Below are 230,686 nucleotides of genomic sequence, written 5' to 3'. Positions count from 1 at the left end.
TGGGGATGGGGATCCGCGAGCCCGGGGAGCCGGCCGTCTCGCTGTTCAAACGGGTGGATCAGGCGCTTTATGGCGCCAAGGAGGCGGGTAGAAACTGCGCGGTATGGGCGACGCCGACTAATAAAGAGGCGTGAAGAGCTGCCGGTTGATTGCCGGTCACTGCGGAACATTGCTGCTGAAACAGGGGCCCAGGGGCCCCTGTTTTATGGGGGGAAATCCCCCCACCTAAAAGCGGAAGGTAAGACCGATATTGGCCTGCCACTGAGTTACCAGCTCCCCGCGTACCTTGAACACGCACTGCTCCGGGTTGCAGAGAAACTGGTTGTTGTCGTTAACCAGCGAGCCATAACCGCGCACCTCGGCCCGCAGCGCCAGATGCTCGGCGAGGCGCGGTTGCACCCCGAGCGCCAGCGACATGGAAGGGGTCACCTCGCTGTCGTAAGCGGCAAAGCGGGTCACCCCGATCCCGGCGCCGATATAGGGCGCCATCAGGTTGTCAGAGAGGGTCAGAGCACCGGCAAAGTGCAGGATGTCCACCGTCAGGCGATCCGGCTGGTCGGGAGAGAGGGTGGTGGACTGATGGCTGTAGAGCAGCTCGATCATGCCCGGATCATCCACCTCCTTGCTGATAAAGAGACCCCAACTGCCGGAGCCCTGCCCCTGCAGTGAATCGAGCGAGGCCGAGCGCGAGACCGGCTGCACCACCTCGTCACTCTTCTCGAAGTCGATGGCTGAGCTGTAGCCGAAAAACGGCGTCACCTGCCAACCGGATGTGGTTGCTGCCTCACTACTCCAGACCTGCCCGAGTGGCAGCAACAGCCCCATCATCGCTATCACGGCTCTCTTCATCATCCCCTGCTCCCTGTGTGATTGTGCAGAAAGCATACCAGAGGCATCCTGCGCTCATCCTAAATGGCAGCTGTACCGGTTCACTTTCATGGGGGGGATCACACTCATCGATGGCGCGGCAAAGCAGTACCATTGTGGCCTTGCCGTACTCCCCGCCACCATTCATCGACGGTTAACCTCTGCCACGTATGCTGGCGCCAAAGCGGGTCACAAGGACCTGTCATCACCACTCAGAAGGACATCAGGGAATGGTTGCCGCGCAACTTCACGACCCCCAGACCACCCTCGCGGATACCCTGCGGGCCACCGCGCACGCCATCGACGAAAGCCACATCAGCCTGCGCCAGATGCTGGAGCTGGTGGGCGAACAGGGCATGCTGCTGTTTTGCGTGCTGCTCACCGTCCCCTTTCTGTTGCCGGTCTCCATTCCCGGGGTCAGCACCCCGTTTGGTCTGCTGATCCTCTTTATCGGCATCGGCATCACCCTCAACCGGGTGCCCTGGCTGCCCGCCATCCTGATGGAACGCCGCTTCGCCGCCGACCAGCTCAAGCCGACCCTGCACAAGGGTGCGGATCTGCTGGCCCGTGTCGATCGCGTTATCCGCCCGCGCCTGCTGGTGCTGACCGGCAGCAGCACGGTCAACCGCTGCAACGGTCTGCTGATCATGCTGGCCGCCCTGCTGCTGATGCTACCCCTGGGCGCCATCCCCTTCACCAATGCCATGCCTGCTTGGGCCATCCTGTTGCTCTGCACCGGCATGTTGCAGCGGGACGGTCTGTTCGTTGCCAGCGGCTATCTGCTGGTAAGTGCGACCCTGGTCTGGTTCAGCGTGCTGGCCATCGGCTTGCTGATGGCGGGCCAGAGCGCCACCGGCCTGCTCGGCTAACCCCGATGCACAGAAAAAGGGCGACCAGATGGTCGCCCTTTTGGATTTGTGCGGGATACTGCCCGGTCAAAGCAGATCGTAGATAAGGGCCGAGATGGCAAGCAGCCCCATCACCAACACAAAAAGGGTACTCGGCCCGCGATAACGCTTGAGTGCGGGTAAGCGATAGATGGAGCAGGCCGGCAGCAGAAACAGGATCACCGCGATCAGCGGGCCACTGACGCGCTCGATGATGTCGAGCACATTGGGGTTCAGATAGGTGATGAGGGCGGTCACCATAAACAGGATCACCGACGACACCCGGGCGATGGTCGACTCCTTGAGAGAGAGCCCCAGCCCCTGACAGGCACCGCTCACCATGCTCACCGTCCCCTCGCTAACCCCCATGGAGGTGCCGAGGAAGGATTTGGACATGGCCAGAATGGCGATAAGCGGCCCCACATAGGCGATCAGCGGATTGGAAAACTTGTTCGCCAGCGCCGACAGCACGGAGATATTGTCGGTGCGGGCCAGCGCCATCTCGGCCTGACTCAGGCTCATCACGCAGCTCACCACGAAGAAGAGCACGCTGCCGCAAATCAGCATGCTGCTGTACTTGATGATCCGCTTGGCACGCAGGTCGGCACTCTCCTGACAGCGCTTTTTCTGCGCCGCGCTGAAGGAGGAGATAATGGGCGCATGACTGAAGGAGAAGACCATCACCGGCACGATCAGCCAGAGGGATTTCCAGAACGCCGGGTCACGCCACTCCACTGCCTGACTCTCTGTGAAATAGGAGAGGCTCCACTGGGGCAGCAGATAGATCGAGAGGCCAATCAGAAAGGCGACCATGGGCAGCGCCAGCACGCTGATGGCCGACACCACGATCTGTTTGCCGGCCAGCAGCACCAGATGCAGGCCCAGCATCACCCCCAGCACCAGCAAGCCGCGGGGAAGCTCGGCATCCCCCAGCTGATGTACCACGAAGCTCTGGATCGCATTGGTGATGGAGATGCTGTAGACCAGAATGATGGGGTAGAAGGCCATCAGATAGACCAGCATCAGCAGCTTGCCCGCCCTGGCACCGAAGTGCTCCTCCACCACATGGGTGATATCCCCTTCCTTATGGGAGCTGGAGAGCACAAAGCGGCTCAATGCCCGGTGGGAATAATAAGAGAGCGGAAAAGCCAGCAATAAAATAAACAGCAAAATAACCGGGGAATTACTGCCGACAGTAATAGGAAGAAATAACGTACCGGCACCGACAGCAGTGGCATATAGGCCCATGGTCCATACCGAATCGCTTTTCTCCCATTTCAATTTTGAAACAGAGTTACTCTTTTCAGCAATAGAAACACTCATTGCAATATATACCTTATTAGTCTGTCATCATTATTTTTATTGGCCCGAATAACAGGCTGGAGATATGTCGTTGCATATCGCCCTGCACATGAAAAAACAACGCCGCCAGCGGCCAACAGAGCCACCGGAGAGAAACGGAGCTGCCACGCTACCATCGTTGAAATCGCCAACCTGGTCAAGGTTAATAATTCATGACCGTTTGAATCGGATTGTTTCAAAAGACAATGAAATGTGTCACATTCGTCATCCAGAACCAGATCCAAACCCTTTTGATAACATACCGATAAAACCTCATGCTGTTGCCCAACAACACAAATAAGACCAGCGATCAGGCCGATAATATTAACACCTTAAGCTGTGGAATATCAGTGAAATAATACGGCCAACTTTTCTACTAATTGACAGTGATGTCAGCCAATTTATTTATGGCAAAAGGAAAGGTGATGTCTGCCAATAACAGGACCAATCAGCTCAGCGTGCCGGGCAGTGTGCCACCCGGTTGCGCCCTGCCCGCTTGGCCTGATAGAGCCACTCGTCGGCCCGGGCCAGCGCCTGATTGATCTCCTCCTCCGGCTGCACCAGGGTTGTGCCCAGACTGACCGTGATGGCGACCGGATCGGCAGGCAATGCTTCGACAGCGGCACGGATCTGCTCCGCCATCTGTAGCAAACCGGCCTCATCGATCCGTGGCAACAGGATCAAAAACTCCTCGCCGCCGCTGCGCACAAAGAGATCGTCCGCCCGCAACAGGGCATCGATGCAGCCACTGAATCGCTGCAAGGCCCGATCTCCCTGCTGATGGCCGTAGTGATCGTTGATCTGCTTGAAGTGATCGATGTCGAGCATGATAAGGCCACAGGGCGCCTCCCCTGTCCGCAGCGGCTGGCAGTGCTCGAAGAAGAAGCGGCGGTTGTAGAGACCGGTCAGCTGATCGGTCTCGCTCTGGCGCTGCAGTCGCTGCTGCAACTCGTACTGGCGGGTAATATTGCGAGTCACCCAGGCCACCGCCCGCTTGCCGTCATAGAGGGAGGGCAGCGGGGCAATCTTGCCCTCGAAGCGTTGTACCCCCTGCGGCCCGACGGCGGCATTGATCCCCCCCACCTCGGCTGCTGATAGCTCATACTCCACCACCCGCACCTGACCGCTCGCCAGTGACTCGGCAACCTGTGCCTTGACCCACATGGCCATCTCGGGTGGCAGCACATCGGCCAGTTGCTTGCCCGCCAGCGGATTGCCATCGTGATAGGATTGCTGCTCCATGCCGCCGATATATTCCACGTAATAACCATCTTCACTGAGGATGAAGATGGGATCTGGCAGTTGGGCCATCACTTCATAAAGCTGGGTTACCGAAAGCGCCACGGAGACTCCTGTACGTTAGGGTCAAACAGGGGGGAGATATTCTGCCTTAAAAGGACTCACTCGCCCTCATCGGCAACGGAGAAAAATCTGCCGTCATAGCCAACAATCCTTTACATCTAGCAGCATGCAGACGTCTCGGCCAGCAAGGATTGCCTGCGCCCACCGCCGCTCTGACTTGCGACCGTTCGCAGTGGCGGATGGCCCCTCCCTCGCTCAATGATATCTCATTGTTTCAACTCACAAGTTCATTTACGCTGGCCGTCACGAGTCCAGTTTTCACCTCATCAGCCATCAGGAACGCCAGCCCCCAGCAACCGCAGGGGCTGTACCACGGAAAAGGAATCGCCAGATGAAAAACGCCATCGTTACCGCCCGCTTCGACGCTATCAGTACCGAAGGGGAACAGCTCACCCTCAAGATCGCCATCAAGGCCCCCGAGCCGGATCCCAAGTCCGCCAGCGGTGACTGGCGCTGCAAGGTGAAGCTGGCGGGGCTGAGCGACAAAACCTTTATCTACGGCATCGACAGCCTGCAGGCCCTGAGCCTCGCCATCAAGTTTGTCGAAACTGAACTGCGCGCCTTCTCCGATGCGGGCTGGCAATTCTATCTGCCAGGCTGCCCCGATCACCCTATCGACATGAGCGCCTGCTACTTCCCGGCGCTCTAGCCCGGCCAACCCTAGGAGCCCGGATGCACGGACCCGACCCCGCCAATCCCCACCCCATGAATGGCTTCCCCCAGGTGTGTTTTATCAAGAACACCATCAAGGGGCCCAATATCGAGGTGGGTGACTACACCTATTACGACGACCCGGAGGATTCGGCGGGCTTCGAGCGCAACGTCCTCTACCACTTCCCCTTCATCGGCGACAAGCTCATCATCGGCAAGTTCTGCGCCATCGCCCGCGGGGTGAAGTTCATCATGAACGGCGCCAACCACCAGACCTCCGGCTTCTCCACCTACCCCTTCTTTATCTTCGGCAACGGTTGGGAGAGCGCCGCCCCCGCCCCGGGCAGCCTCCCCTACAAGGGGGATACCGTCATCGGCAACGATGTCTGGATTGGCTATGAGGCTCTGATCATGCCGGGGGTAAAGGTCGGCAACGGCGCCATTATCGCCGCCCGCTCCGTGGTCACCGGTGACGTGCCCGCCTACGCCGTGGTCGGCGGCAATCCCGCCAGGATGATCCGCTACCGCTTCGACGACGACACCATAGCCCGTCTCAACGCCATCGCCTGGTGGGACTGGCCGGTGGAGCAGATCAGCCGTAACCTGCCGCTTATCAGCGGCGGCGAGATAGCCGCGCTGGAAGCGGCAATCCGCTAGAGACAAGCCCCATCAGGCATAGGGCCAGAAATGAGAAGAGGGTTGAGCGCACAGGCACTCAACCCTCTTTTTGATTGGTCGCAGACCGCTCAGTGGCTGGCGGAGCGACTACCGCTCCAGATCAGCTCGCCGCTGCGCAGCTCCATCAGGGTCATCGACAACCGATAACGGCTCCCCTCTGTCACCAGATCCCCGTAGAGCATGTAGCCGGCGCCGGTCTGACGGCCAAGCCGCACAAGGGAGGCCGGGTTCATCCTGCCCTGCTGATACTCAAGCTGGCCGGTGATGGCTGCCACCTGCCCTTGGTCGACAAAGTGAAAACCGCTCTTGCTCTGGATGAGCTTGCTCATGGCCGCCGCCATGGCGCGGGTGTCCACCGGCTCGCCGGTGCCGTTCTGGGGCGGGGTGAGCAGCAGCACCGGCTGACCGGTTTGCGCCAGCTCCCGCACCTCGGGGGCCTGCACAAAGAGATCGGCCATGGCCTGCGCCAGTCCGGTCGGCGCCACCGGCTTGGGCTGAACGTCCCCGCTATCCGGTTTGGTCACCGGCTTGTCCGGCTGGCTCACTGGCTGATCGGGTTCACTGACAGGAGCCTGAGTACCACCGTAGGGATTGACCGCACAACCGCCCAGCAGCAGGGCCCCCACCATCAACAAGGAACGCAGCTTCATCTTTTCTCTCCGCCAGAAATCCGTAAACGGGCATCAACACATGCCCGCATGGCGGAGCCCCTGCCCCGCATCCTCCTTATGCTAGGGACAAACCCCGGCGGGGTCGATACGCCCACCACCACAGGGCGACAGAGACTGGCGAACCTGGGCCCATAAAAAGCTGGCACGGCTCCACCCGATTCCGTTAGGGTAGTGTCGGTAAAACATCAACAGTAACGCAGCGGTAAGCCCGGCGCACAACACGCCGGAACCCGACAGAGATCATCACACTCAAGCAGGAAGCACTATGCAACTCACCCCACCCCAACCGCCTCAGGACGATGAGATCGAAGCCCTGCGCATTGGTCTCTCGGGCTACAACAAGGATCACGCCGGTACCCATCTGCGCGAGCGGATCGCCAGCTTTATCAAGGATAAAGAGGGCAAGGTACACGGCGGCATCATCGCCGACATCAAGTGGGGCTGGCTGCACGTCGACTGGCTCTGGATCGACGAAAGCATCCGCCGCGATGGCTGGGGCGGCCGCCTGCTGGGCGCCATGGAGCAGTACGCCCAAAGCAAAGGCATCAGCAACTACCATCTGGAAACCACCAGTTTTCAGGCTCTCCCCTTCTACCAGAAGCAGGGTTACGAGGTCTTTGGCCAGCTGCCCGATATGCCGCCGGGGCATATCAGTTACTTCCTGAAAAAGCAGGATAAGTGATGACACTCCCGCGCCTTGCCAACGCTCAGCTCGTGATCCGCCCGTTCGAAGCGGGCGATGCCGACAAGTTTGCCCGCGCGGCAGGACGAGCCTACGATATGGGCCTCTTCTACGCAGCCACCGGTCAGCTCTTGGGTAGCGCCGGTATCAACCTGCTGTCGCCAACTAGCTACGGCAATATAAAGTAAACGGGCAATGACCATCGTAATCTTTGGACTGTACTCATCAAACCAAGCAGCCAACTGGTTTCTATCAAATAGGTTGGTGTCCTAGAATTCAGCACTTGACCAAACCATGACACATCACATTATCTAGGTAAAACGCTTCAGCCCCCCTCTTGGCCGCTGTAAACTATCTAACAGGTTATGATTTTTCTTGATTGTGTTGCATATGGAACGCAATATCTTCCCCAAATACGTTAATGTAATGGTGGGTTTACTGTGAAAAGTATTGGTTTTTTCAATAACAAAGGCGGCGTTGGTAAAACGACCCTTTTGTGTAACGTTGCAGCGTCTTTAGCCATTCAGTTTAAGAAAAAAGTCCTAGTTATCGATGCAGATCCTCAATGTAATGCGTCAGCTTATCTTCTTGGAGAGGATCACCTTGAACAAATTTTCCTAGATAATAATTTTTATAGTATTGATTCATTCTTCGACCCAGTACGAAGGGGTCAGGGTTATCCTCAACAAATGCCAGAGATAGTACATAGCGAACGGTTTAAAGTTGATCTAATTGTTGGAAACCCTAAGCTGTCCATTCGAGAAGATCTGTTAGCTACAGACTGGGCAGCGACACGAAATGGAGAGCATCGTGGTTTTCAGACAACATATGTATTCAAAGAGCTTATTTCCAGGTTGGACACATATGACATAATAATGATTGACATGGGGCCATCCCTTGGGGCATTGAATAGAGCTGTTCTCCTTGGCGTTGATAGCTTTTTGATGCCGCTGTCTGTAGATATCTTTAGCATGATGGCTGTCGAAAATATAATGAAATCATTCAAAACTTGGCAGTCAGCCCTATCAGATGCGATAAAAAAGTATATCCTTGAAGAAGGGAATAGTTTTAATATCGCAGATAAACCAGTCGAATGGAATCTTAACTTTGCCGGCTATGTAATGCAACAATACAAGGCAAAGAGCAAAGCTGGAATACGTGAACCAGTTGCCGCCTTTGAAAGGATAATTACAAAGCAAAAAGATGAACTAGTCGAACTTTGCTCTTTTTTTGATTCGGATATTGATGACCTAAATTTAGGTGAAATACCAACATTGAGTAGCGTCGTCCCTTTATCTCAACAAGCCCACGCACCTATTTTTGAGTTATCTGCAAGAGATGGCATTGTTGGTTCACAATATACACGTGTATCTGAAGCAGCAGAATTTTTCCATAAAATAGCTGCTAATCTCTTGGAGCGTGTTGAGAAATGATAGCCTGGCCAGAACCTTTAATTGATTCTCTAGCCCGCCGCCGAAGTGTTATTATGATTGGCGCTGGTGTATCAAAAAATGCAGTCAACAGTGTTGGAAAGAGACCTTCTACATGGGAGGAATTTCTAAAAGCTTGTTTAGATGAAATAGAAGATAAAACATGTATAAACACATTGCTAGCTCAAAAAGATTACTTGAGTGCATGCGAAGTAATTAAAGAAAAACTAACATTTGATGTTTTTATCGATAGAGTTCAAAACGAGTACCAACGTGCAGGATACAGGCATGCAAAAATTCATGAACACATATACAATCTCGATGCTTCAATCGTTGCAAGCCCCAACTTTGATACAATCTACGACTCCTATGCCCTCGGCGTTTCGGCTGGAACGATAATAACAAAAAACCATACTAGCAATGATATTGCAAATTATTTAAATGGTGGAGGAACTAGACTTTTACTTAAAACTCACGGTTCAGCCAATGACCCACAAAATATAATTTTTACTCGTAGGGACTATGCTGAAGCCAGAACTAAATATGTATTATTCTATGAGATTTTGAAATCTCTGGCATTGACACACACTTTTTTATTTCTTGGTTGTGGAACAGATGATCCAGATATAAGAATGTTATTTGAAGACATTCAATTTGCACATGGCCGGATGCCTTATCATTACATGACTTTGCCACAAGGTGAGGTTCATGAAGATTTATTAAACATCTCATCTAAAGCAATGCGTGTAAAATTTCTACATTACTCACCTGAAAATGGCCATGCAGAACTCACTGACTCACTTGAACAGCTAGTAGAAAAAGTTGAACAATATAGAGTGGAGAATTTAAAAGAGACGTTAAGGTGGTGATCAAGTACCGTAGGGTGCAATGAACGAAGTGAATTGCACCTCTATATTCGAGGTGAAAATAAGCGGTGCAATGCGCTCCGCGTATTTCACCTACGATTCCCCTGAGTTATGGCGGACACGGTTTTGGTTCCCCCTCTTATTCGCTGAGGCGAGCCCACTTGTCCAGGCCGCGAGACAGGATGTCGAGCGAGCGGCGCCGGGCCATGGATGGCCCGTCGGCGCGTGCCGTCGGACAAGCAGGTGAGCCGAAGGAACCCGACGAAGTCGGGCGAATAAGCGGGGGAGAAGACCTTTGGTGACTTTGGGTCTTTCCAAAGTCACTCGCCCCGGCCCGAGGGGCGGGCGAAACCCCTTCGAGGCCAGCGGCCTCGCGTCCTGCACGGCGAAGCCGTGCCACCACACAACGGCTCCTGCCGCCAACGCCATACTTCGGAACGGACGATTACGCCTACCGGCTAATCGACCCTACGATTGCACGGTAAGGCCGTGCCTGCTCGCCACAGGCACGGAGTCTGGCTGAACGCCGTGATGCCACCGGCAAAGGGGGGCGTGGCCGCCCCTATCGGCCCAAGAATGGCTCCCAGTCCTTGAACACCGGCTGCAACCCCGCCTGTCGCACGGCAGCCGCCACTTCCCCCACCGGGCGGTCGTCGTGGATGGCGAACTGCTCCAGCTCCTCTTTATCCCCCTCGGCATAGCCCCCCGGCTGGGTGCGCGACTCGGCGGACATCTGGGTGATGCCAAGGCGCACCGCGCCGTTGCGAAAGGTGGCCGACTCGCGGGTCGAGAGGGACAAGTCCAGCGTGGGCGAGAAGAGGCGCCAGGCGCAGATAAGCTGGGCCAGCTGGCGATCCGACATGACCACGGCAGGCTCCAGAGCGCCGGTGCAGGGGCGCAGGCGCGGGAAGGAGAGCGAGTAGCGGCTCTGCCAGTGGTGGCGCTCAAGCCAGCTCAGATGCTCGGCAACAAAGTAGCTGTCGGCGCGCCAGTCCGAGGAGAGGCCGATCAGTGCCCCCAACCCTATCTTGTCGATACCGGCGCGGCCCAGCCGATCCGGCGTCGCGAGGCGCCACACGATATCCCGCTTGTTGCCGCGCAGGTGATGGCGGGCGTAGGTGGGGGCGTGGTAGGTCTCCTGATAGACCATGACGGCGTCGAGGCCGAGGCTCTTCAGCTCGGCATAGTCGGCCTGCGAGAGGGGCTGCACCTCCATCCCCACCGTGCTGAAGTGGCGGCGGATGATGGGCATCACCTCGCGAAAATAGGCGAGCCCCACCTTGTGCTCGTGCTCGCCGGTCACCAGCAGCACGCTGTCGAAACCGCGCGCCTTGATGGCCAGACACTCGCGCTCTATCTCCTCTGCATTCAAGGTCTTGCGCTTGAGGCGGTTGCTCATGGAGAAGCCGCAGTAGGTGCAGTCGTTGGCGCACAGATTCGACAGATAGAGCGGCACATAAAAGCCGATGGTGTTGCCAAAACGCTGGCGGGTCAGCCGCTCGGCCTCGGCAGCCATCTGCGGTAAAAACGCCTCGGCGGCTGGGGAGATCAGCGCCATAAAATCGGCCAAGGTACGGCGGGGTGAACCCAGCGCCGGCTCTACATCGGCGGCGGTCTTGGCGCGGATCTGCATGCCGATATCGTCCCACTCCAGCTCCTGCCAACGGTCGAGAAAGGTTGGCTCCTTAGCCCTCCCCCCCGGCGCCCTCACCCCCAGCCCCTCTCCCAGAGGGAGAGGGGGGCAAACCTCTGGCTGCCCTTGAGGCAAGGGGGAGATGTTCATGGTCGCCCCTGTTTCATGACTCATAACGCCCCCAGAAAATCGGTGAGCGGGCTGGAGGCTTGGGCCTGCAGGGCGCGGGCGCCAAGGCCAGCTTCATAAGCGCTGCGACCGGCGGTGCAGGCCAGCGCAAAGGCGCGGCCCATGGCGACCGGGTCGCCGCTCACCGCAATGGCGGTGTTGACCAGCACGGCGTCGGCACCCAGCTCAAAGGCGGCGGCGGCGTGGCTCGGCGCACCGATCCCCGCATCCACCACCACAGGCACATTGGCCTGCTCGACGATGATGGAGAGAAACTCCCGGGTTACCAGCCCCTGATTCGAACCAATCGGCGCGCCGAGCGGCATCACGGCGGCGCAGCCCACCTCTTCCAGCCGCTTGCAGAGCACGGGGTCGGCGCCGCAGTAGGGCAGCACCACAAAGCCCTCTTTCACCAATTGCTCGGCGGCTTTCAGTGTCTCGATGGGATCGGGCAACAGATAGCGCGGATCGGGGTGGATCTCCAGCTTCAACCAGTTCGTCCCCAGCGCCTCGCGAGCGAGGTGGGCGGCAAACACCGCCTCGGCGGCAGTCTTGGCGCCGGAGGTGTTGGGCAAGAGCTTGACCCCGAGTTGCAGCAAGGGGCTCAGGATATCGTCGTGGGCCTTGCCCGGTTCGAGCCGCTTGATGGCCATGGTGACCAGCTGGGAGCCACTCGCCTCGATGGCGGCGGCCATCAGATCCGGACGGGCAAACTTGCCGGTGCCGGTAAAGAGACGCGATGAGAAGGTGTGATCGGCAATTTTCAGCATGTCAGCCTCCCGCAATGGCGGTAAAGAGGTGAATTTCATCCCCGTCATTAAGACGGGTCTCGGCCCAGCGGCCACGGGGCAGCACGGCGCCGTTAAGGGCCACAGCCACCCCTTGGGGATTAACCCCCTGTGCAGCCAGCAGGTCGGCCACGCTCTGCCCTGCCGCCAGCGGTTGGGCTTTATCGTTGAGTCGGATGGTGAGGGTCATGGGGTGATCTCCTTATCGTGTGTCGGGCATCGGCGCTGTCCGCAGACCGGGCAATCGGGATCGGGAGCCAGAGTGAGGGTCTGCCACTGATGGGTCAAAGCATCGAAGCGGCGCAATGTGCCAGCGACCGGGCTCGGCATCCCGAGCAGCAGTTTCAATGCCTCTAGCGCCTGCAAAGAGCCCATCACTCCGACCAGCGGGCCGGTGACGCCGCTGGTCTCGCAGCTCTGGGCGAGCTTGGTATCCCGCGGATAGAGGCAGGCGTAGCAGGCGTGATCGCTGCTGGTGCGCGCCATCAGCTGCCCCTGCCAGCCCACTGCGGCGGCGGAGAGCCAGGGCTTGCCCTGAGCCACGCAGGCGACGTTGATGGCCTGGCGGGTGGCGAGGTTGTCACAGCAGTCGATCACCAGATCAACCTCGGCCACAAACTCCGGCAGGCTGGCGGCATCGAGCCGCTGGTTGATGGCAATCAGCTCCACCAGCGGGTTGTGGGCGGCCAAGCGCTCGCGGGCCAGCTCCGCCTTGGAGTGGTTGACCGCCTCGCTATCGAACAGGATCTGGCGCGGCAAGTTGCTGGAATCCACCGTATCACCATCGGCCAACCACAAGGTACCCACCCCGGCCCCCGCCAGATAGAGGGCGAGCGGTGAGCCAAGCCCGCCCAAGCCCACGATCAGCACGGATTTATCCTTGAGCCGTGCCTGCCCTTCTTCACCCACTTCCGCCAGCATCAGCTGGCGGCCATATCTGAGGTATTCCGCATCAGAGAGCATGTTCCACCTCCTGCATGTCGGTCATGAGCTGCGCCGAGCGCGGCTCATCCCCTGCCCCCACGGCAGCAAGCAGCCGCTCGGTCGCCCCCTGCCAGTCGTCACTGGCGGTGATGGCCGAGACCAGCGCGATACTGCCGACTCCGCTTGCCTTGACCGCCGCCACCCGCTCCTCGCTGATGCCGCCGATGGCCACCGTCGGCCACTCCGCCATCAGGGCGCGGTAGCGATGCAGCCGCACCAGCCCCTGCGGGCGTGAGGGCATCGCCTTGGTGTTGGTCGGGAAGATATGGCCCAGCGCGATATAGGAGGGGGCCAGCTCGCGGGCCCGCATCAACTCGAAGTAGCCGTGGGTGGAGATGCCAAGGCGCAGCCCGGCCGCCTGAATGGCGGCGAGATCGGCGGTTTCCATATCCTCCTGCCCCAGATGCACGCCCCAGGCGCCCGCCTCGATGGCCTGCTGCCAGTAGTCGTTGATAAAGAGCCGCGCCCCATGGCGGCGACCAAGCTCAACCGCATCGCGAATGGCCGGTGCTACCTGAGCGGCGGGCAGATTCTTGATCCGCAGCTGGATGGTCTTGACCCCCTGCCCCAGCAGGCGGCGCAGCCACTTGACCGAATCGACCACCGGATAGAGACCGAGGTTGTGTTCGGTCGGCGCGAAGGGGCCCTGCGGCAGGCGGGCACTGCTTGTCTCATAAAGTCCGAAGCGGCGATCGAGGGTTGACCCCGCCAATACGGCGCGGGGGAAGTGAGCCAGATCGGCGGGCCAACCGAGATGGGCGATGGGGCCGGGGCCCGCGCCCACTCCTTGCGCCGCCGCCAAGCCCTGTTGCAGGTAGGCACGAGCGAGGGTGATGGCATCCTCTACCGGATAATCCTGCGCCACCACGGCGGCGATGGCGCTGGCGTAGCAGCAGCCGGTGCCGTGGCCGTGGCGGGTATCGAGGCGCGGCGCTGCCAGCCAGAATTCGCGGGTCTCATCCTGGTAGTAGTCCAGACACAGCTCGCCGCTCCACTCAAGATGACCCCCCTTGACCAGCACGGCGCGAGCGCCGAGTTCACGCAGGCGGCGGGCGGCAAGGCGCTCCAGTTCGGGGCTGCTGACCGGCAGTCCGGTCAGGGCTTCCAGCTCGGGGCCGTTGGGGGTAATAAGCGACAGACGTGGCAGCAGCTGTTCGCGCACCGCCTCCAGCATATTGGGCTCCGCCATCGGGGTGCCGGTGCTGGCGATGGCCACCGGGTCGTAGACCACGAAGGGTGCCTCGATAGTTGCCAGTCGGCGAGCCAACACCTCGACGTGGAGCCGGGTCGGCAGCAGACCGATCTTGATGGCGGCGGGCGGCAGATCGACGCCGAGGGCATCGATCTGGGCGGTGAAGGTCTGCATCAGCACGGGGTCAACCATCTTCACCGCCACCGAGTTCTGGGCGGTGATGGCGGAGATAACCGAGCAACCGTGCACGCCAAGGTCGTGCAATGTGTGCAAGTCGGCCTGAATACCTGCACCGCCGCCGGAGTCTGAACCGGCGATGGTCCAGACAACTGGGCGAGAGTCCGTCACGGGCGACAGATCGGCGGGGCTGACAGCCCCGCTTGCGCTGCTCACGCCTCCTCCCCTGCGGCCTGTTTCAGCGCCGCTGCCTGATGATAGATCTCGCCGCCGGTCTCCTTGAAAGTCTCAGCCATGCGGGCCATGCCGCTCTCCACCTGAGCCACTACCTGCTCCTGCTGGCCATCCATGCCGACCAGCTTGATCTCAACGGCTTCAAGCTTCGCCGCATAGTCACGCACGTCCTGGGTGATCTTCATGGAGCAGAACTTGGGCCCGCACATGGAGCAGAAGTGGGCCACCTTGCCGGACTCCTGCGGCAGGGTCTCGTCGTGGTAGGCACGGGCGGTGTCGGGATCCAGCGCCAAGTTGAACTGATCCTCCCAGCGGAACTCGAAACGCGCCTTGGACATGGCGTTGTCGCGGATCTGGGCACCCGGATGCCCCTTGGCCAGATCGGCGGCGTGGGCGGCGATCTTGTAGGTAATCAGCCCCTGCTTCACATCCTCCTTGTTGGGCAGCCCCAGATGCTCCTTGGGGGTGACGTAGCAGAGCATGGCGCAGCCGTACCAGCCGATCAGCGCGGCGCCAATGCCGGAGGTGAAGTGATCGTAACCCGGTGCGATATCGGTGGTGAGCGGGCCGAGCGTATAGAAAGGCGCCTCGTGGCAGTGCTCCAGTTGCTCGGTCATGTTGCGCTCGATCATGTGCATCGGCACATGACCCGGCCCCTCGATCATCACTTGCACGTCGTATTCCCACGCGATCTTGGTCAGCTCGCCCAGAGTGCGCAGCTCGGCGAACTGGGCCTCATCGTTGGCGTCATAGACGGAGCCCGGGCGCAGACCGTCACCAAGGGACAGGGCCACGTCATAGGCGGCGCAGATCTCGCAGATTTCGCGGAAGTGCTGGTAGAGGAAGTTCTCCTTGTGGTGGGAGAGGCACCACTTGGCCATGATGCTGCCGCCGCGCGACACGATGCCGGTGAGGCGCTTGGCGGTCATCGGCACGAAGCGCAGCAAGACGCCGGCGTGGATGGTGAAGTAGTCCACCCCCTGCTCGGCCTGCTCCAGCAGGGTGTCGCGGAACAGCTCCCAGGTGAGCTCTTCGGCGATGCCGTTGGTCTTCTCCAGCGCCTGATAGATGGGCACGGTGCCGATGGGCACCGGGCTGTTGCGCAGGATCCACTCGCGGGTCTCGTGGATATAGCGACCGGTGGAGAGATCCATCACTGTGTCGGCGCCCCAGCGGGTGGACCAGACCAGCTTCTCTACCTCCTCTTCGATGCTGGAGGTGACCGCCGAGTTGCCGATGTTGGCGTTGATCTTCACCAGAAAATTGCGGCCGATGATCATCGGCTCCGCTTCCGGGTGGTTGATGTTGCTGGGGATGATGGCGCGGCCGGCGGCCACCTCATCGCGCACGAATTCAGGGGTGATGTTCTGGGGCAGACGGGCACCGAAATCGCGGCCCGGATGCTGGGTGCGCAGGAGCTCGGAGCGCACCCGCTCGCGCCCCATGTTCTCGCGAATGGCGATAAATTCCATCTCGGGGGTGACGATGCCGGCACGGGCGTAGTGGAGCTGGGTGACCCGGCGGCCCGGCTTGGCGCGGCGCGGTTTCGGCAGATGCTCGAAGCGCAGATGATCCAGCCCCTCGTCGGCCAGCCGCTCCTGAGTGAAGGTGGAGCTGAGCCCCGGCAGTTCGTCGGTGTCATCGCGCTCCAGCACCCAGTTTTCCCGCAGGCGCGGCAGGCCGCGGCGCACGTCGATGGCGACCCCCTCCTCCCCGTAACGGCCCGAGGTGTCATAGACCGGCACCGGCTCGTTGGGCTCGAACCGGGGGTCTTCTTTGGTGCCGCCGACGAAGGTGTCGGCCAGCTGGATCTCCCGCAGCGGGACACGAATATCGGGGCGGGAGCCTTCGATAAAGATGCGACGGGAGTTGGGATGAGCCATCCCTTTGAGGCTGTCGATAAAGGCCTGAGCGCTGGAGCGCTGCTCGCGGCGGCTGGATTTGGCGGTATCAGATACAGAAGTAGACATAGCAAAACTCACATTAACTGGTTGAAGTTATGGGTGTTTGCTTGTCTGGAGTTCGAGGAGAAGATGAACTTGCGGCGGGGTGTTTATCTCGGGAGGGAGTGCGCGCGGGATAGATCTCCGCGCTGCTGTTCTGCCCCTTCCCGCTCTCTGCACGCTGTGGGCAAGGCGCCCCACGTGCTGGACAACCGGACGGGACAGACTCCCTCCTGTGCGCCCTGACCCATCAGGGTTACCCCTTCGATGAGCGGAAGAGGCTTGTTCCTCCTCCGGCGCGGTAACCCGCAAGTTACCCTTGTTCCCTTCGCAGGTTTTAACCTGATCAGGTTCCACGGATCCCGAATTAACGGTCTCAGCTTCGCGTCGTTCGACGGTCAGCACTCCGACAAGATGGCGCCAGTATAAGGGGGAAAATTTAAAGCACAAGCCGTTAACAATCTGGCCAACACGCCTCTTTCAACAAATGAGTGAACGATGCCTCGCTCACGGGGCCACCCCAAACAGAGGTCAAACCTGCGTTGGCATCCCCTTGGCAAGCCATAGCTTCCCGCTGTGATCATTCAGGTACAGGAGGACAAAAAGAGGGAAAATCGAGGGGCGCAGGGCAAGTACAGCGTCTTGCGCAGAACAGAAACAGGCCCCTATGAAAGGGGCCTGAGAGGGAGGTTATTGAACCGGCACTATGGTCAGGGATACATTGCCAAACCCTTCGTTGGCAAGGGCCTCGCTGTCCAGATCCACACCGGTAAGCGCCACCTCATCGGCAGAGGCACTGCGCAGCTGGGCAGCCTTCGCGGAACGGGTCTGGGGCTGACCGATTTCGATATCGCCGGCAAACTGGCTCTCGGCATAGAAGTCACCGGTCACTGCCGAACGGATCGGGCGCAGCACACGACCCAGGTTATTCTGCATGGTCGACAAACCATACTCGCTGATGGTCCAGTTCCAGTCCCACCACTTCACTTCACCCGGGATATAACGCTTGTCCCACTGATAGCGGATGCTGCTCGCCTTGTCGCGGAACGGGCCGACGGCAAAGGTGTGCTCCCAGGTCGGACGATTCTCCGGATGGGTATACCAGGCATTGCCGCCCCAACGCAGGAAGCCCTTCATGGTCAGGTCATAATTGACCTCGGCCTTGAACTCGTAGGGGTAGGAGATGTTGGACTTGTAGAGGGCAACCCGCACCGGCAGGCTGGAGTGAGGCGGCACCGTGGGGCGCGCTTCAACCGAGACGGTCTCGGTGGTCGAGCCCCCGTGTTGGGAAGCCCAGCTCTGGCTCGCCGCAATCTCGATGGCAAGCTCGGTCTCACCCACCAGCGGCCACTGGAACTTGTTCTTGGTGGTCACCTTCTCGCTCAGACTGTAGGTGTCGGTCTTCGACCAGTTGGTGGCCTTGTCGTACTTCAGGGTCACCACCACCTGCTGGGGCAGGTCGGTGTAGTTGGTCGCATTGGCCGTGATGGTCTTGACCAGCTGCTTGCCGCTCTCGGTGACCTGACCATGGCTGAAGGAGTCGGGTTCCAGGGTATATGAGAAGTTGCTTACCTTGATGGAACTCTTCTCCCCGCAACGATATCCGGAGCAGCCGCCGTCATTATTTCCCTTTATCAACCAGCCATCACCAACCCGGGTAACATCCATATCTTCCCCGACATAAGGGCTATGATTCCCACCCACCCAGGCGTATCCCAAATAATGGGCGAGATAACTGACTGGCTTGATAAAATAATCATTATCATGGACAAGCCGCCATTGCACATCGACCTCATCACCCGCTGGAATATTCCAGTCAGAGAGTGTCGGTATTTCTCCGGAAACCGGTGAGTTGGGATAACACCAGGTTTCTCCGGCAGTGCCCTGTTTGATTTCGCCATTATATCCCGGCCCCATAATCACCCAGCGATCCGCCAGCCCGGTGATCTGCCACTGCCCCATGCGGCTGACCAGATTACCCTTGATACTCATGGCTTCATCGCGGGTCAGAGGACGGTAACCACTGGCACAGACGCCCGTGCCAAGACCCGCCCACTTGACCTGATCAGGGTAGACAGGTTCAGCCGCCTGCACCTGAGCGAGCATCAATGAAGACGCAAAAAACGCCAGATTGGCGGTAATTATTCTATTCATCATTTATCCCTCTTTCAGACATGCGATAATTGTTATTGTGTAGAAATATCCTTTTTCATTTGACAGGGATGGACTCCGACAAAACCTGACACAAATAAAATAAACCACCAAAAAACATCCATGACAAACAAAATAATGGTGATACAGGAAAATAATTAGAGCGATGACTTTATTGAGGAATAAATCATAAATATTGTGACAGTCATTATTTAATGGCTGCCACAATATGGTGAAACCATATTAAATAAGAAGATGCTGAATTACTCTTCCGGATTGATCACTTCAATTCCCTGCAATATTCCATCCGCCGAACGGATCAATACCAGCTCGCTCCCGGCATGCAGATCGGCGGCCGAGCCGTTGACCCAGCGCACCTGCGGATTGAGTCGCACAGTGCCCAGGGTGGCCAGCGTGAGCTGCCGGTCATCGAAGGATTGCAGGCGATCTTGCGCCCGCAGCCAGGGCTGATTGGCCAGCGGGGCTCTGGCGGCCAACAGCTCAATCCGGGTGGCAACGCCATTAGCCACCAGCAGGGCGAGCTGGTCGCCGGGTTTGAGTGGCTGCGGCCAAATATCCCCCTGCCGCCAGACGGCGGCACTGCCCTGCTCCACCTCGGCCCCCTGAAATTGCAGGCGGATGCCGTCGCTGTGCTCCAGCTCCACCAGCCACAATTCGTTGGCTCCCGCCTGCGCCGCCCAGAGCGGTACACCCAGCATCCATGCACACCACTTTCTCGATTGTTCCATCTTCGTTCGTCCCTGAACAAAAAGCCCATGCTGGACAAGCATGGGCTTCATTCGGGAGCATTTCTAATCGGAACGCAGAGATCGGATCAGTCATCCTCACGGCAGCGGCTCAGGCGCATGCCATCAAACTTGCACTCCAGCTCCAGCCAGCGCCCTTCGAACGGCGCCAGACTGTTATCCGAGGTGGTGTAGCCCCAGATCCGCCCCCCTTCGACCGGCCCCTCCAGATCCATCTCGTCCTTGTCATCTTCGTCGAGGGCTTCGACCTTGCGCACATAGCGCACGCCGTTCTCCACCACCCCCTTCATCTCGACCCAGGTACCGCCGAGATCATCCTCGTTGAGCCAATCCTTGAAGCGGGTCTGGTCGTCGATCACGAACGGCATGCCGTTGACCATCAACTGGCCAAGCTGCCAGGTGGTGCGGCCGGTCAGTTTGAATTCGGTCGCCTGTACGGTGCCAAGTGGCAACAAGATCAGCAATAGGAAGGCGCAGAGAGACTTCTTCATCAGGGATCCTCGGGGTTACACTGGCAAACAGGATGCCGAATCCGGTGTGAAAAGAGCGTGAAACGCTCGCCAACCAGGAGAGCAAAGCATGAAGATTTTGGTAGTGGAAGACAATCCTCAGGTGGCGGAAACCATCATGGATTATCTGGAGCTGGCCGGTCACCGCCTCGATTGTGCCTATCACGGTCAGGCGGCGCTGCAACTGCTGGAGGATCAGCGTTTCGACGTCATCATCATGGATGTGATGATGCCGCGCCTCGATGGCCTCAGCACAGTGGCGCGCCTGCGCGAGCAGGGGATTGCCACTCCCGTGCTGTTTCTCACCGCCCGCGACAGCCTGGAAGACAAGCTGGCGGGCTTCAAGGCGGGAGGGGATGACTATCTGGTCAAGCCGTTCGCCATGGAGGAGCTGGAGGTACGGCTGCAAGCTCTGAGTCTGCGTGGCCCGCGCGGCGATGTGGGGGCCATCAGCTTTGGCGATCTGACGGTCGATACCGCCAGCGGTCAGGCGACTCGTGCCGGCGTTCCCCTCAAGCTCGGCAAGATCCCGTTCCGGATCCTCGCCCTGCTGGCCCGCCGCGCCCCCGCCATCGTCAGCCGTCAGGAGGTGCTCGACACCGTCTGGGGGGATGAGGAGCCCGACTCCGATGCCCTGCGCAGCCATATCTACGCCCTGCGCAACGCGCTCGACAAACCCTTCCCCACTCCCATGCTGGAGACCCTGCACGGCCAGGGCTACCGACTGGTGAGCGCATGAGCCTGCCGAGCCTGCGCCGCCGCCTGATCATGGCGCTCGGCGGCGCCGGGGTGGTGCTGCTGATCCTGCTCTCTGGCCTGATGCTGGTGGCCGAGGACAAGATGGAGGAGCTGAGCCTGCGCCACTGGCTGGAAGCCGAAGTGACCCGCTACAGCGATGACTGGCTGCGACTCGGCCCGGCTGCGGCGGCTCCGAGCCCCAGACAGTTCTCCAGCTACTGGACCGAGGCGGGCCGCTTGCCGAAATGGCTGAAGCCCTACCAGACTCCCGGCTTTTTCGAGCATCAGCTGGGCAAGGAGGACAAACACTTTCTGGTGGCCCGTCACCCCTCCGGTGAGGGACTGCTCTATCTGGTGTTCAATGACGACGCCGATGACTACCTCGACCCCTACGAGGACAAGCTGCATCTGGCCACCCGACTGATCGGGGTGACCCTGCTGCTCGCCTGCCTCGGCTTCGGCATCTGGCTGGTACGCCATATCACAGGGCCGCTGCAACGGCTGCAACAGAGGGTCGCCCACCTCACCCCGGATCAGGCGGATTTCGAACCCGACGCCCCCTGGCAGGAGCTGCGGGATATCGAGCTGGCACTGTTGGCCGGTAAACAGGAGGTGAGCGCGGTATTCGCCCGCGAGCAGGAGTTCAGTCGCTTCGCCAGCCACGAGCTGCGCACCCCCAACATGGTGATCCAGGGCTCGGCCGCCCTGCTCGGCAAGGTGACGGATCTGCCCGCGCCAGCTGCCCGCGCCACCACCCGCATCCGCGCCGCCGCCGACGAGATGGCGCTGCTCACCGAGACCTTCCTGCTGCTGGGCCGCAAGGAGGCAGTGGAGCGACCGCTGCAGCAGGTGACCCCGCTGATCCGTCAGGAGCTGGCCCGCCTCGCTCCGCTGTTGCAGCGGGAGGCCCTCGATATCCGGCTTAATCTGGATGAGAGCAGCGAAGTAAACGCCCCCCTCTCCCTGCTCGCCATCGCCCTCGGCAACCTGCTGAAAAATGCCCTGAGCTATGCCGAGGGACATATCGACATCGAGCTGTGTGGCCCGGTGCTCACCATCAGCAACCCGACGGCGGCGGCGCCGGATCAGATCCTCGGCTACGGCTGCGGCCTCACCATCATCCAGCGCATCTGCGAGAAGCTGGGCTGGCAAATCGACACCCGGCTGGAGGATGGTGTATTTAGCGCCCGATTGGCGATGATCACTGCCGAACAGTTCCCTCTCCCTTTGGGAGAGGGTTAGGGTGAGGGCGCAGTGGCACCGCCAACCCACCAGCCAGATAGCAACAAGGCGCCCGAGGGCGCCCTGTTGCTATCTGACAGATGCAAGCCTGAGGCTCACTCCGCCGGTTTGTTCTTGCGGCTCGCCTTGAGTTCGAGGAACTCGATGATCTTGCCAGCCACATCCTTGCCGGAGGCGGCTTCCACCCCTTGCAGGCCGGGGGAGGAGTTCACCTCCAGCACCAGCGGGCCGCGGGCGCTACGCAGAATATCCACCCCGGCCACGTCCAGCCCCATGATCTTGGCGGCCTGCACGGCAGTGGCACGCTCTTCCGGCGTGATCTTGATGGCTTCGGCGGTGCCGCCCCGGTGCAGGTTGGAGCGAAACTCCCCCGGCTGGGCCTGACGGCGCATGGCGGCAACCACCTTGCCGTTGACCACCAGACAGCGGATATCGGCGCCATTGGCCTCGCGGATATACTCCTGCACCAGAATGTTGTTGTTGGTCTGGATAAAGGCTTCGATCACGCTCTCGGCGGCTTTCTGGGTCTCGCACAGCACCACGCCAATCCCCTGGGTTCCCTCCAGCAGTTTCACCACCAGCGGTGCCCCGCCCACCATGGTGATGAGGTCGGGCACATCGTGGGTGCTGTGGGCATAGCCGGTGATGGGCAGGCCGATACCGTGGCGGGAGAGCAGTTGCATCGCCCGCAGCTTGTCGCGGGAACGGCTGATGGCCACCGAGCTGTTTAGGGCCATGGTGTTCATCATCTCGAACTGGCGCAGCACGGCGGTGCCGTAGGCAGTAATGCTGGCCCCGATCCGCGGGATCACGGCGTCATAGCTTCCCAGCTCCCCACCCTCGTAGTGAATGGAGGGGTTGTGGGAAGCGATATTCATATAGCAGCGCAGGGTGTCGAGCACCTCTACCTGATGACCGCGCGCCTGTGCCACCTCGACCAGACGGCGGGTGGAGTAGTTTTTCGGCTCACGGGATAAAATGGCGATCTTCATGACAATTCCGCTAGAAGGCTGTGCCTGGGCAGGATGGGGCGGGAGAGTATAAGGTGCCACAGCGCCAAGACAACGCCAATTGTTTATCCTGACAACAAGACAAACCACACCAAACCGCACGCTACCACATCACTGTGACCAACAGGTTAAACGGCGGCTCTGCGCAGGTTGTTCAACCCGTGCAAGGATGCCGCCGTTTCTCGTTAAAGATCAACCGGTGTCACGCGGGAGTCAGTTCAGGTTTGGCCCCAACCAGCGTTCGGCCTCGGCCAGCGTCATCCCCTTGCGAACGGCGTAATCCTCCGCCTGATCTTGCTGGATCTGCGCCACCGCGAAGTATTTGCTCTCGGGATGAGAGAAGTACCAGCCCGACACCGCAGCCCCCGGCCACATGGCGTAGGATTCGGTCAGCTGCATGCCGATAGCCTGCTCCACCTCCAGCAGCTCCCAGATGCTCCCCTTCTCGGTATGCTCCGGGCAGGCCGGATAACCGGGGGCCGGGCGGATGCCCTGATAGTTCTCGCGGATCAGCTCCTCGTTGCTGAGGGCCTCGTCCGGAGCATAACCCCAGTGCACCTTGCGCACCTGTTCGTGCAGGTACTCGGCAAAGGCCTCGGCCAGACGGTCGCACACCGCCTGAATCAGGATGGCGTTGTAGTCGTCATGCTGCGCCTTGTAGGCCTTGGCGATAGCCTCCTCACCGATGCCGCCGGTCACCGCGAAGGCGCCGATCCAGTCGGGCTTGCCGCTCTCTTTCGGCGCCACATAGTCCGCCAGACAGTAGTTGGGGAAGCCCTGCTTCTCGCTCTGCTGGCGCAGGTGGTGCAGCACCTTGATGACCTCGGTGCGCGACTCGTCGCTGTAGACCTCGATGCTGTCTCCTACCGCGTTGGCCGGGAACAGGCCGATCACCCCGGCGCAGCGCACGCTCTGATCCTTTTCCAGCTGATCCAGCATGGCGTTGGCGTCGGCAAACAGCCTGGTCGCCTCCTCGCCGATGATCTCGTCCTCAAGGATGCGCGGATACTTGCCCGCCAGCTCCCAGCTGAGGAAGAACGGCGTCCAGTCGATGTAGGGGCGCAGCACCGAAATGGCCACATCTTCGAACTTCTGCACCCCGAGCTCGCGGGGCTTGGGCGGCTGGTAGCCAACCCAATCCAGCTGGTGCCGGTTGGCGCGGGCATGGGCCAGACTGACCGGGCGGGAGCGCGGCTGCTTGCGGGCATGCTGATCCCGGGCGATCTCGTACTCCTTGTCGATGCGGGCGACAAACGCCTCCTTCAGATCCGGGCTGAGCAGGCTCTGGGCCACCCCCACCGCGCGGGAGGCGTTGGAGACATAGACCACAGGCTCCGAGTAGTTCTGCTCGATCTTCACCGCAGTGTGGGCCTTGGAGGTGGTGGCACCGCCGATCAGCAGCGGCAGCTTGAAGCCCTGACGCTCCATCTCTTTGGCCACGTGCACCATCTCGTCCAGCGACGGGGTGATGAGACCCGACAACCCGATGATATCGGCGCCGACCTCACGCGCAGTCTTGAGAATCGTCTCGCAGGAGACCATGACCCCGAGGTCGACAATCTCGAAGTTGTTGCACTGCAGCACCACCCCGACGATGTTCTTGCCGATGTCGTGCACGTCCCCCTTCACGGTCGCCAGCACGATTTTGCCGTTGCTGGAGCCACCCGACTTTTCCGCCTCGATATAGGGCTGCAGATAGGCCACCGCCCGCTTCATCACCCGGGCCGATTTCACCACCTGCGGCAGGAACATCTTGCCCGCCCCGAACAGGTCGCCGACCACGTTCATGCCATCCATCAGCGGCCCTTCGATGACATGCAGCGGCTTCTCGGCGCCAGCGCGTGCCTCTTCGGTATCCTCTTCGATAAAGTCGGTGATCCCCTTGACCAGTGCATGCTCCAGCCGCTTGCCCACCGGCCAGCTGCGCCACTCCTGATCCCGCGGATCCTCGGCCTGGGCGCCGGCACCGCGATACTTCTCGGCGATGGCCAGCAGCTCCTCGGTGGCGTTGTCATTGAGGTTGAGCACCACCGCCTCGACCTTCTCTTTCAGCTCCGCCGGAATGTCTTCATAGATGGCGAGTTGGCCGGCGTTGACGATCCCCATGTCCATGCCGTTCTTGATGGCGTGGTAGAGAAAGACCGCGTGAATGGCTTCGCGCACCGGCTCGTTGCCACGAAACGAAAACGAGACGTTGGAGACGCCGCCGGAGATCATGGCGTGAGGCAGGTGCGTCTTGATGTCCTTCACCGCCTCGATAAAGTCCACCGCGTAGTTGTTGTGCTCGTCGATGCCGGTCGCCACCGCGAAGATGTTGGGGTCGAAGATGATGTCTTCCGGCGGGAAACCGACCTGATCCACCAGGATCCGGTAAGCCCGCTGGCAGATCTCGAACTTGCGGGCGCGGGTATCGGCCTGGCCCACCTCATCGAATGCCATCACGATGACGGCGGCGCCGTAGCGGCGCAGCAGTTTCGCCTGCTCGATGAATTTATCCTCCCCCTCTTTCATGGAGATGGAGTTGACCACCGGCTTGCCCTGCACGCACTTGAGGCCCGCTTCCAGCACCTCCCACTTGGAGGAGTCGATCATCACAGGTACCCGGGCGATGTCCGGCTCCCCGGCGATAAGGTTGAGGAAGCGCACCATGGCCGCTTCGGCGTCCAGCATCCCCTCGTCCATATTGATGTCGATGATCTGGGCGCCGTTCTCCACCTGCTGTTTGGCAACATCGAGGGCCTCGTCGTAGAGCCCTTCTTTTATCAAGCGCTTGAACTTGGCCGAACCGGTAACGTTGGTCCGCTCCCCTACGTTCACGAACATGGACTCGGGAGTGATGATAAGGGGCTCGAGGCCCGACAGCCGGCAGGCCACCGGCAGTTCGGGTAGCACGCGCGGCTTGATGCCCGCCACGGCGTCGGCCATGGCGCGAATATGGGTCGGGGTGGTGCCGCAGCAGCCACCGACCAGGTTGAGGAAGCCGCTTTGGGCCCACTCGCGGATATGCTCTGCCATCTCGACGGCATCGAGGTCGTACTCGCCGAAAGCATTGGGCAGACCGGCGTTGGGGTGGGCGCTGACGCAGGATTCGCTGATGCGAGACAGCTCCTCCACATACTGGCGAAGCTCATCGGGCCCCAACGCACAGTTGAGGCCGAACGAGACCGGTTTGACGTGGCGCAGCGAGTGGTAGAAGGCTTCGGTGGTCTGGCCGGAGAGGGTACGGCCGGAGGCATCGGTAATGGTGCCGGAGATCATCACCGGCAGGCTGTAGCCCAGCGCCTCGAACACCCCTTCCACCGCGAAAGCGGCCGCCTTGGCGTTGAGGGTATCGAAGATGGTTTCGATCAGGATGATGTCAGCGCCGCCCTCGATCAGGGCATGGGTCGATTCGGTGTAGGCGGCCACCAGCTGGTCATAGGTGACGTTACGCTTGCCGGGATCGTTCACATCCGGCGAGATGGAGGCGGTACGGTTGGTGGGGCCCAACACCCCTGCCACGAAACGCGGCTTGGCGGGATCTTTTGCCGTCCACTCGTCTGCCACGGCGCGGGCCAGACGGGCGGCTTCACGGTTGATCTCGGCCGAGAACTCTTCCATCTCGTAATCGGCCATGGCGATGCGAGTGGCGTTGAAGGTGTTGGTCTCGAGAATGTCGGCCCCGGCAGCGCAATACTGCTCGTGGATCTCGCGGATCACCGCCGGACGGGTCAGCACCAGCAGATCGTTGTTGCCCTTGATGTCGGTATGCCAGTCGGCAAACCGCTCACCCCGATAATCCGCCTCACCGAGTTTGTAGCCCTGGATCATGGTGCCCATGGCCCCGTCGATGATCAGGATCCGCTCCCTGAGGCAGGCTTCCAGCTTCTTTGTTACGTCCGACTGCTTGCTCAGCTCTCTGCTCGACATTACGTTCGACACCGCGTGTTCCTCTTACATCCATGCAACTGCGTAAACAGCATCCTAACAGCAAACAAATAAAATGGAAATCTAGCCGTCTATCAGTCCAAATGCGCCACCATATACTCATTTATGGGTAATGAGTAACATAGGGCCCGAGAGTAACCTATGCCCGTCCTGCATAGGGATACGTGCTTGCTGTCTACCAACGAGAAAAAAATAACTATGAGCGTCTACTACACACTCTGTTTTCTGGCAGCGTTGGCGATTTTTATCGCCTTTGCCAACCAGTATGTTGTGAAGATCCAGACCACCATCGCCATTACTGCGGGCTCCATGCTGATCTCCGCACTGCTGGTGCTGTTTGGCAAACTGGGCTGGTTCAACCTGGAACCTCTTGCCGTCAAGACCATGGAGAGCATCGACTTCCAGAACTTCCTGCTGAAGGGGATTCTGGGCTTCCTGCTGTTCGCCGGTGGCCTCGGCATCAACCTCAAGGCGCTGCGTAGCCAGAAGTGGGAGATCACCATTCTGGCCATCATTGCCACCCTGCTCTCCACCTTCCTCATCGGCTACGGCTTCTGGTTTATCGCCAAGCTGCTGGGCTGGGAGTTGCCGCTGGTCTACTGCATGCTGTTCGGCGCGCTGATCTCCCCCACTGACCCGATTGCCGTACTGGCCATCGTCAAGAAGATGAAAGCGCCACCCCAGATCGCCATCCAGATCGAAGGGGAATCCCTGTTCAACGACGGTGTTGGCCTCGTCATCTTCGCTACCGTGTTTGCCGTCGCCTTTGGCGGTGTCGAACCCACCTTCGGTAGCGTGGCCGGTCTGTTTCTGCACGAAGCCCTCGGCGGCATCCTGTTCGGTGCCGTGCTGGGCCTCATCGCCCACGTGATGATCAGCGCCACCGATGACGGTTCATTGGAGCTGCTGCTGACCCTCTGCATCCCGACCGCCGGTTTTGCCTTTGCCAACATGATCGGCGTCTCCGGCGCACTGGCCATGGTGGTCACCGGCATCATGATCGGCAACTGGACCCGTCACTCCGGCTTCTCCGAGCAGAGCAGCCATCACCTGGATCACTTCTGGGAGTTGATGGACCAGTTCCTCAACGCCCTGCTGTTCCTGCTGATCGGTCTGGCGCTGGTACTGCTGGATCTCGCCTGGCGTGACTGGATCCTGCTGGTCATTGCGGTGCCGCTCTGCCTGGGCGCCCGCTTTATCAGCGTGTCGCTACCCTATGTGGCTTTCCGCCGATTCCGCAATTACAACACCTTCTCGGTGCGGATCCTCACTTGGGGTGGCCTGCGCGGTGGTCTGGCCATGGCGATGGCGCTGGCACTCCCCTCCGGCGTCATGATGATCCCGGAACATGGCGTCGATCTGCGGGAGGTCATCCTGGTGATGACCTACTCGGTGGTGATGTTCTCCATCGTGGTGCAAGGCATGACCATCACCCCGATGATCACGGCCGCCAAGAAGGCCTGTGGCGACTACTGAGTCGGCCCACTGTGCTGATTGCAGAATGAGAGAGGGCTCCCGTCGGGAGCCCTCTTTTTATGGCGGATAGTTGCGAATATTTGCTGCTGATAGCGCCTTGATTACACAGAGGAAAAGCGTACTGACTTCAACATCGGCAAATTATTGTTTGCTTTTTATTCATTTCGAGGAGAGAATGCTCGTCGGCTAGTTAATCAGCCCTGTTTATGTTTATCCTGCAATGCTTCACCTCACGATGAATCCTGCCAGTACCCGCATAACCTTCTTCTGATTTACTCGCCTTGAGAACCGTCAGGCTGTCTGCCTGCGTTGCCCGGCTCTCACGGTGCAGACCCGAGCTGCCCACCCAATTTGATTTATGCATCAGCATATTCCTTGAAAGTGCAGACGCCCTTTAACCGGGCTGGGTATTCCTGCGCGCTTGTCGTTCACCCAATCGATCGCGCCCATTGACCTGACATTTGCCAATACAAGGAGCAAACACCTAATTTATATAGAGAAATACCATGATGAAAGCAGTACAAACACACAAGCCCCTGCGTCGCAGCAAACCCATCAACCTGCCTGTGCAAGAGCACGACAATGATGCGTTTCTGATCCAGTTCAGCACCCGCTTCAGCGGCGGTTTCGCCATCTCCTGTGATGGTATCGCTGGCGAGTTCTCCATCGAAGAACTCAACTGACGTTTCGTTACGTCCAATTAAAACCCGCCTTGCCTACAAAAGCCCCATGATATATAAGGCCCACTGAGAATTCATGTCCCATCAGGTGATGGGAGGTGATACCAGTTAGGGATACATATGTGGGGTTTTTTATGGGGTTTTGTGGGGGTATAAAATGGCATTAGTGGTCACTGCACTCAGGAAAATGCTTGGCACCCCCCACGGCGGCAAGAAGCCCATCCGTAAAGTGGATCGCGGCGATGGACTGAATGCCTTCTGGCATCCAAGCGGGTCAGTCAGCTTTGTTTTCCGCTATCGCTTTAATGGGAAAAATCTGGAAGTGACCTTGGGGAAGTTCACCAACAACAGCGCAGGGATCGATATTGAAGAAGCCCGCAGGAAAACCGAGCAATGTAAAGGATGGCTAGCGGCCGGCCACAATCCAGCGTTGATGCTCAAACTGGCCAAAGAAGAACGACTGAAACCAGTCACGGTAGAAGATGCGATTTGTTATTGGCTGGATAACTACGCAGCTAAAAACAGAAAGAATGCCCCAAAGATCCGGCAACAATTCCAAAAATGGATCTTTCCCAAGATAGGCTATCTCCCACTCATCGATTGTGAGACCAGACACTGGCTGGTGGCTTTTGATGAATGCAACAAGCAGGTACCTGTTACCGCTGGCATGCTCTTCCAGATCTCCAAACAGGCGCTGAAGTATTGCCGTGTTCGATGCTATGCCGTCTCGAATGTACTCAATGACCTGACTATTGCAGATGTAGGTAAACGGGGTGGAAAAAGGGATCGCGTTCTGAGTCTTGCAGAAATCCACGCTCTGATGGAATGGATCCAAAGCCCCTCCTCCAACACCTACTATCGTGCACTATCTCTCTTGCTACTATCTTTCGGAGCAAGAACACGTGAAGTGCGGGAATCCCATATAACAGAGTGGGATCTAGCCGCAGGGATATGGACCGTTCCTATCGAACATTCAAAAACGGACCACAAAATTGTCCGCGCCATACCTGAGCGACTCAAACCGATGCTCGCCGAACTTATCGCAACCGCAAAAAAGAACAAAACGTCCTATCTTCTCGGCCAGCTAAAGAAAGTGAGCACGGTGGCGACCTACGGCCACAAGTTGTCAGTAAGACTTGGACATAGCCCTTTCTGGACCTTCCACGATTTACGACGCTCTCTTGCAACCCATCTCACAACTGCTGGGATCGCCCCACATGTGATCGAAATCATTGCCGGCCATAGTCTAAAGGGAGTCATGAGTCATTATATTCACGACCACCGGCTATCAGAACAAAAAGCCACCCTCGAGTTATGGCAGTCAATAATCTGGGACTCCACGGCCAGCAGCAATATCATCCACTTAAATAAGGCTGCATGGCGACATCAATAACTATGAAGAGATGCAATTTACCGGACACCGACTACCTCAAGATTACCAAGGCAGCCAGCGAACTGGGTTGCAAGGTAGAAGACATAATCCATTGGGCAGCCAATCAGAAGACCACGCTCTATTTGATGCTAGAAGAGTCAGAATGTGCCGTCATCGTACGCAACCTGGACCCAGCACAGCCAAATGATGCCTTCGACAAGCAGATGGGAGCTCAGGACCGGTTGGTCAATGCGACGCTGAAGATCACTCAGGGTGAATTTGGGCTGGCACGACTCCACTTTAATGATGTGCGTCCAAGCAAACTGTTTGGTGGCGTCCCCATGTTCTACCGCTTCAGTTACGGCGGGGTTACCTATCCATTAACCTTGATGGCCAAGGCTTCCGGACTCTGGACTGTGGGCCACAGCTTTGCCAAGCAGTTGGAAACTCACGGGATGGTGGAGTTCCGCTCCTTCTTTGTAACACACGGTTATCTGCTCACCCTCAACAATCCCATTGATGGCTTTCAGGTCTCCATTGTGCCAGTTACCTCTGCCAAAAACCCCGAGGTGCCAGATTGCCGTGTATTTCCCGAGCACTTGTGGTTGACTCATGAGAGCGTGAAGCAACTATTCAGCAACACGGCCCGGCATTCATCTCGTTCGGGGATTACAGCCCTCAACAAACACCCCAGATATTCCCCCAAAAAACATGCAATGCTCATCTTCCTGACGGAATTGCTGGTGGAGCATGATGACGTGCTGGCAACCATCGCCGTTGATCGGGATACCTTCACATCCTCTCACTATCACCAACTGGTCATCGAGCTGCGTCACGCTCTACAGTGTCCTGATAAGGAGTTGGTCAAGCAGCTTATCAAACGGTGTGCGCACACCTCGGCAGGCTTTCTCTTTCTGGCTAACAGGCCGTTTGAAGAGTGGTCGAATACCGCGATTGCAGAAGCGATTCAAACGCTGATGTGCTCAAGGCCACGAGATCAAATACAGAGCCAGTTGGCCAATGTCGACAAAAACACCATCCGAGATTGGTTAAATTAACGACCATCACGGTGAGTTAACCTAACTCACCGTGATTTAGCCTTTACTCACCTCACATCTCAAAATAATTCCGAGAAGATGCACTCATCAAATCCAATGAGACGAGGTGAACCATGAATTCTCAAAAAATACTCTCCATTACAACAGTTTGTGACCTTGTCGGACGCAATCGCCGCACTCTGTGGGCATGGGTTCGTGACGGGGTTTTTCCCGAACCCATCAAGATCCATGGCAAAACAGTCGGCTGGCCAGAGTCGGTATACCAACAATGGCTCGCAGAATTGATGGAGAGCAAGTGATGGCCAAATCACCCTTCAGCTATCGTTCGTTGGCGGCGGCAGACAGCGGAACGCTGCAACCCATTCTCAAACACAAAGACCTGCAGCGAGTGCTGGGGTGCTCCAGAACGACGATCTACCGGTGGCTCGCTTTGGCCAAGCTCCCGGCACCGCTCAAACATAACAACGGACGGATCATGGGGTGGACAAGGCAGCAAATTGAAGCGCTGTTAACAGTGGATTGAAGAATAAATGGGGGCAGCAGCCTCCTTTATTTGGCACCGAATGTAACAAACTGGCACATCATCCCCGATTTTCTCCAAGGCCTAGTCTCTGCTTGCAAAGCACCCCGTCCACGATCGGCGGGGGGTTAACTGCACCCAGCCGCCATCACTGCTTCAGGATATTGATAATATATGCTCGGTATTCATCACGATTCTTCTTTGACTCTTCCCCTGAACTATGAGTATCAAGGCCATGCTTGGGCGGTCATGAACAACATACGTATCAGGCGGGACATCATGGATGGCATCTTCCGATTACTGGAAAGATTCTTTAGCAAGACCAGCAAGTTACTTGCCATCCGCCTGGAGCTTAAAATGCAACAGGGCACAGACAACAATCAACCCATCAGTCGTTTCTGCAGACAGTTCAAATCAACACTGATCCAGCACTACGGCCCCTGTTATCACGGTTACATCTGGGTCAGAGAGAAAGCCAAATCCGCAGCCCAACACTACCACTTGGCCCTGTTTTTGGACGGACAAAAGGTCAAGCACTCTGACAATGTCTACCGGTTAGCCAAAGCAGAATGGACATATGGCTACCTAGCCCTACCGATGAATCCCTTTTACTTCGTCCACCGTGATCGCCTGGATGAACATAGATTGCTTGTCTACCGCTTAAGCTATTTGGCCAAAACCAAAGACAAGGGAAAGCGGCCACCAGCGGTCAAGGACTACCAAATCAGTCGCAGTATCAGGAAGCAATGAACGATGAAAAGCCGAATTTATGCTCCGAGAATCCCAACCCGCATTAGGAAACCGAGCGAAATGGGGTTCTATGAACGCAAGGTGTTCTGGCGTAATCATCAGGAGAACTTTGCCAATCTGGTGCTGCTTCAAGGTATCAGCATCAAGTTCTACGCAGAGCTATACAAACTTGATTTGAGACTCGTCTATGTAAAGTTTCGGGATCTGGGCAGTGCGGAGCTAAGGCGACGCTTCTGGGAACGTCATCGTCAACAATACCAATCTGAGCAGGCTGAAAACGGCCTGTCGGTAGAGGCCTATATAAAAACGCATAAGCTGCATCATAAGACAGCAAGACTGGAACTGAAGCGACGGTCCATGAGTGAAAAGTGGGAGACCCACTGTAGACGCTACGCTCTGCAGTCGAAACATCGAGATATCACCATTGCCCAGTATGCGAGGGAAAACAATCTGAATCCCTCGACAGCACGGCGTTACATACGAAAAGCCATCACATCTAATAGATAAAAAGCACCATAGGTATTTGGTCCCCCCCCTAGGATGCCCATCAATGGCAGGGATCGTTTACCAGAAACGCAAAGTCTAAATACACATGTAAAAAATTACCAAAAACAATAAACTTAAATAAAATCAGTAATATATTAATATTGAAAGTGATCATCGCAACTTACTGAACATGCAGACCAGAGGTAAAGTGATCCTCCGTCATCAGTGCGTAAACCTTAGACTTGCTGGTGGCTGGGTACTGACAGGGCTCGCTTGGCGTTTACAATCATCGCTGCAGCCATTGCAGGCAGCAACACAGACATCAGGTACACGGAGGCCTGTGCGTTGTGCGCTGGTGACTGAGTCGATATATTTGGGAGAGTCAAGAGAGGCGCTTGACCTTTCTGTTGCTTGGCATGGTGGATCGAGCGGCACTAGTTTGTGAGCATGAGTCCTGCAATCCCTCTTAATTCCACGAATTATCAGACCTTATCCCTTCAACGGCCTAAATCCTGGGCATGGTGGCAAGACGCGACCTGGACCGAATGTGTGCTTCGACGGCCTATGCTGGCACCACCTCGGAGGTCTCACCCCAACTGATGGGCCACCAACACGATTCAGAGGTTCAACATGACATTTCAACCCTCAGAACTGAATAAAAAACGCTCCCGCCGCTTGCGCAAAAAACTGCATCTCGATGAATTTCAGGAGTTGGGTTTACACCTGACCTTTACCATAGATCGAGCGCAAGTCGACTTCGAAGAGGCACTGGATCGATGGCTGGACTATATCGAACTGCAAGGTTGGAGCTTTGGCGGGGTTGGTGCTTTGGCGGGGGGGAGCCGACGCTGAGCTCAGCGGTTACCTGTGCCAAGCAGCTAACGACTCATTGACCTCTCAAGATCGGGAAGCAATTGCCAACTGGTTGACCGTACAGCCATGGGTGACTGGCCATCGGCTAGCACCACTGAGCGATGCCTGGTATGGCCCCTAGGAGGGGTGAGCGGGCAGCCCAATTGGGCAGCCCGCTCAGGATCATGACTTACTGATAGCTCATGACAAAGTCTGCCGCGGCATCGAACTCACCCGGGACGGGTGGGTTGCTACCATCTGCAGCCACCGTGCTCACGACCTTGGCGCCAAATTTGAGGTGGTTATCACCATTGACCAGACTGGACACCTTGGTTGGCGTACCCAACACAATCTCTTCCCCTGACTGCTTGTTGACCAGAGCAATCGCACCACCAGACCCCCCACCGTTCAATGCCAGCGCATGCTTGGTATCGTCGGATGGAATCCCGGAGAAGGTCACTGTCGCACTGGCTGCGGTGGCAAAATCACAGGCTTCCAGGTGAATTTCGAAAGGCCGCAGCGGAGTTGAACCCTGCTTTTTCAGTAGCGAGTTGGCGATCTCCCCCATCTGTACTGTCTGATCCACACTCTCGGGCGCAATGGAGCAGGGGGCATCGATAATGGCACCCACAAACTTGATGGTGCCATGACCCTGATCCTGAGGAGAAGACGCAGCTGGACTGGATGGACCCAAATCACTCCAACCGCCATCATCGTCTGCACAGGCAAGTGCAGCATACCCTCCAGATACCATTGCCACAGTCAAGGCAGTGACCAAACGCAAGCCTGATATTTTTTTCATACAATCAACCTCTATTTGTCCAATGATCGAGCGTTGATCATATAAAGAATGAAAGACACTCTCCAATTATGAAAAATTACCTTTAAACTCAGCCATTAACCATGATTTATCGAACCGGAACGGCCATCACCCTGTCGTTATTTAGAAATAACAAATATTAATTTTAAATAATTTGACTCCTCCACCTCACAGGCTACTGTTTCACCCCGCGATTATCAAATCTGCACCGTCCTGATTCAATGTGAATTATGAGCGCTGCGTTGATCGTCGGCATTTGCTTGCAACAAAGCAATAAAACGAGAAATTAAAATATGAGGATGTCATCTATGTTATTTGGACAAAAGAAGCTTGCCCTTGTCGTGAGCTGTCTGATGCTGGGTCTTGGTACCGGTTCTGCCAATGCCACCGAAAACGGTGACTCGGCTGATCTCTATTTCGGTGCCGGTGCCGGCTTCACCCACTTTCAGGGTCTGAACAAGATTGGCGGTGTCGAAAACGGCACCGAAGATGCCGCCGCTACCAACGCCTTTGCGGGTTACAACCTTAACGACTATCTGGGGGCCGAACTGGGCTACATCTACGCCGGGCGTGGCAACACCGATGGCAACCGCTTCGAAAATCAGGGGGGAACCCTCTCCCTGATCGGCCGTGTTCCCCTGGCTGGTGACCTTAGTCTGTTCGGTGAGGCAGGTGGTTACTGGGCCCACACCGACGGGCTGGGCACCAAGGATACCAAGGTCTCCTCCCTGTTTGGCGCCGGCCTGACCTATCAACTGACCGATGCGCTGGATCTGCAGGCCCGCTGGCGTTACATCACTGATGTGGCAGACCTGCACAGCAGTGACTACCACACCAGCACCAAACCCAACCAGAACATGACCACGCTGGAGCTGGTCTACCACCCCTTCCGCTCCAGCTATGTTGAGCCGGTCGCGGTAGAGCGCCCCATTCCGGCGCCGGAACCCGTCATGGTCGACAAGACCTTCGAACTGAGCTCTGACGTGCTGTTTGCCTTTGGCAAGGCAGACCTGAAGGAAGAGGGCTTGCAGACCCTGGACAAGCTATACCAGGACCTGGCCAACGCCCGCCCCAAAGAAGGTGAAGCCATCGTGATCGGCTATACCGACCGCATCGGCTCGGCCAAGGTGAACCAGCGCCTCTCCGAGGCCCGCGCCCGGGCAGTGGCTGATTTCCTGGTCTCCCAGGGGCTGCCGGCCGGCAAAATCCGGGTTGAGGGACGTGGTGCGGATGACTCGCTCACCGGCACTCAGTGCGATGGCATCAAATCCAAAGCAAAACGCATTCAATGCCTGGCACCGGACCGTCGGGTAGAAGTACGACTGACCGGGATCAAGTCAGTACAAGCGTGATGATATCAAGGAAGCTATATCGGGCAGGGATGCCCACCTATTTCCAATATCAGCCCTGCTATATCTCCCCATGATATTTCAGTGTCGCTTATCGTTAATCACTCATGGTCTATCAGCGCGATCTGCTCACTCCCAATAATCCCTCCGCCCTTTTTCCGGCGATATCAACCCGGGCTCCCCACCCATTATCTGCGTCACGCTTTGCCTGACTGTTCTAAAAACCACCAGCAATGGCCTGCCAGACCCGATTTCAGGCGACCCAAGACCTGATGAAAGTAAAGCTCAACACATTGATTATTAACGGATAAAACCGGAATTATCTGTAACTGGTCAAAGAGGGTTCCAGCTCGATACCATGTGCTGGCCAATCGGGGGAATCATTGTGCCGGGCGATATTTGCGGCCAGGAAACCAGGTGGTGCCAGTTTCTCATTTCATCCCTCTGAATATAAAAAATCGCGCCTGACCCGGCGTCAGCGCAGTTTTTTTTAGACAGGTTGTCGATCATCACAACCATGTGGCAGGCAGTTCAGCCCAGGCCCCTTACAGACAGTGACGATATTGATATGAAACAACGCATTGCAATATTGATAATCAACTTGCTTGGTGCCTTTGCCATTCAGGCCGCCCCTGCCGGCGGCATCGATTTCAATACCGATTTGCTGGATGTAGCCGATCGCGAAAATATCGACTTCGAACAATTCACTCACGTCGGCTATATCGTTCCCGGCAAATATAGCATGCAGGTAAATATCAACGATCGTTCACTGGGCGAGCGCGAAATCACGGTGAAAAGTGATGCGGATGGCGCGTCCATAAGTTGTATTCCGAAAACACTGCTGGAAGAGTTCGGCCTCAAGGAGAGCGCCCTGCAAAAAGTATTGCAGGCAAATACCGACATGCAGTGCATCAATCTCGATGTGCTGGAAGGGAGCACGCTGCGTCCGGATATCAGCAGTTACACCCTCACCATCTCAATTCCGCAAACCAACCTGGAATATATCGACGACAACTGGGAACCCATCAGCCGCTGGGATAACGGCATCAACGGTTTTATGCTCGATTACGGCATCAACCTGCAACATGCGACCAGCTCCGAGCAGTGGGAGAATAATACCAACGCCAGTGCCTACGGCGTGCTGGGGGCCAACTATGGTGCCTGGCGCGTGCGGGCCGACTGGCAGGCGCAATATCAGAGCAATCGTGGCTGGCATACCCAGAAACCGCCTCAGGATGAGGACCAGCAGGATCAGGATGAACCGCAGGATCCCACCCATCCGAAACAGGTGAAAGAGACCCACCAGCAACACTCTGCCGACGTGACCCGGGTCTACGCCTATCGCCCGCTCCCCTCCCGCGAGGAGAAGCTGATGGTGGGAGAGCTGGATCTTGGCAACTCCATCTTCGACTCGTTCCGCTTCACCGGGCTCACGCTAGCCTCGGATGACAACATGCTCCCCCCCAACCTGCGTGGCTATGCCCCCGAAGTAGTCGGTATCGCCAAAACCAACGCCAAGGTGGTCATCAGCCAGGGGGGACGCGTTCTCTACGAGACCCAGGTCGCGGCCGGCCCATTCCGAATCCAGGATCTCAACTCGGCCACCAGCGGCGAGCTGGACGTGCGGGTAGAGGAACAGGATGGCTCCTTGCAAACCTTCAAGGTCAATACCGCTGCCATCCCCTATCTGTCGCGCCCGGGCTCGGTACGCTACAAGTTTGCCAGCGGCAAGCCCTCCAACCTCGACCACAGCCTGGAAGGGCCGCTGTTTGTCAGCGGTGAAGCCTCCTGGGGAGTCAACAATGGCTGGTCCCTCTTCGGCGGCGCCCTGGTGAGCGACGGCTATGCCGCGCTAACTGTGGGTACGGGCCGGGACCTGCTGCAATTTGGAGCCATCTCGTTCGACATGACGGAGTCGCGGGCCGAATTGCCCGAGAAGGGCATCAAGCACGGCGGCTCCTATCGGGTCAACTACTCCAAGAGCTTCGACAAATACGACAGCCAGGTGGCGTTTGCCGGTTACCGCTTCTCGGAGCGCGACTTCATGACCATGAGCGACTACCTGAGCGCCAAAGACGAGAGCCAGGCCTACTACCAGGGGGGCTCGAAAGAGATGTACTCGGTCATTCTGAGCAAGCAGTTTCGCAACCAGAATATCGGCGCCTACTTCGACTACACCCACCAGTCCTACTGGCTGAAGCCGGACAGTGAACGCATCAGCCTGGCCCTCTCCCACCAGTTCGATGTGAAGGATTGGCGCGGCCTGGGGCTGACGGTGAACGCCTACCGCCAAACCCAGTGGGAGAACGCCGATACCGGTATGTACCTCTCCCTCTCGGTGCCGCTCGGCGGGGGCAGTCACCTCGGTTACAGCCTCTCGTCGCAAAACGACACCCTGACCCACAGCGCCAACTACTACAACACCCTGGACGAGCGCAACAACTACTCCCTCTCGGCCAGCACCTCGCCCCGTGGGGAGAGCCTGAGCGGCTTCTACTCCCATACCGCCGACAAGGCGCAGCTGTCGGTCAATGCCAGCGAGCAGAACGGCGGCAAAAACCTGAGTGCGGGCCTCTCCGTGCAGGGGGGCATCACCGCCACCGCGCAGGGCACCGCCCTGCACCGGGTAGGCATGATGGGGGGCAGTCGCCTGCTGGTGGATGCCGATGGCGCCGAAGGGGTGCCGATCCATGCCGGCGGCCCCGTCACCACCACGGATCGCCACGGCAAGGCAGTGGTGGCCGATCTCACCAGCTACTACCGGCAGCGCACCAGCATAGATGTGGATCGGCTCGGCGACGAGGTCGAACCCATCGGCTCCCCCGTGGCCAGCCGCACCCTCACCGAAGGGGCCATCGGCTACCAGCACTTCGATGTGCTGGCGGGGGGCAAGCGGCTGCTCGCCTTCCGGCTCCAGAACGGCAAGACGCCCCCCTTCGCCGCGGTGGTGGAGAACCAGCAACAACTGCGACTGGGGATGCTGAGCGACGACGGCATGGCCTATCTGGCGGGGCTGCACGCCGGCGAGCCGATCTTCATCCGCTGGGGCGACCATGCCCACTGCCAGGCAGTGCTGCCAAACCCGCTGCCGGCGGAGGACGAGCTGCCCACCCTGAGCTGTCACTGAGACCCGTTTTACTGACCAACACGAGATCCGACGATGAAACTGATGCAACACGCCCTGCTGGCCTTCGCCCTGGTGGCCGCCCTGCCCACTCAGGCCGCCGTGGCCCTGGATCGCACCCGGGTGATCTACACCGGCGATAGCAAGTCCCAGAGCCTCAACATCCGCAACCACAACAAGGAGCTGCCCTATCTGGCCCAGGCCTGGATGGAAGATGCCATGGGCCGCAAGATTTCAAGCCCCTTCGTGGTGCTGCCCCCGGTGCAGCGGCTGGAGCCGGGCGCCGACAGCATGCTGAAGGTGCAGGCCACCCAGGCGAGCCACCTGCTGCCCCAGGATCGGGAGAGCCTGTTCTACTTCAACCTGCGGGAGATCCCGCCGCGCAGCGACAAACCCAACTCCCTGCAGCTGGCGCTGCAGACCCGCATCAAGTTCTTCTACCGGCCGCAGTCGCTGGTGGTGGAGCCGGAGGCCCATGTCGCCCCCTGGCAGCAGCAGCTCAAGCTGACCCCGACCCAGGGGCACTACCGGGTGGAGAACCCCACCCCCTACTTCATCACCCTGGTCGATGCCGCCGGCAAGGCCGATGACGAAGGGCAGGCCGACTTCACCCCCCTGATGCTGGCCCCGTTTGGCCAGGGTGAGCTCAATCTCGGGGTCGCCCGGCTCGGCAACACGCCGACCCTCACCTATGTCGATGACTTCGGCGGGCGCCGCCCGCTCCACTTTCGCTGCACCGATCAGCACTGCAGCCTGACCAGCGCCGACAAAGCGGCCTGAAGGAGGTAACGATGAACCCCATGATCCACAAGGCCCGCGGCCTGCCGGCCCTGATCTGCCTCGCCTGGCTGGGGCTGCTGCCGGCCCGCGCCTGGGCTGACGGCTATGACTCGGTGCAGCTGACCATCACCGGCACCCTGGTCTCGGTGCCCTGCACCATCCCCCCGGCGGATGCGAACATCAGCCTGGATCTGGGTACCGTGGTCAACAAGGATCTGCTGCGGGACAAACGCTCCAAACCCAAGGGGTTTGTGCTGCACTTGGAAGAGTGCGATCCCTCGGTGGCCAAGGGGGTCAAGGTCACCTTCAGCGGCACCGCCTCCAGCGAGGACAAGAACCTGCTGAGCCTGGCCAAGGGCAGCGCCGCCGCCGGCATCGCCCTCGGCATAGTCCAGGGCAAGGATAGCCCCAAGGATCTGCCGCTGGGTCAGGCCAGCAGCAAGCAGACCCTGCAAACCGGCAAGAACCAGCTCGATTTCGGGGTCTACGTCGCGCTGCTGAAATCGGGGGAGAAAAAGCTCACCCCCGGCACCTTCAGCGCCCAGTCGACCCTCAAGCTGACCTATGAATAACCGCTATCCCGAACTCGCACCGGCGCAGGCCTGGCAACTGGCCTATCAGTGGCTCTGCCAGCGGCGGCGCCACTACCCGGCCAACGCCGATATCTGGCACCTGCGCTTTCACTGGCCAGCGCGCTCGGCCACCCTGTTTGCCCGGGTGATGGCGGGGCACTATCGGCTCAGCCCCATGCAGCTGCTGGGGGGCCATGCCATCTGGTCGGCAGAAGATGCGCTGGTGCTGAAATGGGTGGCGCTGCGGGTCGCCCCACGGCTCCCCTGGCACCCGGCCTGCGAACATGGTCGCGGCATGGGGGTCGTGGCCTCCCGTCGCCGGCTGCACGACTTTTTGCAAGGGGCCGGGGGCAGCCACCCCTATGTGCTGCGCACCGATATTCGCGGCTACTACCAGCATATCGACCGGGCACGGGTGCTCAGCCGGCTGGTGGCGCCGCTGCCCTGCCCCGTCTGCCGCGAGCTGATGCGCCAATACCTCTATTACAGCGTCGAGTGCGGCGGCGAGTTTCATACCCCTAGCAGTGGGATCAGCCGTGGCTGCGCGCTAAGCCCGCTGATCGGCGCCAGCCTGCTGTGGCATATCGATGCGGACTTTGCCGCCAGGGGGGAGCTCTATTACGCCCGCTATATGGACGACTTTATCGTGCTGGCCCGCACCCGCTGGCGCCTGCGCGATGCCGTGCGCCGTCTCAATGGCTATCTGGCCGCCGACGGCTTTAGCCAGCACCCCGCCAAGACCTGGATTGGCCGCCTGGATCGCGGCATCGACTGGCTGGGTGGCTGGTATACCACTGCGGGACGGGTCGGCATCGCCCCCAACGCCCTGCAACGCTATCGAACCAAATCCCTGCGGCTTTATGAGCAGACCCTGCGTGCCGGCAACCCGGAAGCCGAGTGCCAACGCAGGGTGCGGGGGTATCTAAAACGCTGGCGAGGATCTGTGGCATTCCGCCTCGCCCCCGCGGGATGCACCACGGAACCTGGGATGCACCAGGATTGCAGCGGAGCGTCCCGAACAGGGCAGCAGAAACCCTTGGTTCTACGCGGCATGGACAACACGTGCCTCGGGAAGAACACTGGGGCAAAGTTAAAAGGTGGACAGATGAACTCCAACAGACCATTAGCAAGCAGGATCCGAGCAACCCTATGTGCATGCATCGCCGCAAGCCAGATCATGGGGCCAAACCAAAGCCTGGCTATCAACGGACCCGTGCCCAAGAGCTTCGAAGTGGTAAGCAACACGTGCAACCAGTGGGAGGTGAAGGTGACGTACGTGGCAGCCCCCCTGTCGGATGCCGACAAGCAGCTCGGAAGCTACCATAACTGGACCGAACGGAACCATGCCCACTACAGTAAAGGGGATGATCACGCATCAGCATATCTCTACTGGGAATTTCACCGCAGCGACAACGACGGGAAGGTTGCCGAAATCAACCAGATGCTGTTTGGAACAGAGCAGCCACCGGTAGGTGCGGTAATGGCGCGGTCATTCTCTCACGCTGGTGGGTGCGCAAACGACATAGGTCTGCAGGAGTGCGTGGGAATATTGGTGGGTCCGACCCCTTACGCGGACTATTACCCGCACCAAGAGGTGCCTGTGTTCCCAACAACGTCAACGTGTTTCCGCGTCCCACCAGCAAATGGGTCGTGTTATTTCGAAGTCCCCAGCGCATCCCAGGAGCTTGGTGTTGTGGGTGCAGCAGGTGCTGCAACCGACATACCTTTAACCTATACGTGCTCGGGTTCGCCTCCACCATACCGGGTTAGCATGGTCGGCGGAAATTCGGGCATGGCGGTGAACCCAAGCGTCGGGCGCGTCGCGTTGACTGTGGGGGGGAAGCCACTGCCTTTGGGGGTCGATGCGTCGCGCGGTGCTCACCAGATCAACCTGCATGCCGTTTTCGAGCCATCAAGCGGTAAAACCGGGGCTTTTACCGCTGTCGGAACTATTAAGTTAGAACTGCAGTGACCAACGGGGGGGGGCTGAGGATCGGCTACTGGGGTGACCTCATACGGCGAACCCGTTCGGCAATGGTACGAGCCAGAGAAGGGAGCAACCGACGCACATAACGCCGGGCCGCGGGCGACCCGTTGGTGAGGGCAGCCTGACGATGGACAGATGGGATGGCTCCGGGGAGGACCAGCCCTGTGTTCGCGTAGATACGAGCCGGGTTGAGAGCGCTCCTTCCGCGGTCACAATACCCTGACGAGAATGGGGTGGGGCTAATGTTTACGGCATAAGCTATACAAATGCGGATACCACACACGCAGCCCCGCTCCACTGGCTACCCGGCTACCCGGCTACCCGGCTACCCAGCTCCCGCACCAGAATTCCAACCCCGCCTATCGTTAGCCACAGGGGGCAGTGGTCTAATTATCCTGGACACCAATGTAGGTGGTTCAGTCGCCACCATGACCTGAGGTGTTCAATGACAAGATAACGTCGCTATTTACTACCTAATTCCATCTTGAAGCTGCCTCCAAGGCTCGACCGGGGTATTCAACCCCGAAGCCAGCCGTTCACAGGACGTTGGTGAAACCGTACTTCGTGGCTGGGATCAGCAGCTTCAATTCGAACGCAGTGGCACAACCCTTATCAGCTAAGCGCCGACCCCGAGCTGACAGCCGGAACGGGAGCGAGCCCTTACCGCTTTGGTCTGCTGCCCTATAGATGTTCACCCTGTATTTTTACGGCTATGTAGTCGTGAACGACACGATAATCGTGGTCCGATGAAACTGCGGAGCGAGTTGCACCGAACGTTCGAAGCCGGCCGGGACCCGGCGGCAGCGCTGCGCCTTGATTTTGATGATGCGGAAGTTGGGGTATCGGTAAGGCCGCTCAAAAGTCCGAAACAGATGAAGGAATCCGGTCGGGTATTCCCACAACAGGGTGCTCCGATGACAACCGGTCGCCCGCCTGGGCGTCGGGATATTCCCAATCGGCGGGCCCGTAACATCCATATACATACCACCCGAGCGGGTGTGGTGTGGCGATGTCACCTATGTCTGGGCCGCGGGACATCGAAATTACGACTCCGACCCATCGCTGAAACCCAGCCAACGCGCGGCGAAAAACTGGCAAACCATCCGAGCCCCGGGAAAACCCAAGATACTAAGGCGGTGACCCAGTCGCGTCAGTCAGGTGAATGGGGATGGGGCTAGGGCCCCCAGTCCTGCACGGCCTAGACCTGTCGCCCCCGCACGGCGTACGGACTCAGGGGACTGTGGCCAAGGAAGGGGGAGCGGGAACAGATTTCTCCTTGGTATGTCTTGCATCCCCCCGCCTACCAGGACGCAACCGCCCAGCGCCCGCCCCTGCGCACCAAAATGCAAAATCAACACATTGAAATAAAAAGGATTTCAAAGAAATTTTCCATAACTGGGAGCGGGCGACTACCGGGGGTAACATGCCTTGGCAGACAGCATCAGGTGAGTCGGTTTGCGCCAGTATCCAGTATGGGCTCCCTTTCTCCCGACTGACCGGCCCGCTGTCGTTATGCATACTCTCAACGAAACGAAACAAGGTAAGCGATATGAAACCAATGAATTCTGCCCGCTGGGGGCTGTCGGTGATAGCCCTCTCCCTCGCCCTGACCGCCGCTGGTACCGCCTTTGCCGAAGAGACCCCACCAACCGAAAAACCGCCGGTGGATCAGGGTCACGGCACCATCAAGTTTATCGGCGCCATTATCGACGCCCCCTGCTCCATCGCCCCGGAGAGCGTGGACCAGACCATCCAGATGGGGGAGATCGCCAACTCGCTGCTGAACAAGCAGGGCTCCACTCCGCTGCGCCCGTTCGAGATCCACCTGGAAGCCTGTGACTTCGCCACCGCCAGCGACGCCACCGTCACCTTCAACGGCATCCCGGCCGACACCGCCAAGAAGAGCCTGGCCCTTAACGGCGGCGGCTCCGGTGGCGCCATCTCCCTGGTCAACAAGCAAAATGGGGAAGAGATCGTGCTCGGCACTCCGACCAAGGTGGCCAGCCTGGTCAATGGCGACAACCACCTGAAGTTTGGTGCCAAGGTGATCAGTACCGTGGCTCAAGGTGGCAAGGCGGTGCCGGGTGAATTCGATGCCTCCGCCGACTTTATCATGACCTACCAGTAATCCTTCGCAGATAACCTGACTCCGCATCCAAGGCAAACGGAATTGCCTTGCCATTGGGCCTTATTAACCGGGCTCTGACCCGGAACGCCCTCCAACTCCACCCGCTGGCTGTGGCCCCCCTCCCTGTTCTGCCGGCGCCGTTCGCCTGTTCCCCTCTGCGCCATTAGCCGCTATCCCATGCCGCACGCATAGGCCCCGTCACCCCACTGGCCCGGTATGCGCACACCCGCGACATCGAGTCGGGAACCGTCACCCTACCGCCACCCGGATGGCCTACCTCTGCCGACCGGGGTGCTCCGCCGAAGGGGTCCATCCATTCGCGCTCGGCGTCAACCCCCCTATCCGGGGAGTCCGGTATCTTCAGCGGCGGCGGAGTGCGGCTCCTGACTGCCGCGTGAATCCCCGGTTCGCACCGCTAAGCTGAGGCTATCCATCCGCAAGGCACCCTCCGGCCCCCTTACACCCGCATTATCCGCAGAGCCTGAGGCCCATCCCTGTTTGACCCTTCATCCCGCTCCCGCTCCCCTCCCTACCGCCAGGCCACGCCCGGCCTCAGGGCTATTGTGTTGCAGCATAGGGTCCAGCAACAAGCGCGAGCCGGCCGGCACTTCACTTAACCAGGGGGTTCAGGGCGGTGGCGAGGAGAGGGGGCATCAAGGCAAAAGCTGGTGGCACGGCAAGTGCTGAAGAAAGAAAAGGCTGGCACAAGCCAGCCTTGGTGGGATAAGTAACAGCGCAGCCCTTGCCGAGAGCCCGCCGGGGCATCCGGGCAGAGCGCTTATTCTGGCGCCCGGCGCGACAGCATCAGAAAACCGCCATGCACGGTGGAGGCATGCAGCACTTTTTGCGCCTCCAGGGTGTAACGCAAGTGCTCCTCTTCGCTGGTCATAATGCTCATGACAGCCGCCCGATAGGGGGTCAGCAGCTCCGACTCCAGCGCCTTGACGTGCACACTCTGCAGATGGGCTTTCATGACGTAATCGGGATAGCGGCCGTTGATCTCCGTCAGCCTGCCATCACGGGTTTTGAGGAGCGTCAGCTCTGCCATCTCCTCACCGGCTGGCGTCACCAACGAGACCTCCTGCACGAATTCGTGGATCGGCGCACCATACCCCTTGTGTCTGACCTGCATCGCCAATACGGGATGTTCTGTCCCATCACAAGGCGCATAGAAATTGACGTTGTTGTAATACCCCTCCCCCATGGGTGCCGGAAAATCACGGAAGGGGGGCACAGAGAGATGCTGTGCGATGCACCTTAGCTGAGGCTCCAGCGACGCATCATGCTGAACGAAATAGACCTTCTCCCACAGGGGCCGATCGCCTTCATAAGAGACCAGCGATATCAGGTGGTCGGCAATCATCATCCGGTATTCGCTCTCCGCCGACTGCGCAGAAGCCTTGTCAATCATCTCCAGAGTGGCGCTGGAAATCGGCGGATTGGCCCCATCCACGCGATAGATGATGCCGTGCCGGGTGGTTATCTTTTTGGTCAGATAGGGCAGGCTCTCTTCTTCCGCCAGCAGAAACCAGCCAGCCAGAACAAGCAGACCAAGCAGCAACGAGACCATGATGCCACGCTTGCGGATAACCCTGCTGCGGTGCCATGCGGGTTGCAGCAAGGGGGGCTCGTCAAACAGATCGCGGCCTGTGTCCGTTTCATCAACCAGCTCTCCGACCAGCGCATCATGGGTGACAGTGTCGGGGGCGTCGTCAATGATCAGCTCCTCTTTCAGGATGGTCAGATCCATCATGTAACCCACTCTGGGCACGGTACGGATAGAGTCCATCACCCCCAGGGACTCCAGCTTGCGCCGGATCATCAGGATATTTTTATTCAGACCCGCGTCGCTGCTTTCACTGTTGTTCCACAATGCAGAGATAAACTCCTCTCTGGACATCACCTGCTGGGGGTGTTCACAGAAAAACTCCAGCAGTTGGCACTCTTTCTGGCTTAAATGTACTTCGCGGGTAGCATCTCCCCTTTCTTTGACCAGACAATAACGCGATGGAATAAAGGTGATGTCATCACCAATGTGATAATTTATTTCCAGCATGATGCTCATCAATCAGCAAACTTGAATGTGACTACCACCCCAAAAAGCAGGATTCATTAGCCACCCCTTTACATACCAGCCAACCGCTATATTCGAAATAGATCTCAAAAGCAAAATATATGTCCAATACAGCAACTATGACTACCAGTATATACACCAGCGTTTTTATGTACTTTATAGGTATATTTATGTAGTCCAGCTCATAGTTTTTCTTCGGCTTCCATCCCGATGATTCAGTTGGCTTAGGGAAAAGAACATCCACATCAGCCCTTTTACGAAACATTTCGCTACCTTTTGGCAATTAAATGGAGCGAAAATGTTAGCACTGAAAGCCCATGCGGTTAAATTACGATTAATTTCATAAAAATACCCTTAAAAACATAGAGATAAGAGCATCCATAACAACAAAGCCCCCATCCAGAGGGGGGCTCGCGACCGTGATTTTATCTGATCAAGATGCAAATCTGAATGAACATTAAAGATGAATCATATCTGCTTGATTCACGTCAATTTTGTTTTCCATACCCTGTCCGGGATGGTCTCTCTCTTCCTCATTTAGTTAAAAAAAATGGCACTACCTGCCGGGAGTCATGGAGGTAGTGCCATAAAAGCCAGCCGCATATTAAGGCTGGAATACCTGCTGCACAACGCTACCGCTGGCAATCACCTTCTTGTTGCTGCTCTCGTAGGACCATGTCAGTGAATTCTGGCCTGCCCCTTCCCATACCAGCAGGTTGTTCGTCTCGTCATAGCTGCCGGGCGTCGCCCAGACAATCTCTGGTACCTCGTCTTGCGGAGTGCGCAAAACGATCTTGAGCCATTTCCCCTGCACCGTATCCGCCATCACCACATGTTGATTCTTCAATGACACACTGGTGTTGTCGTGCAGATAGGCCAGCGGCCGAGTGTTGCTGATGTAGTTGTCATCGGCAGTCAGCTTCGCCAGATAGCGCGGCCCATGCACTATCTTCTCGAGGTCATCCAGGCGACACCCCGACACATCCAGCTTCTGCAAAGCAGACAGGTTGGCCATGCCGGACCAATCCGCCATCTTGTTATTCGAAATATTCAGACCAACCAGGGTCGCAGGCATAAACTCCAGGGTGGAGATCTTGGCTGATGCCACCTCAAGCTGCTTGAGCTTGCTCATCTTTCCCAGCGGGGATAGGTCATCTATCGGGTTATCGCTGACGGACAAGGTGGTCAGATTCATCAGATCCGCAATCGGGCTCAGTGAATCAATCCCATTTCCCGAGATATCCAGCATGGTCAGCGTAGATATTCTGCCAAGTTGATGGATATCAGCGAGACGGTTGGCCGCTATTTTCAGCGTGGAGAGCGGCAGTTCACTGATTGCGGAAATATCACTGATATCGTTGTCCGTCACATCCAGTGAAACAAGATTGGTGGCAAACTGTAACCCGGTCAGGTTCTCGATATGTTTACCGACAGCATTGAGACTATCCAGCGCCAGCATATCCTGAGTCGTCACAGGATCTGCCTCAGCAATACCCAACGCAGATTTGACCGCGGCTTCCATATTCTTGTCAGGAAAATTGATAATCTCTGCATTGACTGCATCTGTCAGGAGTTGTTCATTATTTTCGGAAGGCTGCAACTGGATATATCCATTGCGATTATCGGCTTCATGTTCTGACACTGTGCCGGCAATGGCGGGGACAGACAGCGCCATTGAAATGGCAATTGCCAAGGTCGTGTTTTTCATTATTTACGTCTCTCGGTTTGTTGATTGCTATAAAACCCTACCGAAAATAGATTTCATGAAAAATAAAAAAATCGAGACATATTCATTATTGTGATCACCAACTGCTTATATTTTTAAATTACAAATAATTATAAATAATTTCGGCCAATACCATCCGTACATTTGCCAGATATTGGGTGAGCAAGGTTTATCACAGACCACAGGTTTCAGGTTGGTGTACATGAGCATATGTAATGACTCCTGGCGTAGCGCTCTACATCATTGGCAGCCAATAGCTCAATGAGCATAAGGGAGCCGCACAGATCGTCATGAGGCACGCTTTTTCCACCTATGCGAGATGAGGCCTCGCAACATCGCTGATTGGAAGGCTGCCAGAGCAACCTTGACAGACAACCTGCTGCAGCGGCTAACGGGATCTCGACCCAACCGAACTGATAGATGAAATAATCCCTGCCACCTCACGTCCATGACGCAGTGAAAACGACAACACAGCCCATTCCGCTGGCTGAGTTATCACCACCAGAGGAGAGGAAACGGCTCACTGGCCAAACGCTCTATGCCGGCCACCAGCAGAGAGAATTTTGACTGAGCGGGGTTTAGCGTGGGGTAAAAAAATAAAAAACACTTAACCAAAACAATTAAAAATATAATAATCAAACACTTAGATGAATGCGGCGAGTCTTCCATCGAAGACCTCAACTGATCCTGCCTGCCCTCCGGCAGCGCCCGATGCAGACAGGCCGCAACTCACGGCGGCCTCTTTGCTTATCCCCCTCCGCCATCATCTGGTGATAGTACACCCCGCATCGTCTCTGCTCCTTCCCTTAGCCTCTTTATCTCATTCGCCTTGCAAACCACCAATGTGCCACTCCGATCACAAATCGCAGTAAAGCGAACCGCAAGAGGTAGCTGACATACCGAGTTGTCGTTATAAGAGAGCCCCTTATCTCCGGAGTATGAACAAGGCAATCAGATGGCCACCATCAGACAGGTCGCAACCCTCGCCAAGGTCTCGACGGCAACCGTCTCAAGAGTGATCAATAACTCTGCCCATGTTGAACCGGCGACCAGGGAACGGGTAGAGAAAGCAATGCGTGCGCTCGACTATCGACGCGACATGGCGGCAGTGGCTCTGGCAAAACGCAGCGGCAATATGCTCGGCCTGTTGACCGGCAATCTGGCCGATCCCTTCTTTGCCAGACTGGCCCGCGGAGTAGAAGCCATCAGCCGGCAGCACGGCTTTCGGTTGATGGTCTGTAGCGGGTCCCATCAAAGCGAGCAGGAGCAGTATGGGCTCGAGTTTCTGATCAATCAGGGCTGCGAAGCCATCGTTGCCCATACCACTCGCCTCTCTGACGAACTGCTGCTCCGTTACGCCTCACACATGCCAGCACTCATTCCCATCAATCGCTATCTGCCCGAGCTGGCTCACCGCAGTGTCTGGCTGGACAACCGGGCAGGCACCCGAGCCGCCGTCGACCATCTGGTGGCTCAAGGTCATCGCCGGATCGGCTTCATCACCTGTGATTTGCCCATCGCCGATCGGCAGCTCCGCCTGGAGGGATATGAGCAAGGAATGGCTCACTATCATCTGGCACTCAAACCACAGTGGGTTATCAGCCAGCCCTTTACCGAGGAGGGGGGCGAACAGGCGGCGGCGCGCTTGCTTGCTGAGTGCCCCGAGGTAACCGCCGTGCTCACTTTCAACGATGTGATGGCGGCAGGCATGATGTCGCACCTGAGAAAATGCGGGCGACGGATCCCTGAAGACCTGTCGATTATCGGGTTCGATGACATCATGCTGGCCCGCTACCTCTACCCGACACTGACCACTCTGCACTACCCCATTGAGACCATGGCCAAACGGGCTGCCGAGCTGGCCATCACCCGACTGCAACAGCAGGACCCGGGCCCGGAGATCCATGAGTTCACCCCTGCACTGGTCATTCGCGAGTCGGTTATGCCCCTGACGCAACCTCCCCTTCTGCGACCATGATCACGTTCCAGAACACCATGTAACCGGTTACATGGCTGGCGTGCAAGGCTCACATTTCCACCAGGCTGCTCGCCCCACAATGGCGCCATGTTCTGAAGCGATGGATCAACTGTGATGAAACAAGAGAGAAAGACCCTGACCCTGGGGCTTGCCACATTACCCATTCTGGTGATGCTGGGGCTCCTGATCGTTGGCTATGTTCTGATGGGATTGCGCATTGAGCCACTGCTCCTGCTGTCCGCCATCTTCACAGCACTGCTCGCCTGCTGGCAGGGATATAGCTGGGACGAGATCATCCAGTCCATCGTCCAGAAGCTGGCCAAGGCGATGCCGGTCATTCTGATCCTGGTCTGTGTGGGTGGATTGATTGGCAGCTGGATGTTCAGCGGCACCATCCCTTACATGGTCTATTGGGGGCTCAAGCTGATCAGCCCGCAATACATTCTCATTGCGGCCTTCTTCATCACCAGCCTGGTCTCGGTCTGTACCGGTACCTCCTGGGGATCAGCGGGCACCGTCGGGGTAGCCCTGATGGGGGTTGCGCACGGTCTGGATGTTTCGCTGGCAGCGGCAGCCGGGGCGGTGGTGTCAGGCGCCTATTTCGGCGACAAGATCTCTCCTCTCTCCGATTCGACCAACTTCGCCGCCATTGTGGCCGATACCACCCTCTACGCCCATATCCAGCACCTGCTCTGGACCACGCTGCCCAGCTTCCTGCTGGCTGCCGGCGTTTTCTTCGTCGCCGGTTTTTCAGTCATCGGTGAAGAGGTGGCCACACCGGAGAAGGTCATCACCATCCTGTCCACACTGGAGCAGCTCTACCACTTCAATCCTCTCCTGCTGCTGCCCCCGCTGATTGTGCTGTGGGGGGCGATCGCCAAGAAGCCCACTATTCCCTTGATGCTGCTGGCCAGCGCCATCGCCATTATCCTCGGGATTACGTTGCAGGGATTGCCGCTACAGTCCGGTTTCAATGCCCTGATCGACGGCTTCAACCTCACCATGTTCACCCCACTGGGTCATGACGTCAGCCAGCTGCTCCCCGATATCCCCCGCCTACTCAATCGCGGTGGCATGTTCTCGATGATGAGCACCATTCTGCTGGTCTTCTGCGCCTTCTCCTTTGCCGGTGTACTGACCCTGACGGGGGCACTCAACCTCATCATCAATCGCCTGCTGACCCTTATTCACTCCACTGGCCAGTTGATCGCCTCGACCATTGCCACCACCCTGCTGGTCACCGGTGCCACCAGTGACGGCAAGCTGGCCCTGCTCATCCCGGGCGAGCTGTTTCAGGACGCCTACCGTCGCATGGGGCTGGATACCAAGAACCTCTCCCGCACCATAGAGGATGCGGGCACCGTGATTGAGCCCCTGATCCCCTGGACGGCTGCTGGTGTCTATATGGCGGGCACCCTTGGCATCCCGACGCTCGATTACCTCCCCTGGGCCATCCAGTGCTATGCCGCCCTTTTCTTTGCCCTGGGCTACGGCTTTACCGGTATTGGCATCGCCCATGCAGACCGGAAAGAGGTGACAGAGGAGCCGCGGACCATGACAGTGGCGGAGGAGCGATAAGATGCCAGAGCACAACTTTGACCAAGTGATTGATCGCCACAATACCAACTCCATCAAATGGGACTGTATGCCCCAGTACCTTGGCATCGACGGCAGCGATCTGCTACCCATGTGGGTATCCGATTTCGACTTTGCCTGTCCACCAACCGTGCAGCAGGCACTGCAACGGCGGGTCGCCCACGGCGTATTCGGATACAGCGAGCGACGGGATGACTACTTCAGCGCCATACAACAGTGGTTTGCCCGGCGCCATCAGATCACCATAGAACGGGAGTGGATCCACTCCGTCGAGGGGGTGATCCCCGGCATCTCGCTGCTACTGCAAATGCTGACACAACCCGGAGAAGGGATTGTTGTCCAGGGCCCCTGTTATGGTTCCTTTGCCAAGATCATCGCGCTGAACGAGCGACGACTGCTAGATAACCCGTTGCTGCGAAAAGGGAATCGCTACGAGATGGATCTGCCGCAGCTGGCACGTCTCTTCATGGTGGAGCGCCCCGCCATGATGATCCTCTGCAATCCCCACAACCCGACCGGCAGGAGCTGGACGTTCACCGAGCTCTATGAACTGGCGACCCTGTGCCAGCAGCACGGCGTGACGCTGGTATCAGACGAGATCTGGGCCGATCTGCAACTGGCTGGCCATCGGCACACCTCGGTGCTCTCCCTGCCGCCCCATTTGCTGCCCAACATGGTGGTGGCGACCTCTGCCAGCAAGAGCTTCGGTCTCTCCTCGCTGCGCATCTCCAACTTCATCATCCCGGATCCTGCGCTGCGCCAGCGCTTCAAACAGCGTCTCGATGCCCATGGTCTGGATGTATTCAATGCGCTCTCCATGGAGGCTGCCACTGCGGCCTATCAGCACGGCGAGGCATGGCTAAACGGGCTGCTCGCCTATCTGACAGATAATCGCCACTGGTTTGCCGAGCAACTGGCAACCCGGTTGCCCCGTCTGCAACTGATGGAGGCCGATGCCACCTATCTGGCCTGGATCGATTGCCGCCAGCTGGAGCTGGATGACGATGAGCTGAAACAGCGGCTTATCGAAGAGGCGAGAGTTGTCCCGTCGATGGGGATCGGCTTTGGCAAAGGGGGGCAGGGCTTTATTCGCCTCAATCTGGGCTGCCCGCGCAGCTATCTGGAACAAGCACTCACCGGACTGGAGCGGCTGGTGTCCAGATAAAATCGCAGAGCAGGGGACAACAGGGGTAGAGCATGCCGCCCCGCTGTCTCCTGCATCCCCCAACTGTGAGTTCACCGGCAGTTTCCCGCTCTGGTGCACCACAAGATGCAATAACGGAACGACCGCCACAGGCAGAGACTCGGAATGGTGATACAAACAGGGTCTCTTCAATCCACCTGATAACGATGCCTGCATGATGACGAAGCTTGAACGCCCCTACTTTTCCAGCGTGCACGAGACCGATGAGGGGCTAAGCAGCCCCCTCTCGCTCTACTCCGTTTATGAGGCGATCGATGTGGAACTGCGGGCTCCCCACGAGATGGCCGGTTACCACTGGCATGGCCAGGTGGAAGTCAACATCCCGTTCGACGGTGATGTGGAGTACACCATGAATGGCCAATCCTTTACCCTGGCGGCAGGGCATGCAGGGTTGTTCTGGGCGGCCATCCCCCATCAGCTGACCCGTATCGGCCACTGCTCGCAGATGGGCCTCATCAATATACCGATCCATCTGTTTCTCTCCTGGCCCATCAATCGGGAGCTGCTGAATCAGGTCACCCATGGCGGCGTACTGCAGTCGCGATCAGCCATGCTGGTGAGCGAGTTTGAACTGACCCGCTGGGTCACGGAGAGCCGGATGGATGACCCTGGCCGTCAGCAACTGGTTGCCGACGAGATCTGCCTGATGTTGCGGCGCCTAGGGCTGGATGGCTGGAGCCGCCTGCTCGCCAACCACAGCAATCAGGGGACGACGACGGGTGCCTCAAAACACTCCCAGTTCCATGTGCAGCAGATGCTCGAATACATTGCCGCCCACCATGATGCCCCGCTCACCACCAGGGAGCTGGCCGATCATGTTGGGTTGCACCCCAACTACGCCATGGGGCTGTTTCAGAAGGTGATGCAGATGAGCATCAAGCAGTACGTCACCGCGATGCGGATCAACCATGCCAGAGCCCTGCTCAGCGATACCGACCGCACCATCCTCGATGTCGCACTGACGGCAGGTTTCAACTCCAGCAGCCGCTTCTATGAGACCTTCCAGCGTTATCTGGGGCTGACACCGAGTCGCTACCGCCAACTGAGTCGGGAACGGGCCAACTCTTCGCAGTAAATTCCCAAATAAAAAAGGGGCTCACGCCCCCCTGACTCAATCTCTCACCGCTTAGCGGGACGGTACCGATACATTCACTCGTCCACCCGGCGGCACAGTCACCTCGACCGCACTCACAGTGACTCCGTTGAGGCGCTGCATACGCGCCTTGCGCAGCTTGCCATCCACCAGCAGGAATCCGTGGTTGCCCGGGAAGCGGGCCTCCCAGAACAGCGCGCGCGGCCCCGTGTTGCCCAACTTGCTGGCGGTAACGCCCTCATGGCGCAGTGACAACCGGTGGGCCCCGACCGGCAGTTGCTCGATGGCTACCCAGTCGATGAAAGCGGGCAATCGGGACAGGGTTGCCACCCGGTGCGCGGCCGCATCCGGCTCAACCCCCATCATCCCCTCCACGGTCTGCGACACCAGCGTAAAGGAGATCTCCGGATAGTCACCATTGGTGCCCTGACTAGGCCGCTCATGGGGGAAATTTCGCTTGGCCAGAATGTAGCGCATCCAGCGCCACGCCTCCTCGTTGCGCTGATAGGGGAAATAGGTATCCGGCAGATAGGTGTAGGCCTCGATGTTGGCGGGTGCCTGTGGTGTCGAGCCGATCCCCTCGCCCACCATCTCGCTGATAAAGTCGAGATAGCGGTCATTGCGCGGCCCCGGCTCAGATAGCCGCTTCATCGGAATAAACCAGCTGTTCTCCTTGCCAAAATCGTTGCGCTTGCTGAGATTGCTGTCGAGTATGCGGGCATAGTGGCCCTGCTCATCCCCGGCAACCCGGCTCCACTCCTCGTTGAAGTAGCGCTTCAGCAGCACCGCCTTGCGCTGCCAGACTTGCGCCGCCCGCTTTTCACCGCGAGCCTGCAGCATGGCGGCATAAGCCAGCGTCGCCTGATACTGGGAGCCAATGGCATCGGCTGCCTCTATCGGGTGCTCGCCCCGCTCGTTGTAGGTGCAGGATCCCTGGAAAATACCTCCCTTGCCCTCGGCGATCCCGTTGGGGTGCTGCTCATCATGCAGCGCGATGAAGTCGGTCAGCACCTTGCCGTAAAAGGACCACAGCTCGGGATCCTCGATATAGCGGCGATCGCCGCTCCAGAGGTAGGCGTGGTAAGCCTTCTCCACCAACTCGAACTGGGCGGGCACCTCGCGCACGAACCAGCTCTCGTCCTTGTAGTCGATGGTGTGGGGAGAGCCATCAAAGTTGAAGGCCCAGAGGGTATACCACTTGCGCGCGTCGGTGGCATTGCGAGCAAACACCTTGAACATCGAAAAGTTCTCGGCGCGCCAGCCAGCAATCTCGGCACCGGCAACCTGATGGGCAAAGTCGCGTCCGTAAAAGGCCGTGCGATCGTAATAGCCGGCCCAGTAGGAGGGGATGTAGTCATGCAGGCCGGTGCCATCCCCCTCCGGGTGGTACTCGTCCTTGTTGGTGACGCCACGCTGGCCGGTCATGATGAACTGCGCCGTTTTGGCGGCCGCCCAGTTGAATCCTTCCGCCAGTTCGGTGCTGGAAGAGCTGAGATGCACGGCCGGTTGCGATGCTGCCTCCACTCCGGCGGCGACCGCCGGCTGCGCACAGAGGGTAGCGATGCCTGCCGCCATCATGGCGCATGAGAGACGGGCCCGGCGACTCATTGGATATCCCATGTTCAACTCCTTTGATGATGAACGCCGACCCCAAGGTCGGCGTTATAGGTGAAAGAGATCAGCTGGCCGCCGCCTGCGCCTGCTTGGCCTCGATACTTTCGGATTCATATTTGCACATCAGATGATCTACCACCTTGCTCTGGTAGTGGCCGTTGAGCTTGTAGAAGCGGAAGTAAACAAACAGGGTCAGGGCAAAGAAGATGGCCGGCAGCACCACCATGATGGCCTGCATGCCGAAGAGGGTTTCGGCACTCTGCACCGCATTGGGGACATAACCGACCAGAGTCAACATGACACCGATGAAGAAGCCGGCGAAGGCCGAGCCAGCCTTGACCACCATGGTCTGCACCGAGTAAGCGATGCTCTCGTTGCGGGTGCCAAGCTTGTACTCGCCATAGTCGACCGTGTCGGCGACCATGATCACCTGTAGCACCCAGAACAGGGCGGTACCTATGTGGAGCAGGATGCCGGAGAGGATGATCAGCGCGACATTCTGGGGAGCAATGAAACCGATATACATCAGCATCAGGCAGCTCGTTATGGGGCAGAGTGAGGCCAACGCCCAGAGCACCCGCCGCGAGATGAAGCGGGCCAGCCGCGGGAAGATCATCAGGGTGATCAGGTTGGCGATGCCCCCGTACATCATGAAGCTGGGAAAGAGGGACTCCTGACCAATCACATAGGTAAAGTAGTAGATGGCGAAGGCGGTGATGGTGTTGTTCGCCACGTTGTAGCAGAGCGCCATAAACAGCACGCTGGTGAGCTGATCGTTGCGGAAAATAAGCTTGACCGAATCCATGATGGTGGTGCGCTGCTGACTGACAGTGGGGGTCGCGGCCGAGCTGTAGCGCTCCTTCACATTGCGCAGGGTGACCAGGGTCGAGACAAGAAAGAAGGCGACCAGGATGAAGGTGAACATCAGAAAACCGTGGGCCTTGTCCCCCTGGCCAAAATAGTCCACTACCTTGAGGCCGATGGCACCGGTAATAAGCCAGGAGAGACTGGCAAAGAAGCGGGGATAGGGAACCAGTGCCTCGCGCTCGTGCTTGTCGATGGTCAACGTTGGCACCAGCGACCAGAAGGGGATATCCATCAGGGTATAGGTCATGCCCCACAGGATGTAGGTGATGGCCACATAGACGAGCAGGGCCGTCCCTTCGAAATAGTGGGCACTGAACACCATCACCAGGGCGATGGAGTTGACCACTGTACCTATCAGTATCCAGGGTTTGAACTTGCCCCAACGGCTGCGGGTATTGTCGACAATCCACCCCATGATGGGGTCATTGACCGCATCCCAAATCCTGGCAATCAGAAAGATGGTGCCGACGAAGGCAGCCGACACCCCCACCACATCCGTGTAATAGAACATCAGGTACATGTAGACGATGCCGATGGCAAAATCCTTGCCGAAGGCCCCGAAGCCATAGCTCAACTTGGTTTTCAGCGAGACGCTCATGGTTTATCTCCTTGGGGGTTAAGCCCCCCGCAGGGGGCTCTTGCTCAGCCGTGAATCCACTCCGGCAACCAGCCGCGGTGGGCTTCAATCAGTTCGTCGATCAGGGCGTAGATCTCGTCCATGCCAAGCACTGCCGCCGTGTGGGGATCGAGCAGGGCTGCATGGTAGATGCTTTCCCGCTTGCGCTCGGTGATCGCTTCGGTGACTAGCGCCTGCACGTTGATGTTGGTGCTCATCAGGGCGGCCAGATGGGTTGGCAGCCGACCGATGGCGGTGGGCTGAATGCCGTTGGCATCCACCAGACAGGGCACCTCCACGCAGCAGCCATCCGGCAGGTTGGTAATGAGGCCGTCGTTTCTGACGTTGCCATAAATGACGCTGGGCTCACCGCTCCAGAGGGAGTTGATGATGACGCTCGCATACTCGTTCGATTCGGGCACCTCGACCCGTTCGGCCTGACGATAGGCAGTGAGGTCATCCTGCCAGCGGGCAATCTGCTCGACGCAGCGCTTGGGATACTCGTCGAGCGGCACCTTGTAGCGCTCGATGAGATCGGGGCGTCCCGGCTTGATGAAGTAGGGGGTGTACTCGGCAAAGTGCTCGGAAGATTCGGTAACAAAGTAGCCAAACTTCTTGAACAGCTCGTAGCGCACCAGATTCTGGCAACGCTGGTTGTGGTGCAGGCCGGGTTTGGGGGCAGTCCCCGCTTCATAGGCAGCCAGCAGCTCGGGATAGAGATTGACGAATTCGCCGCTCTCCAGCTGATGCTCAAGGGTCAAATAGAAGGCCATGTGGTTGATACCGGCACAGCGATAACGCAAGGTCGCCGGATCGATGCCGAGATCACGGGCCAACTCGTGCGCCGTTCCCTGCACCGAGTGGCACAGTCCCACCTGCTTGATATGAGGGAACTGTTGATACATGGCCCAGGTGTTCATCGCCATCGGGTTGACGTAGTTGAGCATGGTGGCGTCGGGGCACACCTCGCTCATTACCTCGCACACCCGCCAAAGATGAGGGATGGTGCGCAGTGCCCGCATGATGCCGCCGGGCCCAAGCGTATCGGCAATGGTCTGTTCGAGACCGTGGCGTTTGCACACCTCGAAATCGGTCACGGTACAGGGCTCGTAACCGCCGATCTGGAAAGCAACGATGACAAAGTTGGCCCCTGCCAGCGCAGGTTTCAGCTCGGTATGGCAACTGAGCAGCCCCTTGGCACCGCTGGAATCCATCAGCTTGCGCACCACAATCTGGGACTCTTCCAGCCGCTGTGGATCTATGTCCATCAGGGAGATGTTGGCATTTTTCAGGGCCGGTTTGTGAAACACATCCCCCAGGATGTTCTTCACAAAGATGGTAGAGCCTGCGCCGATAAAGGTGATATTGGGAGTTCTCATGTCCATTGCTCCAATGACGGTGAAACCAGTGTGCCTACTATGCAGGGCTGGTCCCGTCAGGTGCGTCTCGCTTACGGAACAGAGACTCCCAAAAACTCATTTTTGATGGGCTGGCTGACAAGATCTTAGAAAACGGGACACTTGTTCCCGAAAGTGGGACTCCCCTCTCCTGGCATCGACCGGCTCGCAGACAGCCGGAACGTTACTCCGTTACCCCGGATTCGAGCAGCAGGCACTCATCGGCATCTTCGCTCAATTTGACCAGTCGACTGTGCACCAGCCCCAGCTTGGCCAGCAGGCCGATGGATCGCTCGTTGCCCGGAGTGACGATGGCAACTACCTGCCCGATCCCCAACCGGCTTTTGCCATCGGCAAGGGCGGCCTGCGCCGCTTCAATGGCGTAGCCCTGGCCACGATATTGCGGCAGGAAGGCGTAACCGATATCGACCTGCTCCAGGGTATCGCGCTTGATCAGACCGCAGATACCGAGGCTGGCACCGTCATCCTTGCGCTCCACCAGATAGAGCCCGTGACCATAGCGGGCATAGCTGACTGCCGGCCCCTGCTGGATATACTCCTGCGCCTGTTCGAGGGTGCGAATGCCCCGATCACCGATGTAGCGATAGAAGTCACCGTCATTGAGCAGCTCAAGGATGAAGGGGGCGTCGCTGGCGATCATTTCGCGCAGGATCAGGCGGGAGGAGGCAATCATGGCAAGGGCTCTCAAACGGAAAGTGAAGGGCAAAGAGTGCCCCGTCACTCCCGGGCTGGCAAGCCTGTGGCACCATCACTCATACAAAAGGGGCCGCAGTGCGACCCCTGACGAGATGGGAGAAACGGGCTCAGGCGGCCAGCAGTCCGGCATAGCCGTTGCCCTGCTCGCGCAGCGCAGTGAACTGGGCAGCGCAATCGGCCCAGCTCAGCCCCAACGCATCTGCCACCTTGTGGGGCCACTCAGGGGGCGCCTCTTCCCCCACATCGGACTGGGCCGCCAGCACAATGGCCAGATGGATCAACCCGGCCTCGGCGGAAAATACCTTGGCCAGCATGGGATTGTAGTGATACTCCACCGCATTGCTGATGGTATCGGGAAACTTCCAGTAACGAGCCATGGCCGCCCCGACCTGGGCATAGTTGAAGCCAACCACCAGCTCTTCTGCCTTGGCCCGCCCCTTGTGCAGCTCCAGATCGTGAATGTGGTGGACAGTGTTTTCAGGCAGCCCCACGTGCATCACCAGCCGGCCAAGATCGTGCAGCAGAGCGCAGGTAAAAACCTCATCTCCCTTCATCCCTTTCTTCACCGCCAGACGGCGGGCCAGTTCAGCCACGTTGAAGACGCAGCCCCAGAAATGTTTGAGATCAATGCCGGGCACGGCCTTGACCGATTCGGTGAGCCCGCAGGCCAGCACCATGTTGCGCACCATCGCCAACCCCAGCCGCACCGCGGCTTCATTGACGGTGCCGATCTGACGACTGCTGCCGAATTTGGCCGAGTTGGCCAGCCGCAGCAACTTGGCGGAGATGACAGGGTCCTTGTTGATCAACTTGCTGATCTTCAGCAGATCCGGATCCTTTTCATTGAAGGTCTGGATCAAATCGCGCATCACTTCCGGGATCTGGGGCAGTAGCTTGGGCTCAGCCAGCAGGGAATCTATCGTGGGCATAGGCGTGTCCATCCATGTTATCTGTGTTCCAACCTGTTTGCCTTGGCAAACTCTTCCTAATTATGGGTAACAAATGGCCTCCTCATCGGATTGTTTATTCGCTGGCCATTCAAGGTGTTAGTCACATTCAGGCTATACTGGCCGCCACATTCACTGTTGCGGATATCCCATGAACGACACTCAGGAATTTTTTGACGAAGAGACGCTGCTGGAGATGGTGGAGAACCAGCTCAACGATGGTCACCCTCCCCATGTGAAGGCGACCCTGATGCGGCTGGTGATGAAGGGCACCCCGCGGGAAGAGGCGTTGCAATATATCGCCTGCGCCCTAGGGGCCGAGCTGATGGCGATGGAGGCCGATCAGGGCCCCTTCAATCTGACCCGCTACGGCGAATTCCTCGACAGCCTGCCCGAGATGCCGTGGGCTGACTGATAACCGGAGCTGACCAAGGCGCTACGCCTTTGCATGACTCCTTAAAAACAGAAGGGCGGGCGCCAATGGCCCCGCCCTTGTTGTATGGATCCGCTCCGGATCAGAACTGGGAGTTGATGACCACCTCTTCCCCCAGCGCCCCTGCCAACGGCAGTGGTCGATAGCTGGAGTTGGCGGCCCGCAGCAGCCGAATGCCGCGAATGCCGACCTCCTGCGCCGCCTTGATATCACCGTAGAAGAGCGTCATCTGCTTATCCTTGAGCCACTGCACCTTGGTGTTCTGCCCCGCTGGCCACCGGCGAAGATCACCGGATTGAGCTGGTCGGCCGGAATATTCATGGTCTGCTGCAGGATCTGGCTCACGGTCTCGGTCTTGGTGGCTAGCCCCCCATTTTATCCGCCCGGGATAAGCCTCCACCAACCAGGATATGACAAGCCTCTTTTGACCCTAGATATCGGCTGGAAGAGCCAGAGTGGGCTATAACTGCTTAACACCCGCTATTGATATCAAAATCAACGACTCTCTCTGGAGATGCCATGGACGCGCACACTTCCTCTTCCAATACCACAGGTTCGGCCCCTTCCACTCATCATGCCGGGATAGACACCCTCGATCAGGTGCTGGTACGGCTCGAACTCTCGCCAGAGGGGCAGATCCTTGATGCCAACCCGCGATTTCTGAGCCTCATGGGCTACACGCTAGATGAGCTCTCCGGCAAGCACTACGGCATGCTGCTCTCCCCGGACCAGGTGCAATCCGCCACACATGACACCTTTCAGGCCGCACTGCGCAGCGGCTCCTCGCAGGAGGACGAGCTTCACCTGCTGGACAAGCCGGGGCGGGATGTCTGGATCCGTGGAGCCTGCAGCCCGGTTCTGGATGACAATGGACAACTATCTCGTATGACTCTGTACGCCATGGATCTGACCGGGCAGAAGCAGCTCACGGCCAGCTTCGAGGGCCAGCTCAATGCGCTGAGCCGGGTCATGGGCAAGGTCGAGTTTTCGCTGGAGGGCACCATACTGGATGCCAATCCACGCTTTCTCGACATAGTGGGTTACCAGCTGGAAGAGCTGAAAGGGCAACACCACAGGCTGCTGGTTGACCCAGACTACGCCCAGTCGGCGGATTACCTCGCCTTCTGGGACACGCTGCGCCGGGGCGAGTTTCTGGCTGGCGAATTCTGCCGCCTGAACAAGCAGGGACAGGAGGTATGGATCCAGGGCTCCTACAACCCCGTGCTGGATCTGAACGGCAAGCCCAGTAAAATCGTCAAGTTTGCCACCGACATCACGGCACAGGTGGAGCAGCACCGCCAGCTCAAACAGGCGATGGTGGAAGCGGAAGAGGCCGCCAGAGTGCGCGAGGAGCTGCACAAGTCTCTGCAAGAGATGTCGACCCCTGTCACCCCTATCTGGGACGGGATCCTGCTGCTGCCACTGGTTGGGATCATCGACTCCATGCGCACTGCCGACGTGATGAACAAGTCGCTCACCAAGATTGCCGAAACCCGCGCCCGGGTCTTTGTGCTGGATATTGCCGGAGTCGCCACCGTGGACACTGGCGTCGCCAACCAGCTGATCAAGATCACCAAGGCGACCCAGTTTATGGGCTGTGAAGCCATCATCTCGGGAGTCTCCCCCGCCATTGCCCGTACCATGGTGGAGCTGGGGGTGTCGGTCGGTGACGTCCGTACCACGGCGACCCTGAGAGACGCCTTCGAAATAGCGCTCAAACGGGTTGGCTCAGCCCTCTAGGTCGCGGCAATGACCATGCAGCTCAACAACGATCTTGGCATCGCCGATATGGCCGACTGCATAGTAGTCAGCATGCGCCCCGATCTCGGAGACGACGGCATGCAGATGCTGATGCAGGCCCTCTCCCAGCGACTGGTACACGGGCGTCACCATGCAGTCTTGCTCGACTTCTCCGGCGTCATGCTACTGGATCACCATGAATTCAGACAGGTTTGCAAACTTGCCGAGGTGTGCCGTCTGTTGGGTGCCACCTGCCTGCTGGTAGGGCTCAATGCCGGGATCGCCGCATTTCTGGCGCTAGCCGAGGCACAGCCCGGGCCACTGCGCTGCTTCATCGACATGGACGACGCTTTTGCCCATGTCAGCCGCCTCCAGGGCGAGGAGTAAACCGCCATGATACAAGAGCATGCGACCCGGGAGGCCAGCTATCCGCTACGCCACGATATCGATCTGCACCTGGCTGTGATGTCGGTTCGTCGGCTCCCATTTATCGCCAACCTATCCGACGTGGATCGCGCCATGCTCTCCACCGTGGTCTCCGAACTTGGCAGCAATATCCTGAAATACGCCGGGCAGGGGGAGATCACCCTGATGATCCATCACCCGAAGGGGAGATCCTGCATCGACATCATCGCCCGTGACAAAGGGCCCGGCATATCGGATGTCTATCAGGCCCTGCAGGATCACTACAGCACTTCCGGCACCCTGGGACTGGGACTGCCCGGCGTGCGGCGCATGATGTCAGAGCTCACCATCAGCACACCGCCGGAAGGGGGCACCCTGGTGCAGGCGCGCAAATGGCTGGGTTCTGTACCCTCGGTCCCACGTCTCATCACGCCCACCCAACAATGGGGGCAGGCAGGTCTGACACTGGTCTGGGCTAGCGAAAACAGACCCTGTTATCCGGAAAAGGTCTCCGGCGATCTGGTCTTTATCCGGCCCACATCCGACGGCGTCTTGCTGGTACTGATCGATGTCAGCGGCCACGGCTCCTCGGCCAACAAGCTGGCACTGATACTGCAAGAGGCGCTGCAAAACACCCCTGAACAGGAGCCGGCACCTCTGCTGCAGCTGTTGCACCAACACTGCATCGGTACCCGGGGAGCGGCCGCTGGCATAGCCCTGGTCAACAGTGAACGGGGTGAACTGAGCTACGCCGGCATCGGCAACACCCGCATCTGTCTGCGCGGCCATGACCTCTGGCGCGGTATCTCCCGTGATGGGGTGCTGGGGGAGCGCTTCCCCACCCCCTTGCTGCAACGGCAGCCCATCAAGCCGGGGGATGTGCTGATGCTCTATTCGGATGGCATCAGCGAGTCACTCAACCTGCGTGACGGCGCACTGGATCTGGGGGCTGATCCCGTCATTCTGGCCCGTCAAGTCATAGACCATAGTGGGCGCAGCACCGACGATGCGAGCTGTATTGTGCTGCGGGTACAACCAGAGAAGGAGCGCTAGATGCGGCAGCTGATCGGTGATATCAGGCTCTCTGGCCCGACGGCAGCCCTCACCGCCAGACGCAAGGTGATCCAGGTGCTCACCTGCATCGACAAGAACCCCACCTTCGTGGCGCCGCTGGCGGGTACCACCTCGGAGCTGGTGCGCCAGCTGACGGCAACCATCGACTCACTGCAACTCCAGCTTTGGCTGGAGAGCAATACGCGGGAGCTGTGGGTCTCCCTCTCGGCCGACGAGCCACTGCAGCACAACGCACCCGGTGCAACCCATGGCAGCATCCGGCTGGTTCCTCATGCTGACACTGCCATCGCTCTGGTATGCCACCTGCCACACTGGCCCGATGACGCTCTGCTGTTGCAGATGCAGCAGCAGTTCGCTGAACCGACCCGGGATGAGCTGTTCGCCGTGATGCAGACCAAGAATCAGGAGCTGGAGCAGGCCTATGAGCTGGCAGAAAGCGCAACCCGGGCCAAAAGCGATTTTCTCGCCAACATGAGCCATGAAATCCGCACCCCGATGAACGCCATTCTGGGTATGGCCCACCTCGCCCTGCAAACACGCCTCGACTCGCAGCAGGCTGATTATCTGGGCAAGATCCAGCGCTCGGCCCATCACCTGCTCGGCATCATCAACGATATCCTCGACTTCTCCAAGATCGAGGCGGGCAAGCTGGATCTGGAGCAGATCGAGTTCGATCTCGACCATGTGCTGGAAAATCTGGCAACCCTGGTGGGCGAGAAGGCCGAAGCCAAAGGCATAGAACTGCTGTTCGAGGTCGATCACCAGCTAGACACCCTGCTCTATGGCGATCCCCTGCGGCTCGGCCAGATCCTGATCAACTACGCCAACAACGCAGTCAAATTCACCGAGCAGGGGGAGATACTGGTCAAGGTCACTTGTCTGGAGAAACGACCGCAAGAGGTGCTGTTGCACTGCTCGGTGCAGGACACGGGGATCGGCATGAGCCAGGAACAGCAGCAACGGCTGTTCCAGTCTTTCCAGCAGGCGGACAGCTCCACCACCCGCAAATACGGCGGCACCGGCCTCGGGCTCGCCATCTCCCGCGAACTGGCGGCACTGATGGGAGGGGAGGTCGGCGTGCAGAGCGAACCGGGCAAGGGAAGCACTTTCTGGTTTACTGCCCGACTCGGCCGCGGCAGATACCGCTCACGCTATCTGCCAAGTCTGGATCTGCGTGGCCGCCGCATACTGGTGGTCGACGACAGTGCCAGCGCCCGCACCATACTGGCTGCCCTGCTGCGCAGCATGAGTTTCGTGGTCGACACCGCCGAATCGGGTCAGCAAGGGCTGCAGATGATCGCCTGTGCCGAGCAGGAAGGTAACGCCTATGAGGTGGTGCTGCTGGATTGGCACATGCCCGGGCTGGATGGCATAGAGACGGGGCGCCGCCTCATCGCCCGCGGCCTTGGCAAGCGGCTTTATCGGGTCATGGTGACAGGTTATGGGCGGGAAGAGATTTTTCGCGAAGCAGAGGCCGCCGGCTTTGATAGGGTGCTGGTCAAACCAGTCTGTGCCTCTGTGTTGTTTGATACCATCATTGGGCTGTTCGGCCAGCAAACCACGGCGACTGCCTTGAAGCCCACCCAGCCTACCCACAACTATCGCTTCGAGGGACTCCGTATACTGCTGGCAGAAGACAACGAGCTGAATCAGCAGGTGGCCATGGAACTGCTGCGAGCGGCGGGCATCGACGTCAGCATTGCTGCCAATGGTGCCATTGCTCTGGAAATGGCTGCGCAACAACCATACGACCTGATCCTGATGGACATGCAGATGCCGGTGATGGATGGACTGACTGCCACCCGTCAGTTGCGCCAGCAAGAGAGCGAAGGGCACCACACTCCGATCCTCGCCATGACGGCCAATGTCATGGCCGGTGACCGGGAACGCTGTCTGGCGGCCGGTATGGATGACCACATCGCCAAGCCCATCGACCCCGACAAGCTTTATGCCGCACTGCAGTGCTGGGCCCCTGCCTTCAGCGTTGAAACCGATGCAATACCCAAGAGCGCACCTTCACCACAGCACCAGCCATTGCAGCCTCAGTTAAGAGCGCTCGGACTCAATGCCGAAGCCGCCCTGCAACGGCTGATGTACAACTGGGGGTGGTATCAGGATCTGCTGCAACGATTTGCCCAACAGGGCACCCGGCCCATGCAGAGCCTGATCGCCGCCCTGCAGAAGAACGACCGGGAGGAGGCCCATCGTCAGGCCCATACCCTCAAGGGGATTACCGCCACTCTGGGCGCCGAACCACTGCGGGGTATCTCGGCCAAGCTGGAGAGTGCACTCTCCCGGGGGGATGACACCACCAGCCTGCTTCCACTGGCGGAGCAGGGGCTGCAGATGCAGCAGCAACTGAGCGATGGCCTACAGGCCCTGCTACCCACCCAGACCACAGCCGACCTGCCGGAGCAAGAACAAGTCGACCTGGCGCCCCTGCTGGCGCAGCTGATCCGGCTGCTGGCGGAAGATGATGCCGGAGCTCTGACCCTGTTCCAGCAGCATCAGCAGCAGCTGACGAGAGTGCTGGGAGAGACGGCATCCAGGATAGCTGACGCCATTACCGGCTTCCGTTTTACGGATGCACTTGCACATCTGCAACGAGTCCGGGCCCTCAGGCCCGATCTGTTCAACCAAGAGTGAGGGCACCACCATGCTCAACCTGCTGGATCCCGATACCAAGCCCACCCTGCTGGTGGTCGATGACACCCCTGAAAACCTCTCATTGCTCAGCGCCTTGCTCAGCCCACAACACCGGGTCAAGGTCGCCATCAGTGGCCAGCGGGCACTGGAGATACTGTCATCAGACTCCCGGGTAGATTTGATCCTGCTTGATGTCGTGATGCCCGGGATGGATGGTTATCAGGTGATGCAGGCACTGCAGGAGATGCCGCAGGCACGGCATATTCCGGTGATTTTTCTGACTGCCAAGGTAGAGGAGAGCGCCGAGGCACATGGACTGGCTCTCGGCGCCGTGGACTATATTCACAAGCCGATCTCCCCCGCCATCGTGCTGGCCCGCGTCAGAAACCACCTTGAGCTGAAGGCGGCACGGGATCTGCTACATGACCAAAATGCCTATCTGGAGCAGGAGGTGGAACGACGCACCCGAGAAAACGAGCTGATCCAGAACATCACCATCCACTCCCTCGCCTCTCTGGCCGAAACCCGGGACAACGAGACCGGCAACCACATTCTGCGCACCCAGCATTATGTGAAGCTATTGGCGGAAACTCTCTGCGAGCACCCTCGCTTTCGTGCCGAGCTGACCCCCAAGACCATAGAGCTGCTGTTCAAGTCGGCCCCCCTGCACGATATCGGCAAAGTCGGCGTACCGGACCGGATCCTGCTCAAACCCGGCAAACTCGATGAAGATGAGTTCGCCCAGATGAAACACCACTCCACCCTTGGCAAGGAGGCCATAGTCCACGCCGAGGAAGCGCTGGGGGTAGAGGTGGAATTTCTGAGACTGGCCAAGGAGATCGCCTGCTACCACCACGAGAAGTGGGATGGCACCGGCTACCCCTACGGTCTGATAGGAGATGAAATTCCCCTCTCGGCCCGACTGATGGCGCTGGCAGATGTGTACGATGCCTTGATCAGCAAGCGGTGTTACAAGGCAGCCATGACCCATGCAGAGGTGGTGCCCATTATTTTGGCGGGAAGGGGCAACCATTTTGATCCCGACATCACGGATGCCTTCGCTCACATCCACGTGCAGTTTCACGAGATCGCGCTGCGCTACAACGACGACAAGAGCGATCAGGAGGCCAAACTCGACTAGGTGCTGGAATCAGCAGGCAACAAGTCAGTGAAGATGAAACCATCGCGCTCCACCGTCTCCCCCGTGCAGATCGCCAGCGGGCGCAGAAACATGGGACCATCCCAGGCCAGAGTGTGAAACTCGCCGTTCTCGCCGCACGGATCGACCCCCGCCGGCAGCACCGCCAGCAGTGCCTCGTCAAAATCGTGGCCACCCAGGCTGGCATCCAGCTTGTTCGGGTCGAGAGCACTGATCCGCGCCTTCAACCCAGCGGCCACCATCTGCGACGCCAGTTCACGGGTATTGCTGCCCCACAGCGGGAACAGTGGTTCGATGCCGGAGCCTGCCAGCTGCTTTTCACGGTAGGCGCGCACATCCTCAAGGAACAAGTCGCCAAAGGCCATATGGCGGATCCCCTGTGCCACCACATCGGCGATAAAGCCGGTCATGATGCGGGCGTAATCCTCGTTGCTGCAGGGCCAGGGCAGATCGATGGTGATGAGGGGCAGCCCGACGCAGGCGGCCTGTTCGGTCAACAGCTGCTTGCGCACCCCGTGCATCGCCACCCGCTCGAATGCCTGATTGAGGGTGGTAAACAGCCCCACCACCTCGATGGCGGGATCCTGCCGCAACTGATGCAGAGCCCATGCGCAATCCTTGCCGCTGCTCCAGGAGAGCAGTACCCGTTTCTTTTCCATCATTCCTCCGCCAGCGGGGCACTCGGATTGCCCCAAAAAGATGCAAGACAGTGTTGCGAATTGCGCGATTTACACACAAGAGGCAGGCAGCATACTCTCGATCACCTGTATATACCCCTTGTCCGGGGTGACAATAACTAAAAAAACCGATGGGAAACATACGGATATGACCACGACCACACAACAACACGATCACGCCCGCCCCCTCAATCGACAGGATTACAAAACTCTGAGTCTGGCTGCCCTCGGCGGTGCGTTGGAGTTTTACGACTTCATCATCTTCGTCTTCTTCGCCGTGGTCATCGGCGAGCTGTTCTTCCCGGCCGACATTCCCGAGTGGCTGCGCCAGTTCCAGACCTTCGGCATCTTCGCCGCCGGTTATCTGGCCCGCCCGCTCGGCGGCATCATCATGGCCCACTTTGGCGATCTCATCGGTCGCAAGCGGATGTTCACCCTCAGCATCATCATGATGGCGCTGCCGACCCTGTTGATCGGTCTGCTGCCCACCTATGCGGTGCTCGGCATCGGCGCCCCCATCGCCCTGCTGGGATTGCGGATCCTGCAAGGCGCCGCCATCGGCGGTGAAGTGCCGGGCGCCTGGGTATTTGTCGCCGAGCACGTTCCTGCCCGTCGGGTCGGGGTCGCCTGCGGTACGCTCACGGCGGGATTGACGGCCGGCATCCTGCTCGGCTCCCTCATCGCCACTGCGGTCAACAAGAGCCTGACCCCGGCCGAAGTGAGTGACTGGGGCTGGCGAGTGCCCTTCCTGCTGGGCGGTATCTTCGGCATCGTCGCCATGTACCTGCGTCGCTGGTTGCACGAGACCCCGGTTTTCGCCGAGATGAAGGCCAACAAGACCCTGGCTGACGAGCTGCCCCTCAAGTCGGTGCTGCGCAACCACAAGAGCAGCGTGGTGGTCTCCATGCTGCTCACCTGGCTGCTCTCCGCCGGTATCGTGGTGGTGATCCTGATGACCCCGACCTATCTGCAGAAGGTCTATGGCATCAGCCCGGCGGACGCCCTGACCGCCAACTCGCTGGCGATCGTGGCCCTGACCCTCGGCTGCATCGTTTATGGTCGACTGATCGACCTGCTGGGCAGCGGTCTCACCTTCATGTTCGGCTCCCTGCTGCTGGCGGGCTCCAGCTACGCCTTCTATCACGGTCTGGCGGCCGGTACGAGCCAGCTGGTGCCGCTCTACATGCTGGCAGGCTTTGCGGTCGGGATTGTCGGCGCCGTGCCTTACGTGATGGTCAACGCCTTCCCGCCGGTGGTGCGTTTCTCCGGTCTGTCATTCTCCTACAACGTGGCCTACGCCATCTTCGGCGGCCTCACCCCGATGGCGGTGACCCTATGGATGAAGAGCGACATGCTGGCCCCCTCCCACTATGTGGTGAGCCTGTCGGTGCTGGGTTTCGCCATCGGTCTTTGGCTCTGGTTCCAGCAACGGGCCATCCGGCAGCAGCAAGCACCGCAAGCGGCCTGACCCGAACAACAAGCCCCGGTATCTGCCGGGGCTTTTTTGTACTGCTTATGTTCAGTTTCGCCAGCATAAGATAGCCTCCCTCTTGAGTCAGGTGACCACCTGGATCAAGGTATTCCCATTCATCCCTGCTATCCGAGGCTCAACATGTTCTTTCAGGTCGTATTTCTCGCTTTGCTGGCGTTGCTGCCCATGGTCAATCCGCCTACCACGGCCACCCTGCTGCTGGGGCTGAGCAAGGGGATGTCGCGCGAACATGTGCGACGTCAGGTCAATATGGCGGCCATCTATCTGTTCTGCACCCTCTGCATCACTTTCTTTATCGGATCCTCGATTCTGGATCTGTTCGGTATCTCCATTCCGGGTTTGCGCCTGGCCGGGGGGCTCATCATCGGCTTTATCGGCTTTCGCATGCTGTTCCCCGCCCCCAGCCAGCAGAGCGGGGTCGATATCAACCAGAGCATTGCCTTCGTACCACTCACCATGCCCAGCATGTGCGGGCCGGGCACCATGGCGCTGGTGATAAGCGGGGCAGCCCAGATTGCCGAGCTGCCTGACGAGTACAACCGCCTCACCATCTATGGCGCCATGGTCACTGCGTTTGCCCTGATGAGCCTGATCAGCTGGGGAGTATTGAAGCTGGCGGATCCGGTCTGCAAGATCCTTGGCGCCACCGGCATCGATGCCATGACACGCATCATGGGCTTCCTGCTGGTCTGCATGGGTATGCAGTTTTGCATCAACGGCATCAAGGAAGTGGCACAGGATCCGGTCTTCCACGGTGGCCAGGCCGTGCAAACCGCACCGGCGCTACCGCAGGCTTCCGGCACGTTTGATCAGTTGCCGCAAAAGCCCGTCAGCCCTGATTGAAAACGGTATCAAAAAGTCCCTGACGATCTGCACTGATCTTGTTCCTGATCATGTTATTGACACAAAAATGGGTTAGTTTGTTTTTTATACAGACTTTATTCAGACGGACGCTGATAGGTTTGTTGATGAATACCCACTCAACTTCAGGAGAGTATGCAGATGGAGAAGATACTGACCGAAATAGGGAGCCATAGCCTGTTTCACGAGTACCTGAACGTGGTTGGGATTGCGAGCCCATCCCTCGCCAAGATTGAGCAACACTGGGAATATAAAAAGCGGGAGCAGCTGGTCGCCAAAATCCAGATCGACAAACAGGGCAATGCCCGTTACTTCATCGATGCTCGCGCAATATCCATCAACTGATACCGAATAACCAGCCAGCCCCGCTCCACCGAACGGGGCTTTTTGTTGTCTGCGATCCCGCACTCGCTGACCCGCATTATCTCTGCTGTTGCCAGAAGCCCTGTTTGTTTTTTGTACAGCACTCATTCAGCTCGACATGGCTATCTTGTATCTGCCCCCCTTGTTCCAGAAGAGTGCCCATATGACCAAGATGCTGACCGAAATCGGCAGTCATAGCCTGTTTCACGAATACCTGAATGTGCTCGGCATAGCCAATCCAGCTCTTGCCAACATAGAACAACTGTGGGAACACAGGCAGCAAGAGAGGCTGCTCGCCAAAATCCAGATCGACAAACAGGGTAAAGCCCGTTACTTCATCGACGCCCGCGCCATCTCGGTCAATTAACACCGATGATTCTGCAAGCCCCGGCCTACTGACCGGGGCTTTTTGTTGCATGTCCATCAAGCAGGCTAGCCAATCCCCCTGTCACTCCCTCTTCTCTCTATGCTCCTCTGATGGAATTTTACCTCCTTTAAAAAGAAAATAATTGGAATAATTTATTATGCGACATCAGTCTCATAATAAAAATCAAAAATCGAGCATGATGACCCGCATCGAGAAGAATGATTTACGCCGGGAATGGCGACGACCTGAAGTAGAGGAAGCGATGACCATTGACCTATCAAGCATGATTACTGAAACCCGCAATCCAGCCAGCATCGAGATCGATCAGCTCCCGACGCTGGATATGCTGCGGATCATCAATCAAGAAGATCAACACGTAGCAGTGGCTGTAGGCCAACTGCTGCCCGAGATCGCCAAGGCGGTCGATGCTATTGCTGCGGCATTTGGCAAAGGCGGCCGCTTGATCTACATCGGGGCAGGCACCTCCGGGCGCCTCGGCATTCTGGACGCCAGCGAATGCCCACCCACCTACGGTGTCTCTGCCGAACGGGTCATCGGCCTGATTGCCGGGGGCCACAAGGCCATACTGCAGGCGGTGGAGAATGCCGAAGACGATGCAGAACTCGGTGCCAACGATCTTAAAAACATCCACTTCAGTACCAACGATGTACTGGTGGGTATCGCAGCCAGTGGACGAACCCCCTATGTACTGGGCGCCATGCAGTATGCCAGGAGCCTGGGTGCCACAGTGTGCAGCATCAGCTGCAACCCGGGCAGCCCGCTCGCCAAAGCGGCCGACATCAGCATGGTCGCCGTGGTCGGACCCGAGATAGTGACCGGCTCCTCCCGCATGAAAGCGGGCACAGCCCAGAAGCTGATCCTCAATATGCTCTCGACCGGTGCCATGATCCGCACCGGCAAGGTCTACGGCAATCTGATGGTGGATGTGGAGGCGACCAACGCCAAACTGGTGGAACGCCAGAAGCGCATCGTCATGGAAGCAACCGAATGTGACCGTGGCACGGCCGAGCAGGCTCTTGCCGCCGCAGATAGCCACTGCAAGACCGCCATCGTAATGATCCTGGCCAATATCTCTGCCAGCGAAGCACGAGAGCGGCTGAAAAACAGCGGCGGCTTTATCAGCAAATGCACTGATTAATCGGCCGACCGCACATTGGCCGCGCCAGCAATGGCGACAGGATAACCACATCAGCGGGGGCATCCACCCCCTCACATCAGACTGACCGGGTTCTTTATGGCAAAAATAACTGATTCCATGATTGGCCAGATCATCCAGGCCATCGGCGGCCGGGATAACATCACCAACTGTGGCCACTGCATGACCCGCTTGCGGCTGAGCCTGGCGGACAGCCTGCATGCCGATCGCGATACTATCAAACGGATCGCCGGGGTGATGGGGGTGATTGAAAGCGACAACCAGTTCCAGATCGTGCTTGGTCCGGGCAAAGCCCAGACCGCCTGCGAAATGATGAACGGTATGCTGAGTACGGATGCTGGCATCCTCACCGCCCCCCGCCCGCAACCTGCGGATCTTGGCGACATCGCCGCCGCCAACAAGCAGGCGCTGAAGCAGAAGCAGAGCAGTGCGGCGCACCGCTTCCTGGCCAAGTTTGCCACCATTTTCACTCCGCTGATCCCCGGTTTTATCGCTGCGGGTCTGCTGCTCGGCTGTGCCACCCTGATCGAACAGACCCTGTTGCTGGAAGGACAGCAGACAGGGGGCATGCTGGCCGAATTCGTCGGCTACATGAAGCTCTTCAGCAAGGGACTGTTCAGCTTCCTCAGCATCCTGATCGGCTACAACGCCCAGAAGGCGTTTGGTGGCTCCGGCGTCAACGGTGCAATCATCGCCTCTCTGTTTGTCATGGGTTATGACCCTCAGGCCAGCAGCGGCATCTACTCCGGTATCACCGACTTCTTCGGCCATCAGATCGATCCCCGCGGCAACATCATCGGCGTGCTGATCGCCTGCATCATAGGCGCCTCGGTTGAGCGCCAGGTTCGCCGCTACATGCCGGACAGTCTGGATATGATCCTCACTTCCTGCATCACCCTGCTGATCATGGGAGCTGTCACCTTTATCCTGATCATGCCCCTCGGCGTGCAGCTCTATAACGGCATGTCCTGGCTCTTCATCAACCTCAATGGCAACCCGTTCGGTACCGCTATTCTGGCTGGCCTGTTCCTCATCTCGGTGATGTTTGGCATCCACCAGGGGTTCGTTCCCGTCTACTTTGCGCTGATGGATGCCCAGGGCTTCAACTCCCTGTTTCCTATCCTGGCGCTGGCCGGTGCCGGACAGGTAGGGGCTGCGCTGGCGCTCTACAGCCGGGCAGGCAAGGATTCCCTACTGCGCACTCAGGTGAAGGGCACCATCATTCCGGGCATTCTGGGGGTCGGTGAGCCGCTCATCTACGGCGTCACCCTGCCGCGGGTCAAACCCTTTATCACGGCCTGCTGCGGTGGTTCGCTGGGGGGCTTCGTGGTTGGCCTGATCTCCTGGCTGGGTCTGCCGGTCGGCCTCAACACCGTCTTTGGCCCCTCCGGTATCGTCGCCCTGCCGCTGATGACCTCCGCCCAGGGGATCTTCCCCGGCATGATGGTCTATGCGGTCGGCCTCGCCGTCGCCTACCTCGGCGGCTATCTCTTCACCCTGATGTTCGGCTGCAAGAACGTCGATCTGAGTTAATCCCTCCTCCGGATTTCTAGCCAAGGTCTGGCCCCGAGCAATCGGGGTCATGGCCAAACTCATCCCGGCTCTGGCACAGAGCCCGTACAGGAACGATAAAAAATGAAAAAATCCATGCTTGCTCTGGTTCTTCCCGCACTGCTCGGCACAGGTTCCGCTCATGCGGCCGTCATCTATCAGGCTGACGATGGCTCCAACGTCGACCTCTACGGCCGTCTTGGCTTCAATATTTCCGACAAGAAGAGCGGCAATGATCAGGGTGACTTCGATGGCCGTATCGGCTTTACCGCCCGTCAGACCGTCAATGACGATGTCGCAGTGATCGGCATGGCGCAATATCAGGTCAATGCAGCCGAATACGCCAACAACGTGCAGAAGAACAGCAGCGACCTCACTGCCCGTTACGTCTGGGCAGGGATCGATGGTGGTCAGTGGGGCAAGGTGACCGGCGGGCGCGTCTCTTCCGGCCTCATCATGTTCACCGATATTGGCGATGTGTTTGCCGCCTCTGATGTCTCCATGGCTCGTCAGGCCAGCAAGGTGGACTCCACCGCCGTGCAGGTGTTCCGTCAGGATGGCACCCTGCAGTACCAGAACACCCTCGGCAATCTGGATCTCTCGCTCGCCTACATCCTTGGTAACGGCACCTCGGATCTTGATTACGGTTACAACGGCGCCCTGCGCTACACCTTCGATCTGGGCAATGCAGGCAAACTGGCTCCGGTCGTGGCGTATCAGCAGACCAAAGCAGCCCAGAGCAGTGGCAGCAAGGTCGATCCCAATGCCGATGAGTATCGCTTCGCAGGGATCGGTACCCGCTACTATCTCGGCCCTCTGATGTTGGGTGCCCTCTATAGCAAGGATCAGGTGACCTATCGCGATGGCCGTGCCGACAGTGAAGACAAGGTGTGGGAACTGACCGCGGTGTATGACATCAACCAGAAGTGGGCGGCCCGCGCAGGCTATCGTCACCTCGTCAACGAGGGTGGCGACCAGATGGCACTGCGCGATACTACGCTGGAGCTGCAATACAAGCTCACCCCGCGATCTTCCCTCTACAGCGCCTATGTGATCCGCAATGGTGAAGATGGTCTGGCTGGTAGCACCATCACCAGCTTTGGTGGCAGCAGCAACAGCGAGAGCTTCTACCACCTCGGCCTGCGCTACGAATTCTGATCTGGTTGCCGGCCTGCGGGCCGGCTCCTTCATGGAGTCTTATGATGGCACGATCCTCCCTGCTCTCTCCCCTACTATTATCCCCCCTGTTTGCCCTGCTGCTCAGCGTACCGGCCACGGCCGCCCGACTGGAGCTGGCCGATACCCTCACCCTGCTCGCCTCGCCACAGGGCAAACCCTCGGCCTTCACCCGGATCATTGAGCTCCCGGCGGGAGAGTCCCGACTGCTGGTCCGCTTTGACAGCCCAAGTGACCCTCGCTCCACCAACGAGAGCCAGGGACGCGTGACCTCGGCTCCTCTGCTGGTTACCCTTACAGCACCATCACAAGGGACGCTGCAACTGACCACCCCGGTGCTGACCAGCTCCTCGGCTATCCGCCAGTTTGCCGCCAGCCCGGCCCTGCTGCTGAGTGACGACAAGGGCACCTCACAACCGCTGGCACTACAAGCCCTGCCACGCAACCAGGATAGTCTGGGCACCGATTACCAGGCCCTGCTGGCAAGCCATACGCCAACAGTGAGTCCGGCCCCCATTTTCGCAACACAAGCCGCAACTACCGCTCATACAGCTTCGGCACTTACGCCGGAGCAGGCGGATGCCACCCTGCGGGAACTCTATCTGGCGGCCGATGCCAAGCGGCGTAAAGCCTTTATCCGCTGGGCCCTTGACCTCTAGCAGACAACAAAAAACCACCTGTTCAGGTGGTTTTTTGTTGTACGGATGATGCTGCGGGAGAGCAGTCATCACTCCTTGTTGAGTCGGTCGATGGCATCCCGGGTACCGTCAATCAGGGCCCAGGCTCGCTCGTCTCTGCGCTGCACCAGGCCGAGGAACAGGATGTCGGTAATGGTGTTCTGGGCGGTACGGGAGGAGATGGAAGAGATACGCAGTTCGTTCTCCTCCGCCACCGTATCCAGCACCATGTCGGCCATCTGGCGCAACTGGGTTTGCCGGAACGAAGTCACGGCAATCAGGGTGGCACCATTGCGCTTGGCCAGCTCGGCCGCCGCCAGCACATCACGGCTGGCGCCAGAATAGGAGATGACCAGCTGCACATCACCCGGTCCCAGGGTCTGGGCGATGGAGATCTGCACATGGCTATCCTGGGCAAACAGGGTAGTTACACCGATCTTGAGCAACTTGTACCAGAGATCCTTGGCGGTCAGTGCCGAACCGCCAATCCCCACCAGCTGTACCCGCCCAGCGCCATCTATGGTGTCGAGTACCTGCTTCAGCAGAGCACTGTCGAGAGCCTGAGTGGTCTCGATGATAGAATTTATCTTCTCCTGCGCCAGCTTCTTGGCCATGGTCTCCAGATCATCGTCTCGCCCGATGCCATTGTAGAGATCACCGACATTGTCGGTCTTGATGGCATGCTTGCGCCCCAGATCCTCGCTGACCGCCAGCTTGAAGGCGGTGAAGCCCTTGAACCCGATCTTCTGGGTGAACTTCACTATGCTCGACTGGCTCACCTCCGCCTGCTGGGCCAGCTCCTGAGAGGAGAAGTGGGTCACCTGTTCCGGACAGGAGAGGATGTAATCGGCAATCTTGAGCTCGCTGGGGGAGAGCTGGCTCCTGATATTGGATATTTTCGACAGGGTAAGCATGGTTTCTCTCTGTTCTTGTTCTGCGTCGAGGCTTACTGGGTGCCACCCACGGTGAGTTGATCCAGTTTGAGGGTGGGCTGGCCGACACCGACCGGCACGCTCTGCCCCTCCTTGCCGCAGATGCCGACCCCGCGATCCAGCGCAAGATCGCTGCCCACCATGGAGACCTGGCTCATCGCCTCGGGGCCGTTGCCGATCAGGGTCGCCCCCTTGATGGGGGCGGTGATCTTGCCATCTTCGATGAGGTAAGCCTCGGAGGCGGAGAAGACAAACTTGCCGGAGGTGATGTCCACCTGACCGCCGCCGAAGTTGGGGGCATAAATGCCCTTCTTCACCGAGGCGATGATCTCAGCCGGATCATGCTGGCCCGCCAGCATGTAGGTGTTGGTCATGCGCGGCATCGGCATGGCGGCGTAAGATTCGCGGCGCCCGTTGCCGGTGAGCGGTACCCCCATCAGACGGGCGTTCTGCTTGTCTTGCAGATAGCCCTTGAGGATGCCGTTCTCGATCAGCACGTTGTAGCCACCCGGCGTCCCCTCGTCATCGATGGAGACGGAGCCGCGCCGACCCGGCAGGGTGCCGTCGTCGACTATAGTGCAGTGCTTGGAGGCCACCTGCTCGCCGATGCGGCCAGCAAACGCGGAAGATCCCTTGCGGTTGAAATCCCCCTCCAGACCGTGACCTACCGCCTCGTGCAGCAGCACGCCGGGCCAACCGGAGCCCAGCACCACCGGCATGGTGCCGGCTGGCGCGTCGATGGCTTCCAGATTGACCAGCGCCTGACGCACCGCTTCACGCACATAGCCAAAAGCGCGGCTCTCCAGCCCGTCCAGTTCGAGGAACCAGTCGTAACCAAAGCGGCCACCGCCACCGGCACTGCCACGCTCGCGGCGATCCCCCTTCTCGGCGATCACGGTCACCGACAGCCGCACCAGCGGACGCACATCAGCGGCCAGGGTGCCGTCGGTGGCGGCCACCAGCACCTCTTCGTAGACGCCGCTGATGGAGGCCATCACCTGATTGATGGCGGGGTCCAGACTTCTGGCGAACTTGTCCATCTGCTCCAGTAGGGCGATCTTCTGGTGCTTGTCGAGGGTCTGCAGCGGATCCATGGCCGGATAGAGCAGGTTCGCTTCGGTGCGAGTCCACGCCTTCACCTTGCCGTGAGCACCTGCTGCGGCGATGCCGCGAGCGGCAGTCACCGACTGTTGCAACGCCAGCAGGCTCAGCTCGTCCGAGTAGGCGAAACCGGTCTTCTCGCCGCTGACGGCGCGCACCCCGACCCCCTGATCGATGTTGTAGCTGCCATCCTTGACGATGCCATCTTCCAGCATCCAGGACTCGTGCCAGCTGCGCTGGAAATAGAGATCGCCGAACTCCACCTGATGGCTCATCAGGCTGCAGAGCAGCTGCTGCAGGCGCCCTTCGTCGAGGTCGTTCGGGGCCAACAGGGAGGCACTAACCTGGCTCAATAGACTCAATCTTCTTCTCCACTCTCGTAACGAGCTGTTTTAAATCGTCTTGCCGACGGGTTGGCAACAAGCCACACCATCACAACAAACGGGCATGCTCCAGCACGGGCAAACGGCTGCGTTTCAATTTTTCACCACACCATCAGAGCAAACGGGCGTGTTGCAGCACTGGCATGGTGCGTTTCAATTCGTCGATAAGCCCGGGCTCCATCTTCGCCAGCACTGTGCCGCGCCCGGACTCTTTGCTGGCCAGCACCCGGCCCCAGGGGTCGATCACCATGCTGTGGCCCCAGGTCTGGCGCCCCGTTTCGTGAGTGCCGCCCTGATTGGCCGCGACTACGTAGCACTGGTTTTCGATGGCGCGAGCCCGCAGCAGCGGCTCCCAGTGCGCCTCGCCTGTCACGGCGGTAAAGGCGGCAGGCACCAGCAGCACGCGGGCACCGGCACGGGCCAACTGGCGGTAGAGCTCGGGAAAGCGCAAATCATAACAGATCGAGAGGCCGAGGGGACCAAAGGGGGAGTCCACCAGCACGCAGTCCTGACCAGCACTGAAAGTTTCCGACTCCCGATAGCGACCGTGATTGTCCGCCACATCCACGTCGAACAGGTGGATCTTGTGGTAGTGGCCCCTAAGCTCACCACTTGGGTCAAACACCAGCGAGCTGGTGTGGATATGGTCAGAACCTGCGATGGTGGTCGGCATAGCCCCAGCCACCAGCCAGATGCCATAATCGCGGGCCCATTCGGCCAGTTGTTGTTGAATGGGCGTTGCTCCGCTCAGAGTGGCGCTGGGATCGGAGACGATTGCCTCGGCACCATCCAGATAGCCCTGTCGTTCGCCAAACAGGGCAAAGTTCTCCGGCAGCAGCACCAGCAGCGGCCGCTCTTTTGGCAAGGCTGCCAGCTCGGCGGCGATCTGCTCCCGGTTATCCTGCCAGTGACGGCCAGATACCAGCTGTATTGCGGCTAACCACATGACGTTCTCCTTGTCGCTTGGGCCATCAGACGGTGACAGCATCCCCCGCCTGCAGGGTGTAATCCAGCACTATGATGCGCTCCAGCACCGGGCGGAAGATGGCCTTGAGGGCATCGTGATCCGGATGGGGCAGATAGCGCTGGCGGGCTGCTTCGTCGGCGAAGGTCATCAGCACGCTGTGGGTAAAGCCATCATCCCTCCCCTCCGGGCTGTCATTCTCCCCCCACTCCATGGCGGTCACGCCGCTGACCTGATGGGGAATGGCGAGAAAGGCGGTACGCACCGCATCTATCTGGGCAGGCTGGGTGCCCGGCTTGAAGGCGATCAGCAGGATATGTCGGATCATGGCTCACTCCTTGTGATGGTGCCGGGCCGCTCGTTCAGCGCTGAGCGGGCCCCGCGTGTTTAGGGCTCAGCAGGAAAGGGGTCACCTCTTGGGTCGGCAGGCCGGGGGCAACGGCGTCAACCGCCTCTTTCTGCTGCTGGTTGAGCTTGATGCGCGCGCGATCTCGTCCCGCCTCGATCAGCTTGGGTGCGTCGAGCGGGCCCGAGATGCGAAAATCGATGCGGGTCACCACATCCACCACCGGCTCCAGCAGTTTGGAGAGGGCCAGCACATAGAGACCCGTGATCGGCGTGATGGAAAAGGCCGCCACCACCGGCAGGGTGCCACCCAGATTCGGGGAAAAGCTCAGCTCGTAGTCGAGCCGCCAGCGCACCAAATCGGCGATCCCCTCGCCGCGCAGATTGCCTGCCGCCCCCTTCATATAGAAATCATTGTTGCTGACCTGCCCCTGCTTGATGGTGGCAGAAGCAGACATGGATTCGAAGTAGAAACCCTTGTCGAACACATCGCGAAAATCGAGGCGCAGCTTGCGCAGCAGGGAGTCGAGACTGAGCAGGGAGAGCAGCCGTGCTCCCTTGTCGTTGACCTCGCGCAGGGTGCCGCCCTCCAGCTGATAGTTGGCACTGCCCCCCAGAGTCGGCAGGCTCGGGCGATAGGGCACATCCTGCCAGTTCAGATCAAAAGCGAGGGAGCCGGGGGCATCGCCGATGGGGGAGGTGTAGCCGAGCCGCTTGAGCAGCAGCTCGCTGTTGTTGCTAGTCAGCTTGCCACGGGCGCGGGTCTCCATCCGATTGCCATCGGCCAGCCAGTCGACGCTGCCGGTGAGCTGACTACCTGCCAGCCGCATATCCAGTCCCTTGAGGGTCACCTTGTTGGCGCCGGGCACCAGCTCCCCTTTCACTTCGCCGAGCGGCAATGCGCCAAAGCGGCAATCGACGCAGCTGAATGTCAGCCAGGGGATGGAGGCCATGATGGCGTTATCCTGCCTGGCATCGGGATCCGGACTGAGATCCGAACTCTTGCCGGACCAGAAGATGCGGGCAAACTTGGCGTCTACCGGGCGATTGGCTACTGCGGGCTGGCGGATCACCCCCATCACGTCGGGGCTGTCGATCATCACCTCGGTCGCCTGATTGGTCGGCCCCACGGTGAAACGTACCGCCTTGAGGGTGGCACTGCCGATATAGGCGCGAGCCAGCTGCCCATCCACCCACCACTCCTGCGGCAAGAAGGCCGGTCCAACCACCGCATTGCCGGTCTGGTTCTGCGCTGGCAGCCACTGCTTGAGTCGTGCCAGCCAGCTGCCAACGTCAGCCTCCTGCTGGTTGATGGCAAGCAGCATGGGGGCATCGCGCAGCACCCGGGCACCCGGCTGTCCCACATCGACCCGCACCCGGCTGAGATAAGGCACCCCTTCGCCGTAAACCAGTCGGGTCTGCATATCCACATCAGCCCCAAGCACGGCGCGAATGTCGGCGCTGCCATCCCGGCCACGGGCGATCACCTTGAGCGGCAGCCGGCTGGCTCTGCTCTTGGCCAGAGGCAGCGGCAGATCCAGCCCCATCCCCTGCAGGTTGGAGTCGAGCGCCAGCTGGAAGCTGAATGGCTTGCTCTCGGGCAAGGTCAACCCGAGCTTGCCGCCCCAGTTGCTGCGGCCGTTGAGGATACCGTACGAGGAGATGGCGGCGGGTTGGCGGCGGCTATCCCACTGCCCCTTGAAATCGAGGTCGACCTGATAGTGATCCGGATGCTGGCGCCCCTGATAGTCGAGGGTCAGCGGCTGGTTCCACAAACTCGCCTTGAGGTTACTGAAACGGGTCTGTTCGTTGTCATATTCGAGGCGCCCCTCGACCTTCTCCAGCGGCAGATCCAGACTGGCGACCCGCACCTTGTTGTTGCTGAAGGTGGCATCGCCACTCGCCTTCACCTCGCTCTCGCCATCGAGAGGAATATCGAGCTTGACCGATCCTGCCATCGGGCCGCGGATCTCGATCTCCCGCAGCGCCTGACCTACCGAACTGCCCAGCGGGGAGTCCTGCAGGTAGTCGCTGATGGCCTTGCCCTCCCCCTGCACCTTGGCATCCACATAGAGGTGGGCGCCGGGGGAGAGATCCGGGATCCAGGCATGCACCGAGTCGGAGCTCGCCTTGCCGAGTTTGGTGGATCGGCTGCGCATATCGAGACCGGCATTCTGGAACAAGAGATCGATCTGCAGATCGGTAAGCGGTTGCCAACCGGGGAAGAACTCGTAGGTGGCCTGCTCCAGCGGCACCGCCACCTGGAAGATGCCCTTGCCATTGTCGTAGGGGAAATCCCGAAACTCCCCATACCAGAGCAGGTCGGCCCCCTTGGCCTTGCCTCCCTTGATGGCGCCACTCAGGTAATCCACCAGCCCCTTGTCCATCGCCTGCAGCGGGAAGTAGCGATCCGCATGGCCCGCATTCTTCACATCGATGCGGCCGGTCAGGGCGAGGAAAGGGTGCTCGAACAGATCGAGGCGGAAACGGCTGGCCAGGGTCAGATCCGGGTTATCCAGCGCGATATCCTGCCCGTAGAGCACCCAGCCCTGTTCCTCGCGCCACCAGTCGAGGCGGGCCGAGAAGTTGTCGACCGGGATCGGCATCTTGAAGTGACGGGCGGGATCCACCTTGTCATTCGCCAGCGCCAATCTGGCGCTACCGCCGGTCGGGGTAAGCCAGAACTCGCCGTTGAGATCCTGCATTCCGGGTATATCTTGCCAGGCCTTGAGGCGCACCTTGCTGAAGCGGCCACTGAAGGAGAGATCCTGCCAGTCGGCATTGGCCAGCAGCGTCAGATCCTGCACCGCCCCCTGCGGATTGGTCTGGCGCAGGGTCTCGCAGAGTGTGGGGTAGAGCGCCGAGACCAGCTGACTGATCTGGGTGATCTTGTCGAACTCAATACTGGGCAGATAGCCCTGCACCCGATCCCCGATCCGTTCCAGTTGCAAGCGGCTCTGCAACCAGGGTTTGCCATCCAGCTTGAAGGTGACGTTGTGGCTAGCCAGTTGCCAGTCAGTGCCGTCACGGCGCAGCTGGATCTTGCCACCATCGAGACCGAAGCGGTGCATCTCCCCTTTCTTGGGATCCTTCCAGATCAGGTAGTTGTTGCCAAACGCCAGCAGGGTATTGCCCAGCTTGCCACTGTCAAACTCGCTCCAGAGCTGGAAGTCGAGCTGACCGGCAACCTTGGGTTCGCCCGCATGGATCCTGGCGAGGGTCGGGGTAATATCGAGCTGGCGGGCACCCAGATAGAGCTGCCCCTTGAGGCGATCGAGCCGATCTTGTGGCGTATCTACATCGAGTATCAGGTCCAGGGTGCTCTCGCCTACCCCGTTGATGAGATAGGCCTTACCGACCCCCTGATGGCGCTTGCCACGATTCTGCCAGCGCAGTTGGGCAATATCGAGTGCTCGCATGTCGCCCAGTGCGGTGGTGACATTGAGCCGGGTGTTATGGATGTCAAAGGTGGAGAGCTGGGTCAGCAGAAAGCGCAGCAGGGCGCCCTGCTGGGGATCGCCGGAAGGGCTGTCGTCAGCCGGTTGGCGCAAGTCGAGGGTGATATCGCCATCGCTGAGGATCAGCTCGCCAAACACCGGCTTTAGCTCGTTAATAGTGCGCCAGAAGTCGAGATGCACCCAGGCCTTGCCGAGCTTGACGGTATAGCGTTTGGAGTCGGGGGCAACGGCGAGCTGTTGCAGTTCGAGGGCCGGGCCTGACTGTGTCCAGCTCAGTCCAATTTGATCGACGCTGACCTTGATTTGCGAATCGCCGAGCAGAGTGTGGATAAGGCTCTCTCGATACTGATTCAGCAAAGGGCCCCCGACCCGCACCAGGGTGACCAGCATGGCCAGCAGTACGAACAGGACCCCCAGGGCTAACCAGCCCCGACTCAGCCAGCGATAGACCAATTACATCATCACCACGTCGAACTGCTCCTGGCCGCAGAGAGGCTCGCTCACCACCCGCACCTGCTTGCCGATAAACACTTCCAGCTCCGCAAGACTGTGGGACTCCTCGCCATGGAGATAGTCGGCTACGGCAGGGGCTGCGTAGACGGTGAACTGATCTGCATCGTAGGCACGGTTGACCCGGATGATCTCCCGCAGGATCTCGAAGCAGACCGACTCCACCGTCTTGACCCGGCCGCGTCCCTTGCACTCGGGGCACTCGGAGCAGAGCACATGCTCCAGACTCTCTCGGGTGCGCTTGCGGGTCATCTCCACCAGGCCCAGCTGGGAGAAACCGTTGACGTTGGTCTTGGCGCGATCCTTGGACAGCGCCTGCTCCAGACTGTGCAGCACCCGGCGGCGGTGATCTTCCGACTGCATGTCGATGAAGTCGATGATGATGATGCCACCGAGGTTGCGCAGGCGCAGATGACGAGCGATGGCTGCCGTCGCCTCGACGTTGGTATTGAAGATGGTCTCTTCCAGATTACGATGGCCGACAAAGGCGCCGGTGTTGATATCCACCGTGGTCATGGCTTCGGTCTGGTCGATGATGAGGTAGCCACCGGATTTCAGCTCCACCTTGCGCTCCAGCGCCCGCTGGATCTCGTTCTCCACGTCGTAGAGATCGAAGATGGGCGACTCGCCGGGGTAGTACTCCAGTTTGCTGGCCAGCTCCGGCACGTACTCTTCGGTGAAGCGCTTGAGCTGATCGAAGCTCTGGCGGGAGTCGACGCGGATCTTGTCGAGTTCTGCGCCGACGAAATCGCGCACCACCCGGAATGCCAGACTGGGATCCTCGTAGAGGATCTTGCAGGGGGGATACTTCTGCTTGCGCTCGAGGATCTTGCGCCACAGCCGCTTGAGGAAGGCGGCATCCTGCTCCAGCTCCTGCTCCCCCACCCCTTCGGCGGCGGTGCGGATGATGTAGCCGCCTAGTTCATCCACATAACCTGCCACGGTGCGCTTGAGGCGCTCCCGCTCCGCTTCGGACTCGATTCGCTGGGAGACGCCGACGTGAGCGCTGCCCGGCATAAAGACCAGATAGCGGGAAGGCAAGGTGATATCGGTGGTGAGACGGGCACCCTTGGTACCCAGCGGGTCTTTCACCACCTGCACCATGATGTCCTGCCCCTGACGCACCAGCTCGGCGATATTGCCGACCTGGAACTGCTCCTTCTCCTTCACAGCCACACACTCGGTATGGGGCACAATATCGGAGGCGTGTAAAAAGGCCGCCTTGTCCATACCGATATCGACGAAAGCCGCCTGCATGCCCGGGAGCACCCGGCTGATCTTGCCTTTGTAGATGTTGCCGACAATGCCGCGTTTGGCCTGACGCTCTACATGCACTTCCTGCAGCAGACCGTTTTCGACCAGAGCGACCCGGGTTTCGGAGGGGGTAACGTTAACCAGCAGTTCTACCGACATAAGTAACCTTGCCTGTTCCAGTTTTGAATTCTTATACAGCCAATCCGGTACAACGCGCGCAAGGAAGAACGCAGCAGAGCACAGCTGACGGAAAATTACTTGTGTTGTTCCAGATGCTGCTTGATCAATAGATCCGTCTCCAGCAGCGGCAGGCCGACCACGGCGCTATAGCTGCCTTCGATGCGGCTGACAAACTTGCCGGCAATCCCCTGAATGCCGTAGGCCCCGGCCTTGTCACAGGGCTCTCCGGTTTGCCAGTAGGCCTCAATCTCGGCCTCGTCCAGCTTGCGAAACGCCACGTTGGTGGTGACCAGTCGCACATCGCAGCGCTCGGGGGTGGCCAGCGCCACCGCGGTCATCACCTGATGTACCTTGCCGGAGAGTGCCTCCAGCATATCCTTGGCATCGAGCAGATCGGACGGTTTCTCCAGCACCCGATCCCCCAGCACCACTATGGTGTCGGCACCCAACACCGGCAACGCCGTCGGCGCACACGCCACACCAGCCATCGCCTTGTCGCGGGCGAGACGGCAGACATAATCCTGCGGTTTCTCCCCCTCTTCCCGTTGCTCCGGCACATCCAGTTTCAGCACATCAAAACGATAGCCAAGCTGGGCCAACAGTTCGCGACGACGGGGGGAACCCGATGCAAGATAGAGTTGCAGTTCGTTGTTTTTGCTCATATTTACCTGATATTGAAGCGGCGCCGCACTTTGCGCAACACCAGAAACACCCAGGGCCATATTAGCATCGTCGTCAACGTCGACCAAAAGTAGGCGAAGTTGAGGCTGGCCCGGCTAAACAGGTGTTCGGCCCAGAACACCGTCAGCTTGCCTACCAGCGACAGCCCACCGATGATCAGGGCCTGCTGCCAGAGGGAGAAGTTGCGGATCTTCTGGAACTGGAATGCTGCCAGATAGGTGGTGATGGCCATCGCCATGGCCCGCACGCCGAGGGTGCTGCCAAGCAGCACATCCAGCAGCAGGCCGGCCACCCAGGCGGTGCCGACGTTGGTCCGGTGCGGCAACGCCAGTGCCCAGTAAATGAGCACCATGGCCAGCCAGTCCGGACGAAATGGATCAAATTCGAAAGGAAGCGGCAGGATCGACAGGCTCAAAGCCAGCAGGATCGAAATCCAGATCCAGATCCTGCCGCTGGCAGGTTGCAGCATCAGCGAGTGGCTCCTGCGGCGGAGGCAGCCGTTGCCACCCGTTCGCCATTCTCATCATCATGTACTTCGGGTTTCTTGTCGGTCCACAGCAGCAGCAGATAACGCAGCCGATCCAGCTCTACCAGCGGCTTGGCCTCGACCTGGGCGAAGGGCTTGCCCTCCACATATTCGGATCGGGTCACGGTCGCCACCGGATAACCTTCCGGGAAACGGCCACCCAGACCCGAGGTGACCAGCAGATCCCCCACCTGAATATCGGTGTTGCGCGGCAGGTTGCGCAGCTCCAGCTTGTCGAGCTCGCCACTGCCGGAGGCGATGGCGCGCAAGTCGTTGCGCAGCACCCGCACCGGAATACCGTGGCTGGAGTCGGTGATCAGCAGCACGCGACTGGTGGTGGAGCCCACGTGGAGCACCTGACCAATCACCCCCTGATCGTTGATCACCGCCTGACCGTTATAGACGCCATCCAGCGCCCCCTTGTTGATCAGCACCTGATGGCTGAAGGGGTCGGAATCCACCGACAGCAGCTCAGCCACCATCTTGCGGGACTCTTTGTGCACCGGTGAACCCAGCAGCTCGCGCAGACGCTGGTTCTCGTGCTCCAGATGATCCATCTTGAGCAGGCGAGAGCGCAGGGTAAACAGCTGTTGCTCCTGCTGCTTGGTCTGCTCGATGAGATCGGCACGGGTCTGCACCTGGGTCGACATGGTGTCGAGCAGGGTACCGGGCGCATTGGCCATGTATTGCAGGGGACTGACTAACGAACTGAGGTAGACGCGGACATGGGTAAACACACCGAAGCGGGAATCCGCGACGATGGCAGCGATGGAGATGATGACGGCGAGAAACAACCGTAACTGAAGCGAAGGGCCTCTACCAAAAATGGGTTTCATGGGTCGTCAAAAAAGAGCCGGCACGCTGGCCGGCTTTGGGTCTTATTCGTAGTGGAACAGATCGCCACCGTGCATATCGATCAGCTCCAGCGCCTTGCCGCCGCCACGGGCCACACAGGTGAGGGGATCTTCGGCCACGACGACAGGAATGCCGGTCTCTTCCATCAGCAGACGGTCGATATCTTTCAGCAGAGCGCCACCACCGGTCAGCACCATGCCGCGCTCGGAGATGTCGGAAGCCAGTTCCGGCGGAGACTGCTCCAGCGCCACCATGACGGCGGCCACGATACCGGACAGCGGCTCTTGCAGCGCTTCCAGGATTTCGTTGGAGTTGAGGGTGAAACTGCGCGGTACACCTTCAGCCAGGTTGCGACCACGGACTTCGATCTCGCGCACCTCTTCGCCCGGATAGGCGGAGCCGATCTCGTGCTTGATACGCTCGGCAGTCGCTTCACCGATCAGGCTGCCGTAGTTGCGACGGACGTAGCTGATGATCGCTTCGTCAAACTTGTCGCCACCGATACGGACTGACTGGGAGTAGACCACACCGTTCAGGGAGATGATGGCCACTTCAGTGGTACCACCACCGATATCAACCACCATGGAACCGGTCGCTTCGGATACCGGCAGGCCGGCACCGATGGCAGCAGCCATAGGCTCATCGATCAGGTAGACCTCGCGGGCACCGGCGCCCAGTGCGGACTCCTTGATGGCGCGACGCTCAACCTGGGTTGAACCGCACGGTACACACACCAGCACACGCGGGCTGGGGCGGAAATAGTTGTTGTCGTGAACCTGCTTGATGAAGTGCTGCAGCATCTTCTCGGTCACGTAGAAATCGGCGATCACGCCATCTTTCATCGGGCGGATTGCGGAAATGTTGCCCGGGGTACGGCCCAGCATCTGCTTGGCGGCATGACCGACAGCAGCGACCGATTTGGCGTTCCCGCGCTCTTGGCGAATGGCGACAACTGAGGGTTCGTTAAGGACGATCCCTTGATCTTTTACATAGATCAGGGTGTTGGCAGTTCCCAAATCGATCGACAGATCGTTGGAAAAGACGCCTCTGAGCTTTTTGAACATGGCTACGGGAAATCCTAAGAATTTGGAGGTGCAGAAAACCGGCTAACTTTACCAATGCCCACCCCAATGGGCAAGCGCTCAAACTGTCGCCAATCAATCAGGCGCGACAAAAATGCGAGTCATCACTCACTCGCACACGCTTGCAAACACTAATAAACAAGGATTTAGGGGGATGCTGTTGAGCCAACCCCCCTTACACATCAATTACTGCAATACTTCGCGCCGATAAATAATTCTGTCATTACCCCGGCTGGAGCCGAAAATGGCCTCACCTTGCAGGTTGCCGTCATTGGCACTCGTTGGGTCAGACAACCAGAGTGGCGATGATGGCTGTTTTGCCAATTCGACCTTGTAGGGGATGCGCACCGAGATGTCCGGCTTGGCAAAGTGGAACAGGATCTCCCCGTCTTTCGCCAGTGCAGCATCCCCACCCGGTGCCGAACTGCCCAATCCCAGCTTGATCTTGCGACCTGCCCCCAGATTCAGCTCGCGAGTCGCCGCATCAAAGGTGTGACTCGGATTGAGGAAAGTGAACCCCTGATTGGCCAAAGAGAACTGGGTACATTGATCTTCCTTGTTTTGCAGCCAGTTGCCCCCTTCGTAATATTGCATCTGCAGTGGAATGGCCAGCGGTGCCGAGGCCAGACCCGCCGCCGTGCCCGCCTGCAGGCGGCCAAAATAGGCTTTCATAGGCACACTGTCTATCTGACGGGCATTACAGCCGCTGCCACTGCAGTTACCTACCACGGCATCATTGAAATTCGGGCTGGCAATCAGCGTTCTGTCGCCATCGTTATCCCTCATATACAGACCAAACAACAAAGAGTTGTAGGGACCATCCGGTTGCGTGCCAGAGAGGCGCACAAACTCGCTGCTACCGGTAGTCAAGGCCGCACGGCCATCGAGCCATGGCAGCGGCTGCAGACTGCGCAAGCGGCTCGACAGGGATTTACCATCCTTATCATTGGCAACCGAGAGATAGGCTTCGCCCTTGGCAAAGGGCCCCGTATAGTTTCGGGTCTGTACGCCCATCGTATTACGAGCCAGCACATCCAGCATGACGCCAAAGGGCTGCCCCATATAGGAGAACGCATTGCAGGCTGGCACTATGTCGCCGCTCACCAGATTGAAGTCGGCAGGAATAAAACGCCCCACCGGCTGGCTCTGGGTTGATGGGATGGTGTAATTGAAGTAGCCATTGACTGGCGGCGTCGCCGTCATCCGGAATACTCCCACCTCGCTCACAGTCTGGCTAAGGCTATTGACACTGTTGGTCGCTGCCACGTGGTTGTAAGTAGAAGTACCCAATACGGCATTGGAGCCGGGGCTTGGTGCCACCAAGGTGCTACCCAAGCCAATGCCACTCAGCACAAAGTTGGGCGTAGTCTGATTCCCTACGCAGATATCCCCATCATTGGCGGATTCCCAGGCCATCGCCTTGATATCTACCTGGAACGTTTCCCCCGCTTTTTTGAATACCGGACAGCTGCTGTCACCTGCCGCGCAGACCCCTTGCGGGGGCGTGATGCACAGACCGACCGGGCGAGCCACAAACTGATCCGCGCCTAGCATCACCAGACCGGCTTCACTGCCAGTACCATCATAACGAGCATCCAGTTGCACCTTGCCCGCATCCGGGTACTTAACCGTTATGCTCGACTGCCCCTGCGCATCGAATACGAGGGAGAGCGGCGTTGCAGCCCCCTGACTGGCACCAATCGTACTGCTGTTGACGCTCATCTGGCTGTTATAGGGGTTACTGGTGGGGGTGATATAGCTGCTCCAGAACTTGACGCTCTTGCTCTGGCTGGCAAACCCCGGCACACACTGCTTGGTCACATCGCTCTTTTTGACCGCCTTGATGGTCACCGTCTGCGGCTGGTTCGAGTAGGTGTCGGGCACGTCGAAGATAAATCCGCTGTCGGCAAAGGTGAGCGTACAGGCAGCCGCACTCTTGGCGCCACCGCCAACCCGGCACAGGGTGGTACTCAACGGTTTGGTCGAGGGCGTCGAGCCGCTGACCCCGACGGTCACCGTACCGGCGGTATTCTGTCGCAGCGCCAGCGTGGTGGTTCCTCCGCTGAAGCTCACTTGATTGCCTCCCACCCAACCACCGCTGCTACTCGTTGCGGGTTGCAGGGTGGCAGTCACGGGTTCGGTCACCAACAGGCTGCAGTCGGCATTGGCACAGGCCCGAATGGTCAGGGTTTCAGGGTTGCAGGTCAGCGCATTGCCGCTGTGATCGAATTCGAAATGATCGATCTGGGTGCCCACTGGACTGGAACGCAGCGCACAGATCCGCACGTTATCGATCTCGTGGAAGTTGGTCACCGACCCGGTGGACCCAGTCAATGACAGCAGGAAGTTGCCCGGTACTGTCGCTTGGCCGGTCTGGCTCGTCATGTTGATTGGACCAACGAGCGTACGAAACCCGTCACCGCTATCCCGTTCGACGGTGGCCACCGAGTTGCCCGCCGTGCGAGAGTCGACCGTAATGCGATAGCGGTGGGGGCGATTGCTGTTGGTACCGCTGTCGACGGTCGGGTTGAGATTGCTGGCGGTTCCGGCCAGGTAGCGGTAACCGGAGGTACCGGAGCCGGATCCGCGAATAGAGACGGCCTGCGGTCGGGAGCCGATATTATAAGACCCCCCCTCATTGGCGTAGTTGCCGTATTCGTCGATCCCGACACCAAGCCAGCCGCCCGCAAAACCACTGATCCCGGTCTTGAAACCGTATCCCAGGGGGCCACCAAATGCACCAGGTTGTGGCGTCAGGGTGGCATCCGAGAGCACCACCGCCATGCCATCCGCCCCGCTTGTGCCGGAAGTCTTGTAGGCGTATTGATCGAACTCGACCGTCACCAGGTTACCTGCACCGGGGAAGAGGCGCTGGAAAGTGGCCGACGTGGCCTGGTTGGTGACGTTCTGGGTGAGACGCAGGCGACCATTCTGCACCGATGGCAATGTGCTGTTGTTGCGCTGAGCCACGACCCAACTGTCGGGGTTGATCTGGCTGCTTTCGAAACCGTCGACAAAACAGGTCAGCATCGGCGGAAGTACCGCTTCATTGATGCTGGACTGGGCATCCATGGCCAGATAGCGGGCCGTCACCCTGCCATAGACGGTGGCATTATTGTTCATGGTGAGCTTCCCATCGGCATAGAGATAACCATAAAACGTGGTGCGGTTGTCGATCACCATGTCGTTATAGTTAACCCAGATGAGACTGCCCTGATTATTGGCATTGATATTGACCGTATTGACCAGCTTGACATCCTGATTGACGAAAATCCGGGTGGTGCCACTGCCTGAGAGACGGATGGTACCGCTGTCCAGAATCAGCTTGTCGATGAAGTAATCCCCCTCCCCCAGCACCAGGATCGCGTTGTTGCGCACTGTCAGCGTCTTGATCAGGTAGGTGCTGCGGCTGGGGAACGTCATAGTGCAGTTTTCTACCGTCATCGCACCATAAGAGGTACTGGAAGCCGTTTGCGCACCGAACGAACAGAGCTGGGTCGAATTGGAGGTGATGGCGGGAAAAGCATTATTCCCGCTCAGGGACAGCCCGCGGATATCTTTGCCAGTAACGCTACAAACCATGTAGCCGCCAGTACCATCATCGCAGCGCGGCGTATTGTTCTGATCCGGCTGGATGGAGCAGAAGTTGAGAGGCAAACCGCCGGAACCGTTGATCTTGGCGTTGTTGAGTTGGCTAAGCTGGTAGCCGCTAATCTGATGGCAAACGTTATTGTTGTTGCCATGATGCCCTTGCACCACATCCGGAAAGAGCGTGCCTGTGTCGATAGGGTCGAAGGCCCAGACATGGCCAGTAAAGAGGGCAAGCGCCCATACCCATTTCATTGTCCGCCTCCGTCATACGCTTCAAGCATCAGAGTTCTGCTCACGGCAAAATCGGGACTCGCACTATCCAGTTCAGAGGAACCACAGGTTCCGACACTCTCGAGACGATAGCCATTAGTCACGGCACCGTTATAGGTCACCGGAACCTGAGTGCAACGCACAGCAACTTGGCACTGCACCAGACCGGTAACGCCGGTGAACGAGGGGGTCGGGCTGATCCAGTCACAACGATCCTGGGGAGATGGCGCAGCAGGCCGGTTCGGAAACAGCTGATACAGAGCAATCTCCAGCCCGCTCTGGGCGGCCAGCAGAGCCCGCACGCTGCGCACCTCCACGGTATTTTTCTCGCCGCTATCGACCAGAAAACGGCCCATTGCAGCCGCCAGCAGCGCCATCACCACAATCACAAACAGGGCGATCATCAAGGCACTGCCTCGCATCCGTCCGAAAGCCTGTGGATCAGGGCACATTGAACACCTCTATCTTGTGGTTGAAGGTGACCGACTCCCCCTTGCGTTCGAACAAGAACCGCATGCCAAACTCCCCTTCCGCGTTGAATGCCGATGTTTCCCGATAGAAACCGCCAGCGCGGAGCGACTCTGCCATCAGCACGCCTTGCGCAGGTAAAGGAGCACCGATTGCGGCACTGGCACGAGTGAGGGTGCCCCCATCAACGCAATAACGTACCTGTTGATTGGCAAAGTAGACACGGCTACCGGGAGAGAGGCCAGCCAGACTCTCGCTATTGGTATAGCGGATCGTTTGTGCGCCGGAGACGGGCGCCAGCACATCAGCAACCCTGGCCACACAGCGGCCATATTCACAATTGCTCAGCAGCGACCCTGCACTTGGGTCAGGTACCGGGAAAACGATCATCCAGTCACCTTTGCCGACGGCTAACGGATCTGCACTCGACGGGCTGGCAGCAGAAGCCGGGGTCGCCATCACCAGCTCAAGGGTGGCCGTGCTCCCCGACATGGCACGGTTAAGCGCCAGATAGCGGCTGGAGGTGCTGATAGGCCAGAACCGCAGGCAAGCCCCCGAGTCAACCCAGGTACCATCAAGCGTCTCGATCCGCTCCGATCCTGGCACCGCATCGCGCAGTTCGCGGTTAAGCCGCTCCATGGCGAAACGGGCATCGCTCATCAACTGTTCACGACTGCTGGCATCACCATAGATCTGGCTGCCGATGCCGATAAACTGGCTGGTAAATGTCGCCATGATGCCCAGCAGCAGGATCACCATCACCAGCTCGACCAGGGTAAAGCCACTGTTACCCCCAGGTTTACGGTAAGCTCGACTAGCCGCCAGACATAATCGGAAGCCGGAAGTGGTTACAGGAGCGGACTTTCGGACAGGCAGGCAACCCCCGACAGCGGAACGATTCATCAGTAGTTCCCCCGGTAGAAGGAGAAGTCGAGTACGCTCTCATCCGGCAGCTTGATCTGCAGATCAATCCGCTTGCCCACAGAACAGGGTGCGGTACAACTCTTGAAGGTGCCATCGCTAAAATCGACGGCGCTGACCGCAATCCTGACCTGATAGTTGCGATACTCCTCGCCGCTGATCCCCGCCGCCGTCTGGGTAAACCAGCTGGCATCCCGCCAGTTTCCCGCAGTATCGAAGTCATCCACATCGTTATAGGCGTAGGGAGCCGGCTCACCATCGGGGCCATAACTGCCGGAGCAGGGAGCTATGTTCACCCCCGCCACCTGCTCGCCACAACGATAACGGCCACCATTATGATCCGAATGTTCATCAAACGACTTTTGCAGGATCTCGCCGGAGAGGCGCTGGGCCAGCTGGGCGGCGCGTACCTGCTGCACCGGGTCTACCGCCTGCGGCGCCTGATTGATGAGTAACCCCAATATGCCGGTCAAGGCCACCGCCAGCAGCACTATGCCAACGATCAGCTCAATCAGGGTAAAGCCGCGCTTAAGGGATCTCATGGATATACCCCTCAGACTCAATCTGGATGCGGCTGGTTTCGCGACCATCACTCACCAGCAAGGTACAACCGTTGGCACAGTTGCCTAGCGGTCTGCCCATCTGATCGAAGCGGAGTACGAAGCTTCTGTTGCTGTTCAGGGAAAGCGTGATTCCGTCAGAGGCGGTCACCAGCCGACCACGGGTGCGCAGGTTATCGGTCCAACCACTGCCCAGATCATCGCTGGCGGGACACGCCGCATAAGTACGGTGGGCAAAACGGGGAGAGGCGACCACCAGCAGGGTACAGCGGTTGGCAGGCTCATGCATATTGACGGTCTGTACCAACCGTAGACGGGTCAGCAGTTCATCACGCACAGTTTGAGTTTCAACGCCGCCTTTGCCCAGCCATTTGGGCACGACAAAGGCGGCGAGAATCCCGAGTAACAGGATCACCACAACCAGTTCAATCAGGGTAAAGCCCTTGGTTGCAGGCATGGTTTTTCTCATAGGGGGAAAGAAGAAAGCGAGGCCAAAGCCTCGCTTGATAATTCAATCAGTTGCTACAACCTGTCACATCAACACTGAATGCAGCGGCTGAAGTGGCCTCATTGTATTTAACTTGGCAATTAGCGTTATTGCCAGCCGCCTTGGGCTTGAAGGTCCCTTTGGATGCAGATACTTCATCCCACCCATCTAAAGTAACGGCGTTTGCAATGGTACCTACTGTCGGATAGCCATACTTGGCATCGACGGTAGTGCCAGCAACAGAGACTGCCGCAGAAGAGTTTTCAATACCTTGGATAGCCGCCTTACTGTAAATCATCTGAGCCGCACTCTGTAGTGATGCTTTGACCCCATCAGCAGCTGCTTTACGCGCATCATCCTGCAGATTCAGGAACTTGGGTGCAGCGGTGACCGCCAGAATACCCAGAATAATGATCACGATAACCAGTTCGATCAGGGTAAAACCCGCCTGTTTTTTCATTTCACTTTCCTCTGTCAATTGATGTTGGTAGTCACCTGACCGGACGCCGGACGGTAACTGAAACTCATGAATGCATCAGTACTGCCTTGCGGATCCTGATACTTGCCATCGCTGCCCTTACTCAAACTATTGACCAGATAGTAACGACAGACCGAATCCAGTCCATTACTGCTCACAGTGGCATAGTATTTCAGGTCATTGCCGCTACCGCGTACTTCATTGAAGTTGGCCGTAGCCTTGGGCGGGTTTTGCAGCAACCCCTCCCAAATCTTGAGACAACGCTCTGCGCTCAGATTGGCCGGATCCACATCCGGATTGCCGCTGGCCGCAGTATCCATGGGATAGCCGGGAGACAACTCGCCGTTGCTGATCTGGGCATCGGTCGGCGTGGTCAGATAGAAGCGGCTGCCGTCATAGAGCACGGTATTGAGGCTATCCTGTTTGGCGCGCCCTTCCGCTTCCCACTGGGCCCGCACTAGCGACACTCCTGTTGCAAAACCACCCGAGACGCCCTCGACGCTGGCCTTTTTCGCCTCGTCGGTTACATCCAGAAAACGGGGCAACGCTGTTACCGCCAGGATCCCCAGGATCACGATAACGATCACCAGCTCAATCAGGGAGAAGCCGGCGGTCACTCTTGTCATCCCGTTATTTGGCATTGATGGTGCCATTGGTTTCATTTTCATGCTCCCTTGGTAATGGCCGATATTATTTCATGCAGACCTAAAAAAATCATGTAGTTGGGTCATATGATTAGCCTCATTCAAGGCTTTTTAATCACTCGCCCGTCGGAAAACAGATAAACCAGCCAATAACCATCCCACCCCATCTCGCACCCGCTGCCATCGGGGCGGGCCAGAAACTGCAAGGGTGGCATGCCCCCCTCCGTCTCTCCCACCAACGCCAGCCACAACTGACGACAATTTTCTGATGGTGATTGCAGGGGCAACAGTCCGAGTGGCCAGCCACGCTCATCAAATTGCCAACCATGACCCGCGCTATGCAGGGTGTCGGGGCGCCGCTCATTCAGCCAGATCCCGTGCAAACGCTGTGCCCGCTCCGCAAATTGCTCCCCCAGCAGGGTGAGCGAAAGCTGTTGCGCCTCCTCCCGGTTGATCTGATAGCTGCGCACCAGGGTCGTGACGATCACCATCAACAGCATTATCACGGCGATCCGCCGATATCCGGCCAGCCAGCGATCATCCTGTTGTGTCTGTCTGTTCATCCACTCCTCGACTCCCTCGCCCTATTGCCTCTTACGACGCTCATCATGCCCAGCCACTCAGGTGTGAAGATGCCGAGTTACTTGCTACGAACCACTCACATCCCGCTCGCATCATGTCCCACCATTCTGGCGTGAAGATACGGGGTTACTTGCCTCTTACGGCCCTCATCATGTCCCACATAGGCGTGAAGATACCCAGCGCCAGGATCAACACCATTACTGCCACGATCCCGATCAGGATCGGCTCGATGCGAGCGGTGAGACTCTTGAGGTCATAATCCACCTCGCGCTCGTAATACTCGGCCGCTTCGTGCAGCAGGTCATCGACCTGACCGGTCTCCTCACCCACGGCGATCATCTGCATCACCAGCGGGGTGAACAGGCCGCTGCTGCTGGCGGTGCGAAGCAGGCTCTCGCCCCGCTCGATACCGGCGCGCATATCCCGTACCCGCCCCGCCATATAGGCGTTATCCACCGCATCGGCCACCAGGGTCAGCGCGGTGTTCAGCGGCACCCCTGCCTTGAGCATCATGGAAAAACTGCGGGCAAAACGGGCCAGCAGGGAGCGCTCTATGATGGTGCCGACGATCGGCAACTTGAGCTGCCAGCGGTGCCAGGTCAGCTTGCCCTTGGTGGTGGCGACCCAGCGGCGCCAACCGAACACCATCCCCGCCAGAATAGCGAGCAGCAGCCACCAGTAGTTGACAAAAAAGTGCGAGGTGGCGAGCAGAATGCGGGTCGCCAGCGGCAACTCCACCCCGAATTTGGCGAACATGCCGGCAAACACCGGGATCACCATGATATTGAGGATCACCATGGCGATACCGATGGCGATCATCACGAAGCTGGGGTAGCGCATCGCGGTCTTGATCCGCTTGCGAGTCTCCAGCTCCAGCTCGAAATAGTTGGCGAGCTGCAAAAAGGACTCTTCCAGCTGACCTGTGTTCTCACCCACATGGATGATGGCGACGAACAGGCTGCTGAATACCTTGGGGTGCGCCTGCATCGAGCTGGAGAGCGGGCGACCGTTGCCAAGATCTTCCCCCAGCGAGTGAAGCGCCCGCTTGAGCGGCTTGCTGTGGGTACTCTCCTCCAACCCGGCGATGGCACGCAGGATCGGGATCCCGGCCCGGGTCAGGGCATACATCTGGCGGCTGAAGATCACCAGCTCATCCAGCTTGACGCCCCCTTCCAGCAACAGTGACCAGTCGATGGCGGCGGACTTGGCCTTGCCCGGTTTGAGCTCGGTGGGCATCACACCACGGCGCATCAGCTGCTCGGCGGCCGCCATCTCGTTGGCCGCTTCGACCACGCCACTGGTGGCGTTGCCCTGGCTGTCACGCCCCTTGTAAGCAAAGTTAGCCATCGCTTACCCCAAATCCTCGGCCAGTCGCAACACCTCATCCACCGAGGTGATCCCCTGACGGGCATAATCGAGGGCAGTGAGGGCCAGCGGCCGGTAGTGTTCGTGTTGACGGGCCGCCTTGGCGAACCCTTCCGCATCGTTGCGGCGCAGGGCATCCATCATCGGCTGATCCAGCTCCAGTAGCTCGTAGACCCCGATCCGGCCGGAATAACCGGTAAAGTTGCAGCTCTGGCAACCCCGGCCCTTGTGATAGGTATGCTGGCCAGGCGCCTCGCCGGAGAGCACGGTGAGCCAGGTGGCCTGCCCTTCGTCGGGCGCCTTCTCCTCGACGCAGTGCTCACATACCCGCCGCACCAGCCGCTGGGCGACCACAGCCCGCAGGGCACTCGCCACCAGATAGCCGGGCGCCCCCATGTCGATAAGGCGCAAGGCACTGGTCACCGCATCGTTGGTGTGCAGGGTGGTCAGCACCAGGTGACCGGTGATGGCGCCACGCAGGCCGATCTCCACCGTCTCGTTGTCACGCATCTCACCCACCAGCAGGATGTCCGGATCCTGACGCAGGGTAGAACGCAACACGTGGGAAAAGGTGAGACCGATCTTGGGATTGACCTGCACCTGGCTGATACGGGGCAAACGATACTCCACCGGATCTTCGACCGTGATGATCTTGTTGCTGGACTGGTTGAGCTCGGAGAGAGCGCCATAGAGGGTGGTGGTCTTGCCGCTACCGGTGGGGCCGGTCACCAGGATCATGCCGTGCGGGCGTTTGAGCTGACGACGGAAACGGGTCAGGATCTCCGGCGGCATGCCGGTCTCGGTCAGCGACAGGATGCCGGAGGATTGATCCAGCAGACGCATCACCACAGACTCGCCATACTGCACCGGCATGGTGGACATCCGCACATCCACATCACGGCCGCGCACCTTCATATTGAAACGGCCATCCTGCGGCAAGCGCTTCTCGGAGATATCGAGCCCGGCCACCAGCTTGAGACGCAGCACCAGCGCCTGGGCGATGCGCACCTCGTTGAGGATATTCTCGTGGAGGATGCCGTCGATCCGCTGGCGAATGCGCAGCACCTTCTCGTCCGGCTCGATGTGGATATCCGACGCTCCCACCTGCACCGCATCCTCGAACAGGGAGCGCAGCAGCTTGGCCACCGTCGCCTCCCCCTCGTCATTGGCCCCCAGATTACCTGAACCCAACTCGAAGCCGGAGTCCTGATACTCCTCCTGCAGCTGTTCGGCGAAGCTCTCAATCTCGCGGGTGCGGCGATAGAGGCGGTCAAAATAGTCCAGCAACTGCCCTTCCCGCGCGACCGCCAGCACCATCTCCCGCGGGCTCAGCAAGGCAGCGATGGCATCCAGCGCACTCAAGTCCGCCGGATCCGACATGGCTACCGTCACCTTGTCGTCGGTAAGATTGACCGCCAGCGCCCGATAACGGCGCGCCTGCACTTCGGGCAGCAGCGGCACCGCGGCGGCATCGATGGTGAGGTTATTGAGATCGAAGAATGGTACATCCAGCTGGCGAGCGAGGAACTGCAGCAGCTGTACCTCGCTGATAAAGCCGAGGTCAATCAGAGTGGTACCCAGTTTGCGTCCGGTCTGACGCTGCTGCTGCAGGGCAAGCTGCAACTGATCATCAGAGATGATCTGCTCCTGAACCAGCAGGTCGCCGAGGCGCATTTTCAGTCTGGGTTGTGCCATGTTTGCTCCGATATCTGTTACTTCACACCCGTTGCCGCATCCGATGAGGCTTCGCTCATCGAATCTGCGTTTATCAAGGGGTTAGTTGGCCAATTCGTTGTTCCAGCCAGTTGGTCGACGCCTCGCCGAGATTGCCGTGCAGCAGGGCGTTGCGATAGGCATCGAGTGCCCGCTGGCTGTGCCCCTGACCATCCTCGGCGACACCGAGACCAAGCCACCAGCGGCCCTGATCCGGCTGCTGGCGCAGCAGCTTCACATAGAGCGCCGCCGCATCGGCATTTTGACCCAGCTCTTGGGTCAGACCCGCCCAAGTGGCGTAATAGTCCAAGTTGCTGGCAAGATCAGGTTGATAACCGGACAACCAGCCAAGCGCCTGCTGTTGCTGCCCCTCGTTGATGGCAAGACGGGCCAGCAGCAGACGAAAATCGGCCTGTTGGGGATCGAGCCGGATCCCCTCCTCCAGCAGCTGGCGCGCCTCGGTCAGGCGCCCCTCGCCGTAGAGCAACCCCGCCAGTTGCTCGCGCGCCCCCTGGTTATAGGGATCGTGGGCCAGCACCTGATAGTAGTTGTCCTGCGCATCCCGCAGGCTTCCCTTGGCCATGGCGGTCGTCGCCTTGCGCTCCGCCAGTGCCGCCAGCTCCTTGGCCGACAGCTCGACCGTCTCGATCTTCAATACGCTGGGTTTGCGCGGCGCGCTGGCGACAGCCTGCTGCTCTGCCGCCAGTTCGGCGTAGAGCTCGGGCTGCAGCTCTTCATCGGTCGGCTCCGAATCGTCAACATCGCTGGAGGCATCAAAGGGGGCACCATCGGCCATTTCTCCCTCTACCTGCCCGCCAGCGGTATCAGCCACTCTCTCATCCCCACCCGGCAACGGCAGCGCAGCCGCCACCTCGACCGGCTCGGGCGGATTGACTGGCTCGGCGGCCCGTGTCACCACATCGGGGGCCACCACTTCACTGGCGGCGACGACAGGGTGTGTCTGCTGCCAGTAGATCCAGGTGCGCCAACCGAGGATCCCCAATGCCAGACCACAGATCAGGGTCAGCAGCAACATCCACCACCCCTGCTGGCGCGCAGGGGCAATATAGACGGCAGTTCCCTCGGCGCCTTGCTGGCGCCGATCCAGATCTTTCAGCATCTGGTTGATAACGCTCATGGCCAGACTCCATAAGCCAGGGCGCACCCCAGCAACAGTAACAGTAACAGGGGCCACCAGCGCAAGGGCGCAAAGCGGCTGGCATCGTCGGTATCGCGAATGGCGAGCCTCACCAGACGGCTATCGATCCGGCGCCTCCCCTGACCGTAGGCCAGCATCAGGCACTTGTGCGCCAGGATGTTGATAAGTCTCGGGATCCCTCGCGAGGCCCGCCACAGCATCCGCATGGCACGGCCGGCAAACAGTGGTGCCCCGCGGTAGCCGGAGACCTGCAATCTGTGCTCCAGATAGGCGCGGGTCTCGTCAAAGCGCAGCGGGCGCAGGCAGTATGAAAAGCCGATCCGCTGGCGCAGTTGGCGCAGGTGGGGCCTGGCCAGTCTGATATCCAGCTCCGGCTGGCCGAACAGCACAATCTGCAGCAGCTTGCTCGATTCGGTCTCGAGATTGCCAAACAGGCGAATCGCCTCCAGAGTCTCGTCAGGCAGCGCCTGGGCCTCATCGATCAGCACCACCACCCGACTGCCCTGCTGGTGCAGGCTGATCAGGTGACGATGGATGCGATCGGTAAGATCCAGCTCACTCTGCTCCCGCACCGACAACCCCAGTTCCAGCGCCAGCGCTGTGCGCAGCTCGGCCGGGCTGAGGTGGGGATTGGGCAACCAGGCGAGCCGCACCGGGCACTCTTCCGAGCCCAGCTCGCTCAGCAGTTTTCGGCAGAGCAGGGTCTTGCCGGTACCCACCTCGCCGGTCACCTTGATAAATCCCTCCCCTTGCGCCAGCGCCCAGTTAAGCACCTGTTGCGCCTCCTCGTGAGGGGGCAGGCCGTAGTAGAAGCCGGTATTGGGGGTGAGGCCGAACGGCGCCTCCTGCAGGCCGAAGTGGCTCAGGTACATGGGCGCTCACCAGCCAGTACGGGGAACCTGCGACCGCGAGCCTCGGCCCGCAGTACGGCGGAATGGAAAGATGCCAATCGCCAGCTCATGGCTTACCCCTTCGCCGGATACCACTTGTCGAGCAGATCTGCGGAACGCTGCAGCTCGTTTTGCCAGGTATCTTTCTCCACCACGGTCGGTTTGAGCATGATCACCAGCTCCACCTTCTTGGTGCTCTCGCGACGATTGGTAAAGGCTTCGCCCACCCAGGGAATATCTCCCAGCAGCGGCACCTTGCTGACGATCTCCTGCTTGTCGGTCTTCATCAGACCACCGATGACGATAATGTCGCCGTTATTGGCCTGCACCACGGTATCGGACTCGCGGATCGAGCTCTTGGCGAGCGGCAGCTCCAGCGGTTTGGCGGTACCGACGTTGATGGTCTTCTTCTGCTCTTCTGTGTCGATAACGGAAGGGTGGATATGGAGCAGCACCTTGCCCTCTTCATCGATTTGCGGCGTTACGTCCAGCGCAATACCGGAGAAGAAGGGGGTCAGCTCCACATTGGGGGTCACGATAGGTTCGGCCGTGCCGGTCGAGGTCACCGTAGTGGTCGAGGCATTGGTGACGAAATATTCGTCCGTCCCCACCTTGATCACCGCCTTCTGGTTGTTGGTCGCAGTGACCCTCGGGCTGGAGAGGGTATTCACATCGCCCTGGGTCTTGAGCAGGTTGACCGCCACCTCGAAGTTGCCATCAGAGATCGTGAAACCGGCGCCGCCGCCCAGCGCACTGAAGATCTGGTTGGGGGTGGTGGGCAGCTGGGTCTTGGCAAGTGACTGGCCGCCGGTAATACCCTTGCCGCCATCCCAACTGGCGGAGAGACCGCTCCAGTCAACCCCCTGCTCATACCCTTCGTTGAGGGCGACTTCGATGATCCGCGCCTCCAGCACCACCTGGCGCTTGAGGTGACTCTCGGATTGATTGAGGAATTCACGTACCGCCTTGAGCTCCTTCGGATAGGCGCGAATAGTGACCAGACCCGCCTGCGGGCTGGTAATCACGGCGCGACCATCACCCGTGCCAATCAGGGTCTGCAGGGAGTCGCGCAGATCGGTCCAGTAGTCGCTGTTGGTGTCAGTCTCGATCCGGGTACCGTTGCTGTTGTCACCGCTCGAGTTGTTGCTGGAGGAGCTGTTGCTGCCGCTGTTGTTGGACGCGCTGTCGAAACTGCTGTTATTGCTGCCATTGTTGTTGTCATTGGCAGTCACCCCGCCGGTGCTGACCGAGGTGCGGGATAGGCCACGGCGGGACATCATCAGATAGTTGACCGGAATGGTTTCGGTGCGCAGACCCGCCGGATAGATGTGGAAGACATTGCCCTTGCGCTGCACGTCGAAGCCATACATGTCACCTACCACCGCCAGCACCTCCGGCAGGGTCACATCCTTGAGCTCGACCGAGACCAGCCCGGCCACCCCGGGATGAACCGCCACGCTGTAGCGGGAGCCCTTGAACAGGGAACCGAAAAACTCCACCGCCTCCACGTCGTGAGCCGCGATGCGCAGCCGCTTCTCCGGCATGCCGACCGGCATCTGCGGCCGGTTCAGCTGCAGCAATTCACTCTGCACCGATTTGGGCAAGGCGGTCAGCGGGGCAGCCTGCTTCTGCTGTTCGTTCATGGCCTGTTTGAGAGCATCCTTGGCCTGGGTCGGCTCGGGGTGCTGATACGTGGTACAGCCTGCGGCCATCATGGCCATGGTGATCAGACAGAGACGGTGTTTTTTCATGTAATTAGAGCACCCTGACTTGCAATTAAACTCGATAAAGCCGCTCCACCTCTCGAAAGGCAAGCACGACTCAAACCCGGATCTTGCTGGCAAAGAGTGTGACCGCGTGGCGTTTGCCCGCCTTTTCCAGCACCACGGCATCTGCCGTGATGGCCACCAGCGTATAGCCATCCACCTGTTGCCCGACCCGATAACTCTTGCCATTGAGCACCGCCAGCGCCGGGCCATTGCCCAGCACCACACTCTGCAGCTTCGGTAAACCGGTGTTGCTCTCGCCGGTCGCACGGGCGCCAATCGCCACATCCGCCAGCGGTGCGGTGGGATCCTGCAATACCTCGACCTGCTCCGCCTTTACCAGCACGCTGAACAGGCAACAGCACAACGCAAACACTCTAGCCACGGATAAACTCCTTGCTGGTACTCAGGGTGTAGATCTCCATCTCCACCACCGCGCCGGGATAGGATTTGACCCGGTAGTCGAACTGCTTCCAGTAAAAGTGGCGCGGCAAGGCTTCCAGCGCTTTAAGATATTGATAAACATCGAAATAGCCACCTTCAAGCTGAAGCCGGATACCATGTTTGTAGAGATTGACCTTCTGTTCTCCCGCCATCAGCGGGGTCGGCTCCAGCGAACTGAGCGCCAGCATGTGAAGGTTGGCGGAGCGGGAGAGCAGCGCCTCCAGCACCTGCGGCATCTCGTGCGCCGGGATCAGATCGACGGTCTGGGCCTTCAGCTCATCGTCGATCCGGGCCAGATCCGCTTCGACCTGCGCCAGCTGGTCGCGAACGCCCTGATTGGGATCCCGCTTGAGCCGAGCCTGTTTGCCGAGGTTCTCCAGCTCCATGATTTCGAGGTCGCGCTCGGCGGCGCTCAGGGCCATGCGATCCTGCTGCAGGCGGGTATCGGCGCCATCGAGCCAACCGTAGATGCTACCAGCGCCCAGCAGCACCAGACCGGTAAGCAGGATCAACACCCGCTCCCGCTGGCTCAACAGGGCGATACGCTGGCCCCACGCCTGCCATTGTGCTTTCAGGTTCATCAGGGTTTCTCCCGCGCGATGCCGCTCAACTGGAATGTCAGACGACCCTCCTCGTCACGGCCGAGGGTCAGTTCACCAAACTCCTTGCCTACCAGACTCGGGGTCTGCTTGAAGCGGTTGACCCAGGCCGGCACATCCTGACTGCGTCCGGCAAAACCGGAGAGGTTGATCCGCCCTTCGTTGATCTCGATGCGCTGCAACGAGAGGTTGCTGCTGCGAATGCGGGAGAGATCCGCCATCACGCTGGCATAGCCCTGGGATTTTTGCAGAGACAGGCTACCGAGCTGACGCATCAGCCCCTGCTTGGCGGTCAGCTCATCCCGTTTATTGACCAGTTGCTGTTGCAGCCGGGGATCCGCCTGATGGCGCGCCAGCTCGGCATCGAGGCGTCTGGCCTCGCTGCGCTTGAGCTCCAGCTCGGCGGTGCGTTGCGCTAGCGCCCGGCTGACCTGTTGCTGCTGCCAGCTGTAACCGATAGCCGTTAGCAGGATCAGCAACAGCGCAACACCCCATACCAACGCCATCTGATTGAGGCTGGCCCACTGCCGCTTGGGACGAAACTCGGCACCATAGAGGTTTATCTGACGTTTCATCACGCATCCTCCCCGATGGCGGCTGCGTAGGCAGAAAGGTATTCGACGCCAGCCAGCAACATTGTCTTGTTGACCATGGCAGCAAGGGGGAATAACACTCTCATTGATCATCCCCCAATGCGGCAGCATAAGCCGAGAGGTATTCGACGCCGGCCAGCACCGCCTTGTTGGCCATGGCGGAGACGGCAAAGCCGAAGGTCTGCTCCATGTGACGCACCAGGGTACCGATAAAGGGCGAAGCGACGGCAAACTGCATCTGCCCCAGCTCGGGCAATTTGAGCTGGCCCGCCAGATAGTCGAGGGAGCGCTGGATCTCCAGCGCCAGTGAATCGAGCAGCATGGCGTCAGGCTCATGTTCGCCGGTCAGGCTGGTGAAACCGCGCAGCTGGCGGGAGAAGCAGAGCCCCCCCTGATGGAAGACCAGCAGTTGCAGATCCTGCCCCTTGGGCTGCCACAGCAGCATGCGCACAGTGTCATCCGCTTCATAGAGAGAGGTGAGCGCCAGCTCGTCGCTGATGATGGATTGCAGGGTGGCGATGCCGTTGATGGCATCGGCCAGCTGTTGCACCCGGCTCTTGGGCAGGCAGATCACATTGATGCGCGGACGACCGGCAGGCGGGGTGGGCAAGTCCACATAATCCATCGCCAGTTGCAGCACGGGTTCGCTGACATAGTCCTTGATGGCCCAGGGGAGCGCCCCCGCCATCTCGGCGTCAGGCACGGCAGGCTTGTCGATCTGGATCTGTTGATAAAGGCTGGCGGCGAGGGCTACCCGCACTTTAGACTTGGCCAGCCCATAACGGCTGAACAGCTCGTTCATGGCCACAGCCCACTCCTGTGGGCCGTTGATGGTGCGCGTCGCGAAGACGGGGGGATTGCCCACTGCAGCCAGCATGATCCTGTCATTGGCCAACAAGAGCCCGACCTGGCGGCTTGGCGTCGACCGTCTGAACAGTTTTTTCATGTAAGCCCGCCCATCAATAGTGATTAAATGTATGAAATATTAACATAAACAGCAGATTAGCCTCTATATAAAAGACGGACTCACCATTGCAAGCCAGCCTTCCAGCCGAGCCAGAGGGGTCAGCTATCCTGCCCTCCCCCCTGCACCCCCTCCACCACCCGTTGCTAACCCGCTACGGCGTCGAACTCTGGTGCAAGCGGGATGATCTGATCCATCCGACCATCTCCGGCAACAAGTGGCGCAAGCTCAAATACCACCTGCTTCATGCCAGAGAGCACGGCAAACGGCATCTACTCTCGTTTGGCGGCGCCTACTCCAATCACATCCATGCACTGGCAGCAGCAGGGTGCCAATCTGGCCTTCGAACTACCGGTATCATACGGGGCGAATCTGATGCCGTCAGCAATACCACCCTGAGGGATGCCAGACGCTGGGGTATGGATCTCGTTTTCGTCGACCGCCAGAGTTACCGCCGTCGCCAGGATCCCGACTGGCTGGCCCAATTCGATGCACCCGATACCCTGATCGTGCCGGAAGGGGGCAGCAGCCCGCTGGCTATCCCCGGGGTTGCCGAACTGGTCGGCGAGGTACCCTTCTCGCCGGATCTCTGGGTACTGCCCTGTGCCAGCGGCGGCACCCTGGCGGGCCTAATCGCTGGCAAACAGGACCGGGAGCAGATCCTCGCCATTGCGGTACTGAAAGGAGGCGGCTTTATCGCTGACGAGGTGTGTCGCCTCCATCCCGCTGCCGCCAGCATCCCCGGCTGGCGGGTCGCACTCGATCACCACGATGGTGGCTACGCCAAATTCAGCCCGGCCCTCTGGCAGTGGGTTCAAGATTTCAGCGCCGAAACAGGTCTGCCTTTGGAGCCCATCTACAGCGGCAAGGCGATGTGGGGGCTGTTTCGCGAGCTGGCTGCGGGCCGTATCGCCCCCGGCAGCAAGATTGTCTTTATCCATACCGGCGGCATGCAGGGATTGGCCGGACTGCGGGAGCAGGGGCGACTGTGAGCCCCGCCTGACGGCAACCGAAAACGAGAGAGGGTCGCCCCACGACGACCCTCTCTTGTTTATCTCAATCACCAGCCGGCTCCTGCACCAACCGGCGTGGCTCGGCAAACCAGGGCCCCTGCCCGGCATGCACCCCGAGGTGGCGCAGCATCTTCCACTCATCGCCACTCTCTACCCCCACCGCCAGCACCCGGGTACGGGTATTGGCGCAGCCCCCCACCAGACTGCGGACCGCCATCTGGTTCACCTGTCGGGCGTGAATCTCCCGCACCAGGCTGGGGTGCAGCTTGAGGAAGTTGATCTCGAACTCCTTGATGTACTGGGTGCTCACCACATCCTGGCCAGCATGATCGATGGCCAGCTGGCAGCCCAGCATCCGCAGGGAGCGCAGCGGCCGCTTGAGTGCTTCGAAGTGGCGTGTGACCTGAGCCTCCGAGAGCTGCAGGATCAACCGCTCGTTGGTGCTGCGCGGCAGCTGGAACAGGGCGAAGAAGAGCCAGCGCTGGAACTCGCGGTTGAGCAGACTCTGGGCACTCAGGGTCAGAGTGATGGAACAGCTCTGCTCGGAACGCTGGCGCAGCAACACCAGCGTTTGCTCCGCCACCAGCCGATCCAGTTGCAGCAGCAGGCCCACCTTCTCCGCCATTGGCATGAAGATCCCTGCTTGCAGTTCCCTCCCCTGCTCATCGTGGATATAGGTGAGCAGATCCTGCTGCAGTACCACCTGATCCCGATCCTGCTGGACCGGTTGGGTATAAAAATCGATCCCCTGCTCTTCAAGACGGCGACTGATGAGGGTGCGCCAGCGCACCGTCCCCTTGCTGCTCTGCTCCTCGTCCAGCTGCTTCTCGTAGAGGAACCAGCCGTTGTGCCCCTGCAGACGTGCACTCTTGAGGGCCAGCTCGGCCTCCTCCTGCACCTTGAGCAGAGTGTCTTGCGCCTGGTAGCAGACAGCCCCGATATAGATGGCCGTCTCCGGATTGACCTGCTGCGGCCAGTGTAGCCGTTGCAGACTCTTGAGCAGCTGGCTGGCACTGTCCACCATCTCGCTCTCCGACATGTTGGGCAACAATACCGCAAAGACATGTCCGGCATAACGAGCCTGCAAGGCACCGTTATGCTTGCGCACAAAAGCACTGATCACGGCGCTCGCCTCCAGCAGCAGATCATGCCCCTGCAGCTCGAACTGCTCCGCTTCCAGCTCTTCCAGACAGGCGAGTTCAATCAGCAAGACACCGCCACTCATCACGCTCGCCTCCATGATAGCGCTCTCGAGCCGGTTATCGAAGAAGAGGCGGTTGCCGATGCCGGTCATCTTGTCGACGAAGGCGTTGCTGCGAATGAAGTTGTCGAAGCGGCTGCGCTCCTTGCGGGCATCCGCCAGCTCGGCGAGCAGATGATCGAGGGCCTGACTGGCGGCCACCGGCCACTCTTCGACGGGGTCATGGCTCAGTTTGGAGAGCTTGTCATCGAGGATCAGCTGGGCGCGAATGCCCAGCAGCTCGGCGCCGCGCAACTGCTGACGCAACCAGCGGATGGAGTACCAGAGACCGAACACCACGATGAAGATCCCGAACGAGATGCCCGACATCGCCTTGATGGAGTATTCCGCCTCCTTGAAGGGGCGCTCCAGCTTGAAGCTGGCCTGCATGCCAGCCTGATGGGGCAGCGGATGGCTGTATGGCACCAGCAGCGGTTCATCAACCGGACGCTGTACGTCACGGAACCAGTAGACCCGCTGGTCATTCTGGCGCACCTCCAGCTCCACCACATGAGCCGCCCGCAGCAAGGTGGGCAACCAGCGGCTCATATCCTCCATACCGTGAGCAACGTCGAGTTGCTTGTCGATCACCTCGACCAGCGCATCGACCTTCTTTTGCTGCAACTCCATGCCCAGCTCGCGAAAGCTGAACACCCCGCCAATCAGCACGGTCGCCATGGCAGCGATCACGCACAAGGTAATAAACGAGACAAGATGTGTTGTGAGTTTCATGTGCCTTTCCGTGTGCCCGGCATCATCCATTGGAGTTCATGGTAGCAGTGGCGCTGTGGCCATCACTATGGACGGGGATCCCGCTTCTGTAATTTAAGCGGGGCAGCATACCCAAAGCAGCGGGAGAATACCAAGGAAGGTACACAGGTGGAGCAGGGGAAGATAGCAGACAGAAAAATGGTCCCTCAAAAGGGACCAAAAGGAACACTCATATCAAAACTAACACTCTGTGCTACTGACAAAAAACAGATACAGGAGTATTGAACACACGGTGAGTCAAACCGCAGGGGTACTCTAAAGCAGTTCGGATAAGTTGAGCAATTGTCATTTATGACAGGTCAGCGATTGAATCTTTTCAAGGTTAATAATAAAAACATTTAAAATCATACATTTAAAAAATCATCCAATAAGTGTGACAAGTAGATCTCAAATTGATTGTACTAATGCACTATGATGGCTTGACCCATTTGTGTCTCGTGAAACTGGCAGGCGCCCTTGTTACGCATCCCCCCCCTCTGGATCACTGTACTGCTACTGCTCTTGCCCATCCTGGCAAGCCAGTCCGTCGGTCTGTGGCTAACAAAACCGATGGCCAACCACCTGCTTGAGCAGAAGGTGGCCGAGATAAAGCGAGCCATGGCGATACGCCATCACACGCTGGACAAGGCCATGAGCGAGCAGCTGACGCTGTTTGATTTCGATTGTGGTGCCAACGACATGGCACTGCTGCGGGATCCCCGCTTTTACAACACCCATATTCGTCTGCAGGGGCTGGAACTGGCATCAGGGAAAAGCTGCTCAAGCCTGGGTGTGGGTATTTCGCTCATCAAAAACGCCAACCAGGATGGCGCCCTCCCCGACAAACTGGGGCTGACTGCTACAACGGCCAGTTTCAATACGGAACAGGAGATGGTTGCCTACTACAAAAACGGCGGCAACATTGCCTACTGGGTGCTCGATAACAGCTGGAGCCACGATCTGCTACAGCTCCCCTGCAGTGACTGTTTCTATCTGGAGTTCAGCCAGCGGGATCCCGCAGCGATGACCCCCCGCTTCCCGCGCGGTGACCGGACCATCAAGCTGGAAGAGGGCAGCCGCAGCCTGAGCTTCTTTGATCAGGACAAACTGACCCGACAAACCATCTGGGCCGGTTCTGCACTGGACCTGTATGCTCGCGAGCAAGTCAGACGAATCGCACTCTGGAGCGGCACTATCCTGGGCCTGCTGCTGGTGACCGCTTACTGGTCGCTGCGAAACTATCGCCGCTCGCTCAAGGGGCTATTGCAGGCCGGATTGGTGCGCCAGGAGTTCATCCCCTTCTATCAACCCGTGGTGGATCTTCGAACCTGGCAGGTTGCCGGTTTTGAGGCGCTGCTACGCTGGCAACGTGGACACGAGCTGATCCCCCCGAGCGCTTTCATCGAATATGCTGAAGATCAGGGACTTATCCTGCCTATCACCAGGCAGTTGCTGGAGCAGGTGATCACGGATCTGCCGCTGTTGCCACCAGAGCAGTGGATCAGTGTCAATCTGATGGCCACCCATATCGAACAACCCTTGCTGCGCAACATGTTGAGTGAACACCATAACCCTTCGCCCGAGCGCCTTACCTTCGAGCTGACAGAACGCAAGCCGATCCTCGACATCAAAGCCGCTACCGAGGAGATCACCCTGTTGCAGCAGATGGGATATCACTTCAAACTGGATGATTTCGGTACCGGCTACGGTGGTTTTGCCTACCTGCAGAGCCTCGGGATCCGCCAGATCAAGATCGACAAGATGTTCGTCGATACCATAGGCACCAACGACCTCAAACGCAGCGTGCTGGATGCCATCATCACGTTTGGCCTGGAATCAGGCATGGAGATGATTGCGGAAGGGGTTGAGACGCGGGAACAGGTTGATTACTTGCGGCAACACGGCGTCTATCTGATCCAGGGTTACGTCTTTGGCAGGCCCATGGCGCTGGCAGATCTTGCCATCTGGCAGCAGACATGGCCTCCACAATATTCGCAAGAGAGCTGACACCGATATTGCACAGGCCAGCGCTGGCAGGGCTCCCCCCACCGGGAGCACACGCACCCTTTTGCACAGAGGCTGACACTCCCAAAGCCTCTGCCACGACCTGGCTCATCGCCCTTGAACCACCATTTACATTCAGCAACAAAATGATCTGCCCCTGAGAGGATGGAACCCTTATCATAAGCATTCGGCTACCGTGAGCACCTTCACGCACGCCTCCCATCAATCCCTGTCGGCCAGCGCCGTCCCGAGATGAGAACCATTGCCTATGAAGACATTTATCCGGCAAGAGATTGCCCTGCCCGTCGGCCTGCTGACCCTGCTCTTTTTCAAGACGATCGGGAGCGACCTGCTGACAGAGACAACTCCGCTCGGGATCTATCTTCCGGTTTCGGCGGCACTACTGGCCATCGTAACCTGGGCCATCTTCTCGGTAGTGCGCCACTCCGATGCCCTCGCCATCAAGCTGGGCGAGCCCTTCGGCACCCTGATCCTCACCCTCTCGGTCATCTCGCTGGAGGTGGTGATGATCTCCTCGGTGATGCTGACCGGCGAGCCCAACCCCACCATGGCCCGCGATACCATGTTTGCGGTAGTGATGCTGGTGAGTACCGGTCTGGTGGGCTTCACCCTGCTGTTTGGCGGCTGGCGCTACCACACCCAGAGCTTTAATCTGGACGGGGTCAAATCCTATCTGGTGGCCATCATCCCGCTGGCCCTGCTCTGTCTGGTGCTGCCCAACTTCACCGAAGGTGGTGCAATCGGCAGTATGTCGCGCGCCATGTCGTGGATGCTGATCATCATCTCGATCCTGCTCTACGGGGTCTTTCTGCTGATCCAGACCCGCAGCCACAGCCACTTCTTCGTCGACAGCGATCACGAGGATTACGAGGAGCACCACGGCCCGCTGCAGAGCAACGTCTATCACACCATCCTGCTGCTCGCCTACCTGCTGGTAGTGATCCTGCTGGCCAAGACCCTGGCCATCCCCATCAACTACGGGGTGCATGTGATGGACGCGCCCGCGGCACTGGGCGGCTTTATCGTCGCATGTATCGTGCTAGCTCCCGAAGCAGTCGGCGCCATCAAGGCCGCCTTCAACAACCAGCTGCAGCGGGCAATGAACCTCTACTTCGGCTCGGTGCTGGCCACCATCGCCCTCACCGTGCCTGCCGTGCTCTTTATCGGCTCCATGCTGGGTCAGGAGGTACGCCTCGGCCTCTCCCCCGCCGATATGGTGCTGCTGGTCACGACCTTGATGGTCTGTAAAGTGACCTTCAGCAGCGGCCGCACCAATGTGCTCCATGGTGCGACCCATCTGGTGTTGTTCGTGGTTTATCTGTTCCTGATGTTCGAACACGAATAACCGCGTTCAACCAACGTCAGAAACGCAAAGACCGCCCGATTGGGCGGTCTTTTGTCATCTGCTCCCGGCTCTCACCGGTGCCAGTGAAGCGGCTTCCCCCTCATCCCCCACCCTTCTCCCGCCAGGGGAGAAGGGTGATCAAGGCTTACAGGCTGGGCAGCACCCCGGCCGGGATCAGGTCGTTGTAGCTGGCACGGCCCAGCAGGGCGGCGGCCGCTTCGATATCCGGCGCGAAGTACCTGTCCTTGTCGTAGAAGCTCACCTCTGCCCGCAGTCGTCCCTTGGCCAGCTCGATCAGCTCGGTACTGCGCAGCGGCGCGCGGAAATCGAGCCCCTGTGCCGCCGCCAGCAGTTCGACTGCCAGAATGCCGCGGGTATTCTCCGCCATGTCAGCCAATCGACGACCGGCGAAGGTCGCCATGGAGACGTGATCCTCCTGATTGGCGGAAGTGGGCAAACTATCCACCGAGGCGGGATGGGCCAGGGTCTTGTTCTCGGAGGCCAGCGCCGCCGAGGTGACCTGAGCGATCATAAAGCCCGAATTCACCCCGCCGTTGTTGACCAGAAACGCCGGCAGACCGGACATCCGAGAGTCAATCAGCAGCGCCATCCGCCGCTCGGAGAGGGAACCTATCTCGGCGATGGCCAGCGCCAGATTATCGGCCGCAAAGGCCACCGGCTCGGCGTGGAAGTTGCCGCCGGAGATTATCTCCTCATCATCGGCAAACACCAGCGGGTTGTCGGAGACCGCGTTGGCCTCGCACACCAGCACCTCGGCGGCCTGACGGATCTGGGTCAGGCAGGCCCCCATCACCTGCGGCTGGCAGCGCAATGAGTAGGGATCCTGCACCTTCTCGCAGTTGTGATGGGACATGCCGATCTCGCTGCCATCCACCAGCAGGTGGCGATAGCAGGCGGCCGCGTCGATCTGGCCACGCTGACCGCGCACCGCGTGGATGCGAGCATCGAACGGCCTGCGGCTGCCGAGCGCAGCCTCCACACTCATGGCGCCGATGGTGATGGCACCAGCGAACAGATCCTCGGCATGGAACAGCCCTTCCAGCGCAAAGGCGGTGCTGGCCTGAGTGCCGTTGAGCAGCGCCAATCCTTCTTTGGGCGCCAGCGCGATGGGCTCGAGCCCGGCAATTTTCAGGGCAGTAGCGGCGTCGATCAGCTCGCCCTTGTGGCGAGCCTTGCCCTCCCCGATCAGCAGGCAGCTCATATGAGCCAGCGGCGCCAGATCGCCGGAGGCGCCGACGGATCCCTTCTTCGGCACCACCGGATAGACTTCGGCGTTGATGAGGGTCATCAAGGCCTCAAGCACCGTCAGCCGGATCCCGGAGAAGCCCCGCGCCAGCGAGTTGAGTTTGAGCACCATCATCAGCCGCACGGTGGCGTCATCCATGTACTCGCCAATCCCTGCCGCATGGGAGAGCACGATGGATCGCTGCAGCTCGTCCAGCAGCTCCACCGGAATGCGGGTGTTGGCCAACAGGCCAAAGCCGGTGTTGATGCCATACACCACCCGGTTCTGCTCGATCACCTTGGTAACCACAGCAGCTGAGGCGTGGATCCCCGGCAGCGCGGCCGGATCCAGTGAAACATGTACCGGCTCGCGGCTGACGCGGCGCAGGGTGGCAAGATCCAGCTCGCCCGGAGTAATAGTCAATTCAAACATGGTGTTACACCTTTCCTTTGACACCGTTGGCGCCGTCAATCATCGGCAGATCCAGTTTCGCCTCATGGGCACAGTTGATGGCAATCTCGTAGCCGGCATCCGCGTGGCGCATCACCCCGGTGGCCGGATCGTTGCGCAGCACCCGACCGACGCGCTTGGCAGCGTCATCGGAACCATCGCAGACGATCACCACGCCGGAGTGCTGGGAGAAGCCCATTCCGACCCCGCCGCCGTGGTGCAGCGACACCCAGGTCGCGCCGCCAGCGGTGTTGAGCAGGGCGTTGAGCAGCGGCCAGTCGGAGACGGTATCGGAGCCATCCATCATCGACTCGGTCTCGCGGTTCGGGCTCGCCACCGAGCCGGAATCCAGATGGTCGCGGCCGATGACGATGGGGGCTTTCAGCTCGCCGTTTTTCACCATCTCGTTGAAGGCCAGACCGAGGCGTACCCGATCCTTGACCCCGACCCAGCAGATCCGAGCCGGTAGCCCCTGAAACGCGATGCGCTCGCGGGCCATGTCGAGCCAGTTGTGCAGGTGAGGATCGTCGGGGATCAGCTCTTTCACCTTCTGATCGGTCTTGTAGATATCTTCCGGATCGCCGGAAAGGGCCACCCAGCGGAACGGTCCAATCCCCTCGCAGAACAGCGGGCGGATATAGGCGGGGACGAAGCCGGGGAAGTCGAAGGCGTTCGCCACCCCCTCCTCCAGCGCCATCTGGCGGATGTTGTTACCGTAATCCAGAGTCGCCGCGCCGCGCTCCTGCAGGGTCAGCATCGCCTCCACCTGGCGGGCCATGGAGCGACGAGCGGCCAGATTAACCTCCTGCGGGGCACTCTGCTGCAGCTCGCGCCACTTGGCCACGCTCCAGCCCTGCGGCAGGTAGCCGTGCACCGGGTCGTGGGCGGAGGTCTGGTCGGTCACCACGTCCGGGGTGATGCCACGGGCCACCAGTTCGGCGAACACGTCGGCGGCGTTGCCGAGCAGACCGACGGAGATGGCGGTACCGCTCTGCTTGGCCTCCTCGACCATGGCCAGCGCCTCATCCAGGCTGTGAGCCTTCTTGTCCACATAACGGGTGCGCAGACGAAAATCGATGCGGGTCTCGTCGCACTCCACGGCGATCATCGAGAAGCCGGCCATGGTGGCGGCCAGCGGCTGGGCGCCGCCCATGCCGCCGAGACCACCGGTCAGGATCCAGCGCCCCTTGGGTTCGCCGTTGAAGTGCTGATTGGCCACCGCAAAGAAGGTCTCGTAGGTGCCCTGCACGATCCCCTGGGTACCGATGTAGATCCAGGAGCCCGCGGTCATCTGGCCGTACATCATCAAGCCCTTCTTATCGAGCTCGTTGAAGTGCTCCCAGTTGGCCCAGTGCGGCACCAGATTGGAGTTGGCGATCAGAACCCGCGGCGCATCCTTGTGGGTCTGGAACACCCCGACCGGCTTGCCGGATTGCACCAGCAGGGTCTGATCCTCCTCGAGCCGGGTCAGCACCTCGACGATCTTGTCAAAGCAGGCCCAGTTGCGGGCGGCGCGACCGATGCCGCCATAGACCACCAGCGACTGGGGATGCTCGGCCACCTCGGGGTCCAGGTTGTTCATCAGCATCCGCAGCGGCGCTTCGGTGAGCCAGCTCTTGGCGGTCAGTTCGGTGCCGCGCGGGGCACGGATCACGCGGTTAGGATCATGACGGGGATCCTGCTGTTGCACAGACATACACACTCCTTGTTGTATCAATAGGGTGCCTTCGGCGACGGGCGGCCAAAAGGGTTAACGGGTCAACAGATGAACCAGTCGCGCGGCCACGCGGGCACTGCGGTTGTCCTGATCCAGCGTCGGGTTGTACTCGGCCAGATCGGCGAGCCTGAGCTTGCCGCTGGCCCGGATATGGGCGATCAGCGGTTCGATCACCGCCAGCTCCACGCCGCGAGCGGCGGGAGCGCTCACTCCCGGCATAACGGCGCCGGGCAGCACGTCGAGATCGATGGTCAGATAGAGGTGATCACAATCGGCGATAAAGGCGTCCAGCCCGCTTAGCAAGGCTGGCAGCTCGGTCTGGGTCATCGCCTCGTCCAGCACATGCCACACACCCAGCGCCTTGGCACGGGCAAACAGGGCTTGGGTATTGGCGGTCTCGGCCACCCCAAGGCAGGCGTAGTGAAACGGTGTGCCCTGAGCGGCGCACTGCTCGGCAATCTGGAAAAAGGGGGTGCCAGAGCTGGCCTGCTCCTGCTTCATGCGCAGGTCGAAGTGGGCGTCAAAATTGATAATGCCGACTCGCCCCTGACCCGCCAGATGCAAGTTGAGGCCGCTCCAGCTGCCGAAGGCCACCTCGTGACCGCCCCCCAGCACCAGCGGGAAGTGGCCCAAATCGAGCGCGGCAGCGACCCGCTCGGCCAGATGGCCGTGGGCGGCGTCGAGATTGCCATCGGTACAGCTCACATCTCCGCCATCGTAGACGGGACGGTTCAGGTGCCAGGCAGTGTTGGCCAGCAGCTTGCGCACCGCCAGCGGCGCCCCGGCAGCACCAATGCGCCCCTTGTTGCGGCGCACCCCTTCATCGCAGGCAAAACCAAGCAGTACTACACCGGCAGAGTCTTGTGCTCCGGCGGTCCAGGGCAGCACCTTGTCGTGCCAGCGCAGGGCCAGTTCGCCATCTTCCGGATCCTGCCGCCCCTGCCAGAGCGACATGTCGATCGGGTTGAACTTATCCATAGAGGGTCTCCTCGCCGTTGAAGATGCGGCCTGCCAGCTGATCGACGCCGACCATGTAGCTCAGCTCGGCCGGATGGGCGCAGTGCCAGATCAGGAAATCGGCCGCCATGCCGACCCTGAGCTGACCAAGACGATCCTGCTCGCCAAGTGCTTTGGCGGCGTGACGGGTCACCCCGACCATGGCCTCCAGCGGGGTCAGGCCAAACAGGGTGCAGGCCATGTTCATCGCCATCCGCAGCGAGACGATAGGGGCCGTACCCGGGTTGATATCGGAGGAGACCGCCATCGCTACCCCCGCCTTGCGCAGCGCGGCGACCGGCGGCAGCTTGGTCTCTTTGAGGAAGTAGAAGGCGGTGGGCAGCAGGGTGGCGACCACGCCACGGTGGGCCAGCGCCAGGATCCCTTCCGGATCCAGATACTCCAGATGGTCCACCGAGAGGGCGCCAAAGTTGGCAGCGAGTGTGCTGCCACCGAGATTGGAGAGCTGATCCATATGCCCCTTCACCGGCAGGCCGTATTGATCCGCCGCCAGATAGACCTGCTCGGTCTGGGCCAACGAGAAGCCGATGTGCTCGCAGAAGACATCCACCGCATCGGCCAAGCCTGCCTCGGCGGCGGCCGGGATGATCTCCTGACAGATGGTCTCGACCCAACTATCGGGATCGTCGCGATACTCCGGCGGCACCGCATGGGCCGCCAGCAGAGTGGTCTTGACCCGGATCGGCAGCGCCCCTCCCAGTCGGCGGGCCACCCTCAGCATCTTGAGTTCATCAGCCAGAGTGAGGCCATAGCCGGACTTGATCTCCACCGTGGTGACCCCTTCGCGGATCAGGGATGCCACCCTCGGCAACGCCAGCTCGAACAGTTGCTCTTCGCTGGCGGCACGGGTGGCACGCACCGTGCTGATGATGCCACCGCCCCGACGGGCGATCTCGGCATAGGGCACTCCCTGCTGACGCAGCTCGAACTCTTCGGCACGGCTGCCGGCGAAGACCAGATGGGTGTGACAATCGATAAGGCCGGGGGTGACCAGCTTGCCCCGCATATCCTGCCAGTGAGCGGGATACGACCCCTTCAGTTCGGCCATCGGCACCAGCGCGTGGATCTTGCCATCCTTCACGCCGATGGCGTGGAGCGGCAGCAGGCCGTAGTCGGCCAGCTCATCATTCAGGGTAGCGGGCGTCACGTTGAGCCAGACCCGCTCGCAGTTCAACAGTTCCTTGTTCATAGCGACCTCAAATGTATATACATATTCTTATAGTCGATCTCTATGACGAAAGAAAGAGCGAAATTCACATCCTGATAACAGCATCAAACTTAGAGTTTAAGCACAAAAAAGCCCACCAGGAGGTGGGCTTTGCAAAATCAAGTTGTATAGACGTTTACTCCAGCTGAGTCTTGGAGCTTAGCTTGTAACGGGAACCGGGGGAGAGCAAACGGGCGTAGGAGACCAGATGCCCCTCCGACCAGGTGCGTCTGTGCAACAACAGGCAGGGGGAATCTACGCGGATCTGCAACAATCCCGCCTCACCGGCGCTCGGCAACACGGCTTCCACCACGTGCTCCATCTCGGAGAGGGGGCAGACATCCATCAGATAGCGGTTGGGGGTCTGTTGGGTAAAATCCTGCTCGCCATAGCCCGGCAAGCGCCCGGCATCGACGAAGCGCTCCTCCAGCTGCAACGGCTCACCATCAGCCTGATGGACGATCAGGCTGTGAAAGATAGGGGCACCTACCCGCAGCCCCAGTTGTACCGCCACCTTCTCGTCGGCGGCCAGCCGCTGCAGCCGGATCACCCGGGCACTGTACTCGCCGCCACGCTCGGCGATCTCGTCAGCGATGTTGCGAATGGCCAGCAACGGCGATTCGGTTCGCCTGTCCGCCACGAAGCTGCCGGAACCGGCGGTACGCACCAGCCACCCCTCAGCCACCAGTTCCCGCAACGCCCGGTTGACCGTCATCCGGCTCACGGTGAACTGCTCGCACAGGGCCGCTTCGGTCGGGATCCTGTCCCCCGCCTGATAGTGGCGTTCGCGGATTCCGTCCAGAATGTGCTGCTTGATCTGCAGATAGAGGGCTGGCGCCACCATGAAGCTCCCTAGCGCCGACGGTGGGGCGGACGCATATCCGGCCAGGCGCGGTAGACGTCGGGGATCTGATCCGGGCCGCTGATGCAGAGATCGAGATCGTGCAGCAGACCATCCTTGATCCCGTAGATCCAGCCATGCACCGCCAGCTCCTGCCCCTTGCGCCAGGCGTTCTGGATGATGGTGGTGTGGCAGACGTTGGCGACCTGTTCGGCCACGTTCAGCTCGCACAGGTAGTCGAAGCGCTCGTGCTCATCCTCGATGGCCTCGAGCTCTTCACCATATTTGAAGTAGACATCCTTGATGTTGCGCAGCCAGTTGTCGATGAGACCCAGCTCCTGATTCTGCATCGCGGCCTTGACGCCGCCGCAGCCATAGTGACCGCAGACGATGATGTGCTTCACCTTGAGCACTTCTACCGCGTATTGCAGCACGGAGAGGCAGTTGAAATCGGTATGTACAACCAGATTGGCGACGTTGCGGTGGACGAAGACATCCCCCGGCAGCAACCCCATCAGCTGGTTGGCGGGGACCCGGCTGTCGGAACAACCGATCCAGAGGTATTCGGGGGCCTGCTGGGCAGAAAGGGTGGCAAAGAAAGCGGGATCTTCGGCTTTGATCCGTTCGGCCCACTCACGGTTGTTGGTAAACAGGTCGTTCAACAGTTTCACTTCTGCTCTCCCTAATGTGGCAGTGGCGGCAACATAACACACTCAAGGGTAACCAAAGCAAGGCCGACCAGATCCTTGCGAAACAAAAACAGGGCCATCAGGCCCTGTTTTTATGAGAGGAAGCATCAGGCTTCCATGGCATCTTTCAGCTTCTTGAGTGCGTTTTTCTCAAGCTGACGCACACGCTCGGCAGAGACGCCGTAGGTATCGGCCAGCTCCTGCAGAGTGGTCTTGCTGTCATCATCGAGCCAGCGGGCGCGGATGATGTGTTGGCTGCGCTCATCCAGGGTGGCGAGGGCAGAGCTCAGACGACGGGTGGCATGATCGTCCCAGTTGTCATTCTCGATGGTCGCGGCCAGATCGGAGGATTTATCCTCCAGATAGTGAACCGGAGCGAAACCGCCCTCTTCTTCATCATCACCAACCAGATCGAACGCCTGATCGTAGTTGGCCATCCGCGCTTCCATCTCGGTCACGTCAGCGGCAGAGACGCCGAGATCGGCCGCCACGGCCTGAACCTCTTCGTGGTTCAGCCAGCCCAGACGTTTTTTGGATTTGCGCAGGTTGAAGAAGAGCTTGCGCTGGGCCTTGGTGGTCGCCACCTTGACCATGCGCCAGTTGCGCAGGACATATTCGTGGATTTCGGCCTTGATCCAGTGCACTGCAAAGGAGACCAGACGCACGCCGACCGTCGGGTCGAAGCGCTTGACCGCCTTCATCAGGCCGATGTTGCCTTCCTGAACCAGATCGGCCTGAGGCAGGCCGTAACCGGCATAACTCTTGGCGACATGAACGACAAAGCGCAGGTGCGACATAACCAGCTGACGAGCAGCCTCGAGATCGCCATCCTGCTGCAAACGCTCAGCCAGTTCACGCTCTTCCTCTGCGCTCAGCACAGGAATAGAGTTTACTGCCTGGATATAGCCTTCCAGACTACCTTGCGGAATCAGAGCCATAGTGCGCTGCAATGAAGTTCCCATCTGTTACCTCTTACTTTTCAATCGAATCAGTCTAACACCCTGAGAGGGTCTGTCTACTGACCGGATGCCATTCTGCGGCGTGTATCAAAGAACATGCCCAGTTTTAGACCGGCTTATCTTAAGCCTGCAGGATGAATCATGAATGAACAGTCAAAAAAAGGGGGTCACAATGAAGGACCCCCGAAAAGTAGCATGCTAAGTCCATTGTTGCGGAGCTCGCAACCTTCACATGCTTGCCAAGTCTGACGAGCAAGGCAGAGGGGCCACACCCGTATAAATGCTTCAGCTTTAATAGACTGCTTATAAATCAGAAGGTTCACTGGATCTAGCGAAGATCCGGAAGATCATTGTTATTCAGAATACTCTGACTATGGGGGCCAAGCCAGAAACGGAGCCTCTTTTACTTGATCCACCTCTCAAAATCCAGCGATTTACTTTGATAATAAATTAATCAGGATGGCTCTATATCTCGAATGTGACGATGAACCGAAAACCAGGAAGCAATCAGCCCCAGCAAGGCCCCCAGCAGGATCAGGTTCACCCCATCTACCAGACCCATGCCAACCAGCCGGAAGTTACTGTTATACAAGCCCGCAAGCTCCTTCACCACCCCTTCGCTCCAGATCACCATCACCTCGGTCAGCCACCATGCCAGCATGCCGCCGATCACCCCGAACCAGATGCCGGTATAGAGGAAAGGGCGATGGATGAAGGCATCGGTTGCCCCCACCAGCTTGAGCACCTCGATCTCTGAACGCTGGTTGAGGATGTTGAGACGCAGGGTGTTGCCGACGATCAGCAGCACGGCGGAGAGCAGCAGCACGGCGATACCGGTAATGGTGTGACGCAGCAGGTTCATGATCCCCTGCAGGCGGGTCAGCCACTGCAGATCCAGCTTGCCCTGCTCGACCCCATCCTCATTGTTTAGCTTGCCGAGCAACTCGGCGGCCCCTTCCGGATTCTGCCAGCGCGGATCCGGAATGACGCTCAGCACCGGCGGTAGCGGGTTGCTGTCCAGATAATCGAGGGCATCGCCGAAACCGGAGATCTCGCGAAACTCCCGCAACGCATCGTCACGGCTCAGGTAGGTGACCGAATCCACCTCGGGATAGAGCAGGATCCTGTGCTGCAGATCGAGAATGCTCTGCTCCGGCAGATCCTTGCGCAGATAGAGGGAGATCTGGGAGCTGTTCTGCCAGCTCCCCTCCACCACCTCGGCGTTTTTCAACAATACGTGGAAGCAGGAGGGCAACGCCAGACTGACACCGAGCACCGCCAGCGTCATCAGGGAGGCGAGCGGATTTCGCCACAGCTCCCCGAGACTGGCAAACGCCTGCCGCACATGGTCAACCCCGTACATCATCAGACGACGCAGCGGCGGCTGCTTGTGACGAACGATAGCCATCAGAGCTCCTCCCCGGCCGAATACATGCGACCCGCCTTGAGGGTCAGGGTGCGATAGCGCATGCGGGCGATCAGCCCCAGATCGTGAGTAGCAATCAGTACAGAGACCCCAAAATTGTTGAACTCCTGAAATAGCCGCATGATATCCATGGAGAGCTGGGGATCCAGGTTGCCGGTCGGTTCATCCGCCAGCAGCAGCGGCGGCTTGTTGACGATGGCACGGGCGATGCCGACCCGCTGCTGTTCACCCCCGGAGAGCATCCGCGGCTGGTAACGCTCCTTGCCGAGCAACCCTACCTTGTCCAATGCCGCCGCCACCCGCTTGTTGATGTCCGCATGGCTGTAACCATCGATCACCAGCGGCAGCGCTACGTTGTCGAACACGGTGCGGTCCATCAGCAGGCGGTGATCCTGAAAGATCATCCCGATCTGGCGGCGAACATAGGGGATCTGGCTGCGCTGGATATGGCTGACATCATCACCATGAAAGAAGACGCGACCATCGGTCGGACGCTCCATCACGCTGATCAGTTTGAGGAGGGTACTCTTGCCCGCCCCCGAGTGCCCGGTCAGAAAGGCCATCTCTCCCTTGCGCAGGTGAAAGCTGACCTTTTGCAGCGCCTGATGGCCGCCGCTGTATACCTTGCTGACCTTGTCAAAACGAATCATAACGGTTCCCTGACATTGACAAACCCCGACCGAAGTCGGGGTATGGAACACTTAATCATCACGGCTGAGCTGACTCATCGCGGCTGAAGAGCGCCTCGATGAAATCGTTGGCAACGAAGGGACGCAGATCGTCGATCCCCTCGCCCACCCCGATATAGCGGATCGGGATCTGGAACTTGTCGGCCACCGCGAAGATGACGCCGCCCTTGGCGGTGCCATCCAGCTTGGTGAGGGTGATGCCGGTCAGGCCAACCGCCTCGCTGAACAGCTTGGCCTGGCTCAGGGCGTTCTGGCCGGTGCCGGCATCCAGCGTCAGCATGATCTCGTGGGGGGCCTCTTCATCCAGCTTCTTCATCACCCGTACTACCTTCTTGAGCTCTTCCATCAGGTTGCTCTTGTTCTGCAGGCGACCGGCTGTGTCGGCGATCAGCACGTCAGCCCCGCGGGAGCGGGCGGCCTCGATGGCGTCATAAATAACGGAGGCGGAGTCGGCACCGGTATGCTGGGCAATCACTGGAATGTTGTTGCGCTGGCCCCATACCTGCAGCTGCTCGACCGCAGCGGCACGGAAGGTGTCACCCGCTGCCAGCATCACGCTCTTGCCTTCAGCCTGGAACTGCTTGGCCAGCTTGCCGATGGTGGTAGTCTTGCCGACGCCATTCACGCCGACCATCAGGATCACGTAAGGCTTCTTGCTGGTGTCGATCATCAGCGGCTGCTCGACCTTGGCCAGCATCTCGCCCATATCCTGTTTGAGCAAACCGTAGAGCGCCTCGGCATCCTTGAGCTGCTTGCGATCCGCGTGCTGCACCAGCCCCTCGATGATACGAGTGGTGGTATCCACACCGAGATCGGCGGTCAGCAGCTGGGTTTCCAGCTCTTCAAACAGCTCATCGTCGATCTTCTTGCCACGGAACAGGCCGAAGAAACCGGAACCGATATTCTCCTTGGTGCGAACCAGACTGCGTTTGAGGCGAGCAAAGAAGCCCTCCCGCTGCGGTTTGTCCTGGGTGTCGTCGTCCACCTTGGCGGCCAACGGCAGGGCAGCCAGTGCGGCAGCCTCAGCCTCCATCGCGGCGACCAGGCGCATATCTTCCGCTCGCTGGGCCTCTTTGGCGATACGGGCTTCTTCCGCAGCCTGAGCTTCAGCGGCAATGCGAGCTTCTTCCGCGGCGCGAGCTTCAGCAGCAATGCGAGCTTCTTCCGCAGCACGGGCTTCGGCAGCAATACGAGCCTCTTCCGCAGCGCGAGCTTCAGCAGCAATACGAGCCTCTTCAGCCGCACGGGCTTCAGCGGCAATACGAGCCTCTTCCGCAGCACGGGCTTCGGCGGCAATACGAGCCTCCTCTGCAGCGCGAGCCTCGGCGGCAATGCGAGATTCTTCCGCGACGCGAGCCTCGGCGGCAATGCGAGATTCTTCTGCGGCGCGAGCTTCGGCGGCAGAGCGAGCGGCTTCAGCGGCACGCTCCTCTTCGGCGATCAGCGCTTCGTTGACGATCACCGGCTCCAAATCGGAAGCGCACTCCTCCACCACCAGTGGGCCGTGGTCGTCCAGCTCGGTCGGCAGGCAGCAATCATCTTGCAAAACGGAATTCTGTGCGCTGGCAGGCACTTCGGGGGCAACGGCCGGCGTACTATCGGAAACAGTGGTATCGGAAACGGGAGCGGGGGTAGCAGTGACCTCGGGCTCAACGGTAACGGGGGTGGCTTGGGGTGTCTGTGGTTGGACAGCCTCAGCCTCTTCTTTCTTGCGGCCGAAACCCAGCCAGGAAAACAAACCTTTTGCCATCTAAAAATACTCACATCAAAGGCTGACTGCTAAGATAGCCGTCCCTTGGCGGGTCGGCATAAAAATGAACCGCCTTATACTACCACTTTATTTTCTGACGATGAAACGCGATGCCCAGAGTGAAATCCAGCCGTAGCAACCCGAGCAAGAGTCCTGCCCCGCAAGGAAAATCGGGCTTTGTAAGAATCATCAGCGGCCAGTGGCGAGGCCGCAAATTGCCGGTCAAGGATGTGGAGGGGCTCAGACCCACCACGGATCGCGTCAAGGAAACCATCTTCAACTGGCTGGCCCCCCATATTCGCGGCACCCGCTGCCTGGATCTGTTTGCCGGCAGCGGCGGACTCGGACTGGAGGCGCTGTCGCGCTATGCCGAGCAGGTGACCCTGATCGAAATGGACAAAGGGGCCGCCGACCAGATCAAGAAGAACCTGACCGCTCTCGGCAGCAGTCAGGGTCAGGTGATCCAGTCAGATGCAGTGAGCTGGCTGCAAGGCCCGGCCACGCCGTTTGATCTGGTGTTCCTCGATCCGCCGTTTCGCCGCGAGCTGCTGCCGCAAGTGTGCGAACTGCTGGAGCAGCGCGGCTGGCTGGCAGCGGACGCCCTCATCTATCTGGAGCGGGAGAAGGAGATGGCCGATCTGGCGCTGCCCGCCAGCTGGCAACTACTCAAGGACAAACAAGCCGGTCAGGTCTGCTATCAACTCTATCTAAGGGAGGTAAACAATGAAGCGAGTCTTTAATCTGTTGGCGATGGGGCTGATATTGTTCTTCTGGTTTGGTGTGCTGATGAGCCTGATTGCCCCGCTGCCCGGCAAACTCAACGGCTTTCTGCCGGTCTGCGGCGTGATCGTCGCCCTGCTGCACTGGCTGCAGGCCAGCATGATCAAGGCAGCTTGCAAACGCTACTTCGCTGTCACCAAGGCCGAGTTTGTCACTGTGCTGATATTTGGCGTGTTTGGCATGGTCGACATTCGTCAGCGCCTGCAAGAGATCGTCAACGCCGCCCAGCGCGGCAATCTCTCGGACAAACCATAAAGAAAAGGGGACGGCGGTAGCCGTCCCCTAGAGTCGTGTCGTCCTGTCCGTAGAACTGCAATGCTCCCTGCAATCCCTGACGTTATCCTAATCCTTTGGAATATCCCCTTTCCAATCCGTTGGCGTGTCCTGCGGCGTTCCTGGCCTGGCAATTCATCCTGAACTGCTTCCCTGTCTCCATCCTGGAGGTGTCCATTACCACGTCCTGTGGGGTTCCTTGCGTCTTCCTGACAGATAACCATCCGGGTTATCTCACTTCATCCTGAAGTATTCCTCTCGCATCCGGCGAGGTCCTGTTCATCCTGAAGAACGAGGTTCCGTTCGTTCTACTCCCATCCCGAGAGTGTCCTGCCGCATCCCGCGGTGTTCCTTTATTCATCCGTAACGATAATCATCCTGATTATCGAGCTCATCCTGAGGTGTTCCTTGTCCACATCCTGCGGACTATTCCATCTTTATGCGCTGCCCTGCATCCTGCCGGACCAGCTCCGTCCTTGTGAGACCAATACTAAGGAAATGCGCCCCCCGAACAAGGGCCATCCGATGATAAAGATCCGATGCAGCTCTCATCCCAAAAAACAAACTTAAAAACTAACCCTTTAATATCAGTTATTTATTTAGTTTCACGGGAAAGTTCGATCATTCTGGCATGGCTTCGCGTACGGCTCAAAGCGCCAGCCTCTTACAGTCGCTATGGCAGATCTCTTACACGGGTTTCGCCCCCAAAAACGGGGCAGGAAAACGGTTCAATCCTGACGTTAAGACTTAAAAATTAGTTGAATAAATATGCTTAAAAAAACCGCAAAAAAAGAGCCGAGACCAGGCTCGACTCTTCAACATTCCAATTTTTTAATCAGCTCAAGCGGTTGGCCGGATTGAGATAGGCCTTGCGCAACGATTCCGGTGCCAGCACCTCCAGTTCACCGCCGATGTTGTTCAACCAGCTGCGAAACTCCGGGGTGTCCTGCACTTCGGTCTCCACCACCACGCTGCGCTTGTCATAGCGGGTCATGCGCGGATTGTTGCCGGGGATCTGGTTATCCACCAGCGACTGGCTGTTGGCATCGATCCGGCCGACGAAGCGGATCGGGCCGCTCACATCCTGATAGCCCTGATCGCGGATCAGCTTCTGGATATTGAAATCCTTCGGCTGGGTGGCGCTGAAGTTGGTCAGCTCCACGTTCTTGATATGGTCAAACGGGATGCCGTAAACCTTGGGATCCAGCTCGGATAGTGTGCAGAGCAGGATCGGCCCGTCCGGCTGATTGAGAATGCCGAGCGGGTTGATACGGTCGTAGCAGAGCCACACGGTGCGCTCTTTGATCACGCGCTGGATCTCGGCACTGAACTTGCGACCACGCCAGAGCGCATCGCGGATCAGGGTGCTGCGACGGATCTCCGGGTTGCCGGCAAACGGGCGCGGTGACTGGTGGACACTCTCCAGCCAGCGTTCGGCCAGTTCACTCTGGCTGTCGCGGATCACCTGGCTCGCCTTGTCGACCAGCGGATTCAATTCAGTCAGTACACTCGCCGGCAACAGTTGGCTCGCCTGATCACTCCAGGTTTTCAGGGCCACCGCCAGCGAGAGCGGCATGATATTGGCAAAGTCGTTGAGGCCGTGGCGCTCGAAGCACCAGCCATGGGGTTTGCTGCGCTCGTCCGAGGTGAGGTCGAACAGTCCCATGCCGGACATCTCCTCCAGGTCCCGTTGCACGGTACGCAGACTGACATGGATGCCTTCCTCTTCCAGTTTTACCTGAAGTTGGCTGGCGGTCAGCTTGTAAGGGCGGTGCGGGATGCAACGCGCCAAGGTCAGTTGTCGTAACAGCTTCTTACTCATGGTGCATGCCTTCACTGGTTTAGCGTTGACTGTATGCTAGTCGCAACTTGCGACAGTCTATGTCGTAAGTTTTGTAGCGACAACTGTCGCCATTTTCATACAAAACTACGTATATATATGATTGATAAGAAAAAATATGGATAAACACAGCTAACTTGACGTTTTCAGACAAGCTAAGCGTATCGAAGAAAACTAAGTGGAGAGGCAGGCTAACATAGAGGGGCGTAGGATTTTTCTGAATCTATTCTTTTGAGATAGCCGGAGGGAGGCAATCCTCCCTCCCAGCCAAATCACGTCAGCCACGACCAGGCTGACTTGGTGATGGCCGCACCGACCATGTAGCCAAACACCGCCAGCGCCGCCACACCGGCCATCAGCTTCTGACCGCGGGCCGGCCGCTTGAGCGCCATGACACCCAGACCGATATAGAGCACCAGTGCAATCAGCTTGGCCATCAGCCAGGGTTGTTGACCCGGGCTCAACTGCAAGGCCACCGCCAGCAACACACCAAACAGCAGCAGGAAGGTGTCGTTGATATGGGGCAGGATCTTCAGCCACTTCTGCTGCAACCGATCGCTGCCGGCCAGCGCCAGACTCCAGCGATAGATAAAGAGCAGCAGACTGACCAGCGCCAGCGTCATATGCAGGTGTTTGAACATGGGGTAATAGGCAATCATTTTGCTTCCTTGTCGTCGTCGGGTAGCCCGCTATTCCAGTTGTGGGCATGGATACGCTCCTGCCCCTCCTCGTCGTCTTGCAACAGATCGGAGAGTATCTCCCGGTATTGCAGGCTCTTGTTGATATAAGTGTGTTCGTCGTCCAGATAGTTGACCTGCTCACGCAACAGCCAGTTATCGTGCTGCTTGAAGGTCTGCCCCGCCCGCCAGGCCTGGTTGGCCCTAAACCCAAGCTGGGTCAGGGCTTCCACCCCCAGATCGACTGCCGAGCCCAGGGTTTCCCGGTGCACGCTCTCGACCCCGTGGCGCAGGATCTCGTGGGCATGGGGTCGATCCAGCGCTCGCGCCAGGATCTTCAGGTGCGGGAAGTGCTTCTGCACCATCTCGATCACCGCCAGCGAGGTGGCCGGATCATTGATGGAGAGCACCAGCAGCTTCGCCTTGTGCGCCCCTGCGGCATGGAGCAGATCGATCCGGCTGGCATCGCCATAGAAGACCTGATAGCCATACTTGCGAAGGGTCTCTATCTGGCTGGCATCCTGCTCGAGGATGGTGGTGCCGATGCCGTGACCATGAAGCAGACGCCCCACGATCTGACCGAAGCGGCCGAAGCCTGCGATAATCACCGGATGCTCCACCAGCTCAGGTTGCTCATGCTGCGGTGCGTCGCTCTGGTTACGGTAATCGAACCAGGGCTGGATCACCCGATCGTTGAGGATCAGCAGCAGCGGGGTCAGCGCCATGGAGAGCGCCACCACCAGCGTCAGCAGCGAGATGGTCTCACCGGGCAGCACCCGGTTTTGCGCGGCAAACGAAAAGAGCACGAAGGCAAACTCGCCCCCCTGCGCCAACGCCAGTGCGAAGGTCCAGCGTTGACTCGGCGAGATGCGGATGATGAAGCCGAGCGCCATCAACACCAGCCATTTGAGCACCATCAGGCCAACCACCAGAGTGGGTATCAGGAAGGGGTGCTCGGCAAACAGCCCGAAGTCGATCCCCGCCCCCACCGACATAAAGAACAGGCCGAGCAGCAAGCCCTTGAACGGCTCTATGTCGGCCTCCAGCTCGTGGCGATATTCGCTGTCGGCCAGCACCACACCGGCGAGAAAAGAGCCAAGAGCGGGCGAGAGCCCCACCGACTCCATCAGCACAGCGATGGCGATCACTAGCAGCAGAGCGGCGGCGACGAAGATCTCCCGCATATGGGACTGGGCGATGGCACGAAATACCGGCCGCATAAGGTAATGACCGCCCAGAACGATACCAGAGATGGCCGCGACCACCAGCAGACCATGTTGCCACCCCGCCAGCTCGGAGCCGCCATTGCTGGCGACCGGCGCCATGGCCAGCAGCGGCAGCAGCGCCAGGATCGGAATGACCGCAATATCCTGAAACAGCAGCACCGCAAAGGCGGAGCGACCGCTCTCGCTCTGCATCAGCTTGCGCTCCTGCAGGCTCTGCAACACGATGGCGGTGGAGGAGAGCGCCAGAATGAGGCCGATGGCCAGCCCCTGTTGCAGCGGCAGACCGATCAGGTGCGCCACGCCGGTCAGCACCGCCGTGGTGAGCAGCACCTGCAGGCCACCGGTGCCGAGGATCGGCCCTTTCAGCTGCCACAAGAGGGCCGGACGCAATTCAAGACCGACCAGAAACAGCATCAGTACCACGCCAAACTCGGCGAAGTGCATCACATCCTTCTGTTCCCCCACCAGCCCCAGCAGAAAGGGGCCTATGATGATCCCCGCCAGCAGGTAGCCGAGCACCGAGCCCAGCCCCCAGCGTTTGGCCAGCGGTACCGCGATAACGGCGGCGGAGAGATAGATAAAGGCATCAAACAGGATACCGTGGCCCATCAGTCGGCCCTCCGTGTGAACATCAGATCCGGCTCATAAGCTCGGCCAACAAGCTGCCCGTGTTTCATCAGAGCACCTCCAGCAAGTCGCGCAGATAAGGTTGCCCGGCCAATTGCTCCGGGGTCAGCTGATCGTCACGCAGGGCGCAAAGCAGCTGACGATAATCCTGACCGCAGCGGCGCAGGGCGGCGGGATCCTTGATCTTGTGAAAGGAGTGCAGCACGAAAGGGGGCAGCCAGTTCATGCCGCACAAGGTGGCCGCCTGCTGAAATGGCAGCAGAAAATCGAGCAGCGGTCGGCTGTTGTAACCCTCGCTGCAGTAGGACTCCGGCGCCCCGCCGGTGGTGATGGCGCTCAGCCACTGCTTGCCCTTGAGGGCGTGGGCTTCGGGGCCGTAGGCGTAGCCATACTCCAATACCAGATCCATCCACTCTTTCATGATGGCCGGGCAGGAGTACCAGTAAAACGGGTGCTGAAAGACGATGATGTCGTGCTCACAGAGCAGCGCCTGCTCCCGCTTCACATCGATGAACATGTCGGGATAGTGCTGATAGAGGTCGTGAACCGTGACCCCCTCCAGCCCCTCAATCGCCTGCAACAGCTGCTTGTTGGCCCGCGAGCTCTGCAGCGCGGGATGGGAAAAAATAACCAGAATGCGTTTCATGACCACATCACCCGAACAAAGCCTTGCGGTGCAAGGCGAGGTAAACAGAAAAGGGGAGTCTGGGGAGCTGCATCGTAAAGGTGCACAGGAGAGCGACCTTATCAGGAAGCGCCATAGCCTGCCAACTCGGGGATCAGCTCCCGCAGCGCCGGATTGAGGGTCTGGTGGGCGGGATAGCAGAGCCCGATCCGGCGAAACATCCGCGGCCCGCTCACCGGCAGGGTACAGAGCCCCGCCTCATCCTCGACCAGCCCGTCCGGCAGAAAACTGATGCCGACCCCCGCCAGCACCAGCGCCATCACCAGCCCCTTGCTCTCGGCCTTGGCCACCAGATTGAGGGTAAGCCGGTCACAGGCCAGCAGGCCGATAGTCTGCTGATGGGCTTCGCAGGGCGGGCACTCAATAAAATCATAATGTTGCAGCTCGGCCAGCTCGATCCTTTCGCGACTGGCAAGGGGATGGTCGACCGGCACGCAGAGCACGTAATCCTCCTCCCAGAGCGGCAGAAAGATCTCGTCCTCCCGGCGCAAGGCATCCAGCGTCAAGCGGCAGTCGGCGGGCGTAGTGTAGTCGGAGAGGGTGAGATCCAGCTGCGGCAGCACACTCTGTACTTGCTGCAACAGCCCGGCCACCCGACGGCGACTCAAGTCCGGCATGATGGCGATATTGAGCCTCGCACGCGTCGCTTTCTGGCGAAACAGCTCCGGCAGACGGCGCGCCTCCTCCACCAGCTTGACCGCGTGGGGATAGAGATAGTGGGCCGGATCTTTCGCCACCACCCCCTTCTTGCCCCGGACAAACAGGCTGTCACCGAGCGCCTCTTCCAGCTGGCGCAGTCCCGCCGAGAGGGAGGGCTGGCTGACGTGGCAACGCTCGGCCGCCGCCGTGATGTTCTTCTCTTCATAAATGGCGATGAAGAAACGCAGCAATCTCAAGTCCAGCATAAACCAACCATAGTTTTTTCAGATGATAACCAGCGGAAAACAATATTTATCACTTATAGATGCAGTGACTATAGTGATTGGGTTCCGTGCTGGCCAGCCACCTGTTTGCTCAAACCGACTCTTGAATCAGAAGGAAAGACCCATGTCCAAATCTCTCGTCGTGATCACCGGTGCCTCCGCCGGGATCGGTGCCGCCATCGCCCGTGCCTTCTCTGCCGCCGGTCATCCGCTGCTGCTGCTGGCCCGCCGGGTCGAGCCGATGCAGGCACTGAACCTGCCCGATACCCTCTGCATCGGGGTCGATGTGACCGACACCGCCGCCATGAAGGCCGCCGTCCAGCAGGCAGAAGCCAAATTTGGCCCGGTCGGCTGCATGGTCAACAACGCCGGTGTCATGCTGCTTGGTCAGGCCGATGTGCAGAATCCCGCCGAATGGCAGCAGATGCTCAACATCAACGTGATGGGGGTGCTGAACGGCGTCCACGCAGTGCTGGCAGGCATGAAGGAGCGCCGCAGCGGCACCATCATCAACATCAGCTCCATCGCCGGTCGCAAGACCTTCCCGAACCATGCTGCCTACTGTGCCACCAAGTTCGCCGTGCACGCCCTGACCGAAAACATCCGGGAAGAGGTGGCCGATGTCGGCGTGCGGATGGTGACCATCGCCCCGGGTGCGGTCGAGACCGAGCTGCTCAGCCATACCACTGACGAGAGCATCAAGGCCGGTTACCACGACTGGAAAGATCAGATGGGTGGCGTCATTGCGCCAGAAGTGATCGCCGATGCCGTGCTCTACGCCTGGAACCAGCCTGCCAACGTCTGCGTGCGCGAGATCGTGCTGGCGGCGACCCGTCAGCAACCTTAATCCTGGCTGACTGACACCATGGGGAGGGCTTGACCCTCCCCCGGGGCACAGGGTTACCATGTGCCCCTTGTTATTTTCGAGTCATTCCATGGTTCTCACCCGTCGCCAACTCGCTCACGCCCGTCGCTGGCTCCCCCTGTGGAGTCTGGTGCTGGTGTTGATGTCGTTTGGCAGCCGGGCCGCAACCGACCTCTGTACCCTGACTACCCACTGCAGCCAGAGCGAGCGCACCCTGGAAAAAGCGATGCCCTGCGGCAGCTTTACCACCGCCCTCTCGATGACGCTGGTAGGCAGCGACAGCCTGACGGTCGCCGTGCTGGAACCGGATACCCCCGACTTCGCCTCCCCCTCTCTCTTTATGCCGGACGCCCCGTGCGAGCGGCTCGAACGTCCCCCACGCATCCAGATCTGAAACGCATCCCGTATCGGGCATCTTTTCTTTCAATCTGAGGTGAGTGATGTACAAACCCCTGTTACTGGCCATGCTGGCCGGTACCGTTAGCTTTTCGGCTCTCGCGGCCGAGAAGATGACCGTCTACAAATCCAAATATTGTGGTTGCTGCCAAAGCTGGAACGAGCACATGGAGCAGAATGGCTTCGAACTGGACGTTATCGAAACCGAACAGCTCGGCGCAGTGAAGCAGCAATACGGTATCGCGCCGGAACTGGCCTCTTGCCATACCGGTATCGTAAATGGCTATGTGATCGAGGGGCATGTCCCGGCCGCCGATGTACAAAAGCTGCTCAGGGAAAAACCGGCGATCCGTGGCCTGACCATTCCGGGCATGCCCCAGAGTGCACCGGGCATGGATATTCCGGGCCATCCCTATGAGGTACTGAGTATCAGCAACGAGGGCGCGACCAACCGCTGGTCGAGCTACCCCGGCTGACGACAACTGGCCATGAACCGGCACTCCCATATCATGTGAGGCACACCTGAGCGGACTCTTGCCGCTCATGGCCAGAAAGAGGGCCGCTATCGCGAGATAGCGGCTTTTTTTGATTACATTTCCTGCAATAACAAGGGATTGCTTGCAACCACCGGCAACAAGGGGCAGATTTAACGCCAATTCATGGAGCCGATGCTCAGGTCTACCAACCCTTTCCAGCGCCAAGGATGCGACATGTTTACCTTTTCCCGAGGAGTTCTGCTGCTAGCCTTTCTGACAGTTCTCCCCCCCACTTATGCCAATGAAGAGCCCGCCATGCTGACAAGCGAACATCCAATCCAGCCGCCCGTGGCCGCCAAACATCCCCGCACTCTGAAAAAACACGGGGATACCCGCATCGACAACTACTACTGGCTGCGTGACGACGAGCGGCAGAAGCCCGAGGTGTTGGACTATCTCAAGGCCGAGAACGCCTATACCGAGGCCATGCTCAAGCCGACCCAGCCCCTGCGCGAACAGCTTTACAAAGAGATGGTCGCCCGCATCCCCCAGCAGGATGAGTCGGTACCCTATGTGAAGAATGGCTACCGCTACCAGACCCGCTATGAGCCGGGCAAGGAGTACGGGATCTACTCGCGCACCAAGCTCGGTGAAGAGCAGGCGAGTCTGTTGCTCGACAGCAACCAGCGGGCAGAAGGGCACGAGTTCTATGCCCTCGGCGCCCTTGAGGTGAGCCGCAACAACCGCTGGCTGGCGGTGGCGGAAGATTTCCTCTCCCGTCGTCAGTACCAAATCCAGTTCCTCGATCTGGAGAGCGGCCAGTGGGCCACCGACAAACTGGAAAATACCTCCGGCAATCTGGTGTGGGCCAACGACAACAAGACCGTCTTCTATGTGCGCAAGCACCCGCAGACCCTGCTTCCCTATCAGGTCTATCGCCATACGCTCGGGACGGATCCGGCCACGGACAAGCTGGTCTACGAGGAGAAGGATGACTCCTTCTACATCAGCCTCTACGCCACCACCTCGGAAGATTTCATCGTTATCGCCCTCTCCAGCACCACCACCGGCGAAGCGCGGCTGATCGATGCCAACCAGCCGGAGCACGCCCCCCGCCTGTTCCTGCCCCGTCAGGTGGATCACGAATACAGCCTGGATCACTACCGCGGCCGCTTCTATGTGCGTTCCAACAAGGATGGCAAGAACTTCGGCCTCTACGAGACCAAGGAGAGCCCGGTCGATCGCTGGAAGGCGGTGATTGCCCCCAATCCGGAGGTACTGCTGGAGAGCTACGCCCTGTTCAAGGATTGGCTGGTACTGGAAGAGCGCAACAAGGGGCTGACCCGACTGCGCCAGATCAACTGGCAGAGCGGTGACGAGAAGGAGATCGCCTTCGATGATCCCGCCTATGTCACCTGGCTCGCCTACAACCCGGAGCCGGATACCAGCGCCCTGCGTTATGGCTACTCCTCCATGACCACCCCCGCCTCCACCTATGAGCTGGATATGGCGAGCGGCAAGCGCACCCTGCTCAAGCAGCAGCCGGTGGCCGGCTTCAAGGCCGACCAGTACGCCAGCGAGCGGCTCTGGGTGACCGCCCGCGACGGTGTATCGGTGCCGGTGTCGCTGGTCTATCGCAAGGACAAGTTCAAGAAAGAGCAGGCCGATGCGCCCAAGAATCCGCTGCTGGTCTATGGCTATGGATCCTACGGCGCCAGTATGGATCCCGATTTCAGCAGCTCGCGCCTGAGCCTGCTGGACAGAGGCTTCGTCTACGCCATCGCCCATATCCGGGGTGGCGAAGAGCTGGGCCGTCACTGGTACGAAGATGGCAAGTTGCTGAAAAAGCAGAACACATTCAATGACTTCATCGATGTCACCAAGGCGCTGGTGGAGCAAGGCTACGGTGCCAGGGATCAGGTCTACGCCATGGGCGGCAGCGCCGGTGGTCTGCTGATGGGGGCCGTCATCAATCAGGCGCCCGAACTCTATCGCGGCGTGGTGGCGCAGGTGCCGTTCGTCGATGTGGTCACCACCATGCTGGACGAGTCGATCCCCCTCACCACCGGGGAGTATGACGAGTGGGGCAACCCGAACCAGAAGCGCTACTACGACTACATGAAGAGCTACAGCCCCTACGATCAGGTCAAGGCGCAAGCCTACCCCAACCTGCTGGTCACTACCGGGCTGCACGACTCCCAAGTGCAGTATTGGGAGCCCGCCAAGTGGGTTGCCAAGCTGCGTGAGCTGAAGACGGATGATAACAAGTTGTTACTGAATACCGACATGGATGCCGGCCACGGTGGCAAGTCGGGCCGCTTCAAAGCCTACGAGGATATCGCGCTGGAATACGCCTTTATCCTGGATCTGGCCACCCCGGCCAACTGATCTCTCATGACTCCGGCCCTTGTCATTCAAGGGCCGCATAAGAATCCTCTCGTAGTTTTTCCCTCTTCCATTTCCCTCCATATCAAATTAATCTTCGGCAAGAAAATGAATGATCGAGGTCATGTTTCTCAAGATTTAACTCCGCTGTTTTGCCATTTCGTTTGATTTATGTTGGGTGAATGTGCTTAATCGGAGTGCTTGCAACTTTTTATTTGGCCCCTCAGGGGCCAATTTATCTTCGACCGACAGGAGGTCGGTAGCCTCACCACAGGATGAGGGTGACTGCCGGAAAGGGGGTGATCAACTCCCCCGCTTTCGCGCAACGAGAAGAGCGGGCAAGCCCGGCGCAGAACGGGATTGCCATCAATTTATCCGGGGATCGGATAAACAAAATCAAAGAAAAGGGAGAAAAAATGAAAGGATTAACTTTGGCATGCGCCCTGTCGGCGGCTCTGGTCGGTGTCTCATTCGGTGGTCCGGTACAAGCGCAGGAGCGCTTCGTGACCATAGGCACCGGCGGTCAGACCGGCGTCTACTATGTCGCTGGCCAGTCCATCTGCCGCTTCCTCAATCGCGGCGCCGCCGATCACCAGATCAAGTGCAACGCCCCGGCCAGTGGCGGTGGTGTTGCCAACGTCAACGGCATCCGCAGCGGTGAATTCAACTTCGGCATCATGCAATCCGACCACCAGTTCAAGGCGATGAAGGGGCTGCCACCGTTCCAGGCCGAAGGGGCCATGGACGATATGCGCGCCGTCTTCTCCCTGCAGAGCGAGGTGTTCACCATCCTGGCTCGCCGCGATGCCAAGATCGCCAGCTTCGACGACCTGAAAGGCAAGCGCGTCAACATCGGCAACCCGGGCTCCGGCCAACGTGACACCATGGAAGAGATCATGGCGGTCAAAGGCTGGAAGAAGGGTGACTTCGGTCTGGTCTCCGAGCTGAAGCCGGCCGAACAGGCCTCCGCCCTCGGTGACAACAACATCGACGCCATGAGCTACTTCGTCGGTCACCCGAACGGCGCCATTCAGGAAGCCTCCACCACCACAGATGCAGTACTGGTACCTGTGACCGGCGCCGACATCGACAAGCTGCTGGCCGAGAAGAGCTACTACAGCAAGGCCGAGATCCCGGGCGGCATCTACAAGGGCAGCGACAAGCCGACCCCCTCCATCGGTGGAAAAGCGGTGCTCTCCACCAGCGCCAAAACCGATCCGGAAGTGGTCTATCAGCTGGTCAAGTCGGTGTTCGACAACCTAGATCGCTTCAAGCGCCTGCACCCTGCCTTTGCCGACCTGAAAGAGGCCGACATGATCAAGGTGGGTCTCTCTGCACCGCTGCATGAAGGGGCTGCCCGCTACTACAAAGAGCGCGGCTGGCTCTGATTAAAGGCCCCGGGGCCTTTGTCACTCTCTTCGACACCCGTCTGCCGCCTGATTGCGGGGGCGGGTGTCGCTCTTGTTGTACTCGTTGGCACAAGTTAACCCTATGCAAGATAAACAACTCTCTACCGAGGAACTGATCGCCCAAGATGTGGGCGCTCGCCTGCCGCTGGGCATCATGGGCTGGCTCATCACAGCACTGGCGCTGGCCTGGTCCCTGTTCCAGCTCTGGATCGCCTCGCCACTCCCCTTCATGGTGGGGTTTGGCGTACTCAATGACACCGAAACCCGCTCCATTCACCTCACCTTTGCCCTGTTGCTGGCTTTTCTGGTGTTCCCGGCATTTCGCTCCTCGCCGCGGGATCGGGTTCCCCTCGGCGATATCGCCCTCGGCCTGATCGCTGCTGGCGCCGCGTCTTACCTGTTTGTGATGTATGAAGCACTGGCGCTGCGTCCCGGCACCCTCACCACCGCCGATCTGGTGACCGCCTGCATCGGCATTCCGCTGCTGCTGGAAGCGGCGCGCCGCGCCCTGGGGCCGGCACTGGCGGTCATCGCCATCGTCTTTCTGGTCTACAGCCTGGCGGGCCCCTGGATGCCGGGCCTGCTGGCACACCGCGGAGTAGGCTTTACCGCGCTGGCCAACCACCAGTGGATTACTACCGAAGGGGTGTTCGGCATCGCCCTTGGCGTCTCCACCAGCTTCGTGTTCCTGTTCGTGCTGTTCGGCGCCCTGCTGGAGCGGGCCGGTGCCGGTCACTACTTTATCCAGCTCGCCTTCAGCCTGCTCGGTCACCTTCGTGGCGGCCCGGCCAAGGCGGCAGTGGTCGCCTCCGGCCTCACCGGTCTGATTTCCGGCTCGTCGATTGCCAACGTGGTGACCACCGGCACCTTCACCATCCCGATGATGAAGAAGGTGGGCTTCAGTTCAGAGAAAGCGGGGGCGGTGGAAGTGGCCTCCTCGGTCAACGGCCAGATCATGCCGCCGGTGATGGGGGCTGCGGCTTTCCTGATGGTCGAATACGTGGGCATCCCCTATGTGGAGATCATCAAGCACGCATTCCTGCCTGCCGCCATCTCCTACATAGCGCTGCTCTACATCGTCCATCTGGAGGCACTGAAACTGGGCATGCAGCCCATCGGCAACCATCAACCCAAACCCTGGCTGCGTCGCCTGACCGGTTTTGCCTTTGGCGCGGCCCTCATCAGCGGCCTGTCACTGGCGGTCTACTATGGCCTCGGCTGGCTCAAACCTGCACTGGGTGACTACGCCCTGCCGGGGATCTCGGTACTGCTGGCTGCCACCTATGTGGCTCTGTTGAAGATCGCCGCCAGCAATGAACCACTGCCTGCCGAAGATCCCGACAAGCCGCTCACCGAGTTGCCCAACACCCGCGCCGTGCTGCTCTCCGGCCTGCACTTCCTGCTGCCGGTGGTAGTACTGGTATGGTGCCTGATGGTGGAACGCCTCTCGCCGGGGCTATCGGCCTTCTGGGGGACCGTGATGCTGGTGATCATCCTGCTGACCCAGCGCCCGCTGCTCAACTGGCTGCGCAAGGACGGCAAGCACGACTACGGCACGGTCGCTGATGGCGTGGTGGATCTGCGGGAAGGGCTGGTTGCCGGTGCCCGCAACATGATCGGTATCGGCATTGCCACCGCCACCGCGGGGATTATCGTGGGTGCGGTCTCCCAGACCGGGGTCGGTCTGGTGCTGGCGGATCTGGTGGAGTTCCTCTCCATGGGCAACCTGCTGCTGATGCTGCTGCTCACCGCCCTGTTGAGCCTGATCCTCGGCATGGGGCTGCCGACCACTGCCAACTACATCGTGGTGTCCAGCCTGCTGGCGCCGGTGGTGGTGACGCTGGGGCAGCAAAACGGGCTGATCGTGCCGCTGATCGCGGTGCACCTGTTCGTCTTCTACTTCGGCATCATGGCGGATGTGACGCCACCGGTGGGGCTGGCCTCCTTCGCGGCAGCCGCTGTCTCCAAGGGCGATCCCATCAAGACCGGGATCACCGCCTTCTACTACAGCCTGCGTACCGCAGCGCTGCCGTTCCTGTTTATCTTCAACACCGATCTGCTGCTGATCGACGTGGACTTCGCCCACGGCGTGCTGATCTTCATCGTGGCGACCATCGCCATGCTGATCTTCGCCGCCGCCACTCAGGGGTGGTTCCTGGTGAAGAGCCGCTGGTACGAGAGCGTGCTGCTGTTGCTGGTCGCCTTTACCCTGTTCCGCCCGGGTTTCTGGATGGACATGGTGCACGACCCCTATCGCGAGACCCCGCCTGCACAGCTGGCCCAAACCATGGGTGAAGTGGAAGCAGAGAGCACCCTGCGGCTGCGGATCCTCGGTGAAGATGCAGTGGGCAAGCCACGCAAGTTCACCCTGCTGGTCGCCGTACCGGATGGGGCGAATGGCGAAGAGCGGCTGGCCAATCTGGGGCTCAGCCTCTATGAGCAGGACGGCAAGACGCTGATCGACAACGTCGCCTTTGGTAGCCCGGCCGCCACCATGGGGCTGGAGTTCGATCAGGAGATCCTCACCGTCAAGGCGCCGACCGAGCGCTGGACCAAGGAGTGGATGTGGATCCCGGGCTTCCTGCTGTTCGGGGTGATCGTCTGGCTGCAGCGTCGCCGCAGCGTCAAGGCCGGTTAATCCGCCAGGCAAATAAGACAGAGGGCCACGATTGCGGCCCTCTTTTTATGGATATCGATCTCGCTGCAGCGGCGATCAGTGACCCGCCAGCTTCATATTCTCTACCAGCACCGAGCCGGTCTTGAGACTGGAGCGCTCATCCTCGTCACGGCCCACCGCCACGATGTGGCTGAACATCTCGGCCAGATTGCCGGCGATGGTGATCTCCTCGACCGGATAGGCTATCTCGCCATTCTCGACCCAGAAACCGGCGGCGCCGCGGGAGTAGTCGCCATTGACGATATTGACCCCCTGTCCCATCAGCTCGGTCACCAGCAGGCCGGTGCCCATCTCTTTGAGCATGCCTTGAAAATCCTGGCCGGTATTGGAAACCTGCCAGTTGTGGATACCTCCAGCATGCCCCGTGGTGGTCAACCCCAGCTTGCGCGCAGAGTAGGAGGTGAGCAGCCAGCTCATCAGCTCGCCGTTACGGATGATATCCATATCGCGGGTACGCACCCCTTCCCCATCAAACGGGGTACTGGCGAGCCCGCCCAGCAGGTGGGGGAACTCCTGAATGGTGAGCCACTCGGGCAGGATCTGCTTGCCCAATTTGTCGAGCAGGAAGCTCGACTTGCGATAGAGGTTGCCCCCGCTGATGGCCATCACCAAATGGCCCCACAGGCCGGAGGCAGTGTCCGGGTGGAACAGCACAGGCGCATGGCGGGTGGAGATCTTGCGGGCGCCGAGGCGGGAGACGGTACGCTCAACGGCTTCGTCCGCAATGCGCTGCGGGCTCCAGAGCCCGTCGAGAGTACGGCTGGAGGAGTAGCCGTAATCACGCTGCATGTCGCCATCCTGCTCGCCGATCAGCACACAGCTCAGGGAGTTGCGCGACGCCGCGTAGCCTTTGACGAAGCCGTGGCTGTTGCCATAGACCTTGATGCCGAGATGGCTGGAGAAACCGGCACCGTCGGAGTGCTTGATGCGGGCATCGCGACCAAGCGCCAGCCGCTCGCACTCGATGGCCAGCTCGATGCCGCGCCGGGGATCCAGCTCGATTTGGTGACACAGTTGCAGATCGGGGGCATCCCAGGCCAGCAGCTCGGCGTCCGCCAGACCGGCGCAATCATCGGCCGAGGTGTGGCGGGCAATCTCGATGGCCGCTTCAACTGCGGCACGAATGGCGGGTTTGCTCAGATCGGTGGTCGAAGAAGAGCCCTTGCAACCATCGCGATAGACGGCGATGCCGAGGGCGCCATCCTTATTGAATTCAATGCTTTCCAGTTCACAACCCCGGGTGTTCACCGACAACCCGGTCTGCTTGCTGATGGAGACTTCGGCCAGCGAGGCGCCCAGTCCTTTGGCTATCTCCAGGGCTTCGGCAACCACGGCCTCGAGATGGGCTTGATCCTGGCGGATTTGGTCTTGCTGATCCATAACTCACATCTGTATGAAAGAAGGAAAGGGGGGTAAGCATATCAGACCCCTGCGCCCAGCGGGAGAAGCTGGTAACATATCCACCAAACGTGAATGACAGGAATCAAGAGACCGATGAGTCAATATCAAGACGACAACGAGTTCGAAGACTGGGGCCCCAGTAAGAGCCAGCTCAAGCGCGATGCCGAAGCATTGCAGAAAATGGGGGAAGAGATCGTCTCCCTCAGCCACAGCGAGCTGGAAAAAATCCCGTTGGATGAAGAGCTTGCAGAAGCTGTCGAGCTGGGTCGCAAGCTCAAGCCGAAGAAGGATGAGTCCTTCCGTCGCCATCTGCAGTTCATCGGCCGCCTGATGCGCAGCCGCGATATCGAGCCGATTGCCGAAGCGCTCTCCATCATCAAGAACCGTCACTCCACCGTGAATGCCCGTCTGCACCGCCTGGAGCAGTGGCGCGAACGCCTGATCACCGAAGGTGACAGCGCCCTCAACGAGCTGATGTCCCAGTTCCACGAACTGGATCGCCAGAAGCTGCGCCAGCTGATCCGCAACGCCAACAAGGAGCGGGAGCTAAACAAGCCGCCGGTTGCCTATCGCGAGATGTACCAGTATCTGCGCGGCGAGATCGAAGACCTGTTGTGATCCCCGAAGCACGCCTCCCCTCGCGGAGGCGTGTTTATCTTGATGCATTTACGCCTTCCCACCTCCACCACCCTGCGCGTTTAATATATCCACCACCATGGTGCTCCTGCTGTACATCTCTATCCAGTTTCTCCAGTAAAATCGCCACTCAAGAATCATCACAAACAAAATCGTTAACAATTCAGCATCATTTTGTTTGACATATTGAACGGCCTTGGCAGACTGGGGAGAGGATCCAGGCTGTCGCTGCCCAAGATGACTGACGATTCTGCCACCCGGTACGACGCGGGATCCCATGACCATGCCTTGAGGCATGCCCTTGCCCAGCCGATGTGCAAGGGTCTGCCCAAGGTGCAGGATGAGACTTTAACGCCAGGGATAATCAGGGTGTCCTATGCCAAATTCCGTACTCGCCACCAGCCGTAAACCCGTCGTGCTGATGACCATGGGGGCCCAGCCCCGTAACGGCCACGCCTATCAGGTAATGACCCACAAATACATCATGCCGCTGGTAGAGATCAGCGGCTGCGTCCCGCTGCTGGTACCCACCTGCTGCGGCACCGCCGATCTGGAGCAATATCTGGATCTGGCTGACGGCATCTATCTGAGCGGCGCCGGCTCCAACATCGATCCGGCGCTTTACGGGCAGGAGAACCTCACCCCGGAGAAACAGCAGGACAGGGATCGCGACCTGTTCGATCTGCCCCTCATCAAGGGAGCGCTCGCCCGTGGCTTGCCGATCCTCGGGATCTGTCGCGGCATGCAGGAGATCAACGTGGCACTGGGCGGCGATATCCACCAGAAGGTCTACACCGAACCGGGTTATGACGATCATCGGGAAGATGCCGACGACCCGGTCGACGAACAGTATGGGCCAAGCCATCAGATTGAGCTGCTGCCAGGCAGCTGGTTTGCCGAACTGATGGGGGCTGAACAGATACCGGTCAACTCCCTGCATGGACAGGGGCTAAACCGTCTTGGTGCTGGCCTGGAGCCGCTGGCACATGCCGAAGATGGGCTGGTCGAGGCCATCCATGCCCCGACCCTCTCCCCTTTCCTGCTGGCAGTACAGTGGCACCCGGAGTGGAAAGCCAGCGAAAATCCTCACTCCATCAAGATCTTCCAGGCCTTTGGTGACGCCTGCCGACGCCGTCAGAGAGATAGCCATTAACGCTTATTCACCAAATCCTCGCGCCTTGAGCTTGGGTAATCCGCCCCGCTCGGGGCGCAGGGTACGGCAGATATCCATCCCCTTCAGTCCACGCTGGATATGGTCAGGCGAGTGACCAAACACCATGCCGTTGCTGCGGTAGAGGTTGTTGTCATCCAGTTCGAACTTCTCGCCTCCGATCAGCAACTGCTCCCGGCCATTGATCTTGTCACCCCGTTTGATGGGTACCTTCATATCGCTCAGCACCTCACCGGTGGCACACCCCTCGCGCCAGTGCGCCTCACTGGAGAAGGGGGTGATGACGATCTCGCGCCAGGACCCATCCCGGAATTCGACCCGGTACTTGTCGACCAGCAGATCGCAGCCCGCCAATGGCAACATAACCATCAAACAGATGATTTTCTTTGAAAATTTCACTTAATCGCACTCCTTTGCCCGGTTCTGCACAGGATAAATAAATTGCAGCCCCAACGCACCATTTCCCCGTGCCGGAACGGCTATGCTGGAAATAAAACCATCACAAGGGGCCGCCATGTTCAGCGACAACCTCACTGCGCTACCCACACTGATATGGATCCGCGAACACCCGTTCTGGACCCTGCTCACCCTCTCTCTGATGCTGCTTCACTTCTGGCGCCGCCCCGGGCAACGACGAGAGCTGCTCTCCGAGCTCAGCTTCGTGATGATAAGCACTGTCGTGATCCTGCTGATCCAGTTGGAAGGGGGCTGGTTCAAACTACCTCTGCCCCATCAATTGCTGATCGAGATCTCCACCCTGCTGGCCGGCCTGATATTGGTAAAAGTGTGGGGGATACTGCTGTTCGAATTTCTTCTGCCCCTCTGCCAGATCCGCATCCCGCGGATCATCGCCGACATCGTCATCACCATCGGCTATATCGGCTGGGGTCTGTTTCGCCTCTACGCCTCCGGCATGGCGCTCGGGGAGATAGTCACCACCTCGGCGGTGATCACCGCGGTCATCGCCTTCGCCATGCAGGATACTTTGGGCAATCTGCTGGCCGGGGTCTCCATTCAGCTCGACAACTCCATCGCCATCGGGGACTGGCTGCAAGTGGACACCACCCAGGGCCGGGTAGTGGAGATCAACTGGCGTGCCACCACCATCGAGACCCGCAACTGGGAAACTGTGGTCATCCCCAACAGTCATCTGCTCAAACAGCGCTTCACCGTGCTCGGGCGTCGCCGTGGCGAGCCGCTGCAGTGGCGACGCTGGGTCTGGTTCGATCTGACCCTGGATACCCTGCCGACCCAGATCATCGCCCTGATCGAGAAATCCCTGCGAGAGACCAAGCTCCCCTGCGTCGCCAAGCATCCGCAACCGGATTGCCTGCTGATGAATGTCGAGGGGGGGATTGCCCGTTATGCGGTGCGCTACTGGCTGACCGATCTGGCTCGCGACGATCCGACCGACTCCATGGTACGCAGCCTGATCGATGCCGCCCTGCGTCGCAACGATCGCCGTCTTACCCCACCGATCTTCAATGTCTTTATGGCCAAGGAGAAGCAACACCTGGATGCCCGCCACAAGCGCCACACCGCCGAACGAACCGATACCCTGCGCAAGCTGCCGCTGTTTGCCATGTTGCAGGAGGATGAGCTGATCAGACTGGCGGACCAGGTGAAGTTTGCCCCCTTTGTCAGCGGTGACATCATGCTGGAGCAGGGTGAGGTCTCCAGCTGGCTGTTCGTACTGGTCAAAGGTGAAGCCGAGATGCTGATTAATCTGGAAGGGAAAGAGTTGAAACTGGGCACTCTCGGCGCAGGTGACTTCTTCGGGGAACTGAGCCTGCTCACCGGCGAACCCAGTACCTTCACCGTGCGGGCGGTGGCCACCGTCGAAACCTATCGCATCAATCAGAGCATGTTCCAGGAGCTGGTCGCCCAGCGCGAGTCACTGGTCGAGCCCCTCTATCGAGTACTGAGTGACCGTCAGCAGGAGCAACAGGCACTGCTGGAACGAGAGGCAGAGTCAATGAAACGGCCACCACAACAGCTTGATCTGCTTGATAAACTGATGAAGCTGTTCGGGGGCAGATGACGTAGCATGGCATCTTGTTGAGGACGTGAAGAGAAAACAGCAGCCATGTTACTGACAACCCTGGCCCTTGCCGCCAGCCTGCAATTTGATTGTCCTGCCACCATCGAGGCTCGCCAGCAGCTGCTGACCCCGCAGCAGGGCTGGCAGGCCGTGACCCGCAACGACAACGGCAAACCTGGCGAGCGCCTCACCCATCGGCTGGATCGTCTCTCCCTGTTTGACGGAAATCCCGATGAGCGGGTCCAGCTCAAACCGGATAACGGCGACAGCGACGAGATCCACTACTGGAGCCAGCTCGATAGCAGCCTGCGCCCCCTCTATCTGGTCTGCCGCTATCAGAACAGCGCCATCACCCTGCAGCAGGCGCTGCCCGTCGGCATCAGTTACTGCCGCGTCAACCAGCGCGATCGCTACACCCTGCTCGGGTTGGTTTGTCGCAAATAGCGGGCGTAACCCCTTGCCATATATCGCTATTCGCTGACAGCCATTACCGCCTGAGCCGGGCACCCGCCAGCGCCATCAGAGGATCAGCTCAGCCAGCTCCTCCAGTGCCGTCAGCTCCACGTCCGGCAACAGTTGCAGCTGTTGCCACGGTTGCTGCCGCTCGTTGAGCCAGGCGGCGCGAAAACCGTGGAGGCGAGCTCCCAGCACATCGGTCTCGGGATGATCCCCCACATGGAGGATCCGCCCCGCTGGCAACTTGAGGGTGCTGCGGGTCTGCTCAAACATATCCGGTGCCGGTTTCATTCTGGCGCCCGCCCCCGCCTTGCAGACCAGCGTGAAGTAGCAATCCAGCCCTGCCTGCGCCAGATCCAGATTGCCGTTGGTGATCACCACCAGCGGATAGCGTTCAGCCAGTCTGGCCAGCAGCTGATGAGTGGACTCGCTCACCTCTATCTTCGAGCGCTCTGCCAGAAACGCAGCAAAGACCTGCTCCGCCTCGCGGCTGGCCTGCTGGTCGGCCATCCCCCCCTCGACCATGGCGGCGCGGATGGTCTGCTGGCGCGCCAGACTGACATCGTGGCGCAGCTCGGGCCTGGCCATCAGCACCGCGCGTTTGAGATCCAGCCAGCGTGGCTTGTCGAGCATGGCTGTCGCCAGATATTCGCTGCGCAGATGGCTCAGCATCCACTGCTCGGCGCGCACGATGGCGGGGCCGTTGTCATAGAGGGTGTCATCGAGGTCAAACGAGATGGCAGCAACCGGCTGCCAGCGGCGATAGAAGTGCATGGACTCTCCTCTGCAACGGGGCTCAGGGCCCGTTATTCATCATCCTGCGCATCCGGGTCACGCTTGGCCCTGGGGTGGGCGCTGTCGTAAACCTTGGCCAGATGCTGGAAGTCGAGGTGGGTATAGATCTGGGTGGTGGATAGGTCGGCATGTCCCAGCAGCTCCTGCACCGCCCGCAGATCGCCGGAAGACTCCAGCATATGGGTGGCGAAGCTGTGGCGCAGCTTGTGGGGATGGACGTGGGCGTTGAGCGCCTGCTTGTTGCCCCAGCCATCAAGGCGGGCCTGCACCGAGCGGGCCGACAGCCGCTGCTTGCGACTGGAGACAAACAGCGCCTCGCTCTCATCCCCAGCCAGCAGCGGGCGCACCTTGAGCCACTTCTGCAGCCACTCGACCGCCATCCGGCCGATGGGCAGCACCCGCTCCCGCGAGCCCTTGCCGGTCACCTTGAGCTGGCGGTCGTCGAGCTTCAGATCCACCAGATTGATCCCCACCAGCTCGGCCAGACGCAGCCCTGAAGAGTACATCAGCTCCATGATGGCGCGATCCCGCACCGCCAGCGGATCCTGCTCGTCGGTGATGTTGAGCAACTGGTGCATCTCGTCCACATCGAGGTTTTTCGGCAGCGGCCGCCCCTGTTTGGGGGTGACGATGCCACGGGCCGGATTGGCGGTCAGCCGACCCTGCCGCACCTGCCAGTCGCAAAAGCTGCGCAGGGCAGAGACCTTGGTGGAAAGGGAACGAGGAGCAAGGCCCGCCTTGTGCATCCGGGTCACCAGAGTGCGCACCTGACTCGCCTCAAGCCGACCCCAGTCAGTGAGCCCGAGGGCCACCAGCTCGGCGGTCATCGCCTCCAGATGGGCTTGATAGTTATTGCGAGTATGAGGGCTGAGCTGACGCTCGACCCTCAGGTATTCGATAAAGGCCGCCAGTTCGTCCGCCAGTACCGCAGGCAGTGGCGGTGCGACGACGGGAGCTTTGGCGGGTGTTCTAGCCATGAGTCAACTCGGGCAGACGCAGTTGCAGCAGGCGCCCCAGTTGGCCCAGCAGCAGGGTGTCGTTATGGGGAGTAAAGTGGCCCGGATCCGAGCTGGCGAAGGCCAGCACACCGAGATCACCGAGCCGCATCAGAGCCACCGAGTTGACCAGCACATCATGGCCAAACAGTGCCTGCTTCTCGCTCTGGCTCAGGCGGCCAAAGTAGTAATCCTGCCCCGGCAGACGCTGACCCAGCAGGGATTCGAGCTGCTTGCCCTGCGCCAGAAAGCGCTGCTCGGGCCCGCTCAGGGCAAACTTCTTGGGATTGAGCCAGAGCCGCAGCCCGGTCAGGCGCAGCCGCTGGACAAAGGCCTTGCCCATCACGGCACTTACCTCGAACAGGGTCTGGCAGCCGTACAGCTCGCCGTAGAGATCGGCATAGACCCGGAAGATCCGCTCGTTTTCGCTGGCGATCCCCATCAATTCGGTGATCTCCTGCTCCAGCTGTTCGATCCGCTCGCGCTGACGCTCCAGCTGGCGCTCGACCAGCGAGACCGACCCTTTGCGTTCATGGGGAATGCGGATCCGGTCCAGCACGGCGGCATGGCGTTGGAAAAACTCGGGATAACGGGCCAGGTACTCCAGCACAGTGGCTTCATCCACCGATTGCTCCTGCCGTTTGAGTTCGCTCATAAATTGGTTGATCCATCAGAGAAATGGGGCTCGCTGCCCCGACATCATGGGCAAAGGGGGCCAACGCCCCCCGTACCTGAACCTTTATCGGCTAAACCTCTATCTGGCCGTCAAACACATGCTCGGCGGGACCTGTCATATAGACCGGCTGGCCCGGCCCCTTCCAGGCGATGGTCAGCTTGCCGCCCGGCAGACTGACGGTGACCCGCTCCTTGAGCTTGCCCTGACTGATGCCAATCACCGCCGCCGCACAGGCACCGGTGCCACAGGCCAGGGTCTCGCCACAGCCCCTTTCGAATACACGCAGCTTGATCTCGGTGGCGTTGACCATCTCCATGAAGCCGACGTTGACCCGCTCAGGGAAACGCTCGTGGCGCTCCATGATGGCACCGAGCGTCTCGACGGGCGCATCGGCGACCGAAGGCACCTCGATGACGCAGTGGGGATTACCCATGGAGACCACGCCACACATCACGGTATGCTCCTGCGCCCGCAACAGATAGGTTTTCTCTGCCTTCTGGGCCCGGAACGGGATCTTGCCCGGCTCAAACTGGGGAACACCCATGTTGACCGTGACCTGATTCTCCCCCTCCAGCTGCAACACGATGCGACCCCGGGCGGTACTGACCGCGATGCGATCCCGGTTGATCAGCCCCTTGAGACGCACGAAACGGGCAAAACAGCGGGCGCCGTTGCCGCACTGCTCCACCTCGCTGCCATCGGCATTGAAAATGCGATAGTGAAAGTCGAGTTCAGGGTCATAGGGCGGCTCCACCAGCAGCAGCTGGTCAAAGCCGATCCCGAAGTGGCGATCTGCCAGCTTCTTGATGACGTCATTGCTGAAAAATACCTTCTGGGTGACGCCATCCACCACCATGAAGTCGTTGCCCAAGCCATGCATCTTGGAAAAATCTATCAACATCGTGCATTCCTGTGCTGTTAGGGCTGTAAAAATTCACCGAACCAAGGGTCGCTAAACGCCATGAAGTCGTTGTCCAAAGCCCCATGCATCCTGGAACAATCTGTCAACATCGTGCATTCCTGTGCTGTTAGGGCTGTAAAAACTCACCGTCAACCGTTATGAAATCATTGTCCCAGCCTGCGCCATCAGGGCAGCAGGTGCTCACCACGCCAGAGATCGGCCAACTGCTCACGCTCGCGGATCAGATGTGCTTCGGCACCATCCACCAGCACTTCGGCTGCGCGCGGACGGGTGTTGTAGTTGGATGACATGGTAAAGCCGTAGGCTCCGGCCGAACGCACCACCAGCAGGGAGCCTTCGGCAATGGCCAGGGTGCGCTCCTTGCCGAGGAAGTCGCCGGTCTCGCACACCGGGCCCACCACGTCATAGAGCGCGGGAGCATGACCGGCGCGGCTATCCACCTCGATGATGTTCATCCAGGCGCCGTAGAGCGAGGGGCGCAGCATGTCGTTCATGCCGGCATCGATCAGCGCAAAGTTGCGGGTTTCGCCCGGTTTCAGGTACTCGACCCGGGTCAGCAGCACGCCGGCATTGGCGACGATGGCACGGCCCGGCTCGAACAGCAGGGTCAGATCCCGGCCCGCCAGCTTCTGCTTCAGCGCTTCGGCATACTCGGTCGGATGGGGTGGCTGCTCGGAACCGTAGTTGACCCCAAGGCCGCCCCCCACGTCCAGATGATGGATATGAATGCCTTCTGCAGCCAGACCGTCGATCAGCCGCAGCAGCTTGTCAGCCGCTTCCATAAAGGGATTCAATTCAGTGAGTTGCGAGCCGATATGGCAATCCACCCCGACGATCTCGATGTTCGCCATCGCGGCCGCCTTGCGATAGATGGCTGGCGCCAGCTCGATGGGAATGCCGAACTTGTTCTGCTTGAGGCCAGTGGAGATATAGGGGTGAGTACCGGCATCGATATCCGGATTGACCCGAACCGAGACGCGAGCCTTCTTGCCCATGCTGCCCGCCACCCGATTGAGGCGCTCCAGCTCTGCTTCCGACTCCAGATTGAAACAGAGGATCTCTTTTTCCAGCGCGAGGCGCATCTCGGCCTCGCTCTTGGCCACCCCGGAGAAGACCACCTTGGCCGGATCCCCCCCCGCCGCCAGTACCCGCGACAGCTCGCCACCGGAGACGATGTCAAACCCCGAGCCCAGTCGGGCCAGCAGGTTGAGCAGCGCCAGGTTGGAGTTGGCCTTCACCGCATAGCAGATCAGATGGGGAATATCGCCAGCGGCCTTGTCGAAGGCGTGCCAGTGGCGCTCGAGGGTCGCACGGGAGTAGACGTAAAGCGGGGTACCGTACTGCTCGGCAAGCTGTTGCAGCGAGGTTTGCTCGGCCTGAAGCTGGCCGTCGGCGTCGTAGTTAAAGTGATCCAAGGGGGCGGTTCCTTCCTAGAATGGGTGCGGCATTAGTGCGGCGCGGCCTCGGTGGCAGCCTCGGAGGTCGCAGGCGGTGCTGCTTGCGGTGTACTCTGGCTCTGTGGCTGCTCGGGGGGCGGCATATAGAGCGGCCCCTTCAGACCGCACGCGGCCAACCCGAGGGACAGAAGAGTGGCAAGCAGACACTTGGTGAACTGGGTGATCATAATGGTTCGCTGCGAAAAAATTTTTGGCCCTCTATAATCGCACTCACATTGTTAAAAGCAACAGGATAAACCGATGAAGGATCACGAGTATCACGCCCTGACCGACGCCTTTTTCCAATATGTGGAAGACACCCTCGACGAGGGGTATCCGGATATCGACTGCGAACGCAGCGGCGGCGTATTGACCCTCTCTTTCGAGAACAAGACCAAGGTCATCATCAACAAGCAGGAGCCACTGCACCAGATTTGGGTCGCCACCCGCGAGAACGGCTTCCACTTCGAACTGCAGGGTGACACCTGGATCGACAACCGCTTCGGCCACGAGCTCAAGGCGCTGCTGAGCCAATCCTGCTCCGCCCAGGCGGGCGAAGAGGTGGTGTTCCCATGATTGACCTGCACCCGCAGGGCGCCCGTCATGCGGTGATCTGGCTACACGGGCTGGGTGATTCCGGCGCCGGTCTCGCCCCGCTGGTGGACGCGCTGGATCTGCCCGCCGAGCTACCGGTGCGTCACCTGCTGCCGGATGCCCCCGAGCGCCCCATCACCATCAACATGGGCTACAAGATGCGCGGCTGGTACGACATCAGGAGCTTCGAGGATCCCGCCGAGCGGGCCGTGGAGTCCCATGTCCGTGAATCAGCCAACCAGATTGCCGCATTGCTCGATCAGCTGGTGGCCGACGGGTTTGCCCCCGAGCGCATCGTGCTGGCGGGCTTCTCTCAGGGCGGGGTGATTGCCTCCTTCACCGCGCTGCGCTATCAGACAACGCTGGCGGGCCTGCTCTGCATGTCCACCTATCTGGCAGCCCCCGACAAGCTGCTCGGCGAGATGAGCGAGGCTGCTCGCACCCTGCCCATCTGCTACATGCACGGCATCTACGACGATGTGGTGAGCCTGTCGCTCGGTTGGGATGCCAAGAACCGGCTGGAAAGCGCCGGGCTCGACCCCGAGTGGCACGAGTACCCGATGCGTCACGAGATCTGCCGTCCGCAGCTCGGCGACATTCGCAGCTGGCTGCTGGCCCGCCTCGGCGCCTGAGCAACCGCAAAAGCAAACGGCCTGCATCTGCAGGCCGTTTTTATGGCGACTTACCCTCGCGGGTCACCCGACATCACGAGTGGGTGACACCTGCTCACGCGGAGCTCCCTGGCTGCGATAGGGGATCACTGCCAGCTCGCTCCCCTGCTGCACTATCTCGTAGTACTGGGGCAGGTTGAAGTTGATGAACTGACCATCATCGCTGAACCGCTCGTGGTTGGAGGTGTAGAAGCGGTTGACCCCCGCCACCAGCTCATCCTTGTTGCCGGCAAAGTGCTGGTAGATCTCCACCCGGTTCGCCTCATCGAGGATGTAGATGTTGGTGCCCGCATCCCGGGTATCGAAGAAGAACTGCACCAACCCTTCGCTGGCGTAGGCATCAACGATGCTCGGCAGATGCTGGCTGTGGGTCTTGTCGAGCCGCAGCGGCAGGTGATCCAGCTTGTTGTGGGAGATGTGACGGTAAAAATCGATGGCGTTCTCCAGCTTCTTCACCGACACCCCGCGCCGCTCGAAGAAGATGCCGTACTTCTCGCGGCCAAGGGCCATGGTCTTGACCAGCTGCTGCTTGTCGCGGGCAAGGCGCAGATCGATACACTCCGCCACCAGCTTCTGGAAACGGGAGCGCACCAGAGATCGGAAGTGCTGGCTATAGCAGAACACCTCGATCATCTCGGGGGCGGCGGCATCCTGATGCATCTTGCCGAGGATGGTGGTGAGGGCATCGACCACAGCTTCATCCCCCTGGAAGTGCAGAGTACGGATCTCGCTCCAGGAGTTGCGATAGACCAGATCCACCGAACCGACCAGACACTCCTGATTGCGACCGAACGAGAAGACATCCACTGTATTGGCGTCAAATTCGATCACCTGACCGACCCAGTGGCTGGTCGGGTCCATCTCCAGGTTGAGGAAGATGGAGAGCTGACGGATCTCGCACGGCCGACTGAGCGCCAGGTTGGTGGCCAGCGGGTACTTCTCGGGGAAGCAGCCGGAGAGATCGCGGCAGAACTGGTGCAGATTGTCGATGTGCAGATCCGAGCCCTGATTGAACAGGTGCACCCGCGACTGGGGGGTCAGCAGATCGTTGAAGTAGGCCCAGGAGACCAGCTTGCTGATGTAGCCGTTGAACTCGAGCGGCGCGCGACCAATGATGTCCACCGGCTCCAGCGAATGTTTGTAGAGATACCAGCCGGCGCGGTTGAGGCGACCGTGGGGCACCTGCACGAAGCTAAGGTCGGGCTCGCTCAGATCCGGCGCGATCTTGAGGTTCACCCGCTGCACCTTGCCCGGCAGGCTCTCGAACGCGGCGTATAGTTTACGCGACAGGATGCCGATATCTTCCGGGTTGATCGACTCGCTGATGTTGTTGCGACGGGCGAACTGGATCAGGTTGCGGTAGCTCTGCATCAGGGCCTCCAGCAACTCGGCATGGGCGATCTTCACCTCCTCGACCTTCCACTCGTGGCGATGATCGAGGTGGTACAGTTTATCCTGGCTCCAACCCCAGTAGGAGACCAGTTGGCTCATCTGCTCGCGGCGCCACTCGGGAGAGTGATCATCCTTGGGATGACTGAGGCCATCGCACACCTTGAGGTAGAAGCAGCGGCGCACCAGATCGAGTCGCGCCATGTCGCCGATGGACTTGAGGTAATTGGTCACCTTGTCCAGCATCAGACAATAGTTGTCGAGCCGGTAGTGCATCCCCTCGTTGTGCTGAAACCAGTCGCGGCTGATCATCGATAGCAACCGGGTGTTGGGGTACTCGTGGGAATAAGCCTCCATCAGCACCGACTTGAGCACCGCCTTATAGGGGGAATCGATCCCCTTGTAGAGCTGCCACAGGGCAGAGCCGAAATACTCCTCCGCCGGAATCCGGTCAAAACTGCCGAGATCGAGCCAGTCATCCTGCCTGAGCTTGCCACTCTCGAACAACCCGTTCACATAGTCGTCGTAGTGATCATCACACTCGACAGGAACCAGATACCAGATGAGTCGCTTACCGGCGATGCGCATGGCGCTGCGGTAGAACTCGTCAAGCAGCAGCAGGTGCTGGGCGCTGCCACAGCTCTCTCCCTGCATCTCGGCATCGTTGGTCTGGCGGAACTTGTCTTCGGGGATCAGGAAGAAGTTGAGGTCGACCCCGCGCTGCTCCGCCCACTTGGAGAGCAACCGGCACTTCTGCTCCAGCAGGGCGAGCCGCTCCTGCGACAAGCCAGCCACGTGGCAAACCCAGATATCGAGATCGGAGTGACAGCACTGGCCGATGGAGGAGGTGCTGCCCATGGAGTAGAGCCCCTGAATGGCTCGATCATGGGTTGCCAGGCCGCTCTGACAGTTGGCGTTGCGACAGAGGTCATCGATAAAGGCTTGCTGCTCGGCGCTGGCGCTGAAGCTCCAGATGCCATGAGGAACATCACCGGAGACATAACCGGGGAGCAGGGGGTGATTGAAGTGCAGCATGACGGGCAGCAGTTGGAATACCTGCTGCCCGTAGCGACTCATGAGACCTAACGCTCGTTGCGTCTTGAGACGGGTAATGTCGTCATAACGCGCAACCAGCGTATCGATGTGTTCCTGCAATGCCCTGCCTATCACCTAAGTGAAAATGACGCACCAAAAGAGGGATACGTCAAAAAAGTGTGATCATGTTAACAATGCAAACAGCGGTGGTAAACAAGCCTTCAGCTAAACGTCAGATTATTTCTGGTATGACCACATCAAGTATCAGGGGAAATCATTAAATTCCAATGCATTCAATGAATTAATCAAGGCCGCTTGCTTAATGAAAATCATTTTCAGCATGCATTTTTGAGCTTGGCCCCGCTTTTGCCGGCTCCGCCATGAAAGCCCGGGCAAAGGGTGGTAATATCGATTTCCTTCTAAAAATGAAACAACTGATTGATATGGCAGCCCGAACCCTGAAAATTGCCACTCGCAAGAGCCCGCTGGCCCTGTGGCAGGCCAACTTTGTCAAAGACCGGCTCGAAGCCCTGCACCCGCAGTTGCAGGTCGAACTGGTGCCCATGAGCACTCAGGGTGACAAGATCCTCGATACCCCGCTGGCCAAGGTCGGTGGCAAGGGGTTGTTCGTCAAGGAGCTGGAGACCGCCATGCTGGAAGGACGGGCCGATATCGCCGTTCACTCCATGAAAGACGTTCCGGTAGAGTTCCCCGAGGGGCTCGGTCTGCACACCATCTGCGAGCGGGAAGATCCCCGCGACGCCTTCGTCTCCAATAGTTTCACAGCCATTGCCGAACTGCCGCAAGGGGCCGTGGTCGGCACCTCCAGCCTGCGCCGCCAGTGCCAGCTGCGCGCTGCGCGCCCGGATCTGGTGATCCGCGACCTGCGTGGCAACGTCAACACCCGCCTCGCCAAGCTGGATGCCGGTGAGTACGACGCCATCATCCTCGCCGCCGCCGGTCTGAAACGACTGGAGATGGCGCACCGCATTACCGCCTTGATCGAGCCGGAGCAGAGTCTGCCCGCCAACGGTCAGGGGGCTGTCGGCATCGAATGCCGCCTCGACGACGTTGAGCTGCACGCTCTGCTGGCGCCGTTGGAGCACGCCGAGACCCGCGCCCGGGTGCTGACCGAGCGCGCCATGAACCGCGCCCTGCAAGGGGGATGTCAGGTCCCCATCGGTGCCTACGCACTGGTCGACGGCGAGCAGATCTGGCTGCGCGGTCTGGTGGGTAGCCCGGATGGCAGTCAGGTTATCCGTGACGAGATCCGCGGCCCGCTGGCCGATGGTGAGGCGCTCGGCGAGCAACTGGCCCAGCGTCTGCTGGCCGCCGGTGCCGACGAGATCCTGGCCGAGGTCTACCGCGCATGACACCGCTGGTGGTGCGTCCGGCCGCCCAAGCCGCCGAGCTGGTGCAGTTGCTGCGCCAGCACGGTCATGCACCACTCTGCTGCCCGCTGCTGGAAACCGTGGCGGGCAGTGAACTCCCCCGCTTGCCCAACCTGTTGCACAGCGCCGATATCGTTATCGCGGTCAGCATCCATGCCGTTCATTTTGCACACGATTTTCTGTTGCAAACTGGTCAGACCTGGCCACATATTGAGTACTTTGCGGTGGGTCAGGCCAGCGCAGATGCGTTTGCCGCTATCGGCATCACAGCAAGCTGCCCGGATGACCCGCGCAGCGAAGGGCTGCTGGCCCTGCCCGCCCTGCAGCAGGTAGCAGGCAAACGGGTACTGATCTTGCGCGGTAATGGCGGGCGGGATCTCATCGCCAGCACGCTGGCCTCACGCGGTGCTCTGGTGCACTATTGTGCGGCCTATGAACGCCACTACCCCGAGCTAGACGGGGAGACATTGACCCGCCACTGGCAGGCAGCGGGGCTGGACAGCCTGCTCATTACCAGTGGTGAACTGCTGCAACGGCTGCTGGAGCTGGTTCCCGACCACCAGCGGCCCTGGCTTTTTGACCGCCTGCTGGTGGTCCCCAGCCCGCGAGTGGCCGAGATGGCCCACTCCGCGGGCTTTATCCATATCACGATTGCCCAAGGTGCATCCAACCAGGCCCTGACGGCCGCACTGGAACTGAGGAAGATGGAATGACAGAACAACAAGAATCCCAGGTAAAACCCCAGCCGACCGCTGCGGTCAATGGCAGCAAGAGCCGCTCCGGTGCCGTACTGGGAGGGGTCGCCATCCTGCTGGCCCTTGGCCTGACCGGCGGTCTCTATCTGCACGGTCACAAGAATGCCGTGGCCCAGCAAGCCGAACTGGCCCAGCTCAAGCAGCAGCTGGCGAGCGCCCTGAGCAAGATCGACCAGACCAGCAGCAAGGATGCCGAGCAGCTGGCCGCGCTGGATCAAACCCAGCAGCGGCTGCAAGGGGAGATGCAGGGTCTGCAGAACCGGGTACTGGATCTCAACGATAAACGCCCCAACGACTGGATGCTGGCCGAATCCGAGTATCTGGTTCGGATGGCGGGTCGCAAACTGTGGCTGGAGCATGACCTCGTCTCCGCCATCACATTGCTCGGCAATGCCGACGAGCGGATCGCCGCCCTCAACGACCCCAGCCTGATGCCGATCCGCAAGGCGCTGGCCGAGGATATCGCCAAGCTCAAGGGGATGCCGCGCATCGACCGCGAGGGGCTGACCCTCAAGCTGGCCGCGCTCTCAGATCAGATCGAGCTGCTGCCCCTCTCCACCGTCAGCATGCCGGAAGCCAAGGCCGAGCCGGATCAGGCGGTCAGCGCCAATCCCGACGAGTGGGAGAGCAACCTGAAGAAGAACTGGGTCAAGTTCACCGAGAACTTCGTCACCATCCGTCGCCGCGATGGCGCGGTCGAGGCGCTGCTCTCGCCGCAGCAGGAGATCTTCCTGCGTGAAAACCTCAAAACCAAGCTGTTGCAGGCCCAGCTCTCCGTCTATCGCGAGCAGCAGGCGCTCTACGAAGACAGCCTGGACAAGGCCCAGCGCTGGCTGACCCAGTATTTCGACACCGACAACAGCGCCACCCGCTACATGCAGGGCGAGATCGACAAGCTCAAGGGTGAGCAGATCCAGATCGACTATCCGGCCCAGTTCAAGACCCAGGCGATGCTGGAGCAGGTGCTGACCGAACGCCTGCAACGCATTCTGGCCAGCAGCTGAGGAGGGCACCATGATCCGTATAATCATTCTGGTTGCCGTGATGGTCGCAGGGCTGATCTTTGGCCCGCAAGCCTCCGGTAACAAGGGCTATGTGCTGATTGCCCTTGGCAATTACACCATCGAATCCTCCGTCACCAGCGCGGTGATCCTGGCCGTGCTGTTCTACGGAGCCCTGCTGATCGTCGAATGGCTGCTGGGTCGGGTATTCGGCCTGCGCCGCAAGACCCTCGGCTGGTACGGCTCGCGCCGCCGCCGCAAGGCCAATCAACAGACCGTCGCCGCCACCCTGGCGATGGCCGAAGGGCACTACAGTCAGGCTGAAAAACTGATGATCAAGGGGGCCAGCAACAGCGATACCCCGCTGCTCAACTACCTGAGCGCCGCCAAGGCGGCACAGGCCCGTGGTGACGACGCCCGCCGGGATCAATACCTGCAAAAAGCGCAGGAAGAGAATCCCAAAGCCGAGCTGGCGCTCACCCTGACCCAAACCCAATTGCAAATCGAGCAGGGCCAGTACGATACCGCGCTGGCGATGCTGGAGTCGGTCTACGCCCTCAACCCGCGCCACCCCATGGTGCTGGATCAGCTGCGTCAGGTGCATCTGGCCCGTCAGGACTGGAGCGCCCTGTGCGACCTGATCCCGGCGCTGCACAAGGTGGGCAAGCTGACCCCGAAACAGGAAGAAGATCTGCTGCAACAAGCCTGGTGTGGTCGCCTGCAACAGGCTGCCGGCAGCCTCGAGACCCTCAAGGCGGTGTGGCAGGATCTGCCGCGCAAACTGCGCCTCGAGCCAGAACTGCTGGCCTGCTACGGCGATCTGCTGCGCCAGCTGGGCGCCGATGGCGAGGCCGCCACCCTGTGGCAGGAGGCGCTGCGCAAACAGCCGATGCCGCAGCTGCTGGCTCGCCTGCCCAAGCTGAAACTCGACAGCTACCAGCCGCTGTTGGCACTGCTGCAAAAACAGCAGGGGCAACCGGAGGTGGACACCGCACTGGCCCAGCTCTATCTACTGGCCGGTCAGCTGGACGATGCCCAGAAGCTGCTGGAGCAGGAGGTGGAGCGGGCGCCGAGCGCCGCCGCCTACCATGCTCTCGGCCAGCTGATGGACAAGCGCCGCCTTACCAACAAGGCCAACGAGTACTATCGTCAGGCACTGGAGCTGGCGGGGATCTGATCCCCGGCGAATAGAAACGCGAGAGGCCGCATGATGCGGCCTCTTTTTTTATATCTTCGCCCTGCTCTCGTCAGGTGGTGAGCCGCTCCAGCTCGCCGATCAGCCAGATGGCCTCGGCGCGATGGCTGCCGCACACATCCATCATGGGGCGAAAACCGCCACACACCGCCGGCCGCTCCGGTTGACCGAAAATCTTGCAGCCAAGGGCGCTATCGAGCTGGATACAGGGGACGCCAGCCGGTTTGCCATCTGGCATACCGGGAATGGCACTGCTGATACTGGGGGCGATGCAACAGGCAGCGCAGCCGCTACGACACTCCATAGACTCCACTCCTTTGGGATGGTCTGAGCCACCATAGCCGAAGCGGCGGCACAAACGTAGCTGGCGCACAACAAAAAGCCCGACCGCACGGGCGATCGGGCTTCAAACAACACAGCCGGTTCAGCGAGCCATCATCACAGGATGATGTCACGTACCACGCTGTCTTTGCGCTCCAGGTAATGGATCGACTTGATACGACGAATGGTACGGGATTTACCACGGATCAACAGAGTCTCGGTGGTCGCCATCACGCCATCGCTGGTGATGCCATCCAGCAGATCACCCTTGGTGATGCCGGTGGCGGAGAAGATGACGTTGTCATTCTTCGCCATATCTTCCAGCTTGAGCACCTTGTTGACGTCGATGCCCAGCGCTTCGCAGCGGGCAATTTCCTGCTCGCCCAGCGCACGCACTTCCGGGCTGTCGCCCTTGACCCGGTGACGCGGCACCAGACGGGCCTGCATGTCGCCATCCAGCGCGCGGATCACCGCCGCGGAGATCACCCCTTCCGGTGCGCCGCCGATGCCATAAAGCATGTCGACTTCACTGTCCGGCAGACAGGTGAGGATGGAGGCGGCAACGTCACCATCAGGAATGGCGAACACCCGCACGCCCAGACCCTGCATCTCCTTGATTGCCTTGTCATGACGCGGCTTGGCCAGGGTAATGACAGTCAAACGGGAGAGCGGCTTGCCCAGCGCCTTGGCCACGGACTTCAGGTTCAGCTCGAGAGCCTGATCCAGGTCGATGGCGCCTTTGGCCTTGGGCCCGACGATCAGCTTTTCCATGTACATGTCAGGTGCTTTCAGGAAAGAACCCTTGTCGCCCACCGCCAGCACGGCCAGCGCGTTGGCCTGACCCATGGCGGTCATGCGGGTACCCTCGATGGGATCGACCGCGATATCCACCGCGTCGCCGTGTCCGGTACCGACCTTCTCGCCGATATAGAGCATCGGCGCTTCATCAATTTCACCTTCGCCGATCACAATCTCACCATCGATCTCGATCTGGTTGAGAATGTGGCGCATGGCCGCTACGGCCGCCCCATCAGCGATATTCTTGTCACCACGTCCGAGCCACTTGTAGCCAGCCAGTGCAGCCGCTTCCGTCACTCGGGAAAACTCGATTGCCAGTTCACGTCTCATCGCATATCCAACCTATGGAGCTCGAAAACGGGCGGCATTCTACCACAAGGGCAAACCTTTGCGCACAAAAGTAGCTGCCAGGTGCATAAATGTAGCCAATTCATCCAATTGCAACCCAATTGCCATCGACTCTTCATCCAGTTGTCACCCCGCTGTCATGCATCTTCCCTAGGATGGCCCCGTCTTCAAAACAAAAGCTTGCAACACAAGGGATTAAGATGAAAAAGCTGACTGTAGTGGCACTGGCTCTGACCGCCGCCTTCCAGGCGCAAGCCGTTGAGGTGTATAAAAATGATACCGCCATGCTGGACCTGTATGGCCGCATCTACGCCGGTCAATTCTTCGGCGACAAGAAAGAAAACGTCGATACCGCCAACCCGAATGGCACCAAGGATTACAGCGCCAAGCAAGGGGCTAACCAGTTTGTCCGCTTCGGTGCCAAGGCTGAAACCCAGATCCAGAGCGGTCTGAAGGCGCTGGCCCAGTACGAAGTTCAGATGTACATCAACGACAGCGAGAAGACCATCAGCGAGAGCTCCGACAACCTGCGTACCCGTCTGGCCTTTGCCGGTGTGGGCGCTGACTGGGGTACAGTGACCTTCGGTCGCCAGAAAGGTGCCCCGGGTTTCCTGGCGGACTGGACTGATGTCTCCCTCTCCGACGGCTACGGTAACGAAGCGCTGGGTGCAAAGACCGACACCTTCGCCACCAACCGCGCCGGTTCCGTACTGAAATACTCTGGCCTGTTCAATGGCTTCCAGCTCGACACCAGCTACAAGTTCGACGGTGGTGACACCGAAGAGACTACCAGCAAGGATAGCGACGCGGCCTACGGAGCAGCCGTGGCCTATACCTTCCCTTTCAACCTGTCGCTGGGTACTGCCTATAACGTCGGCCTGCGCGACAAGAGCGGTGAAGAAGATGCAAAACTGTGGCTGATCTCCGCCAAGTTTGACAACAAGGCCGCCTACGCCGCCCTCAGTTATGCCGATGGCAGCGACTTCCTGGCGACCGGCACCGATCACACCGGTTGGGAAGCCGCGCTGGGCTACAACTTCGAGAATGGCTTCGGTCTGATGGCGCTGTGGAACAAACAGGAGCAGGACAAGGCTGGCACCAAGAAAGACAATGTGGATTACTACACCCTGGGAGCCCAGTACAAGTTCAACAAGAACCTGCGGGTGATCGGCGAGTACCGCATCAACAATCTGGACAGCGTTGCCGGCAAAGCGACCGCCAACAAGGATGACTTCCAGCTGGCTGCTCGCTACGACTTCTAATCGAGGTTTTCTGATACCCAAAGCGCGATGGCTTGCCATCGCGCTTTTTCGTCGCTGTTGCTCAGAAAACCACAAACTGGCCTAGGCTCAACAGTAGATGTATCGCCGGAGAGATGATCATGGTCAGGCTGCTTTTCGTCCTGCTCTTGCTGCTGGCTCTTCCCGCTCACGCCCTCAATATCGCCATGGTACTGTGGCGTGGCGAAACCGCCGCCGAGGCGGGCTTTCGGGCCGAACTGACCCGACTTGGCTATCAGACCACCATCACCGTCTACAATGCCAATCAGGATCGCACGGCGCTGGCGACCATGCTACGTCAGCAGATGCTGCCGAAACTGGCCGAATACGACTACATCTACACCTTCGGTACCACAGCCACCACCATGACAAAGAGTTTGGTCGCCAATCGCAAGCCCATGATATTCAATGTGGTTTCAGATCCTGTCGGGGCAGGTTTTCTCTCGGAAGACAAAGCCCAGAACAGCATGGTGGCCGGGGTAAGCAATATGGTGCCGATGGCGCTGCAACTGGCCAATGCCAGCAAGTACCTCCCATCGGATAAGCGGCTGCTGCTACCCTTCAACCCGCGGGAGCAAAACACCCTGCTGGTGGCCGACATGCTGATCAACGCGGCCAAAGGTTACCAATGGCAAGTCGCAACCTGGCGTATAGCACCGGATCCAAAGCGACTGGAGAACGAGTTGAAGCGGCTGCAACAGGATGCCAAAAACGACATCGTCTTTCTGGCCGCAGACAGCTATCTGCTCTCCATCGCCCCCCGTTTGCTGAATGCACTCAACGCAGCTGCCATCCCTACCATCTGCAGTGCAGAGCTGTTCGTCGAGCACGGCTGCAGCGTTGGCACCATCAGCAGCTACGAGGCGCTGGGCAAGATGGCCGCAGTAATCATCCATCGCCACCAGCAGGGAACGCAGTTGCAGGATATTCCGCTGCAGACAGATCCCCACCCCAAACTGGTGCTGGGGCAACTGGGCAGCACCACCAAGCAGGAGAAGAACCCCGAGAAACCGAAGCTTTGATAAAGATCTCGGCCAATCAGGCTCCAGGCGGGTATGCTGTTGGCCCCCATCGCCCGAGAGCCTTTTCCCATGAGCACCACCGTCTTTTTTGCCGTTCTGCTGGCAGCCCTGCTTCACGCCAGCTGGAATGCGCTGGTCAAAATTGGCGAAGAGCGGCTGGTGGGGGTGTCACTGGTGGCGATCTTTTCAGGGCTTATCGCCGCCGTGGCGCTGCTGCCCATGGGGCTTCCCTCTGCTGCCGAGCTGCCCTGGCTCGGCCTCTCAGTCCTGCTCCATATCGGTTACTGCCTGTTTCTCAGCCATGCCTACAATCAGGGCGATTTTGGCCAGATCTATCCGCTGGCCCGTGGCAGTGCCCCGCTGCTCGCCATGGCGTTAAGTGCCCTGCTGCTGGGGGACTACCCCGGTTACGGCGGCATCATCGGCGCCTGCGTGCTGATCATGGGGGTCTTGCTGATGGCCTGGCGAGGTGGGCAGCAGCGCCTTGACAGCAAAGCGGTTCGGGCAGCACTGATCACGGCCATGTTCACGGCGACCTATACCCTCTCGGATGGAGCCGGCGCCCGCGCAGGGGGTGAACCGGTACGCTACACCCTCTGGCTCTTTGCCTGCACCGGGCTGGCGATGCTGCTGGTGCTGATCGTCCACCAGAAACGCAACGCATGGCGCCAGATCCGTCGCCATGCGATGGCGGGAATGGCAGGAGGTGCCATGTCACTGCTCGCCTACGGGATTGTTATCTGGGCCATGACCCAAGCACCCATTGGCGTGGTCGCGGCTCTGCGCGAAAGCAGTGTGCTGTTTGCCATGCTGCTCTCGGTCTGGCTGCTGAAAGAGCCGCTCGGGCGCATGCGGCTGACGGCGGCGGCCATTATTACCGGCGGCGTGCTGCTGACCCGGCTGGGAGGATAAACGCTGTCGCCATTGGGGCGGATTTATCAGGCAGGATGGCGCAATTCACTCCGCCAAATATGCCGAATACCAATAATGGAAATAAGTGTCGGCCTGGGCGTAAATGTTTACATCCGCAACGTATCAATTAACTGGCAGGTCTGTTTATTTCAACCACAGCTTCATTCGGGAAACTTACCTGCCCAGCAGCATTAATGATAAAATCGTTCACAGTTAATTTTCGGCAACGCTGACCAATACCGCGCATGGCACAGACCATGCAGCTCCGCCCATACATTCATTGACCGCCTGACGGGTAAGCCAGCCCGGTCAGAGATGACCCGATCGCGCCCGCCACAGCAAGATGGCATGGCGCTACCGCGTTATTAATGGGTCTGGTTTCGTCCGTTTAATTTTTGATTATTTTAAATCCAGCACCATCAGGGAGTTTTTAATATGTCAGCAAAAAAGCTGAAATTGGGCGCCTTTATATTGATGATATTAACATCGGTATTTGGCGTCACTAATATCGGGATCGGTTTTTACCGAATGGGATATGCCGCCATTCCGATGTTCGTGATCGGCGGTCTGTTCTTCTTCATCCCGTTCATTTTGATGATGATCGAATTCGGCACCGGCTTTCGCAAAGAGGCAGGCGGCATCTTTACCTGGATGCGCCACTCGGTCTCGACCCGATTCGCCTTTATCGGTCTGACCATGTGGTTCGCCTCCTACGTCATCTGGATGTTTGGCAAGGCGCTCTCCATGTGGGTGCCCCTCTCCTTCATGCTGTTTGGCCGCGACATCACCGTCATCCCGGTCACCCTGGGCACCGGCATCGACTTTGGCCCCTTTATTCTGGGCGTAGTCGCCATCGCACTGGTTGCCACCGTCACCAAGCTCATCACCCTGGGCAGCGCCCGCTTCGCCAAAGTGGCGGCTATCGGCGGTCTCTCCGTGGTGGCACTCAACGTGTTGCTGCTGGTCGGTGGCGTCTTCACCTTCGCGGTGAGCGGCATGACTCTGCAGGAGCCCTTCACCCAGGCATCGCTGACGGCGTCTCCCAATGCCGCGTTCAACGACATCATCCCCTTCCTCGGCTTTATGGTGTTCGCCATCTTCGCCTACGGCGGGGTCGAGGCGATGGCCGGGGTGGCTGACGAGCTGGAAGATCCCGAGCGTGACCTCAAGCGCGGCATCTTCCTCTCCGGCGCCTTCATCGTACTCTGCTACATCATCGGCTTTCTGGCGGTCGGCTCAATCATGCGCTGGAGCGACTTCCCGGCCGAGGGGATCACCTCTCTCTCCGCCCTCTTCATCATCATGTTGGAGCTGGGGCGCCATCTCGGTGGCGAGTGGCTGGGACAGGTGTTCATGCGCTTTGCTGGCCTTGGCATGTTCCTGAGCTATCTGGGCGCCTTTATCGCCCTCTCATACGCGCCACTGCGCCAGTTCATCACCGGCACCCCGAGCTACTTCTGGCCGGAGCGTTTCCAGCGCGAGAACGAGAATGGCGTGCGCATTGAAGCCCTCAAGGTGCAAGCCTGGGTGGTCTGTCTGTTCATTGCCGCCAAGTCCATCTTTACCCTGATCAACCCGGAAGGGGCCGCCGCCCTCTACGAGCTGATCATCACCATGACCAACGTCGGCATGACCCTGCCCTACATGTTCCTCATCTACGCCTGGTATCGCTATCGCAACAACCCGGCGCTGGGCAAGGACCTGATCTTCTTCAAGAGCGCGGGCTCGGTACTGCTTGCCACCATCATCAGCCTGATCCTGGTCGCCTTCGGCAACGTCTTTACCGTGGTCGCCCCCTTTATCTCCGGCGATATCTCCACCGGCGTCTGGACCATCATTGGCCCGCTGCTGTTCGTTGTGATCGCCATGCGCTTCAAGATCAAGCAGGAAGATGCCCACTAACCGGCAGGCAATGCTCCATGCCAATCGGGACCGTTCTGGTCCCGATTTTTTTAGCGCCGGCTTCCGCTCGCCATCACGGCCAGTCCATAGTTTCAATGCAAAAAAGACTCTATGGAGACCTCTTTTACGCTCTCCTCGCCGTCAGAGCACGCTCAACGCCGTAAATTATCAATATCAAGGTGAGAATGATTGTGAAGCGCCAGTTCACGACATATAACTTAGCGAGATATCCCTGTATTTCGTCCGGTAGAGCTGATCATGATGATGCGTTCCCTCCTTCCCCTGTTGCTTGGCGCAGTAATGCTGCCGGCCACTATGGACAGTGCCCATGCCAACCCCTTTTCCGCCAGCAGCAAGAGCAGCAGCGGCTTTCTCGAGCGACGGGATGTGCCCAACCTCAGCTCGGCTGCCTTCGTGGTGGCCAACCACAGAACCGGCGAGGTGATCTCCGAGCGCAACGGCAACCGGGTAATGCCCATCGCCTCACTCACCAAGCTGATGACGGCGCTGGTAGTGCTGGATGCCAACCTGCGCCTCAACGAAATGCTCACCGTGACCAATGCCGACATCGACCGCATCAAGGGAACCGGCTCGCGCCTGGCCATAGGTTCCAGGCTCAGCCGCGCCGAAATGCTCCATATCGCCCTGATGTCCTCTGAAAACCGTGCCGCCTCGGCACTGGCCCGCCACTATCCCGGCGGTCAGCGCGCCTTTGTCGAGGCGATGAACGCCAAAGCCCGCATGCTGGGGATGTGGAATACCCACTATGCAGACAGCACCGGGCTCAACCCGCGCAATGTCTCCACCGCGCAGGATCTCGCCAAGCTCGCCGCCGCAGCGGCCTCCTATCCGCTGATCCGCCAGTACTCCACCGACGAGCAGAGTTATGTGCGCACCAACAAGCGTCAGCTGCACTACCTCAACTCCAACCGGCTGATCCGCGAAGGGCAATGGGAGTTCACCCTCTCCAAGACCGGCTATATCCGTGAAGCGGGCCGCTGTCTGGTGCTGGGCACCAAGGTCAATCGTGAGCCGGTGATCATGGTGTTGCTCAATGCCGAGACCACCAACGATCGGGTCGCCGACGCCAAGCGGATCAAAACCTGGCTGGAGAGCTCGGGCAGAACCACCCTGGCCGCCAACCAGAGCAGCATGCTGACTCACCAGTAAGCTCGAGATCCCCAACCAAGCGAGGCGCCCGCCTCGCTTTTTTATCTGCATGAGCGCGCCCAAAAAACGGGAGCCCGCTCCCGTTACAGGTAACACCTTCCACCATCCCGTTACAAAATGTAACTACTCAACAGCGTAATTCACACTAATAGAATCAATTGGTTGTAACCTAGCAGCGAGAATTTTAGCGTGCCATCACAACCCCTGTAACGACGAGCCACCATGCGTATTTCCAGTATCGAGTGCGGGCGGGTACTGGCCATTCTGGCCGTGATGACCATTCACGTATCCCCCTTCGCCAATCCGTTCAATCCCGCCCTGTGGGGAAGTGGATCCTGGCTCTGGCTGAGCGGCACCATCAACCAGTTATGCCGCTTTGCCGTGCCGCTGTTTTTCCTCTGTGCCGGTTACTTTCTGCAGCCGAGACTGAGCCGCGAAGCGCCGCTGACCGTGGCCTGGCGCTACTGCCACCCCTTGCTGCTGCTCTGGCTGGTATGGAGTCTGGTCTACCTGCTGGTGCCGTTCAATCCGCTGGATGCCGTACAGCAAGGCTATCTGGCCTCCCTGCGCGGGCAGTGGCAATTCCAGCTCGGCGACCCCCTCAATGGCTGGCTGGTGGGCGGCATGATCCACCTCTGGTTCCTGCCAGCCCTGGTCATGGCGGTAGCCCTGCTGGCACTCTGTTACCGGCTTGGCAGACCATCGCTCGCCATCTGGCTGGGTCTTGGCCTCTACCTGCTGGCGCTGCTGGGGGGCTCCTATGCCAAGCCGCTGCTGGGCGCCGAGTGGCCACTGCTCACCCGTAACGGCCCCTTCTTCTCCCTGCTGTTTGTGGCGCTCGGGGCCCTGTTGCGCCAGCGTCAGTGGCAGCCCGATGCCCGCACCGGCTGGCAACTGCTGCTGGCGGGCGTGACGCTCTATGGCTGTGAAGCCTGGGCGCTGCAGCACTTTGCCGCAGTGCCGCTCACCCGCCACGACTTCCTGCTCGGCTCCCTTCCCTGGGCTCTCGGCCTGTTTGGACTGCTGCTGGCCAACCCCGAGTGGGGCAAGGGCAGCTGGCTTGAACGTCAGGCCCCCAAAGTGCTCGGGATCTACTGCCTGCACATGATGCTGGTGGTCTGGCTCTTCGTGTTTGGCCCGCAGGCCGCATCCATCCTGTGGGAGATCGCCAAGGTGCCGCTGCTGCTGGGATCGTCTCTGCTGGTCTATCGCCTGCTGGCGACTATCCCCCTCACCCGCCGACTGCTGAGCACTCGCTGAGTCCGATATCCGGCCCGTCCTATCGGGCTGGATATCGCTTCACATTTCGCACCTTTTTCTTCCGCTACGCCCTTTTCCCTCGCTTCGTTCTCGCGGTTTGCTGTAATGGCTCTGCTTTTCAGCCGAGCTCTGCCGACCACACAACACGCACCCAAAGCCCCCTCCATTTTCACCTTGCCAGACAAATGAAAATCAATATCATTGGCATCCCGCTTAAGCGGGTCAGGCTAATTATAATTAAATCAATATGTTCGAGCCGTCAGGTCGACATCCAAAGAGTCAATATTGAATATGCAGCACCCTCACTTTCGCAGAACGCTGGTCTCGCTGGCACTGCTGGGCACCGGCTTCACTGCCCAGGCCACCGATGAAACCATGACTGTGGTTGGCAAACGCTCCCAGCATCAGGAAGTTGCCACCGCAACCCGTACCAATACGCCAGCCAAGCTGGTTCCCCAGACCATCGACAGCGTCAAGGTCAGCGAGCTGACCGCCTTCGGCCAACCTACGCTGAGTGAAGCCCTGAGCGGCATTCCCGGGGTCAACGCAAGCGGTGATACCCGCTTCGACGGGGTCAATATCCGCGGCTTCAGCGCCAGCAACGACTTCTATCTCGACGGATTCCGCGACGACATGCAGTACACCCGGGATCTCGGCAACATCGAGCGGGTGGAAGTGCTCAAGGGCCCGGCTGCCGTGCTCTACGGCCGCGGTAGCACGGGGGGCATCGTCAACCGGGTCAGCAAGAAGCCGCAAAAAGGGCAGGAGTCCAGCGTCACCGCCCGGGTCGGCAGCTTTGACAGTCAGCGACTGGCCGCCGACCTCAATGGCGAGGCGAGTGAGCAGGTGCAACTGCGCCTCAACATGGCGCAAGAGGACAAAGATAGCTTCCGCAACGGCGTGAAGAGCAAGCGCACCCTGCTGGCCCCCTCCGCCAACTGGGAGATCAGCGACAACCTCAACTGGCTGGTGCAGTACGAGCGCAACGAACATGACCGCACCCCGGATCGCGGCATTCCCGGGGTCAATGGCCGTCCGGCCGATGTGCCGCGAGAGTATGTCTACAGCGATACCAGCCGCGACTTCATCGATGACGTGGCACAATCCACCCGCTCACGCCTCTCCTGGGATATCAACGATCAGTGGCAGTTGCGCCAGCAGCTCGGTTACTCCACCCTCGACAGCCAGTTTGACAACACCTATGTCACCAGCGTCAAAGGGGATCAGGTGACCCGCTCCCGCTGGCAGCAGGATCTGAAAGCGAAGAACCTGATCAGCAACACCGAGGCAGAAGGTCTGTTCCAGACCGGCCCGGTGGAACATCGCCTGCTGGCCGGCTTCGAGCAGAACTGGCAGGAGCGCACACCCAAGCTCTACCAGAACGCCACCGCCATCCCGTCCGGCAACCTCTACGACCCGGGCTCACTGCCTACCTACAATGGCGCCATGAAGCTCTCCAGCGACGCCAAACACAAGGTGCGCGGCAATGGCCTCTATCTGCAGGATCAGCTCAGCCTGGGTGACTGGCATCTGGTGGGCGGGCTGCGCCGTGACGACTTCACCGTCACCAGTCGCCGCTACGACCTCAACAAGGAGGAGAGCGTCTCGGTCAACAGCCTGAGCCCGCGCCTCGGTCTGGTGTGGAATCCCCTCGAGGATCACGCCTTCTACACCTCCTACAGCAAGACCTTCACTCCGGTGGGCGGCGAGCTGATCGGCATCACCCCGGGCGACAAAAACAACGGGCTGGAACCCCAGCACACCCGCCTCTACGAAGGTGGGGTGAAGAGTGACTGGCTGAACGGCAAGCTGGCGACCACTCTCTCCCTCTATCGACTGGAGATGTACAACAAGCGCACCAAGGATCCGCTGGATCCCACCAAGGTGATCCTCACCGGCCTGCAGCGTACCGAAGGGGTCGAACTGAGCGCCCGCGCCGAGCTGACCGACGAGATCTATCTGCGTGGCGGCTTCGCCATTCAGGATGCGGAGCAGGTCAAGGCGGATGCGGATCTGCAGGGCAAGCGCCCGATGAACGTCTCCCGCCAGAATGGCCAGTTCTATCTCGGCTACAAGAGTGGTGAGCAGGGCTGGTTCGGTGAAACCGGCGTGACGGCGGTGGGCGATCGCTTTGCCGACAACGCCAACACCACCACACTGCCCGGTTACGCCCGCTTCGATGCGCGCGCCGGTTATCGCTGGCAACAGTGGGAAGCCGAGCTGAGCGCCGAGAACCTGACCGACCACGAGTACTTCGTCAGCGCCACCAGTGCCAACCAGATCATGCCGGGTACACCCCGTCAGCTGAGCCTGACCGGTACCTACCGTTTCTGAACTTTGTGACAACCACCCCGACTGGCCAGCTCTTGCTGGCCAGTTTTTTATGAAGCAACCACGATGAAACGCAGAAGAGTTCCCCTTCACAACAACAAATGGGTACGCCGCCTCCATGCCTGGGCCGGCTTTTTTACCCTCGCCCTGATGCTGATGTACGGCATCACCGGTCTCTGGCTGCAACACCGTGCCGTGTTGCCCATTCCCGGCCCCCACACCGACAAATCGAGTGAAGAGATAGTGCTCAAGGCGCCGCTCGCCAGCCCGGAGCAGCTGAAAAGCCTGCTGCAACAGCGCTATCCCGATACCTTTGCCGACGGGCGAACCATGATCACCCCGGCCCAGACACTGCCCACCCCGAACGGCCAGCTCACCCTACCCGCCAAGTGGGAGATGCGCGGCGTCACCCTCAGCCAGAGCGTGGCCGCCAGCTATGTCGAGGGCACTCTGCTGGTACATACCGACCTGCAGCAAGCCAACTTTGCCGCCAGCCTCAACCGGCTGCACCGCGGCATGGGTACCGGCCTCGGCTGGCAGCTGTTTGGCGATATCGCCGCCCTGGCCCTGCTGCTGCTGGCCCTCACCAGCCTGTTTATGTGGACCAAGCTGCACGGCACACCTAGAGCCATCATAGCACTGACGCTCGCAGGTGCCCTCGGTACCCTGCTGTTTGCCCTGCTGGGATAGCACGGCAACCATGTTCTGATGCAGCAAGGTTTGGAAAAAAAAACGCAATAGAAACAGACCGCTGGCGGTGATGCTGTCAGCGGCTATATCAAGGAAAGGAAATAACGGAGAGCGGGAAAAGAGAAGGGATACCAAGAGGTAACGGGAAGTACTGCCTGCTCAGCAGCAACGCTGCCAATGCGCAGAAACGCCAAAAAAACAAAAGGCCATCATTGCTGATGGCCTTTTGTCATGAATTTGATGGTGCCCGGGGTCGGACTCGAACCGACACGGTTATTCACCGGCGGATTTTGAATCCGCTGCGTCTACCGATTTCGCCACCCGGGCAACTGCGATGGATTATACGAATGGCGCGATGCCATGCAAGGTGTTTTTCGATTGAACACTCCCGTTTGTTCATTTATTCAACGCCTTGCCGATGCGGGGCCAGTTACATAGAATGCCGCCATCATCTTAATGGAATAAAAACGATGGCCAAGCCTAAAAAAGTCCAACAAAAATCCCCCTCTCCCGCCACTCAGCCATACCCGTCAGCGGGTCTGATGCGTCGCCTCGGCGCCCTCATCTATGATGCGCTGGTGGTGACTTCGCTGCTGATCATCGCTGGCTTCATCGGCATGGGTGTCGCCAAGCTGTTGCTGGTCACCGGCATGGCCAGCGTACCAGCGGGTGAAGATACCGTCTGGTTGCTGACCCGCCACCACCTGAGCCTGATCTACACCCTGTGGCTTGCCTTCGTCATCTGCGGTTTCTACACCTGGTTCTGGACCCGTGCTGGCCAGACCGTCGGCATGCGCGCCTGGCGGCTGCGCATTCAGAACGAAGATGGCAGCCACATCCGCGTTACCCAGGCGTTGATCCGTCTCGCTACCGCCGCCTTTGGTCTGGGCAACCTGATGTGCCTGTTCAACCGCCAGCGCCCACGGGCGTTTCAGGATATCTGGGCCGAGTGCGAAGTGATCGTGCTGAGCAAGCAGGAAAATCTGGAATTGTTGAACAAGTAATCCCGGATCAATGCAGCAACGAAAGAGGGCACCAACAGGTGCCCTCTTTGCATTTCCTCATAATCTCGTGCGGATTACTGCTTGCGGCTGAGGATGTAGAAGGAGATGCCGCCAAACAGCAAGCTGGGCGCGATAGCCGCCAGAATCGGCGGTACCGCATAGACCAGACTGATGGGGCCAAACACCCGATCGCTCACATAGACGGCGAAGCCGGTCATGATCCCCATCAGCATCCGCGCCCCCATGCTCACCGAGCGTAGCGGGCCGAAGATGAAGGAGGATGCCAGCAGGATCATCGCCACCACCGAGAGCGGTGACAGCAGTTTGCGCCACATCTCCAACTTGTATCGACCGGCATCCTGCTTGTTGGCATCGAGATAGCCGATGTAGTCGAGCAGACCGGAGACCGAGAGGTTCTCGGGGTCGATACTCACCACCCCCAGCTGTTTGGGCGTCAACTCTGAGCTCCACTCCATCTTGTCGTGCTCTTCACTGCGGATCTGAGCCGGGTCGTCGAAGCGGGTAACCTGCGTCTGCTTGAGCAGCCAGTGATGCCTTTCAAATACCCCCTCCCGTGCCTGCACCACGTCGATCAGCTTGCGCTCGGGGGTGAAGCGATAGAGGGTGATGCCGGTGAGGGCGCCATCGTTACGCACCCCGTTGATATTGACGAAGTTATTGCCATCGCGAGCCCACACCCCGTAGGCGGAAACCGTCAGACGACCTTCGGACAGCGCCCCCGCCTTGATGTCATCTGCCATCCGCTTGGCGATGGGGGCCACATACTCCCCCATCAGCCCCACCATGATCATCAGCGGGATCGCCGTCTTGAGCGCCGCCATTACAATACTGATCTTGGAGCGACCCGCTGCCTGCATCACCACCAGCTCGGAGCTGGTCGCCAGCTGACCCAGACCAATCAGGCCACCCAGCAGCGCGGCCAGCGGGAAGAAGAGCACCGCCTCCTTGGGCATGGAGAGCAGCACATAGTAGAGGGCGTTGATCATGTCGTAATTGCCGTCACCGACCGACTTGAGCTGCTCCACATACTTGATGAGCGCCGCCAGGCCAACCAGCGTGATTTCACACAGCAGGATCGACATGAAAATGACCCTACCGATATATCTATCGAGAATGCCAAACATCAGCAGAAGTTCCTATGTTGCAGCATCATGCTGATTTTCTGTTGAAATAGCGCCCTTTCACCCCGTTCCACCAGCTGGTGCCCTGCAGATTGAGGGGCAGGCCGATAAACAGCAGGTAACCGAGCGGCACCAGGAACATCCCCGGCCAGTAGGGCAGCCGACCGCTGTCAATGGCCGAACGGGCGGCGCTGAGCAGCAGGAAGTAGGAGAGATAGAGCATGATGGCCGGCAACAGCTTGGCGTAGCGCCCCTGACGGGGATTGACCCGCGCCAGCGGTACCACCAGCAGGGTCAGCACCGGAATGGAGAGGGGCAGCGAGATACGCCACTGCAATTCCGCCATCATGGCGTTGTCCTGGGTACCGAACAGTTCCATGGTCGGCTTGGCCGCCGCCTTGCGGTTGGAACGCTCCATCTCCTGCTGGCGGATCACCAGACCATATTCGCGAAAATCGGAGATCTGGAACTGTTTGCCGGAGAAGTTCCCTTCGTAGCGGGAACCATCCATCAGAGTCAGCCACTGCAGGCCGTTCTCATCGACCGTCACCACCCCTTCGGTCGCCACCACCACCGAGGGAGGATTGTTCCCCTCCGCCCGCTGCAGCACGAAGATCTTTTGCAGTTTTGAACCGTTGTCGTTCAAATCCTGGATATAGGCAACCAGACGCCCCTTGTCGAGCTCCATAAAGCGGCCCGCCTGCAGGAAGGAGATACCCGGATCCGACTTGAACTCGTCGATCACCTGATACTCGCGCTCCTTGGCTTGCGGGGCGATCCAACCGGTGTTGAACGCCGCGACCACCGCCGTCAGCAAGGCCAGCAACATGGCGCTGCGCATCACGAAACGGTGGCTGAAGCCGACCGCATGCATCACCGTCATCTCGCTTTCGGCGTAGAGGCGACCATGGGCAAACAAAATGGCTAAAAAGAGACTGATAGGCAGCATCAACAACGCCATATTGGGCAAGTTGAGCAGCAGCAGGGTGGAGACCAGACGTGTCGGCACCTCGCCATCGGCGGCGTCACCGATGATCTTGATAAATTGTTGGCTGACAAAGATAAGCAGCAATACGAATAACACTGCCAGCTGGGTTTTCAGGGTTTCCCTGAACAAATATCGGAAAACGATCACAGTCATTCCCAAGTAAACTTGTGTTTTTAGTCGAATGCCTGAAAAATAGGGCCGTATATTGGATTTTTACCAGTTTGAACTGCGGAGCCTGTGGCTGTTCGCTCCGCCTCTGATACCCCAACAAGCACCGCATTATTCAATAAAAGGTGCCTTTTGTCTTTAGGATGTAGGAGATTCCATGGAGTTCAGTGTAAAGAGTGGCAGTCCAGAGAAGCAACGGAGCGCCTGCGTCGTAGTCGGCGTATTTGAGCCTCGTCGCCTCTCTCCGGTTGCCGAACAACTGGACAAGATCAGCGATGGCTATATCAGTTCGCTGCTGCGCCGTGGCGACCTGGAAGGGAAACCAGGCCAGATGCTGCTGCTGCATCAAGTACCGGGCGTGCTCAGCGAGCGCGTACTGCTGGTCGGATGCGGCAAGGAGCGGGAACTCGACGAACGCCAGTACAAGCAGATCATCAACAAGACCATCACCACCCTGAACGAAACCGGCTCCATGGAAGCGGTCTGCTTCCTCACCGAGCTGCACGTCAAGGGTCGGGATACCTATTGGAAGGTGCGCCAGGCGGTAGAAACCACCAAGGCGGGCCTCTACAGCTTCGATCAGTTCAAGACCAACAAGGCCGAGCCACGTCGCCCGCTGCGCAAGCTGGTATTCAACGTGCCGACGCGTCGGGAACTGACCATTGGTGAAAAAGCCATCGCTCACGGTCTGGCCGTGGCCAAGGGTGTGCGGGTCTGCCGCGACGTGGCGAACATGCCGCCCAACGTCTGCAACCCGGCCTATCTGGCTTCCCAGGCCCGTCGTCTGGCCGATGCCTACGACAACATCACCACCAAGGTGGTGGGCGAGCAGGAGATGGCCGAACTCGGCATGAACTCCTATCTGGCGGTGGCCCGCGGCTCCGATAACGAAGCCATGATGGCCATCATCGAATACAAGGGTCATCCGGATGCCAAGCCCATCGTGCTGGTCGGCAAGGGTCTGACCTTCGACTCCGGCGGCATCTCCATCAAGCCGGCTGACGGCATGGACGAGATGAAGTACGACATGGGTGGCGCCGCCTCCGTGCTCGGTACCATGCATGCGCTGGCACAGCTGCAACTGCCGATCAACGTCATCGGCGTACTGGCTGGCTGTGAAAACATGCCGGGTGGCAACGCCTATCGTCCGGGTGACATCCTCACCTCCATGTCCGGCCAGACCATCGAAGTGCTCAACACCGATGCGGAAGGTCGTCTGGTGCTGTGTGATGCGCTGACCTATGTGGACCGCTTCGATCCGGAAACCGTCATCGACGTGGCGACCCTGACCGGTGCCTGCGTCATCGCGTTGGGTCACCACACCTCGGGTCTGCTGGCCAACCACAACCCGCTGGCCCACGAGCTGCTCAACGCCTCCGAACAGGCGGGTGATCGCGCCTGGCGTCTGCCGCTGTTTGACGAGTATCAGGAGCAGATCGACAGCCCGTTCGCCGACATGGCCAACATCGGCGGTCGTCCGGCCGGCACCATCACCGCAGCCGCCTTCCTGTCACGCTTCACCAAGAAGTACAACTGGGCCCACCTGGATATCGCCGGGACTGCCTGGAAGAGTGGCAAGGACAAAGGCTCTACCGGTCGTCCGGTGCCCCTGCTGACCCAGTTCCTGCTGAACCGGGCTGGCGTGGATATCGAAGAGAAAGAGTAACTCTCCGGCCCCTGCCGATGGCTGCATCGGAAGGGTTGGCGTTACCCTGAACAACAAGGAAGAGGCCCGCCTCTTCCTTGTTTCATTCTTGAATCAGTGAGCTGCGGACGGGAAACGCCCCGTCAGCCTCATGAGGCGGTCAACAGTCCGTCACCGCAAAACGGGATCAACCTGATGAGCCAAGTGACCTTTTACCTGATGAGCGAACAGGATGACGCGCAGGCCTCTGCGGTCGAGCGACTGGCCTGCACTCTTGCGGCCGAGTCGTGGGGTGCGGGCCATATCTACCTGTTCTGCAACGATGAGGCCCAGGCTCTGCGTCTGGACGAGCTGTTGTGGCAACTGCCGCCGGAGCGCTTCGTGCCGCACCAGCTGCAAGGCGAAAGCGGCATGGCCCCGGTGGAGATCGGCTATCAGCCACCGAAACGGCGCTACGCCCGCCTCATCAATCTGGCCACTGCGACACCTTTGTTTGCAGGACACTTCGCTCAAGTGGTAGATTTTGTCCCCACTGACGAAACACAAAAGCAGCAAGCCCGCGAGCGCTACAAGCACTATCGCCAGGCAGGCCATACCCTCGAAATGAGGGATCAGCCCGTCCTTGCCGCACCGGATCCGGCGCAGCCCTGACTGCGCCGCCTGTGATCCACGACGAATCAACACCAGAATCCATCCATCCAGATTACGGCGAGACCATGGAAAAGACTTTTAATCACAACGCCATCGAACAGGCGCTCTATCAGCACTGGGAAGCCCAGGGTTACTTCAAGCCCCACGGCGACACCAGCAAAGACTCCTTCTGCATCATGATCCCGCCGCCGAACGTCACCGGCAGCCTGCACATGGGTCACGCCTTCCAGCAAACCCTGATGGATACCCTGATCCGCTACAACCGCATGCAGGGCAAGAACACCCTGTGGCAGGCAGGTACCGACCACGCCGGTATCGCCACCCAGATGGTGGTTGAGCGCAAGATCGCCGCAGAAGAGGGCAAGACTCGCCACGATTACGGCCGTGATGCCTTCATCGACAAGATTTGGCAGTGGAAGGAAGAGTCCGGTGGCACCATCACCCGCCAGATGCGCCGTCTGGGCGACTCCGTAGATTGGGAGCGCGAGCGCTTCACCATGGATGAGGGTCTCTCCGCCGCCGTGCAGGAAGTGTTCGTTCGTCTTTACGAAGATGGCCTGATGTACCGCGGCAAGCGTCTGGTGAACTGGGATCCGAAACTCAACACCGCCATCTCCGATCTGGAAGTGGAAAACCGCGAGATCAAGGGCCACATGTGGCACCTGCGCTATCCGCTTGCCAATGGAGCCAAGACTGCCGAAGGCAAGGATTACCTGATCGTCGCCACCACCCGTCCGGAGACCATGCTGGGCGATACCGCCGTGGCCGTGAACCCGGAAGACCCGCGCTACAAGGCGCTGATCGGCCAGCACATCCTGCTGCCGCTGGTGAACCGTCTGATCCCCATCGTTGCCGACGAACACGCCGACATGGAGAAGGGCACCGGTTGCGTGAAGATCACCCCTGCCCACGACTTCAACGATAACGAAGTGGGCAAGCGCCACAGCCTGCCGATGATCAACATCTTCACTCTGGACGCCCACGTGCGTGCCGAGGCCGAAGTGGTCGATACCCACGGCAACCCGAGCACCGCCTATGACGCTGCCCTGCCGGCCGAGTTCGCCGGTCTGGAGCGCTTCGCCGCCCGCAAGGCGATTCTGGCCAAGCTCGAAGAGCTGGGTCTGCTGGACGAGATCAAGGATCACATACTGCAACAGCCGTACGGCGATCGCGGTGGCGTGCCCATCGAGCCGATGCTGACCGACCAGTGGTACGTGCGCGTGGCTCCGATGGCCAAGACCGCCATCGAGGCGGTGGAAGATGGCCGCATCCAGTTCGTGCCGAAGCAGTACGAAAACATGTACTTCTCCTGGATGCGCGACATTCAGGACTGGTGCGTCTCCCGTCAGCTGTGGTGGGGTCACCGCATCCCGGCATGGTATGACGACGCCGGCAACGTCTACGTTGGCCGCAGCGAAGATGAAGTGCGCGCCAAGCACAGCATCCCGACCGTAACCGTACTGCGTCAGGACGAAGATGTGCTCGACACCTGGTTCAGCTCCGCTCTGTGGACCTTCTCCACCTTGGGCTGGCCGAACAACACCGAGGCACTCAAGACCTTCCACCCGACCGACGTGCTGATGAGCGGCTTCGACATCATCTTCTTCTGGATTGCCCGGATGATCATGATGACCATGCACTTCATCAAGGACGAAAACGGCCAGCCGCAAGTCCCGTTCAAGACCGTCTACATCACCGGCCTTATCCGTGACGAAGAAGGCCAGAAGATGTCCAAGTCCAAGGGCAACGTGCTGGACCCCCTCGACATGATCGATGGCATCTCGCTGGAAGATCTGCTGGAGAAGCGCACCGGCAACATGATGCAGCCGCAGATGGCCGAGAAGATTGCCAAGCGTACCGCCAAGCAGTTCCCGGAAGGGATCGATGCCCACGGTACCGACGCCCTGCGCTTCACGCTGGCAGCGCTGGCCTCTACCGGTCGTGACATCAACTGGGACATGAAGCGCCTGGATGGCTACAACAACTTCTGCAACAAGTTGTGGAACGCCTCCCGCTATGTGCTGATGAACACCGAAGATCAGGATTGCGGCTTCAACGGCGGCGAGATGCAGTTCAGTCTGGCGGACCGCTGGATCCAGTCCCAGCTGCAAGTGGCCATCCGTGACTTCCGCACCGCCCTCGATACCTATCGCTTCGATATCGCGGCTGGCGTGCTGTACGAATTTATCTGGAACCAGTTCTGTGACTGGTATCTGGAGCTGACTAAGCCAGTGCTGACCAAGGGTTCCGAGGCCGATCAACGCGCTGCCCGCCACACCCTCGTCAGCGTCCTCGAGACCCTGCTGCGTCTGGCGCACCCGATCATCCCGTTCATCACCGAGACCATCTGGAAATCGGTCGCCCCGCTGGCCGGCGTACACGCCGACACCATCATGATTCAGGCCTTCCCGGAGTTCGACGCCGCCAAGGTGGACGAAGCCGCGATGGCGGATCAGGAGTGGGTGAAGGAGTTCATCGTCAGCATCCGCAACATCCGTGCCGAGATGAACGTGGCCCCGAGCGTGCCCCTCAACGTGCTGCTCCAGTGCGATGCCAAGGATGCCCAGCGCGCCGCTGACAATGAGGCCTTCCTCAAGTCGCTGGCCCGTCTGGAGTCCATCCGCGTACTGGCGGACGGTGAAACCGCCCCGCTGTCAGTGAAGAAGCTGATCGGTGCCACCGAGCTGATGATCCCGATGGCTGGTCTCATCGACAAGGATGCCGAGCTGGCCCGTCTGGCCAAAGAGGTTGCCCGCCTGGTGGGCGAGTGCGGCCGTATCGAAGGCAAGCTTGGCAACGAAGCCTTCGTCGCCAAGGCGCCGGAAGCGGTCATCGCCAAAGAGCGTGAGAAGCTGGAAGATTACCGTCTCCAGCTGACCAAGCTGGAAGCCCAGCAGGCCGAAATCGCCGCGCTGTAAGCACCGCCCCAACCGATACAACAAAGCCCCCTGCCAAGGGGGCTTTTTCATATCCGCGCTTCCCGTTTCAGCTCACCAGCAGCCAACTGCAAAAACCGAGATAGAGCAGACCGACCAGCGCCAGCCGTCCGGCGGTCATGGTTCCCTTTCTGAACCCCCACCAGAGCAACCCCACCGCCAACAGCGTCACCAGCGAGGAGGCCATCATTGCGCCATCCAGCAACCAAGGGGTAAAGAGCAAGCAGAACGCCTTGGGGATAGTGCCCTGGATCATCATGGCCCCGGAGATATTGGCCAGTGCCAGCCGGTTCTTGCCCTGCCGCACCCAGATCAGCACGTTCATCAGCTCCGGCATCTCGGTCGCCACCGGACTCAACAGCAGGGCCGCGAGCACCGGCGAGAGGCCAAAAAGCTCGCCCATGCTCTCCAGCTGATGGACAAACAGCTGGGCCGCCAGCGCCACCACCACCAGTGCAGCCAGTGTCTGCAGCAGCACCTTGCCAAGGGGCGGGATCCCGGCATTTGGAGCCAGCTTGAGGGGCTCCGGCAGCTCGACCTCATGGCTGTCACTCTGTTTCAGCTCGCGCCTTACATAGACGAGGTAGACCAGCAGGAAGAGCGGGGCCAGCCAGCTCTTGCCGGTGAAGGCGACCAGCCCCAGCGCGGTCGCCACCAGAAAGATCCCCATAAACCAGCGCTGATCCCGCCCAATCTCGCGCTGCACCTCGCCATCGATGGCCCGTTCGGTACGCCCCATGCAAAGCAGCAGGGTGAGGCCGACTGCCGCATAGCCGATGGTCGCCAACACCAGCGGCCCGCCAAGGGCGGCGCCAATGCCGATCTCCTGCTGGGCGGTTGTGTTGCCCATCAGCAGAGCTGTCAGGGTCACGATACACTCGGGCAGCGCCGTACCCAGTGCAGCCAGCAGGGAGCCGGTAGCGCTTTGGGAGAGTTTGAAGTGGTGGCCGGTCCACTCGATGCCGTTGACGAAGTATTCGCAGGCAAGGTAGATGGTGACCGCAGAGACGAGAAATAACAGCAGGGTAATCAACATAATAGATACCGCCAGGCGAGCAGAGTAACCAATGGACCCGACATGGCTCGCCCGGCTGGCGTGCATATCGAGGCCAAAGGTCTTGCAGAGCGATAGTGCCTATCGCCGCCCATGCCATGGATACGAGGATCCAAGAGTGTTGACATGGGCCCGGCCCGGAATGCGGGCGGGTTGCTACTCCCCAATGACTGAGGGGACGTTTTAGCAACTCGACCGCCGCCTCACAAGGCAAATTACTGATAACTCATTCAATAAGTTGTAAGGAAATGTATCGCCAGCCTCCCCTCCCCGGCGCCATTACGCTGTTGGCACACCGATTGCTGTAGGTAGTTCACTATCCACAACAGTTTGGGAAGGATGAACAATGAAACGGTGGATCCAACATTTCTATCAACTGAACCGCCTCAATTGGCTAATGGTCTGGTTGTTGCTCTGTTGCAGCATCATTTTGCTGTTTCCGGCCGGGCTGATGAAAGGGGCCGTCAGCCAGTGGGCTGCGGATCATGCGGCCTGGCTGGGGGTCGGCATGCTGATCGCCATCTCCTACTTCTGCAGTCAAGGCTTCCTGATCGCCTGGGAGTGGGCGTGCGAAGAGTGGCAGGCGCGCCGTCAGCAGGACCAGCTGGCCCAGATGATCGGCTTCCTCGACTTCAACGAGAAGGCGGTGCTGCGCGAGTTCGTGCTGCAGCGTAAAAGCGTCATAAACTTGCCGATCACCGAGCCCGCCGTCAAAAACCTGATGGATGCCGGCGTCCTCACCTATGCCTACGGCAAGCCGACCCGGGAGAAGGATGACGAGAACCAGATCCGTGCCCTGATGATTGCCCTGCCCGCCCGGCCGCTGCTCACCTACAAGGTGCTCGGGTTGTCGCGTGGCAAGATGAGCGACGAACAGGTGGAGCAGATCATGAACGCCCGCCCCAAGTTCGCCCAGAAGGGGTTCCAGCGCTAACCGCCGCCCAACCGCCAGATGCAAAAGAGCCGGACACTGTCCGGCTCTCTAATTTCTGCGCGATGCTCTGTACCATCCCTTACGTCTTGTTGTGCCCTAACCCTTTAGGCTGGAGCAAAAGCTCACATCCGCAACCTTGGTCACCGGATCGAAGCTGTGATAGAGCTCGAAACAGGGTCGATCATCAAATTCGAAACCGGCCGCTACCACCTCACCGATATGTTGCTGCCAGAGTGCGGGGTACTGGGCCGGGTCGGTCACGGTAAAACGTGACTGGCCATAGCGGCCGCCCGCCAGCTGCTGGATCTCCACATTGCCACTTCCCCTGGTGCCCGCCGGCACGGTGACGCAAATATCGGTGCGGCACTGCTGGGGAGCCGTCACTTCGGGGTTGTCGTGGTAGATGAAGATCCACTCCCCTTCGGCCAAGCCCAACCCGACAGCCCATTGATAGAGCTGGTCACACACCGGCTCATAGCCTATGCCGTAAGGGCCGGTGACCCGGATATAGGCCAGAGTGCGCGCAGCCATCTGTTCGGTTTTCATCTGTAGCCTCCTTTCACTGGAACGGCCTTCAGCATAATCAGAGACCCGGGCAGCCGCGTGTCCATTCTTGCTCAGTTGCAAGAGTGACGGCTGGCGGCGCAACATCCCCGGTGCCATGGCAAACTGCTTGCGAAACGCCTTGGCAAAGGCCTGTGAGCTGGCAAAACCGGCCGAGAAGGCAATCTCGGTGATCGGGTCGCGACTGTAGCAGAGAGAGCGAGCAGCCCGCTCCAACCGCAGGCGGCGCTGCATCTCGGTCGGGGTTTCACCGGTGACGGCGGTAAAGACCCGATGAAAGTGATAGCTGGAGAGCGCCGCAAGACTGGCCGCCTCACTGAGGCAGAGCTCGGGATTCTGCTCCAGCGCCCGGATCACCGGGCGCAATCTGGCCTGATAATCGACCATGCCGTTAGCGACTGACGCCCCCCGCAACTCTGGCCATATAGAACACATCCACATAGCGCCCTTGCCGGAAGGCATAGTCACGAGCCAGCCCCTCCTGCGTGAAACCGAACTTGCGATAGAGCGCCTGTGCGGCCTCATTGTCGGTATAGACGGTCAGCTCAATCCGGTGCAGGTTGAGCCAGTTATCGGCCAGATCCAGCGCCGCAGCCATCAGGGCAGAGCCCCCCCTTGCCTGCCCAGTCATCCCGTACCCCCATACCGATACAGGCCACATGCTTGCGTCTCGGATTGGGCTCAACCAGCAGCGAGAGCTGGCCTACCAGCAAGCCGTCAACATCGGCGACCAGTGCCACCACGCTGTCACTCTCCAACCGCTTCTGCCACTGGCTAAGGGGAGACATAGGCAAGTGCAAAGTGCCCGCCTGGACATTGGGCATGGCATAGAGATCCCGCAAGGCGGGGGCATCGGCGGATTCGGCATGACGGATGGTAATCTGCATATGAGGCTCCTTCTCGAAACGTCCATCATGCATCATCCATCGCATCAGTCCATACAACCGGCACGGTCAGAGTGATTTATTGTCGGCAGACAGGGCTGCACACTGAGCCATTCAGCCAGTTTCATAGGTGAAAAAAACGGAGCAAACGCTCCGTTTTTCAATGCTTTATCAATCCCGGACGGAACGCGCTTCGCGCTCTTGCCGCTCCCTTGCCAACAGGCGTTTGTACCACCAGCTACTGCGACGACGTTGTGCATTGGAAGAGCGACGAGCCATTTCTTAGGTTCCAGCCAAGAGTAGAAAGGAGCTGCATTATGCGACAGGGATCACGTCCATGTCTTTAGCTGGATCAAGAAAAGCCTCACTGGCCCCCTGAAATCCTCTTCTGGTTTTGCTGCCATGTGGCCACTGGCAGCACCATCGCAGGGGAACGCCAGACTCTCAGGCCCACTCCAGCAATCAACCCGGCCCCGAGTTTACTTGACGGATAATCATACAGCCTGCTGGCATTGTGGAACCAATATGGTAGCCTGCCAGCGCCTGCGGGCAGTCTCTCGCTGCCACGCGCAAACTCCCGGTGAATTTGTCACGTCCTGACAAAATATAACCTTATTTATCAAATCGTTATTTGGATATTATCCCAATGCGTATCATGCCGTTGCTCAAGGCTGCCTGCCTGAGCCTGATGTTGTCCGCCTGCGTTGCTCCATTGCTGATGATGAGCCCCACCAGCCAGCTGATGTGGGCCCTGCTCAAGCCGCTGGTCGGCTTTGACCCGAACGAGGTCAATCTGTTCGAACAACCCCTGATCAAGGATCGGATGACCGCCATCCTTGGCCCCAATTACGACAGCACCATGCAGCTGCTCAAGACTGCCGACAAGTTACAGCAGGAGGGGCCGCTTTTCTATGTGGTCTCCGAGTATGCGCCGGTGCCGGATATCGCCAAGCAGGCGGGGATGGTGTGGAACTCGCAAACCAACCAGATGTCGGTATTGCTGCAAAAAGGGGATGGCACCACCCTGACCTTCGGCGAAAATCTGGCGGGCACGGCGCCGACCTGGCCAACCGCCATGCAGGGCTGGCAGACCCCCGCCAGCCAGCTCACCCCGGCGACCAATGCCCTGACTGGCGCAGCGACCAGTCAGAGTGGCGCCTCCCCCTTCTCCCTTGGCAGCGCGCTGGGCACAGTGACCCGCGGCGTCACCGGCTCGCTGACCAACAGCGCAAGTCAGGCTATCAGCGGCGCAGCCGCCAACGCCACAGGGCAGGCTACCCAAGCGGTGAGCCAAAGCGCGACTGATCTGACCCGTAGTGCAACCACCGCAGTCACTGCGCCAGCCAAGCAAGCGGTGAGCAGTGCCGCTGCGACTGCAACTCAAGAAGCGACCAAGGCTGTTGCCGTTCCTGCCAAGCAAGCCGTCAGCAGCGCTGCTGCGACCGCGACGCAAGAAGCCACCAAGGCCGTTGCCGCTCCTGCCCAGCAAGCCGTCAGCAATGCCGCGGCGACCGTGACGCAAGAAGCCACCAAGGCTGTTGCCATTCCTGCCAAGCAAGCCGTCAGCAGTGCCGCTGCGACCGCGACCCAAGAAGCGACCAAGGCTGTTGCCGTTCCTGCCAAACAGGCTGTCAGCAGCGCCGCTGCGACCGCGACGCAAGAGGCCACAAAGGCCGTTGCCGCTCCGGCCAAACAGGCCGTAAGCAGTGCCGCTCCCCATACGGCCGGAGAGAGCGCCACCGATGCCGCCATAGCAGCAGAAGCCGAGGCTCGCGCCAAGGCAGAGGCGGAGATGGAGGCCCTGCTAAAATAAACCGACAGGTCACCGCAAGGTGGCCTGTCGCGGTATCCGCGACCCGACTATGAACTTCCGGCCAAGGACACATAGACTGATAGGTAATTCCCTGCACAAGGAGTGCGCCATGCGATCCCTGCTCGCGGCCCTTATCGCCCTGCTCCTGCTGACCAGCTTCCCCGCACGGTCCGCCTTTATCTATTACTCGGAGCAGAACATGCCCCTCAACGGGCTGGACAAGGAGGGCAAGCCCATCGGGCTGGCAGTTGAGCTGCTGCGGCTGATGTGGCGCGAGCTGGGGGAGCCGGAGCAACCGATCCAATTTCTGCCATGGGCCCGCGGTTGGTATCTGCTGACCCAGCAACCGGAGGCCGTTCTTTTTACCACCGCCAGAACCAAAGAGCGTGATCCCCATTTCCTATGGGTTTGCCCCATCAGCCACTCGCGAGTGACGCTGGTCGGACGAAAACAGGATGCCCCCAGAGTGACCGGCAAGGGGGATCTGGCCAAACTGCAGGTAGGGGTAATGCAGGCTGACGTGGGGGAGCAGTTACTGCTCAACCGCGGCATCAGCCCGGGCAACATGATGGCGGTGGAGCGCATGGAGCAGGTGGTACGCCAGCTCATCATGGCCCGTACAGATCTGGTAGCAGGCAACGAGGTGATGTTATTCCATCAACTGAAAGCTCTGGGATTTGCCGCGGAAGATTTCATCTCTGTCGCAGTGCTGGAGGAACAGGACAACTGCTTTGCTTTCAACCCGCGGGCGGATCGGCAGCAGGTCGCCCGGTTGCAACAAGCCCTCGATCAGGTTCGTCTCGGTAGCGAATACCGGCAGTTGATGGAACGCTACCAGCGGCTCAGTAACCTTCCCCAAAGCGATAAGCCGCTACCGAAGATCGAGTAACCCCGGTTCATCCTCTTCCCTCTGTGGTGATCAGATGGTTGAGGAAGAGATGAAACAGCTCGGCCCGCGAGCCGAGCCGCAACTTGCCGTAGAGGTGCTTGCGGTGATTCTTCACCGTACCGCTGCCAATCCCGAGCTCCGCGGCAATCGCCTCCGTATCCAGCCCCTGCAGCAGCAACTCCGCCACCTGCCGCTCGCGCCGGGTAAGCCTATCGCCCCCGACACTCGCCATCGCCTGCTCCACCGCACTCCGGAGGCTGGCGCTGTCTGGCAGCGCAGTGCTCTGGGCCAACAGCGGCTGGCTCCGCCGCCACTGCTGACGACAGAGCGAATGCACCAGCGGGAACAGCTGCTCCAGCCTTGCCTGCTCGTCACGGCTGAGGGTACTGCGCTTGTCGAGTCGCCCCAGAAACAGCATCAACGTCAGTCCGTCCCGCACCGGCAGGATCAGCCCCACCTCCTCCTGCCAGCCGGTGGCCTGATAGAAGTGGTGGCGATATTCGGGATCAAGCCGCCCTTGGGAGACCTGCGCCAGGGTCCAGACGCCGGCAGGCAAGCCCTGCTCCAGCGCCTGCATAAAGGGATCCTGACTGAAGTGGCTGGTGAGGTAGCGATCAAACAGCAGAGCCCGCTGATGGTTGAGGTTGTCGTAGAGGTAGACGGGCCGCTGCCCCACCCCGAGCAGCAGGGCGCAATCAAACGCCACCTGCTGCTGGATCAGCCGCACCAGCGCCGCCGCAAAGGCGCTGCTGTGCAGGGCATCGACCACCTCGGTCATGCTGCGGGTCAAGGCATCTGTGGTGAACGGCTGGGTCATGGTGACACGTTTCCGGTGGCGGGGAGCGATTCCCCGCTATGGCTGAATGCTAGCACGAGAGTGGCAAAACTGTCCCTCAGGGGACATATCCGCCACCGGCCAGAACGGCGAGGATGACGGCTTTTCCCCCTGCTGTTGGAGAACCCATGATCAACCCCCACCTGCTCGATGAGCTGACCGAGCGCGGCCTTGTGGCCCAGAATTCCGACCCGGCGGCCCTGGCCGATCATCTTGCCACCCCGCGCACCGTCTATTGCGGGTTCGATCCCACCGCTGGCAGCCTGCATATCGGCCATCTGGTGCCACTGCTGATGCTGCGCCGCTTCCAGCTGGCTGGGCACACCCCGGTGGCACTGGTGGGCGGGGCAACCGGCCTTATCGGCGATCCCAGCTTCAAGGCGACCGAGCGCAGCCTCAACAGTGCTGATACCGTGCAGGGTTGGGTCGCCAGCCTGTCGGCCCAAATCAGGGCGCTGCTGCCCGCCGATGATGGCCTGTCGGCCCCGCAACTGGTCAACAATGGCGACTGGATGGGGCAGATGTCCGCCCTCGATTTTCTGCGGGATATCGGCAAGCACTTCTCGGTCAATGCCATGCTGGCGCGGGAATCGGTGCGCCAGCGGCTGGCCCGTCCGGATCAGGGCATCTCGTTCACCGAGTTCTCTTACGCCCTGCTGCAATCCTACGACTTTGCGGTGCTCAACCAGCGGCTCGGCTGCACCCTGCAGATTGGCGGCAATGACCAGTGGGGCAATATCACCAGCGGCATGGATCTGACCCGTCGCCTCCATCAGGCGCAGGTGCACGGCATGACCCTGCCCCTCATCACCAAGGCAGACGGCACCAAGTTCGGCAAGACCGAAGGGGGCGCGGTCTGGCTCGATCCGGCGCTCACCTCCCCTTACGCCTTCTACCAGTTCTGGCTCGGCACCGCGGATGAGGATGTCTACCGCTTCCTGCGCTACTACAGCTTTATGTCGCTGAGCGAGATTGATGCACTGGAGGCGGAAGACGCGAAGCGGCAGGGGCGCAAGCAGGCCCAGCAGGTGTTGGCGAACGAGCTGACCGAGCTGGTGCACGGCAAGGCGGCGCTGGCTGCGGTGCAGCGCATCAGCGAGCTGCTGTTTAGCGGCGACGTGACCCGCCTCGGCGAGAGCGATCTGGCACAGCTGGCGCAGGATGGCATGCCGTGTAGCACTGTCAGCGGCGAGACGGATCTGGTCAGCCTGCTGGTCAGCTGCGGTCTGGCGAACTCCAGGCGTATCGCCCGTGAGCTGCTGGCGGCGGGCGCCATCAGTCTCAATGGTGTGCTCAAGCAAGATGATCAGCTGAGCGCCACTGATCGGCTGTTTGGTCGCTACCTGCTGCTGCGCCGGGGCAAGAAGCAGTATCACCTGGTGGAGTGGCAATAAGCCACAGGGCGGGGAGCACAGCCTCCCCGCCCGCACCCTGAATCCCTTTTGAATCCCGAGTTGCGATCCCCCTCACAGCCTCTCCCGTCAGCAGCCACCATACTGGCACCGGCGAACATGGAGTACGCCACACAATCTGTTCCTCACGATTCAACAAGGATGCTGATGATGAAGAGATGGCTTCTGGTGCTGCTCTGCACCCTGCCCATGCTGGCACACGCCAGCGGATACACCCAGACCCGCTACCCCATAGTGCTGGTGCACGGCCTGTTCGGCTTCGACAAGCTGCTCGGGGTCGATTACTTCTACGGCATTCCGCAAGCCCTGAGCCGCGATGGCGCCAAGGTCTACGTGGCTCAGGTATCTGCTACCGCCAGCTCCGAGCAGCGGGGGGAGCAGTTGCTCGCCCAGATTGAACTGCTGCTGGCCGCCACCGGCGCCGAGAAGGTCAACCTGATCGGCCACTCCCATGGCGGCCCCACCATCCGCTATGTCGCTTCGGTCGCCCCCGAGCTGGTCGCCTCCGCCACCAGCGTCGGCGGGGTCAACTACGGCTCCGAGATTGCCGATCTGGTGCGGGCCAATGCCGCCCCCGGCTCGGCCGCTGAGAAGCTGGCGGCCGCCGCAGCCCACGCCCTCTCCGACATGATTTCGCTGCTCTCGGGCGGGAGCCAGCTGCCGCAAGATCCGGTCGCCGCCCTCGATGCCCTCACTAGCAAGGGGGCCAGCCAGTTCAACCAGCGCTACCCGGAGGGGCTGCCCAGCCGCTATTGCGGCGAGGGGCCGATGCAGGCCAGCAACGGCGTCTACTACTTCTCCTGGAGCGGGCGCGGCAACCTGACCAATCTGCTGGATCCGGTGGATCCTGCGCTGGCGCTGACCGGCGCCTTCTTCAAGGAGCCCAATGACGGGCTGGTCGGAGTCTGCAGCAGTCACCTCGGCAAGGTGATCGGCACCGACTACCGGATGAACCATCTGGACGAAGTGAACCAGTCATTCGGCATCCACCATCTGTTCGAGACCGATCCGGTCACCCTCTATCGCCAGCATGCCAACCGTCTCAAGGAGCAGGGACTATGAAGATCGCCACCCTGCTCGTCGTGCCCTGCGCCATCACCCTGCTGCTTGGCGGGGTGTTGCTCTGGCCCACAGCACCGACGGCAGACTCATCACAGGCTCAAACCAATCAGCATGCACAGAGCCACCCGCACGATCCCGAGCAGGAGACCGCCGATGCCCTGCAGGCGCGCTATCGCACCTTTGTCTCCGCCCAGAGCAGCCTGACGGTGCCCACCGAGATCTCCCTCGCCAGCCTGCAGATCCTGTTTGACGAGCGGGAGCAGCTGCGCCAGCAGAGCTTTACCCCGGCCGAGCAGGCCCAGCTGTTTGCCGAGGATCGACTGATGGAGCAGCTGACCCTGCGCCGCAGGGCGCTGGCGGAGGCAAGAGACAGCGACAAGTCGCAGCTGGCCAGCGAGCTGGATCTCTGGCTGGCGGAGCAACCGGGCTGGTTTCGCGAGGCGGAGGCCAACAGCCGTCTGCTTGAAGAGTTGCAAGAGCTGGCACAGATGGAGCCAGCCAAACGGGATGCCCTGCTGCTGGAGACGGGGGGGCCGGAAGCGGTGGATCGGATGCGCCAGCTGGAGCAGAACCGGCAAGGGTTCGAGGAGCAGCTCAGCGGCTTTCTGGCCGAACTCAGGCAACTGCCGAACGAGGCCCGGGCCGAACAGCAACAGGAGCTGCTGGCCCGCTGGTTCGAACCCGGACAGTGGCGCCGGGTCGAGGCGCTCACCCGGCTCAAGCTGGGGGAACAATGAGCCAATGACAAGGGGCCCACGATGGGCCCCTTGCTGTGGTGCACTTATTGCGGCTTGTTGGTTGCCGGTAAAGATTGCCAGGTGAGGCGGGTCACCTGAGTGCCCTGCACCTCGCACTTGAGGCTCAACTCCTGCCACCCCTTATCCTGACGCAGGGAGACCTCCCCCTCGATCCCCTGCTCGCCAATCTTCAGCTTATCCTGCTCGAAGATCACCTTGTCGCCATGGGCAAGATCCATCAGTTTGCCGTTGCAGAGCCAGTGAGCGAGATCCGCCCCCTTCAGCTTGACGCCACCCTTGGCCGCCCTCTGCTCGGCCGCGCTCGGCGCGAACAGCTTGCTCAGCTCGGCGGCCCGCTTGGTGAGCCACTCCTGACGCTGCTGCATGCTCATCTTGCTGACAAACTCGGCGGGCTGGCCCTTCTCGTCCAGCCATTGGGTCAGCTTGCCGCTGTCGTCAAAAGCGAACTGGGCGGCGGGCTCTTTGACCCCGAACAGCTTGCCGCCCTTGAAGTAGTAGCGGCTCTCCCCTTCCAGCTTGCCCAGCTCGTTCATGATGGGCACGGCGATGATGACGGGGGCGCCATCGATCCAGGCCTTGATATCGACGCCGTCATGGCTGAATTGACGGATATCGAGGGCGCTCTCGGCCCCCTTCTCCATCAGGGTAAACTGCTCGGCGAGAGAAGCGGCCAGAGAAGGGAGGGAGCAGAATCCCAGGGTCAGCGCGATCGCTGTGTTGCGCATTGAGTTGTACATAACACTCCTGTGATGGGCCATCCGGCCCGTGGTTAACTCTCTGTCAGCCAGGCCCGCAGCCCTTCCCGGTGAACATCGCTCAGGGGCAGGGATTGGCGGGTCCGGTAGTCAAAATGGATCAGGGTCGTTTCGGCGGTGACGGCCAGTTCGCCGCCCTGCCAGGCCTCCTGCCAGACCGTAAATGAGCTGGTGCCGATGCGGCGCACGCCGGTCTTGATGGTGACCGGCTGGCCGTAGAACAGCTCCCGTTTGAACTGCACCGTATAGCCCGCGATGATCAGATGCCAGTTATGCACATCCAGATCGGGGGAAAAGATCCGGAACAGGGGATCCCGCGCCGATTCGAACCAGACCGCCGGCACCGTATTGTTGATATGGCCGAGGGCATCCGTCTCCTGAAAGCGGGGTTGGATCTGCATTTCCAGCATGGGTTGACTCCTTGTCATTGAACCGCGATCAGGCTAACGCGCCCCGCATCAGGACTCAAGCCTCCCCGTCTTATCCCAAGTGCTGACAGCCAGTTCCGGCCGCAACCAGGCGCTGCGAAAATCGAACCAGCCGAGCGCCGTCATCCGCACCCCGTGCACGCCGACCCGGCTCTCCAGCTCCAGCCAGTGGTGGAACAGCGGCACAAACCAGCTCTGCTGCTGCACAGTTGCCAGCAGGGCGCGGGGGCCAGGCTCCTCACCGCTGGCGCGCCACTGCATCAACCCTTGCCACAACTCATGCTGACTGCTCCACACCTTGCGCAGCAACGGGGTGCCCTGCAACCAGGCGTAGGGGGCAAAGGGGCCGGCATGTTCGAGGTTGAGGGTGCCGAGCCAGAGATCCACGTCTTCATCCTCGCCACTCACCCAACGACCGTAATCGAGGGTGCGCACCTCGAGCCGGATCCCCTGTTCGGCCAGCAGGCTGCTCATGGCGTTGGCGCACTCGTTGAACTCCAGATGCTGGTTGAAACAGGCCAGCACCAAGGTCGTCGGCAACTGCGCCGGTGTGGGCAAGGGCGCGGGCAGTGCTTCGCGCCAGTGGGGCAGCAGACCGAGGGCGCTGGTCCAGCCCCGTTGCAACTCGGGGGCGACCCGCCCCATCAGGGCTACCGGATTGAGCAGCTGGCCGAGCCACTGGCGCAGCGAGGGATCCTGCAAGGATCCGGAACGATCGTCCTGCAGCAGGAAGTAACAGCCCGACTCCAGCTCCGATTCGCCGCGCATGGTACCGAGCTCAGGGCTGTCGCGCCCCAGCTGCAGGTGGGTCTCCAGTCGCTCCGCAAGCTCAGGCAGCATCCAGATATCGATCTCGTCGAGCAGGGCGCGCAGGCCGAAGTAGTCGTCAAACGCCGCAAGGCAAAGATGCAGGGGATCGTTGGCGGCCACCCGGTATGGGCCTGTGCCCACCGGTTGCAGGGCAAAGCCCGCCTCCCCCTTGAGCTCCCGTGGCAAAATGGTCGCCACCGGCTCCGCCAGCAGGTGGGGCAGCCAGGGATCCGGGCTGTCGAGATAGAGATCCAGCGTGCGCGGCCAAGGGCTCTCCAGCCGATCCAGATGGGCGAACAGCGGGCGATCCCGCAGTGCCAGCAGACTCTCCATCACATCCTCCACCACCAGCTCGCGGCCGTGGTGAAAGCGCACCGCCGGGCGCAGATAGAAGCGCCAGTGACAGGGGCCCAGACACTCCCAGTGGTGGGCCAGATCCCCTTCGATTTCCCCATTTTCCTCATTTCGCCGGGTGAGGCCGTTGAAGATCTGGCGGCTCAGGTGAATTTCGGAGCGGCGCATCGGGCCGGTGGGCAGCAACTGCGGCAGCGGCCGGTAGTAGGGCACCCGCAGGATCTGGCGCCCCTCGCGGGTGGCCTGACCGAGCTGTTCGATCAGCAGCGGAGTGAGCAGATCGAGGCGATCCTCGGCCAGTCGTACCGCCTGCGCCAGCTGGCCCTGACTGAGCAGATCCCGCAAGCGGCGCCGGGTCAGGCTCTCCTGACTATCGAGCAGGGTGAGTCGGGAGCGCCGCCCCCGCCCCGCTTCCGCCGACCAGCTGAGCCAGCCCTGATCCTGCATCCGCCGCAGCAGCAGGCGGGCGTTGCGCGGGGTGCAGCAGAGCAGATCCGCCACCTCGGCGAGGCTGATCTCCCGTTCGTCGCTGCCAAGCAGCTGGGCGAGTCGTTGAAATTGCTGGTAGAGGCGACCGGTCGGCATAAAAGAGGAAATCCTGTTGCTATAAGTCATCAGTTTTTACTTCCGCATTTTAGCTCAATACTGCTGATGAACGTGAGAACCACCGCACAGGAGCACCATCATGAGCCACGCCAACCCCCTCAAACCGAACCGGATCCAGCAGACCTTGCGCCGTTACTTCAAGCGGATCCTGCCACGCCCGCTGCCACTCATCGAGGATCCCATGCAGCAGCTCAACCGCCTGATGCAGTGGGACATGAACCAGATCGATGACAAGGAGTATCGCCGTCGTCTCTGAGTGCGGGCCATACCAACCACTCGGGACACGCATCCCCTGTGGGCGACATTGCTTTGCCGGATCTTGCTGTTTACATCGGCCACGGGCCTGATAGATTGGACGTCTATCCATCTATAACTGCGACAAGCAACATCCAACAAGGAGTGTGTGATGAAAGATGCGACCCTGGCCCTGCACCACGGCTTTTCCAGCGACCCCACCACCAAGGCGGTCGCCGTGCCCATCTACCAGACGGTGGCCTACGAGTTCGAGAGCGCCCAGCACGGGGCGGATCTGTTCAATCTGGCGGTGCCGGGCAACATCTACACCCGCATCATGAACCCCACCAACGATGTGCTGGAGCAGCGGATGGCCGCGCTGGAAGGAGGGATTGCCGCGCTGGTGGTCTCGGCAGGTTCCGCCGCCATCACCTACGCCATTCAGGCGCTGACCGCCGCCGGTGACAACATTGTCTCCACGCCCCAGCTCTATGGCGGCACCTACACCTTGTTCGCCCACATGCTGCCGAGTTTCGGGGTCGAGGTGCGCTTCGCCAAGGATGACAGCGCCGAAGCCATCGCCGCCCTCATCGACGACAAGACCAAGGCGGTCTACTGCGAGAGCATCGGCAACCCGGCGGGCAACATCGTCGATCTGGCCGCGCTGGCCAAGGCAGCCCATGCCCGTGGCGTGCCGCTCATCGTCGACAACACGGTCGCCACCCCGGTGCTCTGTAAACCCATCGAACATGGCGCTGACATCGTGGTCCACAGCCTCACCAAATATGTCGGCGGCCATGGCAACTCGCTGGGTGGCGTCATCGTCGACTCGGGCAAGTTCCCCTGGGCAGATCACGCCGAGCGCTTCCCACAGCTGACCAAACCGGAGCCCTCCTACCACGGGGTGGTCTACACCGAGGCCTTTGGCCCGGCCGCCTTTATCGGGCGGGTACGCACAGTGCCACTGCGCAATACCGGCGCAGCGCTGGCGCCAATGAACGCCTTCCTGCTGCTGCAGGGGCTGGAGACCCTGAGCCTGCGCATGGAACGCCACGTCGACAACGCCCTGCGGGTTGCCAATCACCTCAAGCATCACCCCAAGGTGGCCTGGGTCAGCTACGCCGGTCTGCCGGGTCATCCCCACTATCTGCTGGCAGAGAAGTACATGGCCGGTCGCCCCTCGGCCATCCTCTCGTTCGGTCTGAAGGATGGTTACGAGGCGGGCGTGCGCTTCTACGATGCGCTCAAGATCTTCAAGCGGTTGGTCAACATCGGCGATGCCAAGTCGCTGGCCTGCCACCCCGCCTCCACCACCCATCGCCAGTTGAGCGAGGAGGAGCAGGCCAAGGCAGGAGTCAAACCTGAGATGATCCGGCTCTCGGTAGGGATCGAGGCGATCGAGGACATTCTGGCAGATCTGGATCAGGCGCTGGAGGCCTGAGTCTGGTGTTGAGCGAGCGGGCATCAGCCCGCTCTTTTTTTACTGCCGGTGAACCGCCCTCCTCACCCGCTCGTATACCCCATCCTGTCACCGAATCGAGGTCATTATGATAGTCCTGCACCACCTGAACAAATCCCGCTCCCAACGCATCATCTGGCTGCTTGAAGAGCTGGGCCTGCCCTATGAGATCAAGGCGTATCAGCGCGACACCACCACCTTTCTGGCGCCGCCCGAGCTCAAGGCCATCCACCCCCTCGGCAAGTCGCCGGTCATCGAGTTCGACGGCCGGGTACTGGCAGAATCGGGCGCCATCACCGAGTACCTGGTCGCCCGCTACGCCGCCGATCGGCTGGCTCCGGCACCAGATAGCCCGGAGTATCCCGAATACCTGCAGTGGCTCCACTTTGCCGAGAGCTCGGGGATTCTGCCGCTGCTGCTCGACATGTTTGTGCGCAAGGATGGCAGCCCGATGCGCTTCCTGCCGGACTACGCCAGGGCGGAGTGTGCCAAAGTGCTGGGCTACCTCAATGAGGTACTGGCGAATCGCCACTATCTGGTGGGGGATCGCCTCTCCGGCGCCGACATCATGAACTCCTTCCTGGTGGATCTGCTGGCGCAAAGCGGCCAGCTGGCCCACTTCCCGCATCTGCAAGCCTATTGGGAACGCCTCAATACCCATCCGGCCCGTCAGAAGGCGGTAGAGCTGGAGCACGAGCTGGATCAGCGCCCCTGACCCAACAGCCGCCATGCAAAACGCCCCGATAGTCGGGGCGTTTTTGTTATGCAGCGAGCGCGGTTTACTTGGTCGCAGGCACCTTGTCCCGGCGCGACTTCCACCACCAGCGCAGCCGGATCTGGGAGATCAGCATCCCCGCCAGCATCAGGGCGCAACCGGCAATGGCACGCTCGTCCAGCGTTTCATCCAGCAGCAATACGCCCCCCACGGCGGCAAAGACGGTCTCCAGACTGAGGATGATGGCGGCGTGGGCCGGATGGGCGCCCCGCTGCCCCAGCACCTGCAGGGTATAACCCACCCCGACCGACACCAGCCCGGCATAGAGCAGCGCCTGCCAGCCAGCTACTGCGCCAGCCACGGTCGGAGTTTCGATGACAAAGGCGGTGGCGAGACTGAGCAGGCCGCACACCACAAACTGCACACAAGCCAGCTTGATGGGGGCCACCCGGTTGGAGTAGTGATCCACCAGCAGCAGATGGATCGCCCAGAACAGGGCGCCAATCACCTGCAGCAGATCGCCAAAACCGATGGTGAACTCGTCGGTCACGCTCAACACATAGAGCCCGCTCAGGGCAATGAGGGCTCCAATCCAGGTATTGGTACCCGTCTTGTGCCGCAGCAGCAGCCCCAGTACCGGCACCAGAATGATGTAGAGCCCGGTGATGAAACCGGCCTTGGCGGCAGTGGTATAGAGCAGCCCCACCTGCTGCAGGGATGCGGCACAGAACAGCACCAGTCCGGCCAGCACACCACCGGTCAGCAATTGGCGATGGTCGCCAGTGGCGACCACTGGTTGACGGGATTTGAGCCACCAGAGCAGCGGCAGCAGGGAGAAGGCACCGAGCAGAAAGCGCAGGCCATTGAAGGTATAGGGCCCCATATGATCCATCCCGAGGCGCTGGGCGACAAAGCCCATACCCCAGATGGTGGCAGCCATCAGCAACATCAGATTGGAGCGCATGGCGATTCTTCCTTAAATCGGCGCGTGACGGGTTATCCAATCCAAGATACCTGCCTCCCTACCCTCTTGTCTTTAGAGCGATAGCTGTTTTGTCAGCACGGCCAGCAGGGCGACCATTACCAGATTGCCCCGCAGGATCCAGACCACCCGGAAGTACTGCTGGATCGAGATCATCGGCGCCTTGCCCAGACGCAGGGCACGACGCCAGCGATAGAAGAGGCGACTGGGATAGTCGAGGGAGCCGACAATCAGCAGAAACAACCCCACTTTGAGACCGTGGGCAGGATGAGCAAAGAGCTGCGCCACCGAGCTGGCGTGTTCGAGGGCCAGCAGACAACCGGTGGCAAAGATGGAGAAGAGCGCCAGCGCCGCCACCGCATCTGCCAGCAGCAGACGGTGTACCCGCAACATATTCAGGCCGCGACGAAAGATCAGATACTCGACACAGAGCGCCAGGATCAACAGCATGATGCCGCCGTAGTGAGCCATCAGGAGCAACGTGGGGTTCAGCATTGAACGGATCTCATTTTCTGCCTTTAGACGGGCGGGACGGCATCATATATGCTGGTGACACCCGAGCTGAAAAGGATCTGTGCATGTCCCCCGCCAAGCCCAAGCACACTTGGTCTTTAATCACCCGCATGCGGCTGGGCCTCCTCCTGCTCTTTATTCCCGTAGTGTTGCTCGGCAGCATCTACTACCTGCATATGGAACGTACCCTGCGCCTCGAGCAGCAACAAAACCTGATTGCCCGCAACACCCAATATCTCCATACCCTGCTCGAACCCTATCTGGAGACCCTCAAACGCCAGTTTACGCTTATTTATCAGCAGGTAAATTATCAGGATTTCAGCGGCCCAGCGATCAGTAACGGCGAGCGCTACCTGCAACAGTGGCAGGCCTATCACGAGGTGATGGAGCTCGACTACGTCTATGTAGGAACCGAGCATCGCCAGATGCTGATCCACCCCACCTGGCAGGCGGACGAGAAGTTCGATCCCAGAACTCGCCCCTGGTATCTGCTGGCAGCCAGCCACCCGAACCGGATCGTCTGGACCGATCCCTATTACGACTACACTCTGGGTACCCTCACCATGGCGCTGGCTCGGGTAATTCAAGACCCTGACGGCAAGCGAGTGGGGGTGCTCTCCCTCGATACCCAGCTCACCCCCCTCGCCAACTGGCTCAACAACCGGCATGAACAGAGCCATCATCTGGGCAAGGGCTATCAGATCCTGATCAACCATGACGGGCTGGTGCTGGCTCACCCGGATCGCGAACAGGTATTCAAACCGCTCACCCACCCTGAATGGCTGACACACATGCAACAGCCGCAAGGTTTCTTCCTCGACGATGCCAGCGGCATGATGGTCTCCTACTACCGTGTCCCCGAGCAGCGCTGGTTCCTGCTCAGTGTCGAGCCCACCGCCAGCATGCAGCAGGTGATCGACAGCGTCTCCATCAACGTGCAGCTGATGATTGCCGTTGCCTGCTTTTTCTATCTGCTGCTAGCCCTGCTCTGGGCCCGCTACTTCCGCCGCATGCTGGGGGAGATCACCCTGCTGATCCGCACCAGCCGCTCTGGCGGGATAGCCTATAATGGCAGCCGCATGCTGGAGCTGGCCAAGGTCTATGAAGAGATGGATGCCGCCAGTCAGGACTTTGCCCAGATCCGCCAGCAAGCCAACCAGGACAAACTCACCGGTCTCTACAACCGCCGCTTCTTCGACGAGTGCCTGCAGAGACAGCTCAGCAGCGGTGCCCCCTTCCTGGTAGTGATGTTCGATCTCGATAACTTCAAACAGGTCAACGACACCTTTGGCCACCAAACAGGGGATATAGTGCTCAAACGGGTGAGCAAGCTGGGCATGAAAATGTTTGACCAGTGGGGCTGGCTCTGTCGTTACGGTGGCGAGGAGCTGGTGCTGATCTTGCGCCTGGAGATGCAAATGAGTGAGGCCACCTCGCTGCTGGAGAGCTTCAGACTTGCGGTCACTCAACTGGAATGGCGAGAGCCGGAACTGACCATTACCCTCAGCGCCGGGGTGGCCTTGAGCCACTCCGGGCTCTCGACCAAGGAGCTGATAGAACTGGCCGACAGCGGGGTTTATCAGGCCAAGCGGGAGGGGAAAAATCGCATCTGCTTCCCCCAGCGTCGCACCTGCGACGTGACGGAAGAGGATCCTTCCCCTAACCTTGATTCTACCCGGCGGCCCCCCCGGCAGGAGGGGGGGTGAGCACAACAGGGGGAAGGAGACAAGGGAGAGGCAACTGCCTCTCTCTGTTGTTTATGTCGCTATTCTTGCCGCACGTTAAGCCAGTGTGGCGCGCGACTCAGCGCTGCCACTCCCACACCGGCCAGCCCAGCTCCTCGGCCTGCTGACGCAGCGCGGGGGCCGGATTGACCGCATGGGGATGGCTCACCGCCCGCAGCATGGGCAGATCGTTGTGGGAGTCGCTGTAGCCAAAGCTCCCCTGCCAGAGATGGTCCCTGCCGGCAAACAGCTGGTTGATACGGGCCACCTTGCCCTCGCGAAAGCTGAGGGTGCCGCGGGTCTGGCCGGTCAGCATCCCCTCCTCCTCATCGAGCAAAATGGCGACGCAGTGATCCATCCCCAGCATCTTCGCCATGGGGGCGACCAGATGCTCGCCGGAGGCGGAGATAAGCACCAGATCGTCGCCCCGCTCCCGATGCCATTCGATGCGCGCCAACCCCTCGGGGTAGAGGCGCTCGCGCAGCACCTGCTCGGCAAAGCGGGTAGAGAGCGAGTCGAGCCACTGTCGCGTCTTGCCCGCCAGCGGTTGCAGGGTGAAGGCCATGTACTGGTGCATATCCATCTTGCCCTGATGATAGAGGGACATCATCGCCTGCTCCTCGGCGATCATGCTGGCGGGGGCCAGCTCCTCGGCCACCATGTATTCCAGCCAGAGGCTGGCAGAATCCCCGGCAATCAGGGTTTCGTCCAGATCAAACAGTGCCAGTGCCATGGGCGCTCCTCGCAGTGAAAATGGAGATGAAATGCGGCCTCATGCTACCTCACAGAGTTGATCCCGGGCCACCGCCAGGGTCACGGCACTGCCGGTGGCCAGCAGATCGCCAGCCGAGCGGTTGAGGCAATCCACCGTCAACAGCCCTGCCTCGCACTCCACCTGATAGCGGATCACGTTGCCGAGCAGCTGTTGCTGACGAACGATGCCGGGCAGGCTGGGTTCGCTGCTGGTTGCCCCGGCGGGCAGCAGGGTGATGGACTCTGGCCGCAGCGCCAGCTTGCCCTGAAAACGGGGGCCGAACAGCGACTTGCCCTGCTCGGCGCCGAGCAGGTTGTAGTTGCCGATAAAGCCCGCCACAAACTCGCTGGCGGGGCGGGTGTAGATCTCCTCCGGCGTGCCGCTCTGGACGATGGAGCCCTTGTTCATCAGGAAGATCCGATCCGACATGGTAAGCGCCTCCTCCTGATCGTGGGTCACGAAGATGGTGGTGAGTTCGAGCCGCTGCTGGATCTCGCGGATCTGCTGGCGCAGGCTGCGGCGGATGCGAGCATCCAGCGCCGAGAGCGGCTCGTCCAGCAGCAGGATCCGCGGCTGCACCACCAGTGCCCGGGCCAGCGCCACCCGCTGGCGCTGGCCGCCGGAGAGCTTGGCCGGATAGCGGCGCTCGAAGCCGGTCAGCTCCACCAGCGCCAGCGCCTCCTGCACGCTGGCGGCGAGATCCCGTCCCGGCTGGGGCTTCATCTTGAGGCCGAAGGCAACGTTGTCCCACACCGTCATGTTGGGGAACAGCGCATAACTCTGGAACACCATGCCGATGCCCCGCTTCTGGGGCGCCTGCCAGGTGATATCTTCACCGGCCACCCGCACCTGACCGCCATCCACCGGAGTGAGCCCCGCCAGCGCCCGCAGCAGGGTGGATTTGCCACAGCCGGAGGGGCCGAGCAGGGTCACCAGCTCCCCCTTGCGAATGCCGAACTCGATCCCCTCGAACACCGGCGTATCGCCGTAGGATTTGTGCAGTTGATTCACTTCTAGATGGAACATGTTGATTCACCGATGAAATCTGTTGGCCGCCCAGGTGAGCAGCAGGGTCAGCAGGAAGTAACTCATCACCAGCGCACTGGTGAAGTGGCCAGAAGTGGCGCGCATGTTGTAGAGGTAGACCTGCAGGGTCTCGTAACGGGTGCCCACCAGCATGTTGGCAAACACGAACTCGCCGAGCAGGAAGGAGAGGGAGAGAAACAGGGCTGCCAGCAGCCCCTTGCGCAGACAAGGGATCACCACCAGCAGGAAGGCGCGCCGACTACTTGCCCCCAGCAGATGGGCGGCATCCATCAAATCCCTGAGCGGTACCCCTTGCAGGCTGTTGGCCAGCGCCCGATACATAAAGGGGAGCACCACGGTGAACCAGGTGCCGATCAGGATCCACGGCGTGCCGATAATCGGCAGCACGCCGTCGGCGTAGATCTGCAGCAGCCCCACCGACGAGACCACTGGCGGCACCGCGAAGGGGAGCAGGATCAGCAGGTTCATCCAGGGATCCAGCTTTGGGAAGTAGTAGGCCACCACCAGCACGGTCGGCACCAGCACCAGGGTCCCCAACAGCAGGGTGGCGAAGCAGACCAGGAGGCTGCGGCCAAACGCCGCCAGAAAGCGCGGGTCGCCCCACAGCTTGAGATACCAGTCGAGGGTAAAGCCATCCGGCAGCAGGGTCGCCCCCCAGCGGGTGGAGATGGAGTAGAGAAAGGTCGCCAGCAGCGGTAGCAGCAGGGTGGCGACCAGCCCACCCAGCACCCACTTGGGCCAGCGTGGCGTCAAATCATGCATGGGATTGCCCCTTGTTCACATAGCTCTTTTTCAGCAGCCACTGGTTGGCGGCCGTCACTACCCCCAGCAGCACCATCAGGATCACCGCCAACGCCGCCGCCATATTGGGCTCGAGGAAGATATCGCCGGAGACCAGACTGGCCACCCGGATGGTCACCAGATTGAAGTTGCCGGTGGTGAGGGCGTAGGCGGAGGCATAGGCCCCCACCGCGTTGGCAAACAGGATGATCAGGGTGCCGAGCAGGGCAGGCGTCAGCACCGGCAGCGCCACGTGCCACACATATTGTCCCTTGCTAGCGCCGAGCAGCGCGGCCGCTTGCGGCCACTCATCCTGCAGCGCATCGAACGCCGGGTAGAGCAACAGCAGGGCGAGCGGGATCTGGAAGTAGGTGTAGATGAGGATAAGGCCCGACCCCGAGTAGAGGTTGAAGCCGTCGATCAATCCCCAGGATTTCAGCAGCAGGGTCACTGCACCATTGATGCCGAGAATGATGATGAAGGCGAACGCCAGCGGCACCCCGCTGAAGTTGCCGGTCATGGTGACAAAGGCCAGCAGCAGCCGTTTGACCCGCTCACCACTGTGGCGCAGCGCCGCCGCCCCGAGGGTGCCGATGGCAAGCCCCGCCAGACTGGCGATACCGGCGATGCGCAGCGAGTTGCCGAACGATTGCAGGTAGAAGGGGGAGCTCAAAATCTCCCGGTAGTAGTCAAGGCCCCAACCATCTGGGGTCTGAAAGCTGCCCACCAGCACCCACACCATGGGAGCGAGCTGGAACAGGATCATCAAGAGGATAAACGGCAGCAGCACCAGCGCGGGCAGCCAGTGGCGGCGCACCTTCTGCTTGGTTGCCACAGGTTGATCCGCGAGGATCTCGGTGGTTGCAGGCATCATCAGTGCACCTCACGCATAAAGGCCGCCTTGAGCAGCGGTGGCGCTGCCGGCTTGTCGTGGGAAACCCCCAGCAGATCGGCCATCAGGGCGCAGAGCTGGGTCTGGGCGATCACCACCCCATCCGGCCAGCGCTCGATAAAGGCATCGCCAAACAGCCAGAGTGGCACGGTGCGCTCTTCCGGCAGGGTGCCGCCGTGGCTCAGATCGTTGTTCATGCCGTGATCCGAGGTGATCACCACCTGATATCCCTCAGCCAGCCACTGGGGCAGCAGATCGGCCAGCAGGCTGTCCATGCGGCGCGCCTGATTGCGGTACTGGCGGGAATCGAGGCCAAACTTGTGGCCCGCATCGTCCACCCCCATCGGGTGGATCAGCAGAAAATCGGGATCGTACTGGCTGCGCAGCCATTCCCCATCCATCAGCAGATGGCTGTCGGGATAGTTGTCATCCCAGTAGAAGCAGCCGTGCTGGATGGGCAACTGCTCGTCATGAGTAAAGCGATCACGGGCAGCCAGCCAGGGGCTGCGGTTGTAGAGTTCGCTCACCCAATGGTAGGCCGCCGCTGCGGTGCGTTTACCCGCGGCGCGGGCCAGATGGAAGATGGAGTCATGCAGACTGAGGCGACTCACCCCGTTGTGGGTGATGCCGCTCACCACCGGCGGCACGCCGGTCAGGATGCACTCGTAGAGAGGCCGAGAGAGAGACGGCAGGGCAGCATTCAGGGTCGTATGCAGGCCCCGCCCCGCCTCCACCATGCCACCGAGGTAGCCCATGGTGTGGGCTACCTCGGCTGCCAGACCATCCACAAGTACCACTATCACCTTGTGTTGCACTGGATTCCCTTACTGCATGTTGATCATGACGGTTTCTTGCCACTGGCGCGGCAGGGCTTTGGAGCTCTGCTCCCAGGCGGCGTGATCCTGCACCGGCTTGGCATTGGCGTACTGCTCGGCTGGCAGCAGCTTGGCCTTCACATCATCCGGCAGGGTCACGTTGCTGCGGATCGGGCGGGCGTAGCCGCGGGCCAGATTGATTTGACCGGCATCGGAGAGGATGTATTCACGGGCCAGCTTGGCGGCGTTGGGGTTCTTGGCCCACTTGTTGATGATGGTGGTGTAACCGGCGATGACGGAGCCGTCGCTCGGGATCACCACCTCAAACTTCTTGGGGTCGATCTGGTCGCGGTAGTTGAGGGCGTTGAAGTCCCACAGCACACCCACTTCCACCTCACCCTTCTCGATGTTGGCGATGGTGGGATCGTTCAGGGAGAGACGACCCTGCTTGGCCAGCTGACCGAACAGCTCCAGTGCAGGTTTCAGATTCTTCTCGCTGCCGCCGGTGGCATAGGCCGCCGCCAGCACGCCGTTGTTGGCCTGGGAGGCAACGCCCACATCACCCAGGGTCACCTTGTAGTCGCCACCCAGCAGGGATTGCCAGCTGGTGGGGGCGGCCTTGACCAGATCCTTGTTGATAAGGAAGGCGATGGTGCCGGTATAGGCCAGCATCCAGTGACCGTCGGCGTCCTTGGCCCAGTTGGGAATATCGGCCCAGGTGGAGGGTTTGTAGGGTTGGGTAACACCCTGCTTGACCGCAACCGGACCGAAGGCGCCGCCCACGTCACCGATATCGGCGGTGGCATTGGCCTTCTCGGCGGCGAACTTGGCGATCTCCTGCGCCGAGCTCATGTCGGTATCCTGGTGCTTGATGCCGTAGATGCTGCCCAGCTGCTGCCAGGTATCCTTCCAGTTGGCCCAGCTGTCGGGCATGCCGATGCTGTGGAGCTGGCCTTCGCCACGGGCGGCCTTTTCGAGATCCGCGATATTTTCGGCTGCATAGCTATTTGTGGCAAACAACGGTTGGCTGATGGCCACCATGGCCAGTGCACTTGCGATCACGCTTTTCATCATCCCATCCCTCTGGACTAGGTCAGTTAAGGTTCGAGAGGGATGCTAGAGGGGAATTGTGACGGTGGCGGGGCGCTTTAATGGCAGTTTGATGACAATCACCCTGTCATGGCGCTGTCATCCACAGCAGTTACAACTCTGAACCCGAGTGAGGCTGGACTATTCCAGTAAGGGATTGGCCAGCCACCCGCCTTCTGAATAAGCAACAGGGACAAGAGTGTGACCGAGCCGAGATTGAGCGAGCAGAGAGTGAACGAACAGAGCATGGCCGATGGCCGCGTCTCCTCCAAGTGCGAACAGATTTGCCAGACTCTGCGCCGCTATATCGGCAGCGGCCAGTTGGGGGCCGGGCAGCAGCTACCCGCCGAGCGGGCCCTGAGCGAGCGCTTTGCCACCACCCGCATCACCATCAAGGAGGCGCTCTCCAGCCTCGAAGCAGACGGCCTTATCTACCGGGCCGAGCGGCGCGGCTGGTTTGTGGCGCCACCCCGCCTCACCTACGATCCCGCCATCCACACCCACTTTCACCAGTGGATCGGCGAGCAGCAACGCACCGCCGAAACCCGGGTGCTGGCCCACGGCAGCGAGCTTGCCAGCAGCGAGCTGTGCCGCTGGATGGGGTTGGAACCCTTCACTCCACTTTATGAGATCCGCCGCCAGCGGCTGATCGACGGCCGCCCGGTGCTGCATGTCAGCCACCACCTGCTGGCGAGCCGCTTTCCCGATATCGCCAGCGCGCCGCTGGCCAGCTCCCTCACCGAGCTCTATCAGCAGCGCTATGGCATAGGCCAGGGTGGGGCGAGTCTCGAGATCACCCCCTCGGCGGCGCGCGGCGCCATCGCCCGCGCCCTCAATCTGGCAGAGGGGAGCGCGGTGCTGCGGCTGGTGCGGGTCAATTACGACGAGCGGGGCGGTCTGGTGGATTGCGATATCGAGCACTGGCGGCAGGATGCCATTCGTATCTGTCTCGATACCCGGGCGCTGCAACCCATGATTGCCAAAGCGCAGCCCATGCAACTGGCAGAGTAACCACTCTCAGACTCACGAGCAGACACGGATCCCGCAGGATCCGCCGGGATCAGTTGTCGATATTGGGGATCATGTCGTCAAAGCTCTGGTAGCCGCAGTCGGCCAGTTGCAGCGACATGGTGTAGGTCTTGGCATGCTCCTGCTGCCCGATGGCGGGGCGGTTGAGCTTGATCTCCTGATGCCAGTACTCCTTCATCCGGTCGATCAGCGCCATCGCCTCCCCCTCGTTGAGGTGCAGCTGACAGAGCGCCATATAGTTGTTCGACTTGTGCATGTTCTCCACCAGATACTCCCCCAGCACCGACATCGCCTGCCGCGCCTGCTGGCGGGCGAAACGGCTGTGCTGCTCGAAGCTGATCCGCTCGCTGATGAGGAAGTGGTAGCTGTTGTCGATACCAAGCTGCAAAATGCCGAGCTTCTCCAGCTTGCGCAGATAGAGGTAGCAGGAGGCATCGGTCAGGCCGTACTCCCGCTTGAGATCGATCAGCGTCTTGTCGCGCCAGAAGATATTGGCGAGAAAGGCGTAGAGCCCCGGCTCGTTGTGAAACGCCTCATCCTGCTCCTGAGTGAAGACGGCGCGGCGGCTCTGGGCGTCCTGAGTGCGATCCAGCAACTCCTCGAACGAGAGCCCCACCAAATGGCAGATCTCCAGCAGAGTATCGAACGGCAGCGAGGGCTTGTTCATCATCCGTTTCACGGTCGCGATGGAGACACCCATGGCTTCTGCCAGGGTCTGATAGCGGATCCCCTTGTCGGTCAGGGTCTTCTTCAGGGTGTCGAGAATATTGTTGGCCAGGGTCTGGCTGTAGGTCATGCCACTCTTCCTTGTTATCGCACTTTCATTGCATGGTTATGCCGAGTCAGCTTCTGACCTGTTTTTACCTTCAAGGCTCAGATATTGACACCGAAAAAACAGCCCAGAGAAAAAATCGCCTATAACACCCATCAGGACAGACCAGTTGAACGATGAGGTCGCAAAATCTGACACCAGACAGTGCATATCTTTCAACCCGCAAACATTTTGCTAGTGCTGCATAGAACATCGCGCATAATCGAAACGTATCGAATTCAAGACCCTTCCTGGTTGAGAAATCGATTGTTTGCTTCCAAATTTTTATCTTTTAAACCGTAAGGTTTTTTCTCTTTCCTGGCATTGGGCGGCGCTGATAGCACCGCCCTTTTCTTTTCCCTGAATTCGCAGGTCAGGTCAAGGGCCCCGGCAAGGGGAAGTGTCACAGGCCACCCGCCGCCCACTGATGCGCCAGCCACTACGACCTCTCTGGCAAGGTATCCTAAACGATCCTTAATACCGTCTCATTGCCATTAAATATATTTAAATGGCTTACTTGGAAAGCTTCACTCAATATAAAAACAAATATAATCAAGTAATTTAAAACATCAAAAACTTATCTTTTAAATGGCTTGCATATATAAGCAAACAAAATTAATCGGGCCGCACGCCCCATATCTGCTTATCACACCCCATGCCCACCCCAACAACTGCTACCGGGTGAAGAGAAAAGCCACCCACAAGCGCCCATTCGCGTATCTGGTGGGTAGCATAGCCCACGCAAAAACAGCCTCAAAAGACCACCAAAAGTTACAATGGGAACAATCCCAAACCTCAAAAAGAGCAAAAAACAGGCAAAGAGAGAAATTTTTTTCTCACGGTTTCACCTTGTGATGCGTTCAAAAAATCATCGAAAAGAACCTGATGCCAATCAGTGACATCTGAGATGCCAATTTTTAGACGGCTCATCATGGCCACGCTCGAATGAAAATTCAATGCTGATAAAAATCAATCACATAGAATCAAAATAGAACTCGCAGCCGGTCATTTGCCTCACCAGTTAATTATTTAAACCTCAATAAAGCTAAAACTCTAATAACACCATTTATTAAACAAAATGGCCCTGCTTGCAGCCAGTCATATTTATAATGATGGGGAAACCACTCTCTTGTTATTCAGAAATGTGCTGACTATACTGCGGCCCCTCTGTGAAAGCAGAGCGATGACGGAAATATAAAAAGCTTCATGGATTGAGCAATATAAATTACACGCAGTTCACGCAACACAAGGTTATTTATCCATGAACAAGTTTAATAAAATTGCCGCTTTCTCCCTGCTTGCTCTGGCCATGAATGGCGGCGCCCATGCCGAAGGCTGGTATGCAGGTCTGGATCTGACCACCTCCAAGATGGATCTCGACGGTGACCTCCAGCGCGCCTATAACGCCAAAGTGATCGACGACCAGCTCGACGGCGGCAGCCTGATCGTCGGTTACAGCTTCAAACCCTGGCTGGCCATTGAAGGTGGCCTGCACGCCCAACAGATGGAGCAGCTGATCTGGGTGACCTCTCAGGGGGCAACCGGCTTTGCCGACACCACCATCGACACCCGCAGCATCAGCCTGGCCGCCAAGCTGAGCCATCCGCTGGCCTGGGGCTTCAGCGCCTATGCCAAACCGGGTATCGCTTACACTCGCACCGAAGTGGAAGTTGTCGGCAATGCCACCATCCTCGGTATGAGCGGTCAGGTAAGTGGCAGCGAAACCAAGAGCAAGGTACACCCCAATCTGGAAGTGGGTCTGGACTACGCCTTCAACGACAGCTTCTCTGCCGGTATCGGTTACGAGCGCCAGTTCAACGCCCTGAGCCTGGGTGATGAGCACTACTCTCTGGATACCCTCAAGCTGGGTCTGCGCTACCACTTCTAAGTCGCGCCGCGTCAGTAACAATGCAAAAGGGCCACAGGTTTCACGCCTGCGGCCCTTCTATTGGCTGATGTGCCATCAGCAGATCTGATTCTTGCCCTGCTGCTTGGCCTGATAGAGCGCCCGATCGGCACGCACCATCAGACTCTCCTTCTGCTCACCCTGCTGATACTCCGCCACTCCGAAGCTCATGGTGGTAACACCGCGGGGACAGATGGGGTTCGTCACCATCAACGCCTGAAACTTGTTCGCCACCACCAACGCATCTTCACGGCCGGTATTGGGCAGCAGCACCATAAACTCGTCGCCACCCCAACGAGCCAGCAGATCAATCTCGCGGATATGGTCGCGCACCAGCGCCACTATGTGGATCAGGGTCTGATCCCCGATATTGTGGCCATAGCTGTCATTGATCTGCTTGAAGTTGTCCACATCCATGGCAATCACGGTAAAAGGCAAGTGAAAGCGGCGCGCCCGTTCGCACTCCAGCTGCAACGCCCGCTCCAGCCGATAGCGGCTGGCGGCACCGGTCAGGGCATCAGTCTCCGCCAGCTGACGATTCTCCTCCACCCTCTGTTGCAGTGCCTCGTTGACTCGCACCAGCTCGGCGGTGCGCTCCGCCACCAGTTGCTCCAGCGACTGATTGCGCAGCTCCAGCTGCTCCAGCAGCAACTTGCTGGCGTGGATATTGCGATGGGCGCCGATCATCCGCGCCACAGACCCATCGGGATTGCGCTCTATGATGCGGCCGCAATCCTCGATCCAGATATAGTCTCCGCCGCGACTGCGGCAGCGATACTCGACACGGTAGTCGGGGGCGGCGCCGCTCAGATAGGCATCGAAGCTCGCCATCACCCGATCCATGTCGTCGGGGTGGATCACACTCTCCCAGGTGAAGACATTGTTGCCTAGAGTATGGGGCTCGTAGCCCAGCATCCGGTACCAGCCCGGGTTGCGATAGACGAAACCGGTGTTGGCATTCCAGTCCCAGATGCCATCGCTGATCACCTCGAGAATGCCATGTACCACGGCTTCGCTGACATCCGAGATCCTGATCGTGTCGCTGTCCTGCAGCATGGGAGACCATCCTTGTATTGCCGCCCCGCTGGGGCGCGGGGCATTCCAGCCTGATGTTGAGAAATGATAGCGGCAGACGGCTGCACAGTCCGCTATCCGTTGATCGATGAAAACCGCCACTACTTGTTCCGGTTATCGGCCGCCATCGGGTTCGTCTGAATAACATTAGCAACCAGTGTGGCTCAATATTTCACCCTTGTCCGGTTTTAAAGGCAGGATGATGCAGGTTGCGATAGTGGCTGGGCGCCAGGCCATGCTGGCGTTTGAAGGCGGTGGAGAAGTGGTACTCGTTCTTGAAGCCGCACTGCTCGGCCAGCAGCTTCACCGGGTCGGCCCGGCTGGCCAGCAAGAGCGCCGCCCGCTGCAGCCGCAGCCGTTGCAGCAGCGCCATGGGCGCCAGCGCGAAGTGCTGCTGGCAGAGCCGGTAGAGCTGGCGCTCGGAGAGATGCAGGGCGCCAGCCATGCGCGCTATGTCCCACGGCTCGGTCAGCGCCTCTTTGAGCAGCAATTCGAGGCGCAGCGCCAGCCGCTCGCCACGCCGCTGCCCCTTTTGCAACAGACGGCGCAGGTAAAAGCCGAGCTGCTCAACCAGCAGGGCGCTGAGCAGCGGGTCCTGATGGCGCTCCTGCTCCGCATAGAGGTTCTCGAGCGTGCGCAGCACGGTAGCCTGCTGGGAGGTACAACCGAGCCGGGGGTGGCTGGCGAAGGCATCCCAGGGGGAATCCTTGTGCAGCAGCAGCCACACCAGCTCCCACTCACTCCCCTTATTCACCTGCTGGTTCAACGGCTCACTCAACTGATAGCAGAGTGGCTCCCCGGCTGGGATCAGCGCCCACTCCCCGGCCTGCAACCGCTCGCGGCGATCGCCCACCTGCACCTCCCCCTCACCGCCCAGGGTCAGCAGAAAACAGTGCATATCGGCAAAGCGGCGCGCGATGCGGTAGCGGGTCTTGAGACGGGAATAGCCCGCCAGCCACACCTGCTCCTGTGCGAGGGCCGGCAGCAGACTGTCGCAACAGATCTGCTCGCGGCAGTCGGGGGAGACATCGATAATCTCGGTGTTGGCAGTTTCAGACATCATCAGGACGGGCTCAGCCATGTCGAAGGGACAGGCCCCAGCATAGCATTAAGGGCATCGAGTCACAGGAGACCAGCCATGCATATCCATCACGTCGCCATCTGGGCGCAGGATCTGGAGGCACTCAAGGCATTCTACTGCACCCTGTTTGGCGGGCAGGCCAATGAGCGCTATCACAACCCGAGCAAACAGTTCAGCTCTTACTTCGTGCGTTTCGAAGGGGGCGCCAGCCTGGAGCTGATGCACATCCCCATACTGTTTCCGGCAGATCTCACTCTGCCACACCCGTTGCAGGGGCTGGCCCACCTCGCCTTCTCCCTCGGCAGCGTGGAGGAAGTGGACAAGATGACCGCCCGCCTCAAGCTGCTCAAGGGCGCCGAAGTGAAACACCTGGACGGCCCCCGCTGGACCGGCGACGGCTATTACGAGAGCACCTTCCTCGACCCGGAAGGCAACCGGCTGGAGCTGACCATCTAATACCTGAATGCTCCCCTCACCCTGGCCCTCTCGTAAGTTCGATTAGCGAAGCGTAATCGGACAACGGTAACGGCATTGCTCCCTTCTCCCGTTTATTAAAAAAGGAGGAGAAGGGCTGGGGATAAGGGAAAGGAAAAAGAGATTTCGCGGTAAACGTTGGGCTTCGCTACGCTCGCCACAACCTACACGATCGGTAGTTTGGTGCTGAGCCTGCGAAGCCCAACATGCGAGTTCAGCTTATAAGCATGTAAATAGTTCCATTGCGACCATATTTGAAGGTAAACTGACGACAATTACAAAATACAATTTACATTACTTCATGGTTTTATTTAATGAACAGCATCATTAATGACTTACTCTCAAAAGGTAAAGAAGGTCTCTGGTGGGACTTCAAACAAAAATTCCACAACAATATTGTTGCAATGGTCCATGATATTCTATGTATGGCTAATGTAATTCACAATGGGAATAGATACATAGCTTTCGGAATATCTGATTCATTAGAAGTAGTTGGATTAAACGAGAGTGATAAAAAATATACTCAAGCAGATATTATAACTGCGCTTAGAAGACTACGTTTTAGTGAAGATAACATCCCAAACATTCAGCTTGATTTTTTACAATTTAATGAAGCCAAGTTAGCAATCCTAACAATATTTAATGAGCCTTTAAAACCATATTACCTGACAAAAGAATACAGTTATCAAGGTAAATCCATACGAGCTGGTGTTGTTTATTCACGGACAAATGATGCTAATACACCATTAGATTGATGTGCCAATCCAATTGATGTCAGAACGATGTGGAGTGAAAGATTCGGCCTCAACCTAAAAGTCCCTGATAGATTCTCCATTCTTTTAGAAGATGCCAAATGTTGGGACTATGACGGTATTAGCCAAGCCTTCTATTCTAATGATCCTGATTTCACTATTGAGATTGGAAGTGTAGAACATGAGGGGGGTAATTACTGGTGGCAAAACTTATATTTTGAGAATGCAAGACAGTTTGACTACCACTTAAAATATAAGAACAGAATTATTAAAACCTTGCCTGTTGTTAATTACTACAACGAGGGTTTGACTATACCATTCCCAAACATTGAGTTTATTACCTATCCAGAAGCTCAAGATGGGTCAAATGCAGAATTTTACTGTGAGATTTACTATTATAAAAAAGGAACTATTGAATATAGTTTATTTCAACACATAAGAAAAATTGAAGTGCATTGTGATACATATCAAACACTGTCTACACCAATCACAACTCAACTGAAACCACCCATAATAAAATTGCCATTTTTTATAATTAACAGTGACAGTGAACTAAATGAACTGTCCAAGAAATTCATGGAAAAATATCATGAGTTTAATTCCTGTAAGTCAGATTTGATGAGAAAACGTTACCCTGACGAAAATTATAATAGATGGGATGTTGAAAAAGTTTTTTCGGAGTGGGTTTTTGAGCAAATAAATCCTCCCTCTGAATTTTCAATTAGTGAATGACATTAAAACGGCGGCAAATCCCTTTACCGCCATCCAATCAATCACTCCCCCAACCTCTGTGCCAATCCGGAATAACGCTCGGTCTTTTTCCGCACCGCCTGTGCCAGCAGGGCGCGATCGCCGTAGAGATCGAGCCGTGCCTTGGCGCGGGTGATGCCGGTATAGACCAGCTCGCGGGTCAGCAGCGGGCTGGGGCTGTCGGGCAGCACCAGCACGGTATGGGCAAACTCGGAGCCCTGGGATTTGTGGATGGTCATGGCGTAGACGGTCTCGTGGGGCGGCAGCCGGCTGGGCAGCAGAGCGCGCAAGGTGCCGTCCGGCTGCTCAAACCATACCTTGAGGCGGCCAGTTTCATCGGGCAGGCAGAGCCCCATATCGCCGTTGTAGAGGCCGACGCCGTGGTCGTTGCGCACCACCATCACCGGGCGACCGGCATACCAGTCGCCATCGCGGGCGATCAGGCCAGCCCGTGACAGGGCCAGTTCGAGCCGCTCGTTTAGCCCCAGCACCCCGAACGGGCCATCGCGCAGGGCGCAGAGGATTTGGAAGCTGTTGAATGCCTTGAACACGGCGGCGGGCGCCTCCCCGGCGCGGGCCGCCTTCAGATAGCTGCCGTAACCGGCCACCCCTTGTGCAATCAGGGCGTCGTAGGCCTCCCCAGCCCAGGGGTGCAAGCTGATATCGGCGAATCCTGCGCCCCAGACTGATTCCACCGCAGTGGCATCGCCGCTGTTGCAGGCGCGTGCCAACTGGCCGATGCCCGAATGCTGATCAAAGCGCCAGCTCTTGGCCAGCAAACAGAGGCTGTCGCGCACCGGCGCCCCCGCGGGCGTACCCTGCAAACGGTAGCTGGTCTGGCGGGAGAGCCAATCCGCCTGCTCCGGGCTGATGCCCTGTTCGATAAAGCTGCAGATATCGCCGAGCACGGCACCCGCCTCTACCGAGGCGAGCTGATCCTTGTCGCCTAGCAGGATCAGGCGGGCGTGGCTTGGCAACGCATCGAGCAGCCGCGCCATCATCGGCAAGTCGACCATGGAGGCCTCATCCACCACCAGCAGGTCGAGGTGCAGCGGGTTGCCCGCGTGGTGGCGGAACTGACTGCGCCCCGGAATGACCCCGAGCAGTCGATGCAGGGTGCCCGCCTCGGTGGGGATCGCCTCCACCCACTCGGGGGGCAGATCGAGGGCCTGCAGGGCAGAGCCGATACTCTCGGTCAGGCGCGCCGCCGCCTTGCCGGTGGGGGCCACCAGCCGGATCGCCGGGGCCTTGCCCGCTTGCAGGCCGGTCTCCACCAGAATGGCGAGCAGTTTCGCCACAGTCGTGGTCTTGCCGGTGCCGGGGCCGCCGGAGATCACCGCAAAGGGGCGCGCCGCCGCGGTGGCCGCCGCCAGCTTCTGGCCGTTGCAGCAGAGCGCCTCGGGCACCAGCGCATCCAGCTTGCTCAAATCGCTCGCCGCCTGGGCGCTGGCGAGCAGCCCTTCGATGGCGGGCCAATCCACTTCATTGGGGAACACCAGATCGAGATACTTCAGGGTAAAGTGGCGGGCAGAGAAGTCAGGGGCTAGGCGGGCCTTGAGCAGCGCCGCGAACACCAGCCCGTAGTCGCGGGCAAACAGCCGCGACAGGGCCGGGGCGATCTCCGGCCATTCGGCACGCTCGCTCAGGGCGCGCAGATGGCGGGCCACCCCCAGTTCAAAATCGTGGTAGCGGGTGAGGTAGAGCCGCCCGTGCCACAGCCGCAGCGGCCAGCGCGGGGTTAGCCCGTCATCCTGCTCGGTTCCAACCAAGGGACTCTCTGCAAACAGGGCGGGCCAGCGGGCAGGATCAGCCAGATCCAGCAGCAGATCCCGGCTCTGCTGGGGATCCAGCCCGAACGGCCGTAAAGCTCCACTCGCCAACATATCAAGGGGCAGACAGACATGGCCGCGCCCCAGCTCGAAGCAGGTGAGCGCCGCCCCCAGCACCAGCTCGGGGTTGCCGCCAAGGTCAGCCACCAGCCGGGCGAATTGCAGATCCAGCTGGCGGATGCGGCCAGCCAGCGCCAGTGTTTTCAACCGTTCAACCATCATTGCGCTGGTCGCGGTGCTGATCATGGTGCCGCTCATGCCTCTACCTCGTTCAATGCTTGGGATCCCGCTGCTGGCAGCTCACTGCCTTCGCGAAACAACTTATCCAGCCCCAGCACCAGTTCACGGCTCGGGCGGGTATGGAAAATGCCCCCCTGCGGCATGCCGCGCAGGAACAGATAGAAGACCCCGCCAAAGTGCTGCTCGAAGTCGTAGCCCGGCAGGCGCAGGGTGAGCAGCCGGTGCAGCGCCAGCGAGTAGAGCTGGTATTGCAGGTCGTAGCGGTGCTCGGCCATCGCCCGCTCCAGCGCCGGACGGCTGTAATCGGCGGGGCTCATGCCGAGGTGGTTCGATTTGTAGTCGAGCAGATACCAGCGCCCCTGCCACTCGAACACCAGATCGATAAAGCCCTTGAGCATCCCCTGCACCGTGGCAAAGCTGAGCGGCTTGTTGCCCCGCGACAGCGGGTCGTGCTGCTGGCAGAGCGCAGTCAGCGCCGATGCCGTCACCCGCCCCATGGGCAGGAAGAACTCCAGCTCCACCTGCTTGCGCTCGGGCGCCAGATCCCGCAGCCGCACCGGCTCGCCAAAGCCTGTCTCCAGCGGGGTATCCAGCACCGCCTCCACCTGCTGTTGCAGCACCGGGGCCCAGCTCTCGTCGAAACCATCCTGCGCCAACAGGGTGGCGATATGCTCTGCCAACGGCTCGCCCGCGGCGCTTTGAAAATCGATGGTCTCGAACAGGCTGTGCAGCAAGGTGCCGGGGCGCGCCCCTTTCGGGAAGGTGAAGATGGAGGGCTGGGGCGCCTCGTCCGGTTGTTCCGCAGCCAGCGCGGCCGCCTCGGTGACGACCTCGTCATCGAAGCCGGGATTGGCGAGTACACCCTTGCTGTGACCGTGACCCTGCGCCGCCAGCCCCGAGTAGGAGCTGATCCACCAGTCCCGCTCAAGGGAACCTGTAAAGTGGCGCACCTGCGGCTCGCCCAACTGCTCCTCCTCTGGCGGCAGCGGGGTCGGACGGGTGAGCGAGGGCTCACCGACAGCCACCCCGGGCAGCGCCTGTGCCAGCTCGGTCAGCGCGGTCGCCAGCGTCTGCGCATCCCCCTCTTCACCCTTTTGCAGCAGGTAGCCGATGGCGGTGTGGTGCAGGTCGGTCTTCTCCGACTTGCCCGCTCCCGCCCGCACCGGCGCCAGCCCCAGCCAGGTGGCGTAGACGCCCCGGGTCAGCGCCACATAGAGCAGCCGCAAATCTTCGGCAAGCCGCTCCCTGTCCGCTTCGGCGAGCGACGAGTCGGCGCCGGTCAGATCGAGAATGGTGCGATTGCCCGACTCATCCGCCTCGTGATAGAGCGGGGTCTCGGCGGTTCTGTGGCTGCAGATAAAGGGCAGGAACACCAGCGGGTACTCCAGCCCCTTGGATTTGTGGATGGTGACGATCTGCACCAGCTTGCGCTCGGATTCGAGGCGTAGTACCTGCTCAGCATCCTGCCCGTTGGGGCGACTCACCGCCTCCCCCAGCCAGCGCAGCAGGGCGTACTCCCCGTCCAGCTCGCTGCTCACCTGTTGCAGCAGCTCGCCGAGATGGAGGAAGTTGGTCAGCCGCCGCTCGCCATAGGGGCTCGCCAAAAGCGAAGAGGCGAGATTGCGCCGGTGCAGCAGGGCCCGCAGCATCGCCAGCACGCCACGGCGGTGCCAGATCTTGCGGTACTCCATAAACTCCTGCACCGCGCTCTCCCACGCCCGCTCGTCGCTGGCCAGTCCATCGAGCGCCTTGGCGTCGAGATCAAACAGGCCGGTGGCGAGCGCCGCCCGCAGGCTGCGCTCTTCGCTCGGGTTCTGGCAGGCGTGCAAAATCAGCAGGATCTCCCGCGCCTCCGTCTGCTCCAGCACGCTCTCGCGGTTCGACAGATAGACGGAGGCGATGGCGAGGCGCGCCAGCTCCTGCTGCACCAGCTTGCCCTCGGCGCCGGTGCGCACCAGCACGGCGATATCCCCGGCCTTCACCGCCTTGTCACCGATCAATGCCTTGCCCTCGCGGGCCAGGGTCAGCAGGCGGTGGATCTCGGCGGCGGTGGCGCGGGCCATCTTGCTCTGGTAATCCCCCCGATTGAAGGTGGGCTGGCCGGTCAGCTGCCAGCAGTGGAGCACGGGGGCGGTAACGCCATCGAGCAGCAGCGCCTTGCTCTTGCCCTGCGCCTCCACCGGCAGGAAGGGGATATCCGCCTCGTAGATAAAGGGATCTTTCGCCCGCTCGAACAGGCCGTTGACCGCCCCCACCAACGCACTGCTGGAGCGCCAGTTGCGCCCGAGGGTGTAGTGGGCGCTCACATTTCGCCGCGCCTGAATGTAGGTAAAGATGTCGGCGCCGCGAAAGCCGTAGATGGCCTGCTTGGGGTCACCGATCATCAACAGCGCCGTGTCTGTGTGGCCGCCGTAAAGCCGATGGAAGATGCGGTACTGCTGGGGGTCGGTATCCTGAAATTCATCGATCATCGCCACCCGGTAGGTGGTGCGAATGCGCTCGCACAGCCGCTCGCCAAGGCTGGAGCCAAGCGCCCCGTCGAGATCTTTGAGCAGGTCATCGAACGAGAGCTGATGGGCTTGGCGCTTGCTCGCCTGCATCCGGCTGCGTACCACCTTGGCCGCCCGTTGCAGGATGAGATCCCGAATACCGGGGCGACTCGCCAGCAGCTCGTCTATCTGACTGAACAGCGGCAGGGTCGGCACTGCGCCCCCCTTCTTGAGGTTCTCCTCCAGCACTGTCTGGCCGAAGCGCTCCAGCTCCTTGGGAATGGCGTAGCCACTGCCTTCGTCCTGTGCCCAGTCAGCTATCTTGGCAAGCCACCCTTCGTAGTTCTTGCCGGTGTAGCGGCTGATCTGGCCGTCTGTCTGGCGGCGGATCTCGTCCCCTTGCGCCAGCCATTCGCTCTTCACCGCCGCGATGCGGCTCATGGCCGCCTGATGGCGGGCGGCGAGGGTCTCATCCCCCAGCGCGGGGTGGATCTCCAGCTCGCTGTTGTCGAGCCAGCTGCCCATCTCCCGCAGCAGGGCGGCGGGGCTCGGCCAGAGCGCGCGCACCGCGCTGGCGAGGGCTTTATCCACCGGATAGAACTCGGCACGCCAGTAGTCGCTCACCGCCTGCAGCCTGAGCTGGCTGTCGTCGGTGAGAAATTCGGTTTCAAAGAGGGCGCCCGACTCGAAGGCGTTCTGTTTCAGCATCCGCTGGCAGAAGCCGTGGATGGTAAAGACCGCCGCCTCGTCCATCTGCCGCTCGGCGGCCAGCAGACGACGGGCCGCCAGCTCGTGATCTTCCACCTCGGCCAGCAGCTGGGCCAGCAAGGCATCATTGCTATGGCCGCGCACAAAGGCGAGCCGCGCCTCGTGAATGCGACCGCGGATCCGCCCGCGCAGCTCGGCGGTGGCCGCTTCGGTAAAGGTCACCACCAGGATTTCAGTCACCGAGAGCGGCCGCTCGTGGGCGCTCGGCTGACCGGCATCAGCCCCCTCTTCAATGAGCGGGCCGTGGCCCAGCAGTAGGCGCAGGTAGAGACCGGCGATGGTGTAGGTCTTGCCGGTACCGGCGGAGGCTTCGATCAGTCGTTCACCATGGAGGGGAAAACGCAGGGTATTGAGCGGGTTAGCCATTATTTCAGCTCCTCCAGGGTCTTGAGCAGCGGGGTCAGGTGTTCGCGGGCCAGCGCCTGCAACTGACCAAGCACCTCGTCATCGAGTTCGGGGAAGCAGCGGGCGACGTAAGGATCTTGCCCCTCCCCATTGATCATCCAGCCGCCGTTGAAACGGGTGAGGGCCGCCTTGTCGGCCGCCTCCGGCTTGTCGGGATCCTTCTCGATCGCCTTGAGCCAATCCCATGCGGTGTTGGGGAAGAAGGGCAGCGGCCGCTTCATCCCCTGCGCCCAGCATGCCACCAGCGCCGCCAGCTTGGGCCGCGCCTCGTCGGCAGTGAGTACAGGCAGGCGCAGACTCTGTTTGGCGTCGAACAGCAGGGTGTCGCCGGGGGCGCCGCTCAATGAGAGGCAGAGGTGCTGGATCCAGCCCAGCAGCAGATCCTTGCCGTTGAAGCTGCCGGGTTTGACCACCAGCAAGCGCCCCTTCTGGGTGTCGATCCACCCTTGCAGCTGACCCTGAGTGAGGGAGATATCGATCTCCACCGCCTGTTTTTCTGACTCATTGGCAGCAACCCATGGCCGCAGCCGATCCGCCAGCTTGCACATCTCGGCATCCAGATCGTCCAGCAGCAGGCTGCCGAACCACCCTTGCGGCAGCAGGCCGGTGAGCTGCAACCGCTCGCGACGCTCGGTACTTTCACCTTCCGCCAGATGGGCATCGAGCAGCAGATCTTTCAGCTGGTAATGTTGCAGGCCATCCAGCTCGAACGGCTCGCTGTCTTCGATGTTGGCTTCGTTCAGTTCAAACCACACCTTGAGGCGGCGGTTGAGGAAATATTTGGTGGGCTGGCGATAGAAGCGCAGCAGCTCCGCCAGCTCCAGCCCCTGCTCCTTGCCCCATTCGGGGGGGAGAGGCAGCTCGCCGCTCTGGAAGTTGGCCGCGCCACGCACCGGATTGAGGGCGGGCAGCCAGTCGGAGGCATAGGTAAAGAGGCGTGAACCCGCCTCCGGATAGAAGTAGTTGCGGCTGTAGGGGGTGAGCGGGTGCGCCACCATCAGGTGGCTGAGCAGCCGCTTGCCGGAGGTTTCATCGTCGAGATCCTCATCCCCCGCCAGCACAAAGCCCTGCCGCACATAGTCGATCAGCTCCGCCAGCAGCACTGAGGGTACCTTGTCGCTGTTGTCCTGCGCACTGAAGCCCTGATAGCTGATATAGAGCCCCTGCTGGGCACTCAGCAGCGCCTCGAGGAAGAGGTAACGGTCGTCATCGCGTCGGGAGCGATCCCCCCGCCGCGACGCCACCGCCATCAGATCGAACCCCATGGGAGCCAGGGTGCGCGGGTAGACACCGTCGTTCATGCCGAGCAGGCAGACCTGCTTGAAGGGGATGGAGCGCATCGGCATCAGGGTGCAGAAGTTGACCTGACCGGCGAGGAAGCGCTGGCTGGATCGGGACTCCCCCAGCACGCTGCCGAGGTAATCCTGCAACAGATCGGCGGTGATGGGCTGCTCGAAGCGGGCCTCGCCAAGCCGGGTCTGCCACTCGGCCAGCTGGCTGCGAATGAGCTGGAGCTGACGCTCTTCATCCTCGTCGGCCAGATAGAAGCGCTCCAGCAGCGCCAGCAGGCAGGCGTTCCACTCGGCCAGCGGCTGCGCCTGTTGCAGGCGGGGCAGGAATTCGGCCAGCGAATCGACAAACCAGGCGAGCTTGCCGAGCGCCAGCCCCTGCTGCCCCTCGATATCGGCGTAGGGCAGGATGCCCGCCACAGGCTCGCCATCCCCCATGGCAAAGCCGAGCAGCATGCGGCGCAGGCCGAACAGCCAGCTGTTGCCGGACATGGGCGGCAGATCGAAACGGACGGGGTAACCGTCATCCAACCCCCAGCGGATGCCGGTCTCCTGCACCCAGACCCGCAGCTGGTTGAACTCGTCGTCATCCAATTCGAAACGGCGCAGCACGGCGGGCACCTCGAGAATGGCGAGCAGCTCCCCCGCCCCGAAGCGGGCGTTGGGCAGCCTGAGCAGGGCGAGGAAGCTTTGCAGCAGCGGGCTCTCCTGACTCGCCGCCCGATCCGAGACCGCAAACGGGATCTGACCGCGCGCGCCAAACACCGCCTGAATGTAGGGGCCATAGCTGTTCACATCCGGCATCATCACCACCACATCTTTCGGGGTGAGGGTCGGGTCCTGCTCGAACAGCGCCAGCAGCCGGTCGTGCAGCACCTCGAGTTCGCGCATCGGGCCATGGCAGGCGTGGATCTGCAAGGATCCATCCGCCGGATCGATCGGGCTCTTGTGATGGCTGCTGTCGAGATCGAACTGACCGGCGCCCCGTTCTGCCAGCTCCAGCACATCCTTCTGGATGGCGCGCAGCAGGCTGACATTGCCCTTGCCATCCACTTCGTCGATATCGACGAAAGCCTCGATTTGCGGCACCTCCAGCTCCATCAGCTGATGCAGGTAGTCGCGCCCCAGCTTGCCCATGGAGGCGAGCAGCGGGTTGGCGGGGCCTTGCAATGTCTCGATGTCGGTACCGGGTTTGAGCTTGTTCTCCAGCCGAGCCAGGGTCTTGCGATCCAGCAGATCCCCCCAGTAGTAACGGCAGGGGTTGGTGACGAACAGGTGCACCTCCACCTCCGGTCGGCTACCGAGGGCCAGCAGCGCCTCCACATAGCGCGGCGGCAGCGCCGAGATGCCGAACACGAAGACCCGTTGCGGCAGCTTGCCCGGCAGATCGGCGGTGCGCGCCAGCTCGTGGATAAACTCCTCGTAGAGGTTGGCGCGGTGGTAGCCGCTCGGAGAGAGCGCCAGGGTGCGGGCCACCAGCTCGCGCCACAGCTCGGGCTGCCAATCCTGACCGCTCACCCCGGCCAGCTCCTGACTCAATCCTTCCCCCTCTTCCCAGCGGGCGATCCAGTCCGGCCGGTAGACCAGATACTGGTCAAACAGATCCGCCACCTTCTGGCAGAGCTGCCACAGCCGCACCTGCTCGGGATCCTGGGCGGGATCCTCGTCCTCTCCACCGCCCAGATAGGCGGCGAGCGGGGCAAAGGCGGGGCGATCCAGCAAGGCAGGCATAATGGTCATCAGTTGCCAGCTCATGGATCCCTTGTTGTAGGGGCTCTGGCGCGGCACATCTGCCAGCACCCGGGTGAACATCTCCCAGATAAAGCTGGCGGGCAGCGGAAAGTCGATATTGGCGGCAATGCCAAACGCTTTGGCTAGCTCCAGCTTGAGCCACTGGGCCATGCCCGGACTCTGCACCAAGATCTGCTCCCGATCGAAGGGGTGAGAGAGGGGGGCCTGCCGGATGCGGCTCACCAGCAGCTCTTTGAGCAGATCCAGCTGATTGGAGTGGTAGAGGGTAAACATGAGCAATTCCCGCCTGTGGATGAGAGGGGGCGAGGGAAAAGGCGAGCCATTTCCGTCACTTCACAAGAGAGGGAATTGTCGGGGATCGGGGGATAAGATGCAAAAGGCACTTGTGGCCAGCAGGCGGGCAAACCGCTGAACCATGAGGGGGACCGCAGATTTGTGCAGCTGCCTCATCGCCCCGGAAAACGCAGACAGAAAAAAGCCGGTGCAGGGCACCGGCCAAAAGGCATTGGAAAACTTGACTCTTCAGGGCATTACCAGTTTTTGCCGAGACGGGCATCCACACTGAAAGCCCCTGCTCCGGCCGCCGCCAGCGCCAGGAAACCACCGGCGACGGAGACGTTCTTCATAAACATCAGCATCTGCATCTGTTCGGCAGGCTGGTAGTGGAAAATAAAGGCAGCCATCAGGGTGAAACCGGCCAGCAGCACGGAGAGGCTGCGGGTAAAGAGACCGAGCACGACGGCAAGGCCACCACCCAGCTCAAGCAGGATCACCAGCGGCAACATAAAGCCGGGTACACCCATCGCCTCCATATAGCCCTGAGTACCGGCATAGCCGCCGATCTTGCTCCAGCCCGCCATTACGAACATCAGCGCCAGCAGTACACGACCCGCCAGCAGCGCTACATCTTTCATCTTGTCCATTTCATATTCCTCGTTTGTGTCACATCACCGCTGACTGCTTCAGGGTAGGTCAAATAACAGAGCTTGGCTGGCACTGGTCGCAACCAGCTCCCACCGGTATTCATCACGACTGAGTACCCCGTCGCCGGGTCGGGCAGCCAGACCGTTGGCGGTCAGCTCCCCTGAAATCATCTGCAGGTAACCGTGTCGGCCAGCCAGTGCCCATTCGAGCGTCTCGCCCGGGGCCAGTTCCAGCCGCCATACGCGGGCCTGTTGGCGGATCCGCAGCGATCCCGCCTCGCCATCCGGTGACGCCACCAGCGTCATGCCCGGTCTGGACTCGATCTTCTTCTGCTGATATCCGGGTGGCGTGCCGAACTCGTTCGGCTCGATCCAGATCTGCAACAGGGAGAGAGGATCCGTCTGCGAGGGGTTGTACTCGCTGTGGCGGATCCCGCTGCCTGCGCTCATCAGCTGGAAATCCCCTGCCGGGATCTGCTCGGCATGGCCGAGGCTGTCCTTGTGCTCTATGGTGCCTTGCAGCACGCAGGTGAGGATCTCCATGTTGGCGTGAGGGTGGGTGGCGAATCCGCCACCCGGCGCAACCAGATCCTGATTGATCACCCGCAGTACCGAGTGCCCCATCCACTCCGGGTCATAGTAGTGACCGAAGGAGAAACTGTGGCGCGCGTCCAGCCAGCCAAAGTTGGCCTTGCCCCGCGCTTCTGCGGCTCTCAATTGCATCATGGTCTGCTCCTCACCTACCGGGACGGTTGATTAACGCTGTTTGCCGCTACCGATGCCGAACGGAATACGGTATTCGCTGCTCTGGTCAGCCAGGCTGACAGTCAGGTTGCCCTGGGTACGGCTTGGGATCCGTACCTGCTGGGTGCCAGTCAGGTTGGCGTGGACTGATGCCAGCAGATCGCCAGACTCGTCACGCACTTCCAGCATCGGATTGGCTTTGCCATCCATTGCGGCAGTGGCGTTCCAGTTCACAAACAGCACGCCGGGCATGGCATTGAAGTCAGCCGGTACGGAAGCTTGGGCGAAACCTGTGGTCATCAGGCCTGCAACGGCCAGCATCTTGATTACGTTTTTCATGTTCATTCACTCTCTTGTTTTATATGTCATTGCCAAGGCCTTTTCGGCCAGAATCAATGCATCCATGCAAGAGGTTATTCAAATAGTGTGTTGTTCTTTCACCGACATCAGACAGACCGATTTGGTGTGTCACAGTGCGGAACTACCCGCATATTTGGCCGCTCGACGTTCCTGCCTAAGCGTTGATTGAATATTAAAGTGACATGACCTAACTTGTTAGCGAGATAAACTGGCAAACATATTCAAAAAAATTGAAGGTGAGGAATGGCCAAGGAATCGAACAAGGAGCGGGCGCTGACCCTGGAGGCAATCCGGGTGCTGGATGCCATCGACCGCCGCGGCAGCTTTGCGGCGGCGGCCGACGAGCTGGGCAAGGTGCCCTCGGCATTGAGCTATACGGTGCAGAAGCTGGAAGACGAACTGGATGCCATGCTGTTTGACCGCAGCGGCCACCGCACCAAGTTCACCCCGGCGGGGCGCATGCTGCTGGAGCGCGGCCGGGTGCTGCTGGAGGCAGCCGAACATCTGGTAGGCGAAACTCGGGCGCTGGCCCGTGGCTGGGAGACCGACATCACAGTCGCCGTCGATGCGCTGGTCCCGGTGCAGGCCCTCTACCCATTGGTGGAGAAACTGGCCGAGCAGACCGATACCCGACTGCGGCTGCGGGCCGAGGTGCTGGCGGGTAGCTGGGAGTGTCTGGAAGATGGCCGCGCCGACCTGCTTATCTCCTCCATCAATCCGGACATCATGATGACCGGCATCAAGCATCAGGTGATCAAGGACGAGGTGATGCTCTACGTCGCCCATCCCGATCATCCGCTACATCAGGAGCCAGAACCCTTGGCCGACGAGACCCTGCGCCGCTACCGCGCCATCGCGGTCGCCGATACCGCGCTGCGCAAGCCGGTGCTCACCTACCGCCTGCTGGACAAGCAGCCGCGCCTCACCGTCAGCACCATGACGGAGAAACGGGATGCCCTGCTGGCAGGGATCGGGGTCGGCACCATGCCACAGAGCTGGATTGAGGAGGACATCCGGGCCGGACGACTCAAGGTGATCAGCCCCGAATATCGCCATCAGATCCAGGTCGTGCTGGCCTGGCGGCGAGACACCATGGGCAAGGCCAAAAGCTGGCTGGTGCGGGAGATCCCAAAACTGTTTGCAGCTGGTGAGAAATGAGATCCAGTTAACAGAAATGTTAATTTCATGCCTCACTTGACGCCCACTATCTTTGCTGATTTCATAGCCGCCTCATTGAACCCATGGAAGCTGTAGAAAATGAAAAAGAGTTTGCTGGTTGCCCTCACCACCCTGCCCCTGTTTGCCAATGCCGGCCTGATGGATTCGCTGACCGACAGCGTCACCAGCAGCGTCAAGGATGCGGCCAGCACTGCCGTATCCGGTGCCATGGACAGCGCATCCAACGAAGCCATCAAAAAGGCGCTGGATATCAAAGAAGGCGGCTCCAACAAGCAGGCAGTCAAAGAGAAACTGGGCGCTCCTGCCTCTACCAAGACCGAGGCCGGTCTGGAAGTGTGGACCTATGACCTGGATGCCCTGAAGAAGGCCTCTCCGCTGCTGGCAGAAACCACCAAAACCCTGCTGAAAGATACCGACGCAGCCAAGAAAAACGTGGTCATCAAGTTCGAAGGCGAAACCGTCAAGAAAGTAGACCTGACCGACAAGGCTCAGGGCTAAGTTCGCTCGTCCGGTGAAGTCGGTTGCACACCCGCACCGGCACAGATAGCAAGAGGGGGAGCATCAGGCTCCCCCTCTTTTATTGACAATCACCAGCGTTCAACCAATCTGCTGCTCAACGCAGTAAGCGCAAAAAGGGTGGCCTCGGCCACCCTTGGGTTGATAACAGCTGGCGCTGTTACTGGTTCGCTTCGGCGAACTGCTTCATCGCTTCGGCGTGCTTGGTCATACCGGCGGCACGCTCGTTGAGCTTCTTGATGAACTCCGCCTTCTTGGCAGGATCCTCGATACGATCATAACGTTGCTGCAAGTTGGCCTGGATCTGCTCCGGGGTCATGTTCTGCATACGAGCCATCTTGTCGTGGCGACCACCGTGGTGTTTACCACCCATCATGCCACCACCGTCCATCGGGCAATCCACCATGGCACCGGGCTGGCCGGTGGGGGCCGCTTCACTGGCAGCATAGGCACCCAGCGGCAGGCCAAGGATCAGGGTGGCGGTCAGCAGGGTTTTGGTCAGCTTTTTCATGGTCTATCTCCTGTAGGGATGATTCTGGTTCGGCGCTCTTGCCTTGCCCTCAAGTAAACACCCTGTCGGTGTCTGAACTTTGCCAGCATCGCCCTTTTTTGTAGCAGAGTGTGGCATCGTGCGGATCTGGCACACTTTGACACAAACCGCCGTCCGGATTTTCGTATACTCGGGCCAACGCCAAGCAGGGGAGGTATTCATGAACCAGGGCAACACCCACATTCTGGTGGTCGACGACCACAGCGAGATCCGCGATCTCTTGAAACGCTTTCTGGAACAGCACGGCCTGCGGGTCAGCTGCGCCCGGGATGGCAAGGAGATGAAGCGACTGCTGGAGGAGCGGGAGTTCGACCTGCTGGTGCTGGATCTGATGATGCCGGGTGAAGATGGTCTGACCCTCTGCCGCGAGCTGCGGGTCAAATCGAACCTGCCCATCATCATGCTCACTGCCATGGGGGAAGAGACCGACCGCATCATAGGGCTGGAGATGGGGGCCGATGACTATCTGGCCAAGCCCTTCAACCCGCGCGAGCTGCTGGCGCGCATCAAGGCGGTGATGCGCCGCACCCAGGCCGAGACCCAGCCTGCCGCCGAGACCCTGACCCGGGATCTGCGCTTCGATCGCTGGCTACTCGACGTCAATCGCCGGGAGCTGGTCGATGAGGATGGGGTGGGCCTGAGCCTCTCCACCGCCGAATTCGATCTGCTCAAGGTGTTTCTCGAACGCCCGCAACGGGTGCTGAGCCGGGATCAACTGCTGGACCTGGCCCGTGGCCGCGAGGCGGTGGCCTTCGATCGCGCCATCGATACTCTGGTGAGTCGACTGCGCCGCAAGCTGGAGCGGGATCCCAAGAATCCGGAGCTGATCAAGACCATCTGGGGTGGCGGCTATATGTTCTCCGCCGACGTGACGCAGGCATAAGCGGTGACCTTTTTGAAACGACTGTGGGCAAAAATATGGCCCAAGGGGCTGACAGGCCAGATCATTCTGGTGGCGCTGGCAGGGCTGATCCTGATCCAGCTGCTCAGCATCCAGATCTACCGCTCGGATCGGGAGGAGGCGCTTGGCTTCGTCAACAGCCGCAACGCCATGCAGCGGATCATCTCGGTGGTCAGGCTGCTCTCTCTATCACCCCCATCTCTCTATGACGAGATCCTCAAGGCGAGCCGCAGCGAAACCCTGCTGCTGCGCCTCTCAGACGAACCACTGCAACCGGATAATCGCAGCCCCCGCTTCGAGCAGCTGGTGCGCTCTCGGCTCGGCTACCCGCAGGGTCTCACCATAGAGATCAGCGCCGAGCTGAAAGAGGATGCCCAGCGCAGCAAAGCCTGGGAGCATCACGCCCGCATGATGCGGGATCGCAAGGGGCCACCGCCCCCATCACGCGACATGCGGCTCTATGGCTCCATCGAACTGCCGCAGGGAGGTTGGCTGCAGTTCAGCTCACTGGTCGACAAGGAGGCGGGCAGCTGGTCGTGGCAAACCACCCTCAATCTTATGCTGGTCGCCAGTCTGGTGATCGGGCTGATGGTGCTGCTGTTTCGCCGTGCCACTCGCCCGCTCAAGCAGCTGGCAGGCAACGCAGATCGGCTCGGACGGGGCGAGGATATCGAGCCCTTGAAAGAGGAGGGGCCGACCGAGATCCGCGAATCGATTCAGGCCTTCAACCGGATGCACACCCGGCTCGACCGCTTCGTGCAGGACAGAACCCGAATGCTGGCGGCCATCTCCCACGATCTGCGCACCCCCATCACCAGCCTGCGGCTGCGTACCGAATTTCTGGCCGATAGCGAGGACAAGGAGCGGATCCAGCAGACCCTGCAACAGATGGAGCAGATGCTGGCGGCGACCCTCAGCTTTGCCCGCGAGGAGGGACAGCAGGAGGCTACCCGCGAGCTGGATCTGGTCAGCCTGTTGGTCAGCCTGTGCGATGACTACGCTGATACCGGCCAGCCGGTCACCTGTCTGGCGGAGGGCAAAGAGGTCTACGCCTGCCGGGCCAACACCCTGCGCCGGGTGCTGCAGAACCTGATCGGCAACGCCATCAAATATGCCGGCAGCGCCGAAGTGTCGCTGGAGCGCTGCAAGGAGGAGCTGTTGATCCGGGTCTGTGACAACGGGCCGGGAATCGATCCTGCGCGGCTGGAGGATGTATTCAAACCCTTTGTGCGGCTCGATGAAGCGCGCAATACCGAGTCCGGCAGTGTCGGGTTGGGGCTCTCCATTGCCCGTACCCTGGTGCATCAGCACGGCGGCGAACTGACCCTGCTCAATCGGCCACAAGGTGGGCTGGAGGCGCGGATCAGCCTGCCGCTGTAAGTAGTCACTCTATCCGCCGACCTTGTCATGGCGCCGTTTACATCATGCAAACTTCATCATTTGAGCGCTTGTTCTTCGATCAGAAAGACGGTGATAATCTGTGACCACGGGACGGTATACGGCAACGGATTGGAGCAAGGATGGCCTCTTCCAGGACAGGAGTCATAGTCAGTATCGGATGGGGGCTCCTGCTGCTCGCCCTTGCCCTGCCTGCCTGGACCAAAGCCCCGGAAGAGCCGATCATCATTACCAACTCCAAAGCCTGGCAGCCCTTCTCCTATATCAATGAGTCGGGCCAGCCGGATGGCCTGCTGATCGATTTGTGGCGTGAATATGCCAGGGTCACCGGCCAGAAGATCGAGTTCAGGCTGGTCGACTGGCAAGGCTCTCTCGACCTGCTCCATGAGGGGAAAGCGGATGTTCACGCCGGACTGCTCTGGTCACCGGAGCGGGACAAACTGTTCGACTATGGCCGGCCTCTCGCCCAGCTCGACTCCCAACTCTTCTTCTCGAGCGAACTGCGCGGCACCGATGTCCACTACTACCTGCTCCATGAAACGGTCGGTGTGGTAGCCGGTGGCTACGAGGAGTATTACGCCAGACGCTACTTCCCCGGCACCCAACTGCAGACCTTCGACGACAATGACACCCTGCTGGCGGCGGCCTTTCGGGGCGACATTAAGGCCTTTATCGCCGATCTGCAGGTCGCCAACTTCTACATCTATACCTCGGACGATCCCACCCGCTTTATTCCGGTTCGCCACCTCTATACTGACCAGATCCGCTTTGCGGTGAGAAAGGGCGACCTTGCCCTGTTAAACCGGCTGGAAGAGGGGTTCGCCAAGCTCAAAGAGAGCGATCGGGAGCGGATCATCCGCAAGTGGATGCATGTCGAAACCGTCTACCCCATCCATCTCGGTCCCTGGCTACTGCTTGCTGGGGCATTGATCATGGTGGCCTACATAGTGCAATTGCGCCGCGCCGTTGCCAGCCGCACCACCGAGTTGAGCCGCGCCAACGCCAGACTGGAGAAACAAGCCAGTACCGACCCCCTGACCGGCCTGCTCAACCGACGGGCATTCATGCCTGCCATGGAGCAACAGCTGGCAAGTGGGGGTCCCTGTGCTCTGCTGCTGTTCGATGTGGATCACTTCAAGGAGACCAATGACCGCTTTGGTCATGGCATCGGGGATCTGTTGCTGGAAAAGCTGGCCACGACTGTGACCAACCTGTTGCCCGAAGAGGCTCTGCTGGCCCGCATCGGCGGCGAGGAGTTTTGCCTGCTGCTGCCGCTGGCCACGCTGGCAGAGACAGAGCAGTGGGCCAAACGCCTCTGTCAGGAGTGCAATCAACAAACTCTGTACACCGACAATAGTGCAGTGACACTATCCATCAGCACCGGGGCAGTCTGGGTAGCCGCAGGGAGAGAGGCTGATGCCGACCAGCTACTACGGCAGGCTGATGCCCTCATGTATCAGGCCAAGGGACGGGGGCGCAATACCTGGCAAGCCGCCTCCTATCAGGCATAGCACCCTGACGGACGCGCAATAAAAACGGCCACCATCAGAAGATGGCGGCCGCATGACAGGTTCCCTATCAGAAGTTGTAGGTCACGCCCAGGTTGTAGCGGCGACCATCCAGTACAGTGCCATAGCTGCTGTAATCCACCATCTTGTCGAACAGGTTATAGACCCCGGCGGTCAGATCCAGATGCTTGTTGGCCTTGTAGACCAGGCCCATGTCAAAGAAGGTGTAGGAAGGAGTCCCCTCCGCCATCTTGACCCGGCTCAGGTACTCGGAGGTCTCGCCACGGAAGTTTACCCGTGACCAGAGGCTGAGATCCTCGGTGGTTTGCCAGTCAACACTGCCGTTGAACATGTGACGGGGCATCTGGTTGAGGGCATGACCCGCCAGTGGACCACTCTTCTGCTCGGACTGGGTAAAGGTGTAGCTGGAGCTGACCGACCAATCCTCATTGATGGCCCAATCCATCATCCCCTCGACACCGCGCATGTTCGCCTTGTCGACGTTGACCCGATCACTGATGAAGTCATAACTGTGACCATTGAGGGTACAGGCGGGATCACTCTTGCTGGTGCAGCGACGCACTTCGGAGATCTTGTTCTTGAAGTCGGTGTTGAACAGGGTAACCCCGGCGTTGAAGCCCTGATGACCGTTCCACAGCAGGCCGATCTCTTCACTCACGCTAGTCTCGGGTTTGAGGTCCGGGTTACCGACCAGCATACCATCCAGGCTGCCACCACCGGTGACCTGACCCCAGTTGGCCGCCGACATTCGCAAGTCAGGAGAGCGGTAACCGGTCGATACGCCTCCTTTCAGGGTCCAGCTATCATCCAGATGCCAAACGCCGTAGAGACGCGGGCTCCAGTGAGAACCGTAGTTCTGGTCCCGATCCATGCGGGCGCCACCGGTCAGGGCAAAGCTGTCAGTGAGTGACCACTCATCCTCGACAAACATCGCCCAGCTCCAGCGGGTCAGCTGCTCGGCAGGGTTGGCCACTTTCAGGGTATTGCCCTGATCGTGCAGATCCTCATAACGATACTGCCCACCGACGCTCAGGTAGTGATCCCCCAGAATGAACTGGGTGTGGGTATCGGCGATGGTGTTGGTGAGCTCCATCTGGCGGCCGGGATTGGTGTTGGTCTCCTGCTGCAGATAGCTGCTGGAAGAGCCGAAATCATACTGACCATCATGGGTCAGCGCATAGTTGGTGCGCTCGTATCGGTTAAGGCTATCTTTCGCCTTGGCAGCCAGCGAATTGCCGGCCGTGCGATCCCGATCCTGCAGACTACGACTGGCTTCCAGATCGAAGCGGTTATGGTCATCAGGCTTGAAGCTGAGCACCGCCGTGCCACTGCGAGTCTCTTGCTCGGCAAAACCCTGGGTAAATTTGTCTTCACCACGATGAGCAAGCTGACCGTGGAAACGCAGCCCCAACACGCCATCGATCAGTGAACCTGCGGTATAGGCATCGGTCTGGAAGCTATTGCCGGCATCCTTGTTCTCCTGGAAGGTCGAATCAGCGTGAACCGAGCCCTGCCAAGCCAGACCGGTGGTCTTGCGGGTAATGACGTTAATCACGCCCCCCATGGCATCGGAACCATAACGGGATGACATGGGACCACGGACGACCTCAATGCGCTCAATCGCCTGCAGTGGCGGCAGCCAGCCCTGCTCGATACCCGGACCATCGCTGTTCGGGCGAGTGCCACGGCTATCCACCTTCTTGCCATCAACCAGCATCAGGGTGTATTTCGAGCCCATACCGCGAATGCTGATATCACTGCTGCTGCCACCACCGGTCACCACCACACCGGGAACATCCTTCAGGGCGTCAGTCACATCGCGATAGGCCCGCTTTTCCAGCTGCTCACGGGTAATCACGGAGATGGAGGCGGCAGAGTCTTCAATCTTCTGCTGGAAGCCGGAAGCGGTGACGACCATCACCTCTTGTTCGGCAGCATAGGCCTGGGTCGCAAGAAGGGAGCAGATCAACAAGGCAAGCTTGTTCGGTTTCACTGTTGTCATGTTTTAGCCTGAACATTATTAGTAGGAAGGTGACGTATTCCCTTACTTCACTCATTACAACGCCCTAGCATCCGGCCAGACGCAGCATTAGAAAAGGCTCATTTGAAAAGCACTTTATTAATCAGCCCGCATTGTAACGACCTCGCCAGAATCATTCAAACAATAATCATTATCATTTGATTCATGTGGTATTCCTGCAGCAGAATCGCTCATTCTTGATAAGAGACTGTTTTAATGGAATAAATCCATAAGTAAAAAAGGGGATTACACAAACAAGTGGAAGCGATGACGTACCGTTGCAAGATGGCCTGATTTAATCGTCATGCAGGTGGGGTGTGATGCGATACAGAGCTGGAAACAGTAGCAAGAGCGCCAACAGGGGGAAGGTATTGCCATCGCGGTGGGATGTCGGCAGCTCACCAGCAGGCTAAAAACATCAAAACCCAGTCGTCAGACTGGGCTTTGTGTTGGTTCTGGTGTGCAAACCAGTGGGACTTATGGGCAAAAACCGCCCATAGCAAAAAGGCCTTCCCATCTGGGAAGGCCTTCAAATTAGTGGCGGAGCGGACGGGACTCGAACCCGCGACCCCCGGCGTGACAGGCCGGTATTCTAACCGACTGAACTACCGCTCCGCATTCGGTTAGCTTGCGCTAAATCATTTGCCGCTTCTTGATGAGGGGTCATCCTCGCAGCCGGCTATGTGTTTTCACATCACCGTTTAATTGGGTGCCTGGCAGTGTCCTACTCTCGCATGGCGAATGCCACACTACCATCGGCGCTACCGCGTTTCACTTCTG

203 protein-coding genes, 2 tRNA genes, 3 pseudogenes and 2 riboswitches (1 of these 210 cut by a window edge) are annotated in these 230,686 nt (G+C 59.7%); of the genes and pseudogenes, 99 read left to right on the top strand and 109 right to left on the bottom strand.

Features of this window, described 5'->3' with window-relative positions; translation table 11 throughout:
- Nucleotides 1–134, top strand: the end of a protein-coding gene (locus tag G5533_RS10370) for a GGDEF domain-containing protein (RefSeq protein ID WP_216979592.1). It extends 790 nt beyond the left edge of the window; 134 of the gene's 924 nt are visible here — the last part of the coding sequence; its start codon lies beyond the left edge, outside the window; the stop codon is at nucleotides 132–134.
- Nucleotides 135–225: 91 nt separating this feature from the next.
- On the opposite strand, the gene G5533_RS10365 is transcribed toward G5533_RS10370, so the two are convergent.
- Nucleotides 226–849: an outer membrane beta-barrel protein gene (locus G5533_RS10365; protein WP_441254767.1), complete on the bottom strand. Its 624-nt coding sequence runs from the start codon at nucleotides 847–849 to the stop codon at nucleotides 226–228.
- Between the two features lie 248 nt (nucleotides 850–1,097).
- Here G5533_RS10365 and G5533_RS10360 point away from each other — a divergent pair, with 248 nt between their 5' ends.
- A complete protein-coding gene (locus tag G5533_RS10360) occupies nucleotides 1,098–1,736 on the top strand; it encodes an exopolysaccharide biosynthesis protein (RefSeq protein WP_421255090.1) in 639 nt (212 codons plus the stop codon).
- 66 nt (nucleotides 1,737–1,802) lie between these two features.
- On the opposite strand, the gene G5533_RS10355 is transcribed toward G5533_RS10360, so the two are convergent.
- On the bottom strand, nucleotides 1,803–3,077 hold the full coding sequence (locus G5533_RS10355; protein ID WP_421257786.1) for an amino acid permease: 1,275 nt from the start codon (nucleotides 3,075–3,077) through the stop codon (nucleotides 1,803–1,805).
- A gap of 64 nt (nucleotides 3,078–3,141) precedes the next feature.
- Between G5533_RS10355 and G5533_RS10350 the strand changes: the two genes are divergently transcribed.
- Nucleotides 3,142–3,396 carry a hypothetical protein gene (locus G5533_RS10350; protein ID WP_421257787.1) on the top strand — a complete coding sequence of 85 codons (255 nt, stop codon included), beginning with the start codon at nucleotides 3,142–3,144 and terminating at the stop codon, nucleotides 3,394–3,396.
- Nucleotides 3,397–3,548: 152 nt separating this feature from the next.
- On the opposite strand, the gene G5533_RS10345 is transcribed toward G5533_RS10350, so the two are convergent.
- Nucleotides 3,549–4,439: a sensor domain-containing diguanylate cyclase gene (locus tag G5533_RS10345; RefSeq protein WP_159158084.1), complete on the bottom strand. Its 891-nt coding sequence runs from the start codon at nucleotides 4,437–4,439 to the stop codon at nucleotides 3,549–3,551.
- A gap of 349 nt (nucleotides 4,440–4,788) precedes the next feature.
- Here G5533_RS10345 and G5533_RS10340 point away from each other — a divergent pair, with 349 nt between their 5' ends.
- Both G5533_RS10340 and G5533_RS10335 read left to right on the top strand, forming a co-directional pair.
- Nucleotides 4,789–5,106 (top strand): DUF6968 family protein, encoded by a 318-nt coding sequence (locus G5533_RS10340; RefSeq protein ID WP_058056329.1) that lies wholly within the window; start codon nucleotides 4,789–4,791, stop codon nucleotides 5,104–5,106.
- A gap of 23 nt (nucleotides 5,107–5,129) precedes the next feature.
- The gene (locus tag G5533_RS10335) at nucleotides 5,130–5,765 is read left to right on the top strand and encodes a Vat family streptogramin A O-acetyltransferase (RefSeq protein ID WP_441254759.1); all 636 of its coding nucleotides are present in this window, start codon (nucleotides 5,130–5,132) and stop codon (nucleotides 5,763–5,765) included.
- Between the two features lie 89 nt (nucleotides 5,766–5,854).
- On the opposite strand, the gene G5533_RS10330 is transcribed toward G5533_RS10335, so the two are convergent.
- Nucleotides 5,855–6,436 carry a penicillin-binding protein activator LpoB gene (locus G5533_RS10330; RefSeq protein WP_106844168.1) on the bottom strand — a complete coding sequence of 194 codons (582 nt, stop codon included), beginning with the start codon at nucleotides 6,434–6,436 and terminating at the stop codon, nucleotides 5,855–5,857.
- Nucleotides 6,437–6,722: 286 nt separating this feature from the next.
- Here G5533_RS10330 and G5533_RS10325 point away from each other — a divergent pair, with 286 nt between their 5' ends.
- The 4 genes and pseudogenes from G5533_RS10325 (at nucleotide 6,723) to G5533_RS10310 (ending at nucleotide 9,438) form a co-directional block, all read left to right on the top strand.
- Nucleotides 6,723–7,139 (top strand): GNAT family N-acetyltransferase, encoded by a 417-nt coding sequence (locus G5533_RS10325; protein ID WP_441254758.1) that lies wholly within the window; start codon nucleotides 6,723–6,725, stop codon nucleotides 7,137–7,139.
- Nucleotides 7,139–7,321: pseudogene (locus tag G5533_RS10320) on the top strand (GNAT family N-acetyltransferase); the annotation flags it as partial. The gene G5533_RS10325 and the pseudogene G5533_RS10320, both read left to right, overlap by 1 nt.
- A 258-nt stretch (nucleotides 7,322–7,579) precedes the next feature.
- Nucleotides 7,580–8,572, top strand: a complete 993-nt coding sequence (locus G5533_RS10315) for a ParA family protein (protein WP_441254757.1) — start codon at nucleotides 7,580–7,582, stop codon at nucleotides 8,570–8,572.
- The gene (locus tag G5533_RS10310; RefSeq protein ID WP_429208619.1) at nucleotides 8,569–9,438 is read left to right on the top strand and encodes an SIR2 family protein; all 870 of its coding nucleotides are present in this window, start codon (nucleotides 8,569–8,571) and stop codon (nucleotides 9,436–9,438) included. The genes G5533_RS10315 and G5533_RS10310 overlap by 4 nt, the downstream gene beginning before the upstream one ends.
- Before the next feature lie 559 nt (nucleotides 9,439–9,997).
- On the opposite strand, the gene thiH is transcribed toward G5533_RS10310, so the two are convergent.
- The 9 genes from thiH to G5533_RS10265 all read right to left on the bottom strand — a co-directional run bounded on the left by thiH (nucleotide 9,998) and on the right by G5533_RS10265 (nucleotide 19,963).
- Entirely contained in the window at nucleotides 9,998–11,218 is a 1,221-nt protein-coding gene (gene thiH / locus G5533_RS10305; RefSeq protein WP_441254766.1) for a 2-iminoacetate synthase ThiH, read from the bottom strand.
- A 20-nt stretch (nucleotides 11,219–11,238) separates the two neighbouring features.
- Entirely contained in the window at nucleotides 11,239–12,006 is a 768-nt protein-coding gene (locus G5533_RS10300; RefSeq protein WP_024945667.1) for a thiazole synthase, read from the bottom strand.
- 1 nt (nucleotide 12,007) lies between these two features.
- Complete coding sequence (gene thiS, locus G5533_RS10295) at nucleotides 12,008–12,214, bottom strand: sulfur carrier protein ThiS (RefSeq protein ID WP_167573687.1); 207 nt, start codon at nucleotides 12,212–12,214, stop codon at nucleotides 12,008–12,010.
- Nucleotides 12,211–12,987 (bottom strand): HesA/MoeB/ThiF family protein, encoded by a 777-nt coding sequence (locus tag G5533_RS10290; protein ID WP_441254756.1) that lies wholly within the window; start codon nucleotides 12,985–12,987, stop codon nucleotides 12,211–12,213. Before G5533_RS10290 ends, thiS begins: the two co-directional genes overlap by 4 nt.
- Nucleotides 12,977–14,593 carry a thiamine phosphate synthase gene (gene thiE / locus G5533_RS10285; protein WP_441254755.1) on the bottom strand — a complete coding sequence of 539 codons (1,617 nt, stop codon included), beginning with the start codon at nucleotides 14,591–14,593 and terminating at the stop codon, nucleotides 12,977–12,979. Before thiE ends, G5533_RS10290 begins: the two co-directional genes overlap by 11 nt.
- Nucleotides 14,590–16,581 (bottom strand): phosphomethylpyrimidine synthase ThiC, encoded by a 1,992-nt coding sequence (gene thiC, locus G5533_RS10280; protein WP_421314033.1) that lies wholly within the window; start codon nucleotides 16,579–16,581, stop codon nucleotides 14,590–14,592. The genes thiE and thiC overlap by 4 nt, the downstream gene beginning before the upstream one ends.
- Before the next feature lie 279 nt (nucleotides 16,582–16,860).
- Nucleotides 16,861–16,973: riboswitch (TPP riboswitch) on the bottom strand.
- 271 nt (nucleotides 16,974–17,244) lie between these two features.
- Nucleotides 17,245–18,708, bottom strand: coding sequence for an aerolysin AerA (gene aerA / locus G5533_RS10275; protein ID WP_421205753.1), 1,464 nt, complete (start codon nucleotides 18,706–18,708; stop codon nucleotides 17,245–17,247).
- A gap of 260 nt (nucleotides 18,709–18,968) precedes the next feature.
- On the bottom strand, nucleotides 18,969–19,454 hold the full coding sequence (locus tag G5533_RS10270; protein WP_376889940.1) for a hypothetical protein: 486 nt from the start codon (nucleotides 19,452–19,454) through the stop codon (nucleotides 18,969–18,971).
- A gap of 86 nt (nucleotides 19,455–19,540) precedes the next feature.
- Nucleotides 19,541–19,963 (bottom strand): hypothetical protein, encoded by a 423-nt coding sequence (locus tag G5533_RS10265; RefSeq protein ID WP_236294153.1) that lies wholly within the window; start codon nucleotides 19,961–19,963, stop codon nucleotides 19,541–19,543.
- 88 nt (nucleotides 19,964–20,051) lie between these two features.
- Here G5533_RS10265 and G5533_RS10260 point away from each other — a divergent pair, with 88 nt between their 5' ends.
- Together G5533_RS10260 and G5533_RS10255 are read left to right on the top strand one after the other, a co-directional pair.
- The gene (locus G5533_RS10260) at nucleotides 20,052–20,720 is read left to right on the top strand and encodes a response regulator transcription factor (RefSeq protein ID WP_236294152.1); all 669 of its coding nucleotides are present in this window, start codon (nucleotides 20,052–20,054) and stop codon (nucleotides 20,718–20,720) included.
- Complete coding sequence (locus tag G5533_RS10255; protein ID WP_107682220.1) at nucleotides 20,717–21,961, top strand: sensor histidine kinase; 1,245 nt, start codon at nucleotides 20,717–20,719, stop codon at nucleotides 21,959–21,961. The genes G5533_RS10260 and G5533_RS10255 overlap by 4 nt, the downstream gene beginning before the upstream one ends.
- 95 nt (nucleotides 21,962–22,056) lie before the next feature.
- Here the strand turns inward: G5533_RS10255 and rimK are convergent, their stop codons facing one another.
- Nucleotides 22,057–22,953, bottom strand: coding sequence for a 30S ribosomal protein S6--L-glutamate ligase (gene rimK / locus G5533_RS10250; protein ID WP_005340088.1), 897 nt, complete (start codon nucleotides 22,951–22,953; stop codon nucleotides 22,057–22,059).
- A gap of 231 nt (nucleotides 22,954–23,184) precedes the next feature.
- Nucleotides 23,185–26,880, bottom strand: coding sequence for a methionine synthase (gene metH / locus G5533_RS10245; protein ID WP_441254765.1), 3,696 nt, complete (start codon nucleotides 26,878–26,880; stop codon nucleotides 23,185–23,187).
- Between the two features lie 216 nt (nucleotides 26,881–27,096).
- Between metH and G5533_RS10240 the strand changes: the two genes are divergently transcribed.
- From G5533_RS10240 to G5533_RS10195, 10 genes are all read left to right on the top strand, one after another.
- Nucleotides 27,097–28,374, top strand: a complete 1,278-nt coding sequence (locus tag G5533_RS10240; RefSeq protein WP_019446508.1) for a cation:proton antiporter — start codon at nucleotides 27,097–27,099, stop codon at nucleotides 28,372–28,374.
- Nucleotides 28,375–28,880: 506 nt separating this feature from the next.
- Nucleotides 28,881–29,057 (top strand): hypothetical protein, encoded by a 177-nt coding sequence (locus G5533_RS10235; protein WP_118854342.1) that lies wholly within the window; start codon nucleotides 28,881–28,883, stop codon nucleotides 29,055–29,057.
- 154 nt (nucleotides 29,058–29,211) lie between these two features.
- A complete protein-coding gene (locus G5533_RS10230) occupies nucleotides 29,212–30,447 on the top strand; it encodes a tyrosine-type recombinase/integrase (RefSeq protein ID WP_441254754.1) in 1,236 nt (411 codons plus the stop codon).
- 2 nt (nucleotides 30,448–30,449) lie between these two features.
- Nucleotides 30,450–31,484: a hypothetical protein gene (locus tag G5533_RS10225; protein ID WP_421205553.1), complete on the top strand. Its 1,035-nt coding sequence runs from the start codon at nucleotides 30,450–30,452 to the stop codon at nucleotides 31,482–31,484.
- A gap of 113 nt (nucleotides 31,485–31,597) precedes the next feature.
- A complete protein-coding gene (locus tag G5533_RS10220) occupies nucleotides 31,598–31,783 on the top strand; it encodes a helix-turn-helix transcriptional regulator (protein ID WP_421205554.1) in 186 nt (61 codons plus the stop codon).
- Entirely contained in the window at nucleotides 31,783–32,007 is a 225-nt protein-coding gene (locus tag G5533_RS10215) for a helix-turn-helix transcriptional regulator (protein ID WP_421263121.1), read from the top strand. The genes G5533_RS10220 and G5533_RS10215 overlap by 1 nt, the downstream gene beginning before the upstream one ends.
- A gap of 171 nt (nucleotides 32,008–32,178) precedes the next feature.
- Nucleotides 32,179–32,754: a YagK/YfjJ domain-containing protein gene (locus G5533_RS10210; protein WP_421263120.1), complete on the top strand. Its 576-nt coding sequence runs from the start codon at nucleotides 32,179–32,181 to the stop codon at nucleotides 32,752–32,754.
- A gap of 3 nt (nucleotides 32,755–32,757) precedes the next feature.
- Nucleotides 32,758–33,261: a hypothetical protein gene (locus tag G5533_RS10205; protein ID WP_421208865.1), complete on the top strand. Its 504-nt coding sequence runs from the start codon at nucleotides 32,758–32,760 to the stop codon at nucleotides 33,259–33,261.
- Nucleotides 33,262–33,870: 609 nt separating this feature from the next.
- A complete protein-coding gene (locus G5533_RS10200; protein WP_441254753.1) occupies nucleotides 33,871–34,092 on the top strand; it encodes a 50S ribosome-binding protein YggL in 222 nt (73 codons plus the stop codon).
- The gene (locus G5533_RS10195) at nucleotides 34,064–34,234 is read left to right on the top strand and encodes a 50S ribosome-binding protein YggL (RefSeq protein ID WP_441254764.1); all 171 of its coding nucleotides are present in this window, start codon (nucleotides 34,064–34,066) and stop codon (nucleotides 34,232–34,234) included. The genes G5533_RS10200 and G5533_RS10195 overlap by 29 nt, the downstream gene beginning before the upstream one ends.
- Before the next feature lie 48 nt (nucleotides 34,235–34,282).
- Here G5533_RS10195 and G5533_RS10190 read toward each other — a convergent pair whose 3' ends face one another.
- Nucleotides 34,283–34,894 carry a fimbrial protein gene (locus tag G5533_RS10190; protein WP_421205561.1) on the bottom strand — a complete coding sequence of 204 codons (612 nt, stop codon included), beginning with the start codon at nucleotides 34,892–34,894 and terminating at the stop codon, nucleotides 34,283–34,285.
- 326 nt (nucleotides 34,895–35,220) lie between these two features.
- Between G5533_RS10190 and G5533_RS10185 the strand changes: the two genes are divergently transcribed.
- From G5533_RS10185 to G5533_RS10155, 7 genes and pseudogenes are all read left to right on the top strand, one after another.
- Complete coding sequence (locus G5533_RS10185; protein ID WP_421332678.1) at nucleotides 35,221–36,264, top strand: OmpA family protein; 1,044 nt, start codon at nucleotides 35,221–35,223, stop codon at nucleotides 36,262–36,264.
- Between the two features lie 565 nt (nucleotides 36,265–36,829).
- The gene (locus G5533_RS10180) at nucleotides 36,830–39,388 is read left to right on the top strand and encodes a fimbria/pilus outer membrane usher protein (protein WP_421312859.1); all 2,559 of its coding nucleotides are present in this window, start codon (nucleotides 36,830–36,832) and stop codon (nucleotides 39,386–39,388) included.
- Nucleotides 39,389–39,421: 33 nt separating this feature from the next.
- Entirely contained in the window at nucleotides 39,422–40,165 is a 744-nt protein-coding gene (locus tag G5533_RS10175) for a fimbria/pilus periplasmic chaperone (protein WP_016349199.1), read from the top strand.
- Nucleotides 40,166–40,176: 11 nt separating this feature from the next.
- Nucleotides 40,177–40,737 (top strand): fimbrial protein, encoded by a 561-nt coding sequence (locus G5533_RS10170; protein ID WP_016349198.1) that lies wholly within the window; start codon nucleotides 40,177–40,179, stop codon nucleotides 40,735–40,737.
- Nucleotides 40,730–42,709, top strand: a complete 1,980-nt coding sequence (locus G5533_RS10165) for a reverse transcriptase domain-containing protein (RefSeq protein ID WP_441254752.1) — start codon at nucleotides 40,730–40,732, stop codon at nucleotides 42,707–42,709. The genes G5533_RS10170 and G5533_RS10165 overlap by 8 nt, the downstream gene beginning before the upstream one ends.
- Before the next feature lie 492 nt (nucleotides 42,710–43,201).
- A pseudogene (locus G5533_RS10160) lies at nucleotides 43,202–43,341 on the top strand (IS3 family transposase); the annotation flags it as partial.
- 932 nt (nucleotides 43,342–44,273) lie between these two features.
- Nucleotides 44,274–44,852 (top strand): fimbrial protein, encoded by a 579-nt coding sequence (locus G5533_RS10155; protein ID WP_441254751.1) that lies wholly within the window; start codon nucleotides 44,274–44,276, stop codon nucleotides 44,850–44,852.
- A 778-nt stretch (nucleotides 44,853–45,630) separates the two neighbouring features.
- Here the strand turns inward: G5533_RS10155 and G5533_RS10150 are convergent.
- Together G5533_RS10150 and G5533_RS10145 are read right to left on the bottom strand one after the other, a co-directional pair.
- Entirely contained in the window at nucleotides 45,631–46,908 is a 1,278-nt protein-coding gene (locus tag G5533_RS10150) for a winged helix-turn-helix domain-containing protein (protein WP_421208873.1), read from the bottom strand.
- Between the two features lie 622 nt (nucleotides 46,909–47,530).
- Nucleotides 47,531–48,634, bottom strand: a complete 1,104-nt coding sequence (locus tag G5533_RS10145; RefSeq protein ID WP_421205575.1) for a leucine-rich repeat domain-containing protein — start codon at nucleotides 48,632–48,634, stop codon at nucleotides 47,531–47,533.
- Nucleotides 48,635–49,607: 973 nt separating this feature from the next.
- On the opposite strand from G5533_RS10145, the gene G5533_RS10140 reads away from it, so the two are divergent.
- From G5533_RS10140 to melR, 4 genes are all read left to right on the top strand, one after another.
- The gene (locus G5533_RS10140; RefSeq protein WP_216952773.1) at nucleotides 49,608–50,630 is read left to right on the top strand and encodes a LacI family DNA-binding transcriptional regulator; all 1,023 of its coding nucleotides are present in this window, start codon (nucleotides 49,608–49,610) and stop codon (nucleotides 50,628–50,630) included.
- A 114-nt stretch (nucleotides 50,631–50,744) separates the two neighbouring features.
- Nucleotides 50,745–52,208, top strand: coding sequence for a Na+/H+ antiporter NhaC (nhaC, locus tag G5533_RS10135; RefSeq protein ID WP_441254750.1), 1,464 nt, complete (start codon nucleotides 50,745–50,747; stop codon nucleotides 52,206–52,208).
- A 1-nt stretch (nucleotide 52,209) separates the two neighbouring features.
- Nucleotides 52,210–53,391: a MalY/PatB family protein gene (locus G5533_RS10130; protein WP_421172684.1), complete on the top strand. Its 1,182-nt coding sequence runs from the start codon at nucleotides 52,210–52,212 to the stop codon at nucleotides 53,389–53,391.
- Between the two features lie 193 nt (nucleotides 53,392–53,584).
- On the top strand, nucleotides 53,585–54,505 hold the full coding sequence (gene melR / locus G5533_RS10125; protein WP_421172683.1) for a transcriptional regulator MelR: 921 nt from the start codon (nucleotides 53,585–53,587) through the stop codon (nucleotides 54,503–54,505).
- Between the two features lie 51 nt (nucleotides 54,506–54,556).
- Here the strand turns inward: melR and G5533_RS10120 are convergent, their stop codons facing one another.
- From G5533_RS10120 to G5533_RS10100, 5 genes are all read right to left on the bottom strand, one after another.
- Nucleotides 54,557–56,143 (bottom strand): hypothetical protein, encoded by a 1,587-nt coding sequence (locus G5533_RS10120; RefSeq protein ID WP_421255079.1) that lies wholly within the window; start codon nucleotides 56,141–56,143, stop codon nucleotides 54,557–54,559.
- A gap of 58 nt (nucleotides 56,144–56,201) precedes the next feature.
- Entirely contained in the window at nucleotides 56,202–57,602 is a 1,401-nt protein-coding gene (melB, locus tag G5533_RS10115) for a melibiose:sodium transporter MelB (RefSeq protein WP_216952768.1), read from the bottom strand.
- A gap of 44 nt (nucleotides 57,603–57,646) precedes the next feature.
- A complete protein-coding gene (locus G5533_RS10110) occupies nucleotides 57,647–58,999 on the bottom strand; it encodes an alpha-glucosidase/alpha-galactosidase (RefSeq protein ID WP_421257800.1) in 1,353 nt (450 codons plus the stop codon).
- Nucleotides 59,000–59,201: 202 nt separating this feature from the next.
- Nucleotides 59,202–59,711, bottom strand: a complete 510-nt coding sequence (locus G5533_RS10105) for a GNAT family N-acetyltransferase (RefSeq protein WP_441254749.1) — start codon at nucleotides 59,709–59,711, stop codon at nucleotides 59,202–59,204.
- Between the two features lie 130 nt (nucleotides 59,712–59,841).
- A complete protein-coding gene (locus tag G5533_RS10100; RefSeq protein ID WP_201937502.1) occupies nucleotides 59,842–60,663 on the bottom strand; it encodes an HDOD domain-containing protein in 822 nt (273 codons plus the stop codon).
- Nucleotides 60,664–60,832: 169 nt separating this feature from the next.
- Between G5533_RS10100 and G5533_RS10095 the strand changes: the two genes are divergently transcribed.
- Entirely contained in the window at nucleotides 60,833–61,096 is a 264-nt protein-coding gene (locus G5533_RS10095; RefSeq protein ID WP_042658108.1) for a hypothetical protein, read from the top strand.
- 100 nt (nucleotides 61,097–61,196) lie between these two features.
- Here the strand turns inward: G5533_RS10095 and G5533_RS10090 are convergent, their stop codons facing one another.
- Nucleotides 61,197–61,343: a hypothetical protein gene (locus tag G5533_RS10090; protein ID WP_302055900.1), complete on the bottom strand. Its 147-nt coding sequence runs from the start codon at nucleotides 61,341–61,343 to the stop codon at nucleotides 61,197–61,199.
- A 290-nt stretch (nucleotides 61,344–61,633) separates the two neighbouring features.
- On the opposite strand from G5533_RS10090, the gene G5533_RS10085 reads away from it, so the two are divergent.
- The 5 genes from G5533_RS10085 to G5533_RS10065 are packed head-to-tail and all read left to right on the top strand — an operon-like array spanning nucleotide 61,634 to nucleotide 68,120.
- Nucleotides 61,634–62,854, top strand: a complete 1,221-nt coding sequence (locus tag G5533_RS10085; RefSeq protein WP_216952764.1) for a PAS domain-containing protein — start codon at nucleotides 61,634–61,636, stop codon at nucleotides 62,852–62,854.
- A gap of 15 nt (nucleotides 62,855–62,869) precedes the next feature.
- Nucleotides 62,870–63,241: an anti-anti-sigma factor gene (locus G5533_RS10080; protein WP_216954502.1), complete on the top strand. Its 372-nt coding sequence runs from the start codon at nucleotides 62,870–62,872 to the stop codon at nucleotides 63,239–63,241.
- Nucleotides 63,242–63,247: 6 nt separating this feature from the next.
- Complete coding sequence (locus G5533_RS10075) at nucleotides 63,248–64,312, top strand: SpoIIE family protein phosphatase (protein ID WP_441254748.1); 1,065 nt, start codon at nucleotides 63,248–63,250, stop codon at nucleotides 64,310–64,312.
- Nucleotides 64,313–66,979: a response regulator gene (locus tag G5533_RS10070; protein ID WP_441254747.1), complete on the top strand. Its 2,667-nt coding sequence runs from the start codon at nucleotides 64,313–64,315 to the stop codon at nucleotides 66,977–66,979.
- Nucleotides 66,918–68,120 (top strand): HD-GYP domain-containing protein, encoded by a 1,203-nt coding sequence (locus tag G5533_RS10065; protein WP_441254746.1) that lies wholly within the window; start codon nucleotides 66,918–66,920, stop codon nucleotides 68,118–68,120. Before G5533_RS10070 ends, G5533_RS10065 begins: the two co-directional genes overlap by 62 nt.
- Here the strand turns inward: G5533_RS10065 and G5533_RS10060 are convergent.
- Nucleotides 68,117–68,797 carry an ATP-binding protein gene (locus G5533_RS10060; RefSeq protein WP_441254763.1) on the bottom strand — a complete coding sequence of 227 codons (681 nt, stop codon included), beginning with the start codon at nucleotides 68,795–68,797 and terminating at the stop codon, nucleotides 68,117–68,119. The two genes, G5533_RS10065 and G5533_RS10060, sit on opposite strands and share 4 nt — an antisense overlap.
- 166 nt (nucleotides 68,798–68,963) lie before the next feature.
- Here G5533_RS10060 and G5533_RS10055 point away from each other — a divergent pair, with 166 nt between their 5' ends.
- The 8 genes from G5533_RS10055 to G5533_RS10020 all read left to right on the top strand — a co-directional run bounded on the left by G5533_RS10055 (nucleotide 68,964) and on the right by G5533_RS10020 (nucleotide 76,461).
- On the top strand, nucleotides 68,964–70,283 hold the full coding sequence (locus G5533_RS10055) for an MFS transporter (RefSeq protein WP_019446502.1): 1,320 nt from the start codon (nucleotides 68,964–68,966) through the stop codon (nucleotides 70,281–70,283).
- Between the two features lie 144 nt (nucleotides 70,284–70,427).
- Entirely contained in the window at nucleotides 70,428–71,150 is a 723-nt protein-coding gene (locus G5533_RS10050; RefSeq protein WP_151287145.1) for a MarC family NAAT transporter, read from the top strand.
- Between the two features lie 159 nt (nucleotides 71,151–71,309).
- Complete coding sequence (locus G5533_RS10045) at nucleotides 71,310–71,513, top strand: hypothetical protein (protein WP_216952760.1); 204 nt, start codon at nucleotides 71,310–71,312, stop codon at nucleotides 71,511–71,513.
- A gap of 181 nt (nucleotides 71,514–71,694) precedes the next feature.
- Nucleotides 71,695–71,898 carry a hypothetical protein gene (locus tag G5533_RS10040; protein ID WP_041209699.1) on the top strand — a complete coding sequence of 68 codons (204 nt, stop codon included), beginning with the start codon at nucleotides 71,695–71,697 and terminating at the stop codon, nucleotides 71,896–71,898.
- A gap of 262 nt (nucleotides 71,899–72,160) precedes the next feature.
- Nucleotides 72,161–73,057, top strand: coding sequence for an N-acetylmuramic acid 6-phosphate etherase (murQ, locus tag G5533_RS10035; protein WP_441254745.1), 897 nt, complete (start codon nucleotides 72,161–72,163; stop codon nucleotides 73,055–73,057).
- 96 nt (nucleotides 73,058–73,153) lie between these two features.
- The gene (gene murP / locus G5533_RS10030) at nucleotides 73,154–74,608 is read left to right on the top strand and encodes a PTS N-acetylmuramic acid transporter subunit IIBC (RefSeq protein ID WP_421250821.1); all 1,455 of its coding nucleotides are present in this window, start codon (nucleotides 73,154–73,156) and stop codon (nucleotides 74,606–74,608) included.
- Nucleotides 74,609–74,710: 102 nt separating this feature from the next.
- On the top strand, nucleotides 74,711–75,784 hold the full coding sequence (locus G5533_RS10025) for a porin (RefSeq protein WP_227341512.1): 1,074 nt from the start codon (nucleotides 74,711–74,713) through the stop codon (nucleotides 75,782–75,784).
- A gap of 41 nt (nucleotides 75,785–75,825) precedes the next feature.
- Nucleotides 75,826–76,461 (top strand): DUF2057 family protein, encoded by a 636-nt coding sequence (locus tag G5533_RS10020; RefSeq protein WP_421205591.1) that lies wholly within the window; start codon nucleotides 75,826–75,828, stop codon nucleotides 76,459–76,461.
- Between the two features lie 68 nt (nucleotides 76,462–76,529).
- Here G5533_RS10020 and G5533_RS10015 read toward each other — a convergent pair whose 3' ends face one another.
- The 27 genes from G5533_RS10015 to G5533_RS09885 form a co-directional block, all read right to left on the bottom strand.
- On the bottom strand, nucleotides 76,530–77,393 hold the full coding sequence (locus G5533_RS10015) for an SIS domain-containing protein (RefSeq protein ID WP_108588468.1): 864 nt from the start codon (nucleotides 77,391–77,393) through the stop codon (nucleotides 76,530–76,532).
- Nucleotides 77,394–77,425: 32 nt separating this feature from the next.
- A complete protein-coding gene (gene tldD, locus G5533_RS10010; protein ID WP_266134577.1) occupies nucleotides 77,426–78,874 on the bottom strand; it encodes a metalloprotease TldD in 1,449 nt (482 codons plus the stop codon).
- A gap of 133 nt (nucleotides 78,875–79,007) precedes the next feature.
- A complete protein-coding gene (locus tag G5533_RS10005) occupies nucleotides 79,008–79,841 on the bottom strand; it encodes a carbon-nitrogen hydrolase family protein (RefSeq protein ID WP_266134576.1) in 834 nt (277 codons plus the stop codon).
- Between the two features lie 25 nt (nucleotides 79,842–79,866).
- The gene (locus tag G5533_RS10000) at nucleotides 79,867–80,187 is read right to left on the bottom strand and encodes a Dabb family protein (RefSeq protein WP_266134575.1); all 321 of its coding nucleotides are present in this window, start codon (nucleotides 80,185–80,187) and stop codon (nucleotides 79,867–79,869) included.
- Nucleotides 80,188–80,221: 34 nt separating this feature from the next.
- Nucleotides 80,222–84,115, bottom strand: a complete 3,894-nt coding sequence (locus G5533_RS09995) for a YhdP family protein (RefSeq protein WP_421255076.1) — start codon at nucleotides 84,113–84,115, stop codon at nucleotides 80,222–80,224.
- Nucleotides 84,116–85,585, bottom strand: coding sequence for a ribonuclease G (gene rng / locus G5533_RS09990; protein WP_005340056.1), 1,470 nt, complete (start codon nucleotides 85,583–85,585; stop codon nucleotides 84,116–84,118).
- A gap of 95 nt (nucleotides 85,586–85,680) precedes the next feature.
- A complete protein-coding gene (locus G5533_RS09985) occupies nucleotides 85,681–86,268 on the bottom strand; it encodes a Maf family protein (protein ID WP_005342909.1) in 588 nt (195 codons plus the stop codon).
- Between the two features lie 2 nt (nucleotides 86,269–86,270).
- Nucleotides 86,271–86,756, bottom strand: a complete 486-nt coding sequence (gene mreD, locus G5533_RS09980) for a rod shape-determining protein MreD (RefSeq protein ID WP_005342908.1) — start codon at nucleotides 86,754–86,756, stop codon at nucleotides 86,271–86,273.
- Nucleotides 86,756–87,649, bottom strand: coding sequence for a rod shape-determining protein MreC (gene mreC / locus G5533_RS09975; RefSeq protein ID WP_005342907.1), 894 nt, complete (start codon nucleotides 87,647–87,649; stop codon nucleotides 86,756–86,758). The genes mreD and mreC overlap by 1 nt, the downstream gene beginning before the upstream one ends.
- 42 nt (nucleotides 87,650–87,691) lie before the next feature.
- The gene (locus G5533_RS09970; RefSeq protein WP_005340051.1) at nucleotides 87,692–88,732 is read right to left on the bottom strand and encodes a rod shape-determining protein; all 1,041 of its coding nucleotides are present in this window, start codon (nucleotides 88,730–88,732) and stop codon (nucleotides 87,692–87,694) included.
- 204 nt (nucleotides 88,733–88,936) lie between these two features.
- Nucleotides 88,937–92,593, bottom strand: coding sequence for a DUF6701 domain-containing protein (locus tag G5533_RS09965; protein WP_441254744.1), 3,657 nt, complete (start codon nucleotides 92,591–92,593; stop codon nucleotides 88,937–88,939).
- Nucleotides 92,590–93,063, bottom strand: a complete 474-nt coding sequence (locus G5533_RS09960; protein ID WP_421249449.1) for an MSHA biogenesis protein MshP — start codon at nucleotides 93,061–93,063, stop codon at nucleotides 92,590–92,592. The genes G5533_RS09965 and G5533_RS09960 overlap by 4 nt, the downstream gene beginning before the upstream one ends.
- Nucleotides 93,053–93,982 carry a PilW family protein gene (locus tag G5533_RS09955; protein ID WP_441254743.1) on the bottom strand — a complete coding sequence of 310 codons (930 nt, stop codon included), beginning with the start codon at nucleotides 93,980–93,982 and terminating at the stop codon, nucleotides 93,053–93,055. The genes G5533_RS09960 and G5533_RS09955 overlap by 11 nt, the downstream gene beginning before the upstream one ends.
- Entirely contained in the window at nucleotides 93,982–94,542 is a 561-nt protein-coding gene (locus G5533_RS09950) for a prepilin-type N-terminal cleavage/methylation domain-containing protein (protein WP_106844145.1), read from the bottom strand. The genes G5533_RS09955 and G5533_RS09950 overlap by 1 nt, the downstream gene beginning before the upstream one ends.
- Nucleotides 94,529–95,017: a type II secretion system protein gene (locus tag G5533_RS09945; RefSeq protein WP_421249446.1), complete on the bottom strand. Its 489-nt coding sequence runs from the start codon at nucleotides 95,015–95,017 to the stop codon at nucleotides 94,529–94,531. The genes G5533_RS09950 and G5533_RS09945 overlap by 14 nt, the downstream gene beginning before the upstream one ends.
- Nucleotides 95,018–95,075: 58 nt before the next feature.
- Nucleotides 95,076–95,507: a prepilin-type N-terminal cleavage/methylation domain-containing protein gene (locus G5533_RS09940; protein ID WP_319920144.1), complete on the bottom strand. Its 432-nt coding sequence runs from the start codon at nucleotides 95,505–95,507 to the stop codon at nucleotides 95,076–95,078.
- Between the two features lie 14 nt (nucleotides 95,508–95,521).
- Nucleotides 95,522–96,193 carry a prepilin-type N-terminal cleavage/methylation domain-containing protein gene (locus tag G5533_RS09935; RefSeq protein WP_106844142.1) on the bottom strand — a complete coding sequence of 224 codons (672 nt, stop codon included), beginning with the start codon at nucleotides 96,191–96,193 and terminating at the stop codon, nucleotides 95,522–95,524.
- Nucleotides 96,194–96,270: 77 nt separating this feature from the next.
- The gene (locus G5533_RS09930) at nucleotides 96,271–96,732 is read right to left on the bottom strand and encodes a hypothetical protein (RefSeq protein WP_216979622.1); all 462 of its coding nucleotides are present in this window, start codon (nucleotides 96,730–96,732) and stop codon (nucleotides 96,271–96,273) included.
- Between the two features lie 145 nt (nucleotides 96,733–96,877).
- Nucleotides 96,878–98,098 carry a type II secretion system F family protein gene (locus G5533_RS09925; RefSeq protein ID WP_005340027.1) on the bottom strand — a complete coding sequence of 407 codons (1,221 nt, stop codon included), beginning with the start codon at nucleotides 98,096–98,098 and terminating at the stop codon, nucleotides 96,878–96,880.
- 3 nt (nucleotides 98,099–98,101) lie between these two features.
- Nucleotides 98,102–99,811, bottom strand: coding sequence for an MSHA fimbrial ATPase MshE (mshE, locus tag G5533_RS09920; protein ID WP_106844139.1), 1,710 nt, complete (start codon nucleotides 99,809–99,811; stop codon nucleotides 98,102–98,104).
- A 73-nt stretch (nucleotides 99,812–99,884) separates the two neighbouring features.
- Entirely contained in the window at nucleotides 99,885–100,967 is a 1,083-nt protein-coding gene (locus G5533_RS09915; protein ID WP_441254742.1) for a tetratricopeptide repeat protein, read from the bottom strand.
- Entirely contained in the window at nucleotides 100,964–101,860 is an 897-nt protein-coding gene (locus tag G5533_RS09910; RefSeq protein ID WP_216952746.1) for an ExeA family protein, read from the bottom strand. Before G5533_RS09910 ends, G5533_RS09915 begins: the two co-directional genes overlap by 4 nt.
- A gap of 92 nt (nucleotides 101,861–101,952) precedes the next feature.
- Nucleotides 101,953–103,629, bottom strand: a complete 1,677-nt coding sequence (mshL, locus tag G5533_RS09905; protein WP_216952745.1) for a pilus (MSHA type) biogenesis protein MshL — start codon at nucleotides 103,627–103,629, stop codon at nucleotides 101,953–101,955.
- Nucleotides 103,630–103,699: 70 nt separating this feature from the next.
- Nucleotides 103,700–104,029, bottom strand: a complete 330-nt coding sequence (locus G5533_RS09900; protein ID WP_106844136.1) for a SctD/MshK family protein — start codon at nucleotides 104,027–104,029, stop codon at nucleotides 103,700–103,702.
- The gene (gene pilO, locus G5533_RS09895) at nucleotides 104,022–104,669 is read right to left on the bottom strand and encodes a type 4a pilus biogenesis protein PilO (protein WP_266134566.1); all 648 of its coding nucleotides are present in this window, start codon (nucleotides 104,667–104,669) and stop codon (nucleotides 104,022–104,024) included. The genes G5533_RS09900 and pilO overlap by 8 nt, the downstream gene beginning before the upstream one ends.
- The gene (locus G5533_RS09890; protein WP_128834786.1) at nucleotides 104,669–105,262 is read right to left on the bottom strand and encodes a PilN domain-containing protein; all 594 of its coding nucleotides are present in this window, start codon (nucleotides 105,260–105,262) and stop codon (nucleotides 104,669–104,671) included. The genes pilO and G5533_RS09890 overlap by 1 nt, the downstream gene beginning before the upstream one ends.
- 100 nt (nucleotides 105,263–105,362) lie before the next feature.
- On the bottom strand, nucleotides 105,363–106,226 hold the full coding sequence (locus G5533_RS09885; protein WP_421205609.1) for an MSHA biogenesis protein MshI: 864 nt from the start codon (nucleotides 106,224–106,226) through the stop codon (nucleotides 105,363–105,365).
- Between the two features lie 86 nt (nucleotides 106,227–106,312).
- Here G5533_RS09885 and G5533_RS09880 point away from each other — a divergent pair, with 86 nt between their 5' ends.
- Nucleotides 106,313–107,236 (top strand): 1-aminocyclopropane-1-carboxylate deaminase/D-cysteine desulfhydrase, encoded by a 924-nt coding sequence (locus G5533_RS09880; protein ID WP_216952742.1) that lies wholly within the window; start codon nucleotides 106,313–106,315, stop codon nucleotides 107,234–107,236.
- Between the two features lie 64 nt (nucleotides 107,237–107,300).
- Here the strand turns inward: G5533_RS09880 and G5533_RS09875 are convergent, their stop codons facing one another.
- Complete coding sequence (locus tag G5533_RS09875) at nucleotides 107,301–109,229, bottom strand: EAL domain-containing protein (RefSeq protein WP_421255070.1); 1,929 nt, start codon at nucleotides 109,227–109,229, stop codon at nucleotides 107,301–107,303.
- A 495-nt stretch (nucleotides 109,230–109,724) separates the two neighbouring features.
- Here G5533_RS09875 and G5533_RS09870 point away from each other — a divergent pair, with 495 nt between their 5' ends.
- On the top strand, nucleotides 109,725–111,254 hold the full coding sequence (locus tag G5533_RS09870; protein WP_421208893.1) for an EAL domain-containing protein: 1,530 nt from the start codon (nucleotides 109,725–109,727) through the stop codon (nucleotides 111,252–111,254).
- A 265-nt stretch (nucleotides 111,255–111,519) separates the two neighbouring features.
- On the top strand, nucleotides 111,520–112,617 hold the full coding sequence (locus tag G5533_RS09865) for a calcium:proton antiporter (protein WP_266134562.1): 1,098 nt from the start codon (nucleotides 111,520–111,522) through the stop codon (nucleotides 112,615–112,617).
- 145 nt (nucleotides 112,618–112,762) lie between these two features.
- Here the strand turns inward: G5533_RS09865 and hutH are convergent, their stop codons facing one another.
- The 10 genes from hutH to ftsY all read right to left on the bottom strand — a co-directional run bounded on the left by hutH (nucleotide 112,763) and on the right by ftsY (nucleotide 124,608).
- Complete coding sequence (gene hutH / locus G5533_RS09860) at nucleotides 112,763–114,295, bottom strand: histidine ammonia-lyase (RefSeq protein WP_227341528.1); 1,533 nt, start codon at nucleotides 114,293–114,295, stop codon at nucleotides 112,763–112,765.
- Nucleotides 114,296–114,299: 4 nt separating this feature from the next.
- Nucleotides 114,300–116,009, bottom strand: coding sequence for a urocanate hydratase (hutU, locus tag G5533_RS09855; RefSeq protein WP_441254741.1), 1,710 nt, complete (start codon nucleotides 116,007–116,009; stop codon nucleotides 114,300–114,302).
- Nucleotides 116,010–116,063: 54 nt separating this feature from the next.
- Nucleotides 116,064–117,008: a formimidoylglutamase gene (gene hutG / locus G5533_RS09850; protein ID WP_421172666.1), complete on the bottom strand. Its 945-nt coding sequence runs from the start codon at nucleotides 117,006–117,008 to the stop codon at nucleotides 116,064–116,066.
- Nucleotides 117,001–118,236 carry an imidazolonepropionase gene (hutI, locus tag G5533_RS09845; protein ID WP_441254740.1) on the bottom strand — a complete coding sequence of 412 codons (1,236 nt, stop codon included), beginning with the start codon at nucleotides 118,234–118,236 and terminating at the stop codon, nucleotides 117,001–117,003. Before hutI ends, hutG begins: the two co-directional genes overlap by 8 nt.
- Nucleotides 118,237–118,390: 154 nt before the next feature.
- The gene (gene hutC, locus G5533_RS09840; protein WP_041202413.1) at nucleotides 118,391–119,095 is read right to left on the bottom strand and encodes a histidine utilization repressor; all 705 of its coding nucleotides are present in this window, start codon (nucleotides 119,093–119,095) and stop codon (nucleotides 118,391–118,393) included.
- A gap of 11 nt (nucleotides 119,096–119,106) precedes the next feature.
- Nucleotides 119,107–119,766: a carbonate dehydratase gene (gene can / locus G5533_RS09835; protein WP_005339998.1), complete on the bottom strand. Its 660-nt coding sequence runs from the start codon at nucleotides 119,764–119,766 to the stop codon at nucleotides 119,107–119,109.
- A gap of 125 nt (nucleotides 119,767–119,891) precedes the next feature.
- The gene (rpoH, locus tag G5533_RS09830; protein WP_005339997.1) at nucleotides 119,892–120,746 is read right to left on the bottom strand and encodes an RNA polymerase sigma factor RpoH; all 855 of its coding nucleotides are present in this window, start codon (nucleotides 120,744–120,746) and stop codon (nucleotides 119,892–119,894) included.
- A 451-nt stretch (nucleotides 120,747–121,197) separates the two neighbouring features.
- Nucleotides 121,198–122,151, bottom strand: coding sequence for a permease-like cell division protein FtsX (gene ftsX, locus G5533_RS09825; protein WP_005342860.1), 954 nt, complete (start codon nucleotides 122,149–122,151; stop codon nucleotides 121,198–121,200).
- Entirely contained in the window at nucleotides 122,151–122,819 is a 669-nt protein-coding gene (gene ftsE / locus G5533_RS09820; protein WP_005339995.1) for a cell division ATP-binding protein FtsE, read from the bottom strand. Before ftsE ends, ftsX begins: the two co-directional genes overlap by 1 nt.
- 58 nt (nucleotides 122,820–122,877) lie before the next feature.
- A complete protein-coding gene (gene ftsY / locus G5533_RS09815) occupies nucleotides 122,878–124,608 on the bottom strand; it encodes a signal recognition particle-docking protein FtsY (protein WP_421255069.1) in 1,731 nt (576 codons plus the stop codon).
- A 110-nt stretch (nucleotides 124,609–124,718) separates the two neighbouring features.
- On the opposite strand from ftsY, the gene rsmD reads away from it, so the two are divergent.
- Nucleotides 124,719–125,348 (top strand): 16S rRNA (guanine(966)-N(2))-methyltransferase RsmD, encoded by a 630-nt coding sequence (rsmD, locus tag G5533_RS09810; RefSeq protein ID WP_124930360.1) that lies wholly within the window; start codon nucleotides 124,719–124,721, stop codon nucleotides 125,346–125,348.
- The gene (locus tag G5533_RS09805) at nucleotides 125,332–125,643 is read left to right on the top strand and encodes a DUF1145 domain-containing protein (protein ID WP_042052536.1); all 312 of its coding nucleotides are present in this window, start codon (nucleotides 125,332–125,334) and stop codon (nucleotides 125,641–125,643) included. Before rsmD ends, G5533_RS09805 begins: the two co-directional genes overlap by 17 nt.
- An 853-nt stretch (nucleotides 125,644–126,496) precedes the next feature.
- Here G5533_RS09805 and G5533_RS09800 read toward each other — a convergent pair.
- The 5 genes from G5533_RS09800 to G5533_RS09780 all read right to left on the bottom strand — a co-directional run bounded on the left by G5533_RS09800 (nucleotide 126,497) and on the right by G5533_RS09780 (nucleotide 131,621).
- Nucleotides 126,497–127,483 (bottom strand): helix-turn-helix transcriptional regulator, encoded by a 987-nt coding sequence (locus G5533_RS09800; RefSeq protein WP_005339987.1) that lies wholly within the window; start codon nucleotides 127,481–127,483, stop codon nucleotides 126,497–126,499.
- Between the two features lie 290 nt (nucleotides 127,484–127,773).
- Nucleotides 127,774–128,160 carry a SirB2 family protein gene (locus G5533_RS09795; RefSeq protein WP_421255068.1) on the bottom strand — a complete coding sequence of 129 codons (387 nt, stop codon included), beginning with the start codon at nucleotides 128,158–128,160 and terminating at the stop codon, nucleotides 127,774–127,776.
- Nucleotides 128,157–130,013: a monovalent cation:proton antiporter-2 (CPA2) family protein gene (locus G5533_RS09790; RefSeq protein WP_100647027.1), complete on the bottom strand. Its 1,857-nt coding sequence runs from the start codon at nucleotides 130,011–130,013 to the stop codon at nucleotides 128,157–128,159. The genes G5533_RS09795 and G5533_RS09790 overlap by 4 nt, the downstream gene beginning before the upstream one ends.
- Nucleotides 130,014–130,080: 67 nt before the next feature.
- Nucleotides 130,081–130,677, bottom strand: a complete 597-nt coding sequence (gene kefF / locus G5533_RS09785; protein WP_149153744.1) for a glutathione-regulated potassium-efflux system oxidoreductase KefF — start codon at nucleotides 130,675–130,677, stop codon at nucleotides 130,081–130,083.
- Nucleotides 130,678–130,778: 101 nt separating this feature from the next.
- Nucleotides 130,779–131,621: a LysR family transcriptional regulator gene (locus G5533_RS09780; RefSeq protein WP_236302354.1), complete on the bottom strand. Its 843-nt coding sequence runs from the start codon at nucleotides 131,619–131,621 to the stop codon at nucleotides 130,779–130,781.
- A 142-nt stretch (nucleotides 131,622–131,763) separates the two neighbouring features.
- On the opposite strand from G5533_RS09780, the gene G5533_RS09775 reads away from it, so the two are divergent.
- From G5533_RS09775 to G5533_RS09750, 6 genes are all read left to right on the top strand, one after another.
- Nucleotides 131,764–132,486, top strand: coding sequence for an SDR family oxidoreductase (locus G5533_RS09775; protein ID WP_064337502.1), 723 nt, complete (start codon nucleotides 131,764–131,766; stop codon nucleotides 132,484–132,486).
- 88 nt (nucleotides 132,487–132,574) lie between these two features.
- Nucleotides 132,575–132,898, top strand: a complete 324-nt coding sequence (locus tag G5533_RS09770; RefSeq protein ID WP_005357652.1) for a hypothetical protein — start codon at nucleotides 132,575–132,577, stop codon at nucleotides 132,896–132,898.
- A 46-nt stretch (nucleotides 132,899–132,944) separates the two neighbouring features.
- A complete protein-coding gene (locus G5533_RS09765) occupies nucleotides 132,945–133,376 on the top strand; it encodes a DUF411 domain-containing protein (RefSeq protein WP_005348551.1) in 432 nt (143 codons plus the stop codon).
- Nucleotides 133,377–133,610: 234 nt separating this feature from the next.
- Entirely contained in the window at nucleotides 133,611–135,764 is a 2,154-nt protein-coding gene (locus tag G5533_RS09760) for a S9 family peptidase (RefSeq protein WP_203119388.1), read from the top strand.
- A 413-nt stretch (nucleotides 135,765–136,177) separates the two neighbouring features.
- On the top strand, nucleotides 136,178–137,149 hold the full coding sequence (locus G5533_RS09755; RefSeq protein WP_005339950.1) for a TAXI family TRAP transporter solute-binding subunit: 972 nt from the start codon (nucleotides 136,178–136,180) through the stop codon (nucleotides 137,147–137,149).
- A gap of 103 nt (nucleotides 137,150–137,252) precedes the next feature.
- The gene (locus tag G5533_RS09750) at nucleotides 137,253–139,808 is read left to right on the top strand and encodes a TRAP transporter permease (protein WP_151287165.1); all 2,556 of its coding nucleotides are present in this window, start codon (nucleotides 137,253–137,255) and stop codon (nucleotides 139,806–139,808) included.
- A gap of 75 nt (nucleotides 139,809–139,883) precedes the next feature.
- On the opposite strand, the gene pmbA is transcribed toward G5533_RS09750, so the two are convergent.
- On the bottom strand, nucleotides 139,884–141,227 hold the full coding sequence (gene pmbA, locus G5533_RS09745; RefSeq protein WP_337073099.1) for a metalloprotease PmbA: 1,344 nt from the start codon (nucleotides 141,225–141,227) through the stop codon (nucleotides 139,884–139,886).
- 114 nt (nucleotides 141,228–141,341) lie between these two features.
- Here pmbA and yjgA point away from each other — a divergent pair, with 114 nt between their 5' ends.
- A complete protein-coding gene (gene yjgA, locus G5533_RS09740; RefSeq protein WP_019444852.1) occupies nucleotides 141,342–141,866 on the top strand; it encodes a ribosome biogenesis factor YjgA in 525 nt (174 codons plus the stop codon).
- Nucleotides 141,867–142,260: 394 nt separating this feature from the next.
- Nucleotides 142,261–143,037, top strand: a complete 777-nt coding sequence (locus tag G5533_RS09735; RefSeq protein WP_005342837.1) for a gamma-glutamyl-gamma-aminobutyrate hydrolase family protein — start codon at nucleotides 142,261–142,263, stop codon at nucleotides 143,035–143,037.
- 3 nt (nucleotides 143,038–143,040) lie between these two features.
- On the opposite strand, the gene G5533_RS09730 is transcribed toward G5533_RS09735, so the two are convergent.
- Nucleotides 143,041–143,424: a hypothetical protein gene (locus G5533_RS09730; RefSeq protein ID WP_041234382.1), complete on the bottom strand. Its 384-nt coding sequence runs from the start codon at nucleotides 143,422–143,424 to the stop codon at nucleotides 143,041–143,043.
- A 145-nt stretch (nucleotides 143,425–143,569) separates the two neighbouring features.
- Between G5533_RS09730 and G5533_RS09725 the strand changes: the two genes are divergently transcribed.
- Together G5533_RS09725 and G5533_RS09720 are read left to right on the top strand one after the other, a co-directional pair.
- A complete protein-coding gene (locus G5533_RS09725) occupies nucleotides 143,570–145,096 on the top strand; it encodes a mechanosensitive ion channel domain-containing protein (protein WP_416034968.1) in 1,527 nt (508 codons plus the stop codon).
- A 45-nt stretch (nucleotides 145,097–145,141) separates the two neighbouring features.
- The gene (locus tag G5533_RS09720; protein WP_421249441.1) at nucleotides 145,142–145,540 is read left to right on the top strand and encodes an STY0301 family protein; all 399 of its coding nucleotides are present in this window, start codon (nucleotides 145,142–145,144) and stop codon (nucleotides 145,538–145,540) included.
- A 75-nt stretch (nucleotides 145,541–145,615) separates the two neighbouring features.
- Here G5533_RS09720 and G5533_RS09715 read toward each other — a convergent pair whose 3' ends face one another.
- The 6 genes from G5533_RS09715 to lptM form a co-directional block, all read right to left on the bottom strand.
- Nucleotides 145,616–146,326 carry an HAD-IA family hydrolase gene (locus G5533_RS09715; RefSeq protein ID WP_441254739.1) on the bottom strand — a complete coding sequence of 237 codons (711 nt, stop codon included), beginning with the start codon at nucleotides 146,324–146,326 and terminating at the stop codon, nucleotides 145,616–145,618.
- Nucleotides 146,327–146,358: 32 nt separating this feature from the next.
- The gene (xerC, locus tag G5533_RS09710; RefSeq protein ID WP_441254738.1) at nucleotides 146,359–147,324 is read right to left on the bottom strand and encodes a tyrosine recombinase XerC; all 966 of its coding nucleotides are present in this window, start codon (nucleotides 147,322–147,324) and stop codon (nucleotides 146,359–146,361) included.
- Nucleotides 147,317–147,997, bottom strand: a complete 681-nt coding sequence (locus G5533_RS09705) for a DUF484 family protein (protein WP_005336370.1) — start codon at nucleotides 147,995–147,997, stop codon at nucleotides 147,317–147,319. Before G5533_RS09705 ends, xerC begins: the two co-directional genes overlap by 8 nt.
- Nucleotides 147,998–148,088: 91 nt before the next feature.
- On the bottom strand, nucleotides 148,089–148,919 hold the full coding sequence (gene dapF / locus G5533_RS09700; RefSeq protein ID WP_005336371.1) for a diaminopimelate epimerase: 831 nt from the start codon (nucleotides 148,917–148,919) through the stop codon (nucleotides 148,089–148,091).
- 185 nt (nucleotides 148,920–149,104) lie between these two features.
- Nucleotides 149,105–150,355 (bottom strand): diaminopimelate decarboxylase, encoded by a 1,251-nt coding sequence (gene lysA / locus G5533_RS09695; RefSeq protein ID WP_441254737.1) that lies wholly within the window; start codon nucleotides 150,353–150,355, stop codon nucleotides 149,105–149,107.
- A 32-nt stretch (nucleotides 150,356–150,387) separates the two neighbouring features.
- Nucleotides 150,388–150,564: an LPS translocon maturation chaperone LptM gene (lptM, locus tag G5533_RS09690; protein ID WP_074045189.1), complete on the bottom strand. Its 177-nt coding sequence runs from the start codon at nucleotides 150,562–150,564 to the stop codon at nucleotides 150,388–150,390.
- Nucleotides 150,565–150,637: 73 nt separating this feature from the next.
- Between lptM and cyaY the strand changes: the two genes are divergently transcribed.
- Nucleotides 150,638–150,952, top strand: a complete 315-nt coding sequence (gene cyaY, locus G5533_RS09685) for an iron donor protein CyaY (RefSeq protein ID WP_040068798.1) — start codon at nucleotides 150,638–150,640, stop codon at nucleotides 150,950–150,952.
- Complete coding sequence (locus tag G5533_RS09680) at nucleotides 150,949–151,602, top strand: alpha/beta hydrolase (protein WP_441254736.1); 654 nt, start codon at nucleotides 150,949–150,951, stop codon at nucleotides 151,600–151,602. The genes cyaY and G5533_RS09680 overlap by 4 nt, the downstream gene beginning before the upstream one ends.
- Before the next feature lie 63 nt (nucleotides 151,603–151,665).
- Here G5533_RS09680 and G5533_RS09675 read toward each other — a convergent pair whose 3' ends face one another.
- On the bottom strand, nucleotides 151,666–154,185 hold the full coding sequence (locus tag G5533_RS09675; protein ID WP_421205638.1) for a class I adenylate cyclase: 2,520 nt from the start codon (nucleotides 154,183–154,185) through the stop codon (nucleotides 151,666–151,668).
- 323 nt (nucleotides 154,186–154,508) lie between these two features.
- On the opposite strand from G5533_RS09675, the gene hemC reads away from it, so the two are divergent.
- From hemC to G5533_RS09655, 4 genes are read left to right on the top strand one after another with little or no spacing between them, the layout of a single operon-like run.
- A complete protein-coding gene (gene hemC / locus G5533_RS09670; RefSeq protein WP_421312877.1) occupies nucleotides 154,509–155,438 on the top strand; it encodes a hydroxymethylbilane synthase in 930 nt (309 codons plus the stop codon).
- Nucleotides 155,435–156,169: a uroporphyrinogen-III synthase gene (locus G5533_RS09665; protein WP_421212210.1), complete on the top strand. Its 735-nt coding sequence runs from the start codon at nucleotides 155,435–155,437 to the stop codon at nucleotides 156,167–156,169. The genes hemC and G5533_RS09665 overlap by 4 nt, the downstream gene beginning before the upstream one ends.
- Complete coding sequence (locus tag G5533_RS09660; RefSeq protein ID WP_005355191.1) at nucleotides 156,166–157,215, top strand: uroporphyrinogen-III C-methyltransferase; 1,050 nt, start codon at nucleotides 156,166–156,168, stop codon at nucleotides 157,213–157,215. The genes G5533_RS09665 and G5533_RS09660 overlap by 4 nt, the downstream gene beginning before the upstream one ends.
- A gap of 10 nt (nucleotides 157,216–157,225) precedes the next feature.
- A complete protein-coding gene (locus G5533_RS09655; RefSeq protein WP_100646922.1) occupies nucleotides 157,226–158,389 on the top strand; it encodes a heme biosynthesis HemY N-terminal domain-containing protein in 1,164 nt (387 codons plus the stop codon).
- Between the two features lie 70 nt (nucleotides 158,390–158,459).
- Here G5533_RS09655 and G5533_RS09650 read toward each other — a convergent pair whose 3' ends face one another.
- Together G5533_RS09650 and glpX are read right to left on the bottom strand one after the other, a co-directional pair.
- The gene (locus tag G5533_RS09650) at nucleotides 158,460–158,711 is read right to left on the bottom strand and encodes a YkgJ family cysteine cluster protein (protein WP_005336384.1); all 252 of its coding nucleotides are present in this window, start codon (nucleotides 158,709–158,711) and stop codon (nucleotides 158,460–158,462) included.
- Between the two features lie 134 nt (nucleotides 158,712–158,845).
- On the bottom strand, nucleotides 158,846–159,856 hold the full coding sequence (gene glpX / locus G5533_RS09645; RefSeq protein WP_005336386.1) for a class II fructose-bisphosphatase: 1,011 nt from the start codon (nucleotides 159,854–159,856) through the stop codon (nucleotides 158,846–158,848).
- Between the two features lie 218 nt (nucleotides 159,857–160,074).
- Here glpX and G5533_RS09640 point away from each other — a divergent pair, with 218 nt between their 5' ends.
- From G5533_RS09640 to G5533_RS09605, 8 genes are all read left to right on the top strand, one after another.
- Nucleotides 160,075–161,136: a porin gene (locus G5533_RS09640; RefSeq protein ID WP_216952723.1), complete on the top strand. Its 1,062-nt coding sequence runs from the start codon at nucleotides 160,075–160,077 to the stop codon at nucleotides 161,134–161,136.
- 119 nt (nucleotides 161,137–161,255) lie between these two features.
- A complete protein-coding gene (locus G5533_RS09635) occupies nucleotides 161,256–162,176 on the top strand; it encodes an ABC transporter substrate-binding protein (protein WP_266134540.1) in 921 nt (306 codons plus the stop codon).
- 33 nt (nucleotides 162,177–162,209) lie between these two features.
- Nucleotides 162,210–163,088 (top strand): EamA family transporter, encoded by an 879-nt coding sequence (locus G5533_RS09630; RefSeq protein ID WP_421172968.1) that lies wholly within the window; start codon nucleotides 162,210–162,212, stop codon nucleotides 163,086–163,088.
- A gap of 435 nt (nucleotides 163,089–163,523) precedes the next feature.
- A complete protein-coding gene (yjeM, locus tag G5533_RS09625) occupies nucleotides 163,524–164,990 on the top strand; it encodes a glutamate/gamma-aminobutyrate family transporter YjeM (RefSeq protein WP_042053465.1) in 1,467 nt (488 codons plus the stop codon).
- Between the two features lie 258 nt (nucleotides 164,991–165,248).
- Complete coding sequence (gene pbpG, locus G5533_RS09620) at nucleotides 165,249–166,160, top strand: D-alanyl-D-alanine endopeptidase (RefSeq protein WP_042053464.1); 912 nt, start codon at nucleotides 165,249–165,251, stop codon at nucleotides 166,158–166,160.
- Between the two features lie 222 nt (nucleotides 166,161–166,382).
- Entirely contained in the window at nucleotides 166,383–167,420 is a 1,038-nt protein-coding gene (locus tag G5533_RS09615; protein ID WP_227341551.1) for an acyltransferase, read from the top strand.
- 291 nt (nucleotides 167,421–167,711) lie between these two features.
- Nucleotides 167,712–169,754 carry a TonB-dependent receptor gene (locus G5533_RS09610; RefSeq protein ID WP_421255061.1) on the top strand — a complete coding sequence of 681 codons (2,043 nt, stop codon included), beginning with the start codon at nucleotides 167,712–167,714 and terminating at the stop codon, nucleotides 169,752–169,754.
- A gap of 21 nt (nucleotides 169,755–169,775) precedes the next feature.
- A complete protein-coding gene (locus G5533_RS09605; RefSeq protein ID WP_421255098.1) occupies nucleotides 169,776–170,441 on the top strand; it encodes a PepSY-associated TM helix domain-containing protein in 666 nt (221 codons plus the stop codon).
- Nucleotides 170,442–170,682: 241 nt separating this feature from the next.
- Here G5533_RS09605 and G5533_RS09600 read toward each other — a convergent pair.
- Nucleotides 170,683–170,768 (bottom strand) — tRNA-Leu (locus G5533_RS09600).
- Between the two features lie 143 nt (nucleotides 170,769–170,911).
- On the opposite strand from G5533_RS09600, the gene G5533_RS09595 reads away from it, so the two are divergent.
- Nucleotides 170,912–171,445: an RDD family protein gene (locus G5533_RS09595; protein ID WP_042053459.1), complete on the top strand. Its 534-nt coding sequence runs from the start codon at nucleotides 170,912–170,914 to the stop codon at nucleotides 171,443–171,445.
- A 74-nt stretch (nucleotides 171,446–171,519) separates the two neighbouring features.
- Here G5533_RS09595 and lptG read toward each other — a convergent pair whose 3' ends face one another.
- Together lptG and lptF are read right to left on the bottom strand one after the other, a co-directional pair.
- Entirely contained in the window at nucleotides 171,520–172,590 is a 1,071-nt protein-coding gene (gene lptG, locus G5533_RS09590) for an LPS export ABC transporter permease LptG (RefSeq protein WP_421255060.1), read from the bottom strand.
- A gap of 25 nt (nucleotides 172,591–172,615) precedes the next feature.
- The gene (gene lptF / locus G5533_RS09585; RefSeq protein ID WP_005356742.1) at nucleotides 172,616–173,728 is read right to left on the bottom strand and encodes an LPS export ABC transporter permease LptF; all 1,113 of its coding nucleotides are present in this window, start codon (nucleotides 173,726–173,728) and stop codon (nucleotides 172,616–172,618) included.
- Nucleotides 173,729–173,900: 172 nt separating this feature from the next.
- Here lptF and pepA point away from each other — a divergent pair, with 172 nt between their 5' ends.
- From pepA to G5533_RS09570, 3 genes are all read left to right on the top strand, one after another.
- Nucleotides 173,901–175,409, top strand: a complete 1,509-nt coding sequence (pepA, locus tag G5533_RS09580) for a leucyl aminopeptidase (protein WP_005336423.1) — start codon at nucleotides 173,901–173,903, stop codon at nucleotides 175,407–175,409.
- A 174-nt stretch (nucleotides 175,410–175,583) separates the two neighbouring features.
- Complete coding sequence (locus G5533_RS09575) at nucleotides 175,584–176,039, top strand: DNA polymerase III subunit chi (protein WP_040068777.1); 456 nt, start codon at nucleotides 175,584–175,586, stop codon at nucleotides 176,037–176,039.
- 65 nt (nucleotides 176,040–176,104) lie between these two features.
- Nucleotides 176,105–178,957 carry a valine--tRNA ligase gene (locus tag G5533_RS09570; protein ID WP_421255059.1) on the top strand — a complete coding sequence of 951 codons (2,853 nt, stop codon included), beginning with the start codon at nucleotides 176,105–176,107 and terminating at the stop codon, nucleotides 178,955–178,957.
- A 67-nt stretch (nucleotides 178,958–179,024) separates the two neighbouring features.
- On the opposite strand, the gene G5533_RS09565 is transcribed toward G5533_RS09570, so the two are convergent.
- Nucleotides 179,025–180,011: a sodium:calcium antiporter gene (locus G5533_RS09565; RefSeq protein WP_421255058.1), complete on the bottom strand. Its 987-nt coding sequence runs from the start codon at nucleotides 180,009–180,011 to the stop codon at nucleotides 179,025–179,027.
- 87 nt (nucleotides 180,012–180,098) lie between these two features.
- Nucleotides 180,099–180,206, bottom strand: a riboswitch (yybP-ykoY riboswitch).
- A 169-nt stretch (nucleotides 180,207–180,375) separates the two neighbouring features.
- Here G5533_RS09565 and G5533_RS09560 point away from each other — a divergent pair.
- Nucleotides 180,376–180,963, top strand: coding sequence for a superinfection exclusion B family protein (locus G5533_RS09560; protein WP_005336432.1), 588 nt, complete (start codon nucleotides 180,376–180,378; stop codon nucleotides 180,961–180,963).
- A 96-nt stretch (nucleotides 180,964–181,059) separates the two neighbouring features.
- Here G5533_RS09560 and G5533_RS09555 read toward each other — a convergent pair whose 3' ends face one another.
- Both G5533_RS09555 and G5533_RS09550 read right to left on the bottom strand, forming a co-directional pair.
- A complete protein-coding gene (locus G5533_RS09555) occupies nucleotides 181,060–181,914 on the bottom strand; it encodes an AraC family transcriptional regulator (RefSeq protein WP_216954490.1) in 855 nt (284 codons plus the stop codon).
- A 4-nt stretch (nucleotides 181,915–181,918) separates the two neighbouring features.
- Nucleotides 181,919–182,414: pseudogene (locus G5533_RS09550) on the bottom strand (GNAT family N-acetyltransferase).
- A 643-nt stretch (nucleotides 182,415–183,057) separates the two neighbouring features.
- Here G5533_RS09550 and G5533_RS09545 point away from each other — a divergent pair.
- Entirely contained in the window at nucleotides 183,058–184,224 is a 1,167-nt protein-coding gene (locus G5533_RS09545) for a hypothetical protein (protein ID WP_441254735.1), read from the top strand.
- 109 nt (nucleotides 184,225–184,333) lie between these two features.
- Nucleotides 184,334–185,113, top strand: a complete 780-nt coding sequence (locus tag G5533_RS09540; RefSeq protein WP_216952698.1) for a substrate-binding periplasmic protein — start codon at nucleotides 184,334–184,336, stop codon at nucleotides 185,111–185,113.
- A 7-nt stretch (nucleotides 185,114–185,120) separates the two neighbouring features.
- On the opposite strand, the gene G5533_RS09535 is transcribed toward G5533_RS09540, so the two are convergent.
- The gene (locus G5533_RS09535; protein WP_441254734.1) at nucleotides 185,121–185,930 is read right to left on the bottom strand and encodes a helix-turn-helix transcriptional regulator; all 810 of its coding nucleotides are present in this window, start codon (nucleotides 185,928–185,930) and stop codon (nucleotides 185,121–185,123) included.
- A gap of 146 nt (nucleotides 185,931–186,076) precedes the next feature.
- Between G5533_RS09535 and tyrS the strand changes: the two genes are divergently transcribed.
- From tyrS to G5533_RS09520, 3 genes are all read left to right on the top strand, one after another.
- The gene (gene tyrS / locus G5533_RS09530; RefSeq protein WP_441254733.1) at nucleotides 186,077–187,342 is read left to right on the top strand and encodes a tyrosine--tRNA ligase; all 1,266 of its coding nucleotides are present in this window, start codon (nucleotides 186,077–186,079) and stop codon (nucleotides 187,340–187,342) included.
- A 168-nt stretch (nucleotides 187,343–187,510) separates the two neighbouring features.
- A complete protein-coding gene (locus G5533_RS09525; RefSeq protein WP_441254732.1) occupies nucleotides 187,511–188,422 on the top strand; it encodes a lipase family alpha/beta hydrolase in 912 nt (303 codons plus the stop codon).
- Complete coding sequence (locus G5533_RS09520; protein WP_441254731.1) at nucleotides 188,419–189,159, top strand: lipase secretion chaperone; 741 nt, start codon at nucleotides 188,419–188,421, stop codon at nucleotides 189,157–189,159. Before G5533_RS09525 ends, G5533_RS09520 begins: the two co-directional genes overlap by 4 nt.
- Nucleotides 189,160–189,203: 44 nt before the next feature.
- On the opposite strand, the gene G5533_RS09515 is transcribed toward G5533_RS09520, so the two are convergent.
- From G5533_RS09515 to sgrR, 3 genes are read right to left on the bottom strand one after another with little or no spacing between them, the layout of a single operon-like run.
- Nucleotides 189,204–189,905, bottom strand: a complete 702-nt coding sequence (locus tag G5533_RS09515) for a hypothetical protein (protein WP_216954488.1) — start codon at nucleotides 189,903–189,905, stop codon at nucleotides 189,204–189,206.
- 44 nt (nucleotides 189,906–189,949) lie between these two features.
- The gene (locus G5533_RS09510; RefSeq protein ID WP_216952694.1) at nucleotides 189,950–190,345 is read right to left on the bottom strand and encodes an acyl-CoA thioesterase; all 396 of its coding nucleotides are present in this window, start codon (nucleotides 190,343–190,345) and stop codon (nucleotides 189,950–189,952) included.
- Between the two features lie 48 nt (nucleotides 190,346–190,393).
- Entirely contained in the window at nucleotides 190,394–192,112 is a 1,719-nt protein-coding gene (sgrR, locus tag G5533_RS09505; RefSeq protein WP_421208923.1) for an HTH-type transcriptional regulator SgrR, read from the bottom strand.
- Between the two features lie 100 nt (nucleotides 192,113–192,212).
- On the opposite strand from sgrR, the gene G5533_RS09500 reads away from it, so the two are divergent.
- The 3 genes from G5533_RS09500 (at nucleotide 192,213) to G5533_RS09490 (ending at nucleotide 194,541) form a co-directional block, all read left to right on the top strand.
- Nucleotides 192,213–192,389 (top strand): hypothetical protein, encoded by a 177-nt coding sequence (locus G5533_RS09500; protein WP_005336463.1) that lies wholly within the window; start codon nucleotides 192,213–192,215, stop codon nucleotides 192,387–192,389.
- A 150-nt stretch (nucleotides 192,390–192,539) separates the two neighbouring features.
- Nucleotides 192,540–193,808, top strand: a complete 1,269-nt coding sequence (locus G5533_RS09495) for an O-acetylhomoserine aminocarboxypropyltransferase/cysteine synthase family protein (RefSeq protein WP_005336464.1) — start codon at nucleotides 192,540–192,542, stop codon at nucleotides 193,806–193,808.
- Between the two features lie 106 nt (nucleotides 193,809–193,914).
- Nucleotides 193,915–194,541: a glutathione S-transferase family protein gene (locus G5533_RS09490; protein ID WP_216952691.1), complete on the top strand. Its 627-nt coding sequence runs from the start codon at nucleotides 193,915–193,917 to the stop codon at nucleotides 194,539–194,541.
- A gap of 64 nt (nucleotides 194,542–194,605) precedes the next feature.
- On the opposite strand, the gene G5533_RS09485 is transcribed toward G5533_RS09490, so the two are convergent.
- Nucleotides 194,606–195,505, bottom strand: coding sequence for a DMT family transporter (locus tag G5533_RS09485; RefSeq protein ID WP_216952690.1), 900 nt, complete (start codon nucleotides 195,503–195,505; stop codon nucleotides 194,606–194,608).
- 72 nt (nucleotides 195,506–195,577) lie between these two features.
- Nucleotides 195,578–196,018: a DUF2214 family protein gene (locus G5533_RS09480; RefSeq protein WP_441254730.1), complete on the bottom strand. Its 441-nt coding sequence runs from the start codon at nucleotides 196,016–196,018 to the stop codon at nucleotides 195,578–195,580.
- A gap of 83 nt (nucleotides 196,019–196,101) precedes the next feature.
- On the opposite strand from G5533_RS09480, the gene G5533_RS09475 reads away from it, so the two are divergent.
- On the top strand, nucleotides 196,102–197,742 hold the full coding sequence (locus G5533_RS09475; protein ID WP_441254729.1) for a sensor domain-containing diguanylate cyclase: 1,641 nt from the start codon (nucleotides 196,102–196,104) through the stop codon (nucleotides 197,740–197,742).
- Between the two features lie 97 nt (nucleotides 197,743–197,839).
- Here G5533_RS09475 and G5533_RS09470 read toward each other — a convergent pair whose 3' ends face one another.
- Genes G5533_RS09470 through G5533_RS09445 form a run of 6 tightly spaced genes read right to left on the bottom strand, consistent with a single transcriptional unit; the run spans nucleotide 197,840 to nucleotide 203,119 of the window.
- The gene (locus tag G5533_RS09470; protein WP_019445452.1) at nucleotides 197,840–198,493 is read right to left on the bottom strand and encodes an HAD family hydrolase; all 654 of its coding nucleotides are present in this window, start codon (nucleotides 198,491–198,493) and stop codon (nucleotides 197,840–197,842) included.
- Nucleotides 198,494–198,532: 39 nt separating this feature from the next.
- Nucleotides 198,533–199,540 carry an ABC transporter ATP-binding protein gene (locus G5533_RS09465; RefSeq protein ID WP_421230862.1) on the bottom strand — a complete coding sequence of 336 codons (1,008 nt, stop codon included), beginning with the start codon at nucleotides 199,538–199,540 and terminating at the stop codon, nucleotides 198,533–198,535.
- A gap of 6 nt (nucleotides 199,541–199,546) precedes the next feature.
- The gene (locus G5533_RS09460; protein WP_005355251.1) at nucleotides 199,547–200,323 is read right to left on the bottom strand and encodes an ABC transporter permease; all 777 of its coding nucleotides are present in this window, start codon (nucleotides 200,321–200,323) and stop codon (nucleotides 199,547–199,549) included.
- Nucleotides 200,316–201,215, bottom strand: coding sequence for an ABC transporter permease (locus tag G5533_RS09455; RefSeq protein ID WP_441254728.1), 900 nt, complete (start codon nucleotides 201,213–201,215; stop codon nucleotides 200,316–200,318). The genes G5533_RS09460 and G5533_RS09455 overlap by 8 nt, the downstream gene beginning before the upstream one ends.
- Entirely contained in the window at nucleotides 201,215–202,048 is an 834-nt protein-coding gene (locus G5533_RS09450; protein WP_216976266.1) for an alkaline phosphatase family protein, read from the bottom strand. Before G5533_RS09450 ends, G5533_RS09455 begins: the two co-directional genes overlap by 1 nt.
- 9 nt (nucleotides 202,049–202,057) lie before the next feature.
- Nucleotides 202,058–203,119 (bottom strand): ABC transporter substrate-binding protein, encoded by a 1,062-nt coding sequence (locus G5533_RS09445; RefSeq protein WP_031227932.1) that lies wholly within the window; start codon nucleotides 203,117–203,119, stop codon nucleotides 202,058–202,060.
- A 264-nt stretch (nucleotides 203,120–203,383) separates the two neighbouring features.
- Between G5533_RS09445 and G5533_RS09440 the strand changes: the two genes are divergently transcribed.
- Nucleotides 203,384–204,148: a UTRA domain-containing protein gene (locus G5533_RS09440; RefSeq protein WP_419762089.1), complete on the top strand. Its 765-nt coding sequence runs from the start codon at nucleotides 203,384–203,386 to the stop codon at nucleotides 204,146–204,148.
- 49 nt (nucleotides 204,149–204,197) lie between these two features.
- On the opposite strand, the gene G5533_RS09435 is transcribed toward G5533_RS09440, so the two are convergent.
- A complete protein-coding gene (locus tag G5533_RS09435) occupies nucleotides 204,198–204,962 on the bottom strand; it encodes a helix-turn-helix domain-containing protein (protein WP_005336490.1) in 765 nt (254 codons plus the stop codon).
- A gap of 1,276 nt (nucleotides 204,963–206,238) precedes the next feature.
- Here G5533_RS09435 and G5533_RS09430 point away from each other — a divergent pair.
- On the top strand, nucleotides 206,239–206,865 hold the full coding sequence (locus tag G5533_RS09430; protein ID WP_421255052.1) for a porin family protein: 627 nt from the start codon (nucleotides 206,239–206,241) through the stop codon (nucleotides 206,863–206,865).
- A gap of 75 nt (nucleotides 206,866–206,940) precedes the next feature.
- Here G5533_RS09430 and G5533_RS09425 read toward each other — a convergent pair whose 3' ends face one another.
- Both G5533_RS09425 and G5533_RS09420 read right to left on the bottom strand, forming a co-directional pair.
- The gene (locus G5533_RS09425) at nucleotides 206,941–207,939 is read right to left on the bottom strand and encodes a sensor domain-containing diguanylate cyclase (protein ID WP_441254727.1); all 999 of its coding nucleotides are present in this window, start codon (nucleotides 207,937–207,939) and stop codon (nucleotides 206,941–206,943) included.
- A gap of 190 nt (nucleotides 207,940–208,129) precedes the next feature.
- Complete coding sequence (locus tag G5533_RS09420) at nucleotides 208,130–209,020, bottom strand: helix-turn-helix transcriptional regulator (protein ID WP_421255051.1); 891 nt, start codon at nucleotides 209,018–209,020, stop codon at nucleotides 208,130–208,132.
- A 75-nt stretch (nucleotides 209,021–209,095) separates the two neighbouring features.
- On the opposite strand from G5533_RS09420, the gene G5533_RS09415 reads away from it, so the two are divergent.
- The 3 genes from G5533_RS09415 to G5533_RS09405 all read left to right on the top strand — a co-directional run bounded on the left by G5533_RS09415 (nucleotide 209,096) and on the right by G5533_RS09405 (nucleotide 210,996).
- Nucleotides 209,096–209,494, top strand: coding sequence for a VOC family protein (locus G5533_RS09415; protein ID WP_421205737.1), 399 nt, complete (start codon nucleotides 209,096–209,098; stop codon nucleotides 209,492–209,494).
- Nucleotides 209,495–209,826: 332 nt separating this feature from the next.
- Nucleotides 209,827–210,267 (top strand): AlbA family DNA-binding domain-containing protein, encoded by a 441-nt coding sequence (locus G5533_RS09410; RefSeq protein WP_441254726.1) that lies wholly within the window; start codon nucleotides 209,827–209,829, stop codon nucleotides 210,265–210,267.
- Nucleotides 210,268–210,294: 27 nt separating this feature from the next.
- Complete coding sequence (locus tag G5533_RS09405; protein ID WP_441254725.1) at nucleotides 210,295–210,996, top strand: hypothetical protein; 702 nt, start codon at nucleotides 210,295–210,297, stop codon at nucleotides 210,994–210,996.
- A gap of 41 nt (nucleotides 210,997–211,037) precedes the next feature.
- Here the strand turns inward: G5533_RS09405 and recD are convergent, their stop codons facing one another.
- The 6 genes from recD to G5533_RS09375 form a co-directional block, all read right to left on the bottom strand.
- Nucleotides 211,038–213,101, bottom strand: a complete 2,064-nt coding sequence (gene recD / locus G5533_RS09400; RefSeq protein ID WP_421255049.1) for an exodeoxyribonuclease V subunit alpha — start codon at nucleotides 213,099–213,101, stop codon at nucleotides 211,038–211,040.
- Nucleotides 213,098–216,706, bottom strand: a complete 3,609-nt coding sequence (gene recB / locus G5533_RS09395) for an exodeoxyribonuclease V subunit beta (protein ID WP_441254724.1) — start codon at nucleotides 216,704–216,706, stop codon at nucleotides 213,098–213,100. The genes recD and recB overlap by 4 nt, the downstream gene beginning before the upstream one ends.
- On the bottom strand, nucleotides 216,706–220,059 hold the full coding sequence (gene recC / locus G5533_RS09390) for an exodeoxyribonuclease V subunit gamma (protein ID WP_441254723.1): 3,354 nt from the start codon (nucleotides 220,057–220,059) through the stop codon (nucleotides 216,706–216,708). Before recC ends, recB begins: the two co-directional genes overlap by 1 nt.
- A 257-nt stretch (nucleotides 220,060–220,316) precedes the next feature.
- Nucleotides 220,317–220,709: a DoxX family protein gene (locus tag G5533_RS09385; RefSeq protein ID WP_005336513.1), complete on the bottom strand. Its 393-nt coding sequence runs from the start codon at nucleotides 220,707–220,709 to the stop codon at nucleotides 220,317–220,319.
- 39 nt (nucleotides 220,710–220,748) lie between these two features.
- Complete coding sequence (locus tag G5533_RS09380; protein ID WP_005336514.1) at nucleotides 220,749–221,435, bottom strand: pirin family protein; 687 nt, start codon at nucleotides 221,433–221,435, stop codon at nucleotides 220,749–220,751.
- A gap of 30 nt (nucleotides 221,436–221,465) precedes the next feature.
- Nucleotides 221,466–221,798 carry a hypothetical protein gene (locus G5533_RS09375; protein ID WP_013723379.1) on the bottom strand — a complete coding sequence of 111 codons (333 nt, stop codon included), beginning with the start codon at nucleotides 221,796–221,798 and terminating at the stop codon, nucleotides 221,466–221,468.
- Nucleotides 221,799–222,056: 258 nt separating this feature from the next.
- Here G5533_RS09375 and G5533_RS09370 point away from each other — a divergent pair, with 258 nt between their 5' ends.
- Nucleotides 222,057–222,971, top strand: a complete 915-nt coding sequence (locus tag G5533_RS09370; RefSeq protein WP_005336524.1) for a LysR family transcriptional regulator — start codon at nucleotides 222,057–222,059, stop codon at nucleotides 222,969–222,971.
- Nucleotides 222,972–223,070: 99 nt separating this feature from the next.
- Nucleotides 223,071–223,490: a hypothetical protein gene (locus G5533_RS09365; RefSeq protein ID WP_139406620.1), complete on the top strand. Its 420-nt coding sequence runs from the start codon at nucleotides 223,071–223,073 to the stop codon at nucleotides 223,488–223,490.
- Nucleotides 223,491–223,668: 178 nt separating this feature from the next.
- Here G5533_RS09365 and G5533_RS09360 read toward each other — a convergent pair whose 3' ends face one another.
- The gene (locus G5533_RS09360) at nucleotides 223,669–224,019 is read right to left on the bottom strand and encodes a hypothetical protein (RefSeq protein WP_005355311.1); all 351 of its coding nucleotides are present in this window, start codon (nucleotides 224,017–224,019) and stop codon (nucleotides 223,669–223,671) included.
- Nucleotides 224,020–224,218: 199 nt separating this feature from the next.
- Between G5533_RS09360 and G5533_RS09355 the strand changes: the two genes are divergently transcribed.
- From G5533_RS09355 to G5533_RS09345, 3 genes are all read left to right on the top strand, one after another.
- Nucleotides 224,219–224,941 carry a response regulator gene (locus tag G5533_RS09355; protein WP_005342708.1) on the top strand — a complete coding sequence of 241 codons (723 nt, stop codon included), beginning with the start codon at nucleotides 224,219–224,221 and terminating at the stop codon, nucleotides 224,939–224,941.
- Nucleotides 224,942–224,974: 33 nt separating this feature from the next.
- Nucleotides 224,975–226,339, top strand: a complete 1,365-nt coding sequence (locus tag G5533_RS09350) for an ATP-binding protein (RefSeq protein WP_421172997.1) — start codon at nucleotides 224,975–224,977, stop codon at nucleotides 226,337–226,339.
- 140 nt (nucleotides 226,340–226,479) lie between these two features.
- Nucleotides 226,480–227,868: a transporter substrate-binding domain-containing diguanylate cyclase gene (locus G5533_RS09345; protein WP_441254722.1), complete on the top strand. Its 1,389-nt coding sequence runs from the start codon at nucleotides 226,480–226,482 to the stop codon at nucleotides 227,866–227,868.
- A 67-nt stretch (nucleotides 227,869–227,935) separates the two neighbouring features.
- Here G5533_RS09345 and G5533_RS09340 read toward each other — a convergent pair whose 3' ends face one another.
- Both G5533_RS09340 and G5533_RS09335 read right to left on the bottom strand, forming a co-directional pair.
- The gene (locus tag G5533_RS09340) at nucleotides 227,936–229,888 is read right to left on the bottom strand and encodes a ligand-gated channel protein (protein ID WP_421205749.1); all 1,953 of its coding nucleotides are present in this window, start codon (nucleotides 229,886–229,888) and stop codon (nucleotides 227,936–227,938) included.
- Nucleotides 229,889–230,444: 556 nt separating this feature from the next.
- Nucleotides 230,445–230,521 (bottom strand) — tRNA-Asp (locus G5533_RS09335).
- Nucleotides 230,522–230,686 lie beyond the last annotated feature (165 nt).

This window comes from Aeromonas sp. A600620 (assembly GCF_029479985.1).
GTDB classification, from domain to species: domain Bacteria; phylum Pseudomonadota; class Gammaproteobacteria; order Enterobacterales; family Aeromonadaceae; genus Aeromonas; species Aeromonas veronii_A.
This window is presented reverse-complemented; position numbering and strand designations above follow the sequence as displayed.

Bases quoted from the DNA above. Each gene is read 5' to 3' on its own strand.
- G5533_RS10365 (WP_441254767.1), bottom strand. From the start codon at position 849: ATGAAGAGAGCCGTGATAGCGATGATGGGGCTGTTGCTGCCACTCGGG.
- G5533_RS10360 (WP_421255090.1), top strand. From the start codon at position 1,098: ATGGTTGCCGCGCAACTTCACGACCCCCAGACCACCCTCGCGGATACC.
- G5533_RS10355 (WP_421257786.1), bottom strand. From the start codon at position 3,077: ATGAGTGTTTCTATTGCTGAAAAGAGTAACTCTGTTTCAAAATTGAAA.
- G5533_RS10350 (WP_421257787.1), top strand. From the start codon at position 3,142: ATGTCGTTGCATATCGCCCTGCACATGAAAAAACAACGCCGCCAGCGG.
- G5533_RS10340 (WP_058056329.1), top strand. From the start codon at position 4,789: ATGAAAAACGCCATCGTTACCGCCCGCTTCGACGCTATCAGTACCGAA.
- G5533_RS10335 (WP_441254759.1), top strand. From the start codon at position 5,130: ATGCACGGACCCGACCCCGCCAATCCCCACCCCATGAATGGCTTCCCC.
- G5533_RS10330 (WP_106844168.1), bottom strand. From the start codon at position 6,436: ATGAAGCTGCGTTCCTTGTTGATGGTGGGGGCCCTGCTGCTGGGCGGT.
- G5533_RS10325 (WP_441254758.1), top strand. From the start codon at position 6,723: ATGCAACTCACCCCACCCCAACCGCCTCAGGACGATGAGATCGAAGCC.
- G5533_RS10310 (WP_429208619.1), top strand. From the start codon at position 8,569: ATGATAGCCTGGCCAGAACCTTTAATTGATTCTCTAGCCCGCCGCCGA.
- thiH (WP_441254766.1), bottom strand. From the start codon at position 11,218: ATGAACATCTCCCCCTTGCCTCAAGGGCAGCCAGAGGTTTGCCCCCCT.
- G5533_RS10300 (WP_024945667.1), bottom strand. From the start codon at position 12,006: ATGCTGAAAATTGCCGATCACACCTTCTCATCGCGTCTCTTTACCGGC.
- thiS (WP_167573687.1), bottom strand. From the start codon at position 12,214: ATGACCCTCACCATCCGACTCAACGATAAAGCCCAACCGCTGGCGGCA.
- G5533_RS10290 (WP_441254756.1), bottom strand. From the start codon at position 12,987: ATGCTCTCTGATGCGGAATACCTCAGATATGGCCGCCAGCTGATGCTG.
- thiC (WP_421314033.1), bottom strand. From the start codon at position 16,581: ATGTCTACTTCTGTATCTGATACCGCCAAATCCAGCCGCCGCGAGCAG.
- aerA (WP_421205753.1), bottom strand. From the start codon at position 18,708: ATGAATAGAATAATTACCGCCAATCTGGCGTTTTTTGCGTCTTCATTG.
- G5533_RS10270 (WP_376889940.1), bottom strand. From the start codon at position 19,454: ATGGAACAATCGAGAAAGTGGTGTGCATGGATGCTGGGTGTACCGCTC.
- G5533_RS10265 (WP_236294153.1), bottom strand. From the start codon at position 19,963: ATGAAGAAGTCTCTCTGCGCCTTCCTATTGCTGATCTTGTTGCCACTT.
- G5533_RS10260 (WP_236294152.1), top strand. From the start codon at position 20,052: ATGAAGATTTTGGTAGTGGAAGACAATCCTCAGGTGGCGGAAACCATC.
- G5533_RS10255 (WP_107682220.1), top strand. From the start codon at position 20,717: ATGAGCCTGCCGAGCCTGCGCCGCCGCCTGATCATGGCGCTCGGCGGC.
- rimK (WP_005340088.1), bottom strand. From the start codon at position 22,953: ATGAAGATCGCCATTTTATCCCGTGAGCCGAAAAACTACTCCACCCGC.
- metH (WP_441254765.1), bottom strand. From the start codon at position 26,880: ATGTCGAGCAGAGAGCTGAGCAAGCAGTCGGACGTAACAAAGAAGCTG.
- G5533_RS10240 (WP_019446508.1), top strand. From the start codon at position 27,097: ATGAGCGTCTACTACACACTCTGTTTTCTGGCAGCGTTGGCGATTTTT.
- G5533_RS10235 (WP_118854342.1), top strand. From the start codon at position 28,881: ATGATGAAAGCAGTACAAACACACAAGCCCCTGCGTCGCAGCAAACCC.
- G5533_RS10230 (WP_441254754.1), top strand. From the start codon at position 29,212: ATGGCATTAGTGGTCACTGCACTCAGGAAAATGCTTGGCACCCCCCAC.
- G5533_RS10225 (WP_421205553.1), top strand. From the start codon at position 30,450: ATGAAGAGATGCAATTTACCGGACACCGACTACCTCAAGATTACCAAG.
- G5533_RS10220 (WP_421205554.1), top strand. From the start codon at position 31,598: ATGAATTCTCAAAAAATACTCTCCATTACAACAGTTTGTGACCTTGTC.
- G5533_RS10215 (WP_421263121.1), top strand. From the start codon at position 31,783: ATGGCCAAATCACCCTTCAGCTATCGTTCGTTGGCGGCGGCAGACAGC.
- G5533_RS10210 (WP_421263120.1), top strand. From the start codon at position 32,179: ATGCTCGGTATTCATCACGATTCTTCTTTGACTCTTCCCCTGAACTAT.
- G5533_RS10205 (WP_421208865.1), top strand. From the start codon at position 32,758: ATGAAAAGCCGAATTTATGCTCCGAGAATCCCAACCCGCATTAGGAAA.
- G5533_RS10200 (WP_441254753.1), top strand. From the start codon at position 33,871: ATGACATTTCAACCCTCAGAACTGAATAAAAAACGCTCCCGCCGCTTG.
- G5533_RS10190 (WP_421205561.1), bottom strand. From the start codon at position 34,894: ATGAAAAAAATATCAGGCTTGCGTTTGGTCACTGCCTTGACTGTGGCA.
- G5533_RS10185 (WP_421332678.1), top strand. From the start codon at position 35,221: ATGTTATTTGGACAAAAGAAGCTTGCCCTTGTCGTGAGCTGTCTGATG.
- G5533_RS10180 (WP_421312859.1), top strand. From the start codon at position 36,830: ATGAAACAACGCATTGCAATATTGATAATCAACTTGCTTGGTGCCTTT.
- G5533_RS10175 (WP_016349199.1), top strand. From the start codon at position 39,422: ATGAAACTGATGCAACACGCCCTGCTGGCCTTCGCCCTGGTGGCCGCC.
- G5533_RS10170 (WP_016349198.1), top strand. From the start codon at position 40,177: ATGAACCCCATGATCCACAAGGCCCGCGGCCTGCCGGCCCTGATCTGC.
- G5533_RS10165 (WP_441254752.1), top strand. From the start codon at position 40,730: ATGAATAACCGCTATCCCGAACTCGCACCGGCGCAGGCCTGGCAACTG.
- G5533_RS10155 (WP_441254751.1), top strand. From the start codon at position 44,274: ATGAAACCAATGAATTCTGCCCGCTGGGGGCTGTCGGTGATAGCCCTC.
- G5533_RS10150 (WP_421208873.1), bottom strand. From the start codon at position 46,908: ATGCTGGAAATAAATTATCACATTGGTGATGACATCACCTTTATTCCA.
- G5533_RS10145 (WP_421205575.1), bottom strand. From the start codon at position 48,634: ATGAAAAACACGACCTTGGCAATTGCCATTTCAATGGCGCTGTCTGTC.
- G5533_RS10140 (WP_216952773.1), top strand. From the start codon at position 49,608: ATGGCCACCATCAGACAGGTCGCAACCCTCGCCAAGGTCTCGACGGCA.
- nhaC (WP_441254750.1), top strand. From the start codon at position 50,745: ATGAAACAAGAGAGAAAGACCCTGACCCTGGGGCTTGCCACATTACCC.
- G5533_RS10130 (WP_421172684.1), top strand. From the start codon at position 52,210: ATGCCAGAGCACAACTTTGACCAAGTGATTGATCGCCACAATACCAAC.
- melR (WP_421172683.1), top strand. From the start codon at position 53,585: ATGATGACGAAGCTTGAACGCCCCTACTTTTCCAGCGTGCACGAGACC.
- G5533_RS10120 (WP_421255079.1), bottom strand. From the start codon at position 56,143: ATGGGATATCCAATGAGTCGCCGGGCCCGTCTCTCATGCGCCATGATG.
- melB (WP_216952768.1), bottom strand. From the start codon at position 57,602: ATGAGCGTCTCGCTGAAAACCAAGTTGAGCTATGGCTTCGGGGCCTTC.
- G5533_RS10110 (WP_421257800.1), bottom strand. From the start codon at position 58,999: ATGAGAACTCCCAATATCACCTTTATCGGCGCAGGCTCTACCATCTTT.
- G5533_RS10105 (WP_441254749.1), bottom strand. From the start codon at position 59,711: ATGATTGCCTCCTCCCGCCTGATCCTGCGCGAAATGATCGCCAGCGAC.
- G5533_RS10100 (WP_201937502.1), bottom strand. From the start codon at position 60,663: ATGCCCACGATAGATTCCCTGCTGGCTGAGCCCAAGCTACTGCCCCAG.
- G5533_RS10095 (WP_042658108.1), top strand. From the start codon at position 60,833: ATGAACGACACTCAGGAATTTTTTGACGAAGAGACGCTGCTGGAGATG.
- G5533_RS10090 (WP_302055900.1), bottom strand. From the start codon at position 61,343: ATGACGCTCTTCTACGGTGATATCAAGGCGGCGCAGGAGGTCGGCATT.
- G5533_RS10085 (WP_216952764.1), top strand. From the start codon at position 61,634: ATGGACGCGCACACTTCCTCTTCCAATACCACAGGTTCGGCCCCTTCC.
- G5533_RS10080 (WP_216954502.1), top strand. From the start codon at position 62,870: ATGCAGCTCAACAACGATCTTGGCATCGCCGATATGGCCGACTGCATA.
- G5533_RS10075 (WP_441254748.1), top strand. From the start codon at position 63,248: ATGATACAAGAGCATGCGACCCGGGAGGCCAGCTATCCGCTACGCCAC.
- G5533_RS10070 (WP_441254747.1), top strand. From the start codon at position 64,313: ATGCGGCAGCTGATCGGTGATATCAGGCTCTCTGGCCCGACGGCAGCC.
- G5533_RS10065 (WP_441254746.1), top strand. From the start codon at position 66,918: ATGCACTTGCACATCTGCAACGAGTCCGGGCCCTCAGGCCCGATCTGT.
- G5533_RS10060 (WP_441254763.1), bottom strand. From the start codon at position 68,797: ATGGAAAAGAAACGGGTACTGCTCTCCTGGAGCAGCGGCAAGGATTGC.
- G5533_RS10055 (WP_019446502.1), top strand. From the start codon at position 68,964: ATGACCACGACCACACAACAACACGATCACGCCCGCCCCCTCAATCGA.
- G5533_RS10050 (WP_151287145.1), top strand. From the start codon at position 70,428: ATGTTCTTTCAGGTCGTATTTCTCGCTTTGCTGGCGTTGCTGCCCATG.
- G5533_RS10045 (WP_216952760.1), top strand. From the start codon at position 71,310: ATGGAGAAGATACTGACCGAAATAGGGAGCCATAGCCTGTTTCACGAG.
- G5533_RS10040 (WP_041209699.1), top strand. From the start codon at position 71,695: ATGACCAAGATGCTGACCGAAATCGGCAGTCATAGCCTGTTTCACGAA.
- murQ (WP_441254745.1), top strand. From the start codon at position 72,161: ATGACCATTGACCTATCAAGCATGATTACTGAAACCCGCAATCCAGCC.
- murP (WP_421250821.1), top strand. From the start codon at position 73,154: ATGGCAAAAATAACTGATTCCATGATTGGCCAGATCATCCAGGCCATC.
- G5533_RS10025 (WP_227341512.1), top strand. From the start codon at position 74,711: ATGAAAAAATCCATGCTTGCTCTGGTTCTTCCCGCACTGCTCGGCACA.
- G5533_RS10020 (WP_421205591.1), top strand. From the start codon at position 75,826: ATGATGGCACGATCCTCCCTGCTCTCTCCCCTACTATTATCCCCCCTG.
- G5533_RS10015 (WP_108588468.1), bottom strand. From the start codon at position 77,393: ATGCTTACCCTGTCGAAAATATCCAATATCAGGAGCCAGCTCTCCCCC.
- G5533_RS10005 (WP_266134576.1), bottom strand. From the start codon at position 79,841: ATGTGGTTAGCCGCAATACAGCTGGTATCTGGCCGTCACTGGCAGGAT.
- G5533_RS10000 (WP_266134575.1), bottom strand. From the start codon at position 80,187: ATGATCCGACATATCCTGCTGATCGCCTTCAAGCCGGGCACCCAGCCT.
- rng (WP_005340056.1), bottom strand. From the start codon at position 85,585: ATGTCGGTAGAACTGCTGGTTAACGTTACCCCCTCCGAAACCCGGGTC.
- G5533_RS09985 (WP_005342909.1), bottom strand. From the start codon at position 86,268: ATGAGCAAAAACAACGAACTGCAACTCTATCTTGCATCGGGTTCCCCC.
- mreD (WP_005342908.1), bottom strand. From the start codon at position 86,756: ATGCTGCAACCTGCCAGCGGCAGGATCTGGATCTGGATTTCGATCCTG.
- mreC (WP_005342907.1), bottom strand. From the start codon at position 87,649: ATGAAACCCATTTTTGGTAGAGGCCCTTCGCTTCAGTTACGGTTGTTT.
- G5533_RS09970 (WP_005340051.1), bottom strand. From the start codon at position 88,732: ATGTTCAAAAAGCTCAGAGGCGTCTTTTCCAACGATCTGTCGATCGAT.
- G5533_RS09965 (WP_441254744.1), bottom strand. From the start codon at position 92,593: ATGAAATGGGTATGGGCGCTTGCCCTCTTTACTGGCCATGTCTGGGCC.
- G5533_RS09960 (WP_421249449.1), bottom strand. From the start codon at position 93,063: ATGTGCCCTGATCCACAGGCTTTCGGACGGATGCGAGGCAGTGCCTTG.
- G5533_RS09955 (WP_441254743.1), bottom strand. From the start codon at position 93,982: ATGAATCGTTCCGCTGTCGGGGGTTGCCTGCCTGTCCGAAAGTCCGCT.
- G5533_RS09950 (WP_106844145.1), bottom strand. From the start codon at position 94,542: ATGAGATCCCTTAAGCGCGGCTTTACCCTGATTGAGCTGATCGTTGGC.
- G5533_RS09945 (WP_421249446.1), bottom strand. From the start codon at position 95,017: ATGCCTGCAACCAAGGGCTTTACCCTGATTGAACTGGTTGTGGTGATC.
- G5533_RS09940 (WP_319920144.1), bottom strand. From the start codon at position 95,507: ATGAAAAAACAGGCGGGTTTTACCCTGATCGAACTGGTTATCGTGATC.
- G5533_RS09935 (WP_106844142.1), bottom strand. From the start codon at position 96,193: ATGAAAATGAAACCAATGGCACCATCAATGCCAAATAACGGGATGACA.
- G5533_RS09930 (WP_216979622.1), bottom strand. From the start codon at position 96,732: ATGAACAGACAGACACAACAGGATGATCGCTGGCTGGCCGGATATCGG.
- G5533_RS09925 (WP_005340027.1), bottom strand. From the start codon at position 98,098: ATGGCTAACTTTGCTTACAAGGGGCGTGACAGCCAGGGCAACGCCACC.
- mshE (WP_106844139.1), bottom strand. From the start codon at position 99,811: ATGGCACAACCCAGACTGAAAATGCGCCTCGGCGACCTGCTGGTTCAG.
- G5533_RS09915 (WP_441254742.1), bottom strand. From the start codon at position 100,967: ATGAGCGTTATCAACCAGATGCTGAAAGATCTGGATCGGCGCCAGCAA.
- G5533_RS09910 (WP_216952746.1), bottom strand. From the start codon at position 101,860: ATGTACCTGAGCCACTTCGGCCTGCAGGAGGCGCCGTTCGGCCTCACC.
- mshL (WP_216952745.1), bottom strand. From the start codon at position 103,629: ATGAAAAAACACCGTCTCTGTCTGATCACCATGGCCATGATGGCCGCA.
- pilO (WP_266134566.1), bottom strand. From the start codon at position 104,669: ATGAACCTGAAAGCACAATGGCAGGCGTGGGGCCAGCGTATCGCCCTG.
- G5533_RS09890 (WP_128834786.1), bottom strand. From the start codon at position 105,262: ATGAAACGTCAGATAAACCTCTATGGTGCCGAGTTTCGTCCCAAGCGG.
- G5533_RS09885 (WP_421205609.1), bottom strand. From the start codon at position 106,226: ATGAAAAAACTGTTCAGACGGTCGACGCCAAGCCGCCAGGTCGGGCTC.
- G5533_RS09875 (WP_421255070.1), bottom strand. From the start codon at position 109,229: ATGAAACTCACAACACATCTTGTCTCGTTTATTACCTTGTGCGTGATC.
- G5533_RS09865 (WP_266134562.1), top strand. From the start codon at position 111,520: ATGAAGACATTTATCCGGCAAGAGATTGCCCTGCCCGTCGGCCTGCTG.
- hutH (WP_227341528.1), bottom strand. From the start codon at position 114,295: ATGTTTGAATTGACTATTACTCCGGGCGAGCTGGATCTTGCCACCCTG.
- hutU (WP_441254741.1), bottom strand. From the start codon at position 116,009: ATGTCTGTGCAACAGCAGGATCCCCGTCATGATCCTAACCGCGTGATC.
- hutG (WP_421172666.1), bottom strand. From the start codon at position 117,008: ATGGATAAGTTCAACCCGATCGACATGTCGCTCTGGCAGGGGCGGCAG.
- hutI (WP_441254740.1), bottom strand. From the start codon at position 118,236: ATGAACAAGGAACTGTTGAACTGCGAGCGGGTCTGGCTCAACGTGACG.
- rpoH (WP_005339997.1), bottom strand. From the start codon at position 120,746: ATGGGAACTTCATTGCAGCGCACTATGGCTCTGATTCCGCAAGGTAGT.
- ftsX (WP_005342860.1), bottom strand. From the start codon at position 122,151: ATGGCTATCGTTCGTCACAAGCAGCCGCCGCTGCGTCGTCTGATGATG.
- ftsE (WP_005339995.1), bottom strand. From the start codon at position 122,819: ATGATTCGTTTTGACAAGGTCAGCAAGGTATACAGCGGCGGCCATCAG.
- ftsY (WP_421255069.1), bottom strand. From the start codon at position 124,608: ATGGCAAAAGGTTTGTTTTCCTGGCTGGGTTTCGGCCGCAAGAAAGAA.
- rsmD (WP_124930360.1), top strand. From the start codon at position 124,719: ATGCCCAGAGTGAAATCCAGCCGTAGCAACCCGAGCAAGAGTCCTGCC.
- G5533_RS09805 (WP_042052536.1), top strand. From the start codon at position 125,332: ATGAAGCGAGTCTTTAATCTGTTGGCGATGGGGCTGATATTGTTCTTC.
- G5533_RS09800 (WP_005339987.1), bottom strand. From the start codon at position 127,483: ATGAGTAAGAAGCTGTTACGACAACTGACCTTGGCGCGTTGCATCCCG.
- G5533_RS09795 (WP_421255068.1), bottom strand. From the start codon at position 128,160: ATGATTGCCTATTACCCCATGTTCAAACACCTGCATATGACGCTGGCG.
- G5533_RS09790 (WP_100647027.1), bottom strand. From the start codon at position 130,013: ATGGGCCACGGTATCCTGTTTGATGCCTTTATCTATCTCTCCGCCGCC.
- kefF (WP_149153744.1), bottom strand. From the start codon at position 130,677: ATGAAACGCATTCTGGTTATTTTTTCCCATCCCGCGCTGCAGAGCTCG.
- G5533_RS09780 (WP_236302354.1), bottom strand. From the start codon at position 131,621: ATGCTGGACTTGAGATTGCTGCGTTTCTTCATCGCCATTTATGAAGAG.
- G5533_RS09775 (WP_064337502.1), top strand. From the start codon at position 131,764: ATGTCCAAATCTCTCGTCGTGATCACCGGTGCCTCCGCCGGGATCGGT.
- G5533_RS09770 (WP_005357652.1), top strand. From the start codon at position 132,575: ATGGTTCTCACCCGTCGCCAACTCGCTCACGCCCGTCGCTGGCTCCCC.
- G5533_RS09765 (WP_005348551.1), top strand. From the start codon at position 132,945: ATGTACAAACCCCTGTTACTGGCCATGCTGGCCGGTACCGTTAGCTTT.
- G5533_RS09760 (WP_203119388.1), top strand. From the start codon at position 133,611: ATGTTTACCTTTTCCCGAGGAGTTCTGCTGCTAGCCTTTCTGACAGTT.
- G5533_RS09755 (WP_005339950.1), top strand. From the start codon at position 136,178: ATGAAAGGATTAACTTTGGCATGCGCCCTGTCGGCGGCTCTGGTCGGT.
- G5533_RS09750 (WP_151287165.1), top strand. From the start codon at position 137,253: ATGCAAGATAAACAACTCTCTACCGAGGAACTGATCGCCCAAGATGTG.
- pmbA (WP_337073099.1), bottom strand. From the start codon at position 141,227: ATGGATCAGCAAGACCAAATCCGCCAGGATCAAGCCCATCTCGAGGCC.
- yjgA (WP_019444852.1), top strand. From the start codon at position 141,342: ATGAGTCAATATCAAGACGACAACGAGTTCGAAGACTGGGGCCCCAGT.
- G5533_RS09735 (WP_005342837.1), top strand. From the start codon at position 142,261: ATGCCAAATTCCGTACTCGCCACCAGCCGTAAACCCGTCGTGCTGATG.
- G5533_RS09730 (WP_041234382.1), bottom strand. From the start codon at position 143,424: ATGGTTATGTTGCCATTGGCGGGCTGCGATCTGCTGGTCGACAAGTAC.
- G5533_RS09725 (WP_416034968.1), top strand. From the start codon at position 143,570: ATGTTCAGCGACAACCTCACTGCGCTACCCACACTGATATGGATCCGC.
- G5533_RS09720 (WP_421249441.1), top strand. From the start codon at position 145,142: ATGTTACTGACAACCCTGGCCCTTGCCGCCAGCCTGCAATTTGATTGT.
- G5533_RS09715 (WP_441254739.1), bottom strand. From the start codon at position 146,326: ATGCACTTCTATCGCCGCTGGCAGCCGGTTGCTGCCATCTCGTTTGAC.
- xerC (WP_441254738.1), bottom strand. From the start codon at position 147,324: ATGGCTAGAACACCCGCCAAAGCTCCCGTCGTCGCACCGCCACTGCCT.
- G5533_RS09705 (WP_005336370.1), bottom strand. From the start codon at position 147,997: ATGAGCGAACTCAAACGGCAGGAGCAATCGGTGGATGAAGCCACTGTG.
- dapF (WP_005336371.1), bottom strand. From the start codon at position 148,919: ATGTTGATAGATTTTTCCAAGATGCATGGCTTGGGCAACGACTTCATG.
- lptM (WP_074045189.1), bottom strand. From the start codon at position 150,564: ATGATCACCCAGTTCACCAAGTGTCTGCTTGCCACTCTTCTGTCCCTC.
- cyaY (WP_040068798.1), top strand. From the start codon at position 150,638: ATGAAGGATCACGAGTATCACGCCCTGACCGACGCCTTTTTCCAATAT.
- G5533_RS09680 (WP_441254736.1), top strand. From the start codon at position 150,949: ATGATTGACCTGCACCCGCAGGGCGCCCGTCATGCGGTGATCTGGCTA.
- hemC (WP_421312877.1), top strand. From the start codon at position 154,509: ATGGCAGCCCGAACCCTGAAAATTGCCACTCGCAAGAGCCCGCTGGCC.
- G5533_RS09665 (WP_421212210.1), top strand. From the start codon at position 155,435: ATGACACCGCTGGTGGTGCGTCCGGCCGCCCAAGCCGCCGAGCTGGTG.
- G5533_RS09660 (WP_005355191.1), top strand. From the start codon at position 156,166: ATGACAGAACAACAAGAATCCCAGGTAAAACCCCAGCCGACCGCTGCG.
- G5533_RS09655 (WP_100646922.1), top strand. From the start codon at position 157,226: ATGATCCGTATAATCATTCTGGTTGCCGTGATGGTCGCAGGGCTGATC.
- G5533_RS09650 (WP_005336384.1), bottom strand. From the start codon at position 158,711: ATGGAGTGTCGTAGCGGCTGCGCTGCCTGTTGCATCGCCCCCAGTATC.
- glpX (WP_005336386.1), bottom strand. From the start codon at position 159,856: ATGAGACGTGAACTGGCAATCGAGTTTTCCCGAGTGACGGAAGCGGCT.
- G5533_RS09640 (WP_216952723.1), top strand. From the start codon at position 160,075: ATGAAAAAGCTGACTGTAGTGGCACTGGCTCTGACCGCCGCCTTCCAG.
- G5533_RS09635 (WP_266134540.1), top strand. From the start codon at position 161,256: ATGGTCAGGCTGCTTTTCGTCCTGCTCTTGCTGCTGGCTCTTCCCGCT.
- G5533_RS09630 (WP_421172968.1), top strand. From the start codon at position 162,210: ATGCTGTTGGCCCCCATCGCCCGAGAGCCTTTTCCCATGAGCACCACC.
- yjeM (WP_042053465.1), top strand. From the start codon at position 163,524: ATGTCAGCAAAAAAGCTGAAATTGGGCGCCTTTATATTGATGATATTA.
- pbpG (WP_042053464.1), top strand. From the start codon at position 165,249: ATGATGATGCGTTCCCTCCTTCCCCTGTTGCTTGGCGCAGTAATGCTG.
- G5533_RS09615 (WP_227341551.1), top strand. From the start codon at position 166,383: ATGCGTATTTCCAGTATCGAGTGCGGGCGGGTACTGGCCATTCTGGCC.
- G5533_RS09610 (WP_421255061.1), top strand. From the start codon at position 167,712: ATGCAGCACCCTCACTTTCGCAGAACGCTGGTCTCGCTGGCACTGCTG.
- G5533_RS09595 (WP_042053459.1), top strand. From the start codon at position 170,912: ATGGCCAAGCCTAAAAAAGTCCAACAAAAATCCCCCTCTCCCGCCACT.
- lptG (WP_421255060.1), bottom strand. From the start codon at position 172,590: ATGTTTGGCATTCTCGATAGATATATCGGTAGGGTCATTTTCATGTCG.
- lptF (WP_005356742.1), bottom strand. From the start codon at position 173,728: ATGACTGTGATCGTTTTCCGATATTTGTTCAGGGAAACCCTGAAAACC.
- pepA (WP_005336423.1), top strand. From the start codon at position 173,901: ATGGAGTTCAGTGTAAAGAGTGGCAGTCCAGAGAAGCAACGGAGCGCC.
- G5533_RS09575 (WP_040068777.1), top strand. From the start codon at position 175,584: ATGAGCCAAGTGACCTTTTACCTGATGAGCGAACAGGATGACGCGCAG.
- G5533_RS09570 (WP_421255059.1), top strand. From the start codon at position 176,105: ATGGAAAAGACTTTTAATCACAACGCCATCGAACAGGCGCTCTATCAG.
- G5533_RS09565 (WP_421255058.1), bottom strand. From the start codon at position 180,011: ATGTTGATTACCCTGCTGTTATTTCTCGTCTCTGCGGTCACCATCTAC.
- G5533_RS09560 (WP_005336432.1), top strand. From the start codon at position 180,376: ATGAAACGGTGGATCCAACATTTCTATCAACTGAACCGCCTCAATTGG.
- G5533_RS09555 (WP_216954490.1), bottom strand. From the start codon at position 181,914: ATGGTCGATTATCAGGCCAGATTGCGCCCGGTGATCCGGGCGCTGGAG.
- G5533_RS09545 (WP_441254735.1), top strand. From the start codon at position 183,058: ATGCGTATCATGCCGTTGCTCAAGGCTGCCTGCCTGAGCCTGATGTTG.
- G5533_RS09540 (WP_216952698.1), top strand. From the start codon at position 184,334: ATGCGATCCCTGCTCGCGGCCCTTATCGCCCTGCTCCTGCTGACCAGC.
- G5533_RS09535 (WP_441254734.1), bottom strand. From the start codon at position 185,930: ATGACCCAGCCGTTCACCACAGATGCCTTGACCCGCAGCATGACCGAG.
- tyrS (WP_441254733.1), top strand. From the start codon at position 186,077: ATGATCAACCCCCACCTGCTCGATGAGCTGACCGAGCGCGGCCTTGTG.
- G5533_RS09525 (WP_441254732.1), top strand. From the start codon at position 187,511: ATGAAGAGATGGCTTCTGGTGCTGCTCTGCACCCTGCCCATGCTGGCA.
- G5533_RS09520 (WP_441254731.1), top strand. From the start codon at position 188,419: ATGAAGATCGCCACCCTGCTCGTCGTGCCCTGCGCCATCACCCTGCTG.
- G5533_RS09515 (WP_216954488.1), bottom strand. From the start codon at position 189,905: ATGCGCAACACAGCGATCGCGCTGACCCTGGGATTCTGCTCCCTCCCT.
- G5533_RS09510 (WP_216952694.1), bottom strand. From the start codon at position 190,345: ATGCTGGAAATGCAGATCCAACCCCGCTTTCAGGAGACGGATGCCCTC.
- sgrR (WP_421208923.1), bottom strand. From the start codon at position 192,112: ATGCCGACCGGTCGCCTCTACCAGCAATTTCAACGACTCGCCCAGCTG.
- G5533_RS09500 (WP_005336463.1), top strand. From the start codon at position 192,213: ATGAGCCACGCCAACCCCCTCAAACCGAACCGGATCCAGCAGACCTTG.
- G5533_RS09495 (WP_005336464.1), top strand. From the start codon at position 192,540: ATGAAAGATGCGACCCTGGCCCTGCACCACGGCTTTTCCAGCGACCCC.
- G5533_RS09490 (WP_216952691.1), top strand. From the start codon at position 193,915: ATGATAGTCCTGCACCACCTGAACAAATCCCGCTCCCAACGCATCATC.
- G5533_RS09485 (WP_216952690.1), bottom strand. From the start codon at position 195,505: ATGCGCTCCAATCTGATGTTGCTGATGGCTGCCACCATCTGGGGTATG.
- G5533_RS09480 (WP_441254730.1), bottom strand. From the start codon at position 196,018: ATGCTGAACCCCACGTTGCTCCTGATGGCTCACTACGGCGGCATCATG.
- G5533_RS09475 (WP_441254729.1), top strand. From the start codon at position 196,102: ATGTCCCCCGCCAAGCCCAAGCACACTTGGTCTTTAATCACCCGCATG.
- G5533_RS09470 (WP_019445452.1), bottom strand. From the start codon at position 198,493: ATGGCACTGGCACTGTTTGATCTGGACGAAACCCTGATTGCCGGGGAT.
- G5533_RS09465 (WP_421230862.1), bottom strand. From the start codon at position 199,540: ATGTTCCATCTAGAAGTGAATCAACTGCACAAATCCTACGGCGATACG.
- G5533_RS09460 (WP_005355251.1), bottom strand. From the start codon at position 200,323: ATGCATGATTTGACGCCACGCTGGCCCAAGTGGGTGCTGGGTGGGCTG.
- G5533_RS09455 (WP_441254728.1), bottom strand. From the start codon at position 201,215: ATGATGCCTGCAACCACCGAGATCCTCGCGGATCAACCTGTGGCAACC.
- G5533_RS09445 (WP_031227932.1), bottom strand. From the start codon at position 203,119: ATGAAAAGCGTGATCGCAAGTGCACTGGCCATGGTGGCCATCAGCCAA.
- G5533_RS09440 (WP_419762089.1), top strand. From the start codon at position 203,384: ATGGCCGATGGCCGCGTCTCCTCCAAGTGCGAACAGATTTGCCAGACT.
- G5533_RS09435 (WP_005336490.1), bottom strand. From the start codon at position 204,962: ATGACCTACAGCCAGACCCTGGCCAACAATATTCTCGACACCCTGAAG.
- G5533_RS09430 (WP_421255052.1), top strand. From the start codon at position 206,239: ATGAACAAGTTTAATAAAATTGCCGCTTTCTCCCTGCTTGCTCTGGCC.
- G5533_RS09425 (WP_441254727.1), bottom strand. From the start codon at position 207,939: ATGCTGCAGGACAGCGACACGATCAGGATCTCGGATGTCAGCGAAGCC.
- G5533_RS09420 (WP_421255051.1), bottom strand. From the start codon at position 209,020: ATGATGTCTGAAACTGCCAACACCGAGATTATCGATGTCTCCCCCGAC.
- G5533_RS09415 (WP_421205737.1), top strand. From the start codon at position 209,096: ATGCATATCCATCACGTCGCCATCTGGGCGCAGGATCTGGAGGCACTC.
- G5533_RS09410 (WP_441254726.1), top strand. From the start codon at position 209,827: ATGAACAGCATCATTAATGACTTACTCTCAAAAGGTAAAGAAGGTCTC.
- G5533_RS09405 (WP_441254725.1), top strand. From the start codon at position 210,295: ATGTGGAGTGAAAGATTCGGCCTCAACCTAAAAGTCCCTGATAGATTC.
- recD (WP_421255049.1), bottom strand. From the start codon at position 213,101: ATGAGCGGCACCATGATCAGCACCGCGACCAGCGCAATGATGGTTGAA.
- recB (WP_441254724.1), bottom strand. From the start codon at position 216,706: ATGGCTAACCCGCTCAATACCCTGCGTTTTCCCCTCCATGGTGAACGA.
- recC (WP_441254723.1), bottom strand. From the start codon at position 220,059: ATGTTTACCCTCTACCACTCCAATCAGCTGGATCTGCTCAAAGAGCTG.
- G5533_RS09385 (WP_005336513.1), bottom strand. From the start codon at position 220,709: ATGGACAAGATGAAAGATGTAGCGCTGCTGGCGGGTCGTGTACTGCTG.
- G5533_RS09380 (WP_005336514.1), bottom strand. From the start codon at position 221,435: ATGATGCAATTGAGAGCCGCAGAAGCGCGGGGCAAGGCCAACTTTGGC.
- G5533_RS09375 (WP_013723379.1), bottom strand. From the start codon at position 221,798: ATGAACATGAAAAACGTAATCAAGATGCTGGCCGTTGCAGGCCTGATG.
- G5533_RS09370 (WP_005336524.1), top strand. From the start codon at position 222,057: ATGGCCAAGGAATCGAACAAGGAGCGGGCGCTGACCCTGGAGGCAATC.
- G5533_RS09365 (WP_139406620.1), top strand. From the start codon at position 223,071: ATGAAAAAGAGTTTGCTGGTTGCCCTCACCACCCTGCCCCTGTTTGCC.
- G5533_RS09360 (WP_005355311.1), bottom strand. From the start codon at position 224,019: ATGAAAAAGCTGACCAAAACCCTGCTGACCGCCACCCTGATCCTTGGC.
- G5533_RS09355 (WP_005342708.1), top strand. From the start codon at position 224,219: ATGAACCAGGGCAACACCCACATTCTGGTGGTCGACGACCACAGCGAG.
- G5533_RS09345 (WP_441254722.1), top strand. From the start codon at position 226,480: ATGGCCTCTTCCAGGACAGGAGTCATAGTCAGTATCGGATGGGGGCTC.
- G5533_RS09340 (WP_421205749.1), bottom strand. From the start codon at position 229,888: ATGACAACAGTGAAACCGAACAAGCTTGCCTTGTTGATCTGCTCCCTT.